Below are 216,236 nucleotides of genomic sequence, written 5' to 3'. Positions count from 1 at the left end.
GCAAGTGGGCCGCTATCTTGAGTTGATGCGCCGCCAGGCCGGGCGCATGCATGGCTTAATCGCCGATCTGCTCACCTACAGCCGCATCGGCCGTATGCAGGAAGCGGTGGAGATCGACATGGCCGGTGCCGTGGCCGACACGCTGCGCCGGCTGGATGTGCCCCGCAGCTTCGAGATCGCTGTCACCATTGCGCCCGGCGCGCGGCCGCGGCTGGGGCCGACGGATGTCGACCGATTGCTCGGCGCGCTGATCTCGAATGCCGTGCGTCACCACCACAGCGGCACGGGGCGCATCGGCATCGATGTCGCCCCGCTGGAAGAGGGGCTGCGCCTGACAGTCACCGACGATGGCCCCGGCATTGCCCCCGAAGACCGCGAGCGGGCTTTCGAATTCATGACGACGCTGCGCTCGCGCGACGAGGTAGAAGGCAGCGGCATGGGCCTGCCCATCGCCGAGCGCATCTGCGAGGTCTATGGCGGCGAGCTCACGCTGGAGAGCCTGCCAGAGCGCCAGGGATGCCAGTTCACGGCCACGCTGCTGCACCCACCGCCGGAGATGCTGCAATAACCCGCCGCCGCGCCTGACCAGGGTGGCTTTCGCCGCTGCCCGGGGGCGGCTAGTCTCGCCGCGTCAGTGACGAAAGCGAGCGGCGATGCCCATCATCCATATCCTGAATGGCCCGAACCTCAACCTGCTCGGCAAGCGCCAGCCCGAGATCTACGGCGCCGAGACCCTGGCGGATGTCGAGGCTGCCTGCCGGGCGCTGGGCGACGAGCTGGGGCTGGAGCTGCACTTCGCGCAGGACAATTACGAAGGCGGTCTCGTCGAAAAGGTGCATGCGGCGCGCGGCGATGCGGCGGGGATCATCATTAACCCCGGGGCCTATTCGCACACCTCCATCGCGCTGCTCGACGCGCTGAACACCTTCGAAGGCAAGGTGGTGGAGGTGCACATCAGCAATATCCACAAGCGCGAGGCGTTCCGCCACCATTCCTACGTCTCCTCCCGCGCCGAGGCGGTGATCGCCGGATGCGGCACGCAGGGCTATCAGCTGGCGCTGCGGCATATGGCACTGCTGATGGGGTAGGGTGGCGCTGCACCGCACCCACCCTAAAGGGCGGTTTCATTTTCGGTTTACAAATCCGACCAATTCACTAGGACTCCTCCGCAACGCCCCAGCCCGGCACATCAGGAGTCTGCCCATGCGCCTCATCCTCGCGACATCCGCCCTCGCTCTCACCGCCACCGCTGCCTTCGCGCAGACCCCTCAGGAGGTGGGCGAGACCTATGCCGACATCGCCCGGGCCGCCTATGCCGACGCACTGGATGGCGCCGAGACCCTGCAGACCGCCGTCGACGCGCTGATCGCCGACCCCTCGGAAGAAACCCTCGCCGCCGCGCGCGAGGCCTGGATCGGCGCCCGTCCCGCCTACATGCAGACCGAGGTCTTCCGCTTCTCCAACCCGATCGTCGACGATTGGGAGGGCCGCGTTAACGCCTGGCCGCTCGATGAGGGCCTGATCGACTATGTCGACGCCTCCTACTTCGGCGGCGCCGAGAATTCCTTCGCCGATCTCAACGTCATCGCCTCCCCGAGCTTCACGCTGAACGGCGAAGAGGTGGATGCCACCGAGATCACGCCCGCGCTGCTCGAAGAGACGCTGCAAGAGGCCGGCGGCAATGAGGCCAACGTCGCCACCGGCTATCACGCCGTCGAATTCCTGCTCTGGGGGCAGGATCTGGTAGCCGATGCCGATGCGGCGGGCGACCGGCCCTATACCGATTTCGTCACCGGCGAGGAGTGCACCGGCGGCAACTGCGACCGCCGCGTCGCCTATCTCTCCACGGCCACCGACCTGCTCGTCTCCGACCTCGCCTATATGGCGGGTGAATGGGAAGAGGGCGGCGCTGCCCGCACCGAGGTGCTGGGCGATGCCGACCCCGCCGTGCGCATCCTCACAGGCATGGGCAGCCTGGCCTATGGCGAGATGGCGGGCGAGCGCATCAAGCTCGGCCTGCTGCTGCAGGACCCCGAGGAAGAGCACGATTGCTTCTCCGACAACACGCCCGCCAGCCATTATGGCGACGTGCTGGGCATCGCGAATGTCTGGTACGGTGCCTATACCGGCCCCGATGGCGAAGGCGTGCAGGGCACCGGCCTGCAGGATCTGGTCGAAGCCGCAGACCCTGACCTGGCCGAGACTTTCACCGCCGAGCTCGAAGCCGCCCTGGCCAGCGCGGAAGATCTCGTCGCTCGCGCCGCCGGCGACAGCGCCTATGACATGATGCTTGTGAAGGTCGATGACGAGGGCAACGCCGTCATCGACCAGCTGGTCGACGATCTCGTCGCCATGTCGCAGAGCATCGAGCGCATGTCCGCCGCGCTTGACGTCTCGGGCGTGGTGATGGAAGGCAGCGACGCTCTCGACGACGAGTCCGCCGTCTTCGAATAGGCCCGCAAGACCACATCCAGGGGCATCTATATGCGCCATACCGGCTCTTTCACGCTCATCGCCGCCCTCGCCATTGCGGGGGCGGCTGCCGCTCAGACCGCCCCCGAGGCGGCCCCGCAAGGGGGCGAAGAGGCGGCGGCGCTGCCCGATCTGCAGGCCGCGCTTCTGCCCCGCACGGCGGAAGAGGCCGCGCGCATCGCCACCGTCACGGCGCCCACGGATGACTTCACAGCTCCCGAAACCTTCGAGGCTCTGCCGGGCGGCGCCGCCACCGTGCGCGCCAGCCCCACAAGCGACGCATTCTCTGAGCCTTCCGACAATCTCGATGGCGAGGGGCGCATGAACTTCGCCCTCGGCAACGGGCTCTTCCGCAAGGTCTGGGTCTCGTCGCCCTCGTCGACGCAGGCCTCCGACGGGCTCGGGCCGCTCTACAACGCCCGCGCCTGCCAGCTCTGCCACGTGAAAGACGCCCGCGGCCATCCCGCCGCCGAGGGCGACAACCAGGTCGCTCTGTTTCTGCGCCTCTCGGTGCCGGACCCCGACACCGCCATCGAAGAGATCGCCGGCTGGATCGGCACGGCGCCAGACCCTGTTTATGGCGGCCAGCTTCAAAATTTTGCGCTGCCCGGCATTCCAGCCGAAGGGCGCCTCTCGATCGATTACGAGCCTGTCGAGGTCACCCTCAATGGCGGCGAAACCATCACCCTGCAGGCCCCGCACTACAGCCTCGCAAACCTCGCCTATGGCGAAGCAGCGGAGGACGTGATGCTCTCGCCCCGTGTCGCACCGCAGATGATTGGTCTCGGCCTGCTCGAGGCAATCCCGGCGGCCGACATCCTCGCCCATGCCGACCCGGACGACGCCGATGGCGACGGCATCTCGGGCCGTCCTTCAGTTGTCTGGTCGCTGGAACACGACACGCCCATGCTCGGCCGCTTCGGCTACAAGGGCGGCACGCCCACCGTCTCCGAGCAATCGGCGCGGGCGTTCCTCGGCGACATGGGGCTCTCGACGCCCGATCTTCCCAGCCCCGCCGGCGAATGCACGGCAGCGCAGGTCGATTGCCTCGCCGCGCCCACCGGCGTCGACAGCCCGGCGCCGGGCGAGGATGACGCCGAAGAGCTGGCCAGCCCGCTGGCCGAAGAAGGTGCCGCGCCCACCGGGGTTGAGGTCTCGCAGGAGGCGCTCGATCTCGTCGCGCATTACGCCCGCAACCTCGCCGTGCCGGCCCGGCGCGATCTGGATGCGCCCGAGGTGCTGCAGGGCAAGGAAGTCTTCTACGAGGCCGGCTGCCCCGCTTGCCACGTGCCCAAATTCGTCACCGGCCGGACAGAGCCTGCGACGGCGCAGAGCTTCCAGCTCATCTGGCCCTATACCGACCTGCTGCTGCACGACATGGGGCCGGGCCTGGCGGACAACCGCCCAGAGGGCGTGGCGACGGGCAGCGAATGGCGCACCGCCCCGCTTTGGGGTATCGGGCTGACGGAGCTTGTCACCGGCCGGCAGAGCTATCTGCACGATGGCCGGGCGGCGAGCCTGCTTGAGGCGGTGCTCTGGCATGGTGGCGAGGCGCAGGCGGCGCGGGACCGCGTGGTGGAGCTGTCGCCAGACGACCGTGACGCCCTTGTGGCCTTTCTGGAGTCTCTGTGATGCGTGCCTTGGTTCTCTCTGCCCTGACGGGTCTGGCTGTCACAGCCGCCGCGCCGGCCAGCGCCGATCCGGTGATCGACCGCGTGGTCGACACGGTGATCCTGCCGCAGGTGGAAACCTTCGCGCGCCGCACCGACGCGCTGGCCCAGGCGGCAGAGCTGGATTGCACCGCGCTCAGCCCGGTGCTGCGGGCGCTGTGGGGCCAGTCGATGGACGCCTGGCTGCAGGTGCAGGATTTCCGCTTCGGCCCGATGCAATCGACCGGCCTGCGTGAGGCCATCGCCTTCTGGCCCGATGAGCGCGGCTTTCGGCCCCGCGCCATCAACCGGGCGATGAACGGCCCGGCACCGGAGAGCGCGGCTGAGATGGCCGAGGCGCCGATCTCGCTGCGCGGGCTCTATGCAATCGAGGCGATGCTCTACGATCCGCGCTTCAACGAATATCCCGATGGCAGCGAGGGCTGCACGCTGATGCGGCTCATGACGGAAGATCTTGCCGCCAACGCCGCCGAGCTGGCGGCGGAGTGGCAAGACTTCGCCCCGGTGATGAAGGGGGCGGAGGCGGGCAACGCCACCTATTTCAACGCCGCCGAGGCGCGGCAGGCGCTCTTCACCGCGCTCGTCGTCTCGATGCAGTTCGACATTCTGGAGCGGCTGGGCCTGCCGCTCGGTACGGGGGAAGAAACGCGGCCCGAACTGGCGGAGGGCCGGCTCTCCGAACGGACTCTGGAGAACCTCATTCAGTCGACTCGCGGTCACGAGACTTTCGTGATGGCGCTGATCACTGACCCGTCCGACCGGCAGGAGCTCGCGGCGGATTTCGACGATCTGCGCGAGCGGCTTGCCAATATCGAGGATCCGACGCTGGAGAGCGTGTCCGAGCCCGCCGGGCGCTTCATGGTGGATGTCGCCGCCACTTCCTACGATGCCCTCTGGGCCAAGGTGAACACCATCCTGTCCGAAGAGCTGGGCGTGACCATGGGCGTGGTCGGCTTCGACGGAGACTGAGCACCCATGCCAAGCCGCCGCGCCTTCCTTGCCACGCTCGCCGCCAGCGCCTCTGGCGCACGACTGGGCTGGGCCGCCGCGGGCGCGCCGCGCTTTCTGGCGGCGGCGCGGCTGGCGGATGGCTCCTTCGATCTGGTCGGGCTTCGCGGCACCGGCGATGCCGTCTTTCGCGTGCCGCTGCCGGAGCGTGGCCATGCCGGCGCCGGCCACCCGGTGCGCGCCGAGGCGGTGGTCTTCGGCCGGCGACCGGGCACCTATGCGCTGGTCGTCGATTGCGCGCTCGGTGTGGTGATGCGCGAGCTGACGCCGCCGGAGGGGCATGTGTTCAACGGCCATGGCTCTTACCTCGATGGCGGCCGGCTGCTGATCACCACCGAGCAGCGCACGGCAGACAGCGCCGGGCGGCTGGGCCTGTGGGATGCCACGGATGGCTACACGCGGCTCGGCGAAGTCGACAGCCACGGGCTTGGGCCGCACGAAGCGCGGGTGATGGCCGATGGCGTGACGATTGCCGTCGCCAATGGTGGCATCAACACCGAAGACGGCCGCGACATGCTCAACATCGACAGCATGGAGCCGAACCTGGCCTATCTGACGCTGAACGGCGGCCTGCAGGAGCGGGTGGAGCTACCGGAGCTGCGGCAGAACTCCATTCGCCACATTGCCTTCGCTGCCGGCGGCGTGACGGCCTTCGCCATGCAATGGGTCGGGGCCGAGGATCAGGCACCGCCGCTCCTTGGGTTGCACCGGCGCGGCGAAGAGCCGGTGCTTTGCACGGCGCCGGGGGCCGAGCAGCGGGCGCTGCAGAATTACACCGGCACGGTGAATGTCTCCGGCGACGGGCGCGAAGTGGGGATCACCTCGACGCCCGGCGGGGTGCTACACCGGTACGGGCTGGACGGGGCCTTCCTCGGCTCAGTCACCCGGGCGAGGCTGATGGGCCTGGCGCCTCTGCCGGGCGGCTTTCTGACGACGGACGAGCAGGGCGGGCTGATGGCGGTGGAGGGCGGCGCGGCGCGACCGCTCGCGAAGCATGACGAGATCTGGGACAACCATCTGATCACGCTTTGATTTTGCGCGGCGGGTTTCGTCCGCCGCCGCCCAACCGTTCGGCTCCCTCCCGCGCCCGGAATCAAGCCGAAGGCGCCGGGCGAGCGCCTGCCCGTTCCGGCGCGGCGACCGGGGCGCCAAGATGGTCTTGGCCTAGGCCTCGTCACTCTCGGCCGGACCCTCGACCTGCTCCTTGAAGCGGGCGAAGAAATCCTCCGACATCTTGCGGGCGAAGCCGCCGACGACGCGGTTGCCGAGCTGGGCGAGTTTGCCGCCGACCTTCGCCTCAACGTCATAGGCCAGCTCGGTGCCCTCGGGCACATCGACCAGCACCACGGCGGCGGCGCCCTTGGCGAAGCCGGCGACGCCGCCCTTGCCTTCGCCGACCAGCCGGTAACTGACGCCCGACACGATATCCTCCAGCGTAACACCGCCTTTGAAGGTGGCCTTCACCGGCCCGACCTTCTGCACGACGACAGCTTCGAAGCCTTCTTCGGCCGAGCCGGTCAGCTCCTGGCAGCCGGGAATGCAGGCCTTCAGCGTTTCCGCATCATTCAGCTTGTCCCAGACCAGCGCGCGGGGCGCGGCGATTGTGACTGTTCCGTCGAGTTCCATGAATTGTCCCTGTCTGCCTTCCCGAAAGTTCTGCGGGGGCGCGGCGTGATTGGCAAGCCGGCAGGCGCGCTGTCACGCGATCTGCAGGCTGCGCTCGCGGCGGATGACCATGAGAATGGCGACCAGTGAAATGACGCTGGAGATGGCCATGATCCATTGCAGCGGCATGGCGCTGGCCGAGCCGCCGAGCAGCCAGCCGGCGAGGGCCGACATCACTGCACCGCCGCCGATGGCGATGGCAGTGCCGAGGCCCGAGGCCGTGCCCGCAAGCTCCGGCCGGACAGAGAGCGAGCCAGCGGTGGCCGAAGGCATCATCAGGCCGTTGCCGATGCCGAGAAGCGGCATGAAGCCGAAGAACAGCAGAGGCGAGGGCTCGAAGATCATCGCGGCCACCAGCGCGGCGCCGAGCCCGATGGTCGAGGTGAGCGTGCCGGCCAGGCACATGGCGTTGATGCCGGCACGCACGGCGAAGCGGCCGGTGATGAAGTTGCCTAAGGCATACCCAAGGGCAGGGGAGCCAACCGCGATGCCCGTGAGCATGGGCGACAGGCCGAAGAGATCGTTGGCGACATAGCTCGCCCCGCCCAGCAGCGCGAAGAACGAGCCCGAGCCTGCGGCGGCGCAGATGACATAGCCCCAGAAGCGGCGCGATTGCAGCAGCTCGGGGTAGTTCTTCACCTGATCTCTGAAGCTCACACCCTTGCCGGCCAGCGTCTCGCCCTGGTCGCGCCAGCAGAGCACGACCATGCCGAAGGCACAGAGGCCGAGGAACCAGAAGACGGGGCGCCAGCCAAGGGCCTCGTCGATGGTGCCGCCGATGGTGGGGGCGAGCATCGGCACCAGCGCCATGCCCATGGTGACATAGCCGAGCATCGAGGCGGCCTGCTCGGCGGGCACCATGTCGCGCACGATGGCACGGGAGAGCGCCATGCACGCGGCGACGACGGCCTGCAGCATGCGGAAGGCGAGGAAGATGCCGATGGTGGGGGCAAGGGCGCAGCCGATGGTGGCGAAGAAGAAGATGATCAGCGAGCCGATCACCACCTTGCGGCGGCCGAACCGGTCGGAAATCGGGCCGATGGCCAGTTGCACCAGCGCCGTCACCCCGAGGTAGCCGGAGACGGCGAGCTGCATCACGCCGTAATTCGCCCCGTATTCGCGCGCCATGGCGGCCAGCGACGGCAGGAAGATCGACGTCGACAGCGCCGACATCGAGGCGATGAGCGTGAGCGTGAAGATATGGGGCGGCGTGGTGCGGTCGAGGAACCGAACGACGGGTGGGGCGGCATTCATTACTGAGGGTTAGGGTCTGGCGGAGCCCGGGTCAATCGCGGCCGGTGCAAGGAAGATCACCCCGGCGCCGAGCGCGATGAGCGAGAAGCCGAGAATATGCGCGGGGCGGATCGGCTCACCCAGCCAGAGGGCCGAGAAGCCGCAGAAGATGGTCAGCGAGATGACCTCCTGGATGGTCTTGAGCTCGGTCGCCGAGAAGCGGCCGTGACCGATGCGGTTGGCCGGCACCTGCAGGACATATTCGAAGAAGGCGATGCCCCAGGAGATCAGGATGACGAGAACGAGGGGCGCGGCCTTGAACTTCAGATGCCCATACCAGGCGAAGGTCATGAAGAGGTTGGATGCGGTGAGCAGGCCGATGGTGACGAGGGGGATGGGGAGGGTCATGGGGGTGTTCCGGGCACCGGCGGCGCGCCGGCGCGCGGAGGATAGGGCCGGGCGGGGACCGGCGGAAGGGCCGCTGGCGCGGCCGCTGCCCGGGCCCGCCTCCCGCCCGCCCACCCCGGCGCGCCCGGGCAGCGCAGCGAGATGAGCAGGCGGAGGAGAGGGTGGCGGGCGCTGCTGGGGGGCGCAGCCCCCCGCCTGCGGCTCCCCCCGGAGTATTTGGAAGAAAGCGAGAGGGGCTAAGGCGCCGGCAGCACCGGCTTTTTCCTTTGGGGCGGAGGGTGTAGCAGGCTAAAGGAGAAGAGGGAGCGCAGGGAGACGAGGCATGCAGGAGATTGCGGCGGAGCTGGAGGCGCGGAGGGCCGAGGCCCGGGCCGGCGGCGGCGAGGCGCGGGTGGCCGCGCAGCACGCCAAGGGCAAGCTGACGGCCCGCGAGCGGATCGAGCTGTTGCTCGATGAGGGCTCCTTCGAGGAATTCGACATGTTCGTCGCCCATCGCTGCACCGATTTCGGCATGGCGGCGCAGCGCCCGGCCGGCGACGGGGTTGTGACCGGCTGGGGCACGGTCAATGGGCGGATGGTCTACGTCTACAGCCAGGATTTCACCGTCTTCGGCGGCTCGCTGAGCGAGACGCATGCCCAGAAGATCTGCAAGATCATGGACATGGCGATGCAGAACGGCGCGCCGGTGATCGGGCTGAACGACAGCGGCGGCGCCCGCATCCAGGAGGGCGTGGCGAGCCTTGCCGGCTATGCCGAGGTTTTCCAGCGCAACATCATGGCGAGCGGGGTGGTGCCGCAGATCAGCGTCATCATGGGGCCCTGTGCGGGCGGGGCCGTCTATTCGCCGGCGATGACCGACTTCATCTTCATGGTGAAGGACAGCAGCTACATGTTCGTCACCGGGCCGGACGTGGTGAAGACCGTTACCAACGAGGTGGTCACGGCCGAGGAGCTGGGCGGGGCGACGACGCATACGCGCCGCAGCTCGGTGGCCGATGGGGCCTATGAAAACGACGTCGAAGCGCTGGAAGAGGTGCGCAGGCTGGTGGATTTCCTGCCGCTGTCGAACCGCGAGAAGCCGCCGGTGCGGCCGTTTCACGATACGGTCGACAGGGTGGAGCCGAGCCTCGACACGCTGATCCCGGAGAACCCGAACCAGCCCTATGACATGAAGGAGCTGATTACGAAGCTCGCGGACGAGGGCGATTTCTTCGAGATTCAGGCCGAGTTCGCCAAGAACATTGTGACCGGCTTCATCCGGATGGAAGGGCGGAGCGTGGGTGTCGTGGCGAACCAGCCGATGGTGCTGGCGGGGTGCCTGGATATCGACGCTTCCCGCAAAGCCGCCCGGTTCGTGCGGTTCTGCGATGCTTTCGAGATTCCGCTGCTGACGCTGGTGGATGTGCCGGGCTTCATGCCGGGGACGGCGCAGGAGTTTGGCGGGGTCATCAAGCACGGGGCGAAGCTGCTCTTTGCCTATGGCGAGGCGACGGTGCCGAAGGTCACGCTGATCACCCGCAAGGCCTATGGCGGGGCCTATGATGTGATGTCTTCCAAGCACTTACGGGGCGACTTTAACTATGCCTGGCCCACGGCGGAGATCGCCGTGATGGGGGCCAAGGGGGCCGTTGAGATCCTCTACCGCAGCGAGCTGGGCCAGCCTGAGAAGATCGCGGCGCGCACGAAGGAATATGAAGACCGCTTTGCCAACCCCTTTGTGGCGGCGGAGCGCGGGTTCATCGACGAGGTGATCCAGCCGCATGGCACCCGCAAGCGGCTCTGCCGGGCCTTTGCCTCGCTCAGAGGCAAGCAGCAGAGCATTCCATGGAAGAAACACGATAACATCCCGCTGTAACATGTTGAACAGGTACACTCTTTCTCTGGCTATCCTGCTGGCCGCGCCCGCCGCCGCCCAGAACGTCGCCGCGCCTTCGGGCCAGCCGTGGCGCATCTTTGACGTGGTGCTCGAACAGGGCGGGCCGGCGCGGTTGCGCTTCGTCTCGGAAGGGCTGACGGAGGGGGATTTCGAGGAGGTCTCGGGAGATTTCCTCTGGCTTTGCGACAATCTCGCCCTGCCTGCGCTGGCCGAGAATGGCGTGGTGCCGGGAGAGGTGATTATCTCGGTCGCCGACCGGGAGTTGCCCTTCGGCGTGCCCGACGCGGAGGCGGTGCAGTTTTTTGAAGGTTTTCGGGTGGAAGACGGCGCCTGCGTGTGGGAACTGTTCTGATGGAAAAACACCGCGGTTTCCCCTCCCGCCTGACGGGGACAGATCACCAGTTCACCATTCGCCGCGCCAACAAGGCCGGGGCCACGAAGATCACCGCCCGAGAGCGGTATCGCGACCGGCGCCACGCCGACCGGATGGCCGATCTCTACTTCATGGCCGCGCTCTGGGAGCAGTTCGGCGAAGAGCCCTTCGTGCGCGGCAACCTCGATGCCGGGCGCCTGTCATGGCTGTTCGGCCGCGAGGTGGTGCCGGCCGAGGAGGAGTTCGACCCCGAAAGCTACGACGCGCTGCTGAGAATCGACCGCGCCCGGGCGGAGGTGAGCTTCCCCGAGGTGTTCGAGTGACACCGGCGGGCGGGGCGCTTCGGCCACATTCCTGGCGCCGAACCGGGTCTTCCGGCCGCTCTCAACCCCTTGCTGCGGCGCAGCTTCGCCGATTTCCGCCGGTTGTTATTGCTTTACAGCCACAGATAGGGCCTCTGTCTTGGCGGGCGACTTGCCGCATGGCAGGATCGCATCAGCTTGAGGCCAAATCGACAGGAGAAGATCCATGCTCAAGATGCTCAAAGTCACCGTTATCGTTGCCGCTGGTGCCGGCGCCGTGTCTGGCTGCGCCTATGACACCACCCGTACCTCGGGCGCCGATTGCGCCGCCATCGGTGCCGGCCTCTATGCCGGCTCGCAGATGCTCAACGGCGCCGATGCGCGCGAAGCCGTCGGCGCTGCCGCGCTGGGTGCCGGCGCCGGTGCCATCGCCAACGCCGCGGGCGCCTGCTGAGGCCGTTCGCCGGGCGGCCAAGCGCCGCCTGAGCCATAAGAGTGGAAGCCGCCGGGGCGTGATGCCCTCGGCGGCTTCGTCATGTCTGGGGGGATATGTGTGCCGTTCAAGAAGCTGTTGATCGCCAACAGGGGCGAGATTGCCTGCCGTGTCATCAAGACGGCGCGTAAAATGGGGATTGCTACGGTCGCGATCTATTCCGACGCCGACCGCCGCGCGCTGCACGTGCAGATGGCCGATGAGGCGGTGCATATCGGCCCGGCGCCGGCGGCGCAGAGCTACATCGACATCGAGCGGGTGATGGCCGCTGTGCGGCAGAGCGGGGCGGATGCGGTGCATCCGGGCTATGGGTTCCTTTCGGAAAACCCGCGCTTTGCCAAGGCCTTGTCGGACGAAGCTGTGGCGTTTGTCGGCCCGCCTGCCGCAGCGATCGAGGCGATGGGCGACAAGATCACCTCGAAGAAGCTGGCCGACGAGGCGGGCGTCAGCACGGTGCCGGGGCACATGGGGCTGATCGCGGATGCCGATGAGGCGGCGCGGATTGCCGGAGAGATCGGCTACCCGGTGATGATCAAGGCCAGCGCCGGTGGTGGCGGCAAGGGTATGCGGATTGCGTGGGATGAGGATGAGGCGCGCGAAGGCTTCGAAGCCTCCAAGCGCGAGGCGGCTGCGAGCTTTGGGGATGACCGGATCTTCATCGAGAAGTTCGTCACTCAGCCACGCCACATCGAGATCCAGGTATTGGCAGACAGCCACGGAAATGCCGTCTATCTGCACGAGCGGGAATGCTCGATCCAGCGGCGCAACCAGAAGGTCATCGAAGAAGCGCCGTCGCCGTTTCTGGATGAAGAGACGCGGGCCGCCATGGGCAAGCAGGCCGTCGCACTGGCGCAGGCCGTAGGCTACCAGAGCGCGGGGACGGTGGAGTTCATCGTCGACGGGGCGCGCAACTTCTACTTCCTCGAGATGAACACCCGCCTGCAGGTCGAGCATCCGGTGACGGAGCTGATCACGGGCGTCGACCTCGTCGAGCAGATGCTCCGAGTGGCGGCGGGTGAGCCATTGCCCTTTGCCCAGGAGGATCTGAAGATCAACGGCTGGGCGATGGAATCGCGGCTCTACGCCGAGGACCCGTATCGCAGCTTCCTGCCCTCTATCGGCCGGCTCACGCGCTACCGACCGCCGGAGGAGGTGGCGACGCCCGAGAAGGTGGTGCGCAACGACACCGGTGTCGTCGAAGGCGGCGAGATCAGCATGTTCTACGACCCGATGATCGCCAAGCTCTGCACCTGGGCGCCAAGCCGCGAGGCGACCATTGGCGCGATGCGCGATGCGCTCGACAGCTTCGAGCTGGAGGGGATCGGGCACAACCTGCCGTTCCTCTCGGCCGTGATGGACCATCCGAAGTTCGTGGCAGGCGAGATGACGACAGCCTTCATCGCCGAGGAATGGCCCGAGGGTTTTGAAGGCGTCAGCCTGCCAGGCGGCCAGCTGCGCCGGCTGGCAGCGGTGGCGGCGGCGATGCACCGGATTGCCGAAATCCGCCGCGCCCGCATCTCGGGGCGCATCGACAACCACAAGCGCACGCTCGGCAGCGACTTCGTGGTGACGGCGCAGGGCGAGAGTTTCGCCGTGTCGACGGCGGCGGACCCGTTCGGCACCGATGTCACCTTCGCAGGCGGCGAGAAGATGCGGGTGACGGGGGCCTGGAGCCCGGGGCAGAGCCTGGCCCGGCTGCAGGTGGATGGCGAGCCGCTGCTGATGCAGGTGGCGCCGATGCCGCTGGGCTTTCGCATGCGGCTGCGCGGCGCCGATCTGCCGGTGCGGGTGATGACCCCGCGCCAGGCCGAGCTGGCGGCGCTGATGCCGGAGAAGCTGCCGCCCGACACGTCGAAGCTGTTGCTCTGCCCGATGCCGGGACTGGTGGTGAAGATGAACGTGGCCGTGGGTGATCAGGTTGAGGAGGGCCAGCCGCTCTGCACCATCGAGGCGATGAAGATGGAGAACCTGCTGCGCGCCGAGAAGCGAAGCGTGGTGACCAAGGTCAACGCCGCCGAGGGTGACAGCCTGGCGGTGGACGATGTGATCATGGAGTTCGAGTAGCTTGGGGGCCTAGCGGCCGCCGAGCGTGCCCGTCTCGCGGATTTCCTGCTGGCGGAGCGGCAGCTTGTCGATGGCATGGGCAATCTCGCGCGTGGCCCATGGGCTGGGCTTGCGCTGCGCGATGCGGCCGTCTTTGCCGACAAGGATCATGACGAAGCCGCGCGGGCGGAAGGTTTCGCGCACGGGGCTGTTCGCCGACGGCTCGGTATCGGCGATGACCAGCACGTCGCGGGCGATGAGATCGTTCCAGCCATCCTCGATCAGCTCCATCTGCTGGATGAAGTTGGGGTCGAGCGGGCTGTCGGCGAAGACGAAGAGCGGGCGGGCCACGTATTGCAGCTCTTCGACGCCGATCTCGAGGCCCGAGAAGACGCGCATCGGGTCGTCCCGCCAGGCGGCGAGGACACTTTCGGGCTCAGTCACCGCGAGAACGCCGGGCTCGCTCTCGGGCGAGGCCATCGCGGGCGCCGTCTCCTGCGCGGTGGCGGCGAGCGGCGCGAGGCCGAGGATTGCGGCGCAGATTGCGCGAAAAGCTGGCGTCATGCCCCAATATATAGGCGGCGGCGGGGCGCTTGCGAAGAGCGGCCTCGTGCCGATAGACAGAAATTTATCGCCCGCGATGAGGGCTTGCCGCGTTTCGGCCGGGCTTGAGGGGGCAATTGGGGAGGCTGCCGCGTGAAGATCACCCTGCATCTCGGCGCGCATCGCACGGGCACCACGACATTGCAGCGGGCCCTGGCGGCCAGCGGCCGGCCGCTGCGGGCGGCGGGGCTGACGGTGTGGCTGCCGGGGCAGACGCGCCGGGGCGGCTGGCTGAGCGGGCTGGACGGTCGGCCCGAAGAGGGTGCCGAGGCGGCGGGGCGCGACGCGACGGGGAAGCTGAGGGCCGAGTTGGCGCGGCTGGAGGGCGAGCGGCAGCGGCTGCTGATCTCGGAAGAGAACCTGCCGGGGACGATGCGCAACAACCTGCGGTGCCGAAGCCTCTATCCCGATGTGACGGCCTGGCTTGGTCGGCTGGGGCCGGCGCTTGAGGGGCATGAGGTCTCGCTGGGGCTCGCGATCCGCCCGCTCGATGAATATTGGGCCTCGGCCCTGGCCAACCTGGTTGCACGGGGGCAGCCGGCGGCGGATGACGAAGCGTTGGAGGCCATCGGCCGCTCGGTGCGCGGCTGGCGGCATGTGATCCGCGAGGCGGCGGGGGCGCTGCCGGGGACGAGCGTCACGGTTTGGCCCGCCGCCGCCTTCGCGCCCCGGCCGGAGGCGCAGCTGGCGCTGCTGGCGGGGGAGGCGTTCGCGGGCGCTCTGGCCGATGCCGGCGGGCGAGTGCACAACGCGCGGCCCTCGCTGGCGGAGCTGCGTGTGGCGCCGGGCGGCGCGGGCCTGCCGGAGGGCGAGGGGCCGTGGCAGCCGTTCTCGACGGCGCAGGTGGAGGCACTTCGGGACGTCTACGCCGCCGATCTGGATTGGCTGCGCGGCGGTGCCGAGGGGCTCGCGCGCTGCGTGGAAGAGCCCGCAACAGAAGGGATGATGCCATGAGTAAGGACGAGTGGCGCGCCCGCGCCGAGAAAGAGCTGAAGGGCCGGAGCCTCGACGGTCTGATCTGGCACACGCTGGAGGGCATCGACATCCAGCCGCTCTACACGGCGGAGGATGTTGCGGGGCTCGACCTTTCCGCCACGCCGGGCGAGGCGCCCTATACCCGCGGTCCGAGGGCGACGATGTACGCCGGGCGACCGTGGACGATCCGCCAGTATGCCGGCTTCTCGACGGCGGAGGAGAGCAACGCCTTCTATCGCCGGGCGCTGGCAGGCGGGCAGCAGGGCATCTCGGTGGCCTTCGATCTGGCGACGCACCGCGGCTACGACAGCGACCATCCGAGGGTGGAGGGCGATGTCGGCATGGCCGGAGTGGCCATCGACAGTGTCGAGGACATGAAGGTGCTGTTCGACGGTATCCCGCTGGGTGATATCTCAGTCTCGATGACGATGAACGGCGCTGTGATCCCGGTGCTGGCGAGCTTCATCGTGGCAGGTGAGGAGCAGGGGGTTAGCCGGGCGCAGCTGTCGGGGACAATCCAGAACGACATCCTCAAAGAGTTCATGGTGCGGAACACCTATATCTACCCGCCAGAACCGAGCATGAGGATCGTCGCAGATATCATTGAATATACGGCGAAAGAGATGCCGCGGTTCAACTCCATCTCGATCTCCGGCTACCACATGCAAGAGGCCGGCGCGACGCTGGTGCAGGAGCTGGCGTTCACCCTAGCCGACGGGCGCGACTACGTGCGTGCGGCCATCGCGCGGGGCATGAAGGTGGACAGCTTCGCGCCGAGGCTGAGCTTCTTCTTCGCCATCGGCATGAACTTCTTCATGGAGGCGGCGAAGCTGCGCGCTGCCCGGCAGCTGTGGCACCGGGTGATGGAGGAGTTCTCGCCGCAGGACCCGCGCTCGTCGATGCTGCGGACCCATTGCCAGACGTCGGGCGTGAGCCTGCAGGAGCAGGACCCGTACAACAACGTGGTGCGCACCGCCTATGAGGCGCTCTCTGCCGTGCTGGGGGGCACGCAATCGCTGCATACGAACGCCCTTGATGAGGCGATGGCGCTGCCATCGGACCATGCGGCGCGGATCGCGCGGAACACTCAGCTGATCCTGCAGGAGGAGACGGGGATCACCAATGTGGTCGACCCGCTGGCGGGTTCTTACTACGTCGAGAGCCTGACCGCCGAGCTGGCCGAGAAGGCCTGGGCGCTGATGGAAGAGGTCGAGAGCCTTGGCGGCATGACGCAGGCGGTGAGCCAGGGCATGCCGAAAGCGCGGATCGAGGCGGCGGCGGCCGGGCGGCAGGCGCTGATCGACCGGGGCGAGAGCGTGATCGTCGGGGTCAACAAGTACCGGCAGGACGAGGAGGCGCCGATCGACCTGCTCGATGTCGACAATGCCAAGGTGCGCGAGGGGCAGGTGGCTGGGCTGAAGAAGCTGCGCGCCGCCCGCGACGGCGCTGCGGTGGAGGCCGCATTGGCCGAGCTGGGCCGGCGGGCTGCCGAGGGTGGCAATCTGCTGGAGGCGGCGGTGGAGGCCGCGAGGGCGCGGGCGACGCTGGGCGAGATCAGTGGCGCGATGGAGCAGGTGTTCGGGCGGCATGCGGCCGAGACACATGTGCTCTCGGGCGTCTATGGCGGCGCCTATGAGGGGGACGCGGGGTTCGAGGCGCTGCAGGGCGATCTTTCGGCCTATGCGCAGGAGAAGGGTGCAGCGCCGAAGTTGATGGTCGTCAAGGTGGGGCAGGACGGGCATGACCGCGGCGCCAAGGTGATCGCCAGCGCCTTTGGCGACATCGGCTTCGATGTCTCGGTCGGGCCGCTGTTCCAGACGCCGGACGAGGCGGCGGAGGCGGCCATCGCCGAGGGGGCGCAAGTCGTGGGGATTTCCTCGCTGGCCGCCGGGCACAAGACGCTGGCACCGCAGCTGGTGGAGGCGCTGAAGGCGCGCGGGGCAGAGGATGTGATCGTCGTCTGCGGCGGGGTGATACCGCAGGGGGATTACGCCTTTCTGCGCGAGGCTGGGGTGCAGGCGATCTTCGGGCCGGGGACGAATATTCCCGAGGCGGCGCGGAAGATTCTGGGGCTGCTGCGTGGGGCCATCCCGAACCGGTAGGGCGGGTCGGCGATTTCCATATGGAAATCGAAGGCGGAACCCGTATGGTTTCCGACGCGCCGGGATTGACTGTGGGGCGAGGGCGGAGGACGGTCGCCGCCATGCGGCTCGACCATCTCGTCATCCTCTGTACCGACCTCGAAGAGGGCATCGCCCATGCGGAGGCGGCCCTGGGGCTGCCGCTGGAGCCCGGCGGCAAGCACGCGCGCTTCGGCACCCATAATGCCGTGATCTCGCTGGGCGACGGGATCTATCTTGAGGTCATCGCGCCCGACCCCGAGGCAGAGGCGCCCGCTGACCCGCGGTGGTTCGGCCTCGATGCCGTGAGCGGGCCGCCAAGGCTCGGCAACTGGGTTTGCGCGGTGGACGATCTCGACCGGGCGCTCGATGCGGCCCCCTTCGTGGGGGCGCCGATTGACTTGACCAGAGGCGATCTGCGCTGGCGGATCGCGGTGCCTTCTGGCGGTGAGCTGCCGATGGGCGGGGCCTTTCCGACGCTGATCGAATGGCAGACGCAGCCTGTGGGTGAGCGCCTGCCCGAGAGCGGCTGCCGGCTGCGGTCGCTCAGTCTTCAGGCACCTTTGGCCAGCGAGGCGCTGGCGGCGATGGGTGGGGCACTGCCCGATGCACGGATCGGCTTGACGGGGGCGGATCGCTTTCGCATCTCTGCGGAGATCGACACCCCCGGCGGCTCCCGCCACCTGACCTGAGCGCTAGATGATCCGCCCCGCGACGCCCGACGACATCCCCGCCCTTGCCGCGATCTGGAACCCGGTGATCCGGGACACCACGACGATCTTCTCCGACGAGGAGAAAACCGACGCTGCCATTGCCGAGATGATCGCGCAGCGCCCGGCCTTTCTGGTGGCCGAGGAGGGGGGCGAAGTGCTGGGCTTTGCGACCTACGGGCAGTTTCGCCCCTCGAACGGCTATGCCGCGTCGATGGAGCATACGGTGCTGCTGGCGCCCCGCGCCCATGGCCGGGGGATAGGCCGGGCGCTGATGACGGCGCTGGAGGCTGATGCGAGGGCGAAGGGCCACCACATCATGCTCGCCGTCGTCAGCCATGAGAATGCGGCGGGAATCGCCTTTCACAAGGCCGTCGGTTACCGCGAGACGGGGCGGCTGGCCGAGACGGGCCGCAAGTTCGGCCGCTGGCTCGATGCCGTGGTGATGCAGAAGACCCTCTGATCCTTCGGGAATTTTCGGCCGCCTGACGGCTGTTGCGGCGGGCGCCCGGCTCCGCGCGGTGGCACAGGTGCGTCGCAAGCTTTCCCCCCGATTGTCTGCCCTCAGCAAGCGAGGAGCGGGCGATGTTCGGATTTGGCAAGCAGGCGGGGAAGGATGTGCCGGCGGCGAAGGCGCCCGGGCCTGGGGGGCTGGAGGCGAAGGCCTCGGCGGCGGGCGGGGTGATCGCCTGGGCCGGCGGCCACCGCGTTGCCTGGAGCCCGCGCGACGTCGTCTCGCTCACCAAGACCGGCTTCACCGCCAACCCGGTGGGCTTTCGCGCAGTGAAGCTGATCGCCGAGGCTGCCGCCGCCCTGCCGCTGGTGCTGCAGAACGAGGCGCGCCGCTTCGAGACGCACCCGGTGCTTGCCCTGCTGGCCCGGCCGAACGGCGCGCAGGGGCGGGCGGAGTTTCTCGAGGCGGCCTATGGGCAGCTTCTGCTGACGGGCAATGCTTATCTGGAGGCCGTGGCCGGTAGCGCCGCGCCGGAGGAGCTGCATGTGCTGCGCTCCGACCGGGTGTCGCTGCTGCCGGGGGCCGATGGCTGGCCGGTGGCCTATGAGTACAGCGTGGGCGGCAAGAAGCACCGCTTCACACTCGGCGACGGGCCTGCGCCCGTGTGCCATATCAAGAGCTTTCACCCGCAGGACGATCACTACGGCCTGTCGCCGCTGCAGGCGGCGGCGGTGGCGATCGACGTGCATAATGCCGCCTCGCGCTGGTCGAAGGGGCTGCTCGACAATGCGGCCCGGCCCTCGGGCGCCATCGTCTATCGCGGGGCCGACGGGCAATCGGCGCTGAGCCAGGATCAATACGACCGCCTGCTCGGCGAGATGGAGAGCCAGCATCAGGGCGCGCGCAATGCCGGGCGGCCGATGCTGCTGGAGGGCGGGCTCGACTGGAAGCCGATGGGCTTCTCGCCCTCGGATATGGAATTCCAGATGACCAAGGAGGCCGCGGCGCGCGAGATCTCGGTCGCCTTCGGGGTGCCGCCGATGATTCTCGGGATTCCGGGGGACGCGACCTACGCCAATTACCAGGAGGCCAACCGCGCCTTCTACCGCCTGACCGTGCTGCCGCTGGCGGGCAAGCTGCTGGGCGCGCTGGCCGATTGGCTGGGCGACTTCACCGGCGAGCGGCTGGAGCTGAAGCCCGATCTCGACCAGATCGCCGCCCTTTCGGCCGAGCGGGAGAGCCAGTGGCGGCGCATCGCGGCGGCGGGGTTCCTGAGCGATGCCGAGAAGCGGCGCCTGCTGGGCCTGCCGCCGATGGAGGGGGCCGATGGGTGAAGAGCGCCCCTGGGCAGAGCCCTTCGCCTGCGGGCCGGGGCTGAAGATCGAGGCGTATGAGCGGCTCTCGGCGCTGCAATTCGCGCAGATGTCGGAGCATCTCAGCCGCATCGAGGCGGCGATGGAGCGGCTGGAGCGGCGGCTCTGGCTGACGGTGTACGGCGTGCTGGGCACGATCCTGGCGCAGGCCTTCCTGCAGATCATGGAGCGGATGGGTGATGGAACTGGAGCATAAATTCGCGGGCGCCGGCGCGGCCATGCGCCTGACCGACGGGCATTGCATCGAGGGCTACGCCTCGTTCTTCGGCCAGGCCGACAAGGGCGGCGACGTGGTGGAGCCGGGGGCGTACGCCGCTTGCCTGCGCAAGTTGGCGGGCAAGGGCGGGCGGGTGCGCATGCTGTGGCAGCATGACCCGCGCGAAGTGATCGGCATCTGGGACGAGGTCGTCGAGGACGGGCGCGGCCTGCGCGTGAAGGGCCGGCTGCTGACCGATGTGGCGCGGGGCCGCGAGGCGGCGGCGCTGATCGAGGCAGGGGCCATCGACGGGCTCTCCATCGGCTACCGCACCTTGCGCGCGACGAAAGACGACAAAGGGCAGCGGCGCCTGGCGGAGCTGGAGCTTTGGGAGGTGTCGCTGGTGACCTTCCCGATGCTGCCCGAGGCGCGCGTCGGTGCGAAGGGCGAGGGGAGTGCGGAGGAGGAGAGCTGGCGCGACCTGGCCGGGCTCTTCCGCCAGCTGCGCGAGGGGGTGGCGGCGGCGCGCGGGGGCGCAGCCGCCGGCCAAAGGGCGATCAACGAGGGACAAGGCAGATGACGCAACACGAGACACGCGGCGCCGGCGCCGCAACAGAGGCGAAGAGCGAGATGGCGGCTTTCATCAGCCAGTTCAGCAGCTTCGCCGCCGATATCAATGTGAAACTTCAAGAGCAGGACGACCGCATGACCAAACTCGACCGCAAGATGACCCAGCCCGGCCGCCGCCCGGCTCTCGCCCGCGGGGCCGAGGGCGAGGCGCCGCATCAGAAGGCCTTCAACGCCTATCTGCGCTCAGGCGACGACGATGGCCTGCGCCACCTTGAGCTGGAGGGCAAGGCGCTCGCCACCACCGGTGACGGCGGCTACCTCGTCGATCCGCAGACCTCCGAGACGGTCAATTCGGTGCTGAACGCCACCGCCTCGATCCGCGCCATCGCCAACGTGGTGCATGTCGATGCGTCGTCCTACGATGTGCTCGTCGACCATACCGAGATGGGGGCCGGCTGGGCGACCGAGGCCTCTACGATTTCGGAGACCTCGACCCCGGTGATCGACCGCATCACCATCGCGCTGCACGAGCTGTCGGCCATGCCGAAGGCCAGCCAGCGCCTGCTGGATGACAGCGCCTTCGATATCGAGGGCTGGCTCGCCGGGCGCATCGCCGAGAAATTCGCCCGGTCGGAGGCCGCGGCCTTCATCAATGGCGATGGCAGCGACATGCCGCGCGGCTTTCTCGATTACTCGCAGGTCGCCAACGCCTCCTGGGCCTGGGACAAGCTTGGCTATGTCACCACCGGGGCCGATGGCGCCTTTGCGTCGGTCAACGCCTCTGACGCCGTGGTCGATCTCGTCTATGCGCTGGGGGCCGAATACCGGGCCGGTGCGAGTTTCGTGATGAACTCGCGCACCACCGGCGCGGTGCGCAAGCTGAAGGACAATGACGGGCGCTTCCTGTGGAGCGACGGGCTGGCCGCCGGCGAGCCAGCGCGGCTGATGGGCTACCCGGTGCTGGTGGCCGAGGACATGCCGGACATCGGCTCGGATGCCTGCGCCATCGCCTTCGGCAATTTCGGCGCCGGCTACACCATCGCCGAGCGGCCCGACCTGCGGGTGCTGCGCGACCCGTTCTCCGCCAAGCCGCATGTGCTGTTCTACGCGACCAAGCGCGTCGGCGGCGGCGTGAGCGACTTCGCCGCGATCAAGCTGCTGAAATTCGGCACCTCCTGACCTTAGGGGCCCGAGTGACGGGCCGGCCGCACCGGCGGCCGGCCCACCCAGAAAGCGCGGCGCGAGGAGCCAGGCATGATTTTGGTGGAAGAAACAGGCGTGGACCTTGCGGCGCTGCCGGTGGCGGGGCTGAAGGCGCATCTGCGCCTGGGCACGGGCTTTGCCGACGGCCATCTGCAGGACGAGGTGCTGGAGGGGTTCGTGCGCGCTGCCCTCGCCGCCATCGAGGCGCGCACCGGCAAGGTGCTGATCGCGCGCGACTTTCTGTGGACGCGGGAGAGCTGGAGCGCCACCGCCCGCCAGCCGCTGCCGGTGGCGCCGGTAAGCGAGATCCTGAGCGTCGCGGTGACGGATGGCGAGGGCGTGGCGACAAGCGTAGCGCCGGAAGCCTGGCGGCTGGTGGAAGACACCTCACGTCCGGTGCTGGAGGCGCGCGGCGGGGCCTTGCCGAGCATCCCGTCAGGCGGACAGGTGGCGATCCGCTTCACGGCGGGCTTCGGGCCGGATTTCACCGACCTGCCGGCCGATCTGGCGCAGGCGGTGCTGATGCTGGCGGCGCATTACTACGAGTTCCGGCATGACACCAAGCTCGGCGCCGGCTGCATGCCCTTCGGCGTCTCGGCCCTGATCGAGCGCTACCGCAACGTGCGCCTGTTCGGGGGCCAGGCATGAAGGCCCCACAGCTGACCCGCCCGCTGGTGCTGGAAGCGCCGGAACGCGTGGCCGATGGGGCCGGGGGCTTCACCCAAGGCTGGGCGCCGCTGGGGACGCTCTGGGCAGAGGTGGCGCTCGGCAGCTTGGCCGAGGCGGCCGGGCAGGGCGGCCCGCAGGCGCGGCGGCGGGCGAAGGTCACCTTTCGGGCGGCGCCCCTAGGCGCGCCCTCCCGGCCCATGCCCGAGCAGCGGTTGCGCGAGGGCGCGCGGGTCTTCCGCATCCTGTCGGTCGGCGAGAGCGATGCGGGCCAGCGCTACCTCACCGCGCTGACGGAAGAGGAGCAGATCGGATGAGCTATGCGATGGCCGGCGCCCTGCAGCAGGCGCTCTATGCCCGGCTGACGGGCGACGCTGCCGTGGCGGCGCTGGTGGGCGGCGACATCTTCGATGCGCTGCCGCCGGGCGAGGCGCCCGATCTCTACCTGCTGATCGGGCCCGAGGCGGTGCGCGACCGCTCCAGCCAGACGAGCCGCGGCGCGCTGCACGAGTTCACGCTCAGCATCCTCGCGCGGCAACCGGGCTTCGCCGGGGCCAAGGCGCTGGCGGCGGCCGTTTGCGATGCACTTGCTGGGGCGCCGCCGGCGATGGCGCGGGGGCGGATCGTGAGCCTCGCCTTTCAGCGCGCCCGCGCGGCCCGGATCGAGACAGAGGACCGCCGCCGCATCGACCTGATCTTCCGGGCCCGTCTGGAAGACGACTAGCCCCCTCATTTCAAGGAGCAACGACATGGCGGCCCAGAACGGCAAGGACCTTCTCATCAAGATCGACATGGATGGCAGCGGCAGCTTCGAGACCGTCGCGGGCCTGCGGGCGACCCGCATCGCCTTCAACGCCGAGCAGGTCGATGTGACCAGCTTGGAGAGCACCGGCGGCTGGCGTGAGCTGCTCGGCGGAGCGGGCGTGAAGAGCGCCAGCCTCTCCGGCTCCGGCGTCTTCAAGGACGAGGTGACCGACGAGCGCTGCAGGGCGCTGTTCTTCAGCGGCGAGGTGCCGGAGTTCCAGGTGATCATCCCGGGTTTCGGCACGGTGGAGGGGGCCTTCCAGATCTCTGCCATCGAATATGCCGGCAGCTACAACGGCGAGGCGACCTACGAGATGTCGATGGCCTCCGCCGGGGTGCTGACCTTCGAGCCGCTGGTCTGATGGCGAACCCGTACGCAGGCGAGGTGGAGCTGAGCGTCGACGGTTTACCCATGCGGGCCCGGCTGACCCTGGGCGCGCTGGCAGAGCTGGAGGAGGCGCTCGGCACAGGCTCGCTGGCCGAGCTGATCGAGCGCTTCGAGGGCGGCGCCTTTTCCGGGCGCGACCTGCTGCTGCTGATCACCGCGGGTCTGCGCGGCGGGGGCTGGCAGGGCCGGCCGGACGATCTGCTGCAGGCCGAGATCGAGGGTGGCCCGGTGGGCGCGGCAGCGGCGGCGGCACGGCTTCTGGCGCTGGCTTTCGCGCCGCCCGAGGCGCCGTGAGCCGGATCGACTGGCCGGGGCTGATGCGGCTGGGCCTGCGCGGGCTGCGCCTGAAACCGGCCGAGTTCTGGGCGCTGACCCCGGCGGAGCTGCTGGTGATGCTGGGGCAGGACGGGGCGGGCGCCATGGGGCGGGCGCGGCTGGGCGAGCTGGCAGCGCGGTTCCCGGACCGGGGCGCGGGCGAAGAGGGCGGAGGGGGTCGCTGCCCCCCGCCTGCGGCCCCCCCGGGATATTTGCAGAAAAGCGAGGGGGAAGAGGGCGCGGGCCCCCGGGTGGCAGGAGATGTGGCGGATGACGGATGAACTGGACGGGTTCGCGGCCGAGATGGACGGGCTGGGCGGGGCGCTGGACGATGCGCGCGCCATGGGCGCCGCCTTCACGGCCGAGCTGGGGCGGATGCAGGCGGGCATGAAGCTGAGCGGGGCCGAGATGGGGCGGCTGTCGTCTGGCTTCTCGGGTGGCATCAGGCGCGCGTTCGACGGGGTGATCCTCGACGGGCAGCGCCTGGGCGACGCGCTGCGGGGCCTTGGGCGCTCGCTGGCCGAGACGGCCTATGACGCGGCGATGAAGCCGGTGACGGATCAGCTTGGCGGGCTGGTGGCGCGCGGGGTGGCGGGGCTGTTCGGCGGGGTCACGGCCAATGCGCTCGGCAATGGCTTTGCGCAGGGGCGGGTGATGCCGTTTGCGCAGGGCGGCGTGGTGACGGGGCCGACGACCTTTCCCATGCGCGGCGGCACCGGGCTGATGGGTGAGGCGGGGCCGGAGGCGATCATGCCGCTGGCGCGCGGGGCCGATGGGCGGCTTGGCGTGCAGGCGAGCGGCGAGGCGCGGGCGGTGCAGGTGACGATCAACGTCACGACGCCCGATGTCGCCGGTTTCCGCCGCAGCCAGAGCCAGATCGCCGCCGAGATGGCCCGCGCCCTGAGCCAGGGCCAGCGCAACAGATAGGGGCAGATGCCATGAGCTTTCACGATGTGCGATTTCCCGCCTCGCTGAGCTTCGGCTCGACCGGCGGGCCGGAGCGGCGGACGGAGATCGTCACGCTCGCCAACGGCTTCGAGGAGAGGAACGCGCCCTGGGCGCAGTCGCGCCGGCGCTATGACGCGGGGCTGGGCCTGCGCAGCCTCGACGATCTCGAGGCGCTGATCGCCTTCTTCGAGGCGCGGGCCGGGCAGCTCTACGGCTTTCGCTGGAAGGATTGGGCCGATTACCGCAGCGCGCCGCAGGCCGAGCCGGTGGGCCCGGGCGACCAGCTCATCGCGATCGGCGACCATGTGACGGCGGAGTTTCCGCTGGTGAAGACCTATCGGTCGGGGCCGGCGGCGGCGTATCGGCCGATTGCCAAGCCGGTGGCGGGCAGCGTGCGGGTGGCCGTCTCAGGCGACGAGCTGGTCGAGGGGGAGCATTGGTCGCTCGACCCTGCGACCGGCGTAGTGAGCTTCGCGACGCCGCCTGCGGTGGAGGCGCGCATCACGGCGGGCTTCGAGTTCGACGTGCCGGTGCGGTTCGATACGCACCGGATCGCGATCTCGCTGGCCTCGTTCAATGCGGGGGAGTTGCCGAGCGTGCCGGTGGTGGAGCTGCGGTTATGAGCCTGGTTGGCCATTTGGAGAGCGGGGCGACGACTGTCTGCCGCTGCTGGGACGTGCGGCGTGCCGATGGCGCCCTGCTGGCCTTCAGCGATCACGATGCCGATGTGCGCTTCGGCGGGCTGGTCTACCGCGCCGCGACGGGCCTGACGGCCAGCGCGCTGGTGCAGGCGACGGGGCTCTCGGTGGACAACGCGGAAGCCCTGGGCGCGCTCAGTGACGAGGCCATCACCGCGGCGGATATCGAGGCGGGCCGGTATGACGGCGCCGAGGTGCGCGCGTGGGCCGTGAACTGGGCCAACCCGGCCGAGCGGGTGCTGCGCTTCGCCGGGCATATCGGCGAGATCCGGGCCGGGGGCGGTGCCTTTCATGCCGAGCTGCGCGGGCTGGCCGACCGGCTGGGCCGGGTGCAGACCCGCAGCTATCAGCGCGATTGCCCGGCGGTGCTGGGCGATGCGGCCTGCGGCGTGGATCTGTCACTGCCGGTGTTCCGGGTGGAGGCCGAGGCGCTGCAGGCCAACGGCAGCCTCATCGAGATCGCCGAGCAGCCGGGATATGCGCCCGGCTGGTTCGCCAAGGGGCGGCTGGAGGTGCTCAGTGGCGCCGCCAAGGGCCTCGCGGCCGTCATCAAGCGCGACATTGCCGAGGCGGGCGCGCCGCGAATGCTGGAGCTCTGGGCGCCGCTGCCGGGGCCGCTGGTGGCCGGCGATCTGTTGCGGGTGACGGCAGGCTGCGACAAGCGTGCGGCGACCTGCCAGGCGCGCTTCGAGAATTTCGCCAACTACCGGGGCTTTCCGCAGATCCCGGGGGAAGACTGGCTGATGGCCGTTCCCAGGGGCCAGGCGGATGAGGATGGCGGCTCGCTGAGCGGGGGCGCGGCATGAGCGAGATCGTCGCTCTCGCGCGCGGCTGGCTGGGCACGCCCTATCGCCATCAGGCGAGCTGCAAGGGCGCCGGCTGCGATTGCCTGGGGCTGCTGCTGGGGGTCTGGCGCGAGCGCTATGGCGCGCTGCCCGAGGAGATCCCGCCCTACCGGCCCGACTGGGGCGAGGTGCGGGGCGAGGAGGTGCTGCTGGCGGCGGCGCTGCGGCATCTGCGGCCACGCGCGACCGGGCAGGGCGCACCGGGCGATGTGCTGCTCTTTCGCATGCGGCAGGGGGCCATCGCCAAGCATGTGGGCATCGCCGCCGGCTCCGGGGCCGGCGCGAGTTTCATTCATTCCTACCAGGGGCACGGGGTGGTCGAGAGCCCGCTTTCCGCCCCCTGGGCCCGGCGCATCGCGCATCGTTTCGCTTTCCCAGAGGAGCTCTGAGCCATGGCGACCCTTCTTCTTTCTGCCGCCGGCTCCGCCATCGGCGGCACGCTAGGCGGCTCTCTCATGGGCCTGCCGATGGCCTCGGTCGGCCGCGCGGCGGGTGCCGTGGCGGGGCGGCTGATCGACGGGGCGCTCCTTGGCGGCAGCGCGCCGGCCGAGAGCGGGCGGATCGACCGCTTTCGCGTCACAGGGGCGCAGATCGGCACGCCGGTGGGACAGGTGCATGGGCGGATGCGCGTGGGCGGGCAGGTGATCTGGGCCTCGCGCTTTCTGGAGGAGCCAGTGGCGGGTGAGCCGACCAGCGGCGGCGGCAAGGGCGGGGCGCGGCGGGCGCCGGTGGACTACGCCTATTCGGTGAGCCTCGCCGTCGCGCTTTGCGAGGGGCCGATCACGCGGGTGGGCCGGATCTGGGCGGATGGTGAAGAGGTCGACCGCAGCCAGCTGACCATCCGCGTCTATGAGGGCAGCGAGACCCAGGCGCCCGACCCGAAGATCACCGCCATCGAGGGGGCGGCGCCGGCCTATCGAGGCACCGCCTATGTGGTGTTCGAGGATCTGCCGCTCGGCCCCTGGGGCAACCGGGTGCCGCAGTTCAGCTTCGAGATCTTCCGCCCGGGTCTGCCGGAGGAGGCGGAAGATTTCGCCGGCCTGACGCAGGGCGTCGCCATGATCCCGGGCACGGGGGAATACGCGTTGGCGACCTCGCCGGTCTGGCTGTCCGGCGAGCTGGGGGAGCAGGTGCCCGTGAACCTAAACACCAAGGGCGGTGGCACTGATTTCACCGCCTCGCTGACGGCGCTGACGGAGGAGCTGCCGCGCTGCGGCTCGGTCAGCCTGGTTGTGAGCTGGTTCGGCGACGACCTGCGCTGCGGTTCCTGCCAGATCAAGCCGAAGGTGGAGCAGGTGGATGTCGATGCGCCGGAGATGCCCTGGCGCGTCGGGCCGCTGACCCGCGCCGAGGCGGAGGAGGTGCCGAAGGTGGGCGGCAACCCCGTCTACGGCGGCACGCCCTGTGATGCCTCGGTGATCGAGGCGATCCAGAGCCTGAAGGCGGCGGGACAGGAGGTGATGTACTATCCCTTCATTCTGATGGAGCAGATGGCGGGCAATACCCTGCCCAACCCGCTGACGGGCGGCACAGGCCAGCCGCCGCTGCCCTGGCGCGGGCGGATCACCACCGCTTTGGCCGCCGGGCTCGAAGGCACCACAGACGGCACCGCCGCGGCGGAGGCGGAGGTGGCCGCGTTCTTTGGGACGGCGGCGCCGCAGGACTTCACGCTGGGCGGCGGCGAGGTCACCTATGACGGCCCGGAGGAGTGGAGCTTCCGCCGCTACATCCTGCATCAGGCCATGCTCTGCGCCGCCGCTGGCGGGGTGGAGGCGTTCTGCATCGGCAGCGAGATGGTCGGCCTCACGACCATTCGGGGCGCCGGACACAGCTTTCCCGCCGTGACCCAGCTCATCGCGCTGGCGGCGGATGTGCGCACGATCCTCGGCCCCGAGACCAAGCTCACCTATGCCGCCGACTGGAGCGAGTATTTCGGCTACCAGCCGCCCGGCACGATGGACCGCTACTTCCACCTCGATCCGCTCTGGATGGACGGCAACATCGATTTCATCGGCATCGACAATTACATGCCGTTGTCGGACTGGCGCGAGGGCGAGGATCACGCCGATGCCGGGGCGGGCGCGATCTACGATCTGGGTTACCTCTCCGCCAATGTCGCCGGCGGCGAGATGTACGATTGGTACTACGCCAGCGACTACGACCGTGAGCACCAGATCCGCACCCCCATCACCGATGGCGAGGCCGAGCCCTGGGTCTGGCGGGCCAAGGACATCCGCTCGTGGTGGTCGAAGCTGCATTACGAGCGCATCGACGGCGTGCGGCAGGCGCAGCCCACTGCCTGGCAACCGCGCTGCAAGCCGATCCGCTTCACCGAGCTTGGCTGCGCGGCGGTCGACAAGGGCACCAACCAGCCCAACAAGTTTCGCGACCCCAAGAGCAGTGAAAGCGCGCTGCCCTATTTCTCCAACGGCCAGCGCGACGAATACATCCAGCTGCAATACATGCGTGCCCATCACCGGCACTGGAGCGACCCGGCCAACAACCCGGTCTCGCCTCTCTATGACGGCCCGATGGTGGACTGGCCCCGGACCTATTGGTGGGCCTGGGATGCGCGGCCGTTCCCCGCCTTCCCCCAGCGCGGCGACCTCTGGACTGATGGCGACAACTACGCCCGCGGGCACTGGCTGACCGGCCGCACCAGCGCCCGGCCGCTCAGCGCCGTGGTGCGCGACATCTGCGCCCGCTCCGGCGTGACAGCGGTGGAGACGTCGCGCCTGCACGGCATCGTGCGCGGCTACCAGATGGCCGAGGAGGCCACGGGCCGCGCCGCGCTGCAGGTGCTGATGCTGGCCTTTGGCTTCGACGCGGTGGAGCGGGACGGGGCGCTGCATTTCATCTCGCGAGGGCAGAAAGGCGCCGTGGCGCTGACACCGGATCGCTTCGTGCTCGACCCCGAGGCCGAGGCGACGCGGGAGGATATCCGTTCGGCAGAGGCCGAGCGGGTCGGCCGTGTGCGGCTGAGCTATCTGGAGGGCGAGGGCGAATACCAGGCCGGCGCGGCAGAGGCCGTCTTCGCCGACGACCCCTCGCTGCTCGTCTCCGCCTCGGAGCTGCCGCTGGCGCTGACGCGGGGCGAGGCGCGCAACATTGCCGAGCGCTGGCTGGCTGAAGCGCGGCTGACCCGCGAGACGCTGCGCTTCGCCCTGCCGCCCTCCGACGGGGCGGCGCTGGGCGTGGGCGATATCGTCTCTCTGGGCAACCGCCGCTTCCGGCTCGACCGGCTGGAGGATGTCGGCTTCCTGCGCGCCGAGGCGACGCGGGTGGAGCCCGAAACCTACCGCGGCCAGGATGCCGCCGACGAGCTGCCGGGCGCGCCCGTCTCCGTTCCGCCCGTGCCGGTCGAGGCCATCTTCATGGACCTGCCGCTGATCACCGGCGCCGAGGTGCCGCATGCCCCGCATGTCGCCGCTACCGCCCGGCCCTGGCCCGGCGATGTGGCGCTCTACGCGGCGAATGACGGCGAAAGCTTCGGCGCGCCGCAGCTGCTGCCGAAGCCCGCCATCGTCGGCACGCTTCTCACACCGCTGGCCGCGGCCGAGCCGGGGCTGTGGGACAGGGGGGCGGCGCTTCGGGTTAAGCTGATCTCGGGTGAGCTGCTCTCGGTCAGTGACGAGGCGCTGCTGCAGGGCGCGAACCTGGCCGCCCTCGGGCCCGGCAACGGCTCCGCCTGGGAGGTGATCCAGTTCCGCCGTGCCGAACTGGTCGGCCCGCGCACCTATGATCTGACGATGCGCCTGCGCGGCCAGCTCGGCAGCGAGGCGCTGATGAAGGAGGTCTGGCCCGCTGGCAGCTTCTTCGTGCTGCTCAACGGCCGGCCCCGCCAGGCGAACCTGCCGCAGGATCTTCGCGGCCTGCCACGCAGCTACCGCTATGGCCCCGCCAGCCAGCCGCTCGATCATGCCAGCTACCGCGAGGCGGAGCTTTCCTTCCGCGGCGCCGGCCTGCGCCCCTACGCCCCCTGCCACCTGCGCGCCGTGCCGCGCCCTGGCGGCGGCACAGATTTCCTATGGGTTCGCCGCACCCGGCTGGAGGGCGAGAGCTGGGAGAGTGAGGAGGTGCCGCTCGGCGAGGCCTATGAGCGCTACCGCATCCGCATCCTGCCGCCCGGCGGCGGCGCGCCGATCCGGGTGGAGGAGGTGGCACTGCCGGCCTGGACCTATGGCGCCGCCGAGCAGGCCGCCGACGGGGCAGGGGCCGGCTACCGGCTGGAGGTCGAGCAGCGCTCCGACCGCTGGGGCTGGGGCATTCCGGCGGGGATCAACCTCGCCTGCTGCGCCCGATCACCCTGACCGACCTCGACAGCGCAGCCCGCGCGCTGCTCACCTGCCCGCCGGGCGAGCAGCCGGCCCTCGCTGCGCAGATGTTGCACGAGGCCGACATAGCGGACCGCTACCGCAAGCGCCTCCACCGCCCACACACCCTCGGCTCCGGCACGCTGGCCGAGGCGGCGCTTCGCCGCCCGCGCGCGCCCGGCCCCTCGCTCGATAGCCGGGCCTATCTGGAGGCGCTCTCCACTCTCCTCACCGCCATCGCGACCTGGCGGTCTCATCGCCAGCGGTGATGCGGCGGATCAGAGCTTTGGTCTTGGCAGATGGGGCCCGCAGCCCTAAGTCCATGGGTAACTGACCCCAGGAGTGGCGCCATGCCCAAGCTTCAGCCGAAACTGACCGAGGTTGACCCGGTCTGGAGCCGCATCCGCGAAGAGGCGGAAGAGGCCATCGCCGCCGAGCCGCTGCTGGGCGGCATGATCCACACCTCGATCCTGCACCATTCCACTCTGGAGCGGGCGCTCTCGCACCGCATCGCCCTGAAGCTCGCCAATGGCGAGATGGGCGAGCAGATCCTGCGCGAGATCGTCGAGGAGGCCTACGAATCCGACCCTGGCCTCGCCGCCGCCGCCCGCGCCGATATCGCCGCCGTCTATGAGCGCGACCCGGCCTGCCACCGGCTGCTGCAGCCCTTGCTCTACTTCAAGGGCTTCCAGGCCGTGCAGGCCTATCGCGTGGGCCACTGGCTGTTCCAGCAGGGCCGGCTCGACCTGGCCTATTTCATCCAGATGCGTGCCTCGGAGGCGTTCGGCGTCGACATTCACCCTGCCGCGCGCATCGGCAAGGGGCTGATGATCGACCACGCCCATTCCATCGTCATCGGCGAGACGGCGGTGGTGGGCGACAATTGCTCGATGCTGCATTCCGTCACGCTTGGCGGCACGGGAAAGGACACCGAGGATCGCCACCCCAAGATCGGCAACGGCGTGCTGATCGGCGCCGGCGCCCATGTGCTCGGCAATATCCATGTCGGCAATTGCAGCCGCATCGCCGCCGGCTCGGTCGTGCTGCACGATGTGCCGAGCTGCAAGACCGTCGCGGGCGTACCGGCCAAGATCGTGGGCGAGGCGGGCTGCGACCAGCCCTCCGTCGCGATGGACCAGCTGCTGGGATATTGAGCCGGGCGGGGCGGGGCCGGGCGGGGCGCTACTCGCCCCAGCCCGCTACCTCGTGGCGGCCAAAGAGCATCCGGCGGATGCCGGGCGTCGCGAGCCCCGCGGTGAAGCCGGGCGTGGGTGCGCTCGCCTCTGTCAGGCGGGCCCTCTGCTCGGCGCTCAGGCGCAGCTCTTGCGCGGCGAAATTGCCCTGCAGCTGCGCCACATTGCGCGCCCCGACGAGCGTGGAGGCGACGCTGGGCCGGCCCATCACCCAGGCGAGCGCCACCTGTGCGGGCTCGGCCCCGAGCTCACCGGCGACCTCTCTCAGCACTTCCAGGATCTGCCAGTTCCGGTCAGAGAACTTGCTGTCGCCGAAGGGGTTGGCGCCGCTCAGCCGCCCCGTGCCCTCGGTCTCGCCCCGCCGGTACTTGCCGGTGAGAAAGCCGCCGGCCAGCGGGCTCCACGGCATCACGCCCATGCCGCCCTCGCGCGCGGCGGGGATGTGCTCGGCCTCGACATCGCGGGCGACGAGCGAATATTCCAGCTGCATGGCGATCGGCCCCGGCACGCCCCGCTCCGCCGCGATGGTGGCGGCCTTCATCGCCAGCCAGGCGGGCATGTCGGAGAAGGCGTAGTAGCGGATCTTGCCGGCGCGGACGAGATCGCCCAGCACCTGCACGATCTCTTCCACCGGGGTCACGCCATCCCAGATATGCATCCAGTACAGGTCGATGTAATCGGTGCCGAGCCGCCTCAGCGAGCCCTCGAGCGCGCGGTGGATGTTCTTGGCGCCCGCGCCGCCGGCATGGGGGTTGCCGGCGCCGCCCGCGCCCGCCGCCAGCGGGCTTGCCGAGCCGTTGAAGCCGAATTTCGTCGCCAGCACCACCTCGTCGCGGCAGCCGGCCTCGGCGATGAACCGGCCCACCAGCTCTTCGCTGGCGCCGCCGGAATAGATGTCGGCCGTGTCGATGAAATTCCCGCCCGCATCGCGATAGGCGTCGAAGATCTCGCGCGCGGCGGTCTCGCTCGCGCCCCACTCGCCGGGGCCGAACGTCATGGTGCCCAGGCAGAGCGGGCTGACGACGAGGCCGGAGCGCCCAAGGGCGCGGTAGAGGAGGGACATGGGGGGTCCTTTCAGATGCGTAACGGTCGCTACGATACCTGTGGGCTTGTCGCGCCCGGGTCAACCAGTTTAATAGTGATCGATATGAAACCAGCCGCCTCACCCCGCCGCAAGCCCGGCCGCCCGCTCTCCTTCGACCGCGAGGCAGCGCTGGAGCGTGCCATGCTCGCCTTTTGGGAGACGGGGTTCGAGACAACCTCGGTCGCCGAGCTGACGGCGGCGATGGGCGTGACGGCGCCCAGCCTCTACGCGGCGTTCGGCGACAAGAAGGGGCTCTTCCTCGAAGCGCTCCGCCGCTACACGGGCGACCCCGCCGAGATGGCCCGCTCCTTTGCCGCGGCGCCCACCGCCCGGGACGCGGTGGCGCAGATGCTGGCGGAGGCGGCGGTGCTCTTCACCGGCGAGACCACCCCGCGCGGCTGCCTGCTGGCCAGCGCGGTGGCGACCGGCTCGAAGGAGGCGGCGGATGTGCGGGCGGCGGCGGCGGCAGAGCGCGCGGCGATCCGCGAGATCATCGTGGCGCGGGTGGAGCGGGACATCGCAGCGGGCCTGCTGCCGAAGGGCACGGCGCCCGGCGCGCTGGCGGACATGGCGCTGGCGGTGACGCAAGGCATGTCGGTGCTGGCGCGCGACGGGGCGGAACGGGGGGCGCTGCTGGCGCTCTGCGAGGCGGCCCTGGCGGGCTGGCCGGCGGCGCCCGCGTGAAAAGGCCCGCCCCGGGTCGGGGGCGGGCCTTCAAAGGGTTGGGCCGCGATTAGGCCGCGAGCGTCGGCATGATGCTCAGCGAGCCGCGGGTGGCGTCGGAATAGGGGCAGACATGGTGCGCGCCGGCGACGAGATCTTCGGCGACGTCCTTTTCGATGCCGGGCAGCGACACCTCGATCTTCACGTCGAGCCCGAAGCCCTTGTCCTCGCGCGGGCCGATGCCGACGGTCGTGGTCACGGTCGCATCCTCGGGGACCTTGACGCTCTTGCTGCGGGCATAGGCCTTGAGCGCCCCAAGGAAGCAGGCGGCATAGCCGGTCGCGAACAGCTGCTCGGGGTTCACGCCGTCACCGCCAGCGCCGCCCATCTCCTTGGGCGTGACGAGGTTGACGTCGAGCGCGCCGTCGGAGGTTTGGGCGTGGCCGTCACGGCCGCCGGTTGCGGTGGCGGAGATGGAATAAACGACTTCTTTGGCTGGCATGGGAGCCTCCTTCATTGCTGTTACGCGATTATGTAGCGCGCGATTTAAATTCATCAAGCTTGCGATCCCATCGTGTGCGACTTATTTTCCCTGCATGACCGATGCCCCGACGGAACCCGCGCTCGACCAGCTTGTCTGCTTCGACATCTACACGGCCAATCTCGCCATCGGCCGCGTCTACAAACCGCTGCTCGAGCCGCTGGGCCTGACCTATCCGCAATTCCTGGTACTCAAGGTGCTCTGGGAAGAGGACGGGCTGACGCTCGGCGCCATCGGCCGGCGGCTGGGGCTGGAATCCAGCACGCTGACGCCGCTGGTCAAACGGCTGTCCGCACGCGGCCTCGTCACGCGCAGCCGTGATGCCGGCGACGAGCGGCGGGTGCAGGTTGCGCTCACGCCAGACGGGCAGGCGATGGAGGCGCAGACGCGTGGCTTCGCCGAATGCCTCGCGCGCGGCACGGGCCTGACGCTGGAGGAGCTGCAGCAGGTCGGCCGGCTGACCCGCAAGCTCAGTCAGTCGGTGAACGCGGCGGGCTAGCGCTCCCCGGCCATGACCTGGCCGAAATGCCATGCGATGCCGAGCGCGCCCAGCAAAGCGCCCAGCCCGAAGGCGAGCGCGTCCGGGCCTTGTGTCAGGTTCAATGGGGCGGGCAGCACCAGAAGCGCCCAGGCGATCACGGCGTTTATCGCCGCCCAAAGGACGTTTACCAGCGGCGACGACAAACCGCGGCCGGGCGGCTTGGCGAAGGGGGTGGGGAAGGGGCGGCCCTGCAGGCCGGCCAGCAGATGCGGCAGGGTGTTGATTGCCACCATGCCGCCAAAGGCATGCGCCAGATAGATCCAGATCATCGGTGAGGCCTCCCTGAACAGGGAGCATGCCGCGCGCCTGGCCCACAGGCAAGAGCGCGGGCTTACCCCGCCAGGGCCGCGTTTTGCCGCCCGGCGGGGTTCGCTTTTCACGGTCATCGGCTCTGCAGCCTGTCCCGTGCGGCCAGTATCACGAGGGGTGGTTTACAAGGGGTAAAGGGCCCCCTCGCTTTTCTGGAAATATCCTCCGGGGGGGCCGGGGGGTGGAAAACCCCCCGGGTGCCAGCAAAGGGCGCGGCCGGTCAGGCCAGCATCACCATCGGATTCTCGAGGTTCTCGACGATGGCCTTCAGAAGCTCCGCCCCGAGCGCCCCGTCGATGACGCGGTGGTCGACGGAAAGCGTCACGCTCATCACAGTCGCCACCGTGACCTCGCCATCGTCGCCCACCACCGGCTTCTTCACCCCGGCGCCGACCGCGAGGATGGCGCCGTGCGGCGGGTTGATGACGGCGTCGAAATTGTCGATGCCGAACATGCCGAGGTTCGAGATGGCGAAGCTGCCGCCCTGATATTCATGGGGCGCCAGCTTCTTGTCGCGGGCGCGGGAGGCGAGGTCCTTCATCTCGGCAGAGAGGGCCGAGAGCGACTTCATCTCGGCATCCTTCAAGACCGGCGTGAAGAGCCCGCCCTCGATGGCAACCGCCACGGCCACGTCCGAGGGTTTCAGCTGCAGGATACGGTCGCCCGCCCAGACGGCATTGGCCTTCGGCACCGATTGCAGCGCCAGGGCGCAGGCCTTGATGATGAAATCGTTGACCGAGAGCTTCACGCCGCGGCCTTCGAGCTGGCCATTGAGCTGGCTGCGGAATTTCATCAGCGCATCGAGCTTGATGTCGCGGCGCAGGTAGAAATGCGGGATGGTCTGCTTGGCCTCGGTCAGGCGCTGCGCGATGGTCTTGCGCATGCCGTCGAGCTTGATCTCTTCGGTTTCGCGACCCTCGTACATCTTGAGGACTGCCTCGGCGCTGGGGCCGGCCGGGGCCGCGGCCGCCACGGGGGCCTTGTCGGCGGCTTTGCTCTCCGGCGTCGCGGCTTCGGGCGCAGAGGCCTTGCCGGGCTCGGCATTCTCGACATCCGCCTTGACGATGCGGCCACGCGGGCCGGAGCCCTTGATGGCCGACAGGTCGAGGCCCTTGTCGGCGGCGATGCGGCGGGCGAGGGGGGAGGCAAAGACGCGCTCGCCGTCTTTCCCCGGCTGCTCGCCGCTCCCTTGCGGGGGCGTCTCGCTTTTTACCGCACCGTCTTTCTGGCTGCCATCGCGGCCATAGCCCGCGGCAGGTTCGGCGGCGTCCTGCTTGTCTTCCTTCGGCGTCTCCTTGGGCGCCGAGGAGGTTTCCCCGATATCGTCGGCGCTCTCGCCTTCGGCGAGCAGCACGGCGATGGCGGTGTTGACCTTCACGCCTTCGGACCCTTCGGAGACAAGGATCTTGCCGATCACGCCTTCATCGACGGCTTCGAACTCCATCGTCGCCTTGTCGGTTTCAATCTCGGCCAGCAGGTCGCCGGAGGAGACGGTGTCGCCCTCCTTCACGAGCCATTTGGCCAGGGTGCCTTCCTCCATCGTGGGGGAGAGGGCGGGCATCAGGATTTCTGTCGGCATCAATCGACCTCCTCGACCAGCACGCGCCCCCAGGGCTCGTGGACGACACCGCCGCTCATCTTGGCGGTATAGGCTTGCAGAATTTGCGGCAGGTTGGCCTCGATCCAAGCGAGACGATCCGGAGAGGCCTCCCCGGTTTCGCTATCGACCAGCGCATCGGGCACGACGATGCGGTAGCGCTCGCCGACATCCTCGCCGCGGATGACATGGGCCTCGCGGGCCGCATCGTAGATCAGCTCGTTCGGCATCAGCGATAGCTCACGTCATGCACGGCCTTGATGACCTCGTCGGTGGTGACGAGGGCAAGCTTCTCAAGGTTCGCCGCATAGGGCATCGGGACGTCCTTGCCCGTGCAGGAGATGACCGGGGCGTCGAGATAGTCGAACGCCTGCTGCATGATCTGGCTGCCAATGTAGGAGCCGACAGAGCCCTGCGGCCAGCCTTCCTCGACCGTCACGCAGCGGTTGGTCTTCTTGACGCTTTCGATGACCGTGGGCAGGTCCATCGGCCGCAGCGTGCGCAGGTCGATCACCTCGGCGTCGATGCCGTCTTCGGCCAGCTTTTCAGCGGCTTCCAGCGAATATTGCATCCCGATGCCGAAGCTGACGATGGTGACATCCTTGCCCTCACGAGCGATGCGCGCCTTGCCGAAGGGCACGGTGAAGTCGTCCATCACCGGCACGTCGAAGCTGCGGCCGTAGAGGATCTCGTTCTCGAGGAAGATCACCGGGTTGGGGTCACGGATGGCGCTTTTCAGCAGGCCCTTGGCATCGGCGGCGGTATAGGGGATCGCCACCTTCAGGCCGGGGATCTGCATGTACCAGGCCGAGTAATCCTGGCTGTGCTGGGCGGCCACGCGGGCGGCGGCGCCGTTGGGGCCGCGGAAGACGATGGGGCAGCCCATCTGACCGCCGGACATGTAGAGCGTCTTGGCGGCGGAATTCACGATCTGGTCCATCGCCTGCATGGCGAAGTTGAAGGTCATGAATTCGACGATGGGCTTTAGGCCACCAAAGGCCGCGCCGACGCCGATGCCGGCGAAGCCATGCTCGGTGATCGGCGTGTCGATCACGCGCTTGGCGCCGAACTCGTCGAGCAGCCCTTGGGTGATCTTGTAGGCGCCCTGGTACTCGGCAACCTCCTCGCCCATGACGAAGACGTTCTCGTCACCGCGCATCTCTTCGGCCATCGCATCGCGCAGCGCCTCGCGCACGGTGGTGGATTTCACCTCCGTCCCCTCGGGCCAGTCGGGCGAGCGGTCGGGCTTGGCGGCGGGGGAGGCGGCGACGGGCGCGTCGGTCGGGACCTCGGCGTCGCCTTTCGTCTCTTCCTTGACCTCGGTCTTGGCCTCGCTGCCGCCGGACGAGCCGGCACTGTCGATGGCGGAGGCGTCTTCGCCCTCTTCGAGCAGCACGGCGATGGCGGTGTTCACCTTCACGCCCTCGGTGCCTTCCTCGATGAGGATCTTGCCGATCTTGCCTTCATCGACGGCCTCGAATTCCATCGTGGCCTTGTCGGTCTCGATCTCGGCAAGAATGTCGCCGGAGGAGACGGTGTCGCCTTCCTTCACCAGCCATTTGGCGAGGGTGCCTTCCTCCATCGTCGGAGAGAGGGCGGGCATGAGAATTTCGGTTGCCATTTAGACTGCCTCCCCCTGCGGGATGTCTTTGGAATAGATGTCTGTCCAGAGCTCTTCGAGGTTCGGCTCGGGGCTTTCCTTCGAGAATTCGGCAGCTTCGTTGATGATGTCCTTGATCTCCTTGTCCACCGCTTTCAGGTCCTCCTCGGAGGCGTGGTTGCCGGTGAGCAGCAGCTGGCGGACGTTCTCGATCGGGTCGCGCTCGTCGCGCATCTTCTGCACCTCTTCGCGGGTGCGGTACTTCGCCGGGTCGGACATGGAATGCCCGCGATAGCGGTAGGTCTTCACTTCGAGGATGTAGGGGCCCTTGCCGGAGCGGCAGTATTCGACCGCCTTCTTGCCGGCGGCCTGCACGGCGAGCACGTCCATGCCGTCGACCTCTTCGCCCTCGATGCCATAGGCGGCACCGCGCTGCCAGTAGGTCGGCGACTTGGTGGAGCGCTTGGTCGAGGTGCCCATGGCGTATTGGTTGTTCTCGATCACGAAAACGACGGGAAGGTCCCACAGCTCGGCCATGTTGTAGGTCTCGTAGACCTGGCCCTGGTTGGCGGCGCCGTCGCCGAAATAGACGAAGGTGACCCGGTCGTTGCCGAGATACTTGTCGGCCAGCGCAAGGCCGGCGCCGATCGGCACCTGGGCCGCGACGATGCCGTGGCCGCCGTAGAAATGCTTCTCGCGGCTGAACATGTGCATGCTGCCGCCCTTGCCCTTGGAATAGCCGCCCTCGCGGCCCGTGAGCTCGGCCATGACGCCCTTCGGGTCCATCCCGCAGGCGAGCATGTGGCCGTGGTCACGGTAGCTCGTGACCCGCTTGTCGCCCTCTTCGGCGGCGGCCTCGAGGCCCACGACCACGGCCTCCTGGCCGATGTAGAGGTGACAGAAGCCGCCGATCAGGCCCATGCCGTAGAGCTGGCCGGCCTTTTCCTCGAAGCGGCGGATGAGCAGCATCTCGCGGTAGTGGTGCAACAGCTCCTCGGCGGAGACATTGGGCTTGGCCGCAGCCTTGCGCGTCGCCATCGGGATCCTCCCGTTAAGACATAGTTTAGCTTTGAACTATCTTGGCAGAGCTCATTGGCAATGACCATTGTCGAAATGGGCGGAGGGCGCAAGGCTGCCATGCACCTGAGGGTAACCTGGGGAGTTTAGAGCAGCAGCGATGCGATTGAGGGACTACAGATCGGTGAGGTCGGGGACTGGCGGTGAGGGCGGAGGGGGGCCAGCCCCCCGTCGCCTTTGGCGACTCCCCCCGGGATATTTTTCAGAAAAGCGAGAGAGGCAGCTGTGCTTGAGGGGAGAGGTGGTGCCCCGGGGGATGGCGGCGCAAGGTCGCGGGGGGCGCGCCGATATTGCGCCGGGGCGCGCGGAGGCCTAGGAGGCGGCATGGCCCTGTTGCATCGCCTCATGCTGACACTCGCCGCGCTGGCTTTCGCGCTGTCGAGCCTCGTGGCGGCAGATCAGATGGCGCCCGAGGAGCCGCTGCCGGAGGGGCTGGCAGCCTATCTGGCCGCCGGCGGGGACATCAGCGACATTTGTGGAGACTTGCCGGGCGGTCATGCCAGCCATTGCCCGATCTGCCACGGCCTGCCCGAAGCGCCCGCCTGCGACTTCGCCCCCGCGGCCCTGCGCCTTTCCCTGGAGCCCGCCTGGCCGGGCGCGCTGGCCGACCTTGGCCTCAGCCCGCAGCGCGGCAACCCCAACAGCTCTGCCAGGGCACCTCCGGCCCTGCACCTCATCTGAGCAATCCGTGACGCGGGGCCTGACGCCGCCGCGCCAAACCTATCCCGGCAGCGGGTCCGAGGGCGATGCCCCGCCACCCCTGCCGAATCCGGAGGCAACATGCCGAAACTTCTTCTCTCCACCGCGGCCGTCGCCGCTCTCTCGCTCTCGTTCGCCGGCCCCGCCGCCGCGCATGTGACGCTGGCCGCCAGCGAGGCGCCCGCCGGGGCGACCTATATGGCGACCCTGCGCGTGCCGCATGGCTGCGACGGCGCCGCGACCGATACGGTGCGCGTGACGCTGCCCGAAGGCTTCTATGCCGCCAAGCCCATGCCGAAGGCAGGCTGGGAGCTTGAGATCACCCAGGGAGCCTATGAGACCCCCTACAACAATCACGGCACCGAAATGACCGAGGGGCCCCGCGAGATCACCTGGTCGGGCGGCGCGCTGGAAGATGCCTGGTATGACGAGTTCACCGTCCGCGGCTCCATCGGCCCTGATGTCGCCCCCGGTACGGTGCTGAGCTTCGAGACGGTGCAGCTCTGCGGCGATGCCGTTGAAAGCTGGACGGGCGACCTGGCCCCGACAGTGATGGTGACCGAGGCCGCTGCCGGCGGTGACGGTCATGGCGGCCATGGTGGCCACGACCATGCCGACGCGGCGGCCGCGGGCAGCTGGAGCGTGGGCGATCTGACCATCACGGGCGCCTTCACGCGGGCAACGCTGCCGAACGCCCCGGTGGGCGGCGGCTTCCTGACCGTCACCAACGCGGGCGAGACCGACGACACGCTCATCGCTGGCAGCACCCCCGCCGCCGGCCGCGTCGAGATCCATGAGATGGAGATGGACGGCGACGTTATGCGCATGCGCGAGCTCGAAGGCGGCCTGCCGATCCCGGCTGGTGAGACGGTGGAGCTGACGCCCGGCGGTTACCACATCATGCTCATGGAGCTGGCCGGACCGCTGGTCGAAGGCACCGAGGTACCGGTGACGCTGACCTTCGCCGAAGCCGGCGATGTCGATGTGATGCTGAGCGTCGGGGCGATCAACGCCCGCGAGGCCATGGATCACGGGTCGATGGACCACGGCGAAATGGATCACAGCGCGATGGACCACGGCGATATGGACCACGGCGATATGGATGACATGGAGGTTACCGAATGAACCAGCGCAGCCTGCGCCTGATCCTCTGGGTCGCCGTCGCGGTGGCGATCCTCGCCGGCGGCTCGGCCTTCTACATGCTGCGCGCCGGTGCCGATCTGCCGGTGGCGGGCACTCTTGGTCAGGGCGATTACGCCCTGGCCACCACCGACGGTGAGGCCTTCACCGAGGCCACGCTCACCGACGGGCACCCGACGGCGGTGTTCTTCGGCTTCACTCATTGCCCCGATGTCTGCCCGACAACGCTAGGCGACATCCTCACCTGGCGCGAAGAGCTGGGGGAAGAGGGTGACCCGCTAAAGGTCTATTTCGTCACGGTCGATCCCGAGCGCGACGATGCCGAGACACTGGGTGATTACGTCTCCTGGGTGCCGGGCGTCACCGGGGTGACCGGCGAGCGGGCGGAGATCGACAAGGCCATCCGCGCCTATGGTGTCTATGCTGCCAAGGTGCCGCTCGACGGCGGCGATTACACGATGGACCATTCGGCCTTCGTGCTGCTGTTCGACAGGAACGGCAATTTCATCGAGCCGATCTCCTACCAGGAGCCGCTGGAGACCGCGCTGCGCAAGCTGCGCCGCGCGCTTCAGGCGTAAGACCGGGGTGGGCCGCGGGGCGTTCAGCCCTGCGGCCGGCTCCATTCGGGCAGCGGGAAGAGCGCGTCGTAGGCCCAGTTGAAGACGAACGCATAGGCCATGTAGAAGGCCGCGAAAGAGACATCCATCACCAGCGCCTGCCAGAGCGAGATGTCGAGATACCAGGCGATGAACGGCAGCAGCATCGCCAGCAGCCCCAGTTCGAACAGCACCGTATGCACGACGCGCTGCGCCGGCGTCTTCAACGTTGTGCCGTGCAGGTGCTTCAGGGCCCGGTCGTAGAGCGTGTTGAAGCCCATGTTCCACAGCGTCGCGAGCGTGGCGCCGACCACGCCGATCACCCCGATATCACCGATGGGCTTGCCGAAGGCGAGCGCGCCGAGCGGGATCACGAGGCAGAGCGCGATGATCTCGAAGCTGAGGGCATGGCGAAGCCGGTCTAGGGGGGAGCGCATGGGGCGGGGCCTTGGGTCTGCTGCGCCAGAACGGGCGCGGGTGCAGGAGGGCCTACTCGGGCGCCGCACATGGTTCAAGGCAGGGGAGGAGGGCGGCCGGGCAGGGTTGCCCCGCGGCATCCTTCGGCAGGGATCAGCGGATGATCATCTCGTCAGAGCGGATGAGGCCCAGCACGTCGCGGGCCTGCTGATCGAGCAGATCGAGATCGAGGTAATTGTCCGACAGGCGGCGGGTGAGGTTTTCCATCTGCGTCACCTCGGCGTTCAGCGCATCGAGCTGGGCGCTGAGATCGCGCTCTTCCGCCTCAACCTCGGCACGGCGGAACAACCCGTAATCGCCCTGAACGGCGGCAAACATGAAATAGGCGCCGAGCAGAACCATGGCGGAAATATAGAAGAGGGGCGCCAGCGGCGGGCGGCTCATGCGGACCATGCGTGCTCTCATCTGCCTCGTGCCGCCTCTTTGCCGGACGGCTGTGCATCATACTGGCAGAGACGGCCCGGCAGGCCAAGCACTCATGGCCAGATCGCCGGGCGCAATGGCCGATTTGCCATAGGCCGGGGTGCCCTGCGTCACTCCTCTGGCCAGGGAATGTTGTACTGCACCTCGCCTTCCAGCCGCAGCGCCAGCCCGCCGTTGCAGGGCGGCTCGGCCGTGCCGGGGCAGAGGTCGGGCGCGGTGATGGTGGCGGTGATGGTGCCATAGAGCGTGCCCATGGGCGAGCCGGGCTCGCCACGGGTGAGGCTTTCGATCACCACTTCGGCCGGCGCGGCGAAGAGCGGATCGGCAAAGTTCTCACCGTTCAGCTCCACCTGGGCGGCCAGCGACCGCCCGGGCGCGGCCTCGGCCATCTCTGCGATGATGGAGATCGTTCCGGAGAGTTCACGCGGCTGGCCAGGACGGTAGCCGCCGATACTCAGCTCCAGGACGTCATAATCGGTGAACTGCACCGAACCGTCAGGGGCGCCGACGGAGAAGTCATAGGTGTCCCACGCCACGGGCTCGCCTTCGAGCGTGCCGCGAAGCGTGCCCATCTGCGGGATCTCTCGGTCGGGATCGGGCCCGATGGTGTAGAGCGGCGGCTCCGGCGGCAGGGGAACGATCTGGTCCGGCGGAACCAGCAGCGGGTTCGCCGTCTCCTCCGGCGCGCAGGCCGCGAGGATGACAAGGATCGATGCAGTCGAGATCGCAAGACGCATGAGGGTTACTCCTGGCACGAGCGTGCCACGGAGGAGCGCTATCCGGCAATGACGACGTGCCTGTGGCCGGATATGTCGGCCCGTGAGGGGGAGGGGGCGCGAGGCCCCCAGCCCGTCAGTCGTTACCGAGGTAGATGTCGACCATCTGGTCGAGCAGGTCCATCGCTTCGGCGCGGGGGCGCTGGAAGCAGTTGCGACCGATGATCGAGCCGTTGCCGCCGCCTTCGCGGATGGCGCGCGCATCGTCGAGCACAGAATCGCCGCCCTTCTTGGCACCGCCGGAGAAGATGATGATGCGACGGCCGCCGAAGGCGGAGTTCACGCAATCCTTCACCCGCGCGGCCTGGGTGGAGATGTCGATGCCCTGCTCCTCATAGACCTTCTTGGCCTCGGGCAGCATGAGGTGATCCGTCGAGAGCTTCACCTTGATGATATGCGCGCCGAGGAGGGCGGCCATATGGGTGGCATAGGCGGCCACGTCGACGGCGGTCTCGCCCTCCTTGCTGATCGCCTCGCCGCGCGGATAGCTCCACACGACCGAGGCGATGCCGACAGAGGCCGCCTCACGGCGCATCTCGGCGATCTCTTCGAACATATCCAGCGCCATGTCGGAGCCGGGGTAGATGGTGAAGCCGATGGCGGCGCAACCGAGCCGCTGCGCGTCGCGCACGCTGGCGGTGATGGCCTGGTTCTTGCCGGCGGTGCCGGACATCAGGCTGTTCGCCGAGTTCACCTTGAGGATCGTCGGGATCTGGCCGGCAAAGGTATCGGCCCCGGCCTCGAGCGGGCCGAGCGGCGCGGCATAGGCCGAGAGGCCGGCGTCGATGGCGAGCTGGTAGTGATAATGCGGGTCATAGGCCGGCGGGTTGGGCGCGAAGCTGCGCGCAGGCCCATGCTCGAAGCCCTGATCGACCGGCAGGATGATGAGCTTGCCGGTGCCGCCGAGCCGCCCGTTCATCAGGATCCGCGCGAGGTTGCCCTTCACGCCGGGGGTCTCGCCCTCGTATTTCGCCAGAATGTCACGCACGATCTGCGTCATCGCCATCGGTTCAGTCCTCCTTGTTGAGGCAACTGGTAGAGGGGGCCGGGCGACGGTTCAATTCTGTTTGCGCAATCAGGGAGCGTGTGAAGGGCAGGGTGCCTGCGGAGCGCTCAGGTGTCCCCGACCAAGGCTGCGCGCGGAACCAAGGCCGTCAGGCCGCCGCGCGAGCGCCGGCCCGTCCCGGCGGGCTGGCGCTCTGGCTACGTTCGCGCAAAGCCTGCCGCTGGGAGGAGTGTAGCAGGCGTAAAGCGCAGTAGCGGAGCGGTTGGAGCGCCACCCCACGGGACGGCGTGCCAGGGCAGCGCCTGGGGGAACGTTCCCCAGGCCGTGCTACTCACCCCAGCGCGGCGACCCCGGGCAGCTCCTTGCCTTCCATCCATTCCAGGAAGGCTCCGCCTGCGGTGGAGACATAGCTGAACTCCTCCACGACCCCGGCCTGGTTCAGCGCCGAAACGGTGTCACCGCCCCCGGCGACAGAAATCAGCCCGTCGTTCACCGTCAGCTTCCCGGCGATTTGCGCGGCGGAATTGGTGGCGGAGTCGAAGGGGCGGATCTCGAAGGCGCCGAGCGGGCCGTTCCAGATCAGCGTCTTGCTGCGCCCCATGGTTGTCGCGATGGCGGCAACGGCGATGGGCCCCGCGTCGAGGATCATCATGTCCTCCGGCACGCTGTCGGCATGGACGATCTTCGAGGTGGCATTCGCCTTGAACTCGCTGGCCACAACCACATCCTCCGGCAGAAGGATGGTGCAGCCCGCCGCCTTCGCCTTCTCCAGGATCTCACGCGCGGTGCCGGCCAGGTCGTGCTCGCAGAGCGATTTGCCCACGTCATAGCCTTGCGCGGCGAGGAAGGTGTTGGCCATGCCGCCGCCGATCACCAGCGTATCGACCTTGGCCACCAGGTTGCCGAGCAGATCGAGCTTGGTCGACACCTTGGCACCGCCGACGATCGCCATCACCGGGCGGGCCGGATTGCCGAGCGCTTTCTCCAGCGCCGTCAGCTCCTCGGCCATCAGCCGGCCGGCGCAGGCGGGAAGCAGGCGGGCCAGCGCCTCTGTCGAGGCATGGGCGCGGTGGGCGGCGGAGAAGGCGTCGTTGCAATAGACATCGCCGAGCTTCGCCATGGCCTTGGCCAGCTCGGGGTCGTTCTTTTCTTCACCGGGGTGAAAGCGCGTGTTCTCCAGCAGCAGCACCTCGCCGGCAGGCAACTCGGCGGCGGCGGCCTCGGCCTCGGGCCCCACGCAATCCTTTGCGAAGCGCACCTGCACACCGAGGGCCTTTTCCAGCGCCGGGCGCACCTTCGACAGGGACATCTCCGGCACCACCTGACCCTTGGGCCGGCCGAAATGCGCCAGAAGGATGGGCTTGCCGCCCTTGGCGAGGATGTCCTTCACCGTCGGCACGATGCGGTCGATGCGCGTCGTGTCGGTGACGCGGCCATCCTCCATCGGTACGTTGATGTCGACGCGCGTCAGCACGCGCTTTCCCTTCAGGTCCATCCCGTCGAGCGATGTCCAAGCCATGCCGGCCTCCCGCATTCGTGTACGCCCTGTCGTGGCGCCCTCGCGGCATGGCGTCAAGCGTGGCTTGGCTTTCAGCGCCGGGGCGCATAGCGTCCGCGCAAAATATTGGAAGGAGTGGCCCATGGCCGAGATCAAAGATCCCGAGAACACCATCCTGCTGGAACTCAAGGGCGGAACCGTCACCATCGAGCTTCTGCCCGACGTGGCGCCGAAGCATGTCGAGCGCATGAAGAAGCTGGCCCGTGACGGTGCCTATGACAACGTGGCCTTCCACCGCGTCATCGAGGGCTTCATGGCCCAGACGGGCGATGTGGCCAATGGCAACATGGAGAAGGACTTCAACATCAACGCCGCCGGGCGTGGCGGCTCTGACCTGCCCGACCTGCCGGCGGAATTCTCCGGCGTGCCGCATGACCGTGGCACCCTCGGCGCGGCCCGCTCGGCCAGCCCGGATTCGGCCAACAGCCAGTTCTTCATCAACTTCTCCGACAATCACTTCCTCAACCGTCAATACACCGTCTACGGGCGCGTGATCGACGGGATGGAGCATGTGGACGCCATCGCCCGCGGCGAGCCGCCAGCCAGCCCCGACCGGATGATCAGCATGAAAGTCGCCGCCGATGCGTAATCTCATCCTCGCCACCTTCGCCGCCGCGGCCATCACGGGCCCCGCCTTCGCCACCGGCCTCGACATCACCGTCGAGGGCGAGGCCAATGGCGTGATCCATATCGATCTCTTCGACGATGCGGCCCCGCAGCATGTCGAGCGTCTGACCACGCTGGCCGAGCAGGGCGCCTATGACGGCGTCGTCTTCCACCGCGTCATCGACGGTTTCATGGCCCAGACCGGCGATGTGGAGTACGGCAAGTCGGGCGGCGATATGTCGATGGCCGGTATGGGCGGCTCCGATCTGCCCGATCTGCCGGCAGAATTCTCCGATGAGCTGAGCTTCGACCGCGGTGTCGTCGGCATGGCCCGCAGCCAGAGCCCCGACAGTGCCAACAGCCAGTTCTTCATCATGTTCGCGCCCGCGCCGCATCTGAATGGCGCCTACACAATCGTGGGCGAAGTGACCGAGGGCCTCTACGTGCTCGACGCCATCAAGCGCGGCACCGGCCCCAACGGCGCCGTCGTCGGGCAGCCCGACGTGATGGCGAACGTGGAAGTCACAGAGTAACGCCGACCCACAAGAAAGCCGCCGCGCCATGAAGAAGGACAGTATCGACGCCTTCGGCGCGGCGGCCCTCATCGGCTTTTCGCTGCTGCTGGCGGTAAACCAGGTCGTCACCAAGCTCACCTATGCGGGCATCCAGCCGGTCTTCTTCGCCGGCATCCGTTCGCTCGGGGCGGCGCTTTGCATCTGGGCTTTCTACCGCCTGCGTGGCCGGCCGATCCGGCTGGGGCAGGGCAGGGTGGCCCTCGCGGGCGTGATCTGCGGGGTGATTTTCGCTTTCGAGTTCCTGATGCTGTTTCTGGCGCTGGATCTCACCAACGTCACCCGCACCTCGATTCTCTTCTATTCCATGCCGGTCTGGACGCTGCTCGGCAGCCATTTCGTGCTGCGCTCCGAGCGTATCTCCGGCTCCGCCGCCTTCGGCCTTGCCGCCGCGATGGCAGGCGTCGCGCTGGCGCTGGCCGAGCGGGGCGGGCAATCGGCGAACCTTGTGGGCGATCTCTGCGCCGTCGGCGCCGGTATGGGCTGGGCCGCGACGCTGCTGATCGCCAAGAACTCGCCCTTGAGCGAGCTGCGCCCCGAGGGGCAGCTCCTGTGGCAGGTGGCCGTCTCGGCCCCGATCCTGCTGCTGCTGGCGCCGCTCTTCGGCCCGCTGATCCGCGAGTTCGAGCCGATCCATCTGGCCGGTATCGCCTTTCAGATCGTGGTGGTGGTGAGCTTCGGCTTCATCTTCTGGCTCTGGCTGCTGTCGATCTACCCGGCGAGCGGGGTGGCGAGCTTCTCCTTCCTCGCGCCGGTCTTCTCGGTGGCGCTTGGCTGGCTGGTGCTGGGCGACCACCTTAGCTGGCGGCTCTTCGGGGCGCTGGCGCTGGTGGCGCTGGGGATCGTGCTGATAAACCGGCGCAGGCCCGTGCCGCCGCCGGATCTGTAGCGCACGGAAATCGCGCGATTTCCGTGACGAATTCCGCGCGGAATTCGTTGCCTAAAGGCGGGCGAGGCTCTCTGTCAGTAGATCGAAGAACCCGGCGGCATCGGCATCGCCAATGAAGAGCGCGTTCTTCGGCCGGTCGGTCACGCCCCACCAATCGGCGACGGTCATGCCGCGCGTCAGCTCGCTGTCGACCTCGATCTCCACGTTTATCTCGCGGCCGCTGAAGAGTTCGGGCTTCAGGAGCCAGGCGATGACGCAGGGATCATGCAGCGGTGCGCCTTCACCGCCGTATTTGGCGACGTCGAACCGCTCGAAGAAATCTGTCCAGGCCGCCACCGTCTCCCCGACCTCGCCGAGGGCGCGGAACCGCTCGATGCGCGCCTTGTTGGTCAGCACCTTGTGGGTCGCGTCGAGCGGCAGCACCGTGATCGGGATGCCGGAGGCGAAGACGATGGTAGCCGCCTCGGGATCGACATAGATGTTGAACTCTGCGGCGGGCGTGATGTTGCCGACCTCGAAATAGGCGCCGCCCATCAGCACGATAGCGGCGATCTTCTCGGCAATGTCGGGGGCCTTCTGGAGAGCCGTGGCGATATTGGTGAGCGGCCCGAGCGGGCAGAGGGTGATCTCGCCTGGTGCGGCGCGGACGGCCTCGATGATGAAGTCGACGGCATGGCCCTCGGCGAGCGGCATGTCGGGCTCATAGACCTCGACGCCATCGAGGCCCGTGCCGCCATGCACATGCTCCGCCGTGGTCAGCGGGCGGCCCATGGGGCGGTCGCAGCCAGCGAAGACCTTGATGTCTGGCCGCCCGGCCAGCTCGCAGACGATGCGGGCGTTGCGCTGGGTCAGGGCGAGGGGGACGTTGCCGGCAACGGCGGTGATCCCGACGACCTCCAGCTCCGGCGAGGCGAGGGCAAGCAGGATGGCGACGGCATCGTCCTGCCCCGGATCGGTATCGATGATGATCTTGCGCGCCATGGCGGCCTCCCTCGTTCGGAGCAGGCAGGTAAGCAGAGGGCGACGGCGAAGGCCAGTGGGTTTTGGGAGTGCGATCTCGTCGCGACTGTATGCCCGACGCCACCCAGCGATGACCCCTCACGCCGGCCCGTGGGGTGGCGCAGCTCCGGTGCCGCTATTGTGCTTTATGCCGCCAAACCCCTCCCAGCGGAGGGCTCTGCGCTGCCGTCACCAGAGCGCCAGCCCGCCGGGACGGGCCGGCGCTCGCGCGGCGGCCTGACGGCCTTGATTCCGCGCGGGGGAAGGAGCGGCAGCGGTCGAGCCCGAAGGTCTGCCCCCTGCCTCAGCCGTCCCTCAGCTCGCGCTCTCGCCCCGCGCCAGCGCCGCCACGCCCGTGCGCGCCAGCTCTGCCAGGCCCAGCGGGCGCATCAGCTCGGCGAAGGCGTCGATCTTCTCCGGCGTGCCCGTCACCTCGAAGGTGAAGGAGGACAGCGTCGAATCCACCACGTTGGCGCGGAAGATCTCGGCCAGCCGCAGCGCCTCGATCCGCTTGTCGCCCGTGCCGGCCACCTTGAAGAGCGCCAGCTCGCGTTCCACGGCCTTGCCCTCGACCGTGAGGTCATGGACCTCCTGCACCACCACGATGCGGCCAAGCTGCGCCTTGATCTGCTCGACGATATGGTCGGTGCCCGAGGTGACGATGTTGATCCGCGAGGTATGCCCCTCGTGATCGATCTCGGCGACGGTCAGGCTGTCGATGTTGTAGCCGCGGCCCGAAAACAGCCCGATGACCCGCGCCAGCACGCCCGGCACGTTCTCGACGATCACCGCCAGCGTGTGTTTCTGGATGGTCTCGTCCGCCGTGTCGCGGAGGTTGTAGGCGGAATGGCTGGTAGAGCCTTGCTCGATCTTAAGGGCGTTCATTGCTCGTCTCTTTCGAACTCGTTGCGCATGCTGTCTGGGCGAAGGGCAGGGGCTGGCATCACACCAGCGCTCCGCCGCCGACGAAGGCATCGCGCTCTGCCGACAGAAGCATCTCGTTATGCGCCTTGCCGGAGGGGATCATCGGGAAGCAGTTCTCGTGCTTCTCGACCAGGCAATCGAAGACCACCGGCCCGTCATGCTCGATCATCTCCATGATCGCATCGTCCAGATCGGCCGGGTCGCTGCACTGGATGCCCTTGGCGCCGAAGGCCTCGGCCAGCTTCACGAAATCGGGCAGCGCCTCAGACCAGCTTTGCGAATAGCGCTCGCCATGCAGCAGCTCCTGCCACTGGCGCACCATGCCGAGGCGCTCGTTGTTGAGGATGAACTGCTTCACCGGGGCGCGGAACTGCATGGCAGTGCCCAGCTCCTGCATGTTCATCAGCCAGCTCGCCTCGCCTGCGACGTTGATGACCAGGCTCTCGGGATGGGCGATCTGCACGCCGATCGAAGCGGGAAAGCCGTAGCCCATGGTGCCGAGGCCGCCAGAGGTCATCCAGCGGTTCGGCGCCTCGAAGCCGAGATATTGCGCGGCCCACATCTGGTGCTGGCCGACCTCGGTGGTGATGTAGCGGTCACGCCCCTTGGTCAGCTCTTCCAGCCGCTGCAGGGCGTATTGCGGTTTGATCACCGTCTCAGAGGGCGCGTAGTTCAGGCATTCAGCCCGCTTCCACGCCTCGATCTGCCGCCACCAGCCGGCCAGGCCGTCGCGGGCGGTCTTGCGGCCGCGCGACTTCCAGATGGTCAGCAGGTCTTCCAGCACATGTGCGACATCGCCGATGATCGGGATGTCGACGCGGATGATCTTGTTGATCGAGGAGGCGTCGATATCGATATGCGCCTTCAGCGAGCCGGGGGAGAAGGCGTCGGTGCGCCCCGTGATCCGGTCGTCGAAACGCGCGCCGATGCAGATCATCAGGTCGCAATCGTGCATGGCCATGTTGGCCTCGTAGAGCCCATGCATCCCCAACATGCCCAGCCAGTGCTTGCCGGAAGCCGGGTAGGCGCCCAGGCCCATCAGAGTGGAGGTGATGGGAAAGCCCGTCGCATCCACGAGCTCGCGCAGCAGCTGGCTGGCCTGCGGCCCCGAGTTGATGACGCCGCCGCCGGTGTAGAAGATCGGCCGCTCTGCCGCTTCCATCGCGGAGACCAGCGCCTCGATGGCGGCCCGGTCGCCCTTCACCTTGGGCTGATAGCGCGGGCGGATCTCTTCGCGGCCGGTATAGGTGCCGTTGGCGAATTGCACATCCTTCGGGATGTCGACCAGCACGGGGCCGGGGCGCCCGTGGGTGGCGACGTGAAACGCCTCGTGAATGGTCTTGGCCAGCGCGTCGGGCTCTTTCACCAGATAATTGTGCTTGGTGCAGGGCCGGGTGATGCCGACTGTATCGGCCTCCTGAAAGCCATCTGTGCCGATCAGGAAGGTCGGCACCTGCCCGGAGAGCACGATGACCGGGATCGAATCCATCAGCGCATCGGTCAGCCCGGTCACCGCATTGGTGGCGCCGGGGCCGGAGGTGACGAGCGCGACGCCGGGCTTGCCGGTCGAGCGGGCATAGCCCTCGGCGGCGTGAAGCGCGGCCTGCTCGTGGCGAACGAGGATGTGGCGAATGTCGTTCTGCTGAAAGATCTCGTCATAAATGGGCAGAACGGCGCCCCCCGGATAGCCGAACACGGTATCGACGCCCTGATCCTTCAGAGCTTCGACAACCATTTTGGCTCCGGTCATTTCCCTAGACATGTGCCTCGTCCTTTTGTCGGCCTATCGCGTCGTGCGGTGGTGAAATCATGGTTTAGAAAACAAAAACCCCCGGCTGAGGACCGGGGGCGCATGGGTTTGGATCTGGGCGTGCCTTACGGCCCCATGCGCCTTTCTCCAATAAGTACGATGATCGACATGATCTTCTCCACTCTGCGGAAGCGACCATAGGAGCGGTGTTTGAGGCGGTCAACAGCAAAAGCGGACATTTTTGCAAACCAGTGGGCCATTTCTGGTAATTAACAGAAAGACGATGCACCTCCCTCGCAATTTTCCGCTAGGGAAGGGGTGCTGCGGCTGCTGTCAGGTGCCCCCGCGAGTCACCCGGGCCGCGGCCAGCGGGATCGCCGCCACCAGGACCGTCAGCATCCAGAAGGCCGCCGGCAGGCTGGTCGCGTGAGAGACAAAGCCAATCGCCGCCGGCCCGAGCAGAACTCCGGCATAGCCCGCTGTGGTGACTGCCGCGACGGCGAGCCCCGTCGGCATGGCGCGCTGGCGCCCGGTGAGGCTGAAGATCACCGGCACCAGATTGGCGGCGCCGAGGCCGATCAGCGCGAAGCCGGCGAAGGCCACGGGCGGCCAGGGCGCGAGCAGCAGCACGAGCATGCCCGCGATGGCCAGCAGCCCGCCCCAGACCAGCACCTTACGGTCGCCGAGCGCCGCGACCACCCGGTCGCCCGTCAGCCGGCCAAAGGTCATTGCCAGGTTGAAGAGCATGAAGCCCAGGCCTGCGCGCTCCACGCTCGCCAGATCCGTCTCCACCGCGAAGAGGGCGCCCCAGTCGAGCATGGCGCCTTCGACCAGGAACATGATCGTCGCCAGCAGCGCCAGCAGCAGCACCAGCCCATGGGGCAGGGCGAAGGGCATCGCTTCGCCGCCGCGGGCGCGCAGCAGGCGGGGGGCGGCAATCGCCATGGCGGCAAGCGTGATCGCGGCGCCTGCAAAAAGGCAGAGGGCTGGCGAGGCGCCGAGCGCGAGCAGGCCGGTCACGCCACCCGCGCCGACGAAGCCGCCCACGCTGAACATGGCGTGAAAGCCCGACATCAGCGGCCGCTTCGCCCGCGCCTCGACTTCGACACCGTGCACGTTCATCGACACGTCGAGCGTGCCAAGCGATGCCCCCAGCACAAAGAGCGCCGCGCCCAGCAGCCAGGCCGAGCCGGCGAGGGCGAGGACCGGCAGCACAACGGCCAGCCCGACGCCGCCGAGCATCATCATCGGCCGCGCGCCCTTCTGGGCGCTGATGATGCCGGTCACGGGCATGGCGCAGACAGAGCCGATGCCGAGGCAGAGCAGCAGCAGGCCGAGCTGGGCCTCGTCGGCGCCCACATGCGCCTTGGCGAAGGGAATAATCGGCGCCCAGCAGGCCATGGCGAAGCCGGCGGCGAAGAAGGCCAGCCGCGTGGCAAGGCGGGGGCCGGCAGTCTCGTCGGTGATATCGGTCATGGCTGTCTTTCAGGCTGAAGGGGCAGCGCGCAGCGGGGCAGGCGCCCCGGCGGCAACAAGGGCGTCGAGCATGTCGGCGGGCGCATCGTGCTCGACGACAAGATGGGTGAGGGCCGGGGCGGCGCCGAAGGGGAAGGGCGCGCGGGTGCCGAGCTTCTCGGTGGTCATCATCAGCGCAGTGGCGGCGCTGGCGGCGAGCAGAGCCTGCTTCATGTCGCTGTCGGCCCGGTCGAAGCCGGCGAGCGTACCGGCCGGGTCGAGCGCGCAGGCACCGAGAAAGCACAGGTCGATGGCATAGCGCGGCAGCTCGGCCAAAGCCCGCCCATCGACGCAGCCGCCGATCGCGGGGTCGACGGCGCCGCCGATGAAGTAGAGCGCGATATCCGCCCGCGCCGTCAGCGCGGTGGCGGCAGGCAGGGAGTTCGTGACGACCCGCATCTCTTGCGCAGGGGGCAGATGGGCGACCAGATGTGCGGCGAGGCGGGCATTGGTGCTGCCGCAGTCGAGAAAGATCGTCTGGCCGGACTGCACCAGCTCGGCTGCCGCGGCCGCAAGCGCCGCTTTGGCGGCGGGTTCGGCCTGCATTCGTTCGGGCAGCGGCACGCCAGCGGGAGAGATCGGCAAAGCTCCGCCGTAGACGCGCTGGCAGAGCCCCTCGGCGGCGAGGGCGCGCAGGTCGCGGCGGATGGCATCGTCAGAGATTCGGAACTCGCGGGCGAGCTCGGCAGAGCTGACAGGCTGACCGGCGGCGAGCCGGGCGGCGATATGGTGTCGGCGAGAGAGGGGTGGTGAATCGTGCATAACCGTGCACTACCATGTGATATACCGCGACCTCAAGCGCTCTTTCGTTAGAGAATCGGAACCATCCCGCGAAACGCCGACACGCCACCTCGCGGCGAAAGCGCCGCCCGAAGCACACTTGCCGCAAAGTCAATTTCTCCAAGATTTCCGATGATTTGCCCGCAATTGAGGCATTTGCAGCTTCGCGGAGCGAAAAAAAGCCGTCAATGAGGTATTCCGCCACAGCAGATCGTTCGGCTAAGCTCGCTCTACTTGAAAAACGCGCCAGGGGGAGAACCGGCGCGATCTCTAGGGAGGAGATGTCATGGACCGCCGTTCCTTTTTGAGAACGTCCGCCGTTGGTGGCGCCGGGGCCGCCGCGTCTGCGCTGGCCGCGCCGGCCTATGCGCAGGGCAACCGCACGCTCACGATGGTCACCTCGGTACCCGATGGTTTTGCCGTGTTCGACGACGCGGCCGTCTATCTGGCGACCGCCATCACCGAGATGACCGACGGTCAGATCACCATCGACAAGCGCCCCGCCGGCAGCCTCGTCGGCGCCTTCGAGGTGTTCGACGCTGTCTCCGCCGGTCAGGCCGACATGTACCACTCGGCCGATTACTACTTTCTCGGCCAGCACCCGGGTTACGCCTACTTCACCGCCGTGCCCTTCGGCGGCACCGCGCAGGAGGTGATGAACTGGTACCTGCACGACGGCGGCCGCGAGCTGCATGACGAGCTCGGCCAGATCTTCGGGCTGAAGAGCTTCCTCGCCGGCAACACCGGCATGCAGCCCGGCGGCTGGTTCAACAAGGAGATCAACTCCGCCGAAGATCTGCAGGGCCTGAAGTTCCGCATGCCGGGCCTCGGCGGCCAGGCACTCGGCTATGCCGGCGCTTCGGTGCAGAACGTGCCGGGCGGCGAGATCTACCAGGCGCTCTCGTCCGGCGCCATCGACGGCGCCGAGTGGATCGGCCCCTTCGCCGACGAGCGCCTCGGCCTGCAGGAGGTCTGCGAGTTCTACTACACCTCCGGCTTCCACGAGCCGGGCTCGGCCCTCTCTTCCGCCGTCAACCTAGACGTCTGGGAGAGTCTCACGCCGGCGCAGCAGTCGATCTTCGAAAAGGCAGCGATGGCGACGCACCATTGGAACCTTGCGCAGAGCTACGCCAACAACGGCGCCGCGCTCGACCGGCTGCAGCAGGGCGGCACCAAGCTGATGAGCTTCCCCGACGACGTGTGGGAGGCCTTCGGTACCGCGTCCGAGCAGGCGCTCGACGAGTACATGGACGACGAGCTCTACGCCCAGATCCGCGAGAGCTTCGAGACCTCGATGCGCAAATCCTCGCGCTGGCAGACGGTGGCGGAAGACGCCTACCGCCAGCAGCGTGACCGCATCCTCGGCATGTAGGTACCAACGGCCGGGCCCTTATCCGGGGCCCGGCCACAACCGGCAGCAAAAGCCGGGAGCGAGGGGAGTGGCATGGGGCTCGTCGAAGCATGGGGCGGATCGGCGGTGGGCTGGCTTGTGGCCAACATCATCGAGGGCTTCTGGAACATCATTGCGGCCATCGTTCAGTGGCGCAGCTGGCTTGACTGGGTCAGCTGGGAAGGCACGACGGAAGACAAGGAATCCGTGCTGCGGATGGTCTTCTACGGCGCCTCGACAGAGCTGTTCTTCGTGCTGTTCGACATTTTCGTCGTGCTCACCATCCTCGGCATCGTCTTCCCGCGCATGATGTGGGGCATGGTTCGGGGGCTGGAGGCCTTCGGCAACACCGTCGGCCGCATCGCCGCCTGGGCGGGCCTGTTGATGGTGCTGCAACAGGTCATCATCATCTTCATGCAGCGCGTCTTCGCCGTCTCGGCCCTGTCCTTCGGCTTCGGCATGACTTTGGAACGGGACGTCTCATGGTGGTCGGAAGAGCTGAAGCTCTACAACGCCATGGTCGTGACCTTGTGCCTTGCCTACACCTTCATCCAGGGCGGGCAGGTGCGGGTCGATCTCGTCTATGCCGCCGTGCGCCACCGCACCAAGCGCGTCATCGACATGTTCGGCTCGCTGTTCTTCATGCTGCCGGCGGCGACGCTCATCTGGCTTTACGCCTGGTTCTTCCAGTGGCGCCACCTGATGGTGCCCAACACCTCGGCCTCTGACCCGCTCGACCGGCTGCTGATGAAGGCGCGCGCCATGCGCTGGAGCGTCGAGACAATCGGCTTCAGCCCCAACGGATTCGACGCCTATTTCCTCTTCAAGACGCTGCTGCTGGTGATGACCGCGATGATCGCGCTGCAGGCAGTGGCCTTCTTCTGGCGCTCGTTCCTCGAATTCCGCGAGGGCGAGGCGTCGGCGGACAAATATCTCGACAAGGACGTCGCTGAGAGCCTGGAGGTGGATCTTGCCGCCGCGGGCCACAGCCACGCGGACGTGTAAGCCATGCTCTTCGGTCTCGACGGCGTCGAACTCGGCCTCATCATCGTTTTTCTCACGCTCTTCGGGGCGATCCTCTCCGGCTTCCCGGTGGCCTTCGCGCTGGCCGGGGCGGGGATCATCGCCTTCGGCATCATCGCGCTGCTCGATGGCGGCGGGCTGCTCGTGCACCAGGCCATCGACACCGGGTCTGACGCGTACCGCGAGCTGACGGCATCGGGGATAAGGCCTGACGCGATATCGACCTTCCGATACCCCGAGCTGCCGCGCGTGCTGGTGCCGCTCTTCCCCGATGGGTGGGAGACGGCGCTCGACCGCAACCTCGGCTTCATCGTCAACCGCATCAACGAGCGGGTGCTGGCGGGGCAGAGCATCGAGACGCTGCTGGCCGTGCTGATGTTCGTGATGATGGGCATCACGCTGGAGCGCAGCCGTATCGCCGACGATCTGCTCACCACCATGGCGCGGGTCTTCGGCCCGCTGCCGGGCGGCCTCGCCGTCTCCATCGTCGTGGTCGGCGCCTTCCTCGCTGCCTCGACCGGCATCGTCGGCGCGACCGTGGTGACGATGGGCCTGCTGGCGCTGCCGACCATGTTGAAGAACGGCTATTCGGCCGAGCTTTCCACCGGTGTCATCGCTGCCTCGGGCACGCTGGGGCAGATCATCCCGCCCTCCATTGTCATCGTGCTGCTCGGCACGCTGGCGGGCGACATCTATTCGACGGCGCAGGAGAACCGCGCCCAGCTCGCCGGCTGCACCGACGCGCTGACCTATCTCGGCAAGCCCGCGGTCGTTTCCGTCGGCACGCTCTTTCAGGCGGCGATGCTGCCGGGCATCCTGCTGGCGCTGCTCTATGCCGGCTATGCCTTCGGCTATGCGCTGCTCAACCCCTCCAAGGCCCCGGCTGTCGAGCTCGGGGCAGGCGGGTCGGGGCAGATCACCACCCGCAACGAGAAGCTCACCTGGTTCCTCGCGGCGCCGCTGGTTCTGATCTTCGCGATGGTCGCCGCCGGCCAGGTCGGGCTGGTGGGCGCGCAGGACGTGACCGCGCCGACCTATACCGAAGGCCCGTCCTCGCCGAGCCTGCGCACCAATGTCGGCCCCGAATGCCAGGAGGCGATGATCGAGCTGCATGGCCAGCGCGCCTGGGACAGGGCCGTGGCCGAGCAGGAGGCGATCACGTCTGACAATGTCGCCGCCGCCCGCCCGCTGTCGGACGAAGAGCGGGCCGCGCTGCGCGCCGAGCTGATCGCCGATGCTGCGCCCATCGGCACCGGCATCGCCATCACCGCGCTGCTCTTCGGCCTGGCCTTCGCCCTGGCGCGGGGTGTGACGCCGCTGGAAAGCCCGGCGCCGCTGCTGATCGGCGCCGGCGGCATCGCGCTGCTGCTGGTGGCCGATGCGCTCTTCGCGCCGCCCAGCCTTGGCCCCGGGCCGCGCACGCTGCTCTTCGCCCTTCCGCTCGGGCTGATGCTCTACGGCATGGCGGCGGCGGTGCGGATGCTCTCGATGTCAGAGATCCTGCGCGTCGTCTTCCCGCCGCTGGTGCTGATCATCGCCGTCCTCGGCTCGATCCTCGGCGGCATCACCAACCCCACGCCCGCGGCTGCCCTCGGCGCTGCCGGTGCCATCATGCTGGCCGCCTATCGCAAGCTGAAGGAAGAGGGCCGCTCGGGTGCCATCGTCATCTGGGCGACGGGCGCCATCGCGCTGATGCTGCTGACCGGCATCAACTTCGACCTGCGCGTGACGCTGGAAGAGGTGACGGCGGTCAACCGCATCGCCTTCCTCATCGCCTTCGGCGCCTTCCTCTTCGCGATGTTCGGGCTGCTCTATTCCTGCTGGGTGCTCTTCGCGGGCCGCATCCTCGGCCCGGTGGTGCGCGAGACGGCCAAGGTGACCTCGATGGTCTTCACCATCCTGATCGGCAGCCAGGTGCTCAACCTCGTCATCATCTCCTTCGGCGGCGAGCATTACATCCAGGATTTCCTGCGCAGCTTCGACAACGAGTGGACGGTGTTCCTGCTGGTGATGCTGGTGCTGTTCCTCCTGGGCTTCGTGCTGGATTTCCTCGAGATCATCTACATCGTGGTGCCCATCGTCGGCCCGGTCATCTACGGCGGCACGCTGGAGCCGGCCTGGGTGACGATCATGATCGCGGTGAACCTGCAGACCAGTTTCCTCACGCCGCCTTTCGGCTTCGCGCTGTTCTACCTGCGCGGGGTCGCGCCGCCGAGCGTGACCACGGGCCACATTTACCGCGGCGTGGCACCCTTCGTGCTGATCCAGGTGGCGGGGCTGGTGCTGCTGGCGCTGTTCCCGGGCGTGGTGACCATCGTGCCGAACCTGCTGGGGCAGTAACGCGAGATCGGGAGCGCCACGGAATTCGCGCGAATTCCGTTCCGATTTTCGCGCGAAAATCGTGGCTCCGATGGCGGAGTGTTCAGCGCCGGCGCGGGGCCGGGTAGCTGTCGGGCAGCTGGATGCGGGCGACTTGCTCGGCAATCGGCGCGACCGAGAGGGGGTGCGTGTCGGCGATGTGGTCGTCGGGGTCGCGCAGCAGTTGCCAGCGGCCGCGGCTGTAGATCTCCAGCCCCTTGTAGCGGGCCTTGTAGCCCATCTTCGGCGAGCCCGGCACCCAATAGCCGAGGTAGACGTAAGGCAGCCCCATGTCGCGGGCGATCTCGACATGATCGAGGATCATGTAATTGCCCAGCGAATCCGCCTCGAAGGTCGGGTCGAAGAACGAATAGACCATCGACAGCCCGTCATCGAGCAGGTCCGTCAGGCAGGCGGCCCGCAGCTCTTCGCCGGCGGGGGCGTATTCGATGAGGCGCGAGCGGATCGGCGTCTCTTCGATCATGGCGGAGAATTCGAAGATATCCATATCGGCCATGCCGCCTTCGGCGTGACGCGAATCGAGGTACTTCCGGAAGAGTTCGTACTGCGCATCCGTCGCCCAGGGGCTGGTGGCCCGGCGGCGGAGCACGGAATTCTTCTTCAATACCCGGCGCTGGCTCTTCGACGGCTCGAAATCAGACACCCGGATGCGGGCCGACAGGCAGGCCGCGCAATCGGCGCAGGTGGGCCGGTAGAGCACGTTCTGAGAGCGGCGGAAGCCCTGCTTCGACAGCGCATCGTTCAGCCGCTCGGCCTCTTCCCCCTGCAGCGCGGTAAACAGCTTCCGCTCCATCCGGCCCGGCAGGTAAGGGCAGGGTTGCGGGGCCGTCACGTAGAACTGCGGGGCGATGGGCAGGGAATGGCGCATGTGGGGTCGGCTTGCCGGCATTTGGTAAAGGGGCAGGGCTGTGTGTGCGGCACGTTAGCAACGCCTCCTGCCGCCGCCAAGCCCATCAGTCGCGACGTCGGCCCTTTCACCTTGGGCCTGAGAGTGGGAGTGGGCGGCGCGAGGCCGGCCCCCCGGCGACATGCGGCGCCTTTCGGAATTGGTGAACGGCATAGGGCGGCGGCGTCACGCCTCCAGTGGCAGGTCGTCGGGCGACAACCCCATGGCCGCTGCGATACGCCGCATGTCCGCCATCGACACCCGCCGCTTCGGGCCACGCAGCAGCAGGCCCCAATTGCCGTCGCGCCCGCGCGTCAGCTCCAGCTCCTCCAGCATCGGCCGGATCGGCGCCGGTCGGGCCTCGGCCAGGTAGGCTACATCGACCCGAAACGGATTGAAGTTCATCGCCTGCGCGGCCTGATAGGGCGCCTCCGACGTGACCTGCCCGAGCGCCGTGAAGGCCTGCACCGGGGCGCCAGAGCCCATGCCCTCGCGCGGCGAGTAATAGGCCAGCCAGTCGCCCTTGCGCAGCGCCTCCAAAGCGTCGTGCTTGCCGTGGCCTAGCTGCGCGAAGCCCCCGGCCACGCCGCTCCGCACGTGCTCGGCCGAGGCCACCCCGATCCAGCAGGTCATGCGCTCAGCCCTGCGGCCGGGCGGTATGCGCCGTGATCGTGTAGCCGAACGGGTCCTGGAAGGCGAAGTAGCGCCCGAAGGGGCCATCCTTCGGGGCGAAGCCGATGGTGACGCCCTTCTTCTTCAGATGCTCGTGCAGCGCATCGGCATTGTCGCAGCCGAACCAGAGGGCAATCCCATGGCCGAGCGGTCTTGTGGCCTCCAGGTCGACCAGCGGCAGGCGCAGGGCGAAAGGGATCGGCTTGGTGTCGAACACCACCGCATCCGGCGGGCCGGAGGGGGCAGGGGTCAGCCCGACAACCTCAGTATAGAAGGCGCGGGCGGCGTCGAGGTCGGCGACCTGAAGCCCGATGAAGTCGGGGCCGATGAGATTGGGCATGTCGGTTGTCTTTCTGAAGGTGGCAGCATAATATCAGGAGGCTGATATAATGTAAGCCTGCTGATATTTCCAGAGGAAAGATGCCGCCATCCCTTGAAGACCCTCCCTTCGCGCCCCATGAGGCGTTGGGCTATGCGCTGAAACGAGCGCAGCAGGCCCTGCGGCTGCATATGGACAAGCAACTGAAGGAGCTGAAGCTGACGGCGCCGCAATACAACGTGCTGGCCAGCCTGGAGGCCGAGCCCGGCGCCCCCAACGCCCGGCTGGCGCGGCTCGCTTTCGTGACGCCGCAGACCATGCAGTCGATGCTGGTGAAGCTGGAGCGGGCGGGTTTCATCGAGCGAACCCCGGACGAAGAGCATGGTCGCATTCAGCGGACCCAGCTCACGCAGGCTGGTCGCGAGACGCTCGCGAAGGCCCATCGCGCCGCGATGGAGACGGAGAGGCTCGCCCGCGCCGCCGCCTCGCCGGATGCCGCGCACATGCTCCTGCGGGTGGCCGAGGCGCTTTCCTAGAACGAGGCATCGCCCTTGCGGCCTCCACAACGAAAAAGGGCCGGCGCAGTGCCGGCCCCTCTCTTAGCTCTCTGGTCTTGCGGCTCAGACGGGCCGGCGGATCGCGGCGGAGCCGATAAGATGGTCCGTCAGGCCCTGCTTGCGCTCGGTGATCAGCATCAGCACCACCGAGATCAGCTGCAGCGGCGCCATGGCGACCGAGACGAGGTAGCCCAGCGTATGCACGAAGGCCGCGCCCGAGCTCATGCGCCCGCCGTCGCCCTCGCGCAGCTCGATCCCCCAGAAGGCCATACCCGGCGTCGCCGAGAAGGCGGCGATGGTCAGCCAGCGGTAGAAGAACGACACGGCCATCCAGAGCGCACCGAAGAAGAAGATGCCGATGAAGGCCGTGAAGGGCAGGGCCAGGCAGGTCAGCAGCAGCGTGGCGATGCCGTCGCCGATCCAGGCCAGAAGCCGCCGGCTGGGCACGCCCTCGTAGAAGTCGGGCCGGCGCTGAGGGTCGGGCAGCGCATCGGCGAAGGTGGAGGTCTCAACGCTCATCGGATGTCTCTTTGCTTGCGGATGGGGTGGGCCGGCTCGGGCCCTCACCCCCGGTTGGGGTCAGCAGGCGGGCCGGTGAGGGCCCGCCCGGAGTTTTTCAGGTGCCGTAGCCCTGGTTGCCGGGCCAGGTGCCGGCGGCCCAGGGGGCGCGGGGCGGCTCGTCCTGGGTGACGGGTCCTGCCTCGGGGCCGTCACCGCCGCGGGTGTTTTCAGCCGGCTCGTCCGTGCCGAAGATCTCCTCGGCATCCTCGACCTGCGGGGCGCGGGGCTGCGGCGGCACCGGCGGGACGGGCGGCACCTGGATCACCTCGCCATCCCGCGCGGCTGGCGGCTGCGGTGGCTGCGGCGGTTGGGCGGCGCGCAGGCGGCGCGGGCCGGCCAGGGCGAGCGGCGAGAGGCTGCCGCCGGCCTTCTGGCGCCGCGCGGCGGCGGCCCGTTCGGCCCGGCGATCCATGAAGTTGTCGAACTCGGCCTGGTCCTTGGCGGCGCGCAGCCGGCCGAGGAAATCCTCGAAGTTCTTCTGCTCCTCCTCCAGCCGGCGCATCATGTCGGCCTTGTAGGCATCGAAGCTGGCATTGCCGCTCGGGCGCAGCGGGCCATCGGCCTCGGGAGCGACATCGGCCACACCGGGCGCGGCACTCGCGCCCACAGCCAGGCCGTTGAAGCCCTGGAAGACGAAGATCACGGCCAGCACCAGCCCGGCGATGGGCTCCTGCGCGAAGCCGACGGCGGTCGAGGTGATCGCGTAGCCGGTGAAGAAGATCAGCGACAGCACGCGGAGCGGAAACTCGCGGTGCGGCCCGAAGATGCCGCCGTTGACGCCGCGCCAGGCGACGAAGGCCGCGATGGCAAGGCCGGCGGGCCAGAAGGCGGTGAAGGCCAGGACCGTCGCCACGATGGCGAAGGCGGTGAAGAAGATCAGCGAGAGAACCTTCAGGGGAAACGCGCCCTCGATCTCGCCCACGTTGGTCTCGTGCTTGCTGCGACGGGTCATGGGAATGCCTATGGCTGGGGGTCGGGTGGGAAACGGGATGATGAATTGGGAAACGGCAGAATACGGGGGGCCGGCGCCTTCTCTGGTCAGAAGATAGGGGCCGGTCAGGGATCGGGCCGGCCCTTGGAAGGCCGGCCCGGGTGTTGGTTAGTAGCCTTGGCCACCGTAGTTGCCGTCATTGCCGCCTTGCGGGGGCTGATAGCTCTGCGGCTCGGACTGACGCTCGTCCTCGGCCTTGCGGCGGGCACGGTCGTTCATGAAGTCGTCGAATTCCGACTTGTCCTTGGCTTCACGCAGACGCTCGAGGAATTCCTCGAAGGCGCGCTGCTCTTCCTCCAGACGCCGCAGCATGTCTTGCTTGTAGGCGTCGAAGGCGGAGTTGCCGGAGGGGCGCATCGCGGCCCGGGCGGCATACATGCCGTTGTGGCGGTGCGAGTGGCGGCCCTTGCCGCTGCAGGATTTGCTGAACATGCGTTTGCTCCAGATCATGTAGGCCAGAACGGCCAGGCCGACGGGCCAGAAGACAACGAACCCAAGGATCATGGCCGCGATCCACGCGCCCTTACCCTTGTCGTCGAGCCAGGCTTCAGCTTTGCCGAACCAGCCCATATGTGTGGCCTCGCCAGAGGTGCGGGGCGGGGTGACGTCGATCGTGCTCATGTGTCGCTCCTCGTTGAGTGAGATGTAAATCGCTTTCACATCCTCGATATGGGAACGGCAGCCAGCCGGTCAAGAGATAATGTGAAGGTTTTTCACATCTGGGAACGGCAGCCCGGATTTCCCCGCTTTTCCGCGCGGGCGCGGGCTACTCGGTGAAGGCTGCCGGCCTGGCCCCCGAGATGCGCTCGAGCTCACCCGGCGCGATGGGGAAGATGTGTCGCGGCGTGCCGGCGGCGGCCCAGACCTCTTCGAACTCCGTCAGCCGCGGATCGAGAAAGGCACGGATGGGGGAGATATGGCCAACGGGCGAGACCCCCCCGATGGCAAACCCCGTCTGCGCCCGCACCTCCTCGCCGCTGGCGCGCCGGAGCGGCTCGCCCGCGAGCCCGGCGGCGCGGGCGGCGTCCACCCGGTTGCCGCCAGCGGTGATGAAGAGAAAGACGGCGCCGCTCTCTTCGCCCGCGAAGATGATCGACTTGGCGATCTGGTCGAGCGCGCAGCCCGCCGCATCCGCCGCCTGCTCGGCGGTGCGGGTCTCGGCCGGCATCTCCACCGGGCGCGCGGCCAGACCCGCCTCTTCCAGGGCTGCGATGACGCGCTTGAGGCTCTTGCTCATGGACCTGCTCCTTCGTGGTTCGCGGGCGGAGCGTGGCAAGTTGTGCCGGCGAGGGGAAGGGGGGCAGGCCGGGGAGGGGGGCTGTCTGCCCCCCGCTGGCTGCGCCAGCCCCCCCGAGGATTATGTTGGAGCAAAAACAGGGGAGTGGGGCGGGCCGCGCTCGGCTGAGGTTGGAGGGGCGCGCTTTGTGCGGACGGAGTGGCGGGAAGGGCTGAGAGGGGGCGGCTTGACCGCGCCGCGGTGGGGCGGGCAGATGGCGGCATGACATTGGCAGATCGCATCACCCGCTCGCCCCGCCCCTTCGACCGTGATCGGGGACGCGAGGTGGCGGCGCTTCTGCCGGGCGCGCCGGAGGGTCTGGCTGAGCTGCTGGAAGGGGCTGCTGGGTGCAGCCCGTATCTTGCGGGGCTGATCCAGAAGGAGGCTTGCTGGCTGGCGGAGGCGGTGGCGGCGCCGGAAGAGGCGCTCGAGGCTGTGCTGGCGGGCGTGGCGGAGCTGGCGCCGCAGGAGCTGTCGGGCGGGTTGCGGCAGGCCAAGCGCCGGGTGGCGCTGATGGTGGCGCTTTGCGATCTTGGCGGGGTCTGGGCGTTGGAGGTGGTGACGGGCTGGCTGACCCGACTTGCCGACGCTGCCTGCGAGGCGGCGCTGGAGGTGGAGGTGGCACGCGCGCTTCAGCGCGGCAAGCTGCCGGGCGGGCTGGCTGACCGGCCGGGCGGCGGGCTGACGCTTTTCGCCATGGGCAAGATGGGGGCGGGGGAGTTGAACTATTCCTCCGACATCGACCTGATCGCGCTCTTCGACGAGACGCAGCTCGGCGAAGACGGGGCGGGCGAGACGCGCGCGGGGCTGGTGCGCGTGGTGCGGGCCGTCGCCAAGACGCTTAGCGAGCTCACGCCGGAGGGCTATGTCTTCCGCACCGATCTGCGGCTGCGGCCCGATGCCTCGGTCACGCCAGTGGCATTGTCGATGGGCGCGGCGGAGCAATATTACGAGAGCGTCGGGCGCACCTGGGAGCGCGCCGCCTGGATCAAGGCGCGCCCAGCCGCCGGCGATATCGAAGCGGGCGCGGCCTTCATTCGAACATTGCGGCCCTTCATCTGGCGCCGCCAGCTCGATTTCGCCGCCATCGAGGATGCCCATGACATCCGCCAGCGCATCCGCGAGCACAACGGCTTCACCGGCCCGCTGATCCTGGAGGAGCACAACGTCAAGCTGGGGCGGGGCGGCATCCGCGAGATCGAGTTTTACGTGCAGACCCGCCAGCTCATCGCCGGCGGGCGCGACCCCAGCCTGCGGGTGCGCGGCACGGTGGAGGGGCTGGAGCGGCTGGTGCAGTCCGGCTGGGTGCCGGAGGAGACGGCCGGCCAGCTCGCCGGGCATTATCGGGCGCACCGCGAGGTCGAACACCGGTTGCAGATGCTGCAGGACAGGCAGACGCATGACCTGCCCGCGACGCCTGAGGGGTTCGAGCGGCTCGCCGCCTTCATGGGTCGCGAGACGGGCGAGCTGCGCGAGGAGCTGACGGCGCGGTTCACCGAGGTCAGCGCGCTGACCGAGGGGTTCTTCGCCCCCGGCGCCACCCCGCCGCCGCCGCCGTTGCCGGACTACGCCAAGGACATCGTGGGGCGCTGGCCCTCGTATCCCGCCCTGCGCTCGGCGCGGGCCGGGCAGATCTTCCGCCGCCTGCAGCCGGAGCTGCTGGAGGCGCTGGCCGCCTCGGCGCACCCGAAGGAGGCGCTGACGGCCTTCGACAACTTCCTTGCCGGGCTGCCGGCCGGGGTGCAGCTGTTCTCGCTCTTCGAGGCCAATCCCGAGCTGACGCGCCTTATCGCCGATATCGCCGGCACGGCGCCGGCGCTGGCGCGCTATCTCTCCGCCAATGCCGGGGTGCTCGACGCAGTGATCGGCGGCGCCTTTTTCGCGCCCTGGCCCGGCGCGGCGGAGCTGACGGAGGCCTTCGCTGCCGTCTTCTCGCGCGAGGCGGATTACGAGAGCGTGCTCGACCGGGCCCGGGTGCTGACGAAGGAGTGGCACTTCCGCGTTGGCGTGCATCACCTGCGCGGGCTGATCACGGCGGAAGAGGCGGGCGGGCAATATGCCGATGTCGCCGAGGCCTGCCTCGCCGCACTCTGGCCGCATGTGGCGGCGGAATTCGCCGCCAAGCACGGGCCGGCGCCGGGGCGCGGCGCCATCGCGCTTGGTATGGGCAGCCTCGGGGCGCGGCGGCTGAATGCGGCGTCGGACCTCGACCTGATCGTCATCTACGATGCGGACGGGGTTGAAGCCTCGGAGGGGCGGCGCCCGCTGCCGGCCCGCACCTATTACGCAAGGCTCGCCCAGGCGTTGGTGACGGCGATGACGGCGCCGACGGCGGAAGGCAAGCTCTACGAGGTCGACATGCGCCTGCGCCCCTCGGGCCGGCAGGGGCCTGTGGCGACGGCGCTGACCGCCTTCAAGGCCTACCAGTCGGAGGAGGCCTGGGTCTGGGAGCATCTGGCGCTGACGCGGGCCCGGCCCGTCGCAGGCGAGGCCGATCTCGGCGCCGAGGTCGAGCGGTTCCGCGAGGAGCTGCTCGCCGAGTCTGGCGGCGCCTCGCCCGGGCGCATCGCCCATGAGGTGGCCGAGATGCGGGCGCGGCTGGCGGCGGCGCGGCCCGGCTTGTCGGATTGGGATGCCAAGGCAGGGCCGGGGCGGCTGCTCGATGTCGAGCTGGCCGGGCAGATGTTGGGGCTGATCGCCGGCGCCCCGGCCCGCACCACGGCCGAGCAGATCGCGGCGGGGGCGGAGGCCGGGCTGATCGAGCCGGGCGAGGCCGATATCCTGGCCCAGGCGCATCGGTTGTTCTGGCGGATGCAGGCGGCGGGGCGACTGCTCACCGGCGGCCGGCCAGAGCCCGAAGAGATGGGGCAGGGCGGATGCCGGATGCTGCTGCGCGAAGCCGGAGAAGATGATATGGAAGGCTTGACCGCCTCGATGCAGGCCCGCGCCGCAGCTGCGGCAGAGGTCATCGACGCGCTGATCGCCCGACTCGACACTGAAGGAGAGCAGGGCACATGAGGGAGGGCAGCATGGCTGACCAGAAAGGCGACGACCCGACGGGCGTCATCCGCGAGGCCTACCGGATGGAGGGCATCACGCTGGAGCAATGCCGCTCGATCTTCTTCGAATGGGCGATGTCGCTGCCCGAGGGCACCGATGCGCGCCAGATCATCCCGCGCCTGCTGGAGACATACGGCGACGAGGGCCATCCGATGACCGGTGTGCTGAAGGACGGCATGGAAGCCCCGCCCGAACCCACACGCCGCGGCGGCCGTTCGGCCCGGGTGAGCTGAGCTCAGCGCTCGCGGGGCAGGGCGCGCAGGAAGCTCTCTGTCGCCACCAGCAGCGCTAGGGCGAGCTGTAGCAATGCGCCGCGCTCGCCCGCGTCGGCCAGATCGATGCCGTCTTCCAGCAGCACGCCCGCCGCCACGATGACCACGAAGACCAGCCCCGCCGAGAGATGCGCCCAGAGCACCGGCGCCGCCATAAGCTGCGCCTCGAATCGGCGGGCGAGCGCGGAGGCGACGATCATTACGGGCAGCGTCACGATGATGAGGAAGCCGCCAAGAAACGGCAGGATCAGCACATAGGTCTCGAGCAGCTCCGGCAGCGGCCCGCCACCGGCCAGCCACGAGTAGCCCGGGAAGATGAGGAAGAGTTCCGCCGCGAGCGCGGCGACCCAGCCGCGCCACACCGCACTTTGTGCCGGCGTGTTGGGGCGGCTGTGAGTGCCGGATCTGCCCCTGCGGGCCAATGGCTCAATCCGTGCCGCGATAGGGCTCGACGTATTGCAGGGCCATGTCCCAGGGGAAGAAGATCCAGGTGTCCTGGCTGACGCCGGTGATGAAGGTATCCACCATCGGTTCGCCCTTGGGCTTGGCATAGACGGTGGCGAAATGGGCATTGGGGTAGAGTCCGCGCACCACTTCCAGCGTCTTACCGGAATCGACGAGGTCATCGACGACGAGGATGCCGGTGCCGTCGCCCATCAGCTCGGCATCGGGGGTCTTCAGAACCTTGGTGTTGGCCTGCGTCTGGTGATCGTAACTTTTGACGCTGATCGTATCGACGGTGCGGATGTCGAGCTCGCGCGCCACGATCATCGCCGGCGCCATGCCGCCGCGGGTGATGGCCACCACGGCGCGCCAGCCGCCTTCCGGCCCCCGCCCGTCGAGCCGCCAGGCGAGCGCCCGGGCGTCGCGGTGCAGCTGGTCCCATGAGACGTGGAAGCCCTTTTCATGGGGCAGACGATCGGCAGCCATCGGTTATTCTCCGTCAGGTGAAGGCTATTTTCAGCCCCAGGCCCGCCAAAGCAAGCCCGAAGGCCCGGTCGAGCCCGGCTTTCAGCTTCAGATAGGCATGGCGGGCACGGGGCAGCGAGAAGACGCGCGCGGTGAACAGATACCACAGCGTCTCGTTGAGGAAGATGCCGGCCACGATGGCGGCGCGCCAGGCCAGCGGCGTGTCATGCGGCACCAGCCCCACGAAGACCGCGCCGAAGAACACGGCAGGCTTCGGGTTGGAGACGAAGGTCACAAGGCCGAGCCTGACGGCGGCGCCGGGCGAGCGTGGCTGCGCCCCGGCGATATCCAGTGGGTCTTTCGCATGGCGCCAGATCTGCAGGGCGATCCAGATCAACACCAGCCCGCCGACCAGCTTGAGGCCGGTGAAGAGCGCCGGCACCAGCTCGAACAAAAGCGCCAGACCGGCCATGGCGGCCGTGGCCCAGAGCGCCGCCCCGATACCGAAGCCGAGCGCCAGCGCGGCCGCCGTGCCAAACCCCTCCGTCGCCGCGGTGCGCACCGAGACGAGGAAAGACGGGCCGGGCGAGATTGCCGCGGCGAGATGGACGAGCAGAATGGTGAGGAAGGCGGCGCCCGTCACGAGGCCGCCGTCACGTCTCGATATCGGGCGCGTCGACTGCCTTCATGCCAACCACATGATAGCCGGCATCGACATGCAGGCACTCACCGGTGACGCCCGAGCCCATATCAGAAAGCAGGTACAGCGCCGATTTGCCCACATCGGTGGTGGTGACATTGCGGCGCAGCGGCGAGTTGTACTCGTTCCACTTCAGGATGTAGCGAAAATCACCGATGCCGCTGGCCGCCAGCGTCTTGATCGGGCCGGCCGAGATGGAATTGACGCGGATGCCGTCCTTGCCGAGATCTTCGGCCATATAGCGCACGCTGGCTTCCAGCGCGGCCTTGGCGAGACCCTGCACATTGTAATGCGGCATCACCTTTTCCGAGCCGTAATAGGTGAGCGTCAGCATCGAGCCGCCTTCGCTCATGCGGGCGGCGGCGCGGCGGGCGACGGCGGTGAAGGAATAGACCGAGATGTCCATCGAGACGCGGAAATTGTCGCGGCTGGTGTCGATATAGCGGCCGCGCAGCTCGTTCTTGTCAGAGAAGGCGATGGCGTGAACGATAAAGTCTATCCCGTCCCAGCGCTCGTCGAGCGCCTCGAAGAGCGCATCGATCGAGGCATCGTCGCCCACGTCGCATTCATGCACGAAATCGGAGCCGAGGGATTCGGCGAGCGGGCCGACGCGCTTCTTCAGCGCTTCGCCCTGATACGAGAAGGCCAGTTCTGCGCCCGCCTCTGCCAGGGCCTTGGCGATCCCCCAGGCGATCGACTTGTCATTGGCGAGCCCCATGATCAGGCCGCGTTTGCCCGCCATTAATCCCTCTGCCATCTCGCCTCACTTGTACTTGCTGCAGCCCGTCCACATCCTCTAGGCGATCACCACACCTGCATCAAGGCTGCGCGCGAGCACAGCCCCGGACCCGCGGAAACGGGGGCACACCAAGGCGATAGGGAGGCTCACATGAGCGAACGAGGCGGCATTTTCGCGGGCGACGACCCTTTCGCCCTGGCGCGGGAGTGGCTGGCAGAGGCCGAAAAGAGCGAGCCGCGCGATGCCAATGCCATTGCGCTGGCCACGGCGAATAGCGACGGGCTGCCAAATGTCCGCATGGTTCTGCTGAAGGAAATCGAGGCGAACGCCTTCGTTTTCTATACCAATTACGAAAGCGCCAAGGGGCAGGAGCTGGCGGCCAATCCGCAGGCGGCCTTCGTAATGCACTGGAAGTCGCTCGGCCGGCAGATCCGCGCCCGCGGCCCGGTGGTGCGTGAGGACGGCCCACAGGCCGACGCCTATTACCGCTCGCGCGGCCTGCAAAGCCGGCTGGGCGCCTGGGCCTCGCAGCAGTCGCGCCCCCTCGCGAGCCGCGGCGCCCTGATGGCCGAGGTGGCCAAGGTCGGCCTTAAGCAGGGGGCAGACCCGGAGCGCCCGCCTTTCTGGGGGGGCTTCCGTCTGACGCCGGTCGAGATCGAGTTCTGGGCCGACGGGGCGCACCGGCTGCACGATAGGTTCCGCTGGACGCGCGAAGAGGGCGAAAATGACTGGTCAATCTCGCGCCTGAACCCCTGAAATTCACGCTTCGCGAAATTTTACCCCCGCTAAGGGGGTTGAAATTAAAGCACGGAACAGGTCAGTTTGCTCCCGCAAGCGGATCGGGGGGCCATTTCCGCTCGAACGCTGTCGGGGACCAAGAATGACAGATAGGGACGCGGGCGAACGGCCTGAGCTGGAAGGCCAGGTCAAATGGTTTGACCCTGCCAAGGGGTTTGGCTTCGTCATATCCGACGAAGGCGGGCCGGATATTCTGCTGCACGCCAATGTGTTGCGTAATTACGGGCAAAGCTCCGTTGCTGACGGCTCGCGCATTTCCTTGCGCGTCCAGCAGACAGAGCGGGGCATGCAGGCGATCGAGATCACGTCGATCAGCCCGCCGGCCGGGCCTGTGACGGCTGTGCTGTCGGATCTTGCCGAGATGGACCCAGACGAGCTCGCCGCGCGCCCCATGGAGCCGGCCCGCGTGAAGTGGTTCGACAAGGGCAAGGGTTTTGGATTTGCCAATGTCTTCGGCCTCAGCGACGATGTGTTCATTCACGTCGAGGTTCTGCGCAAATCGGGCCTCGCCGACCTATTGCCCGGCGAAGCGGTGTGCCTGCGAGTGATCGACGGCAAACGCGGCCGGATGGCGACGGAGGTTTTGCCATGGGATTCGGCCAACAACTAGCCGGGCTCACGCTCGGCCTGATGGTCATGGGACATGCAGCTCACGCTGTAAGCTGTTCAGATAACAAGGTAATCGTCAAAGGCGACTGGGGGCAGGCCAGCTTTTCCGCGCAGATCGCGGATGAGCCGGCGGAGCGCTCGCAGGGGCTGATGAACGTGCCAGAAATGGGCGCGCTCGAAGGCATGCTGTTCGTCTATGAGGCGCCCACGCATGCGACCTTCTGGATGCGCAACACGCTCATCCCGCTCGACATGCTGTTCTTCGACGAAACAGGCACGCTCACCCGCCTGCACGAGCGCGCGGTGCCGCTGGACGAGACCACCATCGACGGCGGCCAAGGCGTGCAATACGTGCTGGAGATCAACGGCGGCATGGCCAGCCGCTTGGGCATTGAGGAGGGCGACCACATGGCCCACCCGGTGCTCGGCGACGAGGCCGTGCTCGCCTGCGACTGACAGCTTTGCAATTGCCGCCCGCTTGGCTATGAGGGCGGCCATGTCGGGGCGTAGCGCAGCCTGGTAGCGCATCTGCTTTGGGAGCAGAGGGTCGCAGGTTCGAATCCTGCCGCCCCGACCATCCTTACCTCTCAGCCAAGCCAGCCCAGCGGCGCCATCATGGCGGCGAGCCGGCGCTGGCGCCGGGCGTCGAGCTGCAGGATCTGCGCGACTGGTGTGCCTGTGGCGAAGGGCGCGCCCGGCTCGGTGCCGGCGCGGGCCAGGTCGACCCCGTCAAAGCTGAACCCTAGTGTCTTATTCAGCCATTGCAGATCAACGGTGCCGCGCAGTACGGCCTCTTCCATTTGCCGGGTCAGCCGGGCCGGCTTGCCCGGCAGCAGCCGGTCTGCCCGGCGCAGCGCCTCGCGCCAGGCGAGCTGGCCCGGTGTTAGCCGACCGCCGGCATGGACGCGCTGCTCGCAGAGCGCCAGCGCCTCGGCGCTCAGCCGTGCGTTCCGGCCCGACGAGACGGGGCGGAGCGGCGCCCCGGTGATCGCCGCGAAATCAGAGACGACATTACCGCCGGCCAGGTGCTCGCGCTCGAAGGGGCGGATGACCAGCTTGGCCGGGGTGGAGAGGTAGGGCTCCAGCGCCGCGCGGCGGGCATCGACGGGCGGCGCCTCGGCCGGCTGGAAGGCCTGCAGCTGGGTGGAGAGGCTCGCCGCGAGGAAATCCCCCGGCGCCCGCAGCCAGGCCAGCACCCGCACCCGCTCGAATCGCGCCATCACGGCGCGGACCCGGGCGAAGGCCGCTTCGCTGCGGGCCGAGAACAGGGCCTCGCTGGACAGGATCAGGCTGCGGGCGCCGGACGCGGCGAACTCCGCCAGCGCCGCCCCCAGCGCCTGTTCGGAGGTCGCGAGTGGATCGGGGCCCAACCGTTCGGTGATGTACGCCGGGCAATGCTCCAGCCCTACCAGCGCGGGCACCAGCGCGTGGTGGCTGTCTCGCCAGATCGGGGTTTGCGGATAGGCGAAGCCGGCGGTTGCGAGCCTTGGCCGCCAAGCGGTCAGCGCGGCCTGCAGGGCAGTGGTGCCGGTCTTCGGCTGGCCGATGTGCAAGATGAGCTCGCCGGTCACGGCATCCTCCCCGGGGGTGGGTGCGCCGGCGAATCTGTCTCGCCACGCGCCCGCTGCAACCAGATATGGTTTTCCGGCAACGCTCGCCACCACCCTCTATAGGTGCCCAGAATATGTGCGCTCCACACTAGGGGTTGTGTTGCGCCCCCACGGCTTGCAAGCATCGCCTCAGGGTCTCGCCGCAAACGCCTGAGCTACTTTGGTTTCTCGCCATCCACAGTTTTCGGCCCACGCCTGTGGAGAAGTCTGGAGCGACTCTGGAAGAAGTCGGGCCAAGTCTGGTCAAGCCAAAATTGCCCTCAAGCTCGGCAAAAAAGCCGTTGACCTTGGCCGCCCGATACGGCCAGTTTGTATCCGTCGGCGGGCCACACACTAAATGTTGTGGCAGCTGGTGAGGCAGGGGACACCCCGTACATCGAGAGATCAGGGCCGGTATAGGGCCCAATCGGGCAGGGCCATCGTCGTGGCCGGCCCCGGTGTCGTCCCCCTCTCGCCACACGCCGAACAGCGCGGGTCAAGCCTGCGCACGACATTGGGGATCAGACGGGCGCCGAACGCCCGCTAGCGAGAAGAGGCTGGGAATGAAAATCGACCGCATGTTCACCGAAGCAGGGAACGACGCCTACGACGGCATCGAGTTCCGCCTCACCACGTCGGAAATCCGCAATCCCGATGGCAAGGTCGTCTTCAAGCTGGACGAATGCGAAGTCCCCGCAGCCTGGAGCCAGGTTGCCTCTGACGTCATTGCCCAAAAATACTTCCGCAAGGCCGGCGTGCCCAGCAAGCTCAAGCGGGTGCGCGAGAAGAACGTGCCGGAATTCCTGTGGCGCTCTGTCCCGGCCGAAGGCGCCGAGATGGGCGGTGAAACCTCTGCCCGCCAGGTCTTCGACCGTCTGGCCGGCGCCTGGGCCTATTGGGGCTGGAAGGGCGGCTATTTCACCGTCGAGGAAGATGCCCGCGCCTATTACGACGAGATGCGCCACATGCTGGCCGCGCAAGTGGCCGCGCCGAACTCGCCGCAATGGTTCAACACCGGCCTGCACTGGGCCTATGGCATCGACGGGCCGGCGCAGGGCCACAGCTTCGTCAACGAAAAGACCGGCAAGGTGGAGAAATCCTCCTCGGCCTACGAGCGCCCGCAGCCGCATGCCTGCTTCATCCAGTCGGTGGAGGACGACCTCGTCAATGAGGGCGGCATCATGGATCTGTGGGTGCGCGAGGCGCGCCTGTTCAAATACGGCTCCGGCACCGGCACCAACTTCTCGTCGCTGCGCGGCGAGGGCGAGGCACTGTCGGGCGGCGGCAAATCCTCTGGCCTCATGGGCTTCCTCAAGATCGGTGACCGCGCTGCCGGCGCCATCAAGTCGGGCGGCACCACGCGCCGCGCCGCGAAGATGGTGATCGTCGATGCCGACCACCCCGATATCGAGCAGTTCATCGAGTGGAAGGTGCTCGAAGAGCAGAAGGTCGCGGCCCTCGTCGCCGGCTCCAAGATGCACGAGAAGCGCCTCAACGGCATCTTCGCCGCCATCAAGGCGTGGGACGGCAAGGTCGAGGACGCCTACGACCCGGCCGTGAACGCGGCCCTGAAGGACGCCATCCGCCAGGCCAAGCGCGACTCGATCCCCGAGACCTACATCAAGCGCGTGCTCGACTACGCGCGGCAGGGTCACGACAGCATCGAGTTCCCCACCTACGACACCGATTGGGACAGCGAGGCCTATTCCTCCGTCTCCGGCCAGAACTCCAACAACTCGATCCGCGTCACCGATGCCTTCCTCAAGGCCGTGCAGGACGATGCCGACTGGCAGCTGATCAACCGCACGACGGGCGAGGTCGCCAAGACCGTTCCAGCCCGGGAGCTCTGGGACAAGATCGGCCACGCCGCCTGGGCCTGCGCCGACCCGGGCATCCAGTTCCACGATACCGTCAACGCCTGGCACACCTGCCCGGAGGACGGCCCGATCCGCGGCTCCAACCCGTGCTCGGAATACATGTTCCTCGACGATACGGCCTGCAACCTGGCCTCGATGAACCTGCTGACCTTCCTCGATGGCGATGAATTCGCTGTCGAGCGCTACATCCACGCCACCCGCCTCTGGACGGTGACGCTGGAGATCTCGGTCGCCATGGCGCAGTTCCCGAGCGAGGAAATCGCCCGGCTGTCCTATGACTTCCGCACCCTCGGCCTCGGCTATGCCAACATCGGCGGCCTGCTGATGAACATGGGGCTGAGCTACGACAGCGACGGCGGCCGCGCGATGGCCGGCGCCCTGACGGCGATCATGACCGGCACCGCCTATGCCACCTCGGCCGAGATGGCCGGTGAGCTCGGCGCCTTCGCCGGCTACAAGCGCAATGCCGAGCACATGCTGCGCGTCATCCGCAACCACCGCACCGCCGCCCACGGCAAGACCGAGGGCTACGAGAACCTCGCGGTGAAGCCGGTCGCGCTCGACCACGGCAACTGCCCCGACCCGCGCCTGCGCCAGCTGGCCGAGAAGGCCTGGGACGAGGCGCTGCAGCTCGGCGAGAAGCACGGCTACCGCAACGCGCAGGTCTCCGTCATCGCGCCGACCGGCACGATCGGCCTCGTGATGGATTGCGACACGACGGGCATCGAGCCGGACTTCGCGCTGGTGAAGTTCAAGAAGCTCGCCGGCGGCGGCTACTTCAAGATCATCAACCGCTCGGTTCCGGCGGCGCTGGAGCGGCTCGGCTACTCCTCCGTGCAGATCCAGGAGATGATCGACTACGCCGTGGGCCGCAAATCGCTCGCCGATGCGCCGGCGCTCAGCCACACGGCGCTCGTCGGCCACGGCTTCGGCCAGGCGGAGCTTGACAAGATCGAGGCGGCGCTGCCGAGCGCCTTCGACATCCGCTTCGTCTTCAATCAGTGGACGCTGGGCGAGGCCTTCTGCCGCGAGACGCTCGGCATCCCCGCCGCCAAGCTGGCCGACCCAACCTTCGACCTGCTCAAGCACCTCGGCTTCTCGAAAGCCGATGTGGAAGCCGCGAACGACTGGGTGTGCGGCACGATGACGCTGGAAGGCGCGCCGCATCTGAAGGACGAGCACCTCAGCGTGTTCGACTGCGCCAACCCCTGCGGCAAGAAGGGCAAGCGGTACCTCTCGGTCAACAGCCACATCACCATGATGGCGGCGGCGCAAAGCTTCATCTCCGGCGCCATCTCGAAGACGATCAACATGGCCAACCACGCCAGCATCGAAGATTGCCAGAAGGCCTACGAGCTGTCCTGGAGCCTCGGCGTGAAGGCCAACGCGCTCTACCGCGATGGCTCCAAGCTCAGCCAGCCGCTCGCCTCGGCCCTGATCGAGGATGACGAGGAGGCCGAAGAGGTGCTGGAAAACGGCACCCCGCAGGCTCGCGCTCAGGTTCTGGCCGAGAAGATCGTCGAGAAGGTCATCGTGAAGGAGGTTGTGCGCAGCCACCGCGAGAAGATGCCCCAGCGCCGCAAGGGCTACACGCAAAAGGCCATCGTCGGCGGCCACAAGGTGTACCTTCGCACCGGCGAATACGGCGACGGCTCGCTCGGCGAGATCTTCATCGACATGCACAAAGAGGGCGCCGGCTTCCGCGCCATGATGAACAACTTCGCCATCGCGGTGTCGGTCGGCCTGCAATACGGCGTGCCGCTGGAGGAGTTCGTCGACGCCTTCACCTTCACGAAGTTCGAGCCCGCGGGCATGGTGCAGGGCAACGAGGCCATCAAGTCGGCAACCTCGATCCTCGACTACATCTTCCGTGAGCTGGCGGTCTCTTACCTCGACCGCACGGACCTGGCTCATGTGAAGCCCGAGGGCGCCAGCTTCGACTCGATCGGGCATGGCGAAGAGGCGACCGAGAATGCCAACCTCGCCCCGGTCACCGAAACAGCCGCGTACAAGAGCCTCGAAGTGCTCAAGCAGATCAGCTCCACCGGCTATCTGCGCAAGCGCCTGCCGCAGGAGCTGACGGTTCTGCAGGGCGGGGCATCGGTGGCGCTGAGCGGCACCAATGGCGGGGCGGCGCAAAGCCTCTCCGGCCAGAGCCTCTCGGGCATCGAGGCCAGCACCACCACGCTGGCGGCCACGACGCAGATCTCCGCCCGCGACAAGGCCCGCATGCAGGGCTACGAGGGCGACCCCTGCGGCGAATGCGGCAACTACACGCTGGTGCGCAACGGCACCTGCATGAAGTGCAACACCTGCGGCGGGACATCCGGCTGCAGCTAAGGGAGGGCAGGGCGATGCGCACGATGGTCAATGGCCGGTTTACCGGAGGAGGGCGAAGCGTCGCCGTGTCGGCGCCGCTCATGACCCTCGCCTCGGGCGCGCGCATCGCCTATGTCTCGCCCCCCGCCAAGGCCGTGCGCGGCTGGCTGGAAGAGGGCGAGACCTTCGCCTTCGAGAGCGAAGAGCCAGAGGACGTGGTCACCCCGCTCCTCTGGGGCGAGGCCGCGCCGGACTGGCGCGTCCATGGCCGCTATGTCGACCTCTACGAGGTGGCGGTGAAGAACTGAGCTTCCCCGGCGCATGCGTGCGCCACCTGGGGGGAACGTCGGCCGGGCCGCAGGCAGACAACCTCGAGCGGTAACGACAATCGAGCCCGGTCAGCGAAACTCACAGGCGCCCCACGGGGCGCCTTTTTCTTTGCTCGCAGGTTGGAGGGTCAGGCCTCACGTGTGGCAGCGCTGGCCCGGCGGTCTTCGCTGGCATCCTCAGCGCTGTCTTCGGACCCGCCGTTCGCCTCGCCGCTTTCGCTGTCGTCAGAGGCCCCTGCGAAGGTCGGGTCTTTGTAGCTGGCGGGGTCGTAATCTTCGATCTGGTAGGCTTCTTCGTGTTCGGCGATGCCGGTGACGAAGGTCGTGCCCGTCTCCTCGTCGTAGTTCAGGCCGTAGTTCGCCTTCCCGTCCGACTTGTGGCGCAGGTATTCGTGGATGCCTGCGTAGAGGAAGACCAGCGTGAAGGGCACGAGGATCAGCCAGGCGATGATCTGGGCTGGCATGTGCGTCCTCCTGTCGTGGTGAGTGTCAGCATGTAAGGGGCCAACGCACGGGGCGCGCCAGAATGTTCATCACGACTGGCCCGAAGTGTGGCTGCTACGCCCCCTCCGCCGGGTTCGCCTGCGGGAACACCTTTGCCCCGTCAGCCTCCATCTCCTTGCCGCGCGCCAGCAGCTTCTCGCGCACCTCGCACGACAGCGACCAGGCCGTGTCGGCATTGGCGCAGGCAAGGCAGAAGGTCACCTCGGGGCCGAACACGTCATGGCCCGTGACCATCACCTTGTGCTGGTCGCGATCCTGAAAGTCGTCGGCATCCATCCCGTCGACGATCTCGAAGAAGGCGCTGCGCAACGCTTCGATATCGGCGGTGTGGGTCAGCTTCAGCGGGATGAGGCGGACCATCTTCATGTCGACCATCACCCAGTTCTGGAAGGGCTCGGAGATGAACTCGCTGACCGGCACGACAAGGCGCTCGCCCGTCCAGATCTTCAGTTGGACGAAGGTGAAATTGATGCGCTCCACATAGCAGAGCTGGTCGTTGTAGAGGATCTTGTCGCCGATGCGGGCCGACTGGTTCAGCGCGATCTGCAGGCTGGCAAGGATGTTGCCCAGCACCTGCCGGGCCGCGAAGCCGAAGATCAGGGTGATGGCCCCGGCAGAGGCGAGGATCGACAGGCCGAAGCCGCGGAATAGCTCGGTCTGGCTGAGCACGATCCCGAAGCCGACAACGACGATCACGACGATCAGCACCCGGCGGATCGTGGTGATGCGCGTGGCATAATCGCGCAGCTCGCCTTGCCGCGCGTCGTTCACCTCCAGCCCGTCGAGCGGGGCGACCCTGTCGAGAATCGCATCAACGCCATTGAGCAGGAAGACAAGCGCGGCCACGGTATAGCCGATGATCGTCAGCGGGCCGACGACGAGTTCCACCTGGCCGGAGAAGACGAAGAAGTTCTGGGTAAGGACAGAGATCACCCAGGTGACAATGAAGATGATCAGCGGCCAGCGGATCGCCCGTATCACCCCGCGCGCGATGAAGCCGGGCGTGTGCTTTGCGGCGATCTTCAGCAGCTTGCTGGTGAGCCAGCCGGCCAGCGCCGCGCCGAGGATGACGAGCGGCAGGCCGATCAGCTCCCACACCATCAGCCCGAAGGACGTGTCCTGGCGCAGCGCCTCGGGCAGATCCATCTCGAGCTTGGTGGGGCCGTAAAGACGGTGCAGCTCGGGCAAGTCGCGCACCGAGCGGCGCGAGACGAGCCAGATGGGGTCGCTGTCCGGGGCCTGCATCCGGTCGAGCCGCAGCTCGACCGTGTGGTCGTCCATCTCCATCACGTCGAGCAGGATCGAGCGGCGCGCCACCCCGGCCATGGGGTTCTCGCTCTGTGCATTGGTGAGCATGGCATCGGGCCGGTCGACGAGATCGGCCCAGTCGATCAGCACTTTGCGCTTCAGAATGTCCTGCAGCATCTGCGCGAGCATCGCGCCGCTCTGCGGCTGCGCCTCGGGCGGCAATTCGGAGAGGTCAAGCATCTGCGCCGCCTGCTCCCAGTTTTCCAGATCGGCGAGGGCGAGAAAGCTCTCCATCGTCGATTGCGGGGTGCTGCGGTCGATCAGATCCACGGGCGCCGGCATGCCGGTGTTGAGCGCATCGGCCTCGAAGACCGTGGGCCCGCTGTCCTGCGCGGCGGAGGAGAGGGCCAGAGCGCACCAGAGCAGGGGCGCGAGCAGAAGAAGGGCCAGCCGGGCGCGAAGGTCTCGGATCATCGTCGTGGGTCTCCCTTTGCCGCAGAGGCCGCTCTGTTGGCCCGCGATCACGGGATAGAGAGCGGCGTGCGCCATCACCTAGCGCCTTGTGGAGGGCTGTCGACTGTTTGGATGACCCCGGGGCCTGGCGCGGGCCGGCGCCGGCGGGCGACGCTGCGCCGCACGGCCCCTCCCGCGCCCGTGACCGATCGCCCCGTGACGGCGGCTGCGGAACCGGCTAGGTCGACCGCATGCTCGACGCCGCCGCCATTCTAGACGCCTCAATCCTGCCCGCCGCCTTCGTGGCGCTTCTGGGCGGGGTGCTGTCGTTTCTCTCGCCCTGCGTGCTGCCCATCGTGCCGCCGTATCTCGCCTATATGGGCGGCGTCTCGGTGACCGAGATGGAAGGCCGCGCCCGGGGGCGGGTGTTCCTGGCGGCGGTGTTCTTCGTGCTGGGGCTCTCGACGGTCTTCCTGCTGCTCGGCTTCACCTTCTCGGCCATCGGGCGGCTGTTCCTGACCTATCAGGAGTGGTTCACCTCGCTCGCCGGCGTGACCATCATGATCTTCGGCGCGCATTTCCTCGGCATCTTTCGCATCCCCTTTCTCGACCGTGAGGCGCGCATCGAGGCCGAGGGCCAAGGCGGCGCCTTCGGGGCCTATCTGCTCGGCCTCGCCTTCGCCTTCGGCTGGACGCCCTGCCTCGGCCCCGTCCTCGGCGCGATCCTGGGGCTGGCGGCTGGCGAAGCCTCTGTCGCCCGCGGCACGGCGCTGCTGGCGGCCTATGCGCTGGGGCTCGGCATCCCCTTCCTGCTGGTCGCCGCCTTCTTCCCGCGGCTGAAGGGCGTGATGGCGGCGATGAAGCGGCATATGGGGCGGATCGAGAAGATCTCCGGCCTGCTGCTCTGGACGGTGGGACTGCTGATGCTGACCGGGCAGTTCACCGCCTTCTCCTGGTGGCTGCTCGAGACCTTCCCGGCGCTCGGCGCGGTGGGCTGAGCGCGGCCTTCGGCGTGGGAGGGGGGCTGTCTGCCCCCCGCCGCCTGCGGCAGCCCCCCCGAGGATTTTATCTGAGCAAAGACAGGGGGGCGCTGGCCGCGCTCGGCCGGGATCGGGGGCGGCGCCTGTTTTGCGCGGTGTGACGGGGGGCGGGCGGCTTAATTTTGCCGAAAATGCGATCTAACCTGCGGGCATGACAGAGGGTCGGCCAGGGCAGGTGAGGCGGCGGCGGGTGTTCTACATCCCCGGCTACGATCCGATTCACCCGCGCCGCTACCGTGAGCTCTACCGCAAGGAGGGCGCCGCGCAGGCGGAGATTTCGGGCTATCAGATCGCTCTCAGCCCCAAACCGCCGGGCGCCGCGGCCTATGGCTGGCATGTCGCGGGCGCGATGGAGGGGGGCGAGACCGAAGCGGATGTCGAGGTGCTCGTCTGGTCGGACATCGTGCGCGATTCCATGCCGGGCTCGATCGGGGCGACCTATTGGCAAATGCTGAAGACGGCGTGGATCTACATCTCCACCGGCACGCTGCGCCGGCTGATGTGGATGCGCAAAGGGCCGGTGATCGCCGCGCTCTACCCTGTGGGAGCACTGATCCTGCAGCTGCTGGTGGCGCTGGCGTTGGGCTGGGCGCTGGGGGCGCTGGCCGCCTGGGGGGCGCGGGCGCTTTGGCCGCCGCTCGGGCCGGTGGCGTTCTGGCCGGTGCTGCTGGTGGTGGCACTGCTCGTGCTGCGCTGGTTCAAGGCGAAGGACGGCAGGATCTACGCCTATTACCTGATGCACGACTACGCCCATTCCGCGGGCCTCCGCGGCGCCTACCCGCCGGAGCTGGAGGCGCGGCTGGAGGCGTTCTGCGCGCGCATCGCCGAGGCGCTGTGGAGCGATGTCGACGAGGTGCTCGTCGTCGGCCATTCCTCCGGCTCCTACCTCGCCGTCTCGATCCTGGCGGACCTGATCCGGAACGGCGAGGGCAGGGCGGACGGGCCGACGCTGTCCTTCCTGTCGCTGGGGCAGGTGGTGCCGATGGTCTCCTTCCTGCCGCGGGCGTGGCGGCTCAGGGCGGACCTCGCCTTCCTCTCCACCCGGGACGAGCTCTTCTGGCTCGACGTGACCGCCCCGGGCGACGGCTGTGCCTTCGCGCTCTGCGACCCCGTCGCCGTCTCCGGGGTGGCGCCGGAGGGCAAGCGCTGGCCGCTGGTCATCTCCGCCGCCTTTACGCAGACGCTGAGCGCCGAGCGGTGGGCCGAGCTGCGCTGGCGCTTCTTCCGCCTGCACTTCCAGTACCTCTGCGCCTTCGACCGCCCCGGCGATTACGACTACTTCCGCATCACCGCCGGCCCGCATACGCTGGCGGCGCGCTATGCGGGCCGGGCGCCCAGCAAGACGCGCATCGACGTGGCCGCGTCGAAATACACCTCGGTCGCGCCGTGATCCCGCCGAAGCCGGCGTCGCGGCCGGGGAAGGTCTCGCTCTGGCGCTACCTGCGGCTCTTCCGGGCCGACATCCTTTCGGCCCAGCCGGCGCGGCTATACCGGGCCTGGATGGCGGAGTTTCGCACGCCGTTCTTCCGCTCGTACCTCGCCAATGACCCTGGGCTGATCGACCTGGTGCTGAAGGCACGGCCCGATGACTTCCCCAAATCGACCCGCATCGGCGAGGGGTTGCGCCCGCTGCTGGGCAACTCCGTTTTCCTCACCAATGGCGCGACCTGGAAGCGGCAGCGGCGGATCATCGACCCGGCTTTCGAGGGCGGGCGGCTGAAGGACACCTTTCCCGCCATGCGGGCGGCGGCCGAGGCGGCGGCGGCACGGCTGGCGGCAAAGGCCGGGGGCGGGCCGGTGGAGATCGAGGCGGAGGCGAGCTTCGCGGCGGCGGATATCATCTTCCGCACGCTGTTCTCGATTCCGATCGAACATGAGGTGGCGGCGCAGGTGTTCGCCAAGTTCCGGGCCCACCAGCGGGCGCAGCCGATCCTCAACCTGGCCGCCTTCGTGCCTCTGCCGGGTTGGGTGCCGCGCTTTCACAGCCGCGCCGCCCGGACAACGGCGCGCGAGATCCGGGCACTGATCACCCGGCTGACAGAGGAACGGGCCGCCGAGATCGCCGCCGGCACGGCGCCGGACGATCTTGCCACCAAGATCATGACGACGCGCGACCCGGTGACCGGCGAGCTGTTCTCGAAGGAGGAAATGGTCGATCAGGTGGCGATCTTCTTCCTCGCCGGGCACGAGACCAGCGCGTCTGCCCTGGGCTGGGCGCTGTGGCTGCTGGCGGCGAACCCGGAGTGGCAGGCGCGGGCCGCGGCGGAAGCGCGGGAATTTTCTGGTGCGTTCTCAGGTCTTTCCCGCCTGAAGGACACGCGAGATATCTTTCGCGAGACGCTCCGGCTTTACCCCCCAGTGCCGATGATGGTGCGTGAGACTCTGCAGGAGGAGACGTTCCGCGACCGGCCGGTGCGGCGGGGCAGCCAGATCGTTCTGTCTGCCTGGCATCTGCACCGGCACGAGCGGCTTTGGGAACGGCCCGATGCCTTCGACCCCGCCCGCTGGCAGACGGCGGAGGGAAAGGCGAGCGCGCGCAATGCCTACATGCCGTTCTCGGCGGGGCCGCGCGTTTGCACCGGAGCGGGCTTCGCGATGGCCGAAGGCGTGCTGCTGCTGACGGCCATCCTTGCGCGCGTCGAGCTAGGCGTCGTGGAGGGCCGGGTGCCGGTGCCAGTCGCGCATCTGACGGTTCGGGCGAAGGACGGCATCTGGCTGGAGCTGCGGGAGCGAGACGAGAGCCGAGAGCAGCCGGAGTAGCCCCGGCGCTACGGCCGAACCATCGGCCCCCGGCGCCCGCTGCCGTTTGTCGTCAGCCAGTCGGGCCAGCCCCAGATCGCCTCGATCCCCCAAAGCAGGGCGCAGACGGTGACGGCGCCGAAGATCACCGCGATCGTCCGTTTCGAGGGCGGCTGGCGGGCCCAGTGGGCCAGGCGAAGGAATTGCAGCGGGTTCATTTGGGAAACCGCACCTTGCCGATATAGGGCAGGTTCCGATTGCGCTGCGCGTAGTCGATTCCGTAGCCGACGACGAATTCGTCGGGGATGGAAAAGCCTGTCCAGTCGGCGGTGAAATCGACCTCTCGCCGGGTCGGCTTGTCGAGCAGCGCGATGGTCTTCAGCCGGGCTGGCCCGCGTGAGCGCAGCATCCCCACAACATGGGTGAGCGTGTGGCCGGTGTCGACGATATCCTCCACCACCAGCACGTCGCGGCCTTCGATGCCGGACCGCAGGTCCTTCAGAATGCGTACCTCGCGGCTCGATTCCATGCCGTCGCCGTAGGAGGAGGCCTCAATGAAATCCACCTCGACCGGCAGGTCGAGTTCGCGCACCAGATCGGCGATGAACACGAACGAGCCGCGCAGCAGCCCGACCAGAACGAGCTGCGGAGTGTCGCCGAATTCCCGGCGGATCGACCGGGCCAGCTCTTCGATCCGCGCGGCGATGGCCTTGGCGGAGATCATCTCGTCGATGACGTAATGGGGTGCGTCGCTCATGCGCCATGCATGGGGCAGGGCGACGCAGCTTGCCAAGGCCAAAATGCCGCGATGAGGCCCTTCACCCTTGAACTTCGCGCCGCGGCGGACTTCATGTGGCCGCGAAGGAGCCCGCATGACCCAGCATTCCGAAACCCGGCGCCTGCCGTATACCCCGCGCCAGATGTACGACCTCGTCGCCGATGTCGAAGCCTATTCGGAATTCCTGCCATGGACGGCCGCCGCCCGCATTCGCAGCCGCGAAGACAAGGGCGACCACGAGATTCTGCTGGCCGATCTGATCGTCTCCTTCCGCGTGTTTCGCGAACGCTTCGGCAGCAAGGTGGTGCTCTGGCCCGAGCAATCGGCCATCGACACATCCTATATCGACGGGCCTTTCAAGAAGATGGACAGCCGCTGGGAGTTTCGCGAGGCCGAGGGCGGCTGCGATGTGCATTTCGAGGTGGATTTCGAGTTCAAGAACCGCCTGTTGCAGGGCGCAGCGGGGCTGTTTTTCACCGAGGCGATGAACTCCATCGTGCGCGCGTTCGAGAAGCGGGCGCATCAGCTGTACGGTTGAGCCCCGGGTGGAGAGGTTGGAGGGGGCGCTGCCCCCGCCTGCGGCCCCCCGGGATATTTGAAGAAAAGCGAGATCAGAGCGGCGCGTAGAGGTCGATCCGGTGGCCTGCCGGGTCTTCGACGGTCGCGTAGCGCTGGTCCCACGGCGCGTCCCAGGCGGGCACCTTGACGGTCTGGCCGGCGGCGCCGATGCGGGCGACGAGGCTGTCGACCTCCGCCGGGGTCTCGCAGCGCAGGGCGAAGACCGAGGCGTTGCCGGCGCGGGGCGGCTCGCCGAGGAGGCTCTCGATCAGCTCGATCGTGTCGATCATCACCCGCACCTCGCCGCCGGGCAGGCTGCCTTCGACATGCCGCTCGCTCATCGGCTCGTCGGGGAAGACGAAGCCGAGAAGCTCGTAGAACGCTGTGCTTTCGGACAGGTCATGGGCGAAGACGCCGACGGCATCGAGGACGGGCATGGCAGGCTCCAGCATGAGAACAATACGGGAACGTTAAGCCTTGGCCGTGCTCCGGTCAATCGCCTCGGCGAGTAGGGCGAGCGCATGGGCGGTGGCGGCGGCGCGCACCGTCGCGCGGCCGGGCGCGCCGAATTCCACCGTCTCCGTCCAGGCGCCGCCGGCGCCGGCGATGCCGAAGCAGACGCGCCCCTCGGGCTTGTGCTCGCTGCCGCCGGGGCCGGCGATGCCGGTGATGGAGACGGTGACCTGGGCCGCGGAGTTCGCGAGGGCGCCGGCGGCCATCTCGGCGGCGACCTCTTCGGAGACGGCGCCGTGGGCGGCGAGGGTGGCGGGGCGCACGCCCAGCATCGCCTGCTTGGCGGCGTTGGAATAGGTGACGAAGCCCCGGTCGACCACATCGGAGGAGCCGGCGATCTCCGTCAGCGCCGCAGCCACGAGCCCGCCGGTGCAGCTTTCCGCCGTCGCCAGCATTAGCCCGGCGGCGCGGGCGGCGGCGAGGACGGCCTCGGCGCTCACATCAGGAACCCGTGGGCGAGGCCGGCGAGGATGATGGTGACGATGGCGGCGAAGAGCCCGGCAACCATGTCGTCGGCCATCAGCCCCTGGACATCGCCGCGCGCATCGAGCTTGCCGACGAGCCAGGGCTTCCAGATGTCGAAGAGGCGGAAAAGCACAAATGCCGCGACCCAGCCGGGCCAGAGCGCCAGCACACTGGCCCCCATCGCCCAGGCGCCGAAGGTGACGGGCAGCAACGCGATCATCTGGCCGACCACCTCGTCGATCACGACATGCGAGGGGTCGCTGTCGCCGGTGGCATTCATCTCGGCCTGGGCGGCGGCATAGCCGAGCGGCACGATCGCGATCAGCACGATCACCACCAGCCAGGGGCCGGCGATCATGTGGAGCAACCAGACGAGGGGCAGGGTGGCCAGTGAGCCCCAGGTGCCGGGGCCCGGCTTGAGGCGGCCAATGCCGAAGAGCGTCGCGACGAGATGCATCATGAGGAACGGACCAATGTGGCTGTGGCGATGGCGGCGATGCCCTCTTCGCGGCCGGTGAAGCCCAGCCGCTCGGAGGTGGTCGCCTTGACGGAGATGGTCTCGGGGTCGGCCCCGAGGATTTCGGCGAGGCGGGCGCGCATGGCCGGCGCATGGGGGCCGACCTTGGGGCGCTCGCAGATGAGCGTGACATCGCAATGGCTGAGCCGCCAGCCCTTCTCGCGGGCAAGGGCGCCGGCATGGGCGAGGAAGATGTGGCTCTCGGCGCCCTTCCACTGCGGGTCGGAGGGCGGGAAATGCTGGCCGATGTCGCCCTCGGCGAGGGCGCCGTAGATCGCATCGGTCAGCGCATGCATGCCGACATCGGCGTCGGAATGGCCCTGCAGGCCGCGCTCATGCGGCACTGCGATGCCGCAGAGCCAGACGTGGTCGCCGGGGCCGAAGCGGTGCACGTCGAAGCCGTTGCCGGTGCGGACATCTGTGATGGTCATGGGCCCTCCTGCCTCGCGCCCGGCCAGAATGCGCTCGGCGCGGGCAAAATCTTCCGGATGCGTGACTTTGAGGTTGTCCTCTTCGCCGGCGACAATCGCAACCTCCATGCCGGCGGCGCGGGCCACGGCGACGTCATCGGCGGCCTCGCCCTGATGCGCGCGGTGGGCGGCAAGGATGGAGCTGAAGCGAAAGCCCTGCGGCGTTTGCGCGCGCCAGAGCCCGTCGCGCGGCACGGCGGCCTCGACATGCGGCCCGCCGCGCCAGAGCGCATCGGTGACGGGCAGGGCGGGGGCCGCGGCCTCGGCGCTTTGCAGGGCGCCCAAAACGCGGGCGATCAGGGCGGGGCTGACGCAGGGGCGCGCGGCATCGTGAATGAGCACATGCTCGGGCGCCGCGCCGGCCAGCGCCTCCAGCCCGGCGCGGACAGAGGCAGAGCGGCTCTCGCCCCCGGCCACCACCTGGCAGCCGCGGGCGAGCATGTCACTTGCCTCGGGGCCTGACGGGTCTTCCAGCGTGACCACGACGCCCTGCAAACCTTCGATTTGCTGAAAGGCGGCAAGGGCATGGGCGATCATCGGCGTGCCGGCCAGCGGGCGGAACTGCTTGGGCGCGCCGCCGCCGGCGCGCAGGCCCCGCCCGGCGGCGGTAAGGATCAGGGCCCAGCCCATGCATGGCCTCCAATTCGTGTCGCTGCTTCCTTAAGTCCTGTTGCGCATGGGTGCAAACGGGGACAAACCCGGCGCTAGAGTGCTTAATCCTTAGGCAGATATCGAAGGTTTTATGAATGACGCGCCGCCGCAATTGCCTTCCCCCGCAACGCGCGCCACAAGTGCCGTGGGGCGCTTAACGATTAGGCAATCGACCAACCACATGGCATTTAACCTCGCCAACGAGCAGGCCGGCGACGGCCAGAGCGGAGCAACATCGGCCTCGGGCCTGCCCGGCGCGGGCGCGGCGCGGCCTGTCGCGCTGGCCCCCATGGCTGGCATCACCGATCTGCCGTTCCGCCGCATCGTGCGCCGCTACGGCGCCGATTGGGTGACGTCGGAAATGGTGGCGACCCGCGAGATGCTGAACGGCGTCAAAGGCGCCGAAGCGCGCGCCGAGATCGGCGGCGACGCCGAGGGCTCCGCCATTCAGCTGATCGGCTGCGAGCCGGAGCCGATGGGCGAGGTGGCGCGCATCGTGGCGGGCTACGGCGCCAGTGCGCTGGATATCAACATGGGCTGCCCGAGCCGAAAGGTCACCTCCGGCTGGTCGGGCTCGGCGCTGATGCGCAACGAGGATGCGGCGCTCGCCATCATCGAGGCGGTGGTCGAAGCGGCTGGCGATCTGCCCGTGACGCTGAAGATGCGGCTGGGCTGGGATGATGATAGCCTCAACGCCCCCGTCATCGCGGCACGGGCCGAGGCGGCGGGCATAAAGCGCATCGTCGTGCACGGGCGCACGCGCTGCCAGTTCTACAAGGGCTCGGCCGATTGGGCGGCGATCCGCGCCGTGGTCGAGGCGGTGACGATCCCCGTCATCGCCAATGGCGATATCGTCACTGTGGAGGATGCGCGCGAGGCGCTGCGACAGTCCGGCGCTGCCGGCGTGATGGTGGGCCGCGGCGCGCAGGGCACGCCCTGGCGGCTGGCGGAGATCACCGCGGCGCTCACCGGCGCGCCGGCGCCTGACGTGCCGTGCGGGGCCGAGCTCGCCGCGCTGGCGTCGGAGCATCTGGAGGCGTCGCTCGAATTTTACGGGGCCAAGCTCGGCGCTCGCGTCTTCCGCAAGCATCTGGCCTGGTACATGGACGAGGCGGGCACCGGGGCCGAGCTCCGCCGCCGCCTGCTGACGGCCGATCCGGCGGAGGTGCTGCGGCTCCTCCCGCACGCGATGACCCCGGCGGAGGAGGCAGCATGATCCGCGACCCGGCGCTCTGGAATTCGCTGCCGCTGCCGACGCTGCTGCTCTGCGAGGATGACAGCATCATCGAGAGCAATCCGGCGGCCGAGACCTTCCTCAACCTCTCCTCCAAGGCGCTCACCGGCGCCTCCCTTTGGGAGAAGGTGCTCATCGACGCCGATCTGGAGGAAGCCTTCGCGCGCGCCCGGGCGCAAAGTTCGTCGCTCTTCATCAACGATGTCGATGTCGGCTCGGGCGAGCGCCCGCCGGTGACCTGCAACATCCAGATCGCGCCGCTCGAGGGCCAGCCCGGCACCATGCTGATGCTGATCGCCCCGCGCGAGATGGCCAGCCGGATGACGCAGAACATCTCCTCCGCCAAGGCCGCAAAATCGGCGATCGGCATGGCCGAGATGCTGACGCATGAGATCAAGAACCCGCTCGCCGGCATCACCGGGGCGGCGCAGCTGCTCTCGATGGGACTGAAGGGCAGCGATCTGGAGCTGACGGATCTGATCGTGGCCGAGGGTCGGCGCATCGTGAAGCTGCTGGAGCAGGTCGAGCAATTCGGCAACCTGCGCCCGCCGCTGCTCAAGCCGGTGAATATCCACGACATTCTCGACCGCGCCCGCCAATCCGCCGCCGTGGGCTTCGGCGCGCATATGTACTTCCTTGAGGATTACGACCCCTCGCTGCCGCGTGTGTACGCCGATGGCGACCAGCTGCTGCAGGTGTTCCTCAACCTTCTCAAGAACGCCTCGGAGGTTGGCCAACATGGCGGCACGATCCGCCTGCATACCTTCTACGAGGCCTCGCTGCGCCGGCGCATGCCCGACGGCACTTTGGCCCGCCTGCCGGTGCAGGTTGAGATCATCGACGATGGCCCGGGCCTTCGCCCCGATATCGCCGCCGACATTTTCGAGCCCTTCGTTTCGGGGCGGGAGAACGGCACCGGGCTGGGGCTGGCGCTCGTCTCGAAGCTGATCAGCGATATCGGCGGCTGGATCAGCGTGGAATCGGTGCCGGGGCGCACCGTCTTCCGTATCTCGCTGCCGCTGGCGCCCGCCGAAACCGAGCTGCCCTCGGAAGACCTGAAGGAGTAACAGATGGACGGAACAGTTCTGGTCGCCGATGACGACCGCACCATCCGCACGGTGCTGACGCAGGCGCTTACGCGCGCCGGCTGCAAGGTGCATGCCACCTCCTCGCTGGTCACGCTGATGCGCTGGGTCGATGAGGGCAAGGGCGACCTGGTGATCTCTGACGTCATCATGCCCGATGGCAACGGGCTCGATCAGATCCCCAAGATCGCCGAAACGCGGCCGGGCCTGCCTGTGATCGTCATCTCGGCGCAGAACACCATCATGACGGCCATTCAGGCCGCCGAGGTGGATGCCTACGACTACCTGCCCAAGCCTTTCGACCTGCCCGACCTGATGAAGCGCGCTGCCCGCGCGCTGGAGGTCAAGCGCCGCGCGCCCACACCGCGCGCGCCCGCGGCCGAAGAGACGGGCGATGGCGATCTGCCGCTGGTGGGGCGCACTCCGGCGATGCAATCGCTCTACCGGCTGGTCGCCCGGGTGATGAACACGGCGCTGCCGGTGCTAATCACCGGCGAGAGCGGCACAGGCAAGTCGCTGATCGCCAAGGCGATTCACGACTTTTCCGACCGTCGCACGCTGCCCTTCGTGGTGGTGTCGGCCTCCGATCTCGACGGGGCCGACGGTCCCTCTTCGGTGCTGGGACGGGCCCGGGGCGGTTCGATCCTCTTCGACGAGGTTGGTGACTTCCCGGCCGAGGCGCAGGCGCGCATCGTGCGGATGCTCGATACGCTTGGCGAGAACGCGCCACGCATCATGTCCACCAGCCAGGTCGATCTGAAGGCGAAGATCGACGAGGGCGGCTTCCGCGAAGACCTGTTCTACCGCCTTGGCGGTGTCACCATCGCCGTGCCCTCGCTCCGCGAGCGGGTCGATGACATCCCGCTTCTGGCCGAGCATTTCCTCGCCCGGGCCGAGCGTGACGGCTTCACGCTGCGCCGCCTCGGCCAGCCGGCGCTGGATCTGGTGCGCTCCTATTCCTGGCCCGGCAACGTCCGGCAGCTGGAGAATGCCATCCGCCGGCTCGTGGTGACGGGCAGTGAAGACGAGATCACCCGCATCGAGGTGGAAACCGTCCTTGGCAACCAGCCCACGATGGAGCCCTTGAAGGGCGGGGGGGATGGCGAAAAACTCTCCTCCTCCGTCGCGCGGCACCTGCGCCGGTATTTCGACCTGCATGGCGGCGTGCTGCCGCCTCCGGGTTTGTACCAGCGTATCCTGAAGGAAGTGGAAATGCCGCTGATCGAAATCGCGCTGGATGCGACCGGCGGCAACCAGGCCAAATGTGCCGATCTTCTCGGGATCAACCGCAATACCTTGAGAAAGAAGATCACCGATCTGGATATTCGCGTGACACGCCGCCGCAAATTGATGTAAAAGAGCCACAGAACCGTGGCAGCCAAACCATAGCTGACCCGGCAGGTTTTTGGGGCACGTCCCCGTGGCAAGGCGGTAACAGTGCGGCGGTCGTCAACGACCAGGACTTTGCAGCGCATTGCGCGCTGGGGCGGGCAACGGCGCGTTCAGAACGCCGGCACGCTGCTGCTGGTGTTGCTTGGTCCCTCGCTGGCTGCCGCGACCTATGTGGTACTTGGCCCGCTCGATCAGGGCACTTCGGCGCCGCTCTTGCGCATCGTTCTGCTGGCCGACCTCGTCTATGTGCTCGTCCTCGCGGCGCTGGTGTTGCAGCGGGTCGGGCGCATGGTGCTGGCCCGACGTGCCCGCTCTGCCGGCTCGAACCTGCACCTGCGGCTTACGGGCGTTTTCGCGCTGCTGGCGCTGATCCCCACCGTCACCGTTGCCATCTTCTCGGTGCTCACCATCAATGTCGGGCTAGAGGGCTGGTTCTCGCAGCGCGTGCGCAACGTCGTCGGCACCTCGCTGGAGGCCGCGCAGGCCTATGAAGAAGAGCACCGGCTGGAGCTGACGCGAGATGGGCTGGGCCTCGCCGCCTGGCTCGATGCCGAGCGGGCCAAAGAATTCTTCATGTCGAACGGCGATATCCGCCAGGCGCTGGGGCAGGTGCAGCCGCAGATCGATCGCGGCCTCAGCGAGGCCTTCGTCGTCGATGGTGCCGGCAATATCCGTGCCCGCGGCGCACGAAGCTACGAGTTCTACTACGAGCGCCCGTCGGAGGAGGCCTTCACCCAGGCCGCCGACGAGGGCCTGTCGATCATCGAGGATTACCCGAACAACGAATTCCGCGCGCTGATTCCGCTGCGCAATTTCGAAGACGCCTATCTTTATGTCACCCGCCCCGTCGACGGCGGCATCCTCTCGCTGCTCGACGAGACCAAAGAGACGGTGACGCTCTACGAACAGCTCGAGCGCGACCGCAGCCGCATCCTGTTCGAGTTCGGTCTGCTCTATTTCGGCTTCGCTACCCTCTTGATCCTCGCAGCCGTCTGGCTGGGCCTGTGGTTCGCCGAGCGCCTCTCGCGCCCCGTCGGGAGGCTGGTGAGCGCCCTGCAGCGTGTGGGTTCCGGCGATCTGAACGTGCGCGTTGTCGAGGCGGCCGGCGAGGACGAGTTCGCCCAGATGGGCCGTTATTTCAACCAGATGACGGGAGAACTTAAAGCACAACGTGAAGAGCTGATGGAGACGAACCGCCAGATCGAAGGCCGCCGCCGGCTGTTCGATTCCGTGCTCTCCTCCGTCACGTCCGGCGTCATCGGCCTCAGCCCCGACGGCCGCATCGACTTCGCCAACCGCTCGGCCCGGCGCCTGCTCTATGTGGGCGAGGCGCAGGAAGAGATGCCGATGACAGTGGCCGTGCCCGAGTTTGGCGCGCTCTTCGATGAGGTCTCTGCCGGCGACCGGGAGGTCGCGCAGGGGCAGGTCGCCCTCAGCCGCGGCGGCAAGCAGGAGACGCTGTTGGTGCGCATGGCCCCCCGCCGCCGCGCCGATGGCACGCTGGAAGGCTACGTGGTGGCCTTCGATGACGTGACCGATCTCGTCTCGGCCCAGCGCATGGCGGCCTGGGGCGATGTCGCACGGCGGATTGCCCATGAGATCAAGAACCCTCTGACGCCGATCCAGCTCTCCTCCGAACGCATCAAGCGCAAGTTCGGCAAGCTGGTCAGCGAAGAAGACAGCCAGGCGCTAGACCAGATGACCGATGTCATCATCCGCCAGACCCTGCACCTGCGCCGCATCGTCGACGAATTCTCCCGTTTTGCCCGCATGCCGGAGCCGGAGCGGGCGCCTTGTGACCTCGCCCAGCTCCTGCGCGATGCGGTGGTGCTCCAGCAGGCCGGTCAGCCTGATGTGCAGATCGAGGCGGACGTGCCCGAGATCGCCATCAATGCCGATCTCGACGCCACGATGATCAGCCAGGCGCTGACCAACCTCATCAAGAACGCGGGCGAAGCCATTGAAACCCTGCGCGAACAGGGCGCGCCCGAGGGCCACGTGCCCGAGATCCGCATCGCCCTTAGCCAGACAGCCTCGGCCGCCGTCATCTCGATTGCCGACAACGGCATCGGCCTGCCGGAAGACCGCGCCAAGCTGTTCGAGCCCTACGTAACCACCCGCGACAAGGGCACCGGCCTCGGCCTGCCCATCGTGAAGAAGATCATCGAGGAGCATGGCGGCAGCCTCGAACTCACCGATGCCGATCCGTTCTCGCCCGGCGCCCATGCCGGGGCCGAGGCGCGGGTCACGCTGCCGCTGATTTTTGAAGACGCAAGAAAAACCGCATGAGGCAAGCATGAGCGACATTCTGATCGTCGATGACGAGCGGGACATCCGCGAACTCATCTCGGACATCTTGAAGGACGAGGGCTACACCACCCGCATGGCCGGCGATTCCGACGGCTGCATGGAGGAGATCGAAAAGGAGCTGCCCGCCCTGATGATCCTCGACATCTGGCTGAAAGACAGCCGCATGGACGGGATCGACATCCTCAAGCATGCCAAGCGCGAGCATCCCGAGGTGCCGGTGGTGATCATATCGGGCCACGGCAATATCGAGATCGCCGTCGCCGCCATCAAGCAGGGCGCCTACGACTTCATCGAGAAGCCCTTCAACATCGACCAGCTCCTCGTCGTCATCCGCCGCGCGATGGAAACCGCCCGCCTGCGCCGCGAGAACATCGAACTCAAGCGCGGCGAGCAGGCGCCGGCCGAGATGCTGGGCGACAGCGCCAGCTACCGCACCCTTCGCAGCCAGCTCGACAAGGTCACCGGCTCGAATGGTCGGGTGATGCTCACCGGCCAGCCCGGCTCCGGCAAGGAGACGGCGGCGCGCTATATCCACGCCAATTCGCCGAGGGCCAACGCCCCCTTCGTCACCGTCAATTCCGCCTCGATCGAGCCGGAGCGGATGGAAGAGGTGCTCTTCGGTCGCGAAAGCGGCGAGCGCGGGGTGGAGAAGGGCCTGCTGGAGCAGGCGCATGGCGGCGTCGTCTATTTCGATGAAGTGGCCGACATGCCGGTCGGCACCCAGTCGAAGATCCTGCGCGTGCTGGTCGAGCAGGCCTTCACCCGCGTCGGCGGCACCGAGAAGATCCATGTCGACATGCGCGTCATCTCCTCGACGAACCGCGACCTGAAAGCCGCCATCGCCGCCGGCACTTTCCGCGAAGAGCTCTACCATCGCCTCAATGTCGTGCCGATCCCGGTGCCGAGCCTGGAAGAGCGGCGCGAGGATATCCCGGTGCTGGCCGAGCATTTCATCGCCACGCTCAACCGCGAGCAGGGGCTGCCGCTGCGCATGCTGGGCGAAGATGCCCGCGCGCTGCTTCAGACGATGCTCTGGCCCGGCAACGTGCGGCAGCTCAAGAACGTGGTCGAGCGCATCCTGATCCTCGGCGAGCCCTCGGGCGACATCTCGGCCAAGGAGCTGCCGGGGCCGGAAGATGCCACCGGCCAGGAGGAGGGCCGCGTCGTCCTCTCAGGCGGCCTTGCCACGCTGCCGCTCCGCGAGGCGCGTGAGCTTTTCGAGCGCGAATACCTGCTCACCCAGATCAACCGCTTCGGCGGCAACATCTCCCGTACTGCCAGCTTCGTGGGCATGGAGCGCTCGGCCCTCCACCGCAAGCTCAAGAGCCTCGGCGTGGTCACAAGCAACAAGTCCGGCGCTCGCGTGGCGCATGTGGGGGAGGACTAACCCCTTCCCTCTCGCTTTTCCTGAAATATCCCGGGGGTCGCCATTGAGTGCGCCATTGGTTCAAGCAACAATGGCGACGGGGCTGGCCCCCACCAAACCGGGGGTGTGGGGGCCAAAGGCCCTCGTAAAAGGCAGGGGGCTCGGGGGATGCCATCCCCCGACCCACCCTCCGCAGCCAGGCGCCCCCCTCGGCAGCGATTGACCGCACCCCGCGCCTCTGGCACCCATGGCGCCAACAAAGGGGCCGCATGAGAGGGCGCGCATGAAGGTCATCATCTGCGGCGCGGGGCAGGTCGGCTGGCAGATCGCGCGCCACCTGTCGGGCGAGCGCAACGATGTCACCGTCGTCGATCTCAACCCCGATCTGGTGCGCCGCGTCACCGAGAGCTTCGACGTGCAGGGCATCATCGGCCATGCCTCCTACCCGGACATTCTGGATCGGGCGGGGGCGCGGGATGCCGATATGATCATCGCCGCCACGCATAGCGACGAGGTCAACATGGTCACCTGCCAGGTGGCCCATTCCGTCTTCGCCATCTCCCGCAAGATTGCCCGCCTGCGCGCGCAGTCCTATCTCGACGCGATCTATTCCGATCTCTACCGCCGCGATCACATGCCGATCGACGTGGTAATCAGCCCCGAGCGCGAGGTCGCAGAGGCGGCCATGCAGCGGCTCGCCGCGCCCTCGGCGTTCGATACCGAAAGCTTCTTCGGCGGCAAGGCGCAGCTTCTCGGCATCAAGGTGGGCGAGGATTGCCCCATCGTCGACACGCCGCTGCGCCAGCTCACCGATCTTTTCTCCACCCTGCGCGCCGTCGTCGTGGGCGTGCGGCGGAACGGCAAGCTTTTCGTGCCCGGCGCCGATGACCAGCTCTTCGTGGAGGACGAGGCCTATGTGTTCTCGGCGGCCGAGGATGTCGGGCGGACGCTGGAGATCTTCGGCAAATCCACCGCCAAGCAGGACCGCGTCGTCATCATCGGCGGCGGCAATGTCGGCCTCGGCGTTGCCCGCGTGCTCGAAGAGCGGCGCATCCGCGCCAAGGTGATCGAGAAGGATCGTCGCCGCGCCGAGGAGGCCGCCGACGCGCTGGAGCGGACCATCGTGCTCAATGGCGACGGGCTGGATGCGGCTCTGCTGGAAGAGGCGGGCGTGGAATCGGCCGATGCCGTGCTGGTCGTCACCGATGACGACAAGACGAACCTGCTTGCCTCTGTCCGCGCCAAGGAGATGGGCGCCAGCATGTCGATCTGTCTCGTCAACGACCCCACGCTTCTGCCGCTGATGGGGCCGCTCGACATCGACGCCTATATCAACCCGCGCGCTACGACGGTGTCGTCGATCCTGCGCCATATCCGGCACGGGCGCGTGCGCGGCGTCTATTCCATTGGCGATGCCGAGGCCGAGATGATCGAGGCACAGGTGCTCGGCACCTCCAACATCGCCGGGCAGCGGGTGCGCGAAATCGCCTTCCCCGAAGGCGTGCGCGTGGGCGGCATCCTGCGCGAGGGCAAATTTGTCAAACCGACGGGCGATGTGCGCATCGAAGAGGGCGATCTCATCGCGCTCTTCGCCATGAGCCCGGATGTGCATCAGGTGGAGCGGCTGTTGCAGGTCTCCATCGACTTCTTCTGATGCAGGGCCGCGGAGCACTTCCGCAAACGCGGGGCCGCGCCTGATGGCCGAGGTGATGACACGCCGGGCCGGGGCGCCGTTCTTCGTCTATGCCATGGTCGTGGGCTCCGTCGCCATGCTCGTGCCGGCGCTGCATGCGCTGACGCTGGAAGATTTCAAGACGGCGCGCATCTTCTTCTACGGCTTCATCCTGTTCTCGATGCTCACCGCGCTGGTGGGCGGCGCCACGCGCGGCGGCCGGCCCAATGCGGCGCCGCAAAGCCAGCTCGCCGGGCTGCTCGCCGCCTTTCTGGTGCTGCCGGCCATGCTGGCAGTGCCCTTCTACGTGGCGCTCGGCGAGGTGAGCTTTCTCGATGCCTGGTTCGAGATGGTGGCGGCTTTCACAACCACCGGCGGCACCGTTTACGACAATCTCGGCCGGCTGAACCCCTCGCTGCATCTGTGGCGCGCGCTGGTCGGCTGGCTCGGCGGGCTGACCGTCTGGGTGACGGCGGCGGCGCTGCTGGCGCCGATGAACCTCGGCGGTTTCGAGGTGCAGGCCGCCGCGAGTTCCGACGGCATGGCGGGGCGGCTGTCGAAGCTGGCGCGCCATTCGCTGCCCGCAGAGCGGCTGGCGCGGCAGGCGGCGGCGCTGGCGCCCGTTTATGCGGGGCTGACCGGTGCGCTCTGGATCGGGCTGCTGATCTCGGGCGAGGTGCCGCTGGTGGCGATCTGCCATGCGATGTCGGTGATGGCGACCTCGGGCATCTCGCCCTTGCCCTCGGGCACCTCCTACACCGGCTCGGGTTTCTTCGGCGAGCTCCTGATGGCATTCTTCATGATCTTCGCGATCTCGCGTCTGGCCTTCGCGCGCCGCCCGATGATGGAGCGTGGCCGCAGCCTGATGCGCGACCCCGAGGTGGGGATGGCTACGGCGCTGGTGCTGATCGTGCCGGGGCTGCTCTTCCTGCGGCATTTCTTCGCGGCAGCGGGCGACGGGCTGACAACGGGGGGCCTTTGGGCCGGGATCGGGGCGCTCTGGGGCAGTTTCTTCACCGTCCTTTCGTTCCTCACCACCACCGGGTTCGAGAGCGCCGAATGGCGCCTCGCGCAGGATTGGTCGGGGCTGCACACGCCCGGCCTGGTGCTCGTCGGGCTGGCCCTGGTGGGGGGCGGTGTGGCCACGACGGCGGGGGGCGTGAAGCTCCTGCGGATCTACGCTCTCTACAAGCACGGGGTGCGTGAGCTGGGGCGGCTGGTGCATCCGTCCTCGGTGGGCGGGTCGGGGGCGACGGCGCGGCGCATCAGGCGCGAAGGGGCCTATATTTCCTGGCTTTTCTTCATGCTCTTCGCGCTTTCGGTCACCACCGTGATGCTGCTTCTGTCGCTCTACGGCGTGCAGTTCGAAACGGCGATGATCCTCGCTGTCGCCACGCTCGCCAATTGCGGGCCCATCGTCGAGATCGCGGGGGAATACCCGATCTCGTTCGAGGGGCTGCCGGCGATGGCCAAGGCCATTCTCGCCGGCGCCATGGTGCTCGGCCGGCTGGAGACTCTGGCGCTGATTGCGCTCTTCAACCCGGCCGCCTGGCGCCGCTGAGACACGCAACTGCACCGCGGTTCAATTGGGGGTGGAAACTCCGCATGGGGCGTTCCATACTTGACCTAACGAAGGGGCAGGCCGATCGCGGCCGCAAGAAGAAAAAGGGCGCTTGAATGGCCGCTGACAAACAGAACCTGCAGGACGCGTTTCTCAACCACGTCCGCAAAATCAAGGTTCCGGTGACCATCTTCCTGATCAATGGCGTGAAGCTGCAGGGCGTCATCACCTGGTTCGACAGCTTCTGCGTGCTGCTGCGCCGCGACGGCCAGTCGCAGCTCGTCTACAAGAGCGCGATCTCGACCATCATGCCGAGCCAGCCCATCAACCTGAATGATTCCGACGATTGACCGAAGATCCGCTTGAGGGAGCGACCGCCGAGCATCCCACCCGCGCGCTCGTCCTCCACCCCGACATGAAAGGCGACCCGGACCGCCGGGCCGCCGTACCTGCGCTGGAAGAGGCTGTGGCCCTCGCGCGGGCCCTCGCCGCCATCGAGGTGGCGGGCGGAGAGGTCGTGCCGCTGCCCAAGCCGCATCCCGGCACGCTCTTCGGCAAGGGCAAGGTTGCCGAGCTGAAGGCCGCAATCGAGGCGGCCGAGATCGAGCTGGTGCTGGTCGATGGGCCGGTGAGCCCCGTACAGCAGCGCAATCTGGAGAAGGAGTGGAAGGTCAAGCTCCTCGACCGGACGGGCCTGATCCTGGAAATCTTCTCCGACCGCGCCCGCACTCGCGAAGGCGTGCTGCAGGTCGAAATGGCCGCGCTGACCTATCAGCGCACCCGCCTCGTGCGCGCCTGGACCCACCTTGAGCGCCAGCGGGGTGGCCTCGGCTTCGTCGGCGGCCCCGGCGAGACGCAGATCGAGGCCGACCGCCGCGCCATCGACGAGCAGCTCACCCGCCTCAAGCGCCAACTCGGCAAGGTCGTGAAGACCCGCACGCTGCACCGTGCCGCCCGCGCCAAGGTGCCGTATCCGATCGTCGCGCTGGTGGGCTATACCAACGCCGGCAAGTCCACGCTCTTCAACCGCCTCACCGGGGCAGAGGTCATGGCGAAAAACATGCTCTTCGCCACGCTCGACCCCACGATGCGGCGCCTCAAGCTCGATGGGCAGGAGATCATCCTCTCCGACACGGTGGGCTTCATCTCCGACCTGCCGACCGAGCTGGTCGCCGCCTTCCGCGCCACGCTGGAAGAAGTGCTGGAGGCCGATCTGATCCTGCATGTGCGCGACATCAGCCATGCCGAGACGGAGGAGCAGGCCGAGGAGGTCGAGACGATCCTCACCAGCCTGGGCGTGAACCCGGACGTGCCGGTGATCGAGGTCTGGAACAAGATCGACCTGCTGCCCGAGCTGGCCCGCGAGGCTGCCGAGCGGCGCGCAGGGCAGGAGGGGCCGGTCGCCATCTCCGCCTGGACGGGGCAGGGCGTCGACGCGCTGGTCGAGACCATCGCCAATACGCTCGCGCCGATGCGGCTGGAGGAAGAGATGCTGCTGCCCTTTGCCGACGGCCGCAAGCGGGCCTGGCTGCACGAGCAGGAGGTGATCGAGGCCGAGGAGCAGACGGAAGACGGCTATCTTCTGCGGCTTCGCTGGACCGAGCGGCAGAAAGAGCGCTTCGCGGCCCTCTGAGCGCAGGGAATTCGCGCGAATTCCGTAACGAATTCCGCGCGGAATTCGTGGCACTCCGCCATCGCCGCGCTTGACCTTCCCCTCACTGGAACCCCTATCCGGGTGTTCGAGGAGGAGGCCCATGACCAGCGATCCAACACCGGTGCGCCCCGGCTGGCGCCGCGCTATGCCCTGGAGGGGGCCGAATGGCCGCCTGTCTGTATTGAAGCTCATCGTCTTCCTCGCCCTGATCTACCCGGCGGGCTGGATGCTCTATTGGTGGGACGCCGGCATCTGGATGGTCCCGCAGGCGGACCTCACCTATTGGTCCGGCGTCTGGGCGATCTGGATGCTGCTCGCCAGCCTCGCCATCACCCCCGCCCGGCAGATCTTGCGCTGGGGGCGCCTGCTACAGGTGCGCCGCATGATCGGCGTGGCGGCGCTGGCCTACACGCTGGCGCACCTCGTGATCTTCTTCTGGCTGCGGATGTGGGAGTGGGGGCCGATCTTCATCGAGACCTTTACCCGCCTGTCGCTGATCCTCGCCACCCTCGCACTCATCGGCCTCATCGCGCTCAGCGCGACGTCGTTCGACGGCGCGGTGCGGCGGATGGGCGGGGCGGCCTGGCGGCGGCTGCATTGGTGGACTTATCCGGTCACGACGCTGGCGGTGGCACATTTTTTGCTCTCGCCCGGCAGCTATGCCGGCATGCCGTTCCTGACGCTCGGCTGTTTCGCCTGGCTGATGGGCTGGCGCTGGCTGGCGAAGCGGGGGCAGGGCGCGCGGCCCGGGCCTTTGCTGGCTCTCGGGCTGGCCTGCGTGGTGCTGGTCGTCGCCTCCGAGGCGCTGGTGCCCTGGTGGCTGCGCGAGGCCGACCCACTCTTCACACTGTCGCTGAACTGGACCTTCCTGATCGGCATCTCGCCGTCGTGGAAGATGGCTGCGATCAGCCTGGCCATCGCAGCGGCAGCCGCGATCCGGCGCGCCTGAGCCCTCAGGCCTGCGCGGACCGGGAGGAGGAGCGGGCGGCCGTAATGGCCTCCAACGTTGCCTCCAGCGCCAGCATGATCGAGGCGTGGCGGTTTTTGTACTCGCGCGCCGGGGAGAGCGCTTCCAGCCCGTCAAAGGGCGCCTCGGGTGCCGGGCCGCCGGCCAGCATGGCGGCAAGCTCGTCTCGGCCCTTGCGGATCGTCGGCTCATCGAGCCCGACCACCACTCCGCCGACGACAGAGGCCGAGGCCTGGCCGAGCGCGCAGGCTTTCACTTCCTGTGCGTAATCGGTCACGTGGCTGCCGTCCCAGGCCAGCGTGACATGCACCGTCGAGCCGCAGGTGGGCGAGCGGCGGCGCGCCTCGCCATCGGGCGATTCCAGCTTGCCCAGGCGCGGCATGTCGGCCGTCAGCCCGAGGATGCGGGAGGAATAGAGCTTGATCAGGTCGCTGTCGGCGGACATCGAAGGGCTTTCGCGTTGGCGTGTCCCGCCCTAGATAGGCCCGGCTCCGCCCGATGCAAAGAGAGAACGCCCATGCCCTTCGACCCCGCGCAGCTTCGTTACAACGAGGCGGGCCTCATCCCCGCCATCGCCCAGGATGCCGCCAGCGGCGAGGTGCTGATGATGGCCTGGATGAATGCCGAGGCGGTGACCCGCACGCTGGAGAGCGGCCGCGTGACCTATTGGTCGCGCTCGCGGCAGGCCTTCTGGGTAAAGGGCGAGACCTCGGGCCATGTGCAGGAGCTGGTCGAGTTCCGCTACGATTGCGACGAGGATTGCGTGCTGGTGCTGGTGAACCAGACGGGGCCGGCCTGCCACACGGGGCGGCGGAGCTGCTTTTACCGCGCCGTGCGGGAGGGCGAGACCGTGGAGTTGATCGCGGCGCGGTAGGTCGCTTTAGGCGGCAAGTCAGTCCGCCAACTGAGGACCCCGTCGACACCCGATTGTCTTGTCCCTTCGCCCTGCGCCGTTGGCGCGTACCGGGTGGGGCAAGGAGCGGCGGCATGGATCCTCTCAGAGCCCCACCATCCGCCGGATATCCGCCGGACTGGCCCCCTCCGCCCGGAACGCGCTGATCGCCCTGGCGTCGTCGCGCTTGGCGAGCCGCTTGCCGGCCTCGTCGCGGATCAGCCGGTGGTGGTGGTAGACAGGGCGGGTCAGGCCGAGCCTGTCCTGCAACAGCGCATGGATCGCCGTTGCGCCGAACAGATCCTGCCCGCGGGTCACGTGGGTGATCCCCTGCGCCGCATCGTCCACCACCACCGAGAGGTGGTACGATGTGCCCATGTCGCGCCGGGCCAGCACGATGTCGCCGATCCCGCCCACCATCTCCTCAGGGCTGAGCACGATCTCCCCGTGCTCTCCGTCAGGGCCTTCGCCTTCCTCAAATAACCGCACCGGCCCGACCGCCGCCCTGTCCATATGCAGGCGAATCGCGGCGCCGTCGGGATCGGCCCGCCCATGCTTGCAGGTCCCCGGATAGACCGGCCCGTCGGGCCCGAGCACGACCTCTCCCGCCCCCTCCTGCGGTGCCGCCAGCGCCGCCTCGATGTCGCGGCGGCGGCATTGGCAGGGGTAGGTGAGGCCGGCGGCGGTGAACCTCTCCAGAGCCGCCCGATAGGCAGGCAGGTTGGCCGACTGGCGAAGCACCGGCTCCTCCCAGCTCAGGCCCAGCCAGGCGAGATCTTCGAAGATCAGCGCCTCCCATTCCGGGCGGGCGCGGCTCTGGTCGATATCCTCGATGCGGATCAGGAAGTCGCCGCCCGCGGCGCGCGCCATGTCATGTGCCAGGATCGCCGCATAGGCATGGCCCAGATGCAGCGGCCCGGTGGGTGACGGCGCGAAGCGGGTTCTCACGCCTTCTCAAGAACATAGACGGTCGAGCCGATGCCCATCTTCGGCAGATGGTCGCCATGCTCCTCGAAGAGCTTGCGCGCCCGCCCGTCCTGCAACGCCCGCTCCAGCGCCGCCGGAAACTCTGGCACCTCAAGCGCGTGATCGTTGAAGGAGAACACGAAGCGCCCGCCGGGCACCAGCAGCGCGAGGCACTCGTCGAACAGGCTCACCGGCCCGGCCCCGGCGCCGATGACGCCGACCGCGGCCACGGCATCGGGCTGCTCGGGCGGCGTCTCGCCGGCCAGGAAGAGGTGCCGGTAGATCCTGCGCGACCGTGCCACGGCCAGCATCCCCTCGGAGAGGTCGCAGCCGTCAAGCGTGGTGAAGCCCTCCGCCGCCAGCGCCGCGCCGGACAGGCCGGTGCCGCAGCCCATGTCGAGGATGGCGGCGTCCTTGCCCAGCCCGCTTGCCGCCAGCGCCTCGGCGCAGCGGCGGGGCGTTGCATAGCCGGCCTCGGAGACCTCGGCATCGTAGCTGCCGGCCCATTCGTCATAATAAGCGCGGACTTCGCCCTCGCCGTTCAGGTCGTAGACGTTCTTCAGATGATCTGCCATGGTCGCAGCCTAGCAGCCGCTCAGGCCGGCGCCAACGCCCCTGCGGCGAGCCAACCCTGCCAGTCTTCCTTGGCGCGGGCGGTATAGGCCGGGTAGCGCTCCTTGCGGCCGCGGCGGCCGGTCTTGGCCTCCGGCAGCGGCGGGAAGAGGCCGAAGTTCACGTTCATCGGCTGGAAGGTCTTCGCCTCGGCGCCGCCGGTGATGTGGGTGACGAGCGCGCCGATGGCCGTCGTCGTCGGCACCGGCGGCAGGCTTTGCCCCCGCATCTCGGCTACGGCAAGGCGGCTGGCGAGCAGGCCCATGGCGGCGCTTTCCACATAGCCCTCCACCCCCGTGATCTGCCCGGCGAAGCGGATGTTGGGCTGCGATTTCAGCCGCATCTGGCTGTCGAGCAGCGTCGGCGAGTTGAGGAAGGTGTTGCGATGGATGCCGCCGAGCCGCGCGAACGAGGCGTTCTGCAGCCCGGGGATCGTCTTGAACACCTCGGTCTGCGCGCCGTATTTCATCTTCGTCTGGAAGCCGACGATGTTGTAGAGCGTGCCGAGCTTGTTGTCGCGGCGCAGCTGGACGACGGCATAGGCCTTCTCATCCGGCTTGTGGGCGTTCGTCAGGCCGATGGGCTTCATCGGGCCGAAGCGCAGCGTTTCGCGGCCGCGCTCGGCCATGACCTCGATGGGCAGGCAGCCGTCGAAATAGCCGGCCGTCTCGCCCTCGTGGAACTCGGTCTTATCGGCGGCGAGCAGCGCGTCGATGAAGGCCTCGTATTGGTCCTTCGTCATCGGGCAGTTGAGGTAGGCGCGTCGCTCGTCCTCTGTCTCGCCCTTGTCGTAGCGGCTCTGAGCCCAGACGATATCCATGTCGATCGTGTCGGCATGCACGATGGGGGCGATGGCATCAAAGAAGGCCAGCGCGTCGCTGCCCGTCTCCGCCGCGATGGCCTGGCCGAGGGCGGAGGAGGTGAGGGGGCCGGTGGCAATGATCCACTGCCCCTCGCGCGGCAGCTCGGTGATCTCGCCATGCTCGACGCTCACGCGCGGATGGGCGTGCAGCTCGGCGGTGACGGCGGCCGAGAAGGCCTCGCGGTCGACGGCGAGGGCACCGCCGGCGGGCAGGCGGTGGGCGTCGCCCATGCGCATGATGAGGCCACCCGCCTGGCGCATCTCCCAATGCAGCAGCCCGACGGCGTTGTTGTTGCTGTCATCGGAGCGGAAGGAATTCGAGCAGACCATCTCGGCGAGGTCGCCCGTCTTGTGCGCGAAGGTGCCGACATTGGGGCGCATCTCGTGGATCACCACGTTCACGCCCGCCTCTGCCGCCTGCCAGGCCGCTTCCGATCCGGCGAGCCCGCCGCCGACGATATGCAATGTCTCTGTCATGCCCGGGCAGATAGGCCGAACAAGGCCGGAACGGAAGGGGCGGCGGGGCAGAGGGGCCAGCCGGGCCTTGCCCTTCGCCCCTCGCGGCAATAGGCCAGAGGCGAAAGGATGAGCCGATGCGCCTCAACGAGATCCGCTACGACAATGCCCTGCCGATCGATGGCTACGGCCCCGGCTTCTTCCGGGTCGGCGGCAAGCTGATCGAGGGGCATACGCTCGTTCTGCCCACCGGTGCTTCGCTCTGGGGCGGGTTTGACGAGCCGGAGGCCATTCTCGCCGCCGCCGGCGATATCGACGTGCTCTTCGTCGGCACCGGGCCCGAGATGGCCTATCTGCCGCAGCCCTTCCGCAATGCGATGGAGGGTGCCGGCATCGCGGCCGAGCCGATGGTCTCGCCGGCCGCGGCGCGCACCTACAACATCCTGCTCAGCGAGGGCCGGCGCGTCGGCGCCGCGCTTCTGACCGTCTGACCATGCTGGAGGTGTCCGGCCTCGCGGTCGCGCGCGGCGGGCGCCGCCTGCTGGAAGGGGTGAGCTTCACCGTGCCCGAAGGCGGCGCGCTGGTGCTGCGCGGGGCCAATGGCATTGGCAAAACGACGCTGCTGCGCACGCTCGCCGGGCTGCAGCCGGCCGAGGCGGGCAGGGTGACCGGTGCCGAAACGGCGGCCTATGCCAGCCATGCCGACGGGGTGAAGGCGGCGCTGAGCGTGACCGAGAACCTGACCTTCTGGGCCGAGCTCTACGATCAGCCCTTCGACAGCGGCGTGCTCACCACCTTCGATCTTGCCGGTCTGGCAGACCGTCCGGCCGGCACGCTCTCCTCCGGTCAGCGGCGCCGGCTGGGGCTGGCGCGGCTGGCGCTGATCGGGCGGCGGCTACTTTTGCTGGATGAGCCCACCGTCTCGCTCGATGCGGGGTCGGTGCGGCGCTTCGGCGCCTGGCTGGCCGGCACGCATCTGGCCGGCGGCGGCATGGCGGTGATCGCCACGCATATCGACCTCGGCCTCGAGGCGCCGGTGCTCGACCTCACCGCCTTTCGCGCCGCGCCTGAGGCGGCCGTGGCGGGCGGCGACGAGGCCTTTCTGTGAGAGCGCTGCTGCTGAGAGACCTCCGCCTTGCGGTGAGGGCCGGGGGCGGCTTCGGGCTAGGGCTGGCCTTCTTCCTGATCGTCATCGTGCTGGTGCCTTTCGGGATCGGGCCGGAGCAGGACCTGCTCGCCCGCATCGCGCCAGGCATGCTTTGGGTTGCGGCCCTACTCGCCGCGCTGCTGACGCTCGACCGGGTCTTCGCGCTCGACCATGAGGATGGCGCCCTGCCGCTGCTCGCCACCGCGCCCCTGCCGCTGGAGGGCCTCGTCTTCGCCAAGGCCGCCGCGCATTGGCTGACGACCGGCCTGCCGCTCACACTGGCGGCCCCGCTGCTTGGCCCGCTCCTCGCGCTGCCGGCGGGGGCCTGGCCCTGGCTGCTGGCCTCGCTGGCCCTCGGCACGCCGGCGCTGTCGCTGATCGGCACCTTCGGCGCCGCGCTGACAATCGGCATCCGCCGGGGCGGGCTGCTCCTCAGCCTCATCGTGCTGCCACTCTACGTGCCTACGCTCATCTTCGGGGCAGAGATGGCCCGCCGGGGCGCCGCCGGCCTGCCTGTGAGCGCAGCGCTGCCTATGCTGGCCGCGCTGACGCTCGGCTGCCTGGCCCTGCTACCCTTCGCCGCAGCCGCCGCGCTGCGGGTCAACCTCCGGTGAGCGCTGATGGACGGCGCGGCGCCCTCAAGGTAAGGAAGTTTCCATGTCGCTGTGGGAATATGCCAACCCAAAGAAGTTCACCGAAACGGTGACGCCGCTCATCCCCTGGGTGTTCGGCCTGGCCTTCGTGTGCCTTGTCGCCGCTCTGGTCTGGGGCGTGTTCTTCACGCCCGAGGATTATCGCCAGGGCGCCACGGTGAAGATCATCTACCTGCATGTGCCCGCGGCGCTGATGGCCATCAACGCCTGGTTCATGATGCTGGTCGCCTCGCTGATCTGGCTGATCCGCCGCCACCATGTCAGCGCGCTGGCCGCCAAGGCCGCGGCGCCCGTCGGCATGGTCATGGTGCTGATCGCCATCGCCACCGGTGCAATCTGGGGCAAGCCGATGTGGGGCACCTATTGGGCGTGGGACCCGCGGCTGACCTCCTTCCTGATCCTGTTTCTCTTCTACCTCGGCTATATGGCGCTCTGGGCCGCCGTGGATGACCCCGACACCGCCGCCGATCTGACCTCGGTGCTCTGCATCGTCGGCTCGGTCTTCGCTGTGCTGTCGCGCTATGCCGTGCTGTTCTGGAACCAGGGCCTGCACCAGGGCGCATCGCTCAGCCTCGATGCCGAGGAGCATGTGGCGGATGTGTTCTACTACCCGCTGCTCGTCTCCATCGCCGGCTTCGTGCTGCTGTTCATCGGCCTCGTGCTGCTGCGAACCCGCACCGAGATTGCCTTCCGCCGCGCTGCCGCGCTGGAGCGCCGGGCCGATGCCCGCGCCGCGGCCGCAGCCCCGGGAGAGCCGGCATGACGCTGCTTGGCGATTACGCGGTCGAGGTGATCTCGGCCTATGTGGTCTCGCTGCTGATGATCGGCGGGCTGGTCTGGCTCTCGGCCCGGGCGGCGCGCAAGGCGCGGGCTGCGGTGGAGCGGGCGGAGCAGCGGCATGGCTAGAATCTCGCCGCTCGTGGTTCTGCCGCCGGTGATCTTCGCGGCCGTTGCCGGGCTCTTCCTAGGCGGCATGTTCCGCGGCTCCGACGATCTGCCCTCGCAATTCATCGGCCGCGAGGCGCCCCCGGTGCCCGAGGCGAGCCTGCCGGGCACGCCGCCGCTGACCGACGAGATGCTGCGCTCGGGCGAGGTGACTCTGGTCAACTTCTGGGCCTCGTGGTGCCCGCCCTGCCGCGCCGAACATCCGGTGCTGAAGGAGCTTGCGGCGCAGGGCTACCGGGTGGCCGGCGTGAACTTCCGCGACGAAGAGGCGGCGGCGCTCGGTTATCTCGATGAGGAGGGCGACCCCTTCATCGGCTCCGCCTTCGACCCGCGCGGGCGCACGGCGGTGGATTGGGGCGTGACCGCGCCGCCGGAGACCTTCATCGTCGATGGCGACGGCACGGTGCTTTACCGCTATGTCGGCCCGCTCGTCGGCAGCCAATACGATCAGCAGTTCGTCCCGGCGCTGGCCGAGGCGACCGGGCGCGCGCCAGAGTAGGGCTTGCTTTGGGGGCCGGCGCTCGCGCGGCGGCCTAAAGGCCTTGATCCCACGCATGGGAAGAAGTGGCAGCTCTCGGAAATCGCGCGATTTCCGTAACGAATTCCGCGCGGAATTCGGTGCTACTCAGTCGGCTCCAGCGTGATGATCCCGGTCGCCGCGGCCCGCGCCAGATCGGCATCCAACGACATCGGGATGTATTCGCCCCGCCGCCAGAGCTCGCCCAGATCGTCGTAGTGCCGGCTGAGCGGGTGCCCCGACTGCCCCGTCGAAATGATGAACACCGAGCTGTCGGGGTCGGCAAAGTCGTACACGCCCCGGAACGCCGCCGCATGGATATTGGCGAAGGGCTCCGGCCCCTCGCCGGGGGTGCGGCCCCGGTTGAGGGTGAAATCGCCGCCTGAGGTGCTTTGCCGGATGTTCACGAACCACGACAGGATCGGCACGCCGCCCAGCACCTGATGGTCATGCTTGGCCTGATGCGCGTCGCCCCAGCGCAAAGCCTGCAGATCCTGCCCGTAATGCTCGCCGATCCACACCAGCGCATCGTCGAGCGCCATGCGCGAGATGTCGGTGCAGCTCTCGACCGGGGCGGATTGCTCGACGTCGCACCAGACAGAGGCGCCGCCGATATCGCGGAACACCCGCTCGATGAACAGAGGTTCAACCTGCGGGAATTCGGCGGCGAAGGGGCCGAGTTCGTCGCCGATCAGACGTTCCTGCAGGGCCTGCACCCAGGCGGCGTAGATGAGCGGCTCGGGCAGATGCTCGTTCATCTCGCCGTTCCACTCGGCGAGCAGCGCCAGCGCTTCGGCCCGGCGCTCTTCGCGGGTGCCCTCGGGCGCGGCCTCGCCGGTGTACCACAGATCGGCACCGATCAGCGGCAGCAGGTTGCGGGCGGCGGGCGAAATCGTGTCGAGCTGCGCCTCGATGAAGCTGTCGCGGGTATGCACCTCGCGCTCCTGCATCAGGAATTGCCAGCGCTGCACCCGCTGGCTGTCGCCCCAGTCCCAGGCGACATGGGCGGGGAAGGGGCGGTCGATTATCTTGTTGTTGGTATTGCCGAGGATGCCGCCAGCGGGGTCGTTGAAGGAGGGGTTCGTTTCGTAATCGAAGAACCCCTGCCAGCGGTTCTCTGGCAGATAGCCCAGCGTCGGCATGCGTCCGCGGCTCTGGTGCGCCGGATCGCGCTTTGGCACCACGCCCGCCAGCTGAAGGGCGATGTTGTTGCGGTCGGCCAGCGTGATGTTGGTGGCCGGCGCGACGAAGCGCGACATCGCCTCCTGGCCTTCCTCCACCGAATGGGCGCGCATCAGGTCGAGCCCGGCAGCGACGGACGTGTCTTCGCGGCTGAGGCCCGTCCAGGCCGCCGTGGTGATGTGGCCGGGCGGGCGGATGAAGGGCAGGCCGAATTGCTCGGGCGGCAGGACGGGGCCATTATCCGTCCACTGCAGATGAACGGTGACGGGCGCAGCGCCGGCGACCGTGATGATCGTGTCGCGCTGGACGAAATCCTCCCAGCCGTCGGGGCCGCGATACTGGTCGGCATTCGCCGGGTTCACCTCTTCCTGGTAGAGGTCGACATCGTCGACATAGGCGGTGGTGATGCCCCAGCCGAGATCGGCCGAGCGGCCGGTCAGGATGTTGGGCATTCCGGGAATCGTGGCGCCGATGACGCCGCCCGAGGTGAGCTCCAGCTGCGCGAGATACCAGATCGACGGCGCGGTCAGCCCCAGATGCGGGTCGTTCGCCAGCAGCGTCGAGCCGGTGGCCGAGCGGCTGACGGCGGCAGCCCAGGCGTTGGAGGCGCCGGCGAGGGCCGGGGGCTGCACGGGGGAGAGCGGCCCGTATTCGGGGTGCTCGGCGGCGGCGAAGCTCGCCTCGGGCGCGTTCGGCATGAGCGCGGCATATTCCTCCAGCGCGGCGATACCGGGGCCGGGGTAATCGGGCATGAGATCGCGCACCCGCTCGGGCTCCAGCGCGAGCGAGAGGCGGGCACGCAGCACCTCGTTCTCGAAATTCGAGGTGAGCTGCAGGGCGAGGATCTTGGCGATGGCCAGGCTGTCGGCCGGCTGCCAGGGCGCGATGCCATGGTTGAAGAGCCACATCTCCGGCGCCCCCCGCCCGCGCGCGCCCTCGTTGACCTCGCCGATCCAGGCGTTGACGCCGGCGGCATAGGCCTCGAGCACGCCCAGGGCATACGGGTCCTGCGCCGAGACAGAGGCGGTGGCGGCGCCGTAGACATCGAGCCGGCGCAGGAGGATGTCGGTCTCTAACGTGCGGGGGCCGAAGAGCTCGGAGAGGCGCCCCTGCGCCGTGCGGCGCAGCATGAGCATCTGCCAGAACCGGTCCTGCGCATGGGCGAAGCCGAGGGCGTAGTAAACGTCCTCATCCGTCTGGCCGAAGATATGCGGCACATCGGCATTGTCGCGCACGATCTCGACCGGGGCGGAGATGCCGGCCACTTCGAAGCGGCCCGAGTAATCGGGCAGCGAGCGGGAGGCGAAGTAATAGACGAGCACGACAGCGGCAACGGCGAGAGCCACGAGCCCCACCGCGATGCGGAAGAGCCACCGAAACATCGTGCCCATGCGCGCCCCCAATGCCTTTGACGTTCCTTCGGGGCGGCATTGACGCCCGGCCCCGGACTTCTACGGTCAGCTATCAAACAACGGCGCCGGAAGGGAAGACATATGGCCAAGGTTGCGTTTCTGGGACTGGGCGTCATGGGCTTTCCCATGGCCGGCCATCTGGCAGCGGCGGGTCACGAGGTGACGGTCTACAACCGCAGCGCCGCCAAGGCCGAGGCCTGGGAAGACGCGCATGGCCACCGCTCCGCCGCCACCCCCCAGGAGGCCGCGGCGGGCGCAGACTTCGTGATGGCCTGCGTCGGCAATGACGATGATTTGAGGCAGATCTGCCAGGGCGAGGCCGGCGCCTTCGCAGGCATGGGCAAGGGCGCGATCTTTGTCGACCACACGACGGTTTCGCCCGGCGTGACACGCGAGCTGGCCGCCGAGGCCGGAGCGGCGGGGCTGGGCTATGTCGATGCCCCCGTCTCGGGCGGGCAGGCGGGGGCAGAGAAGGGCCAGCTCTCGATCATGTGCGGCGGGTCGGAGGCGGATTTCGCCGCCGCGGAGCCGGTGATGGCTGCCTATGCCAAGATCTGCCGCCGCCTTGGCGAGGTGGGCGCGGGGCAGGTGACCAAGGCCGCCAATCAGATCGCCATCGCCGGGCTGGTGCAGGGGCTTTCGGAGGCGCTGCATTTCGCCGAGGAAGCCGGGCTCGACGGGGCGGCAGTGGTGGAGGTGATCTCTCAGGGCGCCGCGGGCTCGTGGCAGATGGAGAACCGCTACAAGACCATGCTGGCGGATGAGTTCGAGCATGGCTTCGCGGTGGACTGGATGCGCAAGGACCTCGCCATCTGCCTGAAGACCGCCGACGAGACCGGCGCCAGCCTGCCGGTCACCGCGCTGGTCGACCAGTTCTACAAGGACGTGCAGGCCATGGGCGGCGGGCGGTGGGATACCTCCTCGCTCTTCAAGCGGCTGCGGAAGATCAAGGGGGCCTGAAGGCACCGCGGAGCCGGAATTCGGCGCGAATTCCGCCCCCGAAAATCGCGCGATTTTCGGGGGCGCTGCGGTGGGCGGTGCGCTGGATGGCGGATCGTGGAGGGGGGCTGTCTGCCCCCCGCCGCCGGTGGCGGCCCCCCCTGAGGATATTGGGAAGTCGAAGGGAGGGGGCCGGGCGCGGGGTGGTCAGCGTTCGGGCAGGAGGCCGCGGGGGCTGAAGCGCAGGACGAGGAGGAGGACGACGCCCATGGTGAGCAGGCGCATGTGGGCGGCGGCGTCTTGCAGGTGATCCTTCAGCCAGTTGCCCTCCGACATGCCGGATGTGATGAGGCCGACGAGCCAGAGGCCGATGGGCTCGACCATCACCCAGAGCCACCAGATGAGAATGCCGCCGAGGACGGAGCCGAAATTGTTGCCGGAGCCGCCGACGATGACCATCACCCAGACAAGGAAGGTAAAGCGGAGCGGCTGGTAGGTGCCAGGCGTGAGCTGGCCGTCGAGCGTGGTCATCATGGCGCCGGCGATGCCAATGACGGCGGAGCCCAGGATGAAGACCTGCAGGTGGCGGCGGGTGACATCCTTGCCCATCGCCTCGGCGGCGACCTCGTTGTCGCGGATGGCGCGCATCATGCGGCCCCAGGGCGAGGCGAGCGCGAGCTGGGCGAGGACGAGCAGGATGATGAGTACGGCGGCGAAGAGGCCGCCATAGGCGAGCTTGACCGTGAGCGAGGAGGCGGTGATCGCATCCATGCCCCAGGAGGCGGCGCGTTCCAGGAAGGCCGGGTCTTGCTGCAGGTCGACCTCGTAGGGCACCGGGCGGGGCAGGCCGGCGACGTTTTTCACGCCGCGGGCCAGCCAGTCTTCGTTCTTCATCACCGCGATGATGATCTCGGCAATGCCGAGGGTGGCGATGGCGAGGTAATCGGAACGCAGGCCAAGCGCCGTCTTGCCGATGACCCAGGCGGCGCCGGCCGCCAGCACGCCGCCGATGGGCCACGCCACGATCACCGGCAGGCCGAGCCCGCCGAGATAGCCGGTGGAGGCGGGGTTCACGGCTTCCACCGCCTCGACGGCGCCGTCGAAGACCCAGCGGTAGAGGAAGAAGCCGGCGACGAGATAGGCCAGCATGATCAGGCCCGATGTCTTGCCCTTCGGCAGCCGCCGCCAGAGCACGATGGCGCCCGCGATGATGGCAGCGCCGAGGAGGAGGCCGCCGAGCAGGCGCATCCCGCCCGCCGACCAGGCCTCGGGCACCGGCGGCATGGCGGTGAGCACCGCGGCGAGCCCGCCGAGGGCCACAAAGCCCATGACGCCGATGTTGAAGAGCCCGGCGAAGCCCCATTGCAGGTTCACGCCGAGCGCCATGATGGCCGAGATCAGGCCCATGTTGAGGATGGTGAGCGTCACGCTCCACCCCTGCATCAGGCCGGTGACGACCAGCAGCAGCGTCATGGCGCCGAAGAGAAGAAGCCCGCGCGTCATACCGATTGCCCCCGGAACAGGCCTGTGGGCCGGAAGAGTAGAACGATGATCAGGATCGCGAAGGAGACCGCGAATTTGTAATCCGTCGACATCAGCTGAACGAGGCCGGAGGGCTCAAGGCTCTCGGGCGCCATGTAGCCCAGCACCTTCTTCCAGGCATAGGTGATCGTCACCTCGGAGAAGGCGATGACGAAGCCCCCCGCGATGGCGCCTATGGGTGAGCCCAGGCCGCCGACGATGGCGGAGGCGAAGATCGGCAGGAGGAGCTGGAAGTAGGTGAAGGCCTTGAAGCTCTTGTCGAGCCCGTAGAGCACGCCCGCCGTAGTCGCGAGGGCGGCGACGATGATCCAGGTGATCGCGACGACCCGCTCGGGGTTGATGCCGGAGAGCAGCGCCAGATCCTCGTTGTCGCTGTAGGCGCGCATCGACTTGCCGGTGCGGGTGCGATTAAGGAACCAGAAAAGCAAGGCGACGGCGATGGCGGCGGTGACCAGCGTGATCACGGTGGTGGTGCGCAAAGCCAGACCTTCCTCCAGCCCCGTCATCTCCTTGAACTGGCGGGCGTTGATGATGAAGCGTTCGCCGTCGGCGAAGCCGATGTCATCCACACCGATGATGAAGCGCACGATGCCGTTCATCACGAACATGACGCCCATGGAGACGATGACGAGGATCACCGGCGCCGCGCGCTGGCGGCGGTAGAAGGCATAGATCGTCCGGTCGGTCAGCAGCAGGAACAGCGACGTGCCGATGATGCCGAAGGGCAGGGCGAGCAGGGCGGTGGGCAGCACGCCGAAGGTGAGCCCGAGCGCCTGAAAGCCCCAGGTGATCAGGATGGTCAGCATGGTGCCGAAGGCCATCGTGTCGCCATGCGCGAAGTTCGAGAAGCGCAGGATGCCGTAGATCAGCGTCACCCCGAGCGCGCCGAGGGCGAGCTGGGCGCCATAGGCCAGCGCCGGGATGAGCACGAAGTTGGAGAGCGCGACGATCGCGTTCAACGGGTCCAAGGGCTGTCCTCTCTGGTCATGCGGCGTCCTCAAAGCGGTCCTGGAAGGCGGTGCAGGTGCCAGCGCCGGTGGCGAGGATCTCGCCGTCGTAGCCGACGCGCAGCCGGTAGGTGAAGCGCCCGTCGTTCCACAGGCGGTAGACGTGCTGATTGTCGGTCTCGCGGCCATCGGCGAGCTCGGCGGTGTAGAATTCCTGCCAGGGCGCGCCCTCTTCGAAGGCGCCACCATGGGCCTGCGGTTGCGGGCCCTCGGCGGGGCCGGCGTAGCGGCGACCGAAATTGCCGTTCTCGATCACCTCGAAGGGCCCGGACAGGCCAGCGCTTGGCAGCTCTTCGAAGCTGCAGGTGGCGACCCTTCGGGGGCCGTAGGTTTCGTCATGCGTCGACGGACGATTCAGGATGTACAGCGTGACGGCCACGCTGCCGCCCCCGATCACGAGAAGGGGCACGAGCTGGAGCATCCAGAGCTTCACCGTGTGATCTCGCAGGTGAGGAATGCGACGGAGCTGTCGGCGCGAGCCATGTCAAGAACGTGCCACAGCATGTTGGCTTCGTTGGAAATCAACAGCGTGTGGCGCTCGTCGCCCTCCGCCCAGGTGAAGGGGCCAAGGGCGGTGGTGGCCTGCATCTCGGCGATCTCGTCGCCCCATTCGATGCGGTAGATGCCGGCGCCATCGGCCTCTGTCTCTTCGGGCAGCAGGGTGAAGGTCACCCGGTCATGGCCCGGCGCGCAGGCTCCAGAGGCACCGCAGCGCTGTGTGATGGTGCAGTCGAAGACCTGGCGGGCGCCCTCGGCCTGGGCGGTGGGGGCCGCGAGGAGCAGCATCAAGAGCGGGGCGTATCTCATTGTGCCTCCATCGCAATCGCGGAGAGCGGCTCGTAGAGACGATCGAAGACAGCGCCGCATTCGGCGGCGTGGGCATCGGTCTGGCCGGCGACCTCGTCGGCGATGCGGGCAATGGCACCGCCGCTTTGGAACATCAGGATCTCGGCGGAGATCTCATCCGTCAGATAGGCGACCAGCACCAGCGTGCCGTCCCCCTCCCACACATCGGCCGGGGCGGAGAGGCCGCCGGCCATCAGCTCCGGCGCCGGAGGTGCGGTGTCGACCATAAGCGTCACGATGGGCGCATCGGCCGGGCAGCCGATGGAGACCGGTTCGGCGAGGGCCGGGCCGGCGAACAGGGCAACCGCGAGGACGGGAGCGAGCGCCCGCATCAGCGCCCACCCAGGAAGGTGCGGCGCACCTCTTCGTTGGCCAGTAGCTCTTCGCCCGTGCCCTCATAGGCGTTGGCGCCCTGGACGAGCACATAGCCTTTGTGCGCGATCTCAAGGGCTTGCCGGGCGTTCTGCTCGACCATGAGGATGGTGATGCCGGTGCGGGCGATCTCGATGATGCGGTCGAAGAGCTCATCCATCACGATGGGGCTGACGCCGGCTGTCGGCTCGTCGAGCATCAGGACTTTGGGCTGGGTCATCAGCGCCCGGCCGACGGCGACCTGCTGGCGCTGGCCGCCGGAGAGCTCGCCCGCGGCCTGGCGGCGCTTATCCTTCAGGATGGGGAACAGGTCATAGACCTGCGCCATCGTGCCCTTGATGTCGTCGCGGCGCAGGAAGGCGCCCATCTCTAGGTTCTCCTCGACCGACATCGAGGTGAAGACGTTCTGCGTTTGCGGCACGAAGGCCATCCCCTTGGCGACGCGATCCTGCGGGGAGAGGCCCGTGATCTCGTCGCCGCCGATCTTCACCGCGCCGGAGCGCAGGTTCAGCATGCCGAAGATCGCCTTCATCGCGGTGGATTTTCCGGCGCCGTTGGGGCCGACGATCACCGCGATCTCGCCGCTCTCGGCGGCAATGGTGCATTCGTGCAGAATGTCGGCGCCGCGCCCATAGCCGCCCGTCATCGCCTCGCCGATGAGGAAGGGGGCGCTGTCGTCATGCGGCGACGTGCTCGGGCGCGAGCGCTCCGGAGGGGCAGAGAGCGGGGCGTTATTCTTGGTGATCGAGCGGTCGTTGTTGCCGCGATCGTCCTGATAGCCGCTCATTGGGCCTCCTCCGCCGGGCGGATGAGCGCCGCGAAATCCTGCTGGGTGTGGAGAAGCGCGTCCGTCGGCTCGGTGCCGGGCTGCCAGGCGAGGATCTGCACCGCCTCATCCTCTGTCATGACCAGCGTGTTGACGAAGCTCAGCGTGCCGCCGGGGCCTTGCGGCAGGCGGTAGGCGAGGGTGGTGGCGGGGTAGCCGAGCGCCTCGCCCTCGGTCACGCGGCGAAAGCCCAGGATCTCCTGGTCGATGCCGGCGCCGGTTTCGGCGGTCTCGACAACGAGCTCGATGAAGTCATCGAGCGTCACGCCGCGGCTCAGGCCCGCCGTCTCGGCCATCACGCCGAACATGACGGGGCTGCCGCCCTCGGGCCGCCAGAGCGCGGTGAAGGCGCTGCTGCCGGGGTCGATCGCCATCAGGCTGCCGGGCGCGCCGCAGAAGGCCAGCGACTCGCTGAGCGGCGCGCAGGGGCCTTCGGCCAGCTCCAGCGGCGCGGCGGGGGCCGCTTCGGCGAGGGGGCGCCAGGAGCCATCGGACAGCAGCTCGACCTCCTGCCCGTCGATGACGGCGTTTCCGATAACGGTGGGTGCGTCCTGCGCGAAGGCGGGCAGGGCGAGGCAGAGGCTCGCGGCGGCGATCAGCAGCCTCATGCGGCCCCCTTGTTCTTCAGGCCGCGGCCCAGATAGGCCTCGATGACCGCCTCGTTCTCGAGGATCTGGTCCGACGTGCCGGTGGCCAGCACCTTGCCCTCGGCCATGACGATGACCGGGTCGCAGAGGCGCGAGATGAAATCCATGTCGTGCTCGATGATGCAGAAGGTGTAGCCGCGCTCGGCGTTCAGCCGCTGGATGGCGTCGCCGATGGTGCCGAGGAGCGTGCGGTTCACGCCGGCGCCGACCTCGTCGAGGAAGACGATTTTGGCGTCGACCATCATGGTGCGGCCCAGTTCCAGCAGCTTCTTCTGGCCGCCGGAGAGGTTGCCGGCCTTCTCTTCGGCCAGATGGCTGATGGTTAGGAAGTCGAGCACCTCGCGGCCCTTGTCGGCCAGTGCCTTCTCTTCCTCGCGAATGCGGTCGCGGTGCACCCAGGCGCTCCAGATGCTCTCGCCCGTCTGGGCGGGCGGCACCATCATGAGGTTCTCCAAGACGCTCATCGAGCTGAACTCATGCGCGATCTGGAAGGTGCGGAGCAGGCCCTTGTGGAACAGCTCATGCGGCGGCAGGCCGGTGATCTCTTCGCCATCCATGAAGACGGCGCCGGAGGTCGGCGGCAGGCGGCCTGCGATGACGTTGAAAAGCGTGGTCTTTCCGGCGCCATTGGGCCCGATCAGCCCGGTGATGGAGCCTTCGGCGATCTCAAGCGAGGCGCCGTCAACGGCGTGAAAGCCGCCGAAATGCTTGTGCAGGTTTTCGACCCTGATCAATTGCCTGGTTCCCCTCAGGCGGCCCGTTTGCCGGTTCTTGTTGGTGGCCGGGCCCGGCGCTGTGCCGGGCCCGACGTGAGACGATCAGCGGAACTGCACCGTTTCGATGGTGCCGTCCTGGATTTCGATCTCGCGGTAGTTGCCGGCGCTTTCGCCGGGGCCGATCAGCTCGACGGCGGTGGCACCGACATAGTCGATGTCTTCGCCGGCGGCGATCAGCTCAAGCGCCTTGCCAAGCTCGCCCGGCAGGATCGGCTCGCCGGGGGCATTGGCCAGATCCATGATGACGGCGGAGACTTCGGCGCTGTCGGTGGTGCCGGCTTTTTCCATGCCCAGCATGATCAGCGCGGCGGCGTCGTAGCTTTCAGGCGCGAAGGCGGAGGTGCCGTCGAAGCCGGCAGCGGTGGCGATCTCCTGGAAGACTTCGGCGCCCTGGCTGTCGGTGCCGGGATACTGGCCGAAGGAGCCGTCGAGGCCCGAACCGATATCGTCGACGAGCTGCTGGCCGACCATGCCGTCGGGCAGAACGAAGGTGTCGAAGGCGCCCGAATCGAGGCTGGACTGGATGATGCCCTTGCCGCCCTGGTCGGTGTAGCCGGCCACGACGAGCACATCGCCGCCCGCAGAGGCGAGCGAGGCGACTTCGGCCGAATAGTCGGCTTTGCCGTCTTCATGCGCGGCGTTGATCGTGACCGTGCCGCCCATTTCGGTGAAGGCCGCCTCGAAGCTGTCGGCGAGGCCCTTGCCGTAGTCGTTGTTGGTGTAGGTCAGCGCCACATTGTCGATGCCGCGATCCATGAGGATCTCGCTCATCACCACGCCCTGGCGGGCGTCGGAGGGGGCGGTGCGGAAGAAGAGGCCGTCATCCTCGGCCGTGGACAGGCCCGGGGAGGTGGCCGACGGCGAGATCATCAGGATGCCGTTGGGGCGCGCGACGTTCTGTAGGATGGCGCCGGTCACACCCGAGCAGTCGGCGCCCATGATGGCGGCGATGCCGTCGGAGGTGACGAGGCGTTCGGCGGCGGCCGTGGCGGCAGCGCTGTCGATGCAGGTATCGTCGGCGCGCACACCTTCATAGGTGTTCATGGCGGAGCCGGTGGCGTTCATCTCTTCGATGGCGGCTTCGGCGCCGGCGGCCATGGCGGGCGTGATCGATTCCAGCGGGCCGGTGAAGCCGAGCACGATGCCGATCTTGACGTCTTCGGCGCCGGCGGCGCCGGCCAGCAGCGCGGCACTGGCCGTGGCGAGCATGAGTTTTTTCATGTGTGTCTCCCTGTGGTGGACTGTTGGTCCTCGCGGGAGGCTAGACTGCGATTTTCAGAAAAGAAAGGATGTTGGCGGGCCTTCCGATGCAATTTCGAACGTTCGCCCGCTGTTCGGGCAAAGCTCAATGCGCCCTTGCAGGCGCGTCTCGCGGCGTTGCTCAGACTGAGAGACGTGCGGCGTGACTGCCACGCTCGCGGTAGGGCGTGGTGTTGTAATGGGCCCGGTAGCATTTGGAGAAATGCGATGGCGAGGTGAAGCCGCAGGCCAGCGCCACGTTGATCACGCTCATGTCGGTCTGCATCAAGAGGTTGCGCGCCTTCTGCAGCCGCAACTCCATGTAATAGCGCTTCGGGCTCTTCGCGAGATAGCGGCGGAAGAGACGCTCCAGCTGCCGGGTTGACATGCCGACCTCCGCCGCGAGAGCCGCAGGCGAGACCGGGTCTTCGATGGCCTGCTCCATGCGCTGGATGACGCGGGAGAGCTTGGGATGCCGCACGCCGATGCGGGTGGGGATGGAGAGGCGCTGCGTGTCCTGATCTGTGCGGATCGAGGAATAGATCAGCTGGTCGGCCACCGCGTTGGCGAGATCCTCGCCGTGATGGTCGGCGATGAGCTTGAGCATCAGGTCGATTGAGGCGGTGCCGCCCGCCGTGGTGATGCGGTTGCCGTCGACGACGAAGACGCTCTTGGTGAGCGTCACATCCTCGAATTCCTCGGCGAAGCTGTCCTGGTTCTCCCAGTGGATCGTGGCGCGTTTGCCATCGAGCAGGCCGGCGCGCGCCAGCGTGTAGGAGGCGGTGCAGAGCCCGCCCATGGTCACTCCGCGCCGGGCCTCGCGCCGCACCCATGAGAGCATCTTCTTGGTGGTCGCCGCCTGCACATCGATGCCGCCGCAGAGCAGCACGACATCGTCGCGGGCCAGCTCGCTCAAATCGCTGTCGAGGCGGAACTCGGTGCCGGCCGAGCAGCGCGCGAATTCGCCGCCTTCGCCGGTCAGCCGCCAGCTGTAGAGCTCGCGGCCCGCCATGCGGTTGGCAATGCGCAGCGCTTCGACCGCGCAGGCGAAGCAGAGCATGGTGAAATTGTCGAGCAAGACGAAGACGAAGCGGCGCGGCCGCTCCGGTGCATTGATGATCTCGACGATCTGGGGTTCGATCTGGGACAAGGACATGGCGGCATCCGGCTTTTCGGAGCCTCAGCAGGTTTGCCGGGCCTGTGCAAGGTGAATCGAACGCGACACGGGCCTGTCGTATTCGTCCTGCGCAAAGCCGCGCCGCAAGCGATATTGGCGGCCGGGGAGGGGGGCTGTCTGCCCCCCGCTGGCGGAGCCAGCCCCCCCGAGGATTTTTGAGGAGCAAAGACAGGCAGGGGCTTGCCGCGTTGCGGCGGGGTTTTTCATTGGCCCGGGCGGCACACAGCGCTATAGCAGCACCCTGCGACGCCCCGGCCGGTTGGCGGGGCGTGAGATTGGAGGACGAGATGAGCAACTGGATGAAATCGGATTGGCGCGAAAAGCCCCGGGTGCAGATGCCCGACTATACCGATGCGGCGGCCCTTGAGGCTGTCGAGGCCAAGCTCTCGTCTTATCCTCCGCTGGTCTTTGCGGGCGAGGCGCGCCGGCTGAAAAGCCAGCTCGCCGCTGCCCAGCGCGGCGAGGCCTTCTTGCTGCAGGGCGGCGATTGCGCCGAGAGCTTCGCGGAATTCTCCGCCGATGGCATTCGCGACACGTTCAAGGTCATGCTCTCCATGGCGATGGTGCTGACCTATGGTGCCAAGGTGCCGGTGGTGAAGGTCGGCCGCATGGCGGGCCAGATGGCCAAGCCGCGCTCGGCCCCGACCGAGACGGTGGGCGGCGCCGAGCTGCCCTCGTACCGCGGCGACATCATCAACGGCTTCGAGTTCACGCCCGAGGCGCGCAACCCCGACCCGCGCCGGATGGAGCAGGCCTATCTGCAGGCGGCGGCGACGCTGAACCTGCTGCGCGCCTTCTCGACCGGCGGCTATGCCGATGTGCACAAGGTGCATGCCTGGACGCTCGGCTTCGTGGAATCGCCCGAGGCGGAGAAATACCGCGACATGGCGACCCGCATCACCGACACGCTCGATTTCATGGCCGCTGCCGGTGTGGGCGCCGAGGCGCGCCACGCGATGGAAACGGTGGATTTCTACACCAGCCATGAGGCACTGCTGCTGGAATACGAAGAGGCGCTCTGCCGGCTCGATTCGACCTCGGGCAAATGGCTCGCCGGATCTGGCCACATGCTGTGGATCGGCGACCGCACGCGCCAGCCCGATGGCGCGCATGTGGAATTCTGCCGCGGGGTGCAGAACCCGATCGGCCTGAAGTGCGGGCCCTCGATGACCACTGGCCATCTGAAGGCGCTAATCGCCAAGCTGAACCCGGCCAACGAAGAGGGGCGGCTCACGCTGATCTCGCGGTTCGGCGCCGGCAATGTCGGCGAGCACCTGCCGCGCCTGATCCGCGCGGTCGAGGAAGAGGGCGCCAAGGTGACCTGGGTTTGCGATGCGATGCATGGCAACACGATCAAGTCGGCCTCGGGCTATAAGACGCGGCCGTTCGATTCGGTCATGCGCGAGGTGCGCGAGTTCTTCGCCGTCCACGCTTCGGAAGGCACGATCCCCGGCGGCGTGCATTTCGAGATGACGGGCCGCGACGTGACCGAATGCACCGGCGGTGTGCGCGCCGTGACGGATGAAGATCTGTCCGACCGGTACCACACCGCTTGTGACCCGCGGCTCAACGCCAGCCAGTCGCTGGAGTTGGCCTTCCTCGTTGCCGAAGAGCTGGTCAGCCGCCGCAGCGCCATCCAGGAGGCGGCTGCTGCCTCCTGACGTCCCATGAAATGACTTGCGTGAAGGGGCCTTTCGGGGCCCCTTTGCTTTGCAAGGGAGGGCGGTGCCATGCTGGAAGGACATTGCGTCTGCGGCGCCACGGGCTGGTGGCTGGCCGAGATGCCGGGGCACGCCACCTCCTGCAACTGCAGCCACTGCCGCAAGTTCGGGGTGCTCATGGCCTATGCCGAGGAAGGGCGGGGCGGCGAGATCACCGGCGAGACGTTCCAGTACATCTGGGGCGACCGCGACATCGCCTTCCACCATTGCCCGACCTGCGGCAATCTCCTCGGCTGGACGGACATTCGCGGCGGCGAGGGGCCGCATCGCTTCGCGGTCAACCTGCGCATGGCCGACGATCCGGCCGAGGTGGCTGCTATCCCGGTGAAGCCCTTCGAGGGGCTGGTCAGCTTCGTGGACTTGCCCGGGCGCGGCGGCCAATGCGTCGCCGATCTATGGGCGTGAAGGAGGGCAGCATGCGCGGCACCTGTCACTGCGGAAAGACCGGCTGGGAGTGGCAGGGCGTGCCCGAGAGCGCAACCGCCTGCAATTGCCAGAGCTGCCGGCGCTACGGGGCGCTTTGGGCCTATGACTGGGTGGGCGAGCGCATCGCCCTGCATGGCTTAGGAGAGACGCGCATTTTCCTGAGGGAAGATCGGGAGATCGAGTTTCACTTCTGCCCCAGCTGCGGCGCCATCCCGTTCTGGCGGGCCGTCTCGCCCCATCCGGGTGGGCGCTGGCGGGCGGCGGTAAACCTGCGCATGGCTGCGCCGGAAGAGGTGGCCGGTGTGCCACTCTATCACGGCGATATGCTGGAGGGCGTGGCGCCCTATGAGAGGCGCGGCATCGTTGGCGATGCGTGGTTCTAGCGGGCCGTCGCTTCAGCTGCCGGAGACGAGGCGCAGATGACTGCGGCCTTCGGCGGCGCGGGGCACGGGGGCCTGTTCGACGGTGTGATCCGCCGCGCTGACCAGGCGGGGGGCGAACATGTGATGCATCGCCGGCTCCCAGCGCAGCGATTCGGTCGGGCCGATGGTCAGCCGGCGCGGGCCGCGGGCGGCGGGCGAATCGAGCATCAGGGCACCGAGGGCGCGGGTGGTCTCACCCGCTTCGTCGGAGAGCGGCAGAAGCAGCAGCCGGCCGGTCGTACGCGGGCGGCCAAGGGTGCGGATGGAATGCACGGGGATGTCGACCAGCGCCGGCACGCTCCACAGCTGGTTCAGCCACATGCGGAGGGCGCCGCGCGCCTCGGGCAGGAAAAAGGCCGAAATCGGCATGCCGCGCGGCTCCATCCCCAGTTCGGCGCGCAGCGCGTGGCCGGCGACGCGCATCCGCCCGATGCCAGGGGCGACCTTTTCGAGGATGAAGGAGTGGGGCAGGGCATCGTCGATGCGATTGGGGTCGATCTCGCCCCGCGCCGGCAGCTTCTGCGGGCGGGCAAGACTGCGCCAATACCTCTCGAGCCGCTCAAGCGGCTCGGTCGAGAGGGTGCGATCTTCCGTATTGCTATCGCCCGACATTTCTACCTCCGTGCGTCACATCTTACCGACATGACAGATACTATCCGGTTTAATGAAAATTGTGTCCATCAAAGTTAGGAAACAGTTAATTCGCCGCGCTCTTGTCGCGGGATTTCATTTCTCCTACTCCCGATGGACCACTCAGGATCGAGGACGCCGATGATCGCGTCGATGACCGGATTTGCCAGCCGTACTGGCCATGCAGGTGCCCAGGACTGGGCGTGGGAGATGCGCGCCGTCAACGGGCGCGGGCTCGATCTGCGCCTGCGGCTGCCCGACGGGATCGAGGGGCTGGAGGCCGGTTTGCGCTCTGCCATCAGCGGCCGGGTCTCGCGCGGCAACGTCAGTGTGGGTCTGCGGCTAGGCGGCGGCGAGGGCGACGGCGCCATGGAGATCGACGAGGCCGTGCTGGAACGCGTGCTGGTGCAGGTGCACGCCGTGCGCGCCCGGGCGGAGCGCCTGGGCATCGCTCTGGCCCCCGTGAACGCCGCCGATCTGCTGGCCCAGCGCGGCGTGCTGCGGTCCCCGCCGCCGCCCAGCGCAGAGGCGCTGCTGGAGCCGCTTCTGGAGGATTTCGACGGGCTGCTCGCCGAGTTCCTCGCCATGCGCGCCAGCGAGGGGGCGGCGCTGGCCGAGGTCATTTCCGGCCAGCTCGCCCGCATCGAGGCGCTGACCGAAGAGGCGAGCGCCTCCGCCGCCGCGCGCAGCGGCGAGATGCGCAGCACCCTCGCCAGGCAGATGCAGCGGGTACTGGAGGCGACCGAGATCGACGAGAGCCGGCTGGCGCAGGAGCTGGCGCTGCTCGCCGTGAAGGGCGACGTGACCGAAGAGATCGACCGGCTCAATGCCCATGTCGCGGCTGCGCGCGAGTTGCTTGAGGCCGGAGGGCCAGTGGGGCGGCGGCTCGACTTTCTCGCGCAGGAGTTCAATCGCGAGGCCAATACGCTCTGCTCGAAGGCGGGCAGCGCCGAGCTGACGCGGATCGGGCTGGACCTCAAGGCCACGATAGACCAGATGCGCGAGCAAATTCAGAATGTGGAATAGGTAGCGATGGCCACGGCGTCTTCTTCAACTTTTGCCCCGGCCGCCGCGCCCAATGCCCAGCATGGTGCTCGGCGCGGGCTGCTCATCATCCTGTCGTCGCCTTCCGGGGCCGGAAAATCCTCGCTCGCCAAGGCGCTGAGGGAGTGGGACCCGACGATCCGCTTCTCCGTCTCCGCCACCACGCGGGAGCCGCGTAGCGGAGAGGTCGACGGGCGGGAGTATCACTTCGTCAGCCGCGAGGATTTTGAGGCGATGGTGGCGCGTGGCGAGATGCTCGAGCACGCCCGTGTCTTCGGCAATCTCTACGGCACGCCGCGCGCGCCGGTGGAGGCTGCGATGACGGCGGGCGAAGACACGCTCTTCGATATCGATTGGCAGGGCGGCCAGCAGATCAATGAATCGCCCCTGGGGCACGACGTGGTCTCCATCTTCATCCTGCCGCCCTCCATCGCCGCGCTGGAAGGCCGGCTCAGGGCGCGTGGGCAGGACAGCGACGAGGTGATCGCCGCACGGATGGAAAAGAGCCTCGCCGAGATCAGCCATTGGGCCGAGTACGACCACGTGCTGGTCAACGACGATCTGGCCGCCTGCGCCGCGCAGGTGAAGACCATCGTCGCCGCCGAGCGCCTGCGCCGCACCCGCCAGCCGTGGTTGCGCGACTTCGTGCGCGCCCTGGGCGACGAGCATGAGGCTAGCGCATGATCTACGCGCTGGGGAACCGGACGCCGCTGGTTGCGGACAGTGCCTGGGTGGCGCCGGGGGCGCATGTGATCGGGCAGGTGGAGCTGGGCGAGGATACTTCGGTGTGGTTCGGCGCTGTGCTGCGCGGTGACAACGAGCCGATCGTCGTTGGGCAGGGCAGTAACGTGCAGGAAAACGCCGTGCTGCACACCGATATGGGCTATCCGCTGACCATCGGGCCCGGCTGCACCATCGGGCACAAGGCGATGCTGCATGGCTGCCAGATCGGTGAAAACAGCCTGGTGGGCATGGGCGCGACCGTGCTGAACGGCGCCAAGATCGGGCGGAACTGCCTGATCGGAGCCGGGGCGCTGGTGACCGAAGGAAAGCAGATTCCCGACGGCAGCCTGGTGATCGGTGCGCCCGGCAAGGTGGTGCGGATGCTGAGCGACGAAGAGATCGAGGGGCTGCGAAAGTCTGCCCTCGGGTATCAGGCGAATGCCCGGCGGTTTAGTGCAGAGCTTCGGGCGGAGGATTAGGGAGACAGCTCGCGCCGTCTTTCCGGAACACCGCCGCTGTCCTCCAGCTTTGCGCTGTCACCGCTCCACACCCCGCCCGGACTCAAGCCGAAGGCGCCGGGCGAGCGCAGCCCCTAATGATTGCGGTTTCTTGGCGCGACGGTGCCCCGATGCCCGTAAGAAGACCAATCAAGTCTTCATCTCTCCCAAGCGACCTCAACCCACATTGCCTCCCGCCCCGCGCCCCGCGTAAGAGGCGGCATGGACCGCGTCTTTGCCGCCTCTCTCCTCAACGCCCTGCCGATGCCGACCCTGCTCATCGGCCCGGCCGAGCGCGTGCTGGCGGCCAACGCGGCTGCCGGGCGGCTCTTCGGCTGGGATGGGGCAGGGCGGCACTACATCACCGCCCTCCGCCAGCCGGTACTGCTCGATGCCGTCGAGCAGGTCTTCCGCGATGGCGAGACCCGCCAGAGCCGCTACCTCGCCCAGGCCGGCAACCGCGACGCCACCTGGCGCGTGCAGGTCGCCGCCGTCGAGACGCCGGAGGGTAGGGGCGTGCTCCTCGCCTTCGAGGATATCACCGCGGTCGAGGAGGCCGGCCAGATCCGCCGTGATTTCGTCGCCAACGTCAGCCACGAGCTGCGCACACCGCTGACGGCGCTGCTCGGCTTTGTCGAAACGCTCCGCGGCCCCGCGAAGGACGATGCAGCCGCGCGCGAGCGCTTCCTCTCGATCATGGCGCGCGAGGCGGGGCGGATGGCGCAGCTCGTGGCCGATCTCCTCTCGCTCAGCCGGGTGGAGGAGGAAGAGCGTGTTCGCCCCATGAAGGCGGTCGACCTCAAGGCCCTGGCGGAATCGGTCGCCGCTGCCTTCGAGCCGCAGGCCCGCGCGGCGGGGGTGCGGCTGGCGCTGGAGCTGCCGGCCTCGGTGCCCTCCGTGCCCGGCGATGCCGACCAGCTTCGGCAGGTGCTCAACAACCTCATCGAGAACGCTCTGAAATACGGCGCCAAGGGCGAGATGGTCGAGATCCGCCTGACCGGCCCCGCGCCCGAGCCGAGCCTGCGCAGCGAAGGCGTGCGCCTGTCTGTCCGCGACGAGGGCGAGGGCATCCCCGCTCATCACATCCCGCGGCTGACCGAGCGCTTCTACCGGGTGGATTCGCACCGCTCGCGCGAGGTGGGCGGCACCGGGCTGGGGCTGGCCATCGTCAAGCATATCGTCAACCGGCACCGCGGCCGCCTGCGGGTGGAGAGCGAAGAGGGCAAGGGGACGACCTTCACGCTGATCCTGCCCGTCGCATAACCCCGCGGCGCCGCAGCAAAATCGCGCGGGACGCGCCCGCCGGCCTGCCATAGAGTGGCGCGGCCCGCCCAAAGAGCGGCGCCAGCAGTTGAGAGGGAGCGGTCAGCGTGTTCGAGTTCAGTGGGTATCATATCGCCCTCACCGTGGTCGGAGGCCTGGTGATCGCCGCCTATTGGCTGCCGCGCCTTCTGTCAGACCGCGAGCCGACCGCCGCGCCCCTGATGATCCTGCTCGGGGCCGCCGCCGCGGTGCTGCTGCCCGGTCTGCCGGCGATCCCCGACCCGCGGACGTCACCGATGCCCTGGACGCTGGTGAGCGAGATGACGGTGATCATCGCGCTCTTCGGCGCCGGCATGCGGATCGACATGCTGCGGCCCTGGAAGAAGTGGAACTCGACGGTGCGCCTTCTGGCGATCACCATGCCGCTGACGATCTTCGCCGTCGCGCTGCTCGGCGTCTGGCTGGCGGGGCTCACCTGGGCCGGCGCGATCCTGCTCGGCGCCGTCTTGTCGCCGACCGACCCGGTGCTCGCCGCCGATGTGCAGGTCGAGCCGCCGCAGGAGGGCACCGAACATCCCGTGCGCTTCGGCCTGACGACAGAGGCCGCGCTGAACGATGGGCTGGCCTTCCCCTTCGTCTATCTCGGCCTGATCATCGCGGCAGAGGGGCTGAACCCCTCGGCCTGGGCGGCCGAATGGCTGCTCTTCGACGTGGTCTACCGCATTGCGGTGGGAGGCCTTGCCGGCTGGCTGGGCGGGCGGGCGCTTGGCTATGTTCTCTTCGTCTTCCCCCGCCGCCGGGTGCTGGCCGAGACGGGCTCGGGCGTCATCGCCTTTGCCGGCGTGATCCTCTGCTACGGCTCCACCGAGCTCCTGGAGGGCTACGGCTTCATCGCCGTTGCGATCATGGGCCTGACCCTGCGCCGGGTGGAGGAGGACCACGCCTTCCACCGCCGCCTGCACGATTTCTCCGAATCGATCGAGCACGCCTTGACGGCGGTGCTGCTCGTCGGCCTCGGCCTGATGCTGCCCGACCTGATGAAGAGCCTGGCCTGGCAGCATGTGGTGATCGCCGTGCTGCTGCTGGTCGTCGTCCGCCCGCTGTCCGGCTGGATAGGCCTGGCGGGCACGGGATTGCCCCGCTCGGACAAGGCGGTGATCTCGGTCTACGGCGTGCGGGGCATCGGCTCGATCTACTACCTGTGCTACGCGGGCGGCCACATGCAGTTCGTGGATGAAAGCGCCATCTGGGCGCTGGTGGCGCTGGCGATCCTGCTTTCGACGCTGCTGCACGGCTTCACCGTGGGCTGGGCGATGGACCGGCTGAGCACGGATGGGCAAAAGGTGCGCCGTCGGCAGCGGTGAGGGCGCAGCGGGTTTGCTGAGCGCCCCGCCACTGTCGCGGACTTAAGGCCTTGAGCCAAATCGCGCCTTCGCGGCCTCAGTCTCTGGCATGTAGAGGCTGACGAGGTTCCCTTCCGGATCCCGCAGCTGGAACGTCCGGTTGCCCCAGGGCAGGAGCTTGGGCGCATGGACGACGTCCAGCCCCTTCAGGCGTTCGAATTCGGCGTCGATGTCCTCCACCTGAAGCTCGATGATCGCCGTCCGGTTCGCCCCGGCCTCGGCGCTGCCTTCCTGGAAGAGCGCCACGGTCTCTTCCGAGCCGATTGCCAGCGAGGCGCCCGGCGTCACGATCTCGGCGAAGACGGGGGCCAGCCAGTCGGCCTCTCCCCCGGTGACGGTTTCATAGAAGGCCACGAGGCCCCGGACATCCCGCGCGATGAGGCGGACTGAAGTTAGTTTCATTCTCTATTCCCTTGCTGCCGGCCCTTGACCGGTCGCGAGTGCTTCTAGAGAGGTCCTGCTGACAGCATCGTGGCAGCAGGAAACCGGGGATGCGCAGCGCCGACCGCCTTTTCCAGATCATCCAGATCCTGCGGCGCACGACCCGCCCCGTGACCGCCGCCGACATCGCGGACGAACTCGAGGTGTCGCGCCGGACGATCTACCGCGACATTGCCGATCTCATCGGTCGCCGCGTCCCGATCCAGGGCACGGCAGGGTTCGGCTACACGCTGGACGACGATTACGAGATGCGCCCGCTGGCCCTGAGCCCCGACGAGACCGAAGCCCTCGCCCTCGGCGCACAATGGGTGAGCCGTCACCCCGACAAGGCGCTGGCCCGTCTTGCGCTGGACGCCCTGTCGAAGATCCGGCTGTCACTGCCTGAGTCCAGCCGCACGGTGCTGGAGCAGCCCGCCTTGGGAGTGAAACCGATCGCGGGCGGCCCCGGGGCGACGCTCGATACCACGTCCCTGCGGGAGGCCATACGTCGCTGGCGCGTGGTGTCGTTCAGCTACACGGCGCTCGACGGGAGGGTCAGCCAGCGCCACGTCTGGCCGATCGTGCTCGGCTACGAGGAGACCCGCTGCCTGCTGATCGCCTGGTGCGAGGACAGGGAGGCCCTTCGCCATTTCCGCGTGGAGCGCATGTCTGGCCTTGAGGTTCTCGACCGCAGGCCGGCCAGACGCAGGTCGGATATGATGCGGCTGTGGGATGCCGAGCGGGAGGGTGCGATGCGGGCTGGGGGACGCGGAGGGTAGCGCGTTTGGTGGGAGGGGCGATGCGAGCATGCGCCACGTCGGGCTGGGAGCCGTCATTGCTGCATCTGGCGGGAAGGGCGGCCGCAGGTCGTTCGCGGCACTGAGCTAAGAAGGGCGGATTCCGGCCATTCGCTGCAGGTGCGCGATTTCCACACCGGCCGTGCAAATGCCGACGTTCGTTGAAATCTCGTCCCCCAGAATGCTGCGATCGATCTAATGGCGGCAAGGAGCCATACTGACAGCGTCGGTTTTGGGTGAGCTCGGAAGTGCTGGACGGAGAGCACCTGCCGCGACCGGTTCTTGGTGGACCTCGGTTCACCGTGCTTCGTCATCCAACTTATCGCATTCCTCCGACCTAATATGTAGCGGCACATGTCCGCCCTTCGGCACGAGCTCCTACCTTCCTAACCGGACGGATACTCGGCCATGGCCCGAACTTCGGGTGTCAGGAAGCGGTCAAAGCCGACCGTAGTGGCACGACCTGGTGCTGCGAAGGGGTTGGAAAAGGCCACGATCATGTAAACGATCAATCCAGTAAAGGCCCCGAACCCGGAGATGAGCGCGATGTTCAGCGCGGTCGCCGGCCAGGTGAAATAGGCCGCCCCGATGAGGATCACACCAACCAGGGCCGCCCACAGGAACAGGGGCAAGGCAGGCGACTGAGCCACGTTCTCGCGCTCGTCGCGTAATGCGGAGAGCTCTCGTACATCGGCCAGCATGAAAGCGAGCAGACGCTCTTGTCGGGGCGTTGTGGGGGTAAGGTTCAGGACCTCCTGGTAGGCTAGGTCCCATTTTTCCCAAGCTCTGGGAGCCATGTGCCGCTCTTCGGCGAGTAACGGCCATTCCTCTTCCACCACGATCATAGCGTATTGCGCGAGCTCAGATCGAAGGTTGGCGGTCGTCTCCGCATCGAAGCGCGTCGCATCATAGTAGATGTCTGCAACCAGCGTCGCTTCGCGTGAGGCCGAGACAGCAACATCGCGAATGCCCGACAAATCCTGAGCAAAGACAAGCGCAAGGACGAGCCCATGCAAGGAGGCAATGCGGAATAGCACAGAGCCCGCAAGGTCTCGCGTATCTTCCGTGACCTTGGATCGTAAAGCCCAACGGGTCAGACCGTAGGAACACAGTGCCAACGCGATGATCCCGCCGACGCAGAGCACGCCATACAAAAGAGATGCAGTCATTCTGACTTGCTGCAGCTATTCGACGAATCTAGCGGAAAATCCTTTCTTTTTATTGCGACACCTCAAGCACATATCCGTTGGGCCACTGGAAGATGCCCTCTTCGGTCGACTCAATTGGGCCGTCGGCCAAGAAGAACGTTCCAGCCCCGATCAGCAGTCCGGACATCTCTTCGAGATTGATGACAGCCGTGAACATCGCGTCGTTCTCGTCGATCGTGCCCATGTACTCCACGGTCGCGCCATCATCGATCACCGTGCAAAGCGCGACCGCATCGAGCCGATCGCCATCGCTGATGGTGCAGTCGGCCGTTCCATCCTGCGCATGTGACGGAGCTGCGCCAAGCATGGATGTTGCGATCACGACACTGAATTTAAGACGAAAACCTGAGTTCACTTTAGCCTCTCTAACCTTTAGACGCCTGCTGCGAGCAGGTCCTTACGCAACGTCCACTCCAATGCCTAGTTCGGCAGCACACGTCACGCTGTGTCAAGCGTGATCACAGTACATTTCTCCACTTCTGTAACGGTGCGGAAACGAGAGCGCTCTTTCGAAGGGAGCTTTGGGCCTACTTCAATAAAGGGGCGACATCGGAGAAACTGGCGATCTTTTCCCGGCTCCGGAGAGAACGCAAAGTTGAAATTTAACTATATTGTAGGAACAAATGGCTACCTCCTGGCCTGCGCAAGGATGCAGACTTTTGTCACTCTATCCCAATTAGTGTTCCACTCTTGGAGCTGCTCTGATGCGATATTTGGCTCTTCTCAGCCTCCCGGCATTGCTCGTTGCATGTAGTGAAGCAGAAACCGTAGCGCTAATTGAAGATCCGTCGGCCTTCTCTTGTAGAGAACGCGCCGCCGCCACGATGTCTGTGACCTTTGATGAGACAGTGGCTCGTCCGATCAACACCGATATCTTTGGCACGCAGAATTACCAGGTAAGCGCAGTCGGGATGCAATTCCGCTGCACCTTGAGTCCTGACGGCGATATTATTCTCTTTCAACGGATCTAGCTGGCACTGAGATATTTGGGGTTTGACTCGGGGGAAGCTGCGCTAGGGTAGCCGACGGTGTCGTGAATGTCGGCTCTGGGCCGAGAGCCTCGTTGGGTCGAGAGCCTCGTTCGGTCGAGAGTGGACCGAACGGCAGCTCTGGCCCGAAACGACGCCTCGCAGCCCACCACCAGCGCGATCCCCGCCACTCCTCTGCAGCACCAGCCCCCCTCAAACCACCTGCCGCTCCTCCAGATCCAGCCGCATCGTCGCCATTCCCTGGCGGCGGGAGAGCTCTTCGTAGCCGGCCGAGAGGTAGGCGTTGACGGCCGGGGCGTTGTCGAGCTCGACCTTCAGGGTCAGCACCAGCGCGCCGAGATCCAGCGCCGCCTCTTCCACGCGGGCGTTCAGCTCTGCCGCCGCGCCGCCGCGCGCCTCTTCGGCGAGGAAGACATAGGTGAGGTGCCGCACCTCGGGCCCCACGCCTTCGCGCAGGGCGAAGAAGCCCACGTCGCGGCCGGTCTCGTCCTGCAGGTAGAAGGAGACATCCTCCAGGTCGCCCAGCCATTTGCGGTGCCATTCCATCTCGTCGAAGGGCACTTTGGCATTGGGGTTGAGCAGGGGGATCTCCTCATCGGGCAGCATCTGAGCCAGCGGGGCGAGGTCGCGGTCGTGGTTGCGGCGCAGGGTGAGTGCCATGGGTCCTTCCTTCTGCCGGGCCCGGCACCGGAACGCCGGGAGCGTAAAGGGCCGACGACTCACATAGGCGCCCCTTTCGTGTCAACCGGCGGGGCCGGGGCCGAGTCGCGGGGCCTGCGCGACGCCAGAAGCCCAAACAATCCGTAATCTCCGCCCCAGTGCCGCCCCGGGCGAACCCGACCCTGCCCCGTCCAGCCAGCAGGGCAAGGCCCATAGCTGCGCCAGCCCCGCCCGCGTCGAGTGTCACAAAACTCTTACACTCCTGTCACAAAAGCATAGCCCAGCGGCCCTAGCACGGCGCCATGAGGCCGGCGTCAGACTGACCGGTCCGAACTGACAGGAGATACCAATGTCCCTCGTGAAACTGACCGCCTCGACCATGGCGATCGCTGCTGCCTTCACGACCGCTGCCGCCACGGGTGCTGCTGCCCAGTCGCGCGACACCGTTCAGATCGCCGGCTCCTCCACCGTGCTGCCCTACGCCAACATCGTGGCCGAAGCCTTCGGCGCCGAATTCGATTTCCCGACGCCCGTCGTCGAGGGCGGTGGCTCCTCCACCGGCCTGTCGCGCTTCTGCGAAGGTGTGGGTGAAGGCTATATCGACGTCGCCGACGCCAGCCGCGCCATCAAGGACAGCGAAGTCGAGACCTGTGCCGCCAACGGCGTGACCGACATCATCCAGGTCCGCATCGGCTATGACGGCATCGTCTTCGCCTCCGACATCAACGGCCCGGAATTCGCCTTCACCCCCGCCGATTGGTACATGGCGCTGGCCGCCGAGCTGCCGATGGATGGCGAAATGGTCGCCAACCCGAACACCAACTGGTCCGAAGTGAACGCCGATCTGCCCGATCAGGCGATCAACACCTTCATCCCCGGCACCAACCACGGCACCCGCGAAGTCTTCGAAGAGAACGTCATCCTGGCGGGCTGCGAAGAGTCGGGCGCCATGCAGCAGATGCTCGACATGGGCATGGATGAAGATGCGGCCGAAGACGCCTGTATGACCATCCGCACCGACGGTACCTCCGTCGACATCGAAGGCGACTACACGCAGACGCTGGCCAACCTCGACTCGACGCCGAACGGCATTGGCGTCTTCGGCCTGTCGTTCTACGAGAACAACACCGACCGTCTGCAGGTTGCCACCATGTCCGGCATCACGCCCTCGACCGAGACCATCGCCTCCGGCGAATACCCGGTCTCCCGCCCGCTCTACTTCTACGTCAAGGGCGCGCATATCGGTGTCATCCCCGGCCTGAAGGAATACGCCGAGTTCTTCGTCTCTGACGATATGGCCGGCCCGGGCGGCCCGCTCTCCGAATACGGCCTGGTGCCCGACCCGGAACTGGCCGCGACCCAGGAGATGGTTGCCAACGAAGAGGCCATGTGATCGGGCCAAAAGCCTGAGCCAAGTCTCACGGGCGGCCGGTTCTTCCGGTCGCCCGCATCCTGAAAGGACCCTTCGATGAGCGGCCTGATCGCGTTCCCCACGGCCCTACTGTTTGTCGCCGTCCTCTGCGTCATCGGCTACGTGCTGGGCCGCCGCAGGGCCGTCGCTTCGGTGGATGGCGAGACCCGCCGGCTGCATTCGCGGCCCGTGCACCACGGCTGGTCTGTGGTGCTGGCCACGCTGATCCCCTCGATGAGCGTCCTTATTCTCTGGGCCTTTCTGCAGGGCCTGGTCACCAACACTTATGTCTCCCTTCAGGTCGAGGCCGACATGGCCGAGCTGCAGCTGCCGGAAGCGCAGCGCGCCGACCTGACGGATGAAGAGATCGCCGTGCGCGAGGCCGCCCGGCGCGATCTTTTCATCGGCAACGTCAAAACCCTCGCCGGCGCCATCGGTGGCGCGCTGGAGACCGGCGCGCTGGACCGCGCCGAGGTTGAAAGCTGGCGCGACGATGTCACCCCGCTGAACGACCGCATGCGCGAGGTGGGGCAGGTGGCCCCGCTCGGCGTGACGCCCGGCATGCTGGATGAGGCGATCTCGCTCTACGGCTTCGACAGTTTCCTTTCGATGCTGGGGCCGATCATCGTCGTGCTGCTCGCGCTCATCGGCTTCATCTGGTCGCTGATGGCCATCGGCGCCGATTTCCGCGCCCGCAATACCGTCGAACGCTGGGTGATGGGGCTGCTGATCTTCGCCTCGACCACGGCCATTCTCACCACGCTGGCAATCCTCGCCTCGGTGACGCTGCCCTCGATCACCTTCTTCCGCGAATACGGGCTGTTCGATTTCCTCTTCGGCCTCACCTGGGCGCCCGCAGGCGATACGGTGGGCCTGCCCGAAGGGCCGGACGGCGAATACGAAAGCCTGCTCGGCTTCCTGCCGCTGATCTGGGGTACGCTCTACATCTCGCTCGTCGCCTTGATCGTCGCCGTGCCGCTCGGCCTGTTCGCCGCGATCTACCTGTCTGAATTCGCCAACCGGCGCGTGCGCTCGGTCGTCAAACCGGCGCTGGAGGTGCTGGCCGGGGTGCCGACCATCGTCTACGGCCTCTTCGCCCTCGTCACCATCGGGCCCTTCCTGCAGGCTGTGGTGGGTACGACCGTGATGCCCAACACCGTCTCCGTCATGACGGCGGGCGTTGTGATGGGCATGATGCTGGTGCCCTTCGTCTCGTCGCTGTCGGATGACGTGATCAACTCCGTGCCCCAGGCGATGCGCGACGGCTCGCTCGGCCTTGGTGCCACGCCGTCGGAGACCGTCACCAAGGTGATCCTGCCCGCGGCGCTGCCCGGCATCGTGGGCGCCATCGTGCTGGCGGCCTCTCGCGCCATCGGCGAGACGATGATCGTGGTGCTGGCCGCCGGGGCCCTCTCGAACGTGCAGGGGCTGGAGCCGAACCCCTTCGGCGCCGTCGTGACCGTGACCACCCGCATCGTGGCGGTGCTCACCGGTGAGGCCTCCGGCTTTGACTCCATCGACGTACTCGCCGTCTTCGCCCTGGCCTTCACGCTGTTCTTCATCACGCTCGGGCTCAACCTTCTCGCCCAGCGGATCGTCCGCCGCTATCGGGAGCAATACGAATGACCGATGTGACCCCCGAAGCGTCGCCGCGCACCGCGCAGTCGCTCTTCACCCGGACCGACAACGTGCGCCGCCGCTACCGGCGCGGCTCTATCCTGCGCTACCTCGGCATGGGGGCCATCGCGCTGGTGCTGTTCTTCCTTGGCGTGCTGCTCTGGTCGATCCTGTCGCGCGGCGTGCCGGCGTTCTTTCAGTACCAGGCCGAGATCGAGCTGTTCTACGATCCCGCCATTCTGGAGGAGGACGGGCAGGGGCCCGAGGCGCTCGGCAGCCTGTCGCTGCGCTCCGACATCGAGCGGGGCATCTTCGCCCAGTCGCTCCGCCGCACGATGGAAGACAACGGCATCGACACCGCCGCCTTCGAGGATGGCGACCTCTCTGCCCTGATCTACGCCGCCAACCGCCGCGACGTGCGCGACGAGCTGGTCGCGAACCCCGATCTGGTCGGCGAGACAGTTACCGTCGGCGTGCCCATCGACATCAACATCACGCGCTACCTGTCGGGCGAGCTGTCTGGCGAGGGCACCTCCGGCATGCCGCCGGGCTTCAACCGCGCGCAGCTCGACCTGATCGACGCGATGCTTGATGCGGGGATGATCGAGCGCAACTTCCGCTGGAGCTTCTTCACCAACGAATACAGCCAGTCCGGCGAGGTGGCGGGCATCGGTCCGGCGCTGATGGGCTCTGCCTACATGATGCTGGTAGTGCTGGTGTTCAGCCTGCTCTTCGGCGTCGCCGCCTCGATCTATCTGGAGGAATTCGCGCCCAAGAACCGGCTGACCGATCTCATCGAGATCAACATCGCCAACCTCGCCGCCGTGCCCTCCATCGTGTTCGGCATCCTCGGCGCCGCCATCCTGCTGACGCTCAGCGACCTCGGCTTCGGCTCTTCGATCCGCGGTACGGCTCTGCTGGGCGGCATCGTCCTCTCCCTGATGACGCTGCCGACCATCGTGATCGCCACCCGCGCCGCGCTGAAATCGGTGCCGCCGTCGATCCGCGATGCCGCGCTCGGCGTCGGCGCCTCGAAGCTGCAAACGGTGTTTCACCACACGCTGCCGCTTGCGATGCCGGGCATTCTGACCGGCACGATCATCGGCATCGCTCAGGCCCTGGGCGAGACGGCGCCGCTGCTGCTCATCGGCCTCTCCGTTTCCACCGGGGCGGGCATCCTTTCGTCGCCCTTCACCGGGGGCCTTCTGGAACAGGCCCAATCCATGCCGACCGTGGTCTATCTCTTCGCGCAGAACCAGGACACGCCTGTGCGCGAAGGGCTTGCCCAGGCGGCGATCATCGTGATGCTTGTGCTGCTGTTCGCGCTCAACATCATCGCCATCCTGCTGCGCCGTCGCTTCGAGCGCCGGTGGTAAGGTAAGAAAGCGAAAGACATGAAAGATCAGCGTCTCACCGAGCGGGAAGTGGACATGGCAGACATCAAGATCAGTGCGCGCGGCGTGCAGGTGTATTACGGCGATACGCATGCCATCAAGGATGTCAGCGTCGAGATCGCCGACAAGACGGTGACGGCCTTCATCGGCCCGTCGGGCTGCGGCAAGTCCACCTTCCTGCGCTGCATCAACCGGATGAACGACACCATCGACAGCTGCCGTGTCGAGGGCGATATCGAGATCGACGGCGAGGATATCTACGACGCCCGCGTCGATCCCGTGCAGCTGCGCGCCAAGGTGGGGATGGTCTTCCAGAAGCCCAACCCCTTCCCCAAGTCGATCTACGACAACGTCGCCTACGGGCCGCGCATCCACGGCCTCGCCAAGAACAAGGCGGAGCTCGACAACATCGTCGAGCAGGCCCTGCGCCGCGCCGCCCTGTGGAACGAGGCCAAGGACCGGCTCGACAAGCCCGGCACCGGCCTCTCCGGTGGTCAGCAGCAGCGCCTGTGCATCGCCCGCGCCATCGCGACGGAGCCCGAGGTGCTGCTGATGGACGAGCCCTGCTCGGCGCTCGACCCCATCGCGACGGGGCAGGTGGAGGAGCTGATCGACGAGCTGCGCTCCAGCTACTCGGTGGTGATCGTCACGCACTCGATGCAGCAGGCTGCGCGCGTGAGCCAAAAAACCGCCTTCTTCCACCTCGGCAACCTCGTGGAATACGACGAGACCGGCAAGATTTTCACCAACCCGCAAGACCCGCGCACGGAGAGCTACATCTCCGGCCGGATCGGCTGAGGAAGGAAAAGCCATGAACGATCAGCATATCGTCTCTGCCTTCGACCGCGATCTCGAAGCCATCCAGGCGATGGTCATCAAGATGGGTGGCCTCGTCGAGAGCGCCATCCTCGATGGCGCCCGCGCGCTGGAGAGCCGCGATGTGGAGCTGGCCCAGAAGGTGCGCGAGGGCGACGCCGCCATCGACGCGCTGGAAGAGCAGATCAACGAAGAGGCGGCGCGTACCATCGCCATCCGCACGCCCATGGCGACCGATCTGCGCATCGTGCTGTCGGTGCTGCGCGTCTCGGCCGCGCTGGAGCGGCTGGGCGATTACGCCAAGAACATCGCCAAGCGCACGACGATCCTCACCGAGATGAATCCGATGTCGGGCAGCGATGTCACGCTTCGCCGCATGGCGCGCGACGTGCAGTCGATGCTGAAGGACACGCTGGACGCTTTCGTGCAGCGCGACGCTGCGCTGGCCGAGGATGTCATTCAGCGCGATCTCGACGTCGACCAGATGTACAACGCGCTGTTTCGCGAGTTCCTGACCTTTATGATGGAAGACCCGCGCAACATCACCGCCTGCATGCATCTGCATTTCATCGCCAAGAATATCGAGCGCATGGGCGATCTGGTGACCAACATGGCCGAGCAGGTGATCTATGTCGCCACCGGCGAGTTCCCCGCCGCCGACCGCCCGAAGGAAGACATCACCGCCATGAAGGCGGGCCCCGAGGAGACAGCGGGATGAGTACGCATGCCCAGCCGCCTCTGGTGCTGGTGGTCGAAGATGAGGCCGCCCAGCGGGAGGTGCTGTCTTACAATCTTGAGGCTGAGGGCTTTCGCATCTCTGCCGCCGGCGACGGCGACGAGGCCTTGTCGCTGGTGAACGACGAGTTGCCCGATGTCATCGTGCTCGACTGGATGCTGCCCTCGGTCAGCGGCATCGAGATCTGCCGGCGCCTGAAGGCCCGCGCCGAGACGCGCAACGTGCCGATCATCATGCTCTCGGCCCGCTCCGAAGAGGTCGACCGGGTGCGCGGGCTTGAGACGGGGGCCGACGATTACGTCGTGAAGCCCTATTCGCTGTCCGAGCTGCTGGCGCGGGTGCGCACGCAGCTGCGCCGGGTGCGGCCCTCTGCCATGGGGCAGGTGCTGGAATACGAAGACATCACGCTCGACGCCGAGACGCACCGGGTGCATCGCGGCGAAGAGCTGCTGCGCCTCGGGCCGACGGAATTTCGTCTGCTCGCGACGTTCATGGAGAAGCCGGGCAGGGTGTGGAGCCGCGAGCAGCTGCTCGACCGCGTCTGGGGGCGCGACATCTATGTCGACACCCGCACCGTCGACGTGCATGTCGGCCGGCTCCGCAAGGTGCTCAACGGCACCGGCGGCAACGACCCCATCCGCACGGTGCGCGGCTCGGGCTACGCGCTGGGGTAGGGGCCGCCCGGGCCACGGAAATCGCGCGAGGTCCGGGGCGATGTCGGCGCTGAAATCGTGCGCGCCTCGGCCCGGAACCGCTTGCGGGCAACGCTTGCCCGGGCTTCCCCCTTTCTCCCGCCCGGCGGCGGCCATAGGGTTATCCCCATGTCGATCTGGTCCCGCATTGCCGATGCCATCTCTGCCCTTGCCGCCGGTGAGGCGCTGTCGGACGTCTTCGACCGGCTGCGCGCCGCGCCCGACCGCTCCGTCGCCTTCACCATCGCCGTCATCGCGCTCGGCGCGAAGATGGCCAAGGCCGATGGCCGGGTCACCCGCGACGAGGTGACGGCCTTCCGCGAGGTGTTCGAGATCGCGCCCGCAGACGAGGCTGCCGCCGCCCGTGTGTTCAACCTCGCCCGGCAGGACGTAGCGGGGTTCGAGGATTACGCCGCCAAGGTCGCCCGCATGTTCCAGGGCCCCGATGCGCCGCTGGCCGACCTGCTGGAGGGGCTGTTTCACATCGCCATGGCCGATGGCGATTACCACCCGGCCGAGAACGCCTTTCTCGCCCGTGTCGCCGAGATCTTCGGCTTTGAAGAGCGCAGCTTCTCGCGAATGCGCGCCCGTTTCGTGCCCGATGCCGAGCGCGACCCCTATGACGTGATCGGCGCCGACCCCGACATGCCGATGGACGAGATCCGCCGCCTCTGGCGCGCCGAGGTTCGCCAGACGCATCCCGACGCGCTCGCCGCCCGCGGGCTGCCGGAGGAGGCTTTGCGCATGGCCGAGGCCCGCATGATCGCGCTCAACCGCGCCTGGGAGCAGATCAGGGCCGGGCATCCCGCCCAATGAGCGCGCGCCCCCGGTGAGGCTGGCCAGCTACAACGTGGAATGGTTCGACGCGCTCTTCGATGATGAGGGCGATCTGCGAAACGATGCCGAATGGTCGGGCCGCCACGGCGTGCGCCGGCATGAGCAGATCACCGCTCTGGTGCGCGTCTGCCGCGCGCTCGACGCCGATGCGCTGCTGGTGATCGAGGCGCCCGACCTCTCCTCCCGCCGCGATGGCCGCTCCGCGCTGGAGCGTTTCGCCGCCCATGCCGGGCTGCGGGCGCGCAAGGCGCTCTCCGGCTTCGCCTCTGAGACGCAGCAGGAGATCATGCTGCTCTACGACCCCGATGTGCTGACGACGGAGCATGCGCCCAGCGAGCGGGGTGCCCCCCGTTTCGACGGCAAGTGGAAGATCGACCTCGATCTCGACGGCGCGCCCGAGCCGATCGCCTTCTCCAAGCCGCCACTGGAGGCGGTGCTGAAGGGGCAGGGCCGGGTGCTGCGGCTGATCGGTGTGCACGCCAAGTCGAAGGCGCCGCATGGGGCGGGGACGGAGGCGGCGGCAACCCGCATCGCCATCGAGAACCGCCGCAAGCAGCTCGCCCAGTGCCTGTGGCTGCGCGCCCGCGTGACGGCGCATCTCGAAGGCGGCGAGAGCGTCATCGTCGCCGGCGATTTCAACGACGGGCCGGGGCTCGACGAATACGAGGCGCTCTTCGGCCGCTCCGGCGTGGAGGTGCTGCTCGGGGCCGATGGCCCGCTGCCGCTCTACGACCCGCATGCCGCCGGCGCCCGGCCCGCGACCAGCGCGCGGTTTCGCCTGGCCGACGGGCGCTGGCTCTCGGCGCTGCTCGACTTCATCCTCGTCTCACCGGATCTGGCGGCGGAAGGGCCTCGCTGGCGGGTGTGGAACCCGCTGGAAGACCCGGGCCTCGCCGCCGACGCACGCCTCGCCCTGGCCCTCCAGACGGCCTCTGACCATTTCCCCGTGACGCTCGACCTTTGAGTTCGCTGCGGGCGCCCTATCTAAAGCCACATGACCTATTCATTCCGCGCCATCGCTCTGGCCCCCGCCCTCGCTCTTTCCCTCGCCGCCGCCCCTGCCGCCGCGCAGGATGACGGAGACGGTTTCAACCTGATGCAGGAGGGCGCCAATCTGTTCATGCGCGGCCTGATGGACGAGATGGACCCGGCGCTCGACCAGCTGCGCAGCTTCGCCGAGGATCTGGAGCCGGCCCTGCAGGAGATGACCGCCGAGATGGCCGCCGGCCTGGCGGATGTGCTCGAGACGGTGGATTCGATCCGCTATTACGAGATGCCCGAGGTAATGGAGAACGGCGACATCATCATCCGCCGCCGCGCCGATGCGCCGCCCTACGAGCCGCCGGTGGCGGACGAGGACGAGCTGGACCCGGGCGCCGAGGTCGAGCTGTAGACATGGGCTGAGACGGCGGAGGGGGGCTGTCCGCCCCCCGCCTGCGGCTCCCCCAGAGGATATTTGAAGAAAAGCGAGATCAGGCGATGTCGAGGGCGACGGCGCCTGTTTTGCGTTCTGACTGGACGTAAGCGTAGGCCGCAGCGATGTCGGCCAGCGGGAAGCGGCGGTCGATAATCGGGCGGTACTGGCCCTCCTCGAAGAGGCTGGCGACAAGGGCGGGGATCTTCGCAACGTCGCGGGGCAGGGGGAGCATCGCCTGCCGCCGCCGACCGGTGAGCGCCATCCACGGCGCCAGCCAGAGCAGCTCGTTGCCCGGGCCGAAATCGCTGGACGCGAAAGGCGCACCGGGGACGAGGCGCGGGTGGAGCGCCCGGCAACCTGCCTTGCCGATGGCATCGAGCGCGCCGTCGAACGTGCCGGTGAGGGTGGTGGGATCTGGCGCGACCTGGATATCTACCGCGCCCAGCTCCTCCATCAGCGCGCGCTGATGCGGCTCGACCACCGCGGTTACCCGCAGCCCGCGCGCGGTGCCAAGCTGAAGGGCGGTACTGCCGATGGCGCCGCCGGCGCCGTAGACGAGCAATGACTGACCCTCGGTGAGGCCCATCGCCTCCAGCGCCGAATGGGCATACCAGGCGCCTTCGCAGATCACTGCATCGGGCAGCTCCAGCCCCGGCGGCAGCTCGGCGAGCGGCGCGTCCTGCGGCAGGCAGACGTAGTCCGCGTGGCCGCCATATCGGCTGGGGGAGAGGCCGAAGACCGCCGCCCCCTCGGCGAAGCGCGTGGCGCCCTCGCCGCGGGCGGCGACGGTGCCGGCGATTTCCAGCCCCAGCACCTGCACCTTCGGCTTGCCGAGGCCCGTCACCACCCGCGCGGCGCGCGGCTTGCCGGCCAGCGTGGCGGCATCGGTGCGGGTGACGGCGCTGGCGTGCTGGCGGATGAGAATCTCGCCGCGGACGGGCTCCGGCACGGGCCGAACCTGCAGCCGCAGCACCGCCGTATACCTCGCTCACCGCTGCCTGCATCGCTCGCTCCCCCGACCTGTCCACACAGCCTATCGGCTGGGGGCGCGCGAGAAACGGGGAAAGGCGCCGTTGCGGCAACGCTTGCGTCATGGGGTCGCAATCGGGCAAGCAAGGCACATGGTTGACGCAACCCTTGCCTCCCCGCCGCGCCCCGGGCCTTTCAGCCGGCCGATCTTCCTTGATGAAGAGGCGCGCTCGCTGTCTCGGGTGGGGGTGGTCGACGTCGGCTCGAACTCCGTCCGCTTCGTGGTGTTCGACGGGGCGGGCCGCTCGCCGGCCTATTTCTACAACGAAAAGATCATGTGCGCCCTCGGCTCCGGCCTGTCGGAGACGGGCAGGCTCAGCGAAAAGGGCAAGGAGCGGGCGCTGAGCGCGCTGCGCCGCTTCGCTGCGCTCGCTGAGGGCATGGGCATCTCGCCGCTCAGCGCCGTGGCCACCGCCGCCGTGCGCGAGGCCGAGGATGGCCCGGCCTTCCGCGAGGAGGTGAAGCGCCAGACCGGCATCGATCTCTACGTCATCGACGGCGAAGAGGAGGCGCGGCTCTCGGCGCAGGGCGTTCTGCTCGGCTGGCCCGGCGCATATGGCCTGGTCTGCGATATCGGCGGCTCGTCAATGGAGCTGGCGAACCTGGCCGATGGCGAGGTGGGGCTGCGCGTGACCTCGCCGCTGGGGCCGCTGAAGCTGCGCGAGGTGGCCGGCGACCGCAAGGCGCTGAAGGCGCATATCAAGGCCGTCGTCGCCGAGCTACATGACAAGATGCAGAACGAGACGGGCAAGCGGCTGTTCCTCGTCGGGGGCTCGTGGCGCGCCTTTGGCCGGGTCGACATGGACAGGCGCGGCTACCCGCTGACGGTGCTGCATGAATATCGGATGTCGAATGCCGATGTCCGGGCGACGGAGAAGCACATCGCCGCCTCCGATCTAGATGCACTCCGCGGCAAGCTTTCCATCTCTTCCGAGCGGATGAGCCTGGTGCCCTATGCGTCGCTCGTGCTGAAGGAGCTGGTAAAGACCTTCAAGCCGAAGGACATCGCGATTTCCTCCTACGGTATCCGCGAGGGGCTGCTGTTCGAGCAGATGCCGGCGCAGCTGCGCCAGCGCGACCCGCTGATCGAGGCCTGCCGCTTCGCCGAGGCCAAGGACGCGCGGATGCCGGGGTTCGGCCAGCTGCTCTACGAATTCGTGCTGCCGCTCTTCCCCCGGGCCGACTGGCAGAAGAAGCGCATCATCGAGGCGGCCTGCCTGCTGCATGACGTGTCCTGGCGGGCGCATCCGGACTACCGGGCCGAGGTGTGCTTCGACAATGCGACCCGAGCCAACCTTGGCGGGCTGAAGCATGAGGAGCGCATCTTCCTCGGGCTGGCGCTGCTGCACCGCTACCAGAACAAGCGCGACGGTTCGCCCTATGAGGCGCTGTTCGGCCTGCTGGAGCCGAAGGAGATTCAGGAGGCGGAGGTGCTGGGCAAGGCCATGCGCCTTGGCGCCATGCTCTGGCTCGGCGCGGGAGAGGTGCCGGGCGAGATGAAGTTCCGACCGCAGAAGAAAGAGCTGACGCTGCAGCTCGCACCGAGGGCGGAGCCGCTATTTGGCGAGGTGGCGGCGTCACGCCTTGGCTCGCTGGCGAGCTCACTGGGGGCGACGCATCAGATGGTGGTTGGGCGGTAGGCGGCTAGCCCTTCGATTTTCGCCCAGCGAAACCGCTCATCACCCTGCTCGGTATCAAGGCCTTAAGGCCGCCGCGCGAGCGCCGGCGCGTCCCGGCGGGCTGGCGCTCTGGCTGACGTCTGTGCTGAGCCCTCAGCTGGGAGGGGTGTGGCAGGCATAAAGCGCAGGAGCGATGCAGTTGGTGCTCCACCCTCCCTAGTCGTGGCTATGCGTCAGGCTCGGCACATCGTCCGCCCCGGCAGAGCCTCGGCCCGAGAGCGAGGGGTTCTGCATGAAGAACCGGTGGCACGAGAAGGCGCGGCCATCCTCTGGCTGCTCGGCGCGCACGAAGCTGCCGTCGGGCCGCATGACCCAGGACTGCGCGACGTCCGCCAAATTGGCGGCCATGATCTGATCCATGATCTGCGCCCGCACCGTGGCGTTCTTCACCTCCACCAGCGTCTCGACCCGGCGGTTGAGGTTCCGCCCCATCCAGTCGGCGCTGGAGAAAAACACCCGCGCGGCCTTGCTGGGCAGGCCACGCCCGCCGCCGAAGCAGACGATGCGGCTGTGTTCGAGGAACCGCCCGATGATGCTCTTCACCCGGATGGTCTCGCTCAGCCCCTCGATCCCCGGCCGCAGCCCGCAGATGCCGCGGATCACAAGGTCGATCTGCACGCCGGCCTGGCTCGCGGCATAGAGCGCGTCGATCACCTCGGGCTCGACGATGGAGTTCATCTTCGCCCAGATCTGCGCGGGCCGGCCGGCGCGGGCATGCGCGGCCTCGGCCTCGATCATGGCGATCAGTGTCTCTTTGAGGTTCAGGGGGGAGAGGGCGATATTCTCCAGCCCCTGTGGCTCGGCATAGCCGCCGACGTAATTGAACACCTTGGCCGCATCGCGCCCCAGTGCCTCATCGCAGGTGAAAAGCGACAGGTCGGTGTAGATGCGCGCGGTGATGGGGTGGTAGTTGCCGGTGCCCCAATGGGTATAGGTCACCAGCCGCTCGCCCTCGCGGCGCACCACGAGGCTGATCTTGGCGTGGGTTTTGAGCTGGGTGAAGCCGTAGACGACATGCGCCCCGGACCGCTCAAGCCGCCGCGACTGGCGGATGTTGGCGGCCTCGTCGAAGCGGGCCTTCAGCTCGACCAGCGCGGTCACGCTCTTGCCGTCCTCCGCCGCTTCGCAGAGCGCTTCGACGATCGGCGAGTTGCGGGAGGTCCGATAGAGCGTCTGCTTGATCGCCACGACATCGGGGTCGCGCGCGGCCTGCTGCAGAAAGCGCACCACACTGTCGAAGGTCTCGTAGGGGTGGTGCAGCAGCATGTCCTTCTGACGGATGGCGGCGAACATGTCGCCGTCATGGTCACTGACCCGCTCGGGGATGCGCGGGGTGAAGGGCGGCCAGAGCAGCTCTGGCCGCGCATCGGTGACGAGTTCCGAGAGATCGGCAATGCCGATGACGCCCTCGACCTCGATCACCTCGCCTTTCTGGATGGGCAGCTCCTCCATGATCATCGCCTGAAGCGCGCGCGGCGCGCCGGCGGAGATCTTCATGCGCACCACCTCGCCGCGGCGGCGGCGTTTCAGGGCGACTTCGAACTCGCGCACGAGATCTTCGGCCTCTTCCTCGACCTCGAGGTCGCTGTCGCGGAGGACGCGGAAGGCGCAATGGCCACGCATCTTATGGCCGGGGAACATGACCTCGATGTGCAGGAGCAAGAGCTCCTCCAGCGGCAGGTAGCGCAGGCGCGTCTCGCCCTCGGGCTCTTCCAGCCGCACGAAGCGGTCGATCTGGCCGGGGACGGGGAGGAGGACGCGCAGGGGCCGCCTGTCCTGCTTGCGCTCCAGCTCCACGGCCAGGGCGAGGCCCTCGTTGGGGATGAAGGGGAAGGGATGCGCCGGGTCGATCGCTAGAGGTGAGACCACGGGGAAGACCTGCGCCATGAAGCGCCGCGCGAGGAAGGGCATGTCGCTCTGCTGCACCTGATCGCGGCTGAGGATGTGGATACCCTCGGCCTCCATTTCGGTCGTCAGGCTGCGGAAGACCTGCTGCTGACGGTCCATCAGGGCGCGGGCATCGTCATCGATCAGGCGCAGCTGCTCGGCCGGCAGCAGCCCGTCGGCGGCGGGCGAGGCGGTGCCGGCCTGGGCCAGCTCGCGCAGGCCTGCGACGCGCACGGTGTAGAACTCGTCGAGATTGGTGGCGGAGATCGAGAGGAACCGCAGCCGCTCCAGCAGCGGTACGCGCGGGTTCTCGGCCTCGCTCAGCACCCGCCAGTTGAAGCCCAGCCAGCTCAGCTCGCGGTTGAAGAAGCGGCCCGGCCCGGTGATGTCGGCCTCTGCCGGCACGGGGGCCGGCGCCGATGTCTCAAGAAAATTCGCCTGCATGGGTCTTTCCTCTGACGTGCCGGGCCGCTTGTCCAGTGGGGATAGGGGGCGTCTCGCGCAATCGCGTGCTGCCGAGACGGGGACAGCGTGAGGAAGCGCCGGTATCCTCCGCCGCAAGAGGCGTTGCCGCTGCCGGCGCAGGGTGAGCGCCGGCGCGCGGGGTGGCGCTCGCCCTGCGCCTTTGGCGCGCGCCGGGCGGGGAAGGAGCGGCGACGAAGCGCTATCCCTCCAGGACCTCGCGCGCGAACGGCACCGTCAGGTTGCGCCCTTCGGCGAGCGCCGCGGCGTCGAGGCGTGCGACGATCTTTGCGGCGGCAGCATGGCTGCGCTCCAGCCGACCCGTGAGCCAGGGGATGAGGTCGGGCGCCGGGCGGAGCTGCCGGTCGGCGAAATGCTTCAGGAGCAGCCCGCCCAGCAGCGCGTCGTCCGGCTCGGGGATGCGCAGCACCAGCGCGGCCTGCACGCGGGTGGCCAGATCGTTGAGCGTGATCGGCCAGTCGCGCGGCGGGGTGCGGGCGGTCATCATCAGCTTGCCGCCATGGGCGAAGAGGTGGTTGTGCAGGTGAAACAGCGGCTCCTGCCCCTCGGGGCGCAGCGCCTCCATATCCTCCACCACGATCAGGCTGTCTCCCGGCGGCAGCTCGGGCAGGGGGGCGAGATGGGCGGCGCGGATCACACGCGCCTCAGCCACGCTCTCCAGCACCCGGGCCAGATGGCTCTTGCCCGAGGCCTCGGGGCCGACGAGCGCCAGCTTGCCGGCGGGCCAGCGCGGCGGGTCGGTCACCATCTCCCACAGGGCGGCGTTGCTGGCGGAGAGAAAGTAATTCTCCGCCCCCTGCGACACGAGGCCGGGGAGGTGAAAGCTCAGCTGGCCTGCCATCACTTGGTCAGCGGGTCGCTCTTGCGCAGATCGTCGGGCAATTCGCCCGCCTGCACCTCGTCGCGCTGCGCTTCCTCGACCAGCTCGCCGGGGTGCAGCCGCGGTTTGGCCGAGACGCCCATGTAGAGCAGAGATCGCTGATATTGCTCCACGAAGAAGCGGACGATCACGCCCAGCATCGCCGCGACCGGCACGGCGACCAGCATGCCGACGAAGCCGAAGAGCGCCCCGAAGACCGACAGGGCCAGCAGCAGCCACACCGGGTGCAGCCCGACGGAAGAGCCGACGAGGTTGGGCGTGAGAATATTGCCCTCGACGAACTGGCCGAAGACGAAGACGGCGGCGACGGCGGCGATCCACCACCATTCGCCCCAGAACTGGAACAGCGCCAGCCCGATGGAGAGCACCCCGCCGACGACGGCGCCGACGTAAGGGATGAAGGTGACCAGGCCGGCAAACGCGCCGATGGCGATGCCGAAGTTCAGCCCCAGCAGCATCAGCGCCACGGCATAGAAGGTGCCGAGGATCAGGCAGACCAGCCCCTGGCCGCGGATGAACGAGGCGAGCGTCTTGTCGATATCCTTGGCGAGCTTGCGCACCGTCGGCGCATGATCGAGCGGCAGAAGATCGTTGATATTGGCGACCATGCGGTCCCAGTCGAGCAGCAGGTAGAAGGTGACGACAGGGACGATGACGATAAGGATCGCGACGTTCACCAGCGCGGCGGCCGAGCTCAGCACGCTCTGCATCAGCTCGGCGCTGCGCTCAGAGATGATCTGGCCCAGATTGGCCAGCTGCTCGCGGATTGGGGAATCGCCGTCGACGAGGCCCGGGAAGCGCTGCTCGGCCCAGGCGCGCACCTTGTCGATCATCGCGGGCGCTGTCTCGATGAGCTGCGCCGTCTGCTCCACCAGCGTCGGCAGCAGCAGCAGGATGACGGCGGCGAAGATGAGCACGGCACCGATGGTGATGGTGATCACGGCCAGCACCCGCGACAGCCCCAGCCGCTGCAATTTGTCGGCAACGGGGTCGAGGATGTAGGCGATGGCGCCCGCCAGCACGAAGGGCAGGATGACGTTGCCGAGCGCCCAGAGCAGGAAGAACAGCACCACGGCGCCGATCCCCCAGTAGAGAAGCTGATTTCTGACCGGCAGCGCCACGGGCGTCTCCTCAACAAAGGGGTGAATCAGACTTGAAGCATGGGGCCGCGGCAATCAAGGCGGTAGCTGTGGAGCATTGCGGGGAAAAGCCGCGCCGGTGGCACCCTGCCTTTGTCCTTCGGTGGCAGCAGCACTAGGCTTGGCTCAGGGCAGTTGCGGGAGCGGGGGCATTATGGGCAGGATCGTGCGGTGGCAGGATTGGGCCGGTGAGGGGCTGGAGCATTGCCTCTGCCGCGAGGGCGCCGAAGGATTGCGTCTGGAAGGCAACGTGGCCGGCACGCGCGGCGGCCTCTATGGCGGGCATTACCTCGTGCGGACAGACGAGCGCTTCGCCACCCGCGAGCTGCGCGTCCGCTACGCTGGTGGGCCGGAGCTGTATGTCGAGGCTGACGGGGCGGGGCGCTGGATCGACCGGCTGACGGGCGAGGCGCTGCCGCAGCTGGAGGGCTGCCTCGATGTCGATATCGGCATGACGCCGGCCACCAACACGCTGCCGATCCGCCGGCTGAGGCTGGCAGAGGGGGAGAGCCGTGACATCGTTGTCTCCTACGTGCCGCTGCCCCACCAGATCGAAGGTGCCTTTCTGCCCAACCGGGCCGAGCAGCGCTACACCTGCCTCACGCCGGGCCGGCGCTTCCGCTACCATGGCCTCTTCCGCGGCTTCACCGCTGTGCTGGAGGTCGACGACGCCGGACTGGTGCTCGACTATCCCGAGACGTTCCGCCGCGTCGCAACCGCGTAGGGACGGGCCGGCGCCTTCGGCGCGCTCCCGGCGGAACCCGTAGGGTGCGTGCTCCGCACGCACCGCTCCGCCACCCCCCGGCCGGGCGGCCGAGACACCCCTTGCCCTCCCGCCACGCGCGCCGGTAAAGCTGCCGGGCACGACTTCAAGGGGTCCCGTCTGCCATGCGCCTGAGCCGCTACTTCCTTCCCGTTCTCAAGGAGACGCCCGCCGAGGCGCAGATCGTCTCGCACCGGCTGATGCTGCGCGCCGGGATGATCCGCCAGCAGGCGGCGGGCATCTATTCCTGGCTGCCTCTCGGCTTCAAGGTGCTCAAGCGCATCGAGCAGATCGTGCACGAAGAGCAGCAGCGCGCCGGCCACCTGCCGCTGCTGATGCCGACGCTGCAATCGGCCGAGCTCTGGCAGAAATCGGGCCGTTACGATGCCTATGGCCCCGAGATGCTGCGCTTCACCGACCGGCATGACCGCGAGATGCTCTACGGACCGACGAACGAGGAGATGATCACCGATATCGTCGCGGCCTACGTGTCGAGCTACAAGGCACTGCCGCTGACGCTATACCACATCCAGTGGAAGTTCCGCGACGAGGTCCGCCCGCGCTTCGGCGTCATGCGGGGCCGCGAGTTCCTGATGAAGGACGGATACAACTTCGACCTGACGAAGGAAGACGCCCTTCACGCCTACAACCGCCACCTCGTCACCTACCTGCGCACCTACGAACGCATGGGTCTGCAGGCGATCCCGATGCGGGCCGATTCCGGCCCCATCGGCGGCGACTACACCCACGAGTTCCTCGTGCTGGCCGAGACGGGCGAGTCGGAGGTCTTCTATGACAGCGAGATCACCGAGCTGACCTTCGGCGACCGCGCCATCGATTACGACGACAAGGCCGAGTGCCAGGCGGTGCTGGAGGAGTTCACCTCCCGCTACGCCCGCACCGACGAGACGCATGACGAGGCCGCTTTCAACGAGATCCCCGAAGAGCGCCGCCGCTCGGCGCGGGGCATCGAGGTGGGGCAGATCTTCTACTTCGGCACGGAATATTCCGAGAAGCTCGGGGCGGTGGTCACCGACGCCGAGGGCCAGAAGGTGCCGCTGCACATGGGCTCCCACGGCATCGGCGTCTCCCGCCTGCTTGGCGCGATCATCGAAGCCAGCCACGACGACAAGGGCATCATCTGGCCCGAGGGTGTGACGCCCTTCCACGCCGGCATCGTGAACCTGCGCCAGGGCGATGCGGCGACGGATGCCGCCTGCGAGCAGCTCTATGCCGCGCTGCAGGCCAAGGGGCTCGACCCGCTCTATGACGACCGCGACGAGCGGGCAGGTGGCAAGTTCGCCACCATGGACCTTATCGGCCTGCCCTGGCGGGTGACGGTCGGCCCGCGCGGGCTGGACAAAGGCGTGGTGGAACTCACCTCGCGCAAGACCGGCGAGAGCGAAGAGATGAGCCTCGACGCGGCGGTGGACCGGATCGCAGAGATCTACGCGAACGTGCTCTGACGGGCAGGGCGGGCGCTGCCCGCCTTCCGCTGCGCCCCCTGTGGCCCGGTCTACTGTAATGCGTAGATCGGTGTGGTCAGTGGCTCGCTCTCGAAGTTCATGATCCGCGGCTCGAAGGTTGCGCGGGGGCCGATCATCACCGCAGGGCAGGCGCCGGGATCGAGCGCGACCGACCATCCCTCCGGCACCGTATCCGTCAGATAGAACGGCGCGGTGACGCGGGTGCGGTAGGTCGCCCCCGGCTCAACGGCCACAAGCGGGTGATGGATGCCGGAGGCGAGGCCGAAGGGATCGTCGATGAACGAGCCGATGGCCACGCCGGAGCTGTCGTGCAATCGCAGGAAGCTGAGCGAAGGGTCGCTCGCCGGCGGCTCTGTGATGCAGATGCGGGCGTCCGTTCCGTTGGTCAGCCGCAACTCCACCGTCACGCCATGCGGCCCCGTCTCGGCGACATCGGCCTGCAGGTTCAGACGCGCCACGTCGGGCGGCGGGTCTTGCACACAGCCTGCGAGAGCGAGGGCCAGCGAAGCGGCTGTTGCCAGCCGCCTCATCGGCCGCGAATGCGCGGGTCGAGCGCGTCGCGGAGGCCATCGCCGATGTAGTTCACCGCCAGCACCGTCAGCGAGATGCACAGGCCCGGCCAGATGACCCGCTCGGGGAAACGCTCCATCCGCTCGACGCTGTCGAAGAGGATCTTGCCCCAGGTCGGGTAGTCCGACGGGAAGCCGAGGCCCAGGAAGCTGAGCGCGCTTTCCGTGATGATCGCCGTCGCCAGCCCCAGCGTGGCCGAGACCATGATGGGCGAGAGCACGTTCGGCAAAAGGTGCCGCGTGATCATCCGCCGCGCCGGGGTGCCGATGGATTGCGCGGCGAGCACGAACTCGCGTTCCTTCAGCGCGAGCACGTCGCCGCGCACGATGCGGGCGGTGTGCATCCAGCTTGTGATGCCGATGGCCGTGACGATGAGGATGAAGATGCCCTGTTCCGGCCCGAAGGCGGCGCGGAGCTGGTCGCGGAAGAGTAGCATCATGACGAGGAGCAGCGGCAGCAGGGGCAGGGCGAGCATCAGGTCGGTGAAGCGCATGAGCAGCCCGTCGATGCGGCGGAAATATCCGGCCAGCACGCCGATCACCGTGCCCAGCACCAGCGCCAGCAGCATCGCCACCCAGCCCACGGCCATCGAGACGCGGCCGCCCTGCATGAGGTTGGCGAGGATGTCGCGGCCGAGGTTGTCGCTGCCGAGCGGCTTGGCCCAGCTGACCTTGGCATCCCCGTCCCAGATCACCGTGTAGATCGGCCGGACATCCTTGTTGCGGATGTCGAGCGCGCCCGGGTCGACCCGCCAGATCCACGGGCCGATGACCACGAAGAGCGTGATGAAGATCAGAAAGCTCAGCCCGATCACCGCGCCCTTGTGTTGGCGGAACTGCACCCAGACATCGCGCCAAAGGCTGGTGGAGGCCTGCCCCGGCGCGGCGGAGCCGGCGGCTTCTTCCATCTGATGCGGACCATCGTCGGGCGCGCCGCCGGCGGGCAGGGCGGGGCTCGGCACCGCCTGGGTGGTGGCTTCTCGGTCGTCGCGGTCAGTCATAGCGGATCCGCGGGTCAAAGACGCCGTAAAGGATGTCGGCGATCAGGTTGAAGACGACGATGAGCACCGCGAAGATGAAGGTGAGCGTCATCACCATGGGAATGTCGCTGCCCTGAATGGCGGTGATGAGGAGCTGGCCGAGCCCGTTCACCTTGAACACCTGCTCGGTGATGATCGCCCCGCCAAAGACCTGTGGCACGCCCAAGGCGATGACGGTGATGACCGGGATCATCGAATTGCGCAGCACGTGGCGCAGGACGACGACCCGCTCGTTCATCCCCTTGGCGCGGGCGGTGCGCACGTAGTCGGCGCCGAGGTTGTCGAGCATTGAGGCGCGCATGTAGCGGCTGATCTGGGCGGCGGTGTAGAGCGCCAGCACGAAGACGGGCATCGCCATCTGCCGCATCTGGGCGACGAAGCTTGGCCAATCCTCCACCACCAGCGTGGTGTTGTAGATCGAGGGGAACCAGCCGAGGTTCACTGCGAAAATCACGATGAGCAGCACGCCGGTGAAGAAGGTCGGCACCGAGAAGCCCACCATCGAGATGAAGGCGCCGAGCTGGTCGAACCAGGAGTATTGCCAATAGGCCCCGGCGATGCCGATGGGCAGGGCGATGAGCACGCCCACCACATAGGAGAGGCCCACGACCCAGAGCGTCTGCGGGATGCGCTCGGCGATGATCTCGAAAACCGGCGAGCGCGACTGGAACGAGATGATGCGCTGCGCGCCATCGCCGAAATTCGTGCCGAGCAGGGCGTCGATCCAGTATTGCGGCTCGACGACGAAAAACTGGTAGAGCCAGAGGCCGAAGCGCACGTACCACGGCTGGCCCAGGCCGAGTGCCTCGCGCATCTGCTGGCGCACTTCGGGCGGGATCGACAGCGGGATATTCGCCATCGGGTCGCCGGGCGCGAGCTCGAGGAGCAGGAAGATCACCAACGCGATGAAGATCAGCGTGGGGATCGCCAGGATCAGGCGGCGTATGGTGAACGCGAGCATGTCAGACCGGCGTCTGCTGGTGGTAATAGAGGCGGTACTTGTCGCCCTCGAGCCGCCAAACAGAGGCGCAGCCGGCGGCATAGCCTTCGCCCTCGCGGCGCCCTTCGGCAGTGTAGATGAGCAAGCGGTCTTCGCCGAGCTCGCGCACATGCTGGTCGTCGAAGGCGACGGCCTCCCAGCGGTTTGAATCGTCGAGCGAGTCGATCACCGTGGCCCGGTCCAGCGGGCCGCCGGGGGCGGGAAAGGTCATCAGGACCTCGTCGGACAGAAGCTCTTCATAGGCCTCCTGGCCATCCAGCCAGAGCCGGCGTTCCTGCTCCCAAAGATCGTGCATGCCGTGCGTCCCCGTCTTGCCGCGTGGTCTTGCTGGTTGGCCGGGCGCCCGCATCGGGGCGCCCGACCGATTGTCTTAGCCGTCGATGCGGTACCAGTCGGCCGCGTTCCACAGCTCGCTGTCCCAGGTGTTCAGGACAACGCCGCCGAGGGAGTTGGCATGGGCCGAAACACGACCACGGTCGACGAGACCGACGATGATGCTGCTGTTCTTGGTCAGCATGTCGTTCATCTCGCGGGCGATGCGACCACGCTCTTCGAGATCGCCGGTGCGGCCAAGCTCGGCCACCAGCTCTTCATAGGCCGGGTCGCAGTAGCGGTTGATGTTCTCACCCTGCCACTGGGTCTCCGGCGACGGGATCTTGTCGCAGGTATAGGCGCCCAGGTAGCCCTCCGGGTCGGTGCCCGGGAAGTTGTTGGCGTACATCTCGACGTCGGCATAGAAGCGCTGGAACGTATCCGGCGAGCCGGGGTCGCCGCCGAAGAACACGGACGAGTCGACGTTGCGCAGCTCGACTTCAAGACCGAGATCTTCCCACCATTCCTTGATCAGGGCCTGGAAGTCCTGACGCACGGCGTTGGTGGAAGTCTGGTAGAGGATGGTCATCGGCTCGCCATCGGGCGTCTCGCGCACGCCGTCACCGTCGGTATCGACATAGCCGGCATCTTCGAGCATCTGCTTGGCGCGCTCCATGTCCTGCGGCATGCAGGTGGTGTTGTCGGAGGCGTAAAGCTCCGGTGCGGGCACGAGGTTACAGGTCGGGCGACCGGCCTGGCCGTAGCCGACTTCAACCAGCAGATCGCGGTCGATGGCGATCGACATGGCTTCACGCACCGTCTGATCCGTCAGGAACGGGTGGGGATGCGCGACGGTCGAGCGCTCGCCTTCCGGCAGGTCGGGCGAGGGGTCGGTGAGGTTCATCTCGATCCGCTCGACGAGCGTGCCGAAGGCCGAGACGGGGGTGCCCACGCCGCCTTCACTCATCTCGTCGATGACATCGGGGGCGAGCTGCAGGTTCCAGGCGTAGTCGAACTCGCCGGTCTGCAGCACGGCGCGGCCGGCAGCAGCCGCGTCACCGCCGCCCTTGAGCGTCAGCGTCGCGAAGGCCGGCTTGTCGGCGTCGCGGTAGTTCTCGTTCGCCTCCATCTCGATCACGTCGTTCACGCGGAAGTCGGTGACGGTGAAAGCGCCGGTGCCGACCGGGTTGAAGTTGGCATCGGTGCAGGTCGGCGCGGCGGCGCCGAGGCAATCGGCGAATTGCGCGGCCTGGATGATCGGCGATTCCGCCCCGGTGAAGGGCAGGTAGGGGTTCGGCTTGGCTTCGGTGAAATGCACCGTGACCGTCTTGTCGTCGACGACCTCGACATCCTCGATGCCGGCGAACTTGGCGCCCTGCGCGCAGCCGCCGCCTTCAGCGGTGCAATATTGCCAAGTGAAGCGCACGTCTTCAGCGGTGACGGGGGTGCCATCGGACCACATGACATCCGGCAGGATGTTCCAGGTGATCGAGGTCAGATCCTCGGCCACGCCGCCGTTGTCGAGCGTCGGAATTTCGGTGACGAGATAGGGCACCAGCGTGCCGGTTTCGTCGTAGCGGGCCAGCGGCTCGAGCACGAGGCTGGCGGCCTCGATCTCTTTGGTGCCGCCCGAGAGATAGGGGTTCATCGTCGAGGGGGCCTGCCAGTAGATCAGATTGACATGACCGTCCTCGCCACGCTCGGCAAAGGCCGCCGGGGCGACAAGCACGCCCGCAACGGCGCCGAGTAGCGCTGTCTTCAGTTTCATGAACTCACTCCTTGTTGGTGCTCTGTTGGCCTCACGGGCGCCGCCGTTTGCCCGGCGGTCTGGTTGGTATCTTCGTAGAGGTGGCAGGCGACCTGGCGCCCGTCGGCAAGGTGCCGCGGCATCGGGTCGACCTGGTGGCAGATGTCCATCACGCGCGGGCAGCGGGTGCAGAAGTTGCAGCCCTTCGGCGGATTGGCCGGCGAGGGCACGTCGCCCGTCAGGATGGTGCGGTTGATCGTGCGGGCCAGCGCCGGGTCGGGCTCCGGCACGGCGGAAAGCAGGGCCTGCGTGTAGGGGTGCAGCGGCTCGGCATAGAGCGCCTCGCGCGGGGCGAGCTCGACGATGCGGCCGAGGTACATGACGGCGACGCGCGTTGCGATGTGGCGCACCATCGAGAGGTCATGCGAGATGAAGAGGTAGGTGAGGCCAAACTGCTCCTGCAGGTCCTCCAGCAGGTTCACCACCTGCGCCTGGATGGAGACGTCGAGCGCCGCGATTGGTTCGTCGCAGACGATGAACTTGGGGTTGAGCGCCAGCGCCCGCGCGATGCCGATGCGCTGCCGCTGGCCGCCCGAGAAGGCATGCGGGAAGCGGCGGGCGAAGGCGCGGTTGAGGCCGACGGCATCCATCAGCTCCAGCACCTTTTCGTCCTTCTCGGCCGAGGAGAGCTTGGTGTGCTCATCCAGCGGCTCGCGGATGATCTGGCTGACGTTCATGCGCGGGTTCAGCGAGGCCTGCGGGTCTTGAAACACCATCTGCATCATGGGCCGGTGCTTGCGCAGGGCGCCCTGGCTCAGATGCCCGATCTCGAGCCCGTCGATGGCGATGGAGCCTTCGGTGATGTCGTAGAGCCTCAGCACGGCCCGGCCGCAGGTGCTCTTGCCACAGCCCGATTCCCCAACGAGGCCCAGCGTCTCGCCCGGCATGATCTTGAAATCCACGCCGTCGACGGCCTTCACGGCACCGGTCTGGCGCCGGAAGACCCCGGTATGGATGGGGAAGTGCATTTTCAGCCCCCGCACATCGAGGAGCGGCGTGGCGGGCGCGTCGTCAAGCATCCTGAATCTCGGGGCTGGTGGGCGCGAGGCCGGGGTCGCAGAGGAAGCAGGCGGCGTCGTGGCCATTGGCCATCGGGTAGCGCTGGGGCAGGGCGCGGTGGCAGAGATCCCAGGCGTGGGGGCAGCGGTCGCGGAAAGAGCAGGCGGCGGGCGGGGCCAGCAGGATTGGCGGCTGCCCTTCGATGACCGTCAGGCGCTTGGCGCGCGCGCCGTGCACATTGGGCACCGTCTTGAGCAGCGCCTGCGTGTAGGGATGGCGGGGGTTGGCGAACAGCTCCTCGACCGGCGCATGCTCCACCACCTGGCCGCCGTACATCACCATCACCCGGTCGGCGATGCCGGCGATGACGCCGAGGTCATGGGTGATCCAGATCACAGCCATGCCGAGCTTCTCGCGCAGCTCCTGCATCAGCTCGAGAATCTGCGCCTGAATGGTGACGTCGAGTGCCGTGGTCGGCTCGTCGGCGATCAGCACCTTGGGGTCGCAGGCCAGCGCGATGGCGATCATCACCCGCTGACGCATGCCGCCGGAAAACTGGTGGGGATAGTCGCTCAGCCTCTGCCGGGCGCCGGGAATGCCCACGAGCTCCAGCAGCTCGACGGCACGGTCTGCGGCGGCGCGCTTGCTCAGTCCCATGTGCCGGCGCAGCGGCTCGGCGATCTGCATGCCAACGGTGAAGACCGGGTTGAGCGAGGTCATCGGGTCTTGAAAGACGAAGCCGATGCGCCCGCCGCGCACCTCGCGAAGGGCCGGCGGGTCGAGCTTGAGCAGGTCGTCGCCCTCGAACATCACTTCGCCCGGGCCGATGACGGCGGGCGGCGACGGCAGCAGGCCGATCAGCGACATCATCGTCACCGACTTGCCGCTGCCGCTTTCGCCGACCACGCCCAGTAGCTCCCCGGCGTTCAGCGAAAAGCTGACGTCGTTCACCGCGTGGATATTCCCCGCGCGGGTGTGGAACACGGTGCTCAGCGAGCGGACATCTAGAACGGGTGTCGCCCCAGCGGGCATTCAGAACCTCCAAATGGTTCTTTTGGTTTTTGTTTTCCCTGCTGGGCGATGATTTGCCCAATTTGTTGGCATGAGCCTAGCGAGTTTCCGGTGTCGAGCAAGCCCCGGGGTGACGTGCGGGGCAATATCGTCTTTCCCTGCCCGGGAATGCCGCGCAGAACGGCACATGAAGGAGCATCTGCCATGAAAGACCTCACCCCGCGCGACATCCTCGCCCGGCTCATCGCCTTCCCGACTGTCAGCTCCGAGAGCAATCTGGAGCTGATCGACTTCGTCGAGGCCTATCTGCAGGCCTGTGGCGCGAAGACGGGCCGGGTGCCGAAGCCCGATGAACCGAAGGCCGGGCTCTGGGCGCATGGCGGCGCATGGGTGGAGGGGGCCGTGCTCCTCTCCGGCCATAGCGACGTGGTGCCGGTGGCGGGGCAGAACTGGGCGACGGACCCGTTCGAGCTGGTCGAGCGCGAAGGCAAGTTCTTCGGGCGTGGCACCACCGACATGAAGGGCTTCGATGCTCTGGCGATCTGGGCGGTGGGGCAGGCGGCCCTCCGCGGACTGCCGCAGCCCCTGCAACTGGCCCTGAGCTATGATGAGGAGCTGGGCTGCTACGGCGCCCCGCCGGTGATCGAGGCGATGGCCGGGGCCGGCGTGCCGAAGGCGGGCGCGGCGATCATCGGTGAGCCGTCGGAGTTGAAGGTCGTGACGGGCCACAAGGGCGGCTGCCTGTGGCATGTGCATGTGAAGGGCCACGAGGTGCATTCCTCGCTGATCTACGACGGCGTCTCTGCCATCTTCGAGGCCGCCAAGCTGGTGCGGTGGGCCGATGAGCTGAACGCCGAGAACCGGGCCGCCGAGCCGGGACCGTTGGCTGCGGATTTCTATCCGCCCTGCACGACGGCGCATGTCGGCAAGATCGAGGGTGGCACGGCGCACAACATCACGGCCGGTGACTGCCGGCTGGGCTTCGACTTCCGCGTCGTGCCCGGCGACAGCCTTGAAGAGTGGCGCGAGAGGTTCGAGGCAAAGCGTGCCGAGCTGGAGGCCGACATGAAAGCCCGCCACCCCGGCTGCTTCATCGAGGCTACGCCCGGCTTCACGGTGCCGCCACTGGTGCCGGAGGACGGCGGCGCCGCCGAGCGTCTGGCCCGCGGTCTCACCGGAGACAACGCTACCCATGTGGTGAGCTACGGCACCGAGGCCGGGCACTTCCAGGCCGCCGGCATCTCTTCGGTGGTCTGTGGGCCGGGGAACATCGCTCAGGCGCACCAGCGCGACGAGTTCCTGACCGTCGAGCAGTTCGAGGCGGGGCAGGCCTTCATGGAGATGTTGCTGGAGGGCCGGGCATGAGCTTTCCCTACACGATGGACAAGCCGCTTGAGCACCAAGGCCCGCTGCCCGAGGCGGCAGATGTGGTGATCATCGGCGGTGGCATCGTCGGTGTCATGGCCGGATGGTTCCTCGCCCGCGCCGGGGTGAAGACGGTGCTGGTCGAGAAGGGCCGCGTCGGCGCCGAGCAATCGGGCCGCAACTGGGGTTTCATCCGCCAGCAGGCGCGTGACCTGCGCGAGCTGCCGATCATGGTGGAGGCCAACCGACTTTGGCCTGAGCTGGCCGAGCGCACCGGCGAGGATATCGGCTTGAAGCGCGGCGGCGTTCTCTACATGGCCGACAACGCCCGCGACATGGAAACCTTTGCCCGCCACGAGGAGGAGGGCCGCGCCCATGGCACCGACATCCGCCTGCTGACGCGCCCCGAGCTGGCCGACCAGCTCCCCGATGCGCGGTGGAACTGGAAGGGCGGCGTCATTACCCCCTCCGACATGTCCGCCGAGCCCTGGAAGGCCGTGCCCGCCTTCGCCCGTGCCGCTGTGCGCGACGGGCTGACGATCCGTGAGAGCTGCGCTGCTCGTGGGCTGGAGCGCTCGGGTGGCGCTGTGACCGGCGTCGTGACAGAGGCGGGCACGATCCGCTGCGAGCAGGTGCTGGTCGCAGGCGGCGCCTGGTCACGCCTGTTCCTAGGGGCGGAGGGGCTGCGCATCCCGCAGGCCTCTGTCCGCGCCACGGTGGTGGCGACCGAGCCGCTGCCGGAGGTCTTCGCCGGCGGCGCCGTCGACGGGCGGCTGGGGCTGCGGCACCGACAGGATGGCGGCTACACTCTGGCGCCGGGCTGGGGGCACGAGGTGTTCGTCGGGCCCGATCTCATCCGCTCGCTGCGCGACTTCTTCCCCTTTTGGTGGGCCGACCCGCTGGAGAACATCCCGCTCGCCGCCGCGCCGAAAGGCTTCCCCGATGCCTGGGGCACGCCGCGCAAATGGGAGGGGGCCTCGCCCTTCGAGGCGATGCGCATCCTCAACCCCGCGCCCAGCCAGCGGCGGATCAGGCATCTGACGAAGGCGTTCCACAAGCGCTTCCCGACGCTGCCGATGCCGAAGGTCCGCGCCGCCTGGGCTGGCATGATCGACGTGCTGCCCGACCAGGTGCCCATCGTCGATGCCGCCCCAGGCGTGCCGGGGCTCTGGGTGGGCACGGGCCTCTCCGGCCACGGTTTCGGCATCGGGCCGGGGATCGGGCGGGTGCTGGCGGACCTCATGCAGGGCAAGCCGGCGGGGCATGACATGAGCGGCCTGCGGTACGCGCGGTTCTGACGGCCGGGCAAGCGGAACGATGCTCTCTGCCCCGGCGTTGTCTTCGCAAAGCCAATCTTACGGGGACAGGCACGCATCCTATGGAACCTCCATTCACGCTGATCGCGAACGCAAAATCCGGCCGCCGCGATCGCGAGCGGCTCGATGCGCTGCGCAAGATGCTCACCGAGCAGCTCGGTGCCGAGCTGGAGTATCGCCCCGTTCAGGGTGACGAGATCGGCGAGGCCGCCAAGGCCGCGCGCGACATCGGTCGCGGCACCGTCTTCGCCGCCGGGGGCGATGGCACACTCTCCGGTATCGCCGATGTGCTGAAGGGCAGCGATGTCGCCATGGCGCCGCTGCCGATGGGCACGTTCAACTTTTTTGCCCGTGGTCTCGATATCCCCGAAGGCGACGAGGCTGCCGTCACGGCGCTGGCCAAGGGCAATGTGCGCGACTTTCCGGTGGGCGAGATCAACGGGCGGGTGTTCCTCAACAACGCCAGCCTCGGGGTGTACCCCGCCATCCTGCGGGCGCGCGAGACGGTCTACCAGAACTGGGGTCGCTCGCGGGTGGCGGCCTATTGGTCTGTCCTCAAGATCCTCGCGCGGCCCGGCCACGGCATGAAGCTGGAGGTCGAGCTCGACGGGCAGAAGCAGCGGATCGTCACGCCGATGGTCTTCGTCGGCTCCAACCCCTTCCAGCTACGTATCTTCCACCTCGATGGTGCCGAGCTGCCGGAGACGGGCAAGCTCGCCTTCTATTACGGTGAGAGCACCGGGCGTTTCGCCATGCTGCGCACCGCCGTCTGGCTGGGCCTGAAGGCGGCGCGGCGCGGGCATGAATTCGCCATGCTCTCGGGGCGCGAGATCAAGGTGAACGTCGCCGGCTCGCGCAAGAAGCTGGTCGTGGCGCTCGATGGCGAGCGGTTCCATTTCGAGACGCCCGTTACAATGCGCCTGCTGGAGCATTCGCTGAAGGTCGTCGTGCCGCAGGGCAGCTCGGCCGGGCGCCCGCGCCCCGCGCCAGACGCAGAACCGGCGGCGACGGGAGCAGCCTGATGGCACGGATCGTTCACATGTCCGACCTGCATTTCGGCCGCGCCCGGCCGGAGCTGCTGACGCCGCTCGTCGAGCAGGTCAACGCCCTGGCGCCCGACCTCGTCGCCGTCTCCGGCGACCTCTCGCAGCGCGCCCGCAACCGCGAATTCGCCGCCGCCGCCAAGCTGCTCGACCGGTTGGAAGCGCCAAAGCTCGTGGTGCCGGGCAACCATGACGTGCCGCTGTGGAACGTGCTGCTGCGGGTGCTGCACCCGTTTCGCAAATACCGCGCCCATTTCGGCAACGACAAGGAGCCGCAGACCCGCATCGGCGATGTCGCCGTCATCGGCGTCAACTCGGTCGACCCGAAGGTGCATCAGGCGGGCCGGATGGATTCGGAGCGGCTCGATAAGGTCGTGGGGCGGCTCAGCAGCCTGCCCGAAGACACGCTGAAGGTCATCGTGATGCACCACCCGATCGTGCATCCGCCCGGCTCCGACAAGGCGCCTATGGCGGGGGCCGTCAAGGCGGCGCGCGCCTTTTCCGACGCCGGCGCCGATATCGTGCTGACGGGCCACCTGCACACCTGGAAGGCAGAGACCTTCGAGATGCCGGACGGGCTGGCGCTGCTGTTCATCCAGGCGGGCACCGGCCTGTCGACGCGCAAGCGCGGAGAGCCCAACGATTTCAACCTCATCGACTGCCGCCCCGGTCAGGCGGTGGTGACGCGCTATTGCGCCACCGAGGAAGCCGACGCCTTCGTACCCGCCAGCCCGGAGCTCTTCCGCGACAGCCCGCAAGGCTGGATCCGCGCAATCGAACCGGATGCGGCGCCGGTGGCCGGCGCGGTGCGAGAAAGCGAAGCGGCGGAGTAGGGCCCTAGAGCACCGGGTGCAGCAGCTCCAGCACTGGCAGGCCCTCACGGAAGGCCTCGGTCAGCCGGGGCACCAGCGGGCCGTTACCGCCCAGCTCGCGGCTGGCGACGCAGGATTTCATCTTCAGGAACCGCGCCATCGGGTGATCCGGGTCGTAAGGCGCCGGCACGCGCTTCAATTCGCTCTCGCCAAAGGCGAAGCCCGCCGCCTCGGCCCGATCGGCCAGTGACTGCATGCGCGCGGCGTCGCTGCCGAGCAGGGCGCGCCAGCGACCGAGCTGTTCCTTGTCGAAGCTCATCGTGCCGAGCCCGACGGTGACGTCATCGAGCCCGATGCCGAAGAAGCAGACCGGCTCGCTGGCCCCGCCGGCGGTGAGCGCCCAGGACATATGCAGATGCGTGTTGTAGGGCCGCTTGTCACGCGAGAAGCGCACATCGCGCTGCGGGCGGTAGAGTTTGGGCGTCGCCTCGTGGCCCGTAAGGCCGAGGAGAGGCGCGCGCATCTCTTCCAGCAGCGCCTCCGCCGGGGCCTTCAGCCGGGCGTCGTATTCGGCCTTGTGGGCCTTGAACCAGTCGCGGTCATTGTTGGCATCGAGCCGGGCCAGAAACTCCCGCGTAGCTGCGACAAAGTCGTCACCGAGCGGGGCGGCTGAGGCAACGCTGCCTGCCGTATCGGCATCCTGGGTCGCGGCATGGCTGGGTGCACTCATCGGGGCCTCTGGACGGGGCAGGCAACTCTGCCTAGAGGAGCGCCATGAGCGCCTTCAGGTCAAGCTTCCGTACCGATGCAATTGCACTTATGCGCATCGGTCTGCCTCTTGTTGGGGCATCCGTCGCCGGATTTCTCATCCACATGACCGATACCATCATGCTTGGGTGGTATTCGGTCACCGCTCTGGCGGCCTCGACCATCGCCACGTCGTTCTGGTTCACGCTCTTCATCCTCGGCGCCGGCTTCGGCACCGCCGTGGCGCCCGTGGTGGCCTCGGCCGCGGCGCGGGGCGACGAGGTGCGGGCGCGGCGCTTCACGCGCATGGCGATGTGGCTGTCGCTGGGCTACGGCCTGCTCGCCCTGCCGCCGCTGTGGTTCTCCGAGCCGATCCTGCTCGCCATCGGGCAGCCGGCGGATGTCGCCGAGCAATCGCAGGTCTATCTGCGCATCGCCTGCTTCGGCCTCTTTGGCACGCTCTTCGCCACCTCGCTGCGCGGCTTTCTGGGCGCGCTGGAGATGACGGCGATCCAGCTCTGGATCACCATCTTCGGCGTCGGCCTGAACGCCGTGATCAACTACGCGCTGATCTTCGGCAATCTGGGCGCCCCCGAGCTGGGCATCCGCGGCGCCGCCATCGCCTCGGTCACGCTGGAAATCGCCATGGCCGCCGCCGCCGCCATCTATGCGGTGCGCAAGGCGCCGCAGTTCGAGCTCTTCGTGCGGTTCTGGAAGCCGGACTGGGAGGCGCTGCGCGATGCCTTCCGCCTTGGCATGCCGATCGGCCTGACCTCGCTGGCCGAGACGGCGATGTTCACCGGCTCGTCCGTCATGATGGGCTGGATCGGCGAGATCGAGCTGGCCGCCCATGGCATCGCCATGCAGCTGACGGCGCTGCTCTTCATGTTCCACGTCGGCATGAGCCAAGCGGGCACGGTGCGCGCGGGCGCGTATGTGGGGCGCGGCGATGAGCTGGGCCTGCGCCGCACGGCCATCACCGCCCAAGCCATCGCCGTGCTCTTCGGCTTTCTCGTTGTGGGCAGCTTCCTCATCTGGTCAGAGCCGCTGGTCGGGCTGTTCATTGACCCGAACGACCCCGAGCGCCCGGCCATCATCGCCATCGGCGCGCCGCTTCTGCTGATCGCCGCGCTCTTCCAGTTCGGCGATGGCGGGCAGGCGACCATGCTCGGCCTGCTGCGCGGCGTGCAGGACATGCGGGTGCCCATGATCATCGCGACGATCTGCTATTGGGTCGTCGGCCTGCCGGGCGCCTATCTGCTGGCTTTCCCGCTGGGGCTGGGGCCGGAGGGGCTTTGGTACGGGCTGTTCCTCGGCGTGACGACCGCGATGCTGGCCTTCACCGTGCGCTTCTGGCGCAAGTCGGTGAAGATCTCAGCCGTCCCCGCCCTCGGGCCCAGCTCCGGCCCCCCCAGCATCGCGACCTGAGCCGAGCGTCACCGGCTGCGCCGGCGCCTCGGCCAGCCGCTCGGCCTTGCGGCGCACGAGGATGGTGCGCAGGTCGTGCATGGCGAGGAGGAGCGTGTCCGTCACCTCCTCCAGCTCTTCGGGGGTGGCGCGGGCCTGAACCCATTGGGCAGTGAGGTTCATGTGGTCGATGGCGCGGTGAATGTCATCCAGCTCGCGCCGTGTCAGCAACTTGCGCCGCTCTTCGATCCAGGCCCCGATCTCGGCGCTCTCTTCGGGCGTCAGCTCATGGCCGCCATGCGGCTTGATCTCGCCGTTCTTCCAGTTCGCCACGGCGATCTGGTTCAGCTCCAGCCGCCGGTCACGGTTCTCGGTCTCGACGAGGAAGACGGCGGCGCCGTTCTCGCGGATGCGGTAGAAGAATTTGGGAAGGTCGGTCATCCGTTTTCCAGACAACGCAGCAGGCTGCCGTTCAGATCGACGAGGAAGAACAGGCGCGGCACCTCCGGGTCGGGGTCGCGCCCCGGCGGGGTGAGGCGGGGGATGGCGCGGGGGTTATCCGAGAGGCCGGCCTCGGTGAAGGCCGCGTAGAGCCCGTCCAGATCGTCCACCCGGATGCAGGCGGAGTGCCAGCTCTCCGCTGGCTTGAGGCCGGGCGCATGGAAGAACTCCAGCTCCAGCGGGCCCCGGGTGAGGATCATCCAGCCATCCGAGCGGTAGGGCGGCTCGAAGCCGAGGGTGGCGTAGAACGCCTCAGTCTCGGCCATGTCGATGGCCGGCAGGTTGGCGGTGATCCTGTCGGCCATCCGGCCCCCCTAGCTCAGCCCCTCGCAGAACCGCTTGATGCGCGCGCAGGCCTCGGTCAGCGCGGCGTCGGAAGTAGCGTAGCTGACGCGGAAGTTCGGAGAAAGCCCGAAGGCGGCGCCGAAGACGACGGCGACGTTCTCCTCCTCCAGCAGCGCCGTGGCGAAGGCCTCGTCATCGGTGATCGCCGTTCCGGCGGCCGAGGTCTTGCCGATGCAGCCTGAGATGTCGGGGTAGACGTAAAAGGCCCCCTCCGGCACCGGGCAGGTGATGCCGGGGGAGGCGTTGAGGCCGGCGACCACCAGATCGCGCCGCCGCTCGAACAGCGCCCGGTTGGGGCCGATGAAATCCTGCGGGCCATTCAGCGCCTCGATCGCAGCCCATTGGCTGATCGAGCAGGGGTTCGACGTGCTCTGGCTCTGGATCTTGCGCATGGCGCCGATCAGCTCCTTCGGTCCCGCCGCATAGCCGATCCGCCAGCCGGTCATCGCATAGGCCTTGGAGACGCCGTTGACGGTGAGCGTGCGCTCGTAGAGCCCGGGCTCGACCTCTGCCGGGGTGCAGAAGGTGAAGTCCCCAAAGGTCAGATGCTCGTACATATCGTCGGTCATCACCCAGACATGCGGGTGCTTCATCAGCACGTCCGTCAGCGCCCTAAGCTCGTCACGGCTGTAGCCCGCGCCGGTCGGGTTCGACGGCGAGTTGAAGAGGAACCACTTGGTCTTGGGCGTGATCGCCGCCTCGAGCTGCTCGGCGGTGATCTTGAAGCCCGTCTCCATCGAGGCGGGCACCACGACAGGCTCGCCGCCCGCCAGCAGCACCATGTCGGGATAGCTGACCCAGTAGGGCGCGGGGATGATTACCTCGTCGCCGGGGTTCAGCGTCGCCATGAAAGCGTTGTAGAGCACCTGCTTGCCGCCAGTGCCCACCGTTACCTGCGCCGGCTCATAGCGCAGCCCGTTCTCTCGCTCGAACTTGGCGCAGATGGCCTTCTTCAGCTCGGGGATGCCATCGACGGGGGTGTACTTCGTCCGCCCTTCCTCGATGGCGCGGATGCCCGCGGCCTTGATATTGGCCGGCGTGTCGAAATCCGGCTCACCGGCGCCGAGGCCGATCACGTCACGCCCGGCGGCCTTCAGCTCCGCCGCCTTGGTGGTGACCGCGATGGTCGGCGAGGGCTTCACGCGGGCGAGGGTGTCGGCGAGGAAAGGCGGCATGTCGGCTCCGGGCTGGCAACGAAGGGGCGCGGCTGTCATAAGCCGGGGCAGGAGACCCGGCAAGGAGGAGCCCCACATGACGCCCGATGACGGCTGGTACAGCGAAGACAGTGCCACACTCGGTGACCGCATCGCCGGTGCCCGCGAGGCCGCCGGCCTTGGCCAGAAAGAGCTGGCATCGCGCCTCGGCGTGAAGGCCTCGACGATCGAACGCTGGGAGGATGACCGGGCAGAGCCGCGCGCCAACCGCCTGCAGATGCTTGCCGGCATGCTCGGCGTCTCGCTTTCGTGGATGCTCACGGGTGTCGGCGACGGGCCTGAAGCCCCGACAGAGGCCGATACAGCCGAGCGTGGGCATGAGCTGACCGAGCTGCGCAAGATCCGCGCCGAGATGACGGCAACGCTCGCCCGCCTCGGCCGGCTGGAAAAGCGCCTGCGCAGCAGCACGAGCTAAACCATGATCGAGACACCGCCCCCGGCCGGAGAGACCCGCGAGACCAGGCTGCGCCGTCTGCACATGCGCTCGATCCGCCGGGGTATCCGCGAGATGGACCTGATCTTAGGCAATTTCGCCGCGACCGAACTGCCGGCCCTGAGTGATTCACGCCTCGACGATTACGAGCGCCTGCTTAATGAATCCGACCATGACATTTACCGTTGGATAAGTACTGACAACGGGGCGCCGGCAGAGCTTGAAGGCGTATTAACCCTTATTCGCAAGGGGGCTCAGGGTGTCACCCGTCCGGCCTAGCTGGCCGCCCGCCCCGACATTTCCCCCCAATTGCCCCTTTTCAGACACATTCCGACTGGGTTTTAAACCACATCTTGAGCAATTGTCGCCAAGTTAGGATCAAAACCCGCTGAATGGAGAAGCCCCGATGAGCCTGCACTCTGCGATTGAAGACGACTCTGAGCTCGGTGTTAACGCGGGCTTCATGCAAAGCTACCTTGAAGCGCTGACGCTGGTCGAACGGCTTCACCGCCTTCTGCTCGATGTCATCAAGGATGAGTTCGAACGCCTCGGCATGCTTGAGCTCAATGCCGTTCAGGCCCTCTTGCTGTTCAACATCGGCGACAACGAGGTGACGGCCGGCGAACTGAAGAGCCGCGGCTATTACCAGGGCTCGAACGTCTCGTACAACCTCAAGAAGCTGGTCGAGATGGGCTACATGCATCACCAGCGCTGCGAGATCGACCGCCGCTCTGTCCGCGTTCGCCTGACGGAGAAGGGCCGCGAGGTGCGCGACATCGTCACCAAGCTCTTCGCCGCCCATGCCGAAGGTCTCACCGGCCGCGGTGTGATCGATCTCGAAGGCCTCGACAACATCACCATGTCGCTGCGCCGGGTCGAGCGCTACTGGGCCGACCAGATCCGCTACATCTACTGAGCCACGGCTCCCGCGGGGCCGCCAGCGGGCGGCCCTAGCGTTCCATCGCGCCCTTGCCCGCGATGATCTTCTCGCGAAATTTCTCTACCCGGGCCAACCGCGTCTCCGCCTTCTTGGCGGAGGAGAGGGCAATCACGTAGCTTTTCTGCCGGCCCGGTGTCAGAGCGTGAAAGGCCTCGGCAAGCTCGCTGTCACTGTCCAGCGCCTCCACCAGTTCTTCCGGCAACTCCAGCGCCTCCTCCTCCTTCGGCGCCCGGATCCCGGCTTCGGCATAGCTTATCGCTTCTGCCAGATAGTTGCTGATCACCGGCTCTAGCCGCGCCGGCCCATCCTCATCCGTGAACTTGATGATATTGGGGTGCTTCGTATTCGGCCCCTGCCGCACCATCACCCCCACGGGGTCTTTCATCAGCGCCGGCTCGAAGAAGCCCAGGCTGAAATACTCCTTCAGCGCCCCGATGATCACGATATTGCGCCCGGCATGGGCGTAGCAGGGATGCGCCCACCGCACCTGCTCCTCCAGCCCCGCCTCCCGGCAGATCCGGCGCAGCACCTCGAGCCCGCCGATCCAGCGGCGCGTGGAACATTCGGGCGTATCGAACCGCTCACAGCGCGCGCAGCCCCGGGTGAAGTAGTCTTCGACGTCAGCAATCATCATGGCCGCCCCTCCACGACCTCACTCATAACCCTTGCCTTATGAGAATGCAAAACCGCCGCACCGTCGCCGCCCGCGCCCCCTCGACCTCTGCCGAGCGCGGCCAGCAATCGGCCCGCCTGTCTTTGCTCAAGCAAAATCCTCGGGGGGGCTGCCAAAGGCAGCGGGGGGCAGACAGCCCCCCTCCAACCTCTCAACCAGGGCGGCCGCCTCAGACCAGGCGGCTCGTCTCCAGCGCCGCCCGCACGAAGCTGGCGAACAGCGGGTGCGGGTCGAAGGGTTTCGACTTCAGCTCGGGGTGGAACTGGACGCCGATGAACCAGGGGTGATCGCTCCATTCCACGATCTCCGGCAGCCGGCCGTCCGGGCTCATCCCCGAGAAGCACAGGCCCGCTTTCTCCAGCTGCTCGCGATATTTGGTGTCGACCTCGTAGCGGTGACGATGCCGCTCTTCGATCTCGGTCTCGCCATAGACCTCGGCGACCTTCGAGCCCTCAGAGAGCATCGCCGTATAGGCCCCAAGCCGCATCGTGCCGCCCTTGTCGTCATCCACCTTGCGGCGGACGGCGTGGTTGCCCTGGATCCATTCCTTGAGGTGATAGACCACCGGCTCGAAGCGCCGCACGCCGGCCTCGTGGTCGAATTCCTCCGAGCCGGCCTTGTCAACGCCGGCGACATTCCGGGCGGCCTCGATCACCGCCATCTGCATGCCAAGGCAGATGCCGAGATAGGGCACCTTGTGCTCGCGAGCGAACTTCGCGGCGGCGATCTTGCCCTCGGTGCCGCGCTCACCGAAGCCGCCGGGCACGAGGATGGCGTGGAAGCGCTCCAGATGCGGGGCCGGGTCTTCGCGCTCGAAGATCTCGGCGTCGATCCACTCGGCCTTTACCTTCACCCGGTTCGCCATGCCGCCATGGGTCAGCGCTTCGGCGATCGACTTATAGGCGTCTTCCAGCTGCGTGTACTTGCCAACGATGGCCACGCGCACCACGCCCTCGGCATGGTGGATGCGGTCGCTCACATCTTCCCACTTCGTCAGATCGGGCCGCGGGGCAGGGGAGATCTGGAAGGCATCCAGCACCGCCTGGTCGAGACCCTCGCGGTGATAGGCGAGGGGCGCGTCGTAGATCGTCGAGAGGTCCTGCGCCGCGATCACGCTGTCGGGGCGGACGTTGCAGAAGAGCGCGAGCTTCTCCCGCTCTTTCTGCGGGATCGGCCCCTCGGAGCGGCAGACGAGGATGTCGGGGGCGAGACCGATGGAGCGGAGCTCCTTCACCGAGTGCTGCGTCGGCTTGGTCTTGAGCTCGCCCGAGGTCTTGATCCAGGGCAGGAGGGTCAGGTGCATGAAAATGCACTGGCCGCGGGGCTTGTCCTGGCTGAACTGGCGGATCGCCTCGAAGAAAGGCAGGCCCTCGATATCGCCAACGGTGCCGCCGATCTCGCAGAGCATGAAGTCGACCTCATCACCGCCGATGTCGATGAAATCCTTGATCTCGTCGGTGACGTGCGGAATGACCTGGATGGTCTTGCCGAGGTAGTCGCCCCGGCGCTCTTTCTCCAGCACGTTCGAATAGATGCGCCCGGAGGATACCGAATCCGTTCGCCGTGCCGCGACGCCGGTGAAGCGCTCGTAATGGCCCAGGTCGAGGTCGGTCTCGGCGCCGTCATCTGTGACGAAGACCTCGCCATGCTCGAAGGGGCTCATCGTGCCCGGGTCGACGTTGAGATAGGGGTCGAGCTTTCTCAGCCGCACCGAATAGCCGCGCGCCTGCAGAAGGGCCCCCAGGGCGGCCGAAGCAAGGCCTTTGCCGAGGGAGGACACCACCCCGCCGGTGATGAAAACGTAGCGCGCCATTGGTGATAAACCCCCGTGTCTGGCCAAATCAAAGCTCAAGGCCGGGGGCTTGCGCACCCAGCATCACGGGACTCAATGATACGCGACAACGGCGGTCCCTGTCCACACCGTGCGCAAGATTTTGTTGCGGAGTTTCTAGAGCAGACAACCCCTTGTGGCAGCGCAGGGCGCTACCTTCGGGCGGCACGAGGCCGCCCGGCGGTTCGTCAGTTGCCGGCCGGCGCCGCGGGGGCGTCGTCCTCGGCAGGAGCGGCGGCCTCGGGCTCGGCGGCATCATCCGCCGCTGCCGGGGCGCTTGTGTCTTGGGTCACCGGTGCGGTGGCCTCGGGCACCTCTTCTACGGCGGACTCATCGGCCTGCGGCAGAACCAGGTCACTCTCCGGCGCCGCGCCCGCTTCCGGCAGCGCGAAGCCGTCGGTGGTGGCGTTCGGCACGCCGGCGTCGGTGTCTTCGGCATTGGGCACAACGGGGCCGCTCTCTTCGGCAGAGGGCGGCAGCAGCGAGGTGCCGAGATCGGGCGTGTTGGCGCCGGAGCTGCCCACCGGCTGAATCCGGTCGACCACCGAGACGCCGGCAGAGTTGTTGGCCGAGATGATCGTCAGCGCCAGCGTGCAAACGAAGAACGCGGTGCCGAGGCCCCAGGTGACCTTGCCCAGCACATCCGCCGCGGCGCGGCCGGTCATGACTCCGCCGCCACCGCCGCCGCCCATGCCAAGGCCGCCCCCTTCGGAGCGCTGCAGCAGCACGACGCCGATCAAACTGAGGGCGATGAGCAGGTCAACGATAAGAACGACGGTTTCCATGGGGGCTCCCGGTGCAACGGGGGGTATCTAGAACCGGCAAACCCAGAGCGCAAGCATGAAGGCAGCGCTTCCGGGGTGCCGGAGGGACAAGCGGGGCTTTTGCGCCGGCATGGCGCGCTCCGCCCGGGCCTTATAGCCAAGGCGGGCAGGGGGGCGGCAGCTGGCCCGGCGCTCAGTCCTCGCCGAGCACGTCGACCTGGCCAGAAAGCTGCCGGCGGATGATCGACCATGACAGCCCGGTACCCAGCACCAGCGAGGCCGTGAAGATCGCCAGCCAGCTCGCGCCGTCCTTGGTGTCGACATGCAGGATGCCGTAATCGAGCCCCAGCCAGACGAGCGCACCCACGAAGAACAGCACGATCATCACGCCGAACAGCCCCAGCGCCCGCAGCGTCGCGCGCAGCGACACCACGTAGCCGGCGGCCAGCATCACGCCCAGAACCGCCGCCAGCGGCAATTGGTCAAGGTGATTGCGCCCGAACCAGGCGAGGTAATTGAACGGGGTGGGGTTATAGGTCAGCGCGATGAGGAGCCCTGCAAACCCCCACCGGGTGAAGAAGTGGATCGCCATGTGTCTGCCTCACAGGTCGTTAAAATTTTATCGAACCTTTTGTGCGCTCCGCGACTGTCTGTCCATCCGGTCCGGCGCGGCCTTGAAGCCAGCGTGACCCCGGCGCTATACCCGCCCCTGTTTGTGTCTCGGCAAGGAGCGCCTCATGGCGAACGTGGTGGTCGTCGGCACCCAATGGGGTGACGAGGGCAAGGGTAAGATCGTGGATTGGCTTTCCGAGCGGGCAGATGTGATCGCCCGCTTCCAGGGAGGCCACAACGCCGGGCATACGCTGGTTATCGACGGCGAGGTCTATAAGCTGCATGCGCTGCCCTCGGGCGTGGTGCGCGGCGGCAAGCTCTCAATCATCGGCAACGGCGTCGTGCTCGACCCCTGGCATCTGCTTGAAGAGATCGCCGCCATCCGCGCGCAGGGGGTGGAGATCTCCCCCGAGACGCTGATGATCGCCGAGAACACGCCGCTGATCCTGCCGCTGCATGGCGAGCTCGACCGGGCGCGCGAGAACCAGAATTCTGTCGCCAAGATCGGCACCACTGGCCGCGGCATCGGCCCCGCCTATGAAGACAAGGTGGGCCGACGCGTGATCCGCGTCGCCGATCTCGGCGATGCCGCCACGCTGGAGCTGCGGGTCGACCGCGCGCTGGTGCACCACAATGCGCTGCGCTCGGGCCTCGGCATGGAGCCGGTAGATCGCGAGGCGCTGCTGGAGATGCTGCGCGAGCTGGCGCCGAAGATCCTGCCCTATGCCAAGCCGGTCTGGAAGGTCATGACCGAGGCGCGCCGCGCCGGCAAACGCATCCTCTTCGAGGGCGCGCAGGGGGCGCTGCTGGATATCGACTTCGGCACCTATCCTTATGTGACCAGCTCCAACGTCATCGCAGGGCAGGCGGCGACGGGCACGGGCATCGGCCCCGGCTCGATCGATTTCGTGCTCGGCATCACCAAGGCCTACACCACCCGCGTCGGCGAGGGGCCGTTCCCCACCGAGCTTCACGATGACGACGGCCAGCGCCTGGGCGAGCGGGGCCATGAGTTCGGCACCACCACCGGGCGCAAGCGCCGCTGCGGCTGGTTCGACGCCTGCCTGCTGCGCCAGACCTGCGCGACCTCCGGCGTCTCGGGCATCGCGCTGACCAAGCTCGACGTGCTCGACGGCTTCGAGACGCTGCGCATCTGCACAGGCTACGAGCTTGACGGTCAGCAACTGGATTACCTGCCCACCGCCGCCGATCAGCAGGCCCGCTGCACCCCTCTCTATGAAGAGATGCCGGGCTGGGCGGAAAGCACGGCCGGCGCCCGCAGCTGGGCCGATCTGCCGGGGCAGGCGATCAAGTATGTCCGCCGCATCGAAGAGCTGATCGGCTGCCCGGTGGCGCTCGTTTCCACCTCGCCGGAGCGGGAAGACACGATCCTCGTCACCGATCCCTTCGCAGACTGATGGCGCTGTCGTACAAAGCCCGGCGCCGGCTGTCGCTGCTGATCCTGGTGATCGGGCTGCCGGGTTACATCATGGTGGCGGTGCTGATCATGAGCACCATCCCCCGCCCGCCCATCTGGCTGGAGCTGCTGATCTACATCGCCCTCGGCGTGGTCTGGGCGCTGCCGCTGAAGGCCATCTTCCGCGGGGTCGGCAAGGCCGACCCCGATTCCGAAAGCTAGGGCGCCGCTCAGACCTGTCGCCATTCTCCCGGCGCGAGACCCTCTACGCTCCAGTCGCCCAGGCGCCAGCGTACCAGCCGCAGCACCGGGAAGCCGATGGCGGCGCACATGCGGCGCACCTGCCGGTTGCGCCCCTCTGTCAGCTCTATCTGCAGCCAGCGGTCGGGCACCGACTTGCGAAATCGAACCGGAGGGTCGCGCTCCCACAGGTCGGGCGGGTCGATCAGCTGGCACGGGGCAGGGCGGCAGGGCCCGTCCTTCAGGGTGACGCCCCGGCGGAGCGGCTCCAGGTCGGCCTCCTCTGGCGCTCCCTCCACCTGCGCGAGGTAGGTCTTCGGCGTCTTGTGCTTCGGCGAGGCCAGCCGCGCCTGCAACCGCCCGTCATCCGTCAGCACCAACAGCCCTTCGCTGTCGCGATCGAGCCGACCCGCCGGGTAGACGCCGGGCACATCGACGAAGGCCGACAGTGTCGGCCGGGGCGAGGGGCTCTTCGCGTCGGTGAATTGCGAGAGAACGCCGAACGGCTTGTTGAGGAGGATCACGCGGGCCATGCCCCATATGCGCCGCCGCCCGCCCAATCCGCAACTCCCCGCCACCCCATTCGCAACCGCCGCCACACTGATCTCAGCCGAACACGGCTAGCCCTCATCCCCCTGTCTTTGCTCTGAAAAATCCTCGGGGGGGTCGGGGGGCAGACAGCCCCCCGGGGCCTCAGCCAAAGGCCCCGCCACAGAAAAATGCCCCCACCCCAAATTCCCTCTTGATCCGAATCCACAACTGCCCCAAATGCGCGCTCAGGACGCCAACGCACGCGCCTCTGGCCACGACTGGACCCCGGGACGCCCGGAGCCACTCCAAGCACGCGTTTATGCAGCGACGGTAACGTCTCCTTTGGAACCTGGGGGTCTAGCCCCCGTCTGTCGGAGATGCCCGATGAACATGCATGTCGCAGGCGCTGTTGCGCCTTCCTTTGATGTCTCCAATCGTCTGGAAGCCTTCGCGGCTGAGTACGAGTGCGAGCATCCCACGCTGATCCTCGACATCGACCGTGTCGAAGAGCAGTACCGTGGGCTGAAGGCCGGCCTCGGCCGCGCCGATATCCACTATGCCGTCAAGGCCAACCCCCAGCGCGAAGTGCTGGAGCGGCTGATCTCGCTCGGCAGCCATTTCGACGCCGCCTCGAAGGGCGAAGTCGAGCTGTGCCTGTCGCTCGGCGCCAAGCCGCACCAGATCTCCTTCGGCAACACGATCAAGCGGGCCCGCGACATCGCCTGGGCGCATGAGCACGGCATCACCCTATTCGCCGCCGACAGCGCCGAAGAGCTGGAGAAGATTGCCGAAAACGCCCCCGGCGCGCAGGTCTACATCCGGCTCATCGTCGAGATGTCGCCCGGCGACTGGCCGCTCTCCCGTAAGTTCGGCTGCGACCATGACATGGCGCTGGAACTGCTCGACACCGCCCGCGATCTCGGCCTCGTGCCGACCGGCTTCTCGTTCCACGTGGGCAGCCAGACCCGCAAGGCCGAGATGTGGGGCCCGGTGCTCAAGGTCTTCGCCCGCACCTGGGAAGAGGCGAAAGCCCGTGGCCACGAGCTGACGCTGCTCAACATCGGCGGTGGCTTCCCGGCCTTCTATGGCGAAAGCATCGAGGCCCCCGCCGCCTATGCCGCCGGCGTCATGGAGCAGATCGAGGAGTTCTTCCCCGGCGTGCCGCGCGTGATGGCCGAGCCGGGCCGCGGCATGGTTGCCGAGGCCGGTGTCATCGTGGCCGAGGTCATGCTGGTGTCGCGCAAATCCGAGCGCGACATGCACCGCTGGGTCTACCTCTCGATCGGCCGCTTCTCGGGCCTGGCCGAAACGGAAGGCGAGGCGATCCGCTACCAGTTCCTGACCGAGAAGGATGGCGAGGCCATGGGCCCCTGCATCCTCGCCGGCCCGTCCTGCGACAGCGCCGACGTGCTTTATGAAAAGCGCCCGGTCATGCTGCCGATGGGCCTGCAGTCGGGCGACAAGGTGCTGATCCGCAACTCCGGCGCCTACACGACGACCTACTCGTCGGTCTGCTTCAACGGCTTCCCCCCGCTGGGCGTGCATGTCATCTGAGTACGGCGGCGGCATACCAAGGTATGCCGCTAACCGATTGAGTTAGCGCAGAATTTTCTTGTGCCATGCGCGGCGGGCGCCTAGCCTGCCGCGCATGCCCAATGCTTTGCCCCTTCAAGATCATCCCCGCCGCGCCGCCCTGGCGGCCGAGCTGCATGCGCGGCCCTTTCCCACGGCCGCCTCGCCCGGGCAGGCTGTTTATCTGGCACTTAAGCCAACAGAGAATGCCGCGGGGCGCGACCGCGCCGCCGATTGGGATTACCTGCTGGAGCTGCTCGACCATTTCGGCGCGCCGCATCCGCCGCCGGGGGCCACGCATCATTCCTGCCAGCTCGGGCGCGCCACGCTGAAGTGGGAATGCCACACCGAGTTCGTCACCTACACGCTCATCCTCCCCGGCCTGCCGGCCCGGCCCTTCGCGCCCGAGGCGTTCGAGATGTTTCCGCCGAAATGGCTGTCGCACGCTCCGGCCCCGCGGCTGACCTCGGCGATTCTCACAATTCTGCCCATGCAGGACGAGGCCGAGATCCTCGCCAATGCCGAGGATTGGTTCGTGCCGCAAAGCGTGGCCATCGCGCGGGTGCAGGAGGGGGAGCTGGTGATCGCCGGCGATTTCCGCTTCGATTCCGCCGGGCATATGCGCTTTGCCCTGTTCTCGGCCGAGAGCTGTTCGCCACGCCGGATCGGGCGCATCCTGCAACAGCTCTGCGAGATCGAAACCTACAAGGCCATCGCCATGCTCGGCCTCACCCGCGCCCGGCGGATGGAGGGCGAGATGGGCGCGGTAGAGACGCAGCTCAGCGAGCTTGTCGCCGAGATGGGTGGTACACTTTCGCCGGAGGAGACGCTGGGCGCGTTGCTCATGGTCTCGGCCGAGCTGGAGCGGCTGATCGCAGCTTCCTCCTTCCGCTTCGGCGCCACCGCCGCTTATGCCGCCATCGTGCATGAGCGCATCGCGGCTTTGCGCGAGGAGCGGCTTGGCGGGCGCCAGAGCTTCGGCGATTTCATGACGCGCCGGTTCGACCCTGCCGTGCGCACCGCGGCCAGCGCCGCAGCAAGGCTCGATGCCATGGCGGCACGGGCGGGCAGGGCGGCCGAGCTGCTGCGCACCCGCGTGGATGTGGAGCGTTCGGCGCAGAATCAGCGCCTGCTGGAATCGATGGACAGGCGGTCTGATCTGGCCCTGCGGCTGCAGCACACGGTCGAGGGGCTCTCCGTCGTCGCCATCTCTTACTACGCGCTGGGGCTCGCGAGCTATCTCGCCGCGCCGGCGGCAGAAGCGGCAGATGTGCCGAAGCCGCTGCTGATGGCTGCACTGGTGCCTGTCGTGGTGGGGGTGGTCTATCTGGCGATCCGTCGCATCAGGCGGCGGATGGAGACGTAGGTGAGGCGAGGCCCGAAGGCCCCGCCCAAACTCAGGATACTCGTTACGCAGATCTGCTCCAGAATCAGGAGGATGGTTCCTGACCGTCTGTGCTGAAGAACACATTACAGTTTCGGAATGTGTTGGGCAAGTCCTGTGGCAAAGTTTTTGGGCTTGGCGTAAGAGCAAATGACCGATGGCCAAAGGAGACCGGCATGTCTTACGTCTTTGCTCCGCCAGAGCCGGTGAGCCTGCCCATCGAGGGCTCGGACTCCCGCTTTCCCCTGCGCCGGATCTTCTGCGTCGGGCGCAATTACGCCGCCCATGCCGCCGAGATGGGCAACGAGGTCGACCGCGAGGCGCCATTCTATTTCACCAAGTCGCCGCATGGCGTGCTCAGCGACGGGGCCGACATGGTTTACCCGCCGGGCACAGAGAACCTGCATCACGAGGTCGAGCTTGTCGTGGCCCTGGGGGAGGGCGGCGAGATCTTCGGCCATGCCGTCGGGCTGGATATGACGCGGCGCGATCTGCAGGACATCGCGAAATCCGGCCGCCGGCCCTGGTCCACGGCGAAAGATTTCGAGGGCTCGGCCATCCTCGGCACCGTCACGCCCGGGCCGCTGGCCGGCAGCCATATCGCACTGAAGGTGAATGGCGAGACGCGGCAGTCGGCGCCGCTGTCGGACATGGTGTGGGATGTGCCCTCGCTGATCGCGCATCTGGGCGGGCTCTACACGCTGGCCGCCGGCGACCTCATCATGACAGGCACGCCCGCGGGTGTGGCAGCGGTGAGCCCCGGCGATGTGCTGGAGGCCGAGATCGAGGGGCTGACGCCGCTGCGCACCGCCATTCTGCCGCCGGCCTGACCTATCATTCGGGAGGAACGAGACATGAGCTTTTCCATCAAGACCCTCGCCGCGAGCACCGCGTTGGCGCTCTTCGCCACCGGCGCCGCCGCGCAGGAGGTAACCCTGCGGCTGCACCAGTTCCTGCCGGAAACCTCGGCGGTGCCCGCCAACATCCTGACGCCCTGGATCGAGGCCATCGAGGCCGAATCCGATGGCCGCATCGCGGTGGAGCACTATCCCTCGATGCAGCTCGGCGGCACCCCGCCCGAGCTGGTGGACCAGGTGCAGGACGGGATCGCCGATGTGATCTGGGTTCTGCCCGGCTACACGCCCGGGCGCTTCCCCTCGCTGGAGGTGATGGAGCTGCCGTTCCTCGTCACCGATGCCGGCCCGGCGAGCCGTGCGCTCTGGCGGCTGGCCGAAGAGCGTGACCTCTTCGACAGCGAGCTGGCCGGCATGAAAGTGCTGGGCCTCTGGGTGCACGGGCCGGGGGCGATCCACGCCAACGCGCCGGTGCATGAGCCCGGCGATCTGGCGGGCATGAACCTGCGGGCGCCGACGCGTACAGTGACGACGCTGCTCTCGTCGCTCGGCGCCAATGCCGTGGGTATGCCTGTGCCCGCCGTGCCCGAAGCGCTGCAGCGCGGGGTGATCGACGGGGCGGTGATCCCCTGGGAGGTGACGACCTCGATCCATGTCGCCGAGCTGATCGATAATCACACCGAGTTCGAGGGGCCCTATCTCTACACCGCCGCCTTCCTCTTCGCGATGAACCAGGACAGCTACGACGCGCTGCCCGATGACCTGAAAGCCGTGATCGACGCGCATTCCGGCGTCGATTTCTCCGGCGAGGCGGGGGCCACGCAGCTGGCGCTCGACGCGCCGGGCCGCGCGCTGGCGGTGGAAGAGGGCAACGACATCTACACCGTCTCGGGCGACGAGCTGGGGGCCTGGCACGAGGCCGCGGCGCCCGTCATCGCGGAATGGGTCGCGCAGATGGACGATGCGGGCCGCGATGGCACCGGCCTTCTGGCCGATGCGCAGCGCCTGATCGCCGAGGAAGCCGGCACGCAATGATGGCGGCCCTGGCCGAGCGACTGGCGCGCGGCATGGCGCTGGCCGGGGGGGCGCTGCTCGTCGCCCTTGGCCTGCTCATCTGCGTCTCGGTCACCGGCCGGGGCCTCGGCTCGCTCTCCGGCGCTGCCTGGTTGCCGGAGGGGCTGGCTGCCTGGCTCGGTCGCTTCGGCCAGATCAGAGGCGATTACGAGCTGGTGGAGATGGGCGCGGCGATCTGTGTGTTCGCCTTCCTGCCGCTGGCCGATCTGACCATGGTGCATGCACGGGTGGAGGTGTTCACCGAACGCTTCGGCGGGCGGCACTGGCTCGACCGGGGCTGGGCGCTGCTGATGGCGCTGGCCCTGACGATCATCGCCTGGCGGCTGGGCGTGGGCACGGGCGACAAGATGCGCAACGGCCAGACGAGCTTCATCTTCGCCATCCCGCTCTGGTGGCCCTATGCGGCCTGCTTCGTGCTGGCGGTGATGGGCGCGGCGCTGTCCTGGCTGAAACTGGCACTTGGGCTTGGGATTGGCCGGAAGGCGGCGGCGTGAGCGACCTGGCGCTCGGCTATCTGTCGCTGCCTGTGCTACTGGCACTTATCTTCCTGCGCCTGCCGATCGGGTTCGCCATGTCGGCCTGCGGCTTTGCCGGCCTCTGGATCGCGACGGGCAGCCCCTCCATCGCGCTGGCCCGGCTGAAGAGCGAGAGCTATTCGACCTTCGCCAATTACAACCTCACCGTGGTGCCGATGTTCCTGCTCATGGGGCAGTTCGCGGCGCTCTCGGGCCTGTCGCGCAGTCTTTTCGACGGTGCCGCTGCCTTCCTCGGCCACCGGCGCGGCGGGCTGGCGATGGCGGCCATCGGCGCTTCGGCCGGCTTCGGCGCCATCTGCGGCTCGTCACTTGCGACGGCGGCGACGATGGGGCGGATCGCGCTGCCTGAGCTGCGGCGGCACGGCTATCCCGGCGGGCTGTCGACGGCGGCGCTGGCGGCGGGCGGCACGCTCGGCATTCTGATCCCGCCCTCGGTGATCCTGGTGATCTACGCGATGCTGACCGAGGCGAATGTGGGCGATCTCTTCCTCGCCGCGCTGGTGCCGGGGCTGATCGCGGCGGCGCTCTACATGGGCGCGGCGCGCGCCTCGATCCGCGGGGGCGAGGGCGTGCTTCCTCGCCGCTCCTGGGCGGAGCGTCTCGGGGCCCTCGGGCAGCTCTGGCAGGTGGGCCTGCTCTTCGTGCTGGTGGTGGGCGGCATCTACGGCGGCCTCTTCACGCCGACGGAAGCCGCGGCGGTGGGGGCGATCCTCACCGGGCTCTTCGCGCTCGCCTCGGGCCGGCTGAGCTGGGCCAATGTCGGTGCGGCGCTGGCGGAGACGGCGGCAGCCAGTGCGATGATCTATTTCATCATTTTCGGCGCGGGCTTTTACAACGGCTTCCTTGCGCTCGCCCGGCTGCCGCAACATCTGGCCGGAGCAGTCGGCAGCTCCGACCTGGCGCCGCTGGTGGTGCTGGCGCTTATCTTGGTGCTCTATCTGCTTCTCGGCTGCGTGATGGATTCGCTCTCGATGATCCTGCTCACCATCCCGGTTTTCTGGCCACTGCTCCTGCAGCTCGATTTCGGGATGGACGCCGACAGCCTGGCCGTCTGGTTCGGCATCCTCACCCTCTCGGTGGTGGAGATCGGGCTGATCACGCCGCCGGTGGGGTTGAACCTGTTCATCATCAACCGGCTCGACCCGTCGGTGCCGCTGACCCAGACCTGGCGGGCGATGGTGCCGTTTCTGACGGCGGATCTGACGCGGGTGGTTCTGCTCTTCGCGCTGCCGGTGCTGTCGCTCTTCTGGATCGGGTGAGGCAGGGGGGCCAGCCCCCCGGCCTGCGGCCTCCCCCCGGGATATTTGAAGAAAAGCGAGGGAAGGGAGGGCGCTTACTGGAAGCCGATCTCGCCGCCGTCGTTCTGCCATTCCTTGGCGAGGTTGCCGAAGCGGGTGAAGCGGCCGTCGAAGCTGAGCTCGACCGTACCGACGGGGCCGTGGCGCTGCTTGCCGATGATCAGCTCGGCCTTGCCGTGAATGCGGGACATCGTGTCCTGCCAGGCGGCCATCTTTTCGAGCTCGGTCTCGGACGGCTTCTCGCGCTCTTTGTAATATTCCTCGCGGAAGACGAACATCACGACGTCGGCGTCCTGCTCGATCGAGCCGGATTCGCGAAGGTCGCTGAGCTGCGGGCGCTTGTCCTCGCGGCTTTCGACCTGGCGCGAGAGCTGGGAGAGCGCGATGACCGGGATGTGGAGCTCCTTGGCGATGGCTTTCAGCCCCCGCGTGATCTCGGAGATCTCGTTGACGCGGCTCTCGCTCTTTCCGCCGCCGCTGAGTAGCTGAAGGTAGTCGACGATGATGACGTCGAGCCCGTGCGTTCGCTTCAGCCGCCGGGCGCGGGCCGAGAGCTGGGCGATGGTGATGGCGGGCGTGTCGTCGATGAAGAGCGGCGCCGCCTCGAAATCCTTGGCGGCATCGACGAAGCGGCGGAACTCCACCTCATTCAGCTCGCCCTTGCGGATCAGCTCGCTCGGCACCTCGGCCGCGTCGGAGAGGATACGGGCGGCGAGCTGGTCGGCCGCCATCTCGAGAGAGAACAGGCCGACGACGCCGCCGTCGACCGCGCCTTCGGTGCCGTCGGGCAGGATGCCCTTGCGGTAGGCTTTCGCGACGTTGAAGGCGATGTTCACCGCCAGCGAGGTCTTCCCCATGGCCGGGCGGCCGGCGAGGATCAGAAGGTCGGATTTGTGCAGACCGCCGAGCTTCCGGTCGAGATCGACGAGCCCGGTGGAGATGCCGGCGAGGCCGCCGTCACGCTGATAGGCGGCGGCGGCGACCTGAACGGCTTCCGTCGCGGAGCGCAGGAAAGATTTGAAGCCCTGCTCCGTCCCCCCCTGTTCGGCGAGGCGGTAGAGCGCCGCTTCAGCCTCGACGATCTGCTCGGTGGGCTCGGACGAGATCTCGACCTTGCCGGCCTTGGCCGAGATGTCCTGCCCCAGCGCGATGAGCTCGCGGCGCAGGGCCATGTCGTAGATCATCTGGGCGTAATCGCGCGCCGCGAAGGAGGAGATGGCGCTGCCGGCGAGCTGCACGAGGTAACGTGCCCCGCCGAGCAGCTTGAGGCCTTCGTCTTCCTCCAGGAACGCCTTCAGCGTGACAGGCGAGGCGAGGGCGCCGCGGCCGATTCGCTGGCCGGCGATGTCGTAGATGCGGCCATGCACCGGCTCGTAGAAATGCTCCGGCTTCAGGATGGTCGAGATGCCGTCATGCAGCGCGTTGTTCGTGAGTATGGCGCCGAGGACATGCCGCTCCGCCTCGATGGAATGCGGAACGCTCTCTTCGCTGTCCTCGGCGCCTGCCTGCGGACGGACTGCCGTCACTTCATTCATCGCTGCCCCCGATTCCACCCTTCGCGCTGATTGTCTGCCTCGCGCCCGGCGGTGAGTGATCTTTTAACGCGGGGCGGGCCGGAAGGGCAAAATGTATAAGACGTGAATAGGATGTGGATAACTCTCATCCTAGCATATTTGGTGGTGTCAGGCGAGAGGCACTACCCCATGCGGGGGGTGTGCTGTGCGGGGAGCGCGCCTGCTTAACAATTGATTGAGAGGCGGCGGGAGCATCCACCGCCGCCGCAAAGCTTACGCCCGGGCTGCCTGCCAGCCGCGCGGGTCGCGCAGGAAGCGTTCGACTTCCGTCAGCGTCGAGGCCTCGAAGGTGCCGCGCTCGCGGGCGACGGCGAGGACATCCCACCAGGTGGTCAGGTGGATGAGGCGGATGTCATGCGCGGCCAGCGCCTCTGTCACGCCCTCGAAGATGCCGTAGTAGAAGATCACCGCCGTCCAGTTGCAGCTCGCGCCCGTCTGGCGGATCGCGTCGACGAAGGAGAGCTTGCTGCCGCCGTCGGTGGTGAGATCCTCGACCAGCAGCACGTTCTGGCTCGGGTCCATCACGCCTTCGATCCGGGCGTTCAGGCCGTAGCCCTTGGGCTTCTTGCGCACGTAGGTCATCGGTAGCGCCAGCCGCTCGGCCACGAAGGCCGAGAAGGGGATGCCCGCTGTCTCGCCGCCGGCGATATTGTGGAAGGCCTCGGCACCGGCCTCGCGCATGATCGTCATCGCCATGAAATCCATGATGAGCGAGCGGGCGCGGGGGAAGGAGACGATCTGCCGGCAGTTCACGTATGTGGGCGCCTGCTTGCCGGAGGCGAGGGTGAACGGCTCTTCGGCGTTGAAATTGACCGCGCCGATATCCAGCAGCATGCCGGCGGTAAGACGGGCGATCTCGTCCTTGGGGGGGAAACTCGCGGGGATCATTCAGGCCTCCGTCTCGACATGCCAGTGCAGGGGAAAGCCGGGGTCGAACAGGGTGACCGGGCCGTCGCCCGTCTCGATGCGCTCCGGCAGGGTGAGGGGGGCGCCGCGGCGCAGGGTGACGCGCGCCTCGTTCGGCGGCAGCCCGTAATAGCGCGGCCCGTTGAGCGAGGCGAAGGCCTCGAGCTTGTCGAGCTTCTTCACCGTGGCGAACACCTCGGCGAGGCAGGAGAGCGTGACCGGCGCCGTGAAGATGCCGGCGCAGCCGCAGGGCTGCAGCTTGGCCGGGTCGCTGTGCGGGGCGCTGTCGGTGCCGAGGAAGAAGCGCGGGTCGCCGGATACGGCGGCCTCGACCAGCGCCAGCCGGTGGCTCTCACGCTTGGCGACCGGCAGGCAGTAGTAATGCGGGCGGATGCCGCCGGCGAGGATGGCATTGCGGTTGATGATCAGGTGATGCGTGGTGATGGTCGCCGCGAGGTTCTTCTTGGCGTCGCGCACGTAATCCACCGCCGTCTGGGTGGTGACATGCTCCATGACGATCTTCAGATCGGGGATCTTCTTGCGAAGGGGCTTCAGCACCTTGTCGATGAAGACTGCCTCGCGGTCGAAGATGTCGATGCTGGGGTCGGTCACCTCGCCGTGGATGCACAGCGGCATGCCGATCTCGGCCATCCGCTCCAGCACCGGGCGGACCTTGTCGATGTCACGGACGCCTGAGGCGGAGTTGGTGGTGGCGCCGGCGGGGTAGAGCTTCACCGCCGTCGCGATGCCGGCGGCATGGGCGCGGGCGACATCCTCGGGGTCGGTCGCCTCCGTCAGGTAGAGCGTCATCAGGGGCTGAAAGCGGCTGCCCTCCGGCAGGGCGGCGAGGATGCGGTCGCGGTAGGCGCTCGCGTCATCGCCCGTCACCACGGGGGGCACGAGGTTGGGCATGATGATCGCCCGGCCGAAATGGCGGGCGCTTTCGGGGGCCACGGCCTGCAGCATGGCGCCGTCGCGCAGGTGCAGGTGCCAGTCGTCGGGCTGGCGGATCGTCAGGCTGTCGGGGCTCGATTTGCTCATGAACCGGCGAATACAAGCCTGCGCCGGGCTTGGCCATAGCACTTGATCCACGCCGCCAGCCCGTCATGATGCGCCCCGAGCGCCGATAACTCAGGGGAGAGACCGATGCTGGCATTTCTGTTCGGGCTGGTCGCCGGATTTCTGACGCCACACGCCGAAGAGCCGCTGGCTGCGCCCCTCGTGCGCGCGGCAAAGGGAAAGGTGGCATTCGAGCCGGGTGAGCAGCGGCTGCTGTCGTTCATCCTGTGCCTGCTCATCGCGGCGGTTCTGCTGATGATCGTGAGCTGGGGCTCGCCCTTTTGGCTCGTGCTCGGCGCCGGGCTTGGCTATTTCGCCACCCGCCTGATCGCGGCGGCCAACAACCGCTGAGGCGGCGAAGAGAATTGGAAGGCCGCCGTGGCGGTGAAGGAGGAGATTTCATGAGACATTTGCTGAGCGGCAGCGCTGCCGCCCTGAGCCTTCTGGCCAGCGTGGCCGGCGCAGAGTGCCTCGATTCGTCCGATCTGACCCGCGGCGTCGTCGTGCGCTTCGAGAATGGCGATTACACGATCAGCCGCCGCCAGGGCGACGGCTATCTCGGCATGGAAGAGCATTATGCCAACGGCGGCGCGCCCATGTATTTCCGCGCCCATCGCGGCATCTATTTCGTTGAAGAGGGCGAGGCGTCGCCGACCGGCGGCACTGTCGCCGGCACCGGGCTGACGATCGATTTCCCGACCGACCCCGCCATCCTGCCCGAGCCGCTGCCCGGCGTCTCATGGGAGGGGCAGACCGTGAACCTCTTCGACGATGGCAGCACCCGCGACGAGCGCGTCACCATTCGCTACAGCGAGGCGCCGCCGATCACGCTGTCGGATTGCAGCTATGAGGCCGTGCGCGCCGATATCCGCTACGATTGGGGCGATCAGGGCGGGCTCGATCTGGCCTATCTCTATCTGCCTGAGGTGAAGACCGCGATGATCCTCTCCAGCCAGTTCGACGGCGATGTTATGAGCGAGACGCGGCCCGTCGGGCTTGAGCGCTACACCAAGTAGAAGCGAACCTCAGGCGGCTTCGTGAGCCGAGAGGTCTTCGAGCAGCCGCTTGTAATAGCCGCCGTCTCCGGTGGTGGCGCCGTAGCGGGCGACGGCTGCCAGCCTCTGGCGGCTGCGCGGCCCGTCGAGCCGACGCGACAGGGCGCGCAACCATGAAGGATCGTTCCGCCGGGCGCGCCAGAGGCGGGCGAAGGCGGCGGGGCTGAGCGTGCCGTCCATCGCGGCGTCGATCATCGGCTCGAGGATGCTGAGCCGGGCACACATCGCCTCCAGCCCCGCGCCGCTGTAGCGCGCCCGCAGCGGCACTGCCGCCTCTGAGCGGAAGAGCGCGGCATGGGCAGCATCAGCGCCGAGCTGCGGGTCGTGCAGCACATAGGCGGCGCGGGCGCCCTCGATCATGTCGGGGGCAAAACCGTAGCGCGTGGTGAAGTCGAGCCGCCGCGCGGTCAGGTGGCGCCTGTCCCAGCCGGCGATGCCAGGCGTCAGGGTGGCCACGGGGCGAAGCGCCAGCACCCGTGCCCCGGGGGCCGCGAGTGAATACGCCGCCGCTGCGTAGCCGCCGGCATGGGCGCCGTAGAAGAGCACGTTGTCGAAATCTTCCAGGAAGCCATCGTCGCAGATCCGGTCGAAATAGCCCCAGAGGCGCGGATCGCGAAACCAGGTCTCGCCCTCAGCCAGGATCGCCAGATGCGACCAGCCCCGGGCCGCCGCCAGACGGTAGCCGAAGGGCAGGGCGCCGGGCTGGCTGCGCGCCTCGGCGAAGGTGGAGAAGGTGACGAGAAGGTCGCGCCCGTTGTCGGCCAGCAGCGCCGCATGGGCCGGGCCGATCGGCTCGTAATGCCCCTGCGCCTCGCCCAGCCGCGCAAGGCCCGCCCGCCAGCTTTCAGCCGAAAGGTCGGCGAGCGACAGGTCGGGGGAGGGGATCTCGTCGTAATCCGGCATGGGGCGGCTGTCTGGCTTTCGTCAAGGCATCGGGCCGCCCGGAGCGGCAGCCCCCAGACAGTGCCATTCATTCGCATTTTAGAAAAGTCTTAGGGATGGAAACACCGCGTTCACGCGCTGGCGGGTGGCCCCCGGTCAAGGAAAAGCTGCGCCGGGTATGGTTTTACTGACCAAACGGTCAAAAAGCCGGGCTTCACAGTTGACTCAAACTGTTGTGACGTCGGAATGATACGCCATCAAGTCGCCGCGTATTTCGGCGTCGCATGGAGGATTAGTCACATGATCAAGCAATTCGCGGCCGGACTTCTGGCTTTGGTCACTTTGGGCACCGGCGCGGCCCAGGCTTGCCCGGACTGGCAGGCGGCGCCCTATTTCGGGCAGATCACGCTCAACGCCGGCTTCACGCCCGACCCCTACGTGCGCAACATCACCGCCGGCGGCACGCAGAGCCTGTCGGGCTGCGGCGCGGCTGGCTGGGCGGGCTTCACCACCTCGCGCCCCGACTTCGACCTCTACTGGAACGGGAATTCCTCGCAGCTGACGATCGCCGTGCAATCGAACGCCGACGCCGTGCTGCTGGTGAACGCGCCGGACGGGACGTTCTATTACAATGACGATTACCGTGGCACGAACCCGGCGATCACCTTCTACAACCCGCAGCCGGGTCTCTACGACATCTGGATCGGCTCCTACGACGGCTCGCGTCGCAACCCCGGCCAGCTGATCTTCACCGAGCTCGGCTGGTAAGCCAGAGCCACCGAAGACCCAGGCTCACGGCCGCGGCGCATTCCAGCGCCGCGGCCGTTTCGCATTTACCCGGGAAGGGTCACGGGCGTAGGGTCACGCAGGTTCCAGCGCGAGGCCCCCTGAGATGACCGACTCCGCCGCCAGCCCGCCCGACATCATCGAAGCCCTTCTGAACTGGCACCGCGCCGGCCGCGGCGCCGTCCTCGCGACGGTCATGGAGGCCTGGAGCTCCGCCCCCACGCGGCCGGGCGCCATGATGGCGATCAGCGGCGCTGGCGAGCAGCTCGGCGACCTCGCCGGCGGCGCTGTCGAGGCAGAGGCCCTCCCGGCTGCGCGCGAGGCGCTGGCGGAGGGCAAGGCGCAGGAGCTGGCGTTGAGCGTCAGCGACGAGAGCGCCATGGAGGCCCGGCTCGCCTGCGGCGGGCGCATCCGCATCCTGCTGCAGCCGGTCGGCTCTGCGCTGCCGGAGGCGCTGCTGGCGGAGCTGGTAGAGGCGCGCGCAGCCCGGCGCCGCGTGGCGCTGGTCACACCGCTGGAGGGTGGCGCGCCGCGGCTGGAGGGGCCGGAGGCCTGGCCGGAGCCCTTCCGCACAGATCGCTCGGGCATCGACGCCGAGACGAACACCTTCGTCGCCCTGCAAAGCACGCCGGCGCGGCTGATGATCCTCGGCGCCGGGCAGATCGCCGAGGCGCTGGTGCCCATGGCCCGCGCCTGCGGTCTCTCGCCGCTCGTCATCGACCCGCGTCCCGGCTTCGCCGCCGTCTTCCACGCCGCACCCGTCACCTCCGACGCCCCCGAGGACGCGCTGGCCGAGGCGGCTCCCGACGAGCGCAGCGCCGTGGTGACGCTGACGCATGACCACCCGCTCGACGATGCCGCGCTCAAGGCCGCGCTGACCTGGCCCGCCTTCTACATCGGCGCCCTCGGCTCGCGCCGCACCCATGCCGCGCGCCTGCACCGGCTGGAGGAGGCCGGCATTTCGCCCGAGGCTGCCGCCCGCATTCAGGCACCTGTCGGGCTGAACATCGGCGCCGTCTCGCCTGCGGAGATTGCGGTGTCGATCCTGGCGGAGATCATAGCCGCCTTGCGCCGGGCGTGAGCAGCCCGGCTTGACCGGCAGGGCCGCCGAGACCAGTCTCGCCGCAAACACCAAAAGGAGGCCCGGCCCATGTTCAACGCCCTGATTGTCGAGAAGACGGACGACGGCACCCACGCCTCGGTACAGCAGATCGACGAGAGCCGCCTGCCCGAGGGCGATGTGACCGTCGCGGTGGAATACTCCACCCTCAACTACAAGGACGGCCTGTGCATCGGCCCCGGTGGCGGGCTGGTGCGAACCTATCCGCATGTGCCCGGAATCGACTTCGCCGGCACGGTCGAAGCCTCAGATGACGCCCGCTATGCGCCCGGCGACAAGGTGGTGCTCACCGGCTGGGGCGTGGGCGAGCGGCATTGGGGTGGCTACGGGCAGAAGGCCCGCGTTAAAGGCGACTGGCTTGTGCCGCTGCCCGAGGGTCTGACGACGCGGCAGGCCATGGCCGTCGGCACCGCCGGCTTCACCGCCATGCTTGCCACGCTGGCGCTGGAAGAGCAGGGGCTGACCGTCGGCGAGCGCCCCGTGCTCGTCACCGGCGCGTCCGGCGGCGTTGGCTCCGTCGCCGTCGCGCTGCTCTCGGCGCTTGGCTATCCCGTCGCCGCCGTCACTGGCCGGCCGGAGCAGGAGCCCTATCTGCGCCATCTCGGCGCCAGCCAGATCGTGCCGCGCGGCGACATCGACGAGGCCATCAAGCGCCCGCTGGAATCCGAGGCCTGGGCCGCCGCCATCGACAGCGTCGGCGGCGCGATGCTGGCGCGGCTCGTCGGGCAGATCGCCTCGAACGGAGCAGTCGCCTCTGTGGGGCTGGCAGGCGGCGCCGAGGTGCCGATGAAGGTCACGCCTTTCCTGCTGCGTGGGGTGAAGCTCATCGGCATCAACTCCGTCTATGTGCCCTATGAGCAGCGCCTCACCGCCTGGGCGCGGCTGGCGGAGAGCCTGCCGATGGAGCTGCTCGAAGAGATGATCGTGCCAGCCACGCTGGAGGATCTGCCGCGCCTCGGCGCCGAGATCCTGCAGGGCCAGGTGCGCGGCCGCGTGGTGGTGGATCTGAACGGCTGAAGCCAGCCACCGCGGCCAGCCCCCCGAGATAGCTGAAAAGCGGCATCGCCGATGTCGCTTTTGTTTCAATCCGTTCGGCGATGTGTCACACATTAACCAACCCCGGCTGGTCCGGGGCGGCCCGAGGGCTGCATTGCCCGTGCGTTCGGCGCGGCCCATTGCAGAACACGAGGGCTGAAAAACGGAAGGAGGGCCATATGTTCAACCATATCATGGTGCCCGTCGACCTGGCCCATGCGGGCCAGTTAGACAGGGCACTCTCTGTCGCCGCCGACCTCGCCAAGGCTTATGGCGCGACAACCACCTATGTCGCCGTGCATGCCGAAACGCCGGGATCGGTGGCGCATACGCCGAAGGAATTCGCCGAAAAGCTGCAGGCCTTCGCGGCCACGCAGAGCGAGGCGCACGGGCAGACCGCCAAGGCGCATGACATCGTCAGCCACGACCCGTCGGTCGATCTCGACGACAAGCTGCTTGCCGCGGCGGACGAGATCGGTGCCGATCTGATCGTCATGGCCAGCCATGTGCCGGGCCTGGCCGATCACCTCTGGCCGTCGAACGGCGGCAAGATCGCGCGGCATTTCAAGCATTCCGTCTTCGTGGTGCGCGGCACATGACAGTGACAAGCAACAAGAAAAGGAGGGACGTGAGATGACAGACGAGTCTGCCAGTCAGGGCATCCCGGCGCCAGAGGGCGCCTCGGATGTCATCGAGACCGATTACGAGATCGGTCAGGACAATATCGAACGCAAGATCGGCCCCTTCGGCCTCGACATCCACAACCCGGTGTTCCTCATCTCCGGCCTGTCGATCGTGGTCTTCGTCTTCTACACGCTGGCCCTGCCGGAGCAGGCGGGCAGCGTCTTCACCTGGCTCTTCAACACCGTCACGCAGAGCTTCGACTGGTTCTTCCTGTCGGCGGCGAATGTCTTCGTCATCTTCTGCCTGGTGCTGATCGTCACCCCCGTCGGATCGGTCCGATTGGGCGGCGTCGATGCGAGGCCCGATTACGGCTACATCGGCTGGTTCGCGATGCTCTTCGCCGCCGGCATGGGCATCGGCCTCATGTTCTTCGGCGTGCTCGAGCCCGTTTACCACATGGGCGTGTCCGAGCCGCTGGGCGTGCCATCGCCCTTCGCTGAAGACGGCTCGCTGATCCCCGAGAATGTCGAGGCAGCCAAGGCCATGGGCCTTGCGGCGACGATCTTCCACTGGGGTCTGCACCCCTGGGCGATCTATGCCGTCGTCGCTCTCGCACTGGCGCTCTTCAGCTACAACAAGGGCCTGCCGCTGACGATCCGCTCGGCTTTCTACCCGATCTTGGGCGAGCGCGTCTGGGGCTGGTGGGGCCATGTCATCGACACGCTGGCCGTCTTCGCCACGCTCTTCGGCCTGGCGACCTCGCTCGGCTTCGGCGCGCAGCAGGCCAATGCGGGGCTGAACTACGTCTTCGGCATCCCGATCGGGCCGACGACGCAGGTGATCCTCATAACCGGCATCACCGCCATCGCGCTCATCTCGGTGCTGCGCGGCCTCGACGGCGGGGTGAAGCTGCTTTCGGAGATCAACATGGGGCTGGCGGGCTTGCTGCTGCTCTTCGTGCTGATCATCGGGCCGACGCTGGTGATCCTCACCGATTTCGGCAACGGCCTCGTTTCCTACGTGGTGGACATCATCCCGCTCTCGAACCCCGTCGGCCGCGAAGACACCGGCTTCGTGCAGGGCTGGACGAGCTTCTACTGGGCGTGGTGGATCTCCTGGTCACCGTTCGTGGGCATGTTCATCGCCCGCGTCAGCCGTGGCCGCACGGTGCGTGAGTTCGTGATCTGCGTGCTCATCATCCCCAGCCTCGTCTGCGTGCTTTGGATGGCCGTCTTCGGCGGCGCCGCCATCGATCAGGTGCTCACCGATCCGGCCAATTCGCCGGTGAAGGCCGAGGTGATCGACAGCTACAATCCGCCGCTGTCGCTCTTCGCCATGCTTGAGGGGCTGCCGCTGGCATCCATCACCTCGATCATCGCGATCGTGCTGGTCATCGTGTTCTTCGTCACCTCGTCCGACTCCGGGTCGCTGGTGATCGACACGATCACCGCCGGCGGCAAGGTCGATGCGCCGGTGCCGCAGCGGGTGTTCTGGTGCGTCTTCGAAGGGGCCGTGGCCATCGTGCTGCTGCTCTCGGCGGGGGGCCTGGCATCCTTGCAGAGTATGGTGATCTCGACGGGCCTGCCCTTCACCATCGTGCTCTTGGTGATGTGCTGGGCCATCTGGAAGGGCCTGCGCGCCGAGCGCAAGGTTTGACGACAAGCGGGCGCCCGGCTCTTCCGGGCGCCCGCCCTTACTCCTCGCCGCGCTTCCGGCCGGCGCGGCCACCCTGGCGCTTCTTCAGCAGAGGCGCGCGAGCCGGAAGATCCGCCATGATCAGCTGACGTTCCTCGGGCCTCAGGCGGCTCCATTGCGCGATTTCGTCGATGGTGCGGTAGCAGCCGGCGCAGATCTTCGCCCGCGGATGGATCACGCAGACATTCACGCAAGGGCTCTCGATCTCGGGCCGGCGCCAGACGTCATCGCTCATGGATTGCGCCTCATATGGCCGAGCCGGTCGAGCAGTCCCTGCAGGATGTAGCCCGCCGCCACATGGTCGATCACCTCGGCACGTCGGCGGCGCGACGTGTCGGCCTCCAAGAGCGCGCGCTCGGCGGCCATGGTGGAGAGGCGCTCGTCCCAGAAGGCGATGGGCAGCTCGGTGAGCCGGCTGAGGTTGCGCGCGAAGGCGCGGGTGCTCTGGGCGCGCGGGCCCTCGGTGCCATCCATATTGATCGGCAGGCCGAGCACGATGCCGACACAGCCGCGCTTGCCCGCGATCTCAAGGAAGCGGGCGGCATCGAGCGTGAATTTCTTGCGCTTGATCGTCTCGATCGGCGAGGCGACGGCGCGGAGGGTGTCAGAGACGGCCACGCCGAGCGTGACTGTGCCAAGATCGCCGCCGATGAGGGCACCCATGGGGGGCAGGGCGGCGGCAAAATCCTCGGCGCTCTCGCAGATCATGCGGGCGCTCCCGGGCGCAGGGCGGCGCGCCTAGCCATCGGAGGCATCCGTCTGCAGCCCGGCACCTGCGGCGGCATCGGCCAGCAGGGCCAGCGCCTCGTCATCGCCAGCAAAAACATCCTGCGCCTCGGCATAGATCGGGCCGGCAGCGTCAAGGCGGCCGAGCACGCCGAGCGCCGTGATGGCCCGCGCCCAATCCTCCGCCGGGCCGCCTTCGCTCGCGAGCCTATCCAGAAGGCCGTTCACCATGCCCTCGATCATGGCCTGCCGCTCTTCGGGCGTCATGTCCTCGGCAGCCGCCATAGCCTCGGCGCTCGGGCCGGCGGTGGCGCCGGGGCGGGCAGGAGGCGTGTAGCTCATGCCGATCTCGGCGGCGACGTCAGAGACCTGCATGCGTGCAAGCTCGTTATAGGGGCTCGTCGGGGCCTCCTCGGCCAGCGGCTGCCAGAGCCCGAAGGCCAGGTCGGGCCGGCCGAACTGGGCGTGCAGCAGGCCGATGTAATAGCGCCCGGCGGGGTTGGTTTCGTCCTCCGCCAGTAGAGCGCGGGCAACCGCCTCGGCCTCGGGCGAGACATAGCCGCCCGCTGCCGCGACCAGCCGGTCGATCAGGCCGGCCTGATCGGTGGCCGTCGCCTCGTCGCCCTTCAGCGCGATCAGACGCTCCTGCGCACGGGCGGCGGCGGCGTAATTGCCGAGGGCGAATTCATGCTCGGCCAGCAGCTCCCAGCCGCGCGGGTCGTCGGGGCGCGTCGGCACCGCTTCGCGCAGCTGCTGGATCATTGCAGCATAATCCTCGGGCGCCTCGGGCGGCGGCGGCATCGCCTCCAGCGCCAGCTCCTCGGCCTGAGCCTGAGGCATGCGCTCGCTTTCCGCCTCGGCGGCCATGGTCTTGCGCAGCGATTGCGGCAGGTCAGGGTAGCCCGGCGCGCCGATCCAGAGGTAGAGCCCGGCGCCGCCCGCCGCGAGCGCCAGCACAACGGCGGCAGCGGCGGCAATGGCGGCAGGGCGGGGGGCGTTGCGGCCAGCCTCGGCCTCGGCCGAGCCGATCAGGCGGCGGGCCACCTCGGCGCGCACACGCTCGGCCTCGGCCTCGCCAAGCAGGCCGCGCTCTCGGTCGCGCTCGACCTCTGCCAGCTGCGCCTTGTAGAGCGCCCGGTCGCTGCCGCCCCCCGCAACATTGCGGGGCCGCAGAAGCGGCAGGCAGAGGATGAGCCCGACGCCGAGCGCCATGAGAAGTGCCAGAAGCCAGAAGAACATGCCGCCTCTCTAGCGCCGTGCCGCACCGCGCGAAAGGCCCCCGAAGGCGCCTGTCGCATTCGTGCATAGATGCGCCGCTCTGGAAGGCTTAGGCGAGGGCGCATAGCGTCAACAAGGCACCGACACCTATACGGGGATTCGCATGCCCACCCGCCGATATTCCGCCTTCGCCATCGCCCGCGAAGCCCTGCGCGACCACCTTGGCTGGCAGCGCGCCTGGGCCAAGGCGAGCCCCAAGCCACGCTACGATGTCATTATCGTGGGCGCCGGCGGGCACGGCCTCGCCACCGCCTATTACCTCGGCAAGAACTTCGGCATCCGCAATGTGGCGGTGCTTGAGAAGGGCTGGCTCGGCGGCGGCAACACGGGGCGGAACACCACGATCATTCGCTCCAACTACCTGCAGGACCCGTCTGCCGCGATCTACGAGAAGAGCCGAAGCCTTTACGAGACGCTCAGCCAGGAGCTGAACTACAACGTCATGTTCAGCCCCCGCGGCGTCATGATGCTGGCGCAGACCGAGCATGAGGTGCGCGGATACAAGCGCACGGCCCATGCCAACTCGATCCAGGGCGTGCAGACGGAATTCATCAGCCCCGAGCGGGTGAAAGAGCTGCTGCCGATCATCGAGCTGAAAGGCCCGCGCTACCCGGTGCTGGGCGCGCTCTGGCAGGCGCGTGGCGGCACGGCGCGGCACGATGCCGTGGCTTGGGGCTACGCGCGCGCCTGCTCGAACATGGGCATGGACATCATCCAGAATTGCGAGGTCACCGGCATCCGCTCCGAAGGCGGGCAGGTGACGGCGGTGGAGACGAGCAAGGGCGAGATCGGCTGCGGCAAGCTGGGGCTGGTCGTCGCCGGCCATTCCGGCGTGCTGGCCAAGAGGGCCGGCTTCCGCCTGCCGATCGAGAGCCTCGCGCTGCAAGCGCTGGTGAGCGAGCCGGTGAAGCCCTGCATGGATGTGGTGGTCATGGCCAACACGGTGCACGGCTATATGAGCCAGTCCGACAAGGGCGAGATGGTCATCGGGGGCGGCACCGACGGGTTCAACAACTACACCCAGCGCGGCAGCTTCCATCATATCGAAGAGACGGTGCGCGCGCTGGTCGAGACCTTCCCGATGATCTCGCGCCTCAAGATGCTGCGCCAATGGGGCGGCATCGTCGACATGACAGGCGACCGCTCGCCGATCATCTCGAAAACCCCGGTGGGCGGCATCTTCGTCAATTGCGGCTGGGGCACCGGCGGCTTCAAGGCCATCCCGGGTTCTGGCTGGGCCATGGCCGAGCTGATGGCCAAGGGCAGCGCGCCGCTGGCCAATGACTTCGGGCTCAACCGCTTCCGCGAAGGGCGCTTCATCGACGAGAGCGTCGCAGCCGGGGTGGCGCACTGATGGGCGCCCGGCAGGAAGATCGGCGGCAACCCGCCTGCGCCGCGGGGAACCGGCAAGCGGCGAGGGGCGTTTGGGGGGAAATTGACCCCTGGAGGCCAGAATGGCAGACCGTTACGACCCCAATGACCCCACGCGCCCCGTGTCGCACGATGAATCCACTCGCGTCGTCGTGGAGCCTGCGCGATCGCGCGGCGGCAGCGCCGGCCTCATCGCCGCGGCCATTGTCGCCATCGTCGTCATCATCGCTCTGCTCGCCTGGCTTCTGCCGGATCGCGGCCCCATCGAAGAAGGCCTCGCGACCGACCCGGCTGCCGATGTCACCGTCAATGTCGACAATGGCGCCGGCCCTGCCGATGGCGCCGAGATCGAACCGGCTGACGACGCCGCGACTGGCGACACCGCCGCTGACGCCCCGGCCAGCGAATAAACTCAACGGCTTGAAAAGCGTCCCTCATGTGAGGGGCGCCGCGGCCTCCAACCTTGGGGGCCGCACATGCTGACTCTCACCTGTCCCTGCTGCGGCATTGCCGCCGACGAGACGGAGCTCCATCCCGGCGGTGAGGCGCATGTTAAGCGCGCCGGCACCGATGCGGCGGACGAAGCCTTCGAGGCCTATCTCTTCGAGCGTGAGAACCCGCGCGGCCCGCATTTCGAGCGCTGGCGCCATGCGTCCGGCTGCGGCAAATGGTTCCTCGCCGCCCGCGACACCGCCACGCTGGAGGTGTTCGGCACCTATCCCGCCCAAACCACCGAGCCGCCGGAGCATATCCGCGAGGCCATCACCGCCCGCCATCCCGGCTGGCGCTGGAGAGAGTTTTCATGAGCGCACGCCTGCCCCAGGGCGGCCGGCTTCTCGACAGGGCCGCGCCGCTGGAATTTCGCTTCGATGGCAAACGCTTGCGCGGCTTTGCCGGCGATACGCTCGCCTCTGCGCTGATGGGCCAGGGCCAGATGCTCCTGGGCCGCTCGTTCAAGTATCACCGCCCGCGCGGCGCCGTGGCCTCGGGCGCCGAAGAGCCGAACGCGCTTGTTGGGCTGGGTGAAGGTGCCTTTTTCGAGCCGAACCAGCGGGCGACGGTGACGGAGCTCTACGACGGGCTCACCGCTATCAGCCAGAACCACTGGCCGAGCCTCGATCATGACATCGGCGCGGTGAACACGGCGCTGACGCGCTTTCTGCCCGCGGGCTTTTATTACAAGACCTTCCTCTGGCCGCGCGCCTTCTGGAAGCATCTCTACGAGCCCTTCATCCGGCAGTCCGCCGGCCTCGGCAAACCGCCGAAAGAGAAGGACGGCTCGACCTACGAGCATTTCCACGCCCATGTCGATCTCGTCATCGTCGGCGGCGGCATCGCCGGCCTGGCCACGGCGCGCGCCGCCGGTCGCGAGGGCCGGCAGGTGCTGCTGATGGAGCAGAGCGCCCATTGGGGCGGTCGCGCCGTGGTGGATGCGCCCGAGATCGACGGCCAGAGCGCCGAGGATTGGGTAAAGAGCGCCGTGCAAGAGCTTGAGGGCATGGAGAATGTTCGCCTGCGCCTGCGTTGCATGGCCGCCGGTCTATACGATCACGGCTACCTGCTGGCCTATGAGCGGCTGACGGACCACGCCCCCGGCGAGCCCGGCCCGCGCCACCGCCTGTGGCGGCTGCGCACGCAAGAGATTGTGCTGGCCACCGGCGCGCTGGAGCGCCCGCTTTCCTTCGCTGGCAATGACGTGCCCGGGGTGATGCTGGCCTCTGCCATGCGCGACTACCTCGTCAACTGGGCTGTGAGCCCCGGCGACCGCACGGTCGTGGTGACCAACAATGACGACGCCTATCGCACCGCCCTGGCGCTGCATCGTGCCGGCCTGTCGGTGGCCGCCATCATCGATGCGCGGACCGAGGTGACCGGCGCGCTGCCGCAGGCCGCCCGCGATGCAGGTATCCGGGTGGAGCCGGGCCGGGCGGTGGTGAAAGTGCATGGCGGCAAGCAGGTCACCGGCGTTGGCATCGGTCTGCAGATCGGCGAGGGCGGCGCTCTGGAAGAGATCGCCTGCGATGCCGTCGCCATGTCGGGCGGCTGGTCGCCGGCCGTGCACCTGTGGTCCCATTCCGGCGGCAAGCTGAACTGGGACGAGGCCGGTGCCATGTTCCGCCCCGACGCCAGCCGCCCGCCGTTGGGTGACAAGGGCCAGGCCATGGCCCGCGTCGTCGGCTCGGCCAACGGCCATCTCGGCACCGCCGCCGCGCTGGAAGATGCCGGGCTGACGGTGCCCGTGAGCGAGGCGGAGGAGCAGCCGCTCGCGCCCGTCTGGCTGATGCCCCAGGGCGCCGGGCCGGCGCTGAAGCGCAAGATGTTCCTCGATTACCAGAACGACGTGAAGGTCTCCGACGTCGAGCTCGCGGCCCGCGAGGGCTACGAGAGCGTCGAGCATGCCAAGCGCTACACCACGCTCGGCATGGCGACCGATCAAGGCAAGCTGAGCAATATCAACGGTCTGGCGGTGCTTTCTAATGCGCTGAACGCGGCTATTCCGGCCACCGGCACCACGACCTTCCGCCCGCCCTATACGCCCATCTCGATGGGCTCGATTGCGGGCTCCGCCACCGGCCCGCGCTTCCAGCCCGTGCGCAAGACGCCGATGCACGACTGGCACGCCTCCCACGGCGCGACGTGGGAGCCGGTCGGCCAGTGGCGCCGTCCCTACGCCTACCTCAAGTCGGGTGAAGACACTCACGCCGCGGTCGCCCGCGAGGTGAAAGCGGTGCGCAGCTCGCTGGGGATGCTCGACGCCTCGACCCTGGGCAAGATCGTCGTGAAGGGCCCCGATGCCGGGCGCTTTCTCGACATGATCTACACCGGCCGCCCCTCGACCATCCCCGTCGGCAAGTGCCGCTACGGCCTGATCTGCAACGAAAACGGCTTCCTCATCGACGATGGCGTTGCGGCGCGTCTGAGCGAAGATACCTGGCTCTGCCACACCACCACGGGCGGGGCCGAGAGCATCCACGCTCATATGGAAGACTGGCTGCAATGCGAATGGTGGGACTGGCAGGTCTACACCGCCAATGTCACCGAGGAATGGGCACAGGTCGCGGTCGTCGGCCCGAAGGCCCGCGAGGTGCTGGAGACGCTGGGCGGCGTCGATGTCTCGAAAGAGGCACTGCCCTTCATGGGCTGGGGAGAGGGCACGCTCGGCGGTCTGCCGGCGCGGATCTTCCGCATCTCGTTCTCGGGCGAGCTGTCCTACGAGATCGCCGTGCCCGCCAGCCACGGGCCGGAGCTTTGGGAGGCGCTGCTACAGGCCGGTCAGCCGCATGGGGTGACCCCCTATGGCACCGAGGCAATGCACGTGCTGCGCGCCGAGAAGGGCTATGTGATGATCGGCGAAGAGACCGACGGCACGATCATTCCGCAGGACCTGAACCTCGGCTGGGCCATCGCCAAGAAGAAAGACGACTACCTCGGCAAGCGCGCCCATGAGCGCAGCCACATGGCCGATCCGAACCGCTGGAAGCTGGTAGGCCTGCGCGCCGAAGACGATGTCGTACTGCCCGAGGGCGCCTACATCCTGGCGGCGGGCGACAATGCCAACGGCCAGCGCAACACCCAGGGGCGCATCACCTCGACCTATTATTCCCCGACCTTCGGGCGCGGTATCGCCATGGCGCTGCTGATCCACGGGCCAGACAGGATGGGCGAGACGGTCGAGGTGACCGACGGCAAGGGCGGCACGATCACGGCGACCGTCTGCGAGACCACGCTCTACGATCCGGAAGGGGAGCGGCTGAATGGCTGACACGAGCATCCTTCGCGTCCCCTGCGGGATGGTGCTGATCCGCGGCGATCACGGCGCGGTCGGCGAGGCGGCGGCACATGTGGCCGGTGTGGCCATGCCGGAGAAGCGCCAGATCACGGGCGGCGCCGACAGGGCACTGGCCTGGATGTCGCTCGACGAGCTGCTGCTTTTCTGCGCGGAGGGCGCGGCGCCGGGCATGGTGGAAGCGCTGACCGACAAGCTGACCGGTGTGCACCATCTGGTGCAGGATGTCTCATCCATGCGTGTGCGCTTTCGCATGACCGGGCCGTTCGTGCGCGAGGTGCTGGCGAAGGCCTCGCCCGCCGATCTGTCGGTGGAGCGGCTGCCGGAGGGCGAGTTCCGCCGCTCGCGGCTGGCACAAGTGCCGGCGGCCTTCTGGGTGAGCGGCGAGGACAGCTTTGACGTGATCTGCTTCCGCTCGGTGGCGGATTACGTCGAAGAGCTGCTGACCCATTCGGCAGCGGCGGGGCCGGTGGGCTACTTCTGAGCGGCGGGCCCACGGAAATCGCGCGATTTCCGTGACGAATTCCGCGCGGAATTCGTGGCGGCAGCGGGGCCCGTCGGGACAGGCGCTTAGATCTCCAGCCGCCGCCAGGCACGCAGGGTCAGCGCGCCGCAGACGAGGCCTAGCACGAGGCTCCCCGACACCTGCAGGATCGTGGCCAGCGGATCGGCCGAGCCGCCTGCCGCCGCCCAGTATCCGGGCGCGGCGAAGGGCACCCAGCCGCCGAGCCCGCCATCGGCGAGGACGGAGCTGACGATGACCGCCAGCAGGATCGCCCCGATCGGGCCGAGGTAGTCGCGCGACAGGCTCGCCACCAGCGCGAAGGGCAGCGTCAGCCAGGCCGTCAGCAGGCTCACCGCGACGAGCCTTCCCAGCGCCATCGTTGCCTCTGCGCCGCAGGGGCCAAGGCCGAACGGCAGGCCCGCGAGGACCAGCGCGAGCGTCATGACCAGCGTCGTCGCGGTCGCCCAGAGCGCGAACATGACCAGCTTCGCCAGCGCCACGGTGGACAGCCGGACCGGCAATCCGAACAGGCCCGCAATCGTGCCGTCGGCGAATTCGCGGGCGAAGAGCCAGACGGCGACGAGGCCGAACCCGAAGAGGCCGCCGGTGGCGACGGTACCGGCGCTGAGATCGAAGTAGCGGGCCCAGTCGCCCGCTGAGAGGGTCGAGGCATCGCCCATGTTCATCAGCGGGCTGATCACCGCGGTGACGAGGATGATGCCGAGGGTCGTGAGCTGCCCGAAGCGGGCGTGGCGGAACTTCGACCATTCGACGCCGAGCGCCGTGCGCAGGGTGGTCATGTCACGCGGCCTCCGCATCTGCGCTGACGAGCGAGAAGAAGGCGCGCTCGATCTCCGCCTGTCCGGGCTCCAGCGCCCCGATGATGCGGCCGGCGTTGATCACCGTGATCCGGTCCGCGATGCGGGCGATCTCGTCGAGGTGATGGCTCGACACGAGGATCGCGGCGCCGGCGGCGGCGCGGGCGAGGAGCGTGTCGCGCAGCGCGATCATGCCGGATGGATCGAGCGCGTTGGTCGGCTCGTCGAGGATCACGAGGTCGGGGCCGTGCTGCAGCGCCGCGGCGAGGCCGACGCGCTGCCGGTTGCCCAGCGACAGGTCCGCCACCCGGCGCTCGGCGAACTTCTCCAGGGCCAGCCCTGTGATGATGTCGTCGGCTGACGTCCGGGCGCGGGCCGGGGAAAGGCCACGCAGCCGGGCCGCGAGCACGAGGTTCTGGCGGACGCTCAGCTCGCCATAGGCGAAGGGGTACTCGATGAGATGGCCGACGCGCGACCAGCGCTGCGGATCGAGGCTCTGAAGCGGGGCGCCGTCGATCAGCACTTCGCCGCTGTCCGGCCGCTTCATGCCCAGCATCAGCCGCATCAGCGTCGACTTGCCGGCGCCGTTGAGCCCGACGAGCGCGTGGATCTCGCCGGCCCTGATGGTGAAATCGATGCCGCTTACCCCGTCGCCAGAGGGGAAGAGCTTGGTGACGGACTTCAGTTCGAGGCTCGGAGTCATGCCGGTCTCCGCGGGAGGCGCCGGGTGCAGGCCGGCCATAAGATGCATGATGCATCTAATCTTGCGCCTTGATCCCGTCAATAGGATGCTGTTTGCATCTTAGCCATGAACGATACGACAGACAGCACTGGCAGCCGGCGGCGCGGCGAAGCCCTTGAGGCCGCCATTCTCGACGCGGCGTGGGAGGAGCTGAACGCGGGCGGGTATCGCGGCTTGACCCTGCAGGCGGTGGCCAGCCGGGCCGGCACCAGCCGGCCGGTGCTGGCGCGCCGCTGGCCCAGTGTCATGGCGCTGGCGACGGCGGCGCTGGCCCGCTTCGTGCGCCAGCATCCCGTCGTCGTGCCCGATATGGGCAACCTGCGGGACGAGCTGCGCGCGCTGCTCCGCGGCCTTGCCGATCGTACGCCGCCCACCTTGCTCCGCTACATCTTCGAGATGGGCGACGATCTGCAGGAGGCCCGGTCGAGCATGTATCAGCTGCGGGCTGACATCGCCGATCCAGATGCAGTACGCCGCATCCTCGACCGCGGCGTTGCGCGGGGAGAAATCGACCCCGCGCGCCTGACGCCGCGGATCACGACGCTGATGATCGACCTGACGATCTACGAGGAGGTCATGACGCTGGAGACGATCTCGGACGCCGGCATCGACGAGATCATCGACGACATCTTCCTGCCGCTGGTGGCCCCGCGCTCCGCCTGACCCCGGCAGGCGAGCGCGGCCGCACCTCAGTCGCCGTCAGACGGCGCTGTGCCCTTGGGCCCCTCATAGGGCTTGAACTTGTGGCCCGCAGCCGCGGCGATCCGCTCCAGCTCGGCCTGGTACTCCGCATCGGTCGGCTCGTCCCAGGCCTCCACGCCCTCGATCAGACCCGCGGCAATCAGGCTCTCGCGCAGCGCCGGGTAGTCCAGCTCGCCCCAGCTCGTGCGGCTGGGCCGGTTTCCATGCGCCTCGATCCAGTTGCGGCGCAGATGGTTGATCGCATGCGCCTCTGCACCCTGGAAGGCCTGGATCTGGCGCGCAAAGATCTGGTCGAGATCACCGTCGCGCCGGGCGATGACGCCGACCTTCTGCGCCTCATCCCCCACAAGGGCCAGCAGGTGCAGCGGCGAGCAATCCACGGCGATGATCTGCCGAGCCGCCCGGTAAGCGGCGATCTGCGCCCGATGATCGTGCTTCTGCGGATGGTAGGGCACGTAGCCCTCGGACTGCAGCCAGCCCTCCAGCCGCTTCTCGAACAGCACCGAACCGCGGGCACCCGGGAGTTCGGAGCGAGAAATGTAGATCTTTTCGTCGCCCTCCGGCTCAACATCCTTGCCGGCATGGGCCTTGGCGAAGGCGCGAAACTCCGGCGCGCCCTCGATCATCTGGAACATGCCGAAGCCCTGACGCGGCACGAACAGCCGTTCCACCTGCGTCGGGTCTTCGAGGTTGCGCATCGGCAGGTCGACACCCAGCGACTGCAGGAAGGGGCGGTAGACATTCGCCACATGCTCCGGCCGGTTCTGGAACTTCGGCACATAGAGCACGCCGTCGAGCTTGCCCTTCAGCGCGTCGACCGCCCAGATCCGGCAGATGCTTTCGACCAGGAAATGGCCGAAATGGCCGAAGAGCGAGCCGAGGAACAGCCAGTTGCCCTCCAGCCGCTCGACTTCACCCACCGGCATGTCGGGCATCGTCGTCAACGGCGAGGTGCCGCGCCAGGTGATCGCATTCTCCACCGGCGCGCCATCCGCCGTCAGCACCCCGGCGCGCTGCACGCTCTGGTTGGGCGCGCCCTTGGGCGGGGGGATGACGAAGGCGCCCTCCAGCTCGGTGATCTCAGTGGCGATCGAGCCGGAAATATCCGGCACGTCAAAGGGAAGGGGCTCTGCCATGACTGCTCGTTCTGTTCTGCGCACCGGCTTCATCGCCGGGATGCCCCATGCATTCCATAGAATTTTGCCCTAATTTGGACATTGTGACATCGCACTCCCCGGCGACACTTCCGGGGCACCACCAAGGAGGCCGGGCATGAGAAATATCGAGAGCATCTCCGCCGCCCAGGCGATGAGCCGCGCGCGCACCAATCCGCTGCGCCGCTTTCCCTCGCCCGACAAGGATGGCGAGCGTCTCTATCCGCTCGCCGCGCCCTCCTGCACCCCCAGCTTCGAGATCGGCCGCGATGAGAGCATTTTCGCCATCGGCTCATGCTTTGCGCGCAATATCGAGCGGGCGCTCGATGGGGCAGGGATGCGCGTACTCTCCCGCGAATTCGATCTGGGCGAGATCGGCGAGAGCCTCGATGACGCCGGCAATTTCTTCAACAAGTACTCCATCCACTCGGTGCTGAACGAGATCACCTGGGCGCTGGAGCGTGACACCTTCCCGGGGCAGGACATTCTCTATCCGGGCGCCAAGGGTACCTGGTTCGATGCGCAGCTCGGCATGGCGCGGCTCGACTTCTCACCCGAGGAGATCCTCGCCTTCCGCCACCGCTATCTCGACGGGCTGAAGGCCGTGGCCGAGGCGGATGTCGTGATCCTCACGCTGGGCTATGTTGAGACATGGTTCGACCGCAAGCTCGGCCTCTATCTCAACGTCATGCCGCCCATGCAGGCCATCAAGGCCGAACCCGAGCGCTTCGATTTTCGCGTGCTCTCTTACCGCGACATCCTGGAGGGGCTGGAGGAGCTGCATGCGCTGCTCACCCGCAGCCGCACCAAGCCCCTGAAAATGCTGGTGACGGTCAGCCCGGTGCCGCTGCTCGCCACCTTCCGCGACATGGATGTGCTGGTGGCCAATGCCTATTCCAAATCCGTCCAGCGCGCCGCGCTCGATGAGTTCGTCATCGGCAAGGAGGGCGTGGATTACTTCCCTTCCTACGAATTCGTCACGCTTTCCTCGCCGGAAGTCGCGTGGAGCCGTAACGACTACCGCCATGTCTCGCCCGAGCTGGTCGACCGCATCATGTCGAACGTGCTCACCCGCTACCTGCCCGGCGGGGCAGGGGCCGACCCTGCGGCGGTGACGGGCGAGGGGCTGATCTCTTCGGCCAAGATGCTGAGCCGGCTGGAGAAATACGGCGACATCCTCGATCTGATGGCGAGCAACCGCGAGCTCGCCGACGCCTCCGCCGAGGCGCTGATCATGGAGGCGACGGCCGCGCGCCGGCTCGACGACCTGCAAACCGCCTGGGCCGCCCTCACCAAGGCCACCGAGGTCGACCCCGCCCGCCCCGATGCGCTGGAGCGCATGATCACCCTGTGTCGCCCGCTCCGCCGGCCCGACGATGCCCGTGCGCTGATGGCCCGCCATGTCGCCAACTTCCCCGACCGTCAGGATTTTCGCGAGCGGGTGACCTGGCTCTAACGCCCCGCCTGCGGCAAAAACTCATGTCGTGGAACGCCCCCTGCGGCCCCGCGTGCCATTGACCTTCGCCCGTGCGTGGCCATGTTAAGGACAAATCAAACCAGCTTCCGAAAGGAGCCCGACATGGCTTTTGAACTTCCCGATCTGCCATATTCGCATGACGCTCTCGCCGACAACGGCATGTCGAAAGAGACGCTCGAGTATCACCACGACATCCACCACAAGGCCTATGTCGACAATGGCAACAAGGCCATCGCCGGCACCGAGTGGGAGGGCAAGTCTGTCGAAGAGATCATCAAGGGCACCTACGATCCGAACGCGGTCGCCCAGTCCGGCATCTTCAACAACGCCTCGCAATTCTGGAACCACAACCAGTTCTGGGAGATGATGGGCCCCGGCAAATCGGCCATGCCCTCCGAACTGGAGAGTGCGCTGACCGAGAGCTTCGGCTCGGTCGACAAGTTCAAGGAAGATTTCGCCGCCGCCGGCGCGGGCCAGTTCGGCTCTGGCTGGGCCTGGCTGGTGAAAGACACCGACGGCTCGCTGAAGGTGACGAAGACGGAGAACGGCGTGAACCCGCTCTGCTTCGGCCAGACCGCGCTGCTCGGCGTCGACGTGTGGGAGCACAGCTACTACATCGATTTCCGCAACAAGCGCCCGGCCTACCTGAAGAACTTCGTCGACAACCTGGTGAACTGGGAAAACGTCGCCTCGCGGATGTGAGGCGCGGGGGGCCTGGTGAGGGCCCTGGTGCGATGAGATGATTGAGGCCCTCCGGTGTGATGCCGGGGGGCTTTTTCTACAGCTTTCCTCGCAACATCGGGCAACCAAAGGCCTATTCGAGCCTCTTGGCGAAATCTCCTTTGCGGAAATTCTTGCTAAAGGCACGCTCGTGGTACAACCTACTCTAGTATATTTGGGTCGAAATCTTCCCTCGAGGAACTACTAATGGCGACGGTAACGATAAGAGACTTCTCTTGCATAGAGAAGGCAGAGGTCGACCTAAAGAAGGTAACCGTTCTCATTGGGCCCCAAGGATCGGGAAAGAGCGTCTTCACAAAAGTCGTCTTTTTCATGAACGACATTGTCCTGAGCATGTTTTCAAGCGCCGAGGACGGTATAAGCCTGACTGAATTTAAGAGAGGCATTGAGAGATCTTTCGCAATCTGGTTCCCACCTATGGCGTGGGGAAGTAAGCGCTTTATTATTAACTTTACGGAAGGCAATCACGGCGTGCGTGTACTTCGGCGCCGGATAGAGGGAAAGCTATCGGATGAGGTCTCAGTCAGGCTGAGCCCATGGACAGAGAGGCTGTATTTTCGGACGCTGCAAACTTTCGAGAGGGTCTCTGAGAGTGCTGAGAACGCTGATGAATCTGATGACTTTCTAGCGACCAGCCCGATAGAAATATCGTCTCGAGTGCGGAGCGCCATGTGGGCGGAGATCGGCCGAACGTCAGGCGGCGATTTGGTTCGTAGTCAAACGTTTATTCCTGCTGGCCGGGCGTTCTTTACCAGCATAGGAAGAATGGTTGCAGGTCTGGAGCAAGGTGTCAGCTTGGACCCCGCCACTTTGCGGTTCGCTAGGCTGTTTGCCAGGTGGCGTGATCAGTCGAGTTATCTACCTCGTGCCCTAAGAGACCCAGATTTTCAGTTTTCCCGTCTTCAGGTTATGACCAGCTTCTTCGGTGGAGTTATACAACTTAAGCGCGAAAGCGAGTATATAGAAATGCAGGATGGAAGGAAGGTCCCGTTCTCGTCGCTTTCGAGCGGGCAGCAAGAGTTGCTTCCGATCTGGTACTTTATCGATAACGTCATGAACCTTGACGAGAGGATGAAGAATCGTGCCTCTAAGTATGGAAAAATAGCTTCTGAATTGGTTTATATTGAGGAGCCCGAGGCACATCTATTCCCCAATGCTCAGAGCGATCTCTTAGATGTCTTGATTTCGAAAGTGGCCAGCGAGGCGAGTCACCGAAAAATGGTGATCACTACGCATAGTCCATATATCATGTCGCGTTTGAACGTCCTTCTAAAAGCTGGATCTCTATCAAAGCGAAAGAAGAAAAATAAAGAGATCGGCGAAATTGTTCCTCGCGATGCTTGGCTAAAACTGGAGGACTTTTCGGCTCTAAAGATCGAAAATGGTGTCATCTCATCCATTGTCGATCAGGATGAGGGTCTCGTAGATGCTGAATTTCTCGACAAGATTTCGGACGTTATTTCTAGCGACTTTAGTGATCTTCTGGATATCGAGGAAGAAATATGACTTCCTGTATTAACGTTGTAAGCCACTCTCGGGTCAAAGTTGAAGAAAACGGCCGCAAGGCGATTTTTCTCAACGACTGCAAGGATGAATTTGAAGTTGGTAAAATAGATGGATGCCTTATCACCGAGGGTATCCGGGCGGATTATTTCGTCTCCTGCCAGGATAAATCGGTTCTCGTGGAGCTCAAAGGTTGTAATGTTGACCACGCCTGTACGCAGCTATTCACTTCGGCAGAGCACGAGAACGTAAAGAATAGGCTTAGGGCGAATATTGGATTTCTCGTTATCTGCTCTAGAGTTCCGGCTGCTTCGACCAAGACTCAGCTTGCACAGCAGAAGGCGAGGAGGATTTTTAAGGCGAGATTTCAGGTCTTCTGCCGCAGGCGTGAGTTGAATATACACGACTGCTAGTAGGCTACTGGTTTTTGAACTTTCTAGATAAATGTAGCTCTTAGTGGTAGCCGCCCTCACTCCACCACCCGAACCTCCACCGCATCCACCGCCAGCGTATTCGCCGTCCCGTCCCCGAAGTCCGGCGCCGGGTCTTCCGGGGTGGCGCGGTTGCGCAGCCACAGGGCGTCGAACTCCCGCCCGTCGAAGCGGACGCGGGCGAAGGTGCCGCTGTCCTCGAACGTGCCTTCATCCACCACGGCGCCATCTAGCGCCATCCGGTAGCGCACCGTGCGCGGCTCGAAATTGCCGTTGCCGATCAGCAGGGTGACGCTCGTCATCACAGAGCCGTCCGCCAGCGAGATCACCGTATAGCCGGCATCTGCGCCGTTGGGATACCACGAGCGAAGGCCCTCGCGTCCCTCCGCCGGCAACTCGGTGAGGATGCCCTCCTCGATGCCGTTCACCTGTTCCACGAGGATGCCGTCCTCCTCCCACACAGTGCCGGGCAGGATGGCGCTCGCCGCGGTCTCGAAGCCGGTGCGATGGGGCGCCTCGGCATCGGCGGCGGCGCCGAGGGTTACCTCAGCCGCGGCGGGGCTGGCGGCGAGCAGGGCAAGGGCGAACAGGGGGCGGGCGAGGGGCATGGCAGCAACTCCGGCAGGCTGGGTTTGCGCGGCAGCCTTGCCCCCGAATGTGGCCGCAGCGGGGCCGGAGCCGGGTAGAACTTTGCCCGAGGGCGCGTGGGACTGCTGCGGGCGGAGAGGCAGGGCAGGGTGCTCCCACATGCCTCCTTGACAGCATTCTGCGCCCTGATCGGAAAGGCTTTTGACCGCCATGAACCGCATTGCTATGGTCTCGCGACCGCGGATGCGGCAACAGACCGCCGCGGCTATCATGGGGGACGCTGGGCTTGGCCGGCACAAACAGAGTTGTACTCGCCGCCCTCGTCGGGGCCGGCGTCCTTGTCTCCGCCGTCGGGGTGGGGGTCAGCCAGCTGTGGCCGGATGCCGGCGAGGGGGCAGAGGATGCCCCGGGCGAGGGAGAACTGCGGGTCGCCGCGCCAGAGGCTGCGGAGCCGGAGCAGGAACAGGCGGCAGAGGCGGCGCCTGAGGCTGAGGCGCCTGCGCCCGTCGCCCCCAGCGTCGATACCCTGCTCATCGACACCGACGGTACCGGCATCATCGCCGGCCGCGCCGCCCCTGGCGCGCAGGTGGCCATCCTTGTCGATGGCGCGAGCGTGGCCGAGACGGTCGCCGACGCCACGGGCGAGTTCTTCGCCATGCTGGCGCTACCCGCCGCCGCCACTCCCCGCGCGCTGACGCTACTGGCGGGCGAGGGCGACGCCGCCGTCGCCTCCGACGAAACCATCCTCGTCGCCCCCGTGAACCCGCCGGAGATTGCTCTGGCGGAGGTTGAGGGGGAGGGGGCTGAGGGCGAGATACCGATGGCCGAGGCAGGCGCCGGCGATGCGGATGGCGCAGAGGCTGAGTCCGACGCGGCGCCGGCCGAAGAGGCCGAGGCGCCCGCACAGACGGCGGATGCGGGGGCAGGGGATGAGCCCGCACCTGCGGCTTCTGAGGAGACCTCTGGCGATGTGATCGTGGTAGAGGGCGACGTCGAGACCGCTCCGGACGCCGGGACTGCTCAGGACCAAGATACCGAGGTCGCGTCCGCCGGAACATCGGCTGGCACGCCTGGGACACCTGACAGCTCGCCGGTCGGCGAGCAGCCGTCAGAAGAGGCCGACGCGTCCGAAGCGGAGAACCTTGCGGCAGACGCGAGCTCCGGCGCTCGCTCCGCCGAGGCCGATGACCAGCATGCCAGCCCCTCGGAGGAGACAGCCCTCACAGCCGACGCTGGGACCGGCCAAGTCGAGGGTACGTCCGCTCCGGAAATGGACCCCGGTGGCGCCCCCGCACAGGAACCTGACGAGGCAGACGCCAGCCAAGACGACGCCACCCTGCTCGCCGAAGCCGAACCCGAAACCGAGGCCCCCAGCCCCGCAGCCTCGGCCCCCGCCACAACCGCCCCCGCCTGGCAGCCCGCATCGGGCGGCGTCGCCGCGATCGAACTCCCCGAAGAGCTGCCGGAAGCCGACGAAAGCACCCCGCCGACCGAGCCGCAGAGCGTCGCCTCCAGCGATGCCCCTGAGACCAGCCCCTCCGCGGACCCGTCCCCCTCCGGCGCGGAAGGCTCAGGCGACGTGCCACCCGGCGATGTCGAGGTCGCGCTCCTCGAGACGGACCCAACCGCCCCCGGCCTGCCGCAGGAAAGCGCCCCCGGCACGCCCGCCCCCTCCACAACCGCAGAGCCGCCAGCCGAGGCCCCTGTACCCGCCGCCGCCGAGCCGGGCAGTGCCCCCGCCGATCCGCCGGTCGCCACCAGCCCGCCCGCCGCCGAGGCCGATGCGCCCGAGAGCGGCACGGCCCCGTCGGCCGAGGGCACGCCCTCCAGCCCCGACGCCACCGCCGGCAGCCCCGGCCCCGTCGCCCAGCCGGAGGCCACCAACGCCCCCGCCGCCAGCGAAGGCCCGGCCGATGCCGCGCCGCAACCCGCGCCGGCCGAGCCGCCCGACAACCCGCCAGAGCCCGCCGCCGACAGGACGCCCCCGCAGGCGCCCGCCTTGCTCATCTCCGACAGCACCGGCGTGCGCCTGGCCGCGCCCAGCCTGCCGCCCGGGGCCGAGCAGGATTCACCGGCGAGCGTCGTGCTCGATACCATCGCCTATGACGATGCCGGCGAGGTCGTGCTCTCTGGCCGTGGCTACGGCGGCGGCGAGGTGCGGATCTATCTCGACAACGAGCTCGCCGGCCGCGTCGCCATCGGCGCGGACGAGCAATGGAGCCTGCCACTGCCCGGCGTTTCTCCCGGTGTCTACCGGATGCGCGTCGATCAGATCAGCGCGACCGGCGAGGTCATCGCCCGCATCGAAACGCCGTTCCTGCGGGAAGACAGGGCCCGGCTCGAAGCTGCGATGGCCGATGAGATGGCCGACCCCGCGGTCTCTGTCGCCGTGCGCACCGTCCAGCCCGGCAATACGCTCTGGGCCATCGCGCGGGATCGCTACGGCGAGGGCATCCTTTACGTGCATGTCTACGAGGCCAATAAAGATCAGATCCGCGATCCCGATCTCATCTACCCCGGCCAGATCTTCAACCTGCCGCCGCTGGAGGATGAGGGCGCCGACCCCTGAGGCCGGCCCTCAGCCCACCGGCACGACATCCACCCCCTGGCTGGAACGATGCGCCCCGGCCAGGCGGATGGCGCCGCGCACGGGCGCCACGTCGGAATAGTCGCGCCCGATGGCGACCGTCAGATGATCTGTCCCCGCCGGCATGGCGTTGGTGGGGTCGTATTCCATCCAGCCCATCGCCGCGCCGCACCAGGCGCGCACCCAGGCGTGCATGGCATCCGCCCCCTCCAGCCGCGGCTGGCCCTCGGGCGGCTCGGTGCGCAGGAAGCCAGAGACATAGCCCGCCGGGATGCCCAGCTCGCGCAGCATGGCGATCATGATGTGGGTGTAGTCCTGGCAGACCCCGCGCCGCCCCTCAAAGGCCTCATCTACGCTGGTATCCACATGCGTCGCGCCCGACTCGAAGGTCATGTAGCCGTTCAGCGCCTGCCCGAGCGCCACCACCGCCTCCGCCGTGCTGCCGGCGCCGGCCACCGCCTCGCGCGCGAAGGCGGCGACGGAGGCAGAGGCGAGGCCGATGCGGGGCGAGGGATGCAGGTAGTGATGCGGCGAGAGCGCGTCGATCCGGGGCAGGGCGGCCAGCTCTGCTGCCAGGCGTGCGAGCGGCGGCGAGCCATCCAGCGCCGGGGACAGCGCCTGCCGCTCGATCCGCGCGCGCAGCGTGAAGGCGACCTTGGGCACCGCCTCGTCGAAGGCCAGCGCCGTGACCCGGTTTCCCCAGAAATCGCGGATCTCCTGCCGCTCTGACGGGCGGGGAGAGACATCGAGCGCAGCGGCGATCACCCGCTGGCCGGGGCCGTCGGCCGGCGTCATGCGCAGCATATGCCGGGCACCGGGGGCCGGGTGGTCGTATCCGTAAGCGATGCGCAGGGTCACGTCGTAGAGCATGGGCCTACCGGAAATAGGCGTCGGAGAGCAGGGTCGACAGCACGCCCATCTCCTCCGCCGCCGCGTTGAGCCGCTCGGTCGTCAGCTCCGCCGGGGTGGCACCCTGCACGGCAGCCTGCACATGCAGCAGCGACCGCTGGAAGGCGCTGAGCTGGCGGTGGCGCTCGGTGCCCGGCAGGTAGCCCACATGCTCGGCCACCTCCGTGAGTTGGAAGGCGATGGCGCGCGGGTTGAGCGTGTCGAGCGCGAGCAGGTCGATCACCGTGGCGCGGGTGGGCGCGGCGGCATAGCGGCGCCGGTGGCTCATGGTGCTGTCGCCAAGCTCGATGACCAGATCGAGCGCCCCGTCCGGCGCGCCCGGGTCGGCGAAATCCTCCAGAAGGCGCGCCACGCTATGCGCCCGCTCCAGGTCGCGCCCGATGGAAAGATAGCGCCAGCCCGCGAAGCGATACATGTTCTCATGCACGAGGCCCGAGAAGGCGGCGATCATTCGCAGCAGGGCCGACATGGCGCGCACGGTGTCGTCGCCCGGCTCGGCCGCGCTCACTTCGGCCAGCGTCCGCTCCAAGTCTGTCAGCGCGAGCCAGCCGTCGAGCGAGAAGCGGTCGCGCACATGGCCCGCCGAGCCGATCGCCGATTGCAGCACCGGCCCGACGGCGGCTCCGATGCCGGCGCCGAGCTGCACACCGCGCGCGGCCAGATGCGCCTCCAGCCGGGCGAATATGGCGCCGTCGCTGGCGCCCTGTTCGGCCAGCCGCACATGCCAGGCACGCCAGAGCCGCACGATCATCTCGGCGCGCTCGATATAGCGACCGAGCCAGAACAGGTTGTCGGCGGCGCGCGAGGGCAGGGCCGAGGGCTGCAGGCGCAGCGGATCGTCGCCCGTGGCAGGCAGCATCGTCTCCGACGGCACGGGGTGGGGCGAGACCACCCACACATCCGCCGCCAGCCCGCCGCGCTGCAGAGCCAGCTCCGCCGGCCGGCTCTCGCGCCCGATGCGGGCATAGCCGCCGGGCATAACCTGCCAGCCTTTCTCGGTGCGGGCGAGGAAGACACGCAGGCTCATGGGCCGCGGCACCAGCTTGCCCTCCTCGAAGGCCGGCGTGGTTGACAGCGTCACCGCCTCTTGCCCCACCAGCCCGGCGCCCGCCTCCTCCAGCCAGTCGGCAAAGCGCCCACCCGTCCGTGCCGCCTCTGCCGCCGTCTCGCCTGCGTCGAAGAGCGCGCGGGTGGAGAGGGCGCCCGAGATTGTCATCCGCTCGGCATGGCGCAGCACATAGGCGCGCTCTTCGGCGCCGCCGCACCACCAGGTGGCGATGTTGGGCATCCGCAGGGGCTTACCGTCGACCAGCTGGGAGATGCGGGGCAGGAAGGCCAGCAGCGCCCGCGTCTCCAACACGCCGGAGCCGAGGGCGTTGACCATCGAGAGGTTGCCCGAGCGCAGCACCGAAACCAGCCCGGGCGTGCCGAGATGGCTGTGTTCCTCCAGCTCCAGCGGGTCGGCGAAGGTCGCGTCGAGCCGGCGCCAGAGCACCGAGATGGGGCGCAGCCCCGCCACGGTGCGCACCATCAGCTGGCCGCCCCGCACGGTCATGTCGTCGCCTTCCAGCAGCGGCACGCCAAGGTAGCGGGCGATATAGGCGTGCTCGAAATACGAGGCGTTGTGCGGTCCCGGTGTCATGATGGCCACGCGCCCCTCGCTGGCGCCGCCCATCTGCATCAGCGCATCGCGAAAGCGTCGGAAGAAGCCGGCCAGCCGTTCGACATTGGCGCGGGCGTAATGCTCGCTATAGGCGCGGGCGGTTGCGATGCGGTTCTCCAGTGCGAAACCGGCGCCCGAGGGAGCCTGCGTCCGGTCGCCCAGCACCCACCACTTGCCGCCGGGGCCGCGCCCGATGTCGAAGGCAAGGTAATGGAGGAAGTGTCCGGAGCGGGGCTGCACCCCCACCATGGGCCGCAGCCATTCGGGATTGCCGGCGATCAGCCCCGGCGGCAGATGCCCGCCCGCCACCAGCCGGCCCGGCCCGTAGAGATCTGCCATGACCTTTTCCAGCAGGTCGGCCCGCTCTGTCAGGCCAGCCGCGATCTCCTCCCATTCGGCCCGGTCGATCAGCACCGGCATATGGCTCATCGGCCAGTCGCGGGGGGTGGAGGTTTCCTGCTCGTATTGCCGGTAGAACACCCCGGCATCGCTGAGATAGCGGTCCGCCGCCGCGTGCCGCCCGGCCAGCTCATCGGGCGCCATGCGCGACAGCGCCGCGATCAGCTCGCCCCAGGCCGGCCTGAGCTGCCCGTCCTCGCCGATCAGCTCATCGGGCACGCCCTTGAGCGGCTCGTAGCCGTCCAGCAATGCCGGGCGGGGCGGTTGAGGCTTGAGGTCCTTCGTCATCACCCGCCCAATATCGCAGGCCGGTCTTCAGGAAAGGCAAACCGCCCGAAACGGGCCCCCCTGTCTTTGCTCCGACAAAATCCTCGGGGGGGCTGCCAAAGGCAGCGGGGGGCAGACAGCCCCCCTCCAACGCCGACCTCCCCGCGCGTCCCTCGCATCAGCTCCACAGCCCCGGCGGGCGGCGCAGATCGAGCGTCATCGGGAATTCCGGATGCGGATGCTCCTCCGGCGGCGTGAAGCTGCCCGAACTGCCGCCATGCGGCTCGAAGCGCGCCAACCGCCGCGCCTCCGCCTCATAGGAGTTGACCGGGAAGGTATCGTAGCTGCGCCCGCCCGGGTGGGCGACGTGATAGGTGCAGCCTGCCAGCGAGCGGCCCGACCAGGTGTCGTAGATATCCAAGGTCAGCGGCGCATCGACCGGCAGCACGGGGTGGATCGCCATCGAGGGCTGCCAGGCCTTGAAGCGCACCGCGCCCACCGCCGCGCCATTGGCCACCTGCGTCAGCGGCACGCGCCGGCCGTTGCAGGCCACCTCGTAGCGGGCCGGATCGGCGGCGCTCAGCTTCACCTGCAACCGCTCGGTCGAGCTGTCGGTATAGCGCACTGTGCCGCCGATGGCGCCGGTCTCACCCAGCACATGCCAAGGCTCCAGAGCCTGGCGCAGCTCCAGATGCACGCCCTCGGCCTCGATCTCGCCGCAGAAGGGGAAGCGGAACTCGGCCTGCGCCTCGAACCACTCCTCGCGCATCTCGAAGCCGTGCTCACGCAGGTCGGCCAACACGTCGCGGAAGTCGGCCCAGAGCATCTCGGGCAGCATGAAGCGGTCATGCAGCGCCGTGCCCCAGCGGGTGAGGCGGCCATCGGCGGGGCTCTTCCAGAAGCGGGCGATCAGGGCGCGGATCAACAGCTGCTGGGCCAGGCTCATGCGCGGCTCGGGCGGCATCTCGAAACCGCGGAACTCCACGAGGCCGAGCCGCCCGGTGGGGCCATCGGGGGAGTAGAGCTTGTCGATACAGATCTCGGCGCGGTGGGTGTTGCCGGTGACATCGGTCAGAATGTTGCGCAGCAGCCGGTCGGTCAGCCAGGGCAGGGGCGGTACGCCCTCACCCGGGGCCGGCATCTGCGCCATGGCGATCTCCAGCTCGTAGAGCGCATCGTGGCGGGCCTCGTCGATGCGCGGCGCCTGAGAGGTCGGGCCGACGAAAAGGCCGGAGAACATGTAGGACAGGCAAGGATGCCGGTTCCAATGCAGGATCAGGCTCTTCAGCAGATCGGGCCGGCGCAGGAAGGGCGAATCCTGCGGCGTGTCGCCGCCGACCACCACATGGTTGCCGCCGCCGGTGCCCGTGTGCTTGCCGTCGATCATGAACTTGTCGGCGCCGAGGCGGCATTGCCGGGCCTCCTCATAGACGGCCTCGGTGGTCTCGACGCAGCCCTGCCAGTCGCTGGCCGGGTGCACGTTGACCTCCAGCACGCCCGGGTCGGGGGCCACGCGGATGACATTCACGCGCGGATCGAACGGCGGGGCGTAGCCCTCGATATGCACGGGCATGCCCAGGCGCTCTGCCGCGGCCTCTGCCGCTGCGACCAGTTCGAGGTAATCGTCGACCTTCTCGACCGGCGGCATGAACACGCAGAGCCGCCCATCGCGCGGCTCGACGGCGAGGGCGCTGCGCACATGCCCGTCGATATCGGGCGCCATACTCTGGCCCGGGCGATCCTCCTGCGGCTCCGCCGGGGTGAAGCTGGCCACGGGCTGGCCGTGGCGGGCCATAGCACCGTCGCTCGCGGCATGCGGGTCGGGCAGCTCCGGCAGGTCCTGCATCGTGTCGGCCGGGTTGGTGTAGGGATAGCGCGAGGCCGGCAGCCAGGGCAGTGAATTCAGCGGAATGCGGTAGCCGAGCGCGCTGTCGCCGGGTACCAGGAACAGCCGGCCGCGCCGGAACTTCCAGCGCTCGCTGGCCCAGCGGCGGTCGCTTGCGCGGGCCTGCCAGCGCTGCACGGGCAGAACGTAGCCCACAGGCTCCGTCAGGCCGCGCTCGAAGACCTTGGCCATGCGGAAGCGCTCTTCTGCGTTCTGCAGCTTGCTGTTCTCCGGCGACACATTCTCCGGCAGTTCGGCTTCCTTCAGGATCCAGTGCGCCGGGTCTTCATAGGCGGCGGCGATGTTCTCGCCCGTCACGCCCAGCTCTTCGGCGATGGCGACAGTCAGACGGCCCGCGTCCTCATGCGTGACGTCGTTCTCGGCCGTCTCTTCGGCGATGAGATCGGCATTGCGCCAGATCGGCACGCCGTCCTTCCGCCAGTAAAGGCTGAAGGTCCATCGCGGCAACGTCTCACCCGGATACCACTTGCCCTGGCCGTAGTGGAGGAACCCGCCCGGCGCGAAGCGCTTCTGCAGGCGGCGGATCAGCTGGTCGGCCAGCGCGCGCTTGTCGGGGCCGGTGGCATCCTCGTTCCACTGGCCGCTCTCGAAATCCTGGGTGGAGACGAAGGTCGGCTCGCCGCCCATGGTGAGGCGCACGTCGCCCTCTTTCAGCGCGGCATCGACCTTATGCCCCAGCGCATCCAGCGCCTGCCAGCTCTCTTCCGAGAAGGGCTTGGTGATGCGCGGATGCTCGGCCACTCGGTCGATCCGCATGTCGAAGTCGAAATCGACCTCCGCGGCCGTCGCCATGCCAGAGATGGGGGCGGCGTTCTTGTAATGCGGCGTCGCGGCCAGTGGGATGTGGCTTTCGCCGGTCAGGAGGCCCGAGGTCGGGTCGAGCCCCACCCAGCCGGCACCGGGCAGATAGACCTCGGCCCAGGCGTGCAGATCGGTGAAATCATGATCTGTCCCGCTCGGGCCTTCCAGCGCCTCGACATCGGGCTTCAGCTGAATGAGGTAGCCCGAGACGAAGCGCGCCGCGAAGCCGAGCTGGCGGAACACCTGCACCAGTAGCCAGGAGCTATCGCGGCAGGAGCCGGTGCCGCGCTCCAGCGTCTCTTCCGGCGTCTGCACGCCGGGCTCCATGCGGATGACATAGCCTACGGCATTCGAGACCAGCTGGTTCAGCTCGACGATGAAGTCGGTGACCGGGCGCTTGCGCCGGTCGACCCGCTTCATGAACTCGCGCAGCAGGGGGCCCGCCTTTTCGGGCCGGCGGTAGATCACCAGGTCGGGCGCGATGTCGGAATGATAGTTGAAGGGGAAATCCTTCGCATCGTCTTCCACGAAGAAGTCGAACGGGTTGTAGACGGTCATATCCGCCACCAGCCCCACCTCGATGCGGAACTCGCGCACCGGCTCGGGGAAGACATAGCGGGCCAGCCAGTTGCCGTAGGGGTCTTGCTGGTGATTGACGAAATGGGGCTGCGGCGAGACCTTCAGGCTGTGCGAGATCACCCTGGTGCGGCTATGTGGCGCCGGGCGCAGGCGGATGACCTGCGGCCCCAGCGTGACGGGCCGGTCATACTGGTAATGCGTCAGATGGGTGATCGCTGCCTTGATCGCCATATTGCTCGTCTCCGCGCTGCTTGCCCTTGAATTTCATGCTTGCGCCCCCGGCACAAACCCCGAACGCGCGCACGGGCCGACGCCGCCGCAAACCGTTGCCGGCCTGCCGGTTTTTGCAGCGGAGCAGGGGCGTCAGACGGACGGAGCGCCGCCGAGCTGCTCCCAAAGCGCGAATTCCTCGGCGCCCTTCTTCTTCAGGCGCTGCACCATGCCGGGCTTCAGCGCCAGATCCATGGGCGGGGAGACATTGGCGGGCGGCACCTCGATTTTCCGCTCCAGCCGCTCCTCGAGAAAGGCGTGCAGGGCATCCAACTGATCGTAGCGGAACACATGGTCGACCCCGATACCGCCCTCTTCGTTCTTCACCATCGCCCATTGCGTACCGACATCGGCATAGTCAGGTCGCTTGCCGCGGCACCAGCCATCGACGAACTCGTCGAAGCTCAGACCCTTCGTAGAGATCCAGGCATCGTCGCGCTGGCGATACCGGTACCAGCTGCCGAGCCAGTCGAGCGGTTCGCGCACCACGGCGACCGTCTCGGCCTTGGGGCAGCCACCGCGTTCCATCAGCGGGGCGACGAAGCGGTTGTAGCGGTAGAGCGTCATGTGCTTCAGGCCCGGCGGGTCGCGAAACACGATGTCTGCCTGCGGCCCCAGAGCCTTCTCCAGCGCGGTCGTGCCCGTCTTCGGCACGGCGAGGATCGCCAGCCGCTTCTGCCAGAACACCATCAT

Annotated in this window: 224 protein-coding genes, 1 tRNA gene and 1 pseudogene (1 of these 226 only partly in view); 130 read left to right on the top strand and 96 right to left on the bottom strand. The window is 67.7% G+C overall.

All coding sequences use genetic code 11. The features are described from left to right. The 6 genes from ACXN5S_RS05490 to ACXN5S_RS05465 form a co-directional block, all read left to right on the top strand. Positions 1 to 568: the 3' portion of a sensor histidine kinase gene (locus ACXN5S_RS05490; RefSeq protein ID WP_458604398.1), read on the top strand. 140 nt of this gene lie to the left of the window's left edge; 568 of the gene's 708 nt are visible here — the last part of the coding sequence; its start codon lies off the left edge, out of view; the stop codon is at positions 566 to 568. 85 nt (positions 569 to 653) lie between these two features. Continuing rightward, on the top strand, positions 654 to 1,088 hold the full coding sequence (aroQ, locus tag ACXN5S_RS05485) for a type II 3-dehydroquinate dehydratase (protein ID WP_458604397.1): 435 nt from the start codon (positions 654 to 656) through the stop codon (positions 1,086 to 1,088). Between the two features lie 115 nt (positions 1,089 to 1,203). Continuing rightward, entirely contained in the window at positions 1,204 to 2,454 is a 1,251-nt protein-coding gene (locus ACXN5S_RS05480; RefSeq protein WP_458604396.1) for an imelysin family protein, read from the top strand. A 30-nt stretch (positions 2,455 to 2,484) separates the two neighbouring features. After that, a complete protein-coding gene (locus tag ACXN5S_RS05475) occupies positions 2,485 to 4,104 on the top strand; it encodes a di-heme oxidoreductase family protein (RefSeq protein ID WP_458604395.1) in 1,620 nt (539 codons plus the stop codon). Then, positions 4,104 to 5,111 carry an imelysin family protein gene (locus tag ACXN5S_RS05470; protein WP_458604394.1) on the top strand — a complete coding sequence of 336 codons (1,008 nt, stop codon included), beginning with the start codon at positions 4,104 to 4,106 and terminating at the stop codon, positions 5,109 to 5,111. The genes ACXN5S_RS05475 and ACXN5S_RS05470 overlap by 1 nt, the downstream gene beginning before the upstream one ends. 6 nt (positions 5,112 to 5,117) lie before the next feature. Further along, complete coding sequence (locus ACXN5S_RS05465; protein WP_458604393.1) at positions 5,118 to 6,182, top strand: DUF1513 domain-containing protein; 1,065 nt, start codon at positions 5,118 to 5,120, stop codon at positions 6,180 to 6,182. A gap of 132 nt (positions 6,183 to 6,314) precedes the next feature. On the opposite strand, the gene ACXN5S_RS05460 is transcribed toward ACXN5S_RS05465, so the two are convergent. From ACXN5S_RS05460 to ACXN5S_RS05450, 3 genes are all read right to left on the bottom strand, one after another. After that, entirely contained in the window at positions 6,315 to 6,776 is a 462-nt protein-coding gene (locus tag ACXN5S_RS05460; RefSeq protein WP_458604392.1) for a CoxG family protein, read from the bottom strand. 72 nt (positions 6,777 to 6,848) lie between these two features. Continuing rightward, a complete protein-coding gene (locus ACXN5S_RS05455) occupies positions 6,849 to 8,069 on the bottom strand; it encodes a multidrug effflux MFS transporter (RefSeq protein WP_458604391.1) in 1,221 nt (406 codons plus the stop codon). 9 nt (positions 8,070 to 8,078) lie between these two features. Continuing rightward, a complete protein-coding gene (locus tag ACXN5S_RS05450) occupies positions 8,079 to 8,456 on the bottom strand; it encodes a DMT family protein (RefSeq protein WP_458604390.1) in 378 nt (125 codons plus the stop codon). A gap of 322 nt (positions 8,457 to 8,778) precedes the next feature. Between ACXN5S_RS05450 and ACXN5S_RS05445 the strand changes: the two genes are divergently transcribed. The 5 genes from ACXN5S_RS05445 (at position 8,779) to ACXN5S_RS05425 (ending at position 13,564) form a co-directional block, all read left to right on the top strand. After that, positions 8,779 to 10,311, top strand: coding sequence for an acyl-CoA carboxylase subunit beta (locus ACXN5S_RS05445; RefSeq protein WP_458604389.1), 1,533 nt, complete (start codon positions 8,779 to 8,781; stop codon positions 10,309 to 10,311). 1 nt (position 10,312) lies between these two features. Continuing rightward, positions 10,313 to 10,684 carry a DUF6497 family protein gene (locus ACXN5S_RS05440; RefSeq protein ID WP_458604388.1) on the top strand — a complete coding sequence of 124 codons (372 nt, stop codon included), beginning with the start codon at positions 10,313 to 10,315 and terminating at the stop codon, positions 10,682 to 10,684. Next, the gene (locus ACXN5S_RS05435; protein WP_458604387.1) at positions 10,684 to 11,028 is read left to right on the top strand and encodes a hypothetical protein; all 345 of its coding nucleotides are present in this window, start codon (positions 10,684 to 10,686) and stop codon (positions 11,026 to 11,028) included. The genes ACXN5S_RS05440 and ACXN5S_RS05435 overlap by 1 nt, the downstream gene beginning before the upstream one ends. A gap of 205 nt (positions 11,029 to 11,233) precedes the next feature. Then, positions 11,234 to 11,461, top strand: a complete 228-nt coding sequence (locus ACXN5S_RS05430) for a hypothetical protein (protein ID WP_458604386.1) — start codon at positions 11,234 to 11,236, stop codon at positions 11,459 to 11,461. Positions 11,462 to 11,542: 81 nt separating this feature from the next. Next, on the top strand, positions 11,543 to 13,564 hold the full coding sequence (locus ACXN5S_RS05425) for an acetyl-CoA carboxylase biotin carboxylase subunit (protein ID WP_458604385.1): 2,022 nt from the start codon (positions 11,543 to 11,545) through the stop codon (positions 13,562 to 13,564). Between the two features lie 9 nt (positions 13,565 to 13,573). On the opposite strand, the gene ACXN5S_RS05420 is transcribed toward ACXN5S_RS05425, so the two are convergent. Then, positions 13,574 to 14,107, bottom strand: a complete 534-nt coding sequence (locus ACXN5S_RS05420) for a DUF4174 domain-containing protein (protein ID WP_458604384.1) — start codon at positions 14,105 to 14,107, stop codon at positions 13,574 to 13,576. A gap of 132 nt (positions 14,108 to 14,239) precedes the next feature. On the opposite strand from ACXN5S_RS05420, the gene ACXN5S_RS05415 reads away from it, so the two are divergent. The 21 genes from ACXN5S_RS05415 (at position 14,240) to cysE (ending at position 31,878) form a co-directional block, all read left to right on the top strand. Further along, positions 14,240 to 15,100 carry a hypothetical protein gene (locus ACXN5S_RS05415; protein WP_458604383.1) on the top strand — a complete coding sequence of 287 codons (861 nt, stop codon included), beginning with the start codon at positions 14,240 to 14,242 and terminating at the stop codon, positions 15,098 to 15,100. Then, positions 15,097 to 17,223: a methylmalonyl-CoA mutase gene (gene scpA / locus ACXN5S_RS05410; RefSeq protein WP_458604382.1), complete on the top strand. Its 2,127-nt coding sequence runs from the start codon at positions 15,097 to 15,099 to the stop codon at positions 17,221 to 17,223. Before ACXN5S_RS05415 ends, scpA begins: the two co-directional genes overlap by 4 nt. A 101-nt stretch (positions 17,224 to 17,324) precedes the next feature. Further along, the gene (locus tag ACXN5S_RS05405; protein ID WP_458604381.1) at positions 17,325 to 17,933 is read left to right on the top strand and encodes a VOC family protein; all 609 of its coding nucleotides are present in this window, start codon (positions 17,325 to 17,327) and stop codon (positions 17,931 to 17,933) included. A gap of 7 nt (positions 17,934 to 17,940) precedes the next feature. Beyond that, positions 17,941 to 18,414: an N-acetyltransferase family protein gene (locus ACXN5S_RS05400; protein ID WP_458604380.1), complete on the top strand. Its 474-nt coding sequence runs from the start codon at positions 17,941 to 17,943 to the stop codon at positions 18,412 to 18,414. Between the two features lie 122 nt (positions 18,415 to 18,536). After that, positions 18,537 to 19,739 carry a phage portal protein gene (locus ACXN5S_RS05395; RefSeq protein ID WP_458604379.1) on the top strand — a complete coding sequence of 401 codons (1,203 nt, stop codon included), beginning with the start codon at positions 18,537 to 18,539 and terminating at the stop codon, positions 19,737 to 19,739. Beyond that, the gene (locus tag ACXN5S_RS05390) at positions 19,732 to 19,974 is read left to right on the top strand and encodes a GTA head formation protein, RCAP_rcc01685 family (RefSeq protein ID WP_458604378.1); all 243 of its coding nucleotides are present in this window, start codon (positions 19,732 to 19,734) and stop codon (positions 19,972 to 19,974) included. The genes ACXN5S_RS05395 and ACXN5S_RS05390 overlap by 8 nt, the downstream gene beginning before the upstream one ends. After that, positions 19,958 to 20,554, top strand: coding sequence for an HK97 family phage prohead protease (locus ACXN5S_RS05385; RefSeq protein ID WP_458604377.1), 597 nt, complete (start codon positions 19,958 to 19,960; stop codon positions 20,552 to 20,554). Before ACXN5S_RS05390 ends, ACXN5S_RS05385 begins: the two co-directional genes overlap by 17 nt. Further along, positions 20,551 to 21,723, top strand: coding sequence for a phage major capsid protein (locus ACXN5S_RS05380; RefSeq protein WP_458604376.1), 1,173 nt, complete (start codon positions 20,551 to 20,553; stop codon positions 21,721 to 21,723). Before ACXN5S_RS05385 ends, ACXN5S_RS05380 begins: the two co-directional genes overlap by 4 nt. Before the next feature lie 75 nt (positions 21,724 to 21,798). Then, the gene (locus ACXN5S_RS05375) at positions 21,799 to 22,395 is read left to right on the top strand and encodes a head-tail connector protein (RefSeq protein ID WP_458604375.1); all 597 of its coding nucleotides are present in this window, start codon (positions 21,799 to 21,801) and stop codon (positions 22,393 to 22,395) included. Then, the gene (locus ACXN5S_RS05370) at positions 22,392 to 22,730 is read left to right on the top strand and encodes a head-tail adaptor protein (RefSeq protein WP_458604374.1); all 339 of its coding nucleotides are present in this window, start codon (positions 22,392 to 22,394) and stop codon (positions 22,728 to 22,730) included. Before ACXN5S_RS05375 ends, ACXN5S_RS05370 begins: the two co-directional genes overlap by 4 nt. Next, positions 22,727 to 23,137, top strand: a complete 411-nt coding sequence (locus ACXN5S_RS05365; RefSeq protein ID WP_458604373.1) for a DUF3168 domain-containing protein — start codon at positions 22,727 to 22,729, stop codon at positions 23,135 to 23,137. Before ACXN5S_RS05370 ends, ACXN5S_RS05365 begins: the two co-directional genes overlap by 4 nt. 25 nt (positions 23,138 to 23,162) lie before the next feature. Beyond that, a complete protein-coding gene (locus ACXN5S_RS05360) occupies positions 23,163 to 23,579 on the top strand; it encodes a phage major tail protein, TP901-1 family (protein WP_458604372.1) in 417 nt (138 codons plus the stop codon). Further along, the gene (locus ACXN5S_RS05355; RefSeq protein ID WP_458604371.1) at positions 23,579 to 23,899 is read left to right on the top strand and encodes a gene transfer agent family protein; all 321 of its coding nucleotides are present in this window, start codon (positions 23,579 to 23,581) and stop codon (positions 23,897 to 23,899) included. The genes ACXN5S_RS05360 and ACXN5S_RS05355 overlap by 1 nt, the downstream gene beginning before the upstream one ends. Then, complete coding sequence (locus tag ACXN5S_RS05350; RefSeq protein ID WP_458604370.1) at positions 23,896 to 24,201, top strand: rcc01693 family protein; 306 nt, start codon at positions 23,896 to 23,898, stop codon at positions 24,199 to 24,201. Before ACXN5S_RS05355 ends, ACXN5S_RS05350 begins: the two co-directional genes overlap by 4 nt. Then, positions 24,191 to 24,847: a phage tail tape measure protein gene (locus ACXN5S_RS05345; protein ID WP_458604369.1), complete on the top strand. Its 657-nt coding sequence runs from the start codon at positions 24,191 to 24,193 to the stop codon at positions 24,845 to 24,847. The genes ACXN5S_RS05350 and ACXN5S_RS05345 overlap by 11 nt, the downstream gene beginning before the upstream one ends. Positions 24,848 to 24,858: 11 nt before the next feature. Continuing rightward, entirely contained in the window at positions 24,859 to 25,491 is a 633-nt protein-coding gene (locus tag ACXN5S_RS05340; protein WP_458604368.1) for a phage distal tail protein, Rcc01695 family, read from the top strand. Then, the gene (locus ACXN5S_RS05335; RefSeq protein WP_458604367.1) at positions 25,488 to 26,372 is read left to right on the top strand and encodes a DUF2163 domain-containing protein; all 885 of its coding nucleotides are present in this window, start codon (positions 25,488 to 25,490) and stop codon (positions 26,370 to 26,372) included. Before ACXN5S_RS05340 ends, ACXN5S_RS05335 begins: the two co-directional genes overlap by 4 nt. Continuing rightward, on the top strand, positions 26,369 to 26,800 hold the full coding sequence (locus ACXN5S_RS05330; RefSeq protein ID WP_458604366.1) for an NlpC/P60 family protein: 432 nt from the start codon (positions 26,369 to 26,371) through the stop codon (positions 26,798 to 26,800). The genes ACXN5S_RS05335 and ACXN5S_RS05330 overlap by 4 nt, the downstream gene beginning before the upstream one ends. A 3-nt stretch (positions 26,801 to 26,803) precedes the next feature. Beyond that, positions 26,804 to 30,721, top strand: a complete 3,918-nt coding sequence (locus tag ACXN5S_RS05325) for a baseplate multidomain protein megatron (protein ID WP_458604365.1) — start codon at positions 26,804 to 26,806, stop codon at positions 30,719 to 30,721. Beyond that, entirely contained in the window at positions 30,664 to 30,993 is a 330-nt protein-coding gene (locus ACXN5S_RS05320) for a DUF7742 family protein (RefSeq protein ID WP_458604785.1), read from the top strand. Before ACXN5S_RS05325 ends, ACXN5S_RS05320 begins: the two co-directional genes overlap by 58 nt. Positions 30,994 to 31,074: 81 nt before the next feature. Next, on the top strand, positions 31,075 to 31,878 hold the full coding sequence (cysE, locus tag ACXN5S_RS05315; RefSeq protein ID WP_458604364.1) for a serine O-acetyltransferase: 804 nt from the start codon (positions 31,075 to 31,077) through the stop codon (positions 31,876 to 31,878). A gap of 28 nt (positions 31,879 to 31,906) precedes the next feature. On the opposite strand, the gene ACXN5S_RS05310 is transcribed toward cysE, so the two are convergent. After that, positions 31,907 to 32,980, bottom strand: a complete 1,074-nt coding sequence (locus ACXN5S_RS05310; RefSeq protein WP_458604363.1) for an aldo/keto reductase — start codon at positions 32,978 to 32,980, stop codon at positions 31,907 to 31,909. A gap of 84 nt (positions 32,981 to 33,064) precedes the next feature. Here ACXN5S_RS05310 and ACXN5S_RS05305 point away from each other — a divergent pair, with 84 nt between their 5' ends. Next, positions 33,065 to 33,685 (top strand): TetR/AcrR family transcriptional regulator, encoded by a 621-nt coding sequence (locus ACXN5S_RS05305; RefSeq protein ID WP_458604362.1) that lies wholly within the window; start codon positions 33,065 to 33,067, stop codon positions 33,683 to 33,685. A 49-nt stretch (positions 33,686 to 33,734) separates the two neighbouring features. Here ACXN5S_RS05305 and ACXN5S_RS05300 read toward each other — a convergent pair whose 3' ends face one another. After that, the gene (locus ACXN5S_RS05300) at positions 33,735 to 34,166 is read right to left on the bottom strand and encodes an organic hydroperoxide resistance protein (protein ID WP_458604361.1); all 432 of its coding nucleotides are present in this window, start codon (positions 34,164 to 34,166) and stop codon (positions 33,735 to 33,737) included. 94 nt (positions 34,167 to 34,260) lie between these two features. Between ACXN5S_RS05300 and ACXN5S_RS05295 the strand changes: the two genes are divergently transcribed. Next, the gene (locus tag ACXN5S_RS05295; protein ID WP_458604360.1) at positions 34,261 to 34,704 is read left to right on the top strand and encodes a MarR family winged helix-turn-helix transcriptional regulator; all 444 of its coding nucleotides are present in this window, start codon (positions 34,261 to 34,263) and stop codon (positions 34,702 to 34,704) included. Here ACXN5S_RS05295 and ACXN5S_RS05290 read toward each other — a convergent pair. The 5 genes from ACXN5S_RS05290 to pdhA form a co-directional block, all read right to left on the bottom strand. Then, positions 34,701 to 35,015: a hypothetical protein gene (locus tag ACXN5S_RS05290; RefSeq protein WP_458604359.1), complete on the bottom strand. Its 315-nt coding sequence runs from the start codon at positions 35,013 to 35,015 to the stop codon at positions 34,701 to 34,703. The two genes, ACXN5S_RS05295 and ACXN5S_RS05290, sit on opposite strands and share 4 nt — an antisense overlap. Positions 35,016 to 35,275: 260 nt before the next feature. Beyond that, a complete protein-coding gene (locus tag ACXN5S_RS05285) occupies positions 35,276 to 36,634 on the bottom strand; it encodes a pyruvate dehydrogenase complex dihydrolipoamide acetyltransferase (protein WP_458604358.1) in 1,359 nt (452 codons plus the stop codon). Further along, entirely contained in the window at positions 36,634 to 36,882 is a 249-nt protein-coding gene (locus ACXN5S_RS05280; protein WP_458604357.1) for a hypothetical protein, read from the bottom strand. Before ACXN5S_RS05280 ends, ACXN5S_RS05285 begins: the two co-directional genes overlap by 1 nt. Next, positions 36,882 to 38,273, bottom strand: coding sequence for a pyruvate dehydrogenase complex E1 component subunit beta (locus ACXN5S_RS05275; protein WP_458604356.1), 1,392 nt, complete (start codon positions 38,271 to 38,273; stop codon positions 36,882 to 36,884). The genes ACXN5S_RS05280 and ACXN5S_RS05275 overlap by 1 nt, the downstream gene beginning before the upstream one ends. Then, positions 38,274 to 39,290 (bottom strand): pyruvate dehydrogenase (acetyl-transferring) E1 component subunit alpha, encoded by a 1,017-nt coding sequence (gene pdhA, locus ACXN5S_RS05270; protein ID WP_458604355.1) that lies wholly within the window; start codon positions 39,288 to 39,290, stop codon positions 38,274 to 38,276. Positions 39,291 to 39,653: 363 nt separating this feature from the next. On the opposite strand from pdhA, the gene ACXN5S_RS05265 reads away from it, so the two are divergent. From ACXN5S_RS05265 to ACXN5S_RS05255, 3 genes are all read left to right on the top strand, one after another. Further along, positions 39,654 to 40,010, top strand: a complete 357-nt coding sequence (locus ACXN5S_RS05265; RefSeq protein ID WP_458604354.1) for a hypothetical protein — start codon at positions 39,654 to 39,656, stop codon at positions 40,008 to 40,010. 99 nt (positions 40,011 to 40,109) lie between these two features. After that, positions 40,110 to 41,153, top strand: a complete 1,044-nt coding sequence (locus tag ACXN5S_RS05260) for a copper chaperone PCu(A)C (protein ID WP_458604353.1) — start codon at positions 40,110 to 40,112, stop codon at positions 41,151 to 41,153. Continuing rightward, on the top strand, positions 41,150 to 41,746 hold the full coding sequence (locus tag ACXN5S_RS05255) for an SCO family protein (RefSeq protein WP_458604352.1): 597 nt from the start codon (positions 41,150 to 41,152) through the stop codon (positions 41,744 to 41,746). The genes ACXN5S_RS05260 and ACXN5S_RS05255 overlap by 4 nt, the downstream gene beginning before the upstream one ends. 23 nt (positions 41,747 to 41,769) lie before the next feature. Here ACXN5S_RS05255 and ACXN5S_RS05250 read toward each other — a convergent pair whose 3' ends face one another. From ACXN5S_RS05250 to ACXN5S_RS05230, 5 genes are all read right to left on the bottom strand, one after another. Beyond that, positions 41,770 to 42,201 (bottom strand): PACE efflux transporter, encoded by a 432-nt coding sequence (locus ACXN5S_RS05250; RefSeq protein ID WP_458604351.1) that lies wholly within the window; start codon positions 42,199 to 42,201, stop codon positions 41,770 to 41,772. A 133-nt stretch (positions 42,202 to 42,334) separates the two neighbouring features. Further along, entirely contained in the window at positions 42,335 to 42,634 is a 300-nt protein-coding gene (locus ACXN5S_RS05245; protein WP_458604350.1) for an FtsB family cell division protein, read from the bottom strand. A gap of 140 nt (positions 42,635 to 42,774) precedes the next feature. Beyond that, positions 42,775 to 43,401 (bottom strand): hypothetical protein, encoded by a 627-nt coding sequence (locus ACXN5S_RS05240; protein ID WP_458604349.1) that lies wholly within the window; start codon positions 43,399 to 43,401, stop codon positions 42,775 to 42,777. 115 nt (positions 43,402 to 43,516) lie between these two features. Next, on the bottom strand, positions 43,517 to 44,446 hold the full coding sequence (locus ACXN5S_RS05235; RefSeq protein WP_458604348.1) for a class I fructose-bisphosphate aldolase: 930 nt from the start codon (positions 44,444 to 44,446) through the stop codon (positions 43,517 to 43,519). 331 nt (positions 44,447 to 44,777) lie between these two features. After that, positions 44,778 to 45,965, bottom strand: coding sequence for a phosphoglycerate kinase (locus ACXN5S_RS05230; RefSeq protein WP_458604347.1), 1,188 nt, complete (start codon positions 45,963 to 45,965; stop codon positions 44,778 to 44,780). A 121-nt stretch (positions 45,966 to 46,086) separates the two neighbouring features. On the opposite strand from ACXN5S_RS05230, the gene ACXN5S_RS05225 reads away from it, so the two are divergent. The 3 genes from ACXN5S_RS05225 to ACXN5S_RS05215 are packed head-to-tail and all read left to right on the top strand — an operon-like array spanning position 46,087 to position 48,071. Next, on the top strand, positions 46,087 to 46,593 hold the full coding sequence (locus ACXN5S_RS05225) for a peptidylprolyl isomerase (RefSeq protein WP_458604346.1): 507 nt from the start codon (positions 46,087 to 46,089) through the stop codon (positions 46,591 to 46,593). Beyond that, on the top strand, positions 46,586 to 47,143 hold the full coding sequence (locus tag ACXN5S_RS05220) for a peptidylprolyl isomerase (RefSeq protein ID WP_458604345.1): 558 nt from the start codon (positions 46,586 to 46,588) through the stop codon (positions 47,141 to 47,143). Before ACXN5S_RS05225 ends, ACXN5S_RS05220 begins: the two co-directional genes overlap by 8 nt. 28 nt (positions 47,144 to 47,171) lie before the next feature. Continuing rightward, positions 47,172 to 48,071, top strand: coding sequence for a DMT family transporter (locus ACXN5S_RS05215; protein WP_458604344.1), 900 nt, complete (start codon positions 47,172 to 47,174; stop codon positions 48,069 to 48,071). A 51-nt stretch (positions 48,072 to 48,122) separates the two neighbouring features. Here ACXN5S_RS05215 and ACXN5S_RS05210 read toward each other — a convergent pair whose 3' ends face one another. The 5 genes from ACXN5S_RS05210 to ACXN5S_RS05190 form a co-directional block, all read right to left on the bottom strand. Further along, positions 48,123 to 49,052 (bottom strand): nucleoside hydrolase, encoded by a 930-nt coding sequence (locus ACXN5S_RS05210; RefSeq protein WP_458604343.1) that lies wholly within the window; start codon positions 49,050 to 49,052, stop codon positions 48,123 to 48,125. Positions 49,053 to 49,385: 333 nt separating this feature from the next. Next, a complete protein-coding gene (ilvN, locus tag ACXN5S_RS05205; protein WP_458604342.1) occupies positions 49,386 to 49,955 on the bottom strand; it encodes an acetolactate synthase small subunit in 570 nt (189 codons plus the stop codon). Between the two features lie 58 nt (positions 49,956 to 50,013). Next, positions 50,014 to 51,756: an acetolactate synthase 3 large subunit gene (locus tag ACXN5S_RS05200; RefSeq protein WP_458604341.1), complete on the bottom strand. Its 1,743-nt coding sequence runs from the start codon at positions 51,754 to 51,756 to the stop codon at positions 50,014 to 50,016. Between the two features lie 321 nt (positions 51,757 to 52,077). Further along, positions 52,078 to 53,220 carry an MFS transporter gene (locus tag ACXN5S_RS05195; RefSeq protein WP_458604340.1) on the bottom strand — a complete coding sequence of 381 codons (1,143 nt, stop codon included), beginning with the start codon at positions 53,218 to 53,220 and terminating at the stop codon, positions 52,078 to 52,080. A gap of 9 nt (positions 53,221 to 53,229) precedes the next feature. Continuing rightward, a complete protein-coding gene (locus tag ACXN5S_RS05190) occupies positions 53,230 to 54,021 on the bottom strand; it encodes a DeoR/GlpR family DNA-binding transcription regulator (protein WP_458604339.1) in 792 nt (263 codons plus the stop codon). Positions 54,022 to 54,325: 304 nt separating this feature from the next. On the opposite strand from ACXN5S_RS05190, the gene ACXN5S_RS05185 reads away from it, so the two are divergent. The 3 genes from ACXN5S_RS05185 (at position 54,326) to ACXN5S_RS05175 (ending at position 58,792) form a co-directional block, all read left to right on the top strand. Further along, positions 54,326 to 55,411, top strand: coding sequence for a TRAP transporter substrate-binding protein (locus ACXN5S_RS05185; protein WP_458604338.1), 1,086 nt, complete (start codon positions 54,326 to 54,328; stop codon positions 55,409 to 55,411). A 72-nt stretch (positions 55,412 to 55,483) separates the two neighbouring features. Continuing rightward, entirely contained in the window at positions 55,484 to 56,434 is a 951-nt protein-coding gene (locus tag ACXN5S_RS05180) for a TRAP transporter small permease subunit (protein WP_458604337.1), read from the top strand. A gap of 3 nt (positions 56,435 to 56,437) precedes the next feature. Beyond that, positions 56,438 to 58,792, top strand: coding sequence for a TRAP transporter large permease (locus ACXN5S_RS05175; RefSeq protein ID WP_458604336.1), 2,355 nt, complete (start codon positions 56,438 to 56,440; stop codon positions 58,790 to 58,792). An 82-nt stretch (positions 58,793 to 58,874) separates the two neighbouring features. Here ACXN5S_RS05175 and ACXN5S_RS05170 read toward each other — a convergent pair whose 3' ends face one another. The 3 genes from ACXN5S_RS05170 to ACXN5S_RS05160 form a co-directional block, all read right to left on the bottom strand. Further along, on the bottom strand, positions 58,875 to 59,699 hold the full coding sequence (locus ACXN5S_RS05170) for an arginyltransferase (protein WP_458604335.1): 825 nt from the start codon (positions 59,697 to 59,699) through the stop codon (positions 58,875 to 58,877). A 204-nt stretch (positions 59,700 to 59,903) separates the two neighbouring features. Beyond that, positions 59,904 to 60,350, bottom strand: coding sequence for an EVE domain-containing protein (locus ACXN5S_RS05165; protein WP_458604334.1), 447 nt, complete (start codon positions 60,348 to 60,350; stop codon positions 59,904 to 59,906). A gap of 4 nt (positions 60,351 to 60,354) precedes the next feature. Then, positions 60,355 to 60,729 carry a VOC family protein gene (locus tag ACXN5S_RS05160; RefSeq protein ID WP_458604333.1) on the bottom strand — a complete coding sequence of 125 codons (375 nt, stop codon included), beginning with the start codon at positions 60,727 to 60,729 and terminating at the stop codon, positions 60,355 to 60,357. 80 nt (positions 60,730 to 60,809) lie between these two features. Between ACXN5S_RS05160 and ACXN5S_RS05155 the strand changes: the two genes are divergently transcribed. After that, positions 60,810 to 61,244, top strand: a complete 435-nt coding sequence (locus ACXN5S_RS05155) for a MarR family winged helix-turn-helix transcriptional regulator (RefSeq protein ID WP_458604332.1) — start codon at positions 60,810 to 60,812, stop codon at positions 61,242 to 61,244. A gap of 84 nt (positions 61,245 to 61,328) precedes the next feature. Here ACXN5S_RS05155 and ACXN5S_RS05150 read toward each other — a convergent pair whose 3' ends face one another. From ACXN5S_RS05150 to ACXN5S_RS05135, 4 genes and pseudogenes are all read right to left on the bottom strand, one after another. Then, positions 61,329 to 61,784: an RDD family protein gene (locus ACXN5S_RS05150; RefSeq protein WP_458604331.1), complete on the bottom strand. Its 456-nt coding sequence runs from the start codon at positions 61,782 to 61,784 to the stop codon at positions 61,329 to 61,331. Positions 61,785 to 62,208: 424 nt separating this feature from the next. Next, positions 62,209 to 62,373: pseudogene (locus tag ACXN5S_RS05145) on the bottom strand (DUF2852 domain-containing protein); the annotation flags it as partial. Positions 62,374 to 62,925: 552 nt separating this feature from the next. Further along, the gene (locus tag ACXN5S_RS05140) at positions 62,926 to 63,438 is read right to left on the bottom strand and encodes a DUF2852 domain-containing protein (protein ID WP_458604330.1); all 513 of its coding nucleotides are present in this window, start codon (positions 63,436 to 63,438) and stop codon (positions 62,926 to 62,928) included. Between the two features lie 145 nt (positions 63,439 to 63,583). Next, a complete protein-coding gene (locus tag ACXN5S_RS05135) occupies positions 63,584 to 64,054 on the bottom strand; it encodes a YbaK/EbsC family protein (RefSeq protein WP_458604329.1) in 471 nt (156 codons plus the stop codon). A gap of 261 nt (positions 64,055 to 64,315) precedes the next feature. On the opposite strand from ACXN5S_RS05135, the gene ACXN5S_RS05130 reads away from it, so the two are divergent. Continuing rightward, the gene (locus ACXN5S_RS05130) at positions 64,316 to 67,111 is read left to right on the top strand and encodes a [protein-PII] uridylyltransferase family protein (RefSeq protein WP_458604328.1); all 2,796 of its coding nucleotides are present in this window, start codon (positions 64,316 to 64,318) and stop codon (positions 67,109 to 67,111) included. An 11-nt stretch (positions 67,112 to 67,122) separates the two neighbouring features. Then, positions 67,123 to 67,386, top strand: a complete 264-nt coding sequence (locus ACXN5S_RS05125) for a hypothetical protein (RefSeq protein WP_458604327.1) — start codon at positions 67,123 to 67,125, stop codon at positions 67,384 to 67,386. A 2-nt stretch (positions 67,387 to 67,388) separates the two neighbouring features. On the opposite strand, the gene ACXN5S_RS05120 is transcribed toward ACXN5S_RS05125, so the two are convergent. The 4 genes from ACXN5S_RS05120 to fabI form a co-directional block, all read right to left on the bottom strand. Further along, the gene (locus tag ACXN5S_RS05120; RefSeq protein ID WP_458604326.1) at positions 67,389 to 67,787 is read right to left on the bottom strand and encodes a hypothetical protein; all 399 of its coding nucleotides are present in this window, start codon (positions 67,785 to 67,787) and stop codon (positions 67,389 to 67,391) included. 64 nt (positions 67,788 to 67,851) lie between these two features. Beyond that, the gene (gpt, locus tag ACXN5S_RS05115; RefSeq protein WP_458604325.1) at positions 67,852 to 68,355 is read right to left on the bottom strand and encodes a xanthine phosphoribosyltransferase; all 504 of its coding nucleotides are present in this window, start codon (positions 68,353 to 68,355) and stop codon (positions 67,852 to 67,854) included. Positions 68,356 to 68,368: 13 nt separating this feature from the next. Then, positions 68,369 to 68,977, bottom strand: a complete 609-nt coding sequence (locus ACXN5S_RS05110) for a LysE family translocator (RefSeq protein WP_458604324.1) — start codon at positions 68,975 to 68,977, stop codon at positions 68,369 to 68,371. Between the two features lie 10 nt (positions 68,978 to 68,987). Continuing rightward, complete coding sequence (gene fabI / locus ACXN5S_RS05105) at positions 68,988 to 69,791, bottom strand: enoyl-ACP reductase FabI (RefSeq protein ID WP_458604323.1); 804 nt, start codon at positions 69,789 to 69,791, stop codon at positions 68,988 to 68,990. 132 nt (positions 69,792 to 69,923) lie between these two features. Between fabI and pdxH the strand changes: the two genes are divergently transcribed. The 4 genes from pdxH to ACXN5S_RS05085 all read left to right on the top strand — a co-directional run bounded on the left by pdxH (position 69,924) and on the right by ACXN5S_RS05085 (position 71,757). After that, on the top strand, positions 69,924 to 70,529 hold the full coding sequence (gene pdxH, locus ACXN5S_RS05100) for a pyridoxamine 5'-phosphate oxidase (protein WP_458604322.1): 606 nt from the start codon (positions 69,924 to 69,926) through the stop codon (positions 70,527 to 70,529). A 124-nt stretch (positions 70,530 to 70,653) separates the two neighbouring features. After that, positions 70,654 to 71,181, top strand: coding sequence for a cold-shock protein (locus ACXN5S_RS05095; protein ID WP_458604321.1), 528 nt, complete (start codon positions 70,654 to 70,656; stop codon positions 71,179 to 71,181). Next, complete coding sequence (locus ACXN5S_RS05090; protein ID WP_458604320.1) at positions 71,160 to 71,636, top strand: DUF192 domain-containing protein; 477 nt, start codon at positions 71,160 to 71,162, stop codon at positions 71,634 to 71,636. Before ACXN5S_RS05095 ends, ACXN5S_RS05090 begins: the two co-directional genes overlap by 22 nt. A gap of 44 nt (positions 71,637 to 71,680) precedes the next feature. Next, positions 71,681 to 71,757, top strand: a tRNA-Pro gene (locus ACXN5S_RS05085). Positions 71,758 to 71,767: 10 nt separating this feature from the next. Here ACXN5S_RS05085 and ACXN5S_RS05080 read toward each other — a convergent pair. Then, a complete protein-coding gene (locus tag ACXN5S_RS05080; RefSeq protein ID WP_458604319.1) occupies positions 71,768 to 72,751 on the bottom strand; it encodes a hypothetical protein in 984 nt (327 codons plus the stop codon). A gap of 581 nt (positions 72,752 to 73,332) precedes the next feature. Here ACXN5S_RS05080 and ACXN5S_RS05075 point away from each other — a divergent pair. Next, positions 73,333 to 76,986, top strand: coding sequence for a vitamin B12-dependent ribonucleotide reductase (locus ACXN5S_RS05075; protein WP_458604318.1), 3,654 nt, complete (start codon positions 73,333 to 73,335; stop codon positions 76,984 to 76,986). Positions 76,987 to 77,051: 65 nt separating this feature from the next. Further along, entirely contained in the window at positions 77,052 to 77,273 is a 222-nt protein-coding gene (locus tag ACXN5S_RS05070; RefSeq protein ID WP_458604317.1) for a hypothetical protein, read from the top strand. A gap of 149 nt (positions 77,274 to 77,422) precedes the next feature. Here the strand turns inward: ACXN5S_RS05070 and ACXN5S_RS05065 are convergent, their stop codons facing one another. After that, a complete protein-coding gene (locus tag ACXN5S_RS05065) occupies positions 77,423 to 77,758 on the bottom strand; it encodes a hypothetical protein (RefSeq protein ID WP_458604316.1) in 336 nt (111 codons plus the stop codon). A gap of 94 nt (positions 77,759 to 77,852) precedes the next feature. Then, positions 77,853 to 79,520 carry a mechanosensitive ion channel family protein gene (locus ACXN5S_RS05060; RefSeq protein ID WP_458604315.1) on the bottom strand — a complete coding sequence of 556 codons (1,668 nt, stop codon included), beginning with the start codon at positions 79,518 to 79,520 and terminating at the stop codon, positions 77,853 to 77,855. Positions 79,521 to 79,750: 230 nt separating this feature from the next. Here ACXN5S_RS05060 and ACXN5S_RS05055 point away from each other — a divergent pair, with 230 nt between their 5' ends. The 3 genes from ACXN5S_RS05055 to ACXN5S_RS05045 all read left to right on the top strand — a co-directional run bounded on the left by ACXN5S_RS05055 (position 79,751) and on the right by ACXN5S_RS05045 (position 83,299). Further along, on the top strand, positions 79,751 to 80,497 hold the full coding sequence (locus ACXN5S_RS05055; protein ID WP_458604313.1) for a cytochrome c biogenesis CcdA family protein: 747 nt from the start codon (positions 79,751 to 79,753) through the stop codon (positions 80,495 to 80,497). Positions 80,498 to 80,690: 193 nt separating this feature from the next. Next, positions 80,691 to 81,929 carry a hypothetical protein gene (locus ACXN5S_RS05050; RefSeq protein ID WP_458604312.1) on the top strand — a complete coding sequence of 413 codons (1,239 nt, stop codon included), beginning with the start codon at positions 80,691 to 80,693 and terminating at the stop codon, positions 81,927 to 81,929. Beyond that, positions 81,926 to 83,299 carry a cytochrome P450 gene (locus ACXN5S_RS05045; RefSeq protein WP_458604311.1) on the top strand — a complete coding sequence of 458 codons (1,374 nt, stop codon included), beginning with the start codon at positions 81,926 to 81,928 and terminating at the stop codon, positions 83,297 to 83,299. The genes ACXN5S_RS05050 and ACXN5S_RS05045 overlap by 4 nt, the downstream gene beginning before the upstream one ends. Positions 83,300 to 83,307: 8 nt before the next feature. On the opposite strand, the gene ACXN5S_RS05040 is transcribed toward ACXN5S_RS05045, so the two are convergent. Continuing rightward, the gene (locus ACXN5S_RS05040) at positions 83,308 to 83,496 is read right to left on the bottom strand and encodes a hypothetical protein (RefSeq protein WP_458604310.1); all 189 of its coding nucleotides are present in this window, start codon (positions 83,494 to 83,496) and stop codon (positions 83,308 to 83,310) included. Beyond that, the gene (gene hpt / locus ACXN5S_RS05035; RefSeq protein WP_458604309.1) at positions 83,493 to 84,035 is read right to left on the bottom strand and encodes a hypoxanthine phosphoribosyltransferase; all 543 of its coding nucleotides are present in this window, start codon (positions 84,033 to 84,035) and stop codon (positions 83,493 to 83,495) included. Before hpt ends, ACXN5S_RS05040 begins: the two co-directional genes overlap by 4 nt. 115 nt (positions 84,036 to 84,150) lie before the next feature. Here hpt and ACXN5S_RS05030 point away from each other — a divergent pair, with 115 nt between their 5' ends. After that, the gene (locus ACXN5S_RS05030) at positions 84,151 to 84,594 is read left to right on the top strand and encodes a type II toxin-antitoxin system RatA family toxin (RefSeq protein WP_458604308.1); all 444 of its coding nucleotides are present in this window, start codon (positions 84,151 to 84,153) and stop codon (positions 84,592 to 84,594) included. Positions 84,595 to 84,667: 73 nt separating this feature from the next. On the opposite strand, the gene ACXN5S_RS05025 is transcribed toward ACXN5S_RS05030, so the two are convergent. From ACXN5S_RS05025 to ACXN5S_RS05010, 4 genes are read right to left on the bottom strand one after another with little or no spacing between them, the layout of a single operon-like run. Beyond that, entirely contained in the window at positions 84,668 to 85,051 is a 384-nt protein-coding gene (locus ACXN5S_RS05025; RefSeq protein ID WP_458604307.1) for a VOC family protein, read from the bottom strand. Positions 85,052 to 85,084: 33 nt separating this feature from the next. After that, positions 85,085 to 85,567 carry a CinA family protein gene (locus ACXN5S_RS05020; protein ID WP_458604306.1) on the bottom strand — a complete coding sequence of 161 codons (483 nt, stop codon included), beginning with the start codon at positions 85,565 to 85,567 and terminating at the stop codon, positions 85,085 to 85,087. Continuing rightward, positions 85,564 to 86,052 carry a phosphatidylglycerophosphatase A family protein gene (locus ACXN5S_RS05015; RefSeq protein WP_458604305.1) on the bottom strand — a complete coding sequence of 163 codons (489 nt, stop codon included), beginning with the start codon at positions 86,050 to 86,052 and terminating at the stop codon, positions 85,564 to 85,566. The genes ACXN5S_RS05020 and ACXN5S_RS05015 overlap by 4 nt, the downstream gene beginning before the upstream one ends. Further along, complete coding sequence (locus tag ACXN5S_RS05010; protein ID WP_458604304.1) at positions 86,049 to 87,209, bottom strand: bifunctional 2-C-methyl-D-erythritol 4-phosphate cytidylyltransferase/2-C-methyl-D-erythritol 2,4-cyclodiphosphate synthase; 1,161 nt, start codon at positions 87,207 to 87,209, stop codon at positions 86,049 to 86,051. Before ACXN5S_RS05010 ends, ACXN5S_RS05015 begins: the two co-directional genes overlap by 4 nt. Before the next feature lie 310 nt (positions 87,210 to 87,519). Between ACXN5S_RS05010 and dusB the strand changes: the two genes are divergently transcribed. The 10 genes from dusB to ACXN5S_RS04960 all read left to right on the top strand — a co-directional run bounded on the left by dusB (position 87,520) and on the right by ACXN5S_RS04960 (position 100,453). Further along, entirely contained in the window at positions 87,520 to 88,446 is a 927-nt protein-coding gene (gene dusB, locus ACXN5S_RS05005) for a tRNA dihydrouridine synthase DusB (protein WP_458604784.1), read from the top strand. Then, positions 88,443 to 89,531 carry a two-component system sensor histidine kinase NtrB gene (locus tag ACXN5S_RS05000; protein ID WP_458604303.1) on the top strand — a complete coding sequence of 363 codons (1,089 nt, stop codon included), beginning with the start codon at positions 88,443 to 88,445 and terminating at the stop codon, positions 89,529 to 89,531. The genes dusB and ACXN5S_RS05000 overlap by 4 nt, the downstream gene beginning before the upstream one ends. A 3-nt stretch (positions 89,532 to 89,534) precedes the next feature. Beyond that, complete coding sequence (locus tag ACXN5S_RS04995) at positions 89,535 to 90,905, top strand: response regulator (protein WP_458604302.1); 1,371 nt, start codon at positions 89,535 to 89,537, stop codon at positions 90,903 to 90,905. A gap of 108 nt (positions 90,906 to 91,013) precedes the next feature. Further along, positions 91,014 to 93,230: a sensor histidine kinase NtrY-like gene (locus ACXN5S_RS04990; protein WP_458604301.1), complete on the top strand. Its 2,217-nt coding sequence runs from the start codon at positions 91,014 to 91,016 to the stop codon at positions 93,228 to 93,230. 7 nt (positions 93,231 to 93,237) lie between these two features. Then, on the top strand, positions 93,238 to 94,638 hold the full coding sequence (gene ntrX / locus ACXN5S_RS04985; RefSeq protein WP_458604300.1) for a nitrogen assimilation response regulator NtrX: 1,401 nt from the start codon (positions 93,238 to 93,240) through the stop codon (positions 94,636 to 94,638). A gap of 262 nt (positions 94,639 to 94,900) precedes the next feature. Then, positions 94,901 to 96,271 carry a Trk system potassium transporter TrkA gene (gene trkA, locus ACXN5S_RS04980; protein WP_458604299.1) on the top strand — a complete coding sequence of 457 codons (1,371 nt, stop codon included), beginning with the start codon at positions 94,901 to 94,903 and terminating at the stop codon, positions 96,269 to 96,271. Positions 96,272 to 96,326: 55 nt separating this feature from the next. Next, entirely contained in the window at positions 96,327 to 97,850 is a 1,524-nt protein-coding gene (locus ACXN5S_RS04975) for a TrkH family potassium uptake protein (protein WP_458604298.1), read from the top strand. A 116-nt stretch (positions 97,851 to 97,966) separates the two neighbouring features. After that, on the top strand, positions 97,967 to 98,200 hold the full coding sequence (gene hfq / locus ACXN5S_RS04970) for an RNA chaperone Hfq (RefSeq protein ID WP_373356741.1): 234 nt from the start codon (positions 97,967 to 97,969) through the stop codon (positions 98,198 to 98,200). Continuing rightward, positions 98,197 to 99,483, top strand: a complete 1,287-nt coding sequence (hflX, locus tag ACXN5S_RS04965; RefSeq protein ID WP_458604297.1) for a GTPase HflX — start codon at positions 98,197 to 98,199, stop codon at positions 99,481 to 99,483. Before hfq ends, hflX begins: the two co-directional genes overlap by 4 nt. Before the next feature lie 121 nt (positions 99,484 to 99,604). Beyond that, positions 99,605 to 100,453 (top strand): protein-methionine-sulfoxide reductase heme-binding subunit MsrQ, encoded by an 849-nt coding sequence (locus ACXN5S_RS04960; protein ID WP_458604296.1) that lies wholly within the window; start codon positions 99,605 to 99,607, stop codon positions 100,451 to 100,453. Between the two features lie 4 nt (positions 100,454 to 100,457). Here the strand turns inward: ACXN5S_RS04960 and ACXN5S_RS04955 are convergent, their stop codons facing one another. Then, the gene (locus ACXN5S_RS04955) at positions 100,458 to 100,916 is read right to left on the bottom strand and encodes an iron-sulfur cluster assembly scaffold protein (RefSeq protein WP_458604295.1); all 459 of its coding nucleotides are present in this window, start codon (positions 100,914 to 100,916) and stop codon (positions 100,458 to 100,460) included. Positions 100,917 to 100,988: 72 nt separating this feature from the next. Here ACXN5S_RS04955 and hisI point away from each other — a divergent pair, with 72 nt between their 5' ends. Further along, positions 100,989 to 101,345, top strand: a complete 357-nt coding sequence (gene hisI, locus ACXN5S_RS04950; RefSeq protein WP_458604294.1) for a phosphoribosyl-AMP cyclohydrolase — start codon at positions 100,989 to 100,991, stop codon at positions 101,343 to 101,345. A 123-nt stretch (positions 101,346 to 101,468) separates the two neighbouring features. Here the strand turns inward: hisI and gluQRS are convergent, their stop codons facing one another. From gluQRS to trmFO, 3 genes are read right to left on the bottom strand one after another with little or no spacing between them, the layout of a single operon-like run. After that, the gene (gluQRS, locus tag ACXN5S_RS04945) at positions 101,469 to 102,311 is read right to left on the bottom strand and encodes a tRNA glutamyl-Q(34) synthetase GluQRS (protein ID WP_458604293.1); all 843 of its coding nucleotides are present in this window, start codon (positions 102,309 to 102,311) and stop codon (positions 101,469 to 101,471) included. Next, entirely contained in the window at positions 102,308 to 102,904 is a 597-nt protein-coding gene (locus ACXN5S_RS04940; RefSeq protein WP_458604292.1) for a class I SAM-dependent DNA methyltransferase, read from the bottom strand. The genes gluQRS and ACXN5S_RS04940 overlap by 4 nt, the downstream gene beginning before the upstream one ends. 20 nt (positions 102,905 to 102,924) lie before the next feature. Further along, entirely contained in the window at positions 102,925 to 104,280 is a 1,356-nt protein-coding gene (trmFO, locus tag ACXN5S_RS04935; RefSeq protein WP_458604291.1) for a methylenetetrahydrofolate--tRNA-(uracil(54)-C(5))-methyltransferase (FADH(2)-oxidizing) TrmFO, read from the bottom strand. 116 nt (positions 104,281 to 104,396) lie between these two features. On the opposite strand from trmFO, the gene ACXN5S_RS04930 reads away from it, so the two are divergent. From ACXN5S_RS04930 to ACXN5S_RS04905, 6 genes are read left to right on the top strand one after another with little or no spacing between them, the layout of a single operon-like run. After that, the gene (locus ACXN5S_RS04930; protein ID WP_458604290.1) at positions 104,397 to 104,750 is read left to right on the top strand and encodes an Mth938-like domain-containing protein; all 354 of its coding nucleotides are present in this window, start codon (positions 104,397 to 104,399) and stop codon (positions 104,748 to 104,750) included. Positions 104,751 to 104,752: 2 nt separating this feature from the next. Further along, positions 104,753 to 105,367: a heme ABC exporter ATP-binding protein CcmA gene (gene ccmA, locus ACXN5S_RS04925; RefSeq protein ID WP_458604289.1), complete on the top strand. Its 615-nt coding sequence runs from the start codon at positions 104,753 to 104,755 to the stop codon at positions 105,365 to 105,367. Further along, positions 105,364 to 106,020, top strand: a complete 657-nt coding sequence (ccmB, locus tag ACXN5S_RS04920; RefSeq protein WP_458604288.1) for a heme exporter protein CcmB — start codon at positions 105,364 to 105,366, stop codon at positions 106,018 to 106,020. Before ccmA ends, ccmB begins: the two co-directional genes overlap by 4 nt. A 43-nt stretch (positions 106,021 to 106,063) precedes the next feature. Continuing rightward, positions 106,064 to 106,822, top strand: a complete 759-nt coding sequence (locus ACXN5S_RS04915; RefSeq protein WP_458604287.1) for a heme ABC transporter permease — start codon at positions 106,064 to 106,066, stop codon at positions 106,820 to 106,822. Next, positions 106,819 to 106,965, top strand: coding sequence for a heme exporter protein CcmD (gene ccmD, locus ACXN5S_RS04910; RefSeq protein ID WP_458604286.1), 147 nt, complete (start codon positions 106,819 to 106,821; stop codon positions 106,963 to 106,965). The genes ACXN5S_RS04915 and ccmD overlap by 4 nt, the downstream gene beginning before the upstream one ends. Beyond that, a complete protein-coding gene (locus tag ACXN5S_RS04905; RefSeq protein WP_458604285.1) occupies positions 106,958 to 107,503 on the top strand; it encodes a DsbE family thiol:disulfide interchange protein in 546 nt (181 codons plus the stop codon). Before ccmD ends, ACXN5S_RS04905 begins: the two co-directional genes overlap by 8 nt. A gap of 122 nt (positions 107,504 to 107,625) precedes the next feature. On the opposite strand, the gene ACXN5S_RS04900 is transcribed toward ACXN5S_RS04905, so the two are convergent. Beyond that, complete coding sequence (locus ACXN5S_RS04900; protein ID WP_458604284.1) at positions 107,626 to 110,094, bottom strand: penicillin acylase family protein; 2,469 nt, start codon at positions 110,092 to 110,094, stop codon at positions 107,626 to 107,628. Positions 110,095 to 110,196: 102 nt separating this feature from the next. Between ACXN5S_RS04900 and ACXN5S_RS04895 the strand changes: the two genes are divergently transcribed. Further along, positions 110,197 to 111,075, top strand: coding sequence for an NAD(P)-dependent oxidoreductase (locus tag ACXN5S_RS04895; protein ID WP_458604283.1), 879 nt, complete (start codon positions 110,197 to 110,199; stop codon positions 111,073 to 111,075). A 186-nt stretch (positions 111,076 to 111,261) separates the two neighbouring features. Here the strand turns inward: ACXN5S_RS04895 and ACXN5S_RS04890 are convergent, their stop codons facing one another. From ACXN5S_RS04890 to ACXN5S_RS04845, 10 genes are all read right to left on the bottom strand, one after another. Next, the gene (locus tag ACXN5S_RS04890; RefSeq protein ID WP_458604282.1) at positions 111,262 to 112,557 is read right to left on the bottom strand and encodes a branched-chain amino acid ABC transporter permease; all 1,296 of its coding nucleotides are present in this window, start codon (positions 112,555 to 112,557) and stop codon (positions 111,262 to 111,264) included. Next, complete coding sequence (locus ACXN5S_RS04885; protein WP_458604281.1) at positions 112,554 to 113,564, bottom strand: branched-chain amino acid ABC transporter permease; 1,011 nt, start codon at positions 113,562 to 113,564, stop codon at positions 112,554 to 112,556. The genes ACXN5S_RS04890 and ACXN5S_RS04885 overlap by 4 nt, the downstream gene beginning before the upstream one ends. Before the next feature lie 16 nt (positions 113,565 to 113,580). Further along, positions 113,581 to 114,024, bottom strand: a complete 444-nt coding sequence (locus ACXN5S_RS04880) for a hypothetical protein (protein WP_458604280.1) — start codon at positions 114,022 to 114,024, stop codon at positions 113,581 to 113,583. A gap of 8 nt (positions 114,025 to 114,032) precedes the next feature. After that, complete coding sequence (locus ACXN5S_RS04875; protein WP_458604279.1) at positions 114,033 to 114,410, bottom strand: hypothetical protein; 378 nt, start codon at positions 114,408 to 114,410, stop codon at positions 114,033 to 114,035. Then, entirely contained in the window at positions 114,407 to 114,781 is a 375-nt protein-coding gene (locus tag ACXN5S_RS04870; RefSeq protein ID WP_458604278.1) for a hypothetical protein, read from the bottom strand. The genes ACXN5S_RS04875 and ACXN5S_RS04870 overlap by 4 nt, the downstream gene beginning before the upstream one ends. Then, positions 114,781 to 115,467 (bottom strand): ABC transporter ATP-binding protein, encoded by a 687-nt coding sequence (locus ACXN5S_RS04865; RefSeq protein WP_458604783.1) that lies wholly within the window; start codon positions 115,465 to 115,467, stop codon positions 114,781 to 114,783. The genes ACXN5S_RS04870 and ACXN5S_RS04865 overlap by 1 nt, the downstream gene beginning before the upstream one ends. A 137-nt stretch (positions 115,468 to 115,604) precedes the next feature. Then, the gene (locus ACXN5S_RS04860; protein WP_458604277.1) at positions 115,605 to 116,255 is read right to left on the bottom strand and encodes a hypothetical protein; all 651 of its coding nucleotides are present in this window, start codon (positions 116,253 to 116,255) and stop codon (positions 115,605 to 115,607) included. Continuing rightward, a complete protein-coding gene (locus ACXN5S_RS04855; RefSeq protein ID WP_458604276.1) occupies positions 116,252 to 117,028 on the bottom strand; it encodes an ABC transporter ATP-binding protein in 777 nt (258 codons plus the stop codon). The genes ACXN5S_RS04860 and ACXN5S_RS04855 overlap by 4 nt, the downstream gene beginning before the upstream one ends. A gap of 84 nt (positions 117,029 to 117,112) precedes the next feature. Then, positions 117,113 to 118,291 carry an ABC transporter substrate-binding protein gene (locus tag ACXN5S_RS04850; RefSeq protein WP_458604275.1) on the bottom strand — a complete coding sequence of 393 codons (1,179 nt, stop codon included), beginning with the start codon at positions 118,289 to 118,291 and terminating at the stop codon, positions 117,113 to 117,115. Positions 118,292 to 118,451: 160 nt separating this feature from the next. Next, the gene (locus tag ACXN5S_RS04845) at positions 118,452 to 119,465 is read right to left on the bottom strand and encodes a GlxA family transcriptional regulator (protein WP_458604274.1); all 1,014 of its coding nucleotides are present in this window, start codon (positions 119,463 to 119,465) and stop codon (positions 118,452 to 118,454) included. A gap of 308 nt (positions 119,466 to 119,773) precedes the next feature. On the opposite strand from ACXN5S_RS04845, the gene ACXN5S_RS04840 reads away from it, so the two are divergent. The 3 genes from ACXN5S_RS04840 to ACXN5S_RS04830 all read left to right on the top strand — a co-directional run bounded on the left by ACXN5S_RS04840 (position 119,774) and on the right by ACXN5S_RS04830 (position 122,016). Continuing rightward, a complete protein-coding gene (locus tag ACXN5S_RS04840) occupies positions 119,774 to 121,147 on the top strand; it encodes a class II 3-deoxy-7-phosphoheptulonate synthase (protein WP_458604273.1) in 1,374 nt (457 codons plus the stop codon). A gap of 69 nt (positions 121,148 to 121,216) precedes the next feature. Next, entirely contained in the window at positions 121,217 to 121,612 is a 396-nt protein-coding gene (locus ACXN5S_RS04835; RefSeq protein ID WP_458604271.1) for a GFA family protein, read from the top strand. Continuing rightward, the gene (locus tag ACXN5S_RS04830; protein ID WP_458604270.1) at positions 121,588 to 122,016 is read left to right on the top strand and encodes a GFA family protein; all 429 of its coding nucleotides are present in this window, start codon (positions 121,588 to 121,590) and stop codon (positions 122,014 to 122,016) included. Before ACXN5S_RS04835 ends, ACXN5S_RS04830 begins: the two co-directional genes overlap by 25 nt. A 12-nt stretch (positions 122,017 to 122,028) precedes the next feature. Here the strand turns inward: ACXN5S_RS04830 and ACXN5S_RS04825 are convergent, their stop codons facing one another. Continuing rightward, positions 122,029 to 122,667, bottom strand: a complete 639-nt coding sequence (locus ACXN5S_RS04825; protein ID WP_458604269.1) for a PAS domain-containing protein — start codon at positions 122,665 to 122,667, stop codon at positions 122,029 to 122,031. 171 nt (positions 122,668 to 122,838) lie between these two features. On the opposite strand from ACXN5S_RS04825, the gene ACXN5S_RS04820 reads away from it, so the two are divergent. The 5 genes from ACXN5S_RS04820 (at position 122,839) to ACXN5S_RS04800 (ending at position 127,576) form a co-directional block, all read left to right on the top strand. Beyond that, the gene (locus ACXN5S_RS04820; protein ID WP_458604268.1) at positions 122,839 to 123,711 is read left to right on the top strand and encodes a YicC/YloC family endoribonuclease; all 873 of its coding nucleotides are present in this window, start codon (positions 122,839 to 122,841) and stop codon (positions 123,709 to 123,711) included. 6 nt (positions 123,712 to 123,717) lie between these two features. Then, positions 123,718 to 124,413 (top strand): guanylate kinase, encoded by a 696-nt coding sequence (gene gmk / locus ACXN5S_RS04815; RefSeq protein WP_458604267.1) that lies wholly within the window; start codon positions 123,718 to 123,720, stop codon positions 124,411 to 124,413. Next, positions 124,410 to 124,931, top strand: coding sequence for a gamma carbonic anhydrase family protein (locus tag ACXN5S_RS04810; RefSeq protein ID WP_458604266.1), 522 nt, complete (start codon positions 124,410 to 124,412; stop codon positions 124,929 to 124,931). The genes gmk and ACXN5S_RS04810 overlap by 4 nt, the downstream gene beginning before the upstream one ends. Positions 124,932 to 125,171: 240 nt before the next feature. After that, on the top strand, positions 125,172 to 126,212 hold the full coding sequence (locus ACXN5S_RS04805; RefSeq protein ID WP_458604265.1) for a sensor histidine kinase: 1,041 nt from the start codon (positions 125,172 to 125,174) through the stop codon (positions 126,210 to 126,212). A gap of 107 nt (positions 126,213 to 126,319) precedes the next feature. Then, on the top strand, positions 126,320 to 127,576 hold the full coding sequence (locus ACXN5S_RS04800; RefSeq protein WP_458604264.1) for a cation:proton antiporter: 1,257 nt from the start codon (positions 126,320 to 126,322) through the stop codon (positions 127,574 to 127,576). A 42-nt stretch (positions 127,577 to 127,618) separates the two neighbouring features. Here the strand turns inward: ACXN5S_RS04800 and ACXN5S_RS04795 are convergent, their stop codons facing one another. After that, entirely contained in the window at positions 127,619 to 128,017 is a 399-nt protein-coding gene (locus tag ACXN5S_RS04795; protein ID WP_458604263.1) for a VOC family protein, read from the bottom strand. A gap of 89 nt (positions 128,018 to 128,106) precedes the next feature. Here ACXN5S_RS04795 and ACXN5S_RS04790 point away from each other — a divergent pair, with 89 nt between their 5' ends. Then, complete coding sequence (locus ACXN5S_RS04790; RefSeq protein ID WP_458604262.1) at positions 128,107 to 128,814, top strand: helix-turn-helix transcriptional regulator; 708 nt, start codon at positions 128,107 to 128,109, stop codon at positions 128,812 to 128,814. Positions 128,815 to 129,218: 404 nt separating this feature from the next. Here ACXN5S_RS04790 and ACXN5S_RS04785 read toward each other — a convergent pair whose 3' ends face one another. Continuing rightward, positions 129,219 to 130,001, bottom strand: coding sequence for a bestrophin-like domain (locus ACXN5S_RS04785; protein WP_458604261.1), 783 nt, complete (start codon positions 129,999 to 130,001; stop codon positions 129,219 to 129,221). A gap of 49 nt (positions 130,002 to 130,050) precedes the next feature. Further along, positions 130,051 to 130,395, bottom strand: coding sequence for a hypothetical protein (locus tag ACXN5S_RS04780; RefSeq protein WP_458604260.1), 345 nt, complete (start codon positions 130,393 to 130,395; stop codon positions 130,051 to 130,053). Positions 130,396 to 130,744: 349 nt separating this feature from the next. On the opposite strand from ACXN5S_RS04780, the gene ACXN5S_RS04775 reads away from it, so the two are divergent. Next, positions 130,745 to 131,011 carry a hypothetical protein gene (locus ACXN5S_RS04775; protein ID WP_458604259.1) on the top strand — a complete coding sequence of 89 codons (267 nt, stop codon included), beginning with the start codon at positions 130,745 to 130,747 and terminating at the stop codon, positions 131,009 to 131,011. A 210-nt stretch (positions 131,012 to 131,221) separates the two neighbouring features. Here ACXN5S_RS04775 and ACXN5S_RS04770 read toward each other — a convergent pair whose 3' ends face one another. Further along, positions 131,222 to 131,689 (bottom strand): GNAT family N-acetyltransferase, encoded by a 468-nt coding sequence (locus tag ACXN5S_RS04770; RefSeq protein WP_458604258.1) that lies wholly within the window; start codon positions 131,687 to 131,689, stop codon positions 131,222 to 131,224. Between the two features lie 349 nt (positions 131,690 to 132,038). Here ACXN5S_RS04770 and ACXN5S_RS04765 point away from each other — a divergent pair, with 349 nt between their 5' ends. From ACXN5S_RS04765 to ACXN5S_RS04725, 9 genes are all read left to right on the top strand, one after another. Next, positions 132,039 to 133,082 carry a PstS family phosphate ABC transporter substrate-binding protein gene (locus ACXN5S_RS04765; protein ID WP_458604257.1) on the top strand — a complete coding sequence of 348 codons (1,044 nt, stop codon included), beginning with the start codon at positions 132,039 to 132,041 and terminating at the stop codon, positions 133,080 to 133,082. Positions 133,083 to 133,157: 75 nt separating this feature from the next. Then, the gene (gene pstC, locus ACXN5S_RS04760) at positions 133,158 to 134,726 is read left to right on the top strand and encodes a phosphate ABC transporter permease subunit PstC (RefSeq protein ID WP_458604256.1); all 1,569 of its coding nucleotides are present in this window, start codon (positions 133,158 to 133,160) and stop codon (positions 134,724 to 134,726) included. Continuing rightward, positions 134,723 to 136,093, top strand: a complete 1,371-nt coding sequence (pstA, locus tag ACXN5S_RS04755; RefSeq protein ID WP_458604255.1) for a phosphate ABC transporter permease PstA — start codon at positions 134,723 to 134,725, stop codon at positions 136,091 to 136,093. Before pstC ends, pstA begins: the two co-directional genes overlap by 4 nt. A gap of 18 nt (positions 136,094 to 136,111) precedes the next feature. Continuing rightward, positions 136,112 to 136,909: a phosphate ABC transporter ATP-binding protein PstB gene (gene pstB, locus ACXN5S_RS04750; protein ID WP_458604254.1), complete on the top strand. Its 798-nt coding sequence runs from the start codon at positions 136,112 to 136,114 to the stop codon at positions 136,907 to 136,909. A 13-nt stretch (positions 136,910 to 136,922) separates the two neighbouring features. Further along, positions 136,923 to 137,645: a phosphate signaling complex protein PhoU gene (phoU, locus tag ACXN5S_RS04745; protein WP_458604253.1), complete on the top strand. Its 723-nt coding sequence runs from the start codon at positions 136,923 to 136,925 to the stop codon at positions 137,643 to 137,645. Then, a complete protein-coding gene (gene phoB, locus ACXN5S_RS04740) occupies positions 137,642 to 138,337 on the top strand; it encodes a phosphate regulon transcriptional regulator PhoB (RefSeq protein ID WP_458604252.1) in 696 nt (231 codons plus the stop codon). Before phoU ends, phoB begins: the two co-directional genes overlap by 4 nt. Before the next feature lie 147 nt (positions 138,338 to 138,484). Further along, entirely contained in the window at positions 138,485 to 139,171 is a 687-nt protein-coding gene (locus ACXN5S_RS04735) for a TerB family tellurite resistance protein (RefSeq protein WP_458604251.1), read from the top strand. 13 nt (positions 139,172 to 139,184) lie between these two features. Then, entirely contained in the window at positions 139,185 to 140,156 is a 972-nt protein-coding gene (locus ACXN5S_RS04730; protein WP_458604250.1) for an endonuclease/exonuclease/phosphatase family protein, read from the top strand. A gap of 30 nt (positions 140,157 to 140,186) precedes the next feature. Beyond that, positions 140,187 to 140,585 (top strand): hypothetical protein, encoded by a 399-nt coding sequence (locus ACXN5S_RS04725; protein WP_458604249.1) that lies wholly within the window; start codon positions 140,187 to 140,189, stop codon positions 140,583 to 140,585. Positions 140,586 to 140,664: 79 nt separating this feature from the next. Here ACXN5S_RS04725 and ACXN5S_RS04720 read toward each other — a convergent pair whose 3' ends face one another. Beyond that, positions 140,665 to 141,558, bottom strand: a complete 894-nt coding sequence (locus tag ACXN5S_RS04720) for an NAD(P)-dependent alcohol dehydrogenase (protein ID WP_458604248.1) — start codon at positions 141,556 to 141,558, stop codon at positions 140,665 to 140,667. Between the two features lie 172 nt (positions 141,559 to 141,730). On the opposite strand from ACXN5S_RS04720, the gene ACXN5S_RS04715 reads away from it, so the two are divergent. After that, positions 141,731 to 143,278, top strand: coding sequence for a Ppx/GppA family phosphatase (locus ACXN5S_RS04715; RefSeq protein ID WP_458604247.1), 1,548 nt, complete (start codon positions 141,731 to 141,733; stop codon positions 143,276 to 143,278). A 195-nt stretch (positions 143,279 to 143,473) separates the two neighbouring features. Here ACXN5S_RS04715 and ACXN5S_RS04710 read toward each other — a convergent pair whose 3' ends face one another. The 3 genes from ACXN5S_RS04710 to ACXN5S_RS04700 all read right to left on the bottom strand — a co-directional run bounded on the left by ACXN5S_RS04710 (position 143,474) and on the right by ACXN5S_RS04700 (position 147,688). Continuing rightward, positions 143,474 to 145,648 (bottom strand): RNA degradosome polyphosphate kinase, encoded by a 2,175-nt coding sequence (locus ACXN5S_RS04710; RefSeq protein ID WP_458604246.1) that lies wholly within the window; start codon positions 145,646 to 145,648, stop codon positions 143,474 to 143,476. A gap of 220 nt (positions 145,649 to 145,868) precedes the next feature. Continuing rightward, positions 145,869 to 146,528 carry an HdaA/DnaA family protein gene (locus ACXN5S_RS04705; RefSeq protein ID WP_458604245.1) on the bottom strand — a complete coding sequence of 220 codons (660 nt, stop codon included), beginning with the start codon at positions 146,526 to 146,528 and terminating at the stop codon, positions 145,869 to 145,871. Beyond that, positions 146,528 to 147,688 carry an AI-2E family transporter gene (locus ACXN5S_RS04700; protein ID WP_458604244.1) on the bottom strand — a complete coding sequence of 387 codons (1,161 nt, stop codon included), beginning with the start codon at positions 147,686 to 147,688 and terminating at the stop codon, positions 146,528 to 146,530. Before ACXN5S_RS04700 ends, ACXN5S_RS04705 begins: the two co-directional genes overlap by 1 nt. Positions 147,689 to 147,860: 172 nt before the next feature. Between ACXN5S_RS04700 and ACXN5S_RS04695 the strand changes: the two genes are divergently transcribed. Together ACXN5S_RS04695 and proS are read left to right on the top strand one after the other, a co-directional pair. Next, the gene (locus ACXN5S_RS04695; RefSeq protein ID WP_458604243.1) at positions 147,861 to 148,430 is read left to right on the top strand and encodes a putative glycolipid-binding domain-containing protein; all 570 of its coding nucleotides are present in this window, start codon (positions 147,861 to 147,863) and stop codon (positions 148,428 to 148,430) included. A 164-nt stretch (positions 148,431 to 148,594) separates the two neighbouring features. After that, positions 148,595 to 149,935, top strand: coding sequence for a proline--tRNA ligase (gene proS, locus ACXN5S_RS04690; protein ID WP_458604242.1), 1,341 nt, complete (start codon positions 148,595 to 148,597; stop codon positions 149,933 to 149,935). Positions 149,936 to 149,985: 50 nt separating this feature from the next. Here the strand turns inward: proS and ACXN5S_RS04685 are convergent, their stop codons facing one another. From ACXN5S_RS04685 to ACXN5S_RS04655, 7 genes are all read right to left on the bottom strand, one after another. Then, positions 149,986 to 150,486, bottom strand: coding sequence for a hypothetical protein (locus tag ACXN5S_RS04685; protein WP_458604241.1), 501 nt, complete (start codon positions 150,484 to 150,486; stop codon positions 149,986 to 149,988). Continuing rightward, on the bottom strand, positions 150,483 to 151,433 hold the full coding sequence (locus ACXN5S_RS04680; RefSeq protein ID WP_458604782.1) for an ABC transporter permease: 951 nt from the start codon (positions 151,431 to 151,433) through the stop codon (positions 150,483 to 150,485). The genes ACXN5S_RS04685 and ACXN5S_RS04680 overlap by 4 nt, the downstream gene beginning before the upstream one ends. A gap of 85 nt (positions 151,434 to 151,518) precedes the next feature. Then, positions 151,519 to 152,526: an ABC transporter permease gene (locus ACXN5S_RS04675; RefSeq protein ID WP_458604240.1), complete on the bottom strand. Its 1,008-nt coding sequence runs from the start codon at positions 152,524 to 152,526 to the stop codon at positions 151,519 to 151,521. A gap of 1 nt (position 152,527) precedes the next feature. Continuing rightward, a complete protein-coding gene (locus tag ACXN5S_RS04670) occupies positions 152,528 to 152,860 on the bottom strand; it encodes a DUF4440 domain-containing protein (protein WP_458604239.1) in 333 nt (110 codons plus the stop codon). Positions 152,861 to 152,935: 75 nt separating this feature from the next. Further along, a complete protein-coding gene (locus ACXN5S_RS04665; RefSeq protein WP_458604238.1) occupies positions 152,936 to 154,645 on the bottom strand; it encodes a peptide ABC transporter substrate-binding protein in 1,710 nt (569 codons plus the stop codon). Then, the gene (locus tag ACXN5S_RS04660) at positions 154,642 to 155,703 is read right to left on the bottom strand and encodes an ABC transporter ATP-binding protein (protein WP_458604237.1); all 1,062 of its coding nucleotides are present in this window, start codon (positions 155,701 to 155,703) and stop codon (positions 154,642 to 154,644) included. Before ACXN5S_RS04660 ends, ACXN5S_RS04665 begins: the two co-directional genes overlap by 4 nt. Next, on the bottom strand, positions 155,696 to 156,715 hold the full coding sequence (locus ACXN5S_RS04655; RefSeq protein WP_458604236.1) for an ABC transporter ATP-binding protein: 1,020 nt from the start codon (positions 156,713 to 156,715) through the stop codon (positions 155,696 to 155,698). Before ACXN5S_RS04655 ends, ACXN5S_RS04660 begins: the two co-directional genes overlap by 8 nt. A 183-nt stretch (positions 156,716 to 156,898) precedes the next feature. On the opposite strand from ACXN5S_RS04655, the gene argE reads away from it, so the two are divergent. The 4 genes from argE to ACXN5S_RS04635 all read left to right on the top strand — a co-directional run bounded on the left by argE (position 156,899) and on the right by ACXN5S_RS04635 (position 161,251). Beyond that, on the top strand, positions 156,899 to 158,059 hold the full coding sequence (argE, locus tag ACXN5S_RS04650) for an acetylornithine deacetylase (RefSeq protein WP_458604235.1): 1,161 nt from the start codon (positions 156,899 to 156,901) through the stop codon (positions 158,057 to 158,059). After that, a complete protein-coding gene (locus tag ACXN5S_RS04645) occupies positions 158,056 to 159,357 on the top strand; it encodes an NAD(P)/FAD-dependent oxidoreductase (RefSeq protein WP_458604234.1) in 1,302 nt (433 codons plus the stop codon). Before argE ends, ACXN5S_RS04645 begins: the two co-directional genes overlap by 4 nt. Before the next feature lie 80 nt (positions 159,358 to 159,437). Then, a complete protein-coding gene (locus ACXN5S_RS04640; RefSeq protein ID WP_458604233.1) occupies positions 159,438 to 160,397 on the top strand; it encodes a diacylglycerol/lipid kinase family protein in 960 nt (319 codons plus the stop codon). Next, positions 160,397 to 161,251 carry a metallophosphoesterase family protein gene (locus ACXN5S_RS04635; protein WP_458604232.1) on the top strand — a complete coding sequence of 285 codons (855 nt, stop codon included), beginning with the start codon at positions 160,397 to 160,399 and terminating at the stop codon, positions 161,249 to 161,251. The genes ACXN5S_RS04640 and ACXN5S_RS04635 overlap by 1 nt, the downstream gene beginning before the upstream one ends. 4 nt (positions 161,252 to 161,255) lie before the next feature. On the opposite strand, the gene ACXN5S_RS04630 is transcribed toward ACXN5S_RS04635, so the two are convergent. Continuing rightward, on the bottom strand, positions 161,256 to 161,960 hold the full coding sequence (locus ACXN5S_RS04630) for a TIGR02453 family protein (RefSeq protein ID WP_458604231.1): 705 nt from the start codon (positions 161,958 to 161,960) through the stop codon (positions 161,256 to 161,258). 143 nt (positions 161,961 to 162,103) lie between these two features. On the opposite strand from ACXN5S_RS04630, the gene ACXN5S_RS04625 reads away from it, so the two are divergent. After that, the gene (locus tag ACXN5S_RS04625; RefSeq protein WP_458604230.1) at positions 162,104 to 163,405 is read left to right on the top strand and encodes an MATE family efflux transporter; all 1,302 of its coding nucleotides are present in this window, start codon (positions 162,104 to 162,106) and stop codon (positions 163,403 to 163,405) included. Here ACXN5S_RS04625 and ACXN5S_RS04620 read toward each other — a convergent pair. From ACXN5S_RS04620 to ACXN5S_RS04610, 3 genes are read right to left on the bottom strand one after another with little or no spacing between them, the layout of a single operon-like run. Next, complete coding sequence (locus ACXN5S_RS04620; protein ID WP_458604229.1) at positions 163,352 to 163,825, bottom strand: hypothetical protein; 474 nt, start codon at positions 163,823 to 163,825, stop codon at positions 163,352 to 163,354. The two genes, ACXN5S_RS04625 and ACXN5S_RS04620, sit on opposite strands and share 54 nt — an antisense overlap. Then, on the bottom strand, positions 163,822 to 164,190 hold the full coding sequence (locus tag ACXN5S_RS04615) for a bleomycin resistance protein (protein WP_458604228.1): 369 nt from the start codon (positions 164,188 to 164,190) through the stop codon (positions 163,822 to 163,824). The genes ACXN5S_RS04620 and ACXN5S_RS04615 overlap by 4 nt, the downstream gene beginning before the upstream one ends. A 9-nt stretch (positions 164,191 to 164,199) precedes the next feature. Then, positions 164,200 to 165,405 (bottom strand): pyridoxal phosphate-dependent aminotransferase, encoded by a 1,206-nt coding sequence (locus ACXN5S_RS04610; RefSeq protein ID WP_458604227.1) that lies wholly within the window; start codon positions 165,403 to 165,405, stop codon positions 164,200 to 164,202. A gap of 76 nt (positions 165,406 to 165,481) precedes the next feature. Between ACXN5S_RS04610 and ACXN5S_RS04605 the strand changes: the two genes are divergently transcribed. The 3 genes from ACXN5S_RS04605 to ACXN5S_RS04595 all read left to right on the top strand — a co-directional run bounded on the left by ACXN5S_RS04605 (position 165,482) and on the right by ACXN5S_RS04595 (position 166,793). Continuing rightward, a complete protein-coding gene (locus ACXN5S_RS04605) occupies positions 165,482 to 165,859 on the top strand; it encodes a helix-turn-helix domain-containing protein (protein ID WP_458604226.1) in 378 nt (125 codons plus the stop codon). Between the two features lie 3 nt (positions 165,860 to 165,862). Beyond that, a complete protein-coding gene (locus tag ACXN5S_RS04600; RefSeq protein WP_458604225.1) occupies positions 165,863 to 166,156 on the top strand; it encodes a succinate dehydrogenase assembly factor 2 in 294 nt (97 codons plus the stop codon). A gap of 127 nt (positions 166,157 to 166,283) precedes the next feature. Continuing rightward, the gene (locus ACXN5S_RS04595) at positions 166,284 to 166,793 is read left to right on the top strand and encodes a MarR family winged helix-turn-helix transcriptional regulator (protein WP_458604224.1); all 510 of its coding nucleotides are present in this window, start codon (positions 166,284 to 166,286) and stop codon (positions 166,791 to 166,793) included. A 34-nt stretch (positions 166,794 to 166,827) separates the two neighbouring features. On the opposite strand, the gene ACXN5S_RS04590 is transcribed toward ACXN5S_RS04595, so the two are convergent. The 4 genes from ACXN5S_RS04590 to ACXN5S_RS04575 all read right to left on the bottom strand — a co-directional run bounded on the left by ACXN5S_RS04590 (position 166,828) and on the right by ACXN5S_RS04575 (position 170,677). Then, the gene (locus ACXN5S_RS04590; protein WP_458604223.1) at positions 166,828 to 167,451 is read right to left on the bottom strand and encodes a YdeI/OmpD-associated family protein; all 624 of its coding nucleotides are present in this window, start codon (positions 167,449 to 167,451) and stop codon (positions 166,828 to 166,830) included. A gap of 208 nt (positions 167,452 to 167,659) precedes the next feature. Then, complete coding sequence (locus tag ACXN5S_RS04585; protein ID WP_458604222.1) at positions 167,660 to 169,303, bottom strand: CTP synthase; 1,644 nt, start codon at positions 169,301 to 169,303, stop codon at positions 167,660 to 167,662. 206 nt (positions 169,304 to 169,509) lie between these two features. After that, positions 169,510 to 170,106, bottom strand: coding sequence for a preprotein translocase subunit SecG (gene secG, locus ACXN5S_RS04580; RefSeq protein ID WP_458604221.1), 597 nt, complete (start codon positions 170,104 to 170,106; stop codon positions 169,510 to 169,512). A gap of 172 nt (positions 170,107 to 170,278) precedes the next feature. Beyond that, a complete protein-coding gene (locus tag ACXN5S_RS04575; protein ID WP_458604220.1) occupies positions 170,279 to 170,677 on the bottom strand; it encodes a DUF6524 family protein in 399 nt (132 codons plus the stop codon). A 145-nt stretch (positions 170,678 to 170,822) separates the two neighbouring features. Here ACXN5S_RS04575 and ACXN5S_RS04570 point away from each other — a divergent pair, with 145 nt between their 5' ends. Both ACXN5S_RS04570 and ACXN5S_RS04565 read left to right on the top strand, forming a co-directional pair. Next, positions 170,823 to 172,115 carry an adenylosuccinate synthase gene (locus tag ACXN5S_RS04570; RefSeq protein ID WP_458604219.1) on the top strand — a complete coding sequence of 431 codons (1,293 nt, stop codon included), beginning with the start codon at positions 170,823 to 170,825 and terminating at the stop codon, positions 172,113 to 172,115. Further along, a complete protein-coding gene (locus ACXN5S_RS04565) occupies positions 172,115 to 172,336 on the top strand; it encodes a DUF2842 domain-containing protein (RefSeq protein ID WP_458604218.1) in 222 nt (73 codons plus the stop codon). The genes ACXN5S_RS04570 and ACXN5S_RS04565 overlap by 1 nt, the downstream gene beginning before the upstream one ends. An 8-nt stretch (positions 172,337 to 172,344) precedes the next feature. On the opposite strand, the gene ACXN5S_RS04560 is transcribed toward ACXN5S_RS04565, so the two are convergent. Then, a complete protein-coding gene (locus ACXN5S_RS04560; RefSeq protein WP_458604217.1) occupies positions 172,345 to 172,887 on the bottom strand; it encodes a pseudouridine synthase in 543 nt (180 codons plus the stop codon). 382 nt (positions 172,888 to 173,269) lie between these two features. Between ACXN5S_RS04560 and ACXN5S_RS04555 the strand changes: the two genes are divergently transcribed. The 6 genes from ACXN5S_RS04555 to ACXN5S_RS04530 all read left to right on the top strand — a co-directional run bounded on the left by ACXN5S_RS04555 (position 173,270) and on the right by ACXN5S_RS04530 (position 179,564). After that, positions 173,270 to 174,439, top strand: a complete 1,170-nt coding sequence (locus ACXN5S_RS04555; protein WP_458604216.1) for a type III PLP-dependent enzyme — start codon at positions 173,270 to 173,272, stop codon at positions 174,437 to 174,439. 94 nt (positions 174,440 to 174,533) lie between these two features. Continuing rightward, positions 174,534 to 175,823: a DUF3422 family protein gene (locus ACXN5S_RS04550; RefSeq protein ID WP_458604215.1), complete on the top strand. Its 1,290-nt coding sequence runs from the start codon at positions 174,534 to 174,536 to the stop codon at positions 175,821 to 175,823. Between the two features lie 194 nt (positions 175,824 to 176,017). Next, positions 176,018 to 176,671: a fumarylacetoacetate hydrolase family protein gene (locus ACXN5S_RS04545; RefSeq protein WP_458604214.1), complete on the top strand. Its 654-nt coding sequence runs from the start codon at positions 176,018 to 176,020 to the stop codon at positions 176,669 to 176,671. Positions 176,672 to 176,695: 24 nt separating this feature from the next. Next, positions 176,696 to 177,730 carry a TRAP transporter substrate-binding protein gene (locus ACXN5S_RS04540; protein WP_458604213.1) on the top strand — a complete coding sequence of 345 codons (1,035 nt, stop codon included), beginning with the start codon at positions 176,696 to 176,698 and terminating at the stop codon, positions 177,728 to 177,730. Continuing rightward, positions 177,727 to 178,263, top strand: coding sequence for a TRAP transporter small permease (locus tag ACXN5S_RS04535; RefSeq protein ID WP_458604212.1), 537 nt, complete (start codon positions 177,727 to 177,729; stop codon positions 178,261 to 178,263). The genes ACXN5S_RS04540 and ACXN5S_RS04535 overlap by 4 nt, the downstream gene beginning before the upstream one ends. Beyond that, entirely contained in the window at positions 178,260 to 179,564 is a 1,305-nt protein-coding gene (locus ACXN5S_RS04530; protein WP_458604211.1) for a TRAP transporter large permease, read from the top strand. Before ACXN5S_RS04535 ends, ACXN5S_RS04530 begins: the two co-directional genes overlap by 4 nt. Positions 179,565 to 179,638: 74 nt before the next feature. Here the strand turns inward: ACXN5S_RS04530 and ACXN5S_RS04525 are convergent, their stop codons facing one another. From ACXN5S_RS04525 to pyrC, 3 genes are all read right to left on the bottom strand, one after another. Beyond that, positions 179,639 to 181,138, bottom strand: a complete 1,500-nt coding sequence (locus tag ACXN5S_RS04525; protein WP_458604210.1) for a replicative DNA helicase — start codon at positions 181,136 to 181,138, stop codon at positions 179,639 to 179,641. Positions 181,139 to 181,390: 252 nt separating this feature from the next. Beyond that, positions 181,391 to 182,065, bottom strand: coding sequence for an orotate phosphoribosyltransferase (locus ACXN5S_RS04520; protein ID WP_458604209.1), 675 nt, complete (start codon positions 182,063 to 182,065; stop codon positions 181,391 to 181,393). Further along, positions 182,066 to 183,124 (bottom strand): dihydroorotase, encoded by a 1,059-nt coding sequence (gene pyrC, locus ACXN5S_RS04515; RefSeq protein WP_458604208.1) that lies wholly within the window; start codon positions 183,122 to 183,124, stop codon positions 182,066 to 182,068. It abuts the gene before it with no gap. A 105-nt stretch (positions 183,125 to 183,229) separates the two neighbouring features. Between pyrC and ACXN5S_RS04510 the strand changes: the two genes are divergently transcribed. Beyond that, entirely contained in the window at positions 183,230 to 183,493 is a 264-nt protein-coding gene (locus ACXN5S_RS04510; protein WP_458604207.1) for a hypothetical protein, read from the top strand. A gap of 50 nt (positions 183,494 to 183,543) precedes the next feature. Beyond that, entirely contained in the window at positions 183,544 to 184,158 is a 615-nt protein-coding gene (locus tag ACXN5S_RS04505; RefSeq protein WP_458604206.1) for a hypothetical protein, read from the top strand. Positions 184,159 to 184,167: 9 nt separating this feature from the next. Here the strand turns inward: ACXN5S_RS04505 and ACXN5S_RS04500 are convergent, their stop codons facing one another. Next, complete coding sequence (locus ACXN5S_RS04500; RefSeq protein WP_458604205.1) at positions 184,168 to 185,100, bottom strand: hypothetical protein; 933 nt, start codon at positions 185,098 to 185,100, stop codon at positions 184,168 to 184,170. A 279-nt stretch (positions 185,101 to 185,379) separates the two neighbouring features. On the opposite strand from ACXN5S_RS04500, the gene ACXN5S_RS04495 reads away from it, so the two are divergent. The 5 genes from ACXN5S_RS04495 to ACXN5S_RS04475 all read left to right on the top strand — a co-directional run bounded on the left by ACXN5S_RS04495 (position 185,380) and on the right by ACXN5S_RS04475 (position 190,300). Next, a complete protein-coding gene (locus tag ACXN5S_RS04495) occupies positions 185,380 to 185,847 on the top strand; it encodes a peptidase S1 (RefSeq protein ID WP_458604204.1) in 468 nt (155 codons plus the stop codon). 124 nt (positions 185,848 to 185,971) lie between these two features. Then, positions 185,972 to 186,946 (top strand): XdhC family protein, encoded by a 975-nt coding sequence (locus tag ACXN5S_RS04490; protein ID WP_458604203.1) that lies wholly within the window; start codon positions 185,972 to 185,974, stop codon positions 186,944 to 186,946. A gap of 69 nt (positions 186,947 to 187,015) precedes the next feature. Next, positions 187,016 to 188,002 carry an MDR family oxidoreductase gene (locus tag ACXN5S_RS04485; RefSeq protein ID WP_458604202.1) on the top strand — a complete coding sequence of 329 codons (987 nt, stop codon included), beginning with the start codon at positions 187,016 to 187,018 and terminating at the stop codon, positions 188,000 to 188,002. Between the two features lie 197 nt (positions 188,003 to 188,199). Continuing rightward, positions 188,200 to 188,619 (top strand): universal stress protein, encoded by a 420-nt coding sequence (locus tag ACXN5S_RS04480; RefSeq protein WP_458604201.1) that lies wholly within the window; start codon positions 188,200 to 188,202, stop codon positions 188,617 to 188,619. Between the two features lie 34 nt (positions 188,620 to 188,653). Then, positions 188,654 to 190,300, top strand: coding sequence for a BCCT family transporter (locus tag ACXN5S_RS04475; protein WP_458604200.1), 1,647 nt, complete (start codon positions 188,654 to 188,656; stop codon positions 190,298 to 190,300). Between the two features lie 37 nt (positions 190,301 to 190,337). On the opposite strand, the gene ACXN5S_RS04470 is transcribed toward ACXN5S_RS04475, so the two are convergent. From ACXN5S_RS04470 to ccmI, 3 genes are read right to left on the bottom strand one after another with little or no spacing between them, the layout of a single operon-like run. Further along, entirely contained in the window at positions 190,338 to 190,574 is a 237-nt protein-coding gene (locus ACXN5S_RS04470; protein WP_458604199.1) for a DUF1289 domain-containing protein, read from the bottom strand. Beyond that, entirely contained in the window at positions 190,571 to 191,047 is a 477-nt protein-coding gene (ruvX, locus tag ACXN5S_RS04465) for a Holliday junction resolvase RuvX (RefSeq protein WP_458604198.1), read from the bottom strand. Before ruvX ends, ACXN5S_RS04470 begins: the two co-directional genes overlap by 4 nt. Positions 191,048 to 191,077: 30 nt before the next feature. Beyond that, positions 191,078 to 192,304, bottom strand: a complete 1,227-nt coding sequence (gene ccmI / locus ACXN5S_RS04460) for a c-type cytochrome biogenesis protein CcmI (protein ID WP_458604197.1) — start codon at positions 192,302 to 192,304, stop codon at positions 191,078 to 191,080. A gap of 142 nt (positions 192,305 to 192,446) precedes the next feature. Here ccmI and ACXN5S_RS04455 point away from each other — a divergent pair, with 142 nt between their 5' ends. From ACXN5S_RS04455 to ACXN5S_RS04435, 5 genes are all read left to right on the top strand, one after another. After that, a complete protein-coding gene (locus ACXN5S_RS04455; RefSeq protein WP_458604196.1) occupies positions 192,447 to 193,697 on the top strand; it encodes a sarcosine oxidase subunit beta family protein in 1,251 nt (416 codons plus the stop codon). 100 nt (positions 193,698 to 193,797) lie between these two features. Then, a complete protein-coding gene (locus ACXN5S_RS04450) occupies positions 193,798 to 194,124 on the top strand; it encodes a hypothetical protein (protein ID WP_458604195.1) in 327 nt (108 codons plus the stop codon). A gap of 66 nt (positions 194,125 to 194,190) precedes the next feature. Then, positions 194,191 to 194,520 (top strand): sarcosine oxidase subunit delta, encoded by a 330-nt coding sequence (locus ACXN5S_RS04445; RefSeq protein WP_458604194.1) that lies wholly within the window; start codon positions 194,191 to 194,193, stop codon positions 194,518 to 194,520. Further along, the gene (locus ACXN5S_RS04440) at positions 194,517 to 197,477 is read left to right on the top strand and encodes a sarcosine oxidase subunit alpha family protein (protein ID WP_458604193.1); all 2,961 of its coding nucleotides are present in this window, start codon (positions 194,517 to 194,519) and stop codon (positions 197,475 to 197,477) included. The genes ACXN5S_RS04445 and ACXN5S_RS04440 overlap by 4 nt, the downstream gene beginning before the upstream one ends. Next, positions 197,470 to 197,985, top strand: a complete 516-nt coding sequence (locus ACXN5S_RS04435) for a sarcosine oxidase subunit gamma (RefSeq protein WP_458604192.1) — start codon at positions 197,470 to 197,472, stop codon at positions 197,983 to 197,985. The genes ACXN5S_RS04440 and ACXN5S_RS04435 overlap by 8 nt, the downstream gene beginning before the upstream one ends. An 86-nt stretch (positions 197,986 to 198,071) precedes the next feature. Here the strand turns inward: ACXN5S_RS04435 and ACXN5S_RS04430 are convergent, their stop codons facing one another. Continuing rightward, the gene (locus ACXN5S_RS04430) at positions 198,072 to 198,806 is read right to left on the bottom strand and encodes an ABC transporter permease (RefSeq protein WP_458604191.1); all 735 of its coding nucleotides are present in this window, start codon (positions 198,804 to 198,806) and stop codon (positions 198,072 to 198,074) included. A 1-nt stretch (position 198,807) separates the two neighbouring features. After that, positions 198,808 to 199,527: an ABC transporter ATP-binding protein gene (locus ACXN5S_RS04425; protein WP_458604190.1), complete on the bottom strand. Its 720-nt coding sequence runs from the start codon at positions 199,525 to 199,527 to the stop codon at positions 198,808 to 198,810. A gap of 105 nt (positions 199,528 to 199,632) precedes the next feature. Between ACXN5S_RS04425 and ACXN5S_RS04420 the strand changes: the two genes are divergently transcribed. Further along, positions 199,633 to 200,229 carry a TetR/AcrR family transcriptional regulator gene (locus tag ACXN5S_RS04420; RefSeq protein ID WP_458604189.1) on the top strand — a complete coding sequence of 199 codons (597 nt, stop codon included), beginning with the start codon at positions 199,633 to 199,635 and terminating at the stop codon, positions 200,227 to 200,229. Between the two features lie 26 nt (positions 200,230 to 200,255). On the opposite strand, the gene ACXN5S_RS04415 is transcribed toward ACXN5S_RS04420, so the two are convergent. Next, a complete protein-coding gene (locus tag ACXN5S_RS04415) occupies positions 200,256 to 201,404 on the bottom strand; it encodes a glycosyltransferase 61 family protein (RefSeq protein WP_458604188.1) in 1,149 nt (382 codons plus the stop codon). 136 nt (positions 201,405 to 201,540) lie between these two features. On the opposite strand from ACXN5S_RS04415, the gene ACXN5S_RS04410 reads away from it, so the two are divergent. The 4 genes from ACXN5S_RS04410 (at position 201,541) to ACXN5S_RS04395 (ending at position 205,556) form a co-directional block, all read left to right on the top strand. Then, on the top strand, positions 201,541 to 202,878 hold the full coding sequence (locus ACXN5S_RS04410; protein WP_458604187.1) for a GSCFA domain-containing protein: 1,338 nt from the start codon (positions 201,541 to 201,543) through the stop codon (positions 202,876 to 202,878). A 123-nt stretch (positions 202,879 to 203,001) separates the two neighbouring features. Beyond that, positions 203,002 to 203,601, top strand: coding sequence for a superoxide dismutase (locus ACXN5S_RS04405; protein WP_458604186.1), 600 nt, complete (start codon positions 203,002 to 203,004; stop codon positions 203,599 to 203,601). A gap of 225 nt (positions 203,602 to 203,826) precedes the next feature. Continuing rightward, complete coding sequence (locus ACXN5S_RS04400; protein WP_458604185.1) at positions 203,827 to 205,146, top strand: AAA family ATPase; 1,320 nt, start codon at positions 203,827 to 203,829, stop codon at positions 205,144 to 205,146. Then, positions 205,143 to 205,556: a hypothetical protein gene (locus ACXN5S_RS04395; RefSeq protein ID WP_458604184.1), complete on the top strand. Its 414-nt coding sequence runs from the start codon at positions 205,143 to 205,145 to the stop codon at positions 205,554 to 205,556. Before ACXN5S_RS04400 ends, ACXN5S_RS04395 begins: the two co-directional genes overlap by 4 nt. A 56-nt stretch (positions 205,557 to 205,612) precedes the next feature. Here ACXN5S_RS04395 and ACXN5S_RS04390 read toward each other — a convergent pair whose 3' ends face one another. Continuing rightward, positions 205,613 to 206,182: a hypothetical protein gene (locus ACXN5S_RS04390; protein ID WP_458604183.1), complete on the bottom strand. Its 570-nt coding sequence runs from the start codon at positions 206,180 to 206,182 to the stop codon at positions 205,613 to 205,615. 266 nt (positions 206,183 to 206,448) lie between these two features. On the opposite strand from ACXN5S_RS04390, the gene ACXN5S_RS04385 reads away from it, so the two are divergent. After that, on the top strand, positions 206,449 to 208,731 hold the full coding sequence (locus ACXN5S_RS04385; RefSeq protein WP_458604182.1) for a LysM peptidoglycan-binding domain-containing protein: 2,283 nt from the start codon (positions 206,449 to 206,451) through the stop codon (positions 208,729 to 208,731). A 9-nt stretch (positions 208,732 to 208,740) separates the two neighbouring features. Here ACXN5S_RS04385 and ACXN5S_RS04380 read toward each other — a convergent pair whose 3' ends face one another. The 4 genes from ACXN5S_RS04380 to ACXN5S_RS04365 form a co-directional block, all read right to left on the bottom strand. Further along, the gene (locus ACXN5S_RS04380; RefSeq protein WP_458604181.1) at positions 208,741 to 209,619 is read right to left on the bottom strand and encodes a transglutaminase family protein; all 879 of its coding nucleotides are present in this window, start codon (positions 209,617 to 209,619) and stop codon (positions 208,741 to 208,743) included. A gap of 4 nt (positions 209,620 to 209,623) precedes the next feature. Further along, positions 209,624 to 212,008: a circularly permuted type 2 ATP-grasp protein gene (locus tag ACXN5S_RS04375; protein ID WP_458604180.1), complete on the bottom strand. Its 2,385-nt coding sequence runs from the start codon at positions 212,006 to 212,008 to the stop codon at positions 209,624 to 209,626. Between the two features lie 157 nt (positions 212,009 to 212,165). Then, on the bottom strand, positions 212,166 to 215,504 hold the full coding sequence (locus ACXN5S_RS04370) for a transglutaminase family protein (protein ID WP_458604179.1): 3,339 nt from the start codon (positions 215,502 to 215,504) through the stop codon (positions 212,166 to 212,168). A gap of 132 nt (positions 215,505 to 215,636) precedes the next feature. Next, positions 215,637 to 216,236 carry a sulfotransferase family protein gene (locus ACXN5S_RS04365; RefSeq protein WP_458604178.1) on the bottom strand — a complete coding sequence of 200 codons (600 nt, stop codon included), beginning with the start codon at positions 216,234 to 216,236 and terminating at the stop codon, positions 215,637 to 215,639.

The organism is Pseudoroseicyclus sp. H15, assembly GCF_054353345.1.
Note: the sequence above shows the minus strand (reverse complement) of the source record. Positions and strands in the feature narration are given on the sequence as shown.

What these genes read in the sequence shown, in the direction of transcription:
- ACXN5S_RS04715 (WP_458604247.1), top strand. Translation starts at nt 141,731, where the DNA reads ATGGTTGACGCAACCCTTGCCTCCCCGCCGCGCCCCGGGCCTTTCAGC.
- ACXN5S_RS05360 (WP_458604372.1), top strand. Translation starts at nt 23,163, where the DNA reads ATGGCGGCCCAGAACGGCAAGGACCTTCTCATCAAGATCGACATGGAT.
- ACXN5S_RS04535 (WP_458604212.1), top strand. Translation starts at nt 177,727, where the DNA reads ATGATGGCGGCCCTGGCCGAGCGACTGGCGCGCGGCATGGCGCTGGCC.
- ACXN5S_RS04810 (WP_458604266.1), top strand. Translation starts at nt 124,410, where the DNA reads ATGATCTACGCGCTGGGGAACCGGACGCCGCTGGTTGCGGACAGTGCC.
- ACXN5S_RS05280 (WP_458604357.1), bottom strand. Translation starts at nt 36,882, where the DNA reads ATGCCGAACGAGCTGATCTACGATGCGGCCCGCGAGGCCCATGTCATC.
- ACXN5S_RS04480 (WP_458604201.1), top strand. Translation starts at nt 188,200, where the DNA reads ATGTTCAACCATATCATGGTGCCCGTCGACCTGGCCCATGCGGGCCAG.
- ACXN5S_RS04805 (WP_458604265.1), top strand. Translation starts at nt 125,172, where the DNA reads ATGGACCGCGTCTTTGCCGCCTCTCTCCTCAACGCCCTGCCGATGCCG.
- pdxH (WP_458604322.1), top strand. Translation starts at nt 69,924, where the DNA reads ATGAGCGAACGAGGCGGCATTTTCGCGGGCGACGACCCTTTCGCCCTG.
- ACXN5S_RS04665 (WP_458604238.1), bottom strand. Translation starts at nt 154,645, where the DNA reads ATGAAACTGAAGACAGCGCTACTCGGCGCCGTTGCGGGCGTGCTTGTC.
- ACXN5S_RS04870 (WP_458604278.1), bottom strand. Translation starts at nt 114,781, where the DNA reads ATGCGGGCGCTCGCTCCCGTCCTCGCGGTTGCCCTGTTCGCCGGCCCG.
- cysE (WP_458604364.1), top strand. Translation starts at nt 31,075, where the DNA reads ATGCCCAAGCTTCAGCCGAAACTGACCGAGGTTGACCCGGTCTGGAGC.
- ACXN5S_RS05010 (WP_458604304.1), bottom strand. Translation starts at nt 87,209, where the DNA reads ATGGGCTGGGCCCTGATCCTTACCGCCGCCGGGCGGGGCCTGCGCGCC.
- ACXN5S_RS04555 (WP_458604216.1), top strand. Translation starts at nt 173,270, where the DNA reads ATGAACATGCATGTCGCAGGCGCTGTTGCGCCTTCCTTTGATGTCTCC.
- ntrX (WP_458604300.1), top strand. Translation starts at nt 93,238, where the DNA reads ATGAGCGACATTCTGATCGTCGATGACGAGCGGGACATCCGCGAACTC.
- ACXN5S_RS04455 (WP_458604196.1), top strand. Translation starts at nt 192,447, where the DNA reads ATGCCCACCCGCCGATATTCCGCCTTCGCCATCGCCCGCGAAGCCCTG.
- ACXN5S_RS04915 (WP_458604287.1), top strand. Translation starts at nt 106,064, where the DNA reads ATGTCGCTGTGGGAATATGCCAACCCAAAGAAGTTCACCGAAACGGTG.
- ACXN5S_RS04610 (WP_458604227.1), bottom strand. Translation starts at nt 165,405, where the DNA reads ATGCCGCCTTTCCTCGCCGACACCCTCGCCCGCGTGAAGCCCTCGCCG.
- ACXN5S_RS04645 (WP_458604234.1), top strand. Translation starts at nt 158,056, where the DNA reads ATGAGCTTTCCCTACACGATGGACAAGCCGCTTGAGCACCAAGGCCCG.
- phoU (WP_458604253.1), top strand. Translation starts at nt 136,923, where the DNA reads ATGAACGATCAGCATATCGTCTCTGCCTTCGACCGCGATCTCGAAGCC.
- ACXN5S_RS05465 (WP_458604393.1), top strand. Translation starts at nt 5,118, where the DNA reads ATGCCAAGCCGCCGCGCCTTCCTTGCCACGCTCGCCGCCAGCGCCTCT.
- ACXN5S_RS05140 (WP_458604330.1), bottom strand. Translation starts at nt 63,438, where the DNA reads ATGAGCACGATCGACGTCACCCCGCCCCGCACCTCTGGCGAGGCCACA.
- ACXN5S_RS04440 (WP_458604193.1), top strand. Translation starts at nt 194,517, where the DNA reads ATGAGCGCACGCCTGCCCCAGGGCGGCCGGCTTCTCGACAGGGCCGCG.
- dusB (WP_458604784.1), top strand. Translation starts at nt 87,520, where the DNA reads ATGGCTGGCATCACCGATCTGCCGTTCCGCCGCATCGTGCGCCGCTAC.
- ACXN5S_RS05380 (WP_458604376.1), top strand. Translation starts at nt 20,551, where the DNA reads ATGACGCAACACGAGACACGCGGCGCCGGCGCCGCAACAGAGGCGAAG.
- ACXN5S_RS05215 (WP_458604344.1), top strand. Translation starts at nt 47,172, where the DNA reads ATGAAGAAGGACAGTATCGACGCCTTCGGCGCGGCGGCCCTCATCGGC.
- ACXN5S_RS05365 (WP_458604373.1), top strand. Translation starts at nt 22,727, where the DNA reads ATGAGCTATGCGATGGCCGGCGCCCTGCAGCAGGCGCTCTATGCCCGG.
- ACXN5S_RS04735 (WP_458604251.1), top strand. Translation starts at nt 138,485, where the DNA reads ATGTCGATCTGGTCCCGCATTGCCGATGCCATCTCTGCCCTTGCCGCC.
- ACXN5S_RS05160 (WP_458604333.1), bottom strand. Translation starts at nt 60,729, where the DNA reads ATGCCCAATCTCATCGGCCCCGACTTCATCGGGCTTCAGGTCGCCGAC.
- pyrC (WP_458604208.1), bottom strand. Translation starts at nt 183,124, where the DNA reads ATGAGCAAATCGAGCCCCGACAGCCTGACGATCCGCCAGCCCGACGAC.
- ACXN5S_RS05295 (WP_458604360.1), top strand. Translation starts at nt 34,261, where the DNA reads ATGACCGATGCCCCGACGGAACCCGCGCTCGACCAGCTTGTCTGCTTC.
- ACXN5S_RS05195 (WP_458604340.1), bottom strand. Translation starts at nt 53,220, where the DNA reads ATGACCGATATCACCGACGAGACTGCCGGCCCCCGCCTTGCCACGCGG.
- ACXN5S_RS05440 (WP_458604388.1), top strand. Translation starts at nt 10,313, where the DNA reads ATGTTGAACAGGTACACTCTTTCTCTGGCTATCCTGCTGGCCGCGCCC.
- ACXN5S_RS05340 (WP_458604368.1), top strand. Translation starts at nt 24,859, where the DNA reads ATGAGCTTTCACGATGTGCGATTTCCCGCCTCGCTGAGCTTCGGCTCG.
- ACXN5S_RS05475 (WP_458604395.1), top strand. Translation starts at nt 2,485, where the DNA reads ATGCGCCATACCGGCTCTTTCACGCTCATCGCCGCCCTCGCCATTGCG.
- ACXN5S_RS05090 (WP_458604320.1), top strand. Translation starts at nt 71,160, where the DNA reads ATGGGATTCGGCCAACAACTAGCCGGGCTCACGCTCGGCCTGATGGTC.
- ACXN5S_RS05060 (WP_458604315.1), bottom strand. Translation starts at nt 79,520, where the DNA reads ATGATCCGAGACCTTCGCGCCCGGCTGGCCCTTCTTCTGCTCGCGCCC.
- ACXN5S_RS04835 (WP_458604271.1), top strand. Translation starts at nt 121,217, where the DNA reads ATGCTGGAAGGACATTGCGTCTGCGGCGCCACGGGCTGGTGGCTGGCC.
- gpt (WP_458604325.1), bottom strand. Translation starts at nt 68,355, where the DNA reads ATGGCTGCCGATCGTCTGCCCCATGAAAAGGGCTTCCACGTCTCATGG.
- pstC (WP_458604256.1), top strand. Translation starts at nt 133,158, where the DNA reads ATGAGCGGCCTGATCGCGTTCCCCACGGCCCTACTGTTTGTCGCCGTC.
- ACXN5S_RS04595 (WP_458604224.1), top strand. Translation starts at nt 166,284, where the DNA reads ATGAGCCTGCACTCTGCGATTGAAGACGACTCTGAGCTCGGTGTTAAC.
- ACXN5S_RS04685 (WP_458604241.1), bottom strand. Translation starts at nt 150,486, where the DNA reads ATGAGGCGGCTGGCAACAGCCGCTTCGCTGGCCCTCGCTCTCGCAGGC.
- ACXN5S_RS05245 (WP_458604350.1), bottom strand. Translation starts at nt 42,634, where the DNA reads ATGGTCCGCATGAGCCGCCCGCCGCTGGCGCCCCTCTTCTATATTTCC.
- trkA (WP_458604299.1), top strand. Translation starts at nt 94,901, where the DNA reads ATGAAGGTCATCATCTGCGGCGCGGGGCAGGTCGGCTGGCAGATCGCG.
- ACXN5S_RS05400 (WP_458604380.1), top strand. Translation starts at nt 17,941, where the DNA reads ATGATCCGCCCCGCGACGCCCGACGACATCCCCGCCCTTGCCGCGATC.
- ACXN5S_RS04605 (WP_458604226.1), top strand. Translation starts at nt 165,482, where the DNA reads ATGACGCCCGATGACGGCTGGTACAGCGAAGACAGTGCCACACTCGGT.
- ACXN5S_RS04375 (WP_458604180.1), bottom strand. Translation starts at nt 212,008, where the DNA reads ATGACGAAGGACCTCAAGCCTCAACCGCCCCGCCCGGCATTGCTGGAC.
- ACXN5S_RS04865 (WP_458604783.1), bottom strand. Translation starts at nt 115,467, where the DNA reads ATGACGGGCGGCTATGGGCGCGGCGCCGACATTCTGCACGAATGCACC.
- ACXN5S_RS05330 (WP_458604366.1), top strand. Translation starts at nt 26,369, where the DNA reads ATGAGCGAGATCGTCGCTCTCGCGCGCGGCTGGCTGGGCACGCCCTAT.
- ACXN5S_RS04490 (WP_458604203.1), top strand. Translation starts at nt 185,972, where the DNA reads ATGACCGACTCCGCCGCCAGCCCGCCCGACATCATCGAAGCCCTTCTG.
- ACXN5S_RS04445 (WP_458604194.1), top strand. Translation starts at nt 194,191, where the DNA reads ATGCTGACTCTCACCTGTCCCTGCTGCGGCATTGCCGCCGACGAGACG.
- ACXN5S_RS05230 (WP_458604347.1), bottom strand. Translation starts at nt 45,965, where the DNA reads ATGGCTTGGACATCGCTCGACGGGATGGACCTGAAGGGAAAGCGCGTG.
- pdhA (WP_458604355.1), bottom strand. Translation starts at nt 39,290, where the DNA reads ATGGCGACGCGCAAGGCTGCGGCCAAGCCCAATGTCTCCGCCGAGGAG.
- ACXN5S_RS04435 (WP_458604192.1), top strand. Translation starts at nt 197,470, where the DNA reads ATGGCTGACACGAGCATCCTTCGCGTCCCCTGCGGGATGGTGCTGATC.
- ACXN5S_RS04995 (WP_458604302.1), top strand. Translation starts at nt 89,535, where the DNA reads ATGGACGGAACAGTTCTGGTCGCCGATGACGACCGCACCATCCGCACG.
- ACXN5S_RS04680 (WP_458604782.1), bottom strand. Translation starts at nt 151,433, where the DNA reads ATGGAAGAAGCCGCCGGCTCCGCCGCGCCGGGGCAGGCCTCCACCAGC.
- ACXN5S_RS04395 (WP_458604184.1), top strand. Translation starts at nt 205,143, where the DNA reads ATGACTTCCTGTATTAACGTTGTAAGCCACTCTCGGGTCAAAGTTGAA.
- ACXN5S_RS05255 (WP_458604352.1), top strand. Translation starts at nt 41,150, where the DNA reads ATGAACCAGCGCAGCCTGCGCCTGATCCTCTGGGTCGCCGTCGCGGTG.
- ACXN5S_RS04695 (WP_458604243.1), top strand. Translation starts at nt 147,861, where the DNA reads ATGGGCAGGATCGTGCGGTGGCAGGATTGGGCCGGTGAGGGGCTGGAG.
- ruvX (WP_458604198.1), bottom strand. Translation starts at nt 191,047, where the DNA reads ATGATCTGCGAGAGCGCCGAGGATTTTGCCGCCGCCCTGCCCCCCATG.
- ACXN5S_RS05015 (WP_458604305.1), bottom strand. Translation starts at nt 86,052, where the DNA reads ATGATGCATCTCGTCGCGACGCTCTTCGGCATTGGCCGCCTCAAGCCG.
- ACXN5S_RS05200 (WP_458604341.1), bottom strand. Translation starts at nt 51,756, where the DNA reads ATGTCTAGGGAAATGACCGGAGCCAAAATGGTTGTCGAAGCTCTGAAG.
- ACXN5S_RS05305 (WP_458604362.1), top strand. Translation starts at nt 33,065, where the DNA reads ATGAAACCAGCCGCCTCACCCCGCCGCAAGCCCGGCCGCCCGCTCTCC.
- ACXN5S_RS05455 (WP_458604391.1), bottom strand. Translation starts at nt 8,069, where the DNA reads ATGAATGCCGCCCCACCCGTCGTTCGGTTCCTCGACCGCACCACGCCG.
- ACXN5S_RS05135 (WP_458604329.1), bottom strand. Translation starts at nt 64,054, where the DNA reads ATGAGCAAGAGCCTCAAGCGCGTCATCGCAGCCCTGGAAGAGGCGGGT.
- ACXN5S_RS04770 (WP_458604258.1), bottom strand. Translation starts at nt 131,689, where the DNA reads ATGGCACTCACCCTGCGCCGCAACCACGACCGCGACCTCGCCCCGCTG.
- ACXN5S_RS05480 (WP_458604396.1), top strand. Translation starts at nt 1,204, where the DNA reads ATGCGCCTCATCCTCGCGACATCCGCCCTCGCTCTCACCGCCACCGCT.
- ACXN5S_RS05265 (WP_458604354.1), top strand. Translation starts at nt 39,654, where the DNA reads ATGGCCCTGTTGCATCGCCTCATGCTGACACTCGCCGCGCTGGCTTTC.
- ACXN5S_RS04655 (WP_458604236.1), bottom strand. Translation starts at nt 156,715, where the DNA reads ATGCCCGCTGGGGCGACACCCGTTCTAGATGTCCGCTCGCTGAGCACC.
- ACXN5S_RS04660 (WP_458604237.1), bottom strand. Translation starts at nt 155,703, where the DNA reads ATGCTTGACGACGCGCCCGCCACGCCGCTCCTCGATGTGCGGGGGCTG.
- ACXN5S_RS04845 (WP_458604274.1), bottom strand. Translation starts at nt 119,465, where the DNA reads ATGTCCTTGTCCCAGATCGAACCCCAGATCGTCGAGATCATCAATGCA.
- ACXN5S_RS04450 (WP_458604195.1), top strand. Translation starts at nt 193,798, where the DNA reads ATGGCAGACCGTTACGACCCCAATGACCCCACGCGCCCCGTGTCGCAC.
- ACXN5S_RS04575 (WP_458604220.1), bottom strand. Translation starts at nt 170,677, where the DNA reads ATGGCGATCCACTTCTTCACCCGGTGGGGGTTTGCAGGGCTCCTCATC.
- secG (WP_458604221.1), bottom strand. Translation starts at nt 170,106, where the DNA reads ATGGAAACCGTCGTTCTTATCGTTGACCTGCTCATCGCCCTCAGTTTG.
- hpt (WP_458604309.1), bottom strand. Translation starts at nt 84,035, where the DNA reads ATGAGCGACGCACCCCATTACGTCATCGACGAGATGATCTCCGCCAAG.
- phoB (WP_458604252.1), top strand. Translation starts at nt 137,642, where the DNA reads ATGAGTACGCATGCCCAGCCGCCTCTGGTGCTGGTGGTCGAAGATGAG.
- ACXN5S_RS05075 (WP_458604318.1), top strand. Translation starts at nt 73,333, where the DNA reads ATGAAAATCGACCGCATGTTCACCGAAGCAGGGAACGACGCCTACGAC.
- ACXN5S_RS05155 (WP_458604332.1), top strand. Translation starts at nt 60,810, where the DNA reads ATGCCGCCATCCCTTGAAGACCCTCCCTTCGCGCCCCATGAGGCGTTG.
- ACXN5S_RS05260 (WP_458604353.1), top strand. Translation starts at nt 40,110, where the DNA reads ATGCCGAAACTTCTTCTCTCCACCGCGGCCGTCGCCGCTCTCTCGCTC.
- ACXN5S_RS04380 (WP_458604181.1), bottom strand. Translation starts at nt 209,619, where the DNA reads ATGCTCTACGACGTGACCCTGCGCATCGCTTACGGATACGACCACCCG.
- ACXN5S_RS04560 (WP_458604217.1), bottom strand. Translation starts at nt 172,887, where the DNA reads ATGGCCCGCGTGATCCTCCTCAACAAGCCGTTCGGCGTTCTCTCGCAA.
- hisI (WP_458604294.1), top strand. Translation starts at nt 100,989, where the DNA reads ATGCCCTTCGACCCCGCGCAGCTTCGTTACAACGAGGCGGGCCTCATC.
- ACXN5S_RS04955 (WP_458604295.1), bottom strand. Translation starts at nt 100,916, where the DNA reads ATGTCCGCCGACAGCGACCTGATCAAGCTCTATTCCTCCCGCATCCTC.
- ACXN5S_RS04475 (WP_458604200.1), top strand. Translation starts at nt 188,654, where the DNA reads ATGACAGACGAGTCTGCCAGTCAGGGCATCCCGGCGCCAGAGGGCGCC.
- ACXN5S_RS05370 (WP_458604374.1), top strand. Translation starts at nt 22,392, where the DNA reads ATGAAGGCCCCACAGCTGACCCGCCCGCTGGTGCTGGAAGCGCCGGAA.
- ACXN5S_RS05425 (WP_458604385.1), top strand. Translation starts at nt 11,543, where the DNA reads ATGTCTGGGGGGATATGTGTGCCGTTCAAGAAGCTGTTGATCGCCAAC.
- ACXN5S_RS04960 (WP_458604296.1), top strand. Translation starts at nt 99,605, where the DNA reads ATGACCAGCGATCCAACACCGGTGCGCCCCGGCTGGCGCCGCGCTATG.
- ACXN5S_RS04495 (WP_458604204.1), top strand. Translation starts at nt 185,380, where the DNA reads ATGATCAAGCAATTCGCGGCCGGACTTCTGGCTTTGGTCACTTTGGGC.
- ACXN5S_RS04485 (WP_458604202.1), top strand. Translation starts at nt 187,016, where the DNA reads ATGTTCAACGCCCTGATTGTCGAGAAGACGGACGACGGCACCCACGCC.
- ACXN5S_RS04520 (WP_458604209.1), bottom strand. Translation starts at nt 182,065, where the DNA reads ATGATCCCCGCGAGTTTCCCCCCCAAGGACGAGATCGCCCGTCTTACC.
- hfq (WP_373356741.1), top strand. Translation starts at nt 97,967, where the DNA reads ATGGCCGCTGACAAACAGAACCTGCAGGACGCGTTTCTCAACCACGTC.
- ACXN5S_RS05190 (WP_458604339.1), bottom strand. Translation starts at nt 54,021, where the DNA reads ATGCACGATTCACCACCCCTCTCTCGCCGACACCATATCGCCGCCCGG.
- ACXN5S_RS04675 (WP_458604240.1), bottom strand. Translation starts at nt 152,526, where the DNA reads ATGCTCGCGTTCACCATACGCCGCCTGATCCTGGCGATCCCCACGCTG.
- ACXN5S_RS04415 (WP_458604188.1), bottom strand. Translation starts at nt 201,404, where the DNA reads ATGGCAGAGCCCCTTCCCTTTGACGTGCCGGATATTTCCGGCTCGATC.
- ACXN5S_RS04940 (WP_458604292.1), bottom strand. Translation starts at nt 102,904, where the DNA reads ATGGCAGATCATCTGAAGAACGTCTACGACCTGAACGGCGAGGGCGAA.
- ACXN5S_RS04390 (WP_458604183.1), bottom strand. Translation starts at nt 206,182, where the DNA reads ATGCCCCTCGCCCGCCCCCTGTTCGCCCTTGCCCTGCTCGCCGCCAGC.
- ACXN5S_RS04905 (WP_458604285.1), top strand. Translation starts at nt 106,958, where the DNA reads ATGGCTAGAATCTCGCCGCTCGTGGTTCTGCCGCCGGTGATCTTCGCG.
- ACXN5S_RS04705 (WP_458604245.1), bottom strand. Translation starts at nt 146,528, where the DNA reads ATGGCAGGCCAGCTGAGCTTTCACCTCCCCGGCCTCGTGTCGCAGGGG.
- ACXN5S_RS05240 (WP_458604349.1), bottom strand. Translation starts at nt 43,401, where the DNA reads ATGCGTCTTGCGATCTCGACTGCATCGATCCTTGTCATCCTCGCGGCC.
- pstA (WP_458604255.1), top strand. Translation starts at nt 134,723, where the DNA reads ATGACCGATGTGACCCCCGAAGCGTCGCCGCGCACCGCGCAGTCGCTC.
- ACXN5S_RS05175 (WP_458604336.1), top strand. Translation starts at nt 56,438, where the DNA reads ATGCTCTTCGGTCTCGACGGCGTCGAACTCGGCCTCATCATCGTTTTT.
- argE (WP_458604235.1), top strand. Translation starts at nt 156,899, where the DNA reads ATGAAAGACCTCACCCCGCGCGACATCCTCGCCCGGCTCATCGCCTTC.
- ACXN5S_RS05030 (WP_458604308.1), top strand. Translation starts at nt 84,151, where the DNA reads ATGACCCAGCATTCCGAAACCCGGCGCCTGCCGTATACCCCGCGCCAG.
- ACXN5S_RS05040 (WP_458604310.1), bottom strand. Translation starts at nt 83,496, where the DNA reads ATGAACCCGCTGCAATTCCTTCGCCTGGCCCACTGGGCCCGCCAGCCG.
- ACXN5S_RS05345 (WP_458604369.1), top strand. Translation starts at nt 24,191, where the DNA reads ATGACGGATGAACTGGACGGGTTCGCGGCCGAGATGGACGGGCTGGGC.
- ACXN5S_RS04430 (WP_458604191.1), bottom strand. Translation starts at nt 198,806, where the DNA reads ATGACCACCCTGCGCACGGCGCTCGGCGTCGAATGGTCGAAGTTCCGC.
- ACXN5S_RS04635 (WP_458604232.1), top strand. Translation starts at nt 160,397, where the DNA reads ATGGCACGGATCGTTCACATGTCCGACCTGCATTTCGGCCGCGCCCGG.
- ACXN5S_RS05310 (WP_458604363.1), bottom strand. Translation starts at nt 32,980, where the DNA reads ATGTCCCTCCTCTACCGCGCCCTTGGGCGCTCCGGCCTCGTCGTCAGC.
- ccmD (WP_458604286.1), top strand. Translation starts at nt 106,819, where the DNA reads ATGACGCTGCTTGGCGATTACGCGGTCGAGGTGATCTCGGCCTATGTG.
- ACXN5S_RS05450 (WP_458604390.1), bottom strand. Translation starts at nt 8,456, where the DNA reads ATGACCCTCCCCATCCCCCTCGTCACCATCGGCCTGCTCACCGCATCC.
- ACXN5S_RS05050 (WP_458604312.1), top strand. Translation starts at nt 80,691, where the DNA reads ATGACAGAGGGTCGGCCAGGGCAGGTGAGGCGGCGGCGGGTGTTCTAC.
- ACXN5S_RS04525 (WP_458604210.1), bottom strand. Translation starts at nt 181,138, where the DNA reads ATGAATGAAGTGACGGCAGTCCGTCCGCAGGCAGGCGCCGAGGACAGC.
- ACXN5S_RS05065 (WP_458604316.1), bottom strand. Translation starts at nt 77,758, where the DNA reads ATGCCAGCCCAGATCATCGCCTGGCTGATCCTCGTGCCCTTCACGCTG.
- ACXN5S_RS05470 (WP_458604394.1), top strand. Translation starts at nt 4,104, where the DNA reads ATGCGTGCCTTGGTTCTCTCTGCCCTGACGGGTCTGGCTGTCACAGCC.
- ACXN5S_RS04570 (WP_458604219.1), top strand. Translation starts at nt 170,823, where the DNA reads ATGGCGAACGTGGTGGTCGTCGGCACCCAATGGGGTGACGAGGGCAAG.
- ACXN5S_RS04785 (WP_458604261.1), bottom strand. Translation starts at nt 130,001, where the DNA reads ATGACTGCATCTCTTTTGTATGGCGTGCTCTGCGTCGGCGGGATCATC.
- ACXN5S_RS04585 (WP_458604222.1), bottom strand. Translation starts at nt 169,303, where the DNA reads ATGGCGCGCTACGTTTTCATCACCGGCGGGGTGGTGTCCTCCCTCGGC.
- ACXN5S_RS04710 (WP_458604246.1), bottom strand. Translation starts at nt 145,648, where the DNA reads ATGCAGGCGAATTTTCTTGAGACATCGGCGCCGGCCCCCGTGCCGGCA.
- fabI (WP_458604323.1), bottom strand. Translation starts at nt 69,791, where the DNA reads ATGGCAGAGGGATTAATGGCGGGCAAACGCGGCCTGATCATGGGGCTC.
- ACXN5S_RS04510 (WP_458604207.1), top strand. Translation starts at nt 183,230, where the DNA reads ATGCTGGCATTTCTGTTCGGGCTGGTCGCCGGATTTCTGACGCCACAC.
- ACXN5S_RS04500 (WP_458604205.1), bottom strand. Translation starts at nt 185,100, where the DNA reads ATGCCGGATTACGACGAGATCCCCTCCCCCGACCTGTCGCTCGCCGAC.
- ACXN5S_RS04840 (WP_458604273.1), top strand. Translation starts at nt 119,774, where the DNA reads ATGAGCAACTGGATGAAATCGGATTGGCGCGAAAAGCCCCGGGTGCAG.
- ACXN5S_RS05460 (WP_458604392.1), bottom strand. Translation starts at nt 6,776, where the DNA reads ATGGAACTCGACGGAACAGTCACAATCGCCGCGCCCCGCGCGCTGGTC.
- ACXN5S_RS04365 (WP_458604178.1), bottom strand. Translation starts at nt 216,236, where the DNA reads ATGATGGTGTTCTGGCAGAAGCGGCTGGCGATCCTCGCCGTGCCGAAG.
- ACXN5S_RS05290 (WP_458604359.1), bottom strand. Translation starts at nt 35,015, where the DNA reads ATGATCTGGATCTATCTGGCGCATGCCTTTGGCGGCATGGTGGCAATC.
- ACXN5S_RS05445 (WP_458604389.1), top strand. Translation starts at nt 8,779, where the DNA reads ATGCAGGAGATTGCGGCGGAGCTGGAGGCGCGGAGGGCCGAGGCCCGG.
- ACXN5S_RS04425 (WP_458604190.1), bottom strand. Translation starts at nt 199,527, where the DNA reads ATGACTCCGAGCCTCGAACTGAAGTCCGTCACCAAGCTCTTCCCCTCT.
- scpA (WP_458604382.1), top strand. Translation starts at nt 15,097, where the DNA reads ATGAGTAAGGACGAGTGGCGCGCCCGCGCCGAGAAAGAGCTGAAGGGC.
- ACXN5S_RS05420 (WP_458604384.1), bottom strand. Translation starts at nt 14,107, where the DNA reads ATGACGCCAGCTTTTCGCGCAATCTGCGCCGCAATCCTCGGCCTCGCG.
- ACXN5S_RS05220 (WP_458604345.1), top strand. Translation starts at nt 46,586, where the DNA reads ATGCGTAATCTCATCCTCGCCACCTTCGCCGCCGCGGCCATCACGGGC.
- ACXN5S_RS04895 (WP_458604283.1), top strand. Translation starts at nt 110,197, where the DNA reads ATGGCCAAGGTTGCGTTTCTGGGACTGGGCGTCATGGGCTTTCCCATG.
- ACXN5S_RS05180 (WP_458604337.1), top strand. Translation starts at nt 55,484, where the DNA reads ATGGGGCTCGTCGAAGCATGGGGCGGATCGGCGGTGGGCTGGCTTGTG.
- ACXN5S_RS04860 (WP_458604277.1), bottom strand. Translation starts at nt 116,255, where the DNA reads ATGAGGCTGCTGATCGCCGCCGCGAGCCTCTGCCTCGCCCTGCCCGCC.
- ACXN5S_RS04545 (WP_458604214.1), top strand. Translation starts at nt 176,018, where the DNA reads ATGTCTTACGTCTTTGCTCCGCCAGAGCCGGTGAGCCTGCCCATCGAG.
- ACXN5S_RS05125 (WP_458604327.1), top strand. Translation starts at nt 67,123, where the DNA reads ATGGCTGACCAGAAAGGCGACGACCCGACGGGCGTCATCCGCGAGGCC.
- ACXN5S_RS05395 (WP_458604379.1), top strand. Translation starts at nt 18,537, where the DNA reads ATGTTCGGATTTGGCAAGCAGGCGGGGAAGGATGTGCCGGCGGCGAAG.
- ACXN5S_RS05375 (WP_458604375.1), top strand. Translation starts at nt 21,799, where the DNA reads ATGATTTTGGTGGAAGAAACAGGCGTGGACCTTGCGGCGCTGCCGGTG.
- ACXN5S_RS04880 (WP_458604280.1), bottom strand. Translation starts at nt 114,024, where the DNA reads ATGCTCCAGCTCGTGCCCCTTCTCGTGATCGGGGGCGGCAGCGTGGCC.
- ACXN5S_RS05275 (WP_458604356.1), bottom strand. Translation starts at nt 38,273, where the DNA reads ATGGCAACCGAAATTCTCATGCCCGCCCTCTCTCCGACGATGGAGGAA.
- ACXN5S_RS04830 (WP_458604270.1), top strand. Translation starts at nt 121,588, where the DNA reads ATGCGTCGCCGATCTATGGGCGTGAAGGAGGGCAGCATGCGCGGCACC.
- ACXN5S_RS04775 (WP_458604259.1), top strand. Translation starts at nt 130,745, where the DNA reads ATGCGATATTTGGCTCTTCTCAGCCTCCCGGCATTGCTCGTTGCATGT.
- ACXN5S_RS04565 (WP_458604218.1), top strand. Translation starts at nt 172,115, where the DNA reads ATGGCGCTGTCGTACAAAGCCCGGCGCCGGCTGTCGCTGCTGATCCTG.
- ACXN5S_RS04505 (WP_458604206.1), top strand. Translation starts at nt 183,544, where the DNA reads ATGAGACATTTGCTGAGCGGCAGCGCTGCCGCCCTGAGCCTTCTGGCC.
- ACXN5S_RS04400 (WP_458604185.1), top strand. Translation starts at nt 203,827, where the DNA reads ATGGCGACGGTAACGATAAGAGACTTCTCTTGCATAGAGAAGGCAGAG.
- ACXN5S_RS05150 (WP_458604331.1), bottom strand. Translation starts at nt 61,784, where the DNA reads ATGAGCGTTGAGACCTCCACCTTCGCCGATGCGCTGCCCGACCCTCAG.
- ACXN5S_RS04900 (WP_458604284.1), bottom strand. Translation starts at nt 110,094, where the DNA reads ATGGGCACGATGTTTCGGTGGCTCTTCCGCATCGCGGTGGGGCTCGTG.
- ACXN5S_RS05235 (WP_458604348.1), bottom strand. Translation starts at nt 44,446, where the DNA reads ATGGCGATGACGCAGATCGTGCGTGACATTCTGGCGAAATACGAGGGC.
- ACXN5S_RS04875 (WP_458604279.1), bottom strand. Translation starts at nt 114,410, where the DNA reads ATGAGATACGCCCCGCTCTTGATGCTGCTCCTCGCGGCCCCCACCGCC.
- ACXN5S_RS05355 (WP_458604371.1), top strand. Translation starts at nt 23,579, where the DNA reads ATGGCGAACCCGTACGCAGGCGAGGTGGAGCTGAGCGTCGACGGTTTA.
- ACXN5S_RS04590 (WP_458604223.1), bottom strand. Translation starts at nt 167,451, where the DNA reads ATGATGATTGCTGACGTCGAAGACTACTTCACCCGGGGCTGCGCGCGC.
- ACXN5S_RS04790 (WP_458604262.1), top strand. Translation starts at nt 128,107, where the DNA reads ATGCGCAGCGCCGACCGCCTTTTCCAGATCATCCAGATCCTGCGGCGC.
- ACXN5S_RS04540 (WP_458604213.1), top strand. Translation starts at nt 176,696, where the DNA reads ATGAGCTTTTCCATCAAGACCCTCGCCGCGAGCACCGCGTTGGCGCTC.
- aroQ (WP_458604397.1), top strand. Translation starts at nt 654, where the DNA reads ATGCCCATCATCCATATCCTGAATGGCCCGAACCTCAACCTGCTCGGC.
- ACXN5S_RS05405 (WP_458604381.1), top strand. Translation starts at nt 17,325, where the DNA reads ATGCGGCTCGACCATCTCGTCATCCTCTGTACCGACCTCGAAGAGGGC.
- gmk (WP_458604267.1), top strand. Translation starts at nt 123,718, where the DNA reads ATGGCCACGGCGTCTTCTTCAACTTTTGCCCCGGCCGCCGCGCCCAAT.
- ACXN5S_RS05225 (WP_458604346.1), top strand. Translation starts at nt 46,087, where the DNA reads ATGGCCGAGATCAAAGATCCCGAGAACACCATCCTGCTGGAACTCAAG.
- ACXN5S_RS04890 (WP_458604282.1), bottom strand. Translation starts at nt 112,557, where the DNA reads ATGACGCGCGGGCTTCTTCTCTTCGGCGCCATGACGCTGCTGCTGGTC.
- ACXN5S_RS05210 (WP_458604343.1), bottom strand. Translation starts at nt 49,052, where the DNA reads ATGGCGCGCAAGATCATCATCGATACCGATCCGGGGCAGGACGATGCC.
- ACXN5S_RS04420 (WP_458604189.1), top strand. Translation starts at nt 199,633, where the DNA reads ATGAACGATACGACAGACAGCACTGGCAGCCGGCGGCGCGGCGAAGCC.
- ilvN (WP_458604342.1), bottom strand. Translation starts at nt 49,955, where the DNA reads ATGAACGCCCTTAAGATCGAGCAAGGCTCTACCAGCCATTCCGCCTAC.
- ACXN5S_RS05435 (WP_458604387.1), top strand. Translation starts at nt 10,684, where the DNA reads ATGGAAAAACACCGCGGTTTCCCCTCCCGCCTGACGGGGACAGATCAC.
- ACXN5S_RS04825 (WP_458604269.1), bottom strand. Translation starts at nt 122,667, where the DNA reads ATGTCGGGCGATAGCAATACGGAAGATCGCACCCTCTCGACCGAGCCG.
- ACXN5S_RS04975 (WP_458604298.1), top strand. Translation starts at nt 96,327, where the DNA reads ATGACACGCCGGGCCGGGGCGCCGTTCTTCGTCTATGCCATGGTCGTG.
- ACXN5S_RS04370 (WP_458604179.1), bottom strand. Translation starts at nt 215,504, where the DNA reads ATGGCGATCAAGGCAGCGATCACCCATCTGACGCATTACCAGTATGAC.
- ACXN5S_RS05390 (WP_458604378.1), top strand. Translation starts at nt 19,732, where the DNA reads ATGGGTGAAGAGCGCCCCTGGGCAGAGCCCTTCGCCTGCGGGCCGGGG.
- ACXN5S_RS04405 (WP_458604186.1), top strand. Translation starts at nt 203,002, where the DNA reads ATGGCTTTTGAACTTCCCGATCTGCCATATTCGCATGACGCTCTCGCC.
- ACXN5S_RS05130 (WP_458604328.1), top strand. Translation starts at nt 64,316, where the DNA reads ATGACATTGGCAGATCGCATCACCCGCTCGCCCCGCCCCTTCGACCGT.
- ccmA (WP_458604289.1), top strand. Translation starts at nt 104,753, where the DNA reads ATGCTGGAGGTGTCCGGCCTCGCGGTCGCGCGCGGCGGGCGCCGCCTG.
- ACXN5S_RS05325 (WP_458604365.1), top strand. Translation starts at nt 26,804, where the DNA reads ATGGCGACCCTTCTTCTTTCTGCCGCCGGCTCCGCCATCGGCGGCACG.
- ACXN5S_RS04725 (WP_458604249.1), top strand. Translation starts at nt 140,187, where the DNA reads ATGACCTATTCATTCCGCGCCATCGCTCTGGCCCCCGCCCTCGCTCTT.
- ACXN5S_RS04620 (WP_458604229.1), bottom strand. Translation starts at nt 163,825, where the DNA reads ATGACCGACCTTCCCAAATTCTTCTACCGCATCCGCGAGAACGGCGCC.
- ACXN5S_RS04795 (WP_458604263.1), bottom strand. Translation starts at nt 128,017, where the DNA reads ATGAAACTAACTTCAGTCCGCCTCATCGCGCGGGATGTCCGGGGCCTC.
- ACXN5S_RS05385 (WP_458604377.1), top strand. Translation starts at nt 19,958, where the DNA reads ATGGAACTGGAGCATAAATTCGCGGGCGCCGGCGCGGCCATGCGCCTG.
- ACXN5S_RS05185 (WP_458604338.1), top strand. Translation starts at nt 54,326, where the DNA reads ATGGACCGCCGTTCCTTTTTGAGAACGTCCGCCGTTGGTGGCGCCGGG.
- ACXN5S_RS05285 (WP_458604358.1), bottom strand. Translation starts at nt 36,634, where the DNA reads ATGCCGACAGAAATCCTGATGCCCGCCCTCTCCCCCACGATGGAGGAA.
- proS (WP_458604242.1), top strand. Translation starts at nt 148,595, where the DNA reads ATGCGCCTGAGCCGCTACTTCCTTCCCGTTCTCAAGGAGACGCCCGCC.
- ACXN5S_RS05165 (WP_458604334.1), bottom strand. Translation starts at nt 60,350, where the DNA reads ATGACCTGCTGGATCGGGGTGGCCTCGGCCGAGCACGTGCGGAGCGGC.
- ACXN5S_RS05430 (WP_458604386.1), top strand. Translation starts at nt 11,234, where the DNA reads ATGCTCAAGATGCTCAAAGTCACCGTTATCGTTGCCGCTGGTGCCGGC.
- ACXN5S_RS05055 (WP_458604313.1), top strand. Translation starts at nt 79,751, where the DNA reads ATGCTCGACGCCGCCGCCATTCTAGACGCCTCAATCCTGCCCGCCGCC.
- ACXN5S_RS04630 (WP_458604231.1), bottom strand. Translation starts at nt 161,960, where the DNA reads ATGAGTGCACCCAGCCATGCCGCGACCCAGGATGCCGATACGGCAGGC.
- ACXN5S_RS04765 (WP_458604257.1), top strand. Translation starts at nt 132,039, where the DNA reads ATGTCCCTCGTGAAACTGACCGCCTCGACCATGGCGATCGCTGCTGCC.
- ACXN5S_RS05300 (WP_458604361.1), bottom strand. Translation starts at nt 34,166, where the DNA reads ATGCCAGCCAAAGAAGTCGTTTATTCCATCTCCGCCACCGCAACCGGC.
- pstB (WP_458604254.1), top strand. Translation starts at nt 136,112, where the DNA reads ATGAAAGATCAGCGTCTCACCGAGCGGGAAGTGGACATGGCAGACATC.
- ACXN5S_RS04410 (WP_458604187.1), top strand. Translation starts at nt 201,541, where the DNA reads ATGAGAAATATCGAGAGCATCTCCGCCGCCCAGGCGATGAGCCGCGCG.
- ACXN5S_RS04670 (WP_458604239.1), bottom strand. Translation starts at nt 152,860, where the DNA reads ATGCACGATCTTTGGGAGCAGGAACGCCGGCTCTGGCTGGATGGCCAG.
- ACXN5S_RS05250 (WP_458604351.1), bottom strand. Translation starts at nt 42,201, where the DNA reads ATGCGCTCCCCCCTAGACCGGCTTCGCCATGCCCTCAGCTTCGAGATC.
- ACXN5S_RS04470 (WP_458604199.1), bottom strand. Translation starts at nt 190,574, where the DNA reads ATGAGCGATGACGTCTGGCGCCGGCCCGAGATCGAGAGCCCTTGCGTG.
- ACXN5S_RS04550 (WP_458604215.1), top strand. Translation starts at nt 174,534, where the DNA reads ATGCCCAATGCTTTGCCCCTTCAAGATCATCCCCGCCGCGCCGCCCTG.
- ACXN5S_RS05335 (WP_458604367.1), top strand. Translation starts at nt 25,488, where the DNA reads ATGAGCCTGGTTGGCCATTTGGAGAGCGGGGCGACGACTGTCTGCCGC.
- ACXN5S_RS05170 (WP_458604335.1), bottom strand. Translation starts at nt 59,699, where the DNA reads ATGCGCCATTCCCTGCCCATCGCCCCGCAGTTCTACGTGACGGCCCCG.
- ACXN5S_RS04615 (WP_458604228.1), bottom strand. Translation starts at nt 164,190, where the DNA reads ATGGCCGACAGGATCACCGCCAACCTGCCGGCCATCGACATGGCCGAG.
- ACXN5S_RS04625 (WP_458604230.1), top strand. Translation starts at nt 162,104, where the DNA reads ATGACCGATACCATCATGCTTGGGTGGTATTCGGTCACCGCTCTGGCG.
- ACXN5S_RS04850 (WP_458604275.1), bottom strand. Translation starts at nt 118,291, where the DNA reads ATGAAAAAACTCATGCTCGCCACGGCCAGTGCCGCGCTGCTGGCCGGC.
- ACXN5S_RS04930 (WP_458604290.1), top strand. Translation starts at nt 104,397, where the DNA reads ATGCGCCTCAACGAGATCCGCTACGACAATGCCCTGCCGATCGATGGC.
- ACXN5S_RS04600 (WP_458604225.1), top strand. Translation starts at nt 165,863, where the DNA reads ATGATCGAGACACCGCCCCCGGCCGGAGAGACCCGCGAGACCAGGCTG.
- ACXN5S_RS05000 (WP_458604303.1), top strand. Translation starts at nt 88,443, where the DNA reads ATGATCCGCGACCCGGCGCTCTGGAATTCGCTGCCGCTGCCGACGCTG.
- ACXN5S_RS05095 (WP_458604321.1), top strand. Translation starts at nt 70,654, where the DNA reads ATGACAGATAGGGACGCGGGCGAACGGCCTGAGCTGGAAGGCCAGGTC.
- trmFO (WP_458604291.1), bottom strand. Translation starts at nt 104,280, where the DNA reads ATGACAGAGACATTGCATATCGTCGGCGGCGGGCTCGCCGGATCGGAA.
- ccmI (WP_458604197.1), bottom strand. Translation starts at nt 192,304, where the DNA reads ATGTTCTTCTGGCTTCTGGCACTTCTCATGGCGCTCGGCGTCGGGCTC.
- ACXN5S_RS04820 (WP_458604268.1), top strand. Translation starts at nt 122,839, where the DNA reads ATGACCGGATTTGCCAGCCGTACTGGCCATGCAGGTGCCCAGGACTGG.
- ACXN5S_RS04640 (WP_458604233.1), top strand. Translation starts at nt 159,438, where the DNA reads ATGGAACCTCCATTCACGCTGATCGCGAACGCAAAATCCGGCCGCCGC.
- ACXN5S_RS05025 (WP_458604307.1), bottom strand. Translation starts at nt 85,051, where the DNA reads ATGCCCGTCCTCGATGCCGTCGGCGTCTTCGCCCATGACCTGTCCGAA.